This is a genomic window from Ottowia massiliensis (genome assembly GCF_900240305.1).
Lineage (GTDB): Bacteria > Pseudomonadota > Gammaproteobacteria > Burkholderiales > Burkholderiaceae_C > Ottowia > Ottowia massiliensis.
Genome location: NZ_LT964854.1, coordinates 2,484,972 through 2,715,657 on the forward strand (window position 1 = coordinate 2,484,972; position 230,686 = coordinate 2,715,657).

Here is a 230,686-nt window from a genome sequence, read left to right on the forward strand (position 1 = left end):
TGGTCAGGGAAGTGACGGAAGGAAACGCATAGGAAGAAGGGTTTGTTCATTTACAGCGGCCGGAGGCAACGGAGAGCAAAGCGCGAAGGTCCGTGGGCAGCGTCGGGTGTTTATAAGACGCAGGCCACGCCCCCTCCGCCGCCCGCGCCTGCTCCCGCCGCACAAACGCCTGCTCCCGAACCCGCGCCCAGCCCGGCGCCTGAAGACGCAGCCACGCCAGACACACCTGCACCTGACGACAGCGCCGCACCTTCGCCAGCAAACGGCGAAACCGCCAGCCAAGCCGCCGACGAAGAGCAGGCCCCTGCGCCTGCCGTCGAAACGCCTGCCGCTACGGCTCATGCTCAGCCGGCTGCCCGCCTTGAGCGCCGCAAAACCCTGCCGCCAGGCAACCGCCGGGCAGCCGCGCCCAAGCCTGCCACGGCGCCCGCGCACGCCGCCGCCCCTCTGCCTGAGCCGCCGCCTGCGGCAGCTCCCACACCCGTTGCGCCGCCCCCGCCCACCCCCGCACAAGCCTGCGCAGGCCGTCAGTTCCTGGCCCGCTCCCTCTGCCTGCAACAGGAATGCAGCAAGCCGGGCATGGGCCGGCACGCCGTCTGCGTACAGATGCGCGAACGCGAACGCGCGCTCCAGCAAGGCAGCGGCGGCGCGTGATGCGTCTCACCACATGAAAAAGGGCTGTCTGAAAGCAGCCCTTTTCTTTTCCAGCCGTCCCGCTATCCAGCGCAGCCAGACCATCACGCGCGCAGGCATGGCGAAGCGCCAGACGCATTCAATGGCTTATTCTCGGCTCGAATTTCGCTCCTCTATTTATAGCTATACGTCCTAGTCAAATGGGCGCGAGCGCCTTTTTGGTATCCCCAAATTCGCTCCTCTTTTGTGATTGCCCATCCAGCTGCCGCAGCAGCTTTGCCAGACCCGCCGCGCAGTCCTGCCTTCTTTTCCTGATTTCTTCCTCTCCATACAGCACAGGAGAAGCACCATAAAAATAAAACGGGTCTGTCTATATAGCGCATTTGGGTTAATAAGCAGCTTGTTCCAGGTTCTTGCATAGCTCATGCACGCGAAAATGCGCTTTATTATCGGCGCGATAATCCTGTTCAGGCGCGCTAGCCGTTATGCTGGCCATGAAGTTATCCCCCTTTGAATTGCCGCCCCGTTGCCATATAAAAACCGTTAGAAAACGCGCAATCAAAATACTGCCTCAGAATGGCGGGGATGCTATGCAATATAAAGATTGGAGCCAATGCTGTTAATCCGCCTTGCTTGTTGCCTCCTTCATGCCGCGCCTTCTGCTCTCTAGCTGGCAAGTGCTTTTACGGCAGCCATCCGGGCAGTTTCTTCCACTCTGGAAGCGCTCTTGCTCCGTGATGACTTCGCCAGCCGCCGATTGAATGCACCCGGGCGCTTTCTTTCTCTGGCTTGCAAACTGCGATATTCGTCCGGGGAGGACGCCGCACAACAGGCGAAAGGGCATGAAAAAACGCCCTTCGAATCTGATGATTCTCCGGGCGTTTGCCAAGGGCGTTTCAATGAGCCGGCATCACGAGCCTTTCTGGAAGCGCGCCAATTCGCGGCGTATGCCTTCGATGTCGCTCTTGTTGCGGTCAATGGCGTCTTTCATCTTGCTGACGCGGTCGTTATAGAAGGCGGGGTTGCGCATTTCAATCGCATTCTTTTCTGGCTGGCCATTGTTGTATTCGCGCTCCAGCTGGGCCTGCACGCTCTCGGCGCGTTGCAGCTCGTTTTCAAGAATGGCGCGCGCATCGGCATCGCGCGCGCGCTGGGCAGGCGAATCATTGCGGGGAGCGGCGGATGCGCTGCCGCCGCCACTGCTGCTGCCGCCACCGCCGCTGGCGCGCGGGGCGGCATTGCCGGGGGCGCGATAGCCGCTGATGACTGTTACGTTGCCGCCTTCGATCAGCTTGCAGTCCTTGCGCTTGTCCACCTTGCCGTTGGTGTACTCATTGCCGCAGCGGTAGATGCGGTCTTGCGCGGCAGCTGGCGCTGCGGCCATGGCGGCGCAGGCCAGAGCGGCAAGAAAACAGGCAGATGCAATGGGTTGTTTCATGGGTGCGGCCTTCATCTCGAATGAGGGAATTCACAAAGTATCGTTGATACAGCCTGTTTCAACAAGCCGGAAATTTGTAAAAGGGAAAGGACGGCGCGGGCCGTCCTTGGCGCTGCCCTTTCCCTGCGCGGCTGGGGCGCAGCCGGAGCGCGCCAGAACCCGCTCAGGGCCTGGCCGCGCTTTTCGTGCCCTTGAACGGACCTTGAACAGGTTTTCAGAGCGAGAAATACATGTCGTATTCCACAGGATTGACTTGCACGCGCACGCGATTGACTTCAAGCATTTTCAGCTCGATGAAGGCATCGAGCATGCTGTTGGTGAAAACGCCGCCCTTGGTGAGGAAGGCGCGGTCGGCATCCAGCGCCTGAAGCGCCTGGTCAAGGCTGTGGCACACGGTGGGCACCAGGCGGTCTTCTTCAGGCGGCAGGTGGTAGAGGTCTTTGGTGGCGGCTTCGCCGGGGTGGATTTTGTTTTCGATGCCGTCCAGCCCCGCCATCAGCAAAGCGGCAAAGCACAGGTAGGGGTTGGCCATGGGGTCGGGGAAACGCGCTTCCACACGGCGCGCCTTGTCGCTGCTGACGTGCGGGATGCGGATGGCGGCGGAGCGGTTGCGGCCCGAGTAGGCCAGCTTCACGGGCGCTTCAAAGTGCGGCACCAGGCGCTTGTAGCTGTTGGTGGTGGGGTTGGTGATGGCGTTGAGCGCACGCGCGTGCTGGATGATGCCGCCGATGTAGTAGAGCGCATCGTCTGACAGGCCCGCGTAGCCGTTGCCCGCAAACAGGTTGCGCCCGCCTTTCCAGATGGACTGGTGCACGTGCATGCCGCTGCCGTTGTCGCCGTGGTAGGGCTTGGGCATGAAGGTGGCGGTTTTGCCATAGGCGCTGGCCACGTTCCAGATGACGTATTTCATGCGCTGCGTCCAGTCGGCGCGCTCGACCAGCGTGCTGAAGCGGGTGCCGATTTCCATTTGCCCCGCGCCGCCCACTTCGTGGTGGAACACTTCCACGGGGATGCCCAGCTCTTCGAGAATCAGCACCATTTGCGCGCGCATGTCTTGCGCGCCGTCCACGGGCGGCACGGGAAAGTAGCCGCCCTTGACGCAGGGGCGATGGCCGAAGTTGCCGCCTTCCATGTCAGTGCCGCTGTTCCATGGCGCCTGGTAGGAGTCCACTTTGTAGAAAGTGTGGTTCGGCTCGGCGCTCCAGCGCACGTCGTCAAACACGAAAAACTCCGGCTCGGGGCCGAAATAGGCCGTGTCGCCCACGCCGCTGGCTTTCAGGTACGCCTCGGCGCGGCGGGCGATGGAGCGCGGGTCGCGGTCATAAGCCTTGCAGTCATCAGGCTCCAGCACGTCGCAGGTGAGCACGAGCGTGGGTTCTTCAAAGAAGGGGTCGATGAAGGCGGTGGCCGGATCGGGCATGAGCAGCATGTCAGACGCTTCGATGCCCTTCCAGCCCGCGATGGAAGAGCCGTCAAAGGCATGTCCATCGCTGAATTTGTCTTCATCAAAGGCCGAAACGGGCACGCTGGTGTGGTGCTCTTTGCCCAGCGTGTCGGTGAAGCGCAAATCAACGAACTTGCATTCGTTTTCGCTCACCAGCTTCATGACATCGGCGACGGTTTTTGTCATTCAGAAATCTCCTGCGAAAGTGGGATAGGCGGCGCAGCAGGCCGCAGAAACGCACGCACGGCCCAGCGCACCATCAAGCGCCCCATTGTGCCGTGCGCCTGCACGGCTGGCCGTGGCAGGCTTTGTAAAACGCATGACGCGCTTTCAGCGTGCGCCAGAAAAACCGCTCGCGATCCGCGCAGCTCCACCAAGCTGCCGCAGCGCTTGAAGATCACAAGCGTCATCGCACAAAACTTATACGCCCAGCAACATGGCAAGGCCGGGGGTCATTCAGAGGTTGTCCTTAGCCAGTGGCGAGCGCTACCCTGGGACTACCACAGGTCTGCAAATACCTTTGCCCGCTGGCGTCAGCGCGGCGTGTGGGATGTGCTGCTGGCGCTGCTGCGCCAGCAAGCGCGCGCCAAGGCGGGCAGGCGGGCCAGGCTACGCTGCGCACCGTTTTTTGCGCCGCAGCCTGACAATCCGCCGCCTGGCAGAAAAAGCCGCCGCGCGCCGCGTTGGCGAATACCTCATCGACACAAGCAATGACCCACCTCTGGAATGAATACCTCGCCACCTTGCCCGCTTCGCTGCGGGAGTGGATGCGGGGCCTGCTGCCGCTGCTGCAAATTCTGCTGATCGCCATTGGCGCCGTGCTGCTTCAAAGGCTGCTGCGGCGCGTGACGAACCGCGTGGCCGAGCGCTACCGCCTGCCCGCCGAATTCAACTTCATCACCCGCCGCCTGCTCACTTTCGTGGTGTATGGCAGCGCCTGGCTGCTGGCGCTGGAGCGCCTGGGCGTATCGGGCGCGGTGCTCTGGAGCGCCTTCACTGGCTTTGCCGCCGTGGCCGCCGTGGCCTTTTTTGCCGCGTGGAGCGTGCTGTCCAACATTTTTTGTTCGCTGCTGATATTCACCACCGGCATATTCAGGCTGAATGACCGCATCGAAGTGCTTGAAAACGGCGAAAAATCCGGCCTCAAAGGCCGCGTGATAGACATCAACCTGATCTACACCACGCTCGAGGAAAGCGGCAATGGCCGCGAAGGCACCGTGCTGAAAGTGCCCAACAGCCTGCTATTTCAGCGCGCCCTGCGCCAATGGCGCGCCGGCTCGCAGCAAGTGGCTGTGCCTGCGCGGCCTTATCACGAAACACCGCCCGAAGAGCCGCCGCAAGAGCCAGCAAAAATGAATTGAACGGTTGATTGAAGTGGCGCCCGTTCCAGTGATATAAAATATTACATACATTTCAAATTACATATAGACCCGCGTATGGGCGCAAAACATTGACACCAATCAAGAAAATGCATAGTTACCCCTGAATAGTTACCCTTATGGACGGCTGTTACCTAGGGGTTCGCACCAGCTAGGCACAAGCGCATGGCGGCTGTATAAACAAGACTCCATTTTTCTTGAAAGGAGATCGTCATGGCTGTTTCAGTTAATTTGTCCGGCATTTCTGCCGCGATGTTTGCCCAGAAAGATGCTGCCAGCCGCATCAATCCAATCATTGGTGATTGCGCCAAACTGCCGCCGGATTTTTGTCCGATGAGGCGGCAATTTGATGATAAGAACCTTTATAACGGAAAATTATTCTCCCCAGGGAGCGAGGGCACTCCCCGGGCGGTAGATATCCAGCAAGATTCGATTGGTGATTGCTATTTTTTGAGCGCCATCGGTTCCATTGCCGAAAAAAATCCCCAGGCCATCAAGGATTCAATATCCTACGATCCCGCTACCAAGTCATTTACTGTCAGAATGTACAAAAAGGAGCTTGTCGGCTTCCATGTGGAAACAAAAGAGGTGTACATCAATGTGACGCAGGCAGAACTGAACTACAACCTGAGCCGCAAGGGTGGCAGCACGATTGACAACAGTGTCTGCAAGAATGGAGCCGCATGGCCCATGGTACTGGAGACGGCCTATGCCAAAATGAATGACAGCAATCCTGCGGATGGACTGAAGGAAGGCTTCGACAAAATTGGAGAAGGCGGCTGGCCTGGCGACGCAATGTTTACTGTTACAGGAAAAGAGTCCCATACGGTGTCGTTTTCCAGCGGTTTTGGATCAATTCTTGATGGCTATCCAAAATTGCAGCAGGAAGCCGTTTACCAGAAGGTGTCGGGAGCGCTTGCTGAAGGCAAGCCTGTGACCCTGAGCGTTCATGGCGAGTCGCTTCTTGATCAGATCATGGGCAAGAAAGATAATTTAGCCGATAATCATGCCTATATGGTAACAGGCATCCGAAAGGATGCCAATGGCGAAATCATGGTAACGGTTCGCAATCCCTGGGCCAATAATAATGATGGCGAAGGAATCGACTCTTCCAACGCGGAAATTGAGGTCAAGCTGAGCGACCTCCATGCCAGCGGAACCACGTCGTCGCTTCCTGGCGAACACTGGGGATTCGAAATTGGGGGTTGAATAGGTTGGCGCTTCAGCCCATATTTATGTCCAGGATATTATGAAAATCATTGGCAGATGTTCATGCGGCTCCATTGGCTTTGGGGCCGTTTTTTTTCTTTTCTTGTGGAGCGTAGCCATGCTGACCTCTCATGCCGCTGAAAATTTTCTGTCATCATTTCCTGCGCCAGCCTATTCCAGCCCGGCCTCTGAAGACCTGCCTCAAGCCCGTGCGCTGAAGCAGCATGTGCGCGACTTCGTTTCAAGCCAATATCATGTCAGTTCGGAATATCCGCCGCGCTTTTTCAAAGTAGCGGCGGATGCGACTCCCGACATGATCAGAAAAAACTTTTCCAATTGGGTGATCGAACATGGCAGCAAATCGTTGCCCTTTGATGGGCCGGAATTGTTCGATCATGATTTGAATATTCTTGCCTTGTTCGAGAGCGGATTCATGTGGAACAGAAAGATATTCGGCATCGCCATGTCGGAAACGCATCCAGGGCAGATGGAAGATGCTTTGGTAATCTATTTTGTTCTGGAGCCGGCAAGCTGATGGCCGCGTTCCGCTTTCCGTTCAGCAGCTTGCATGTGAAGCGGACAAAATGCCCTTCAAAACCCAATGAAGCGCAGGGTCGCGCGCGCTCCGGAAAACGATTTTTTTGACGAGCATGAAAATCATCGGATGACCGCCACGCCATCCGCGATTTCAGAAACCGTGCTGCCCCGTCAACTTACCCCTGCCATGCGCGCCCTGCTGGAACGCATGGGCCGTGCAGGCCGCCCGCCCCTCGAAAGCCTGCCGCCTGCACAGGCGCGCGCCTTTTATGAGCGCAATGCGGGCGTGCTGGACATTGCCCCCGCGCCCCTGCCGCGCGTGCAGGATGTGCGCATCCCGGCCCGGGACGGCGCCGCTTTGCACGCACGCCTGTACGCACCCCGCCCGGCTGAAGAAGGGCCGCCGCTGCCCGCCCTGCTGTATCTGCATGGCGGCGGCTTCACGCTGGGCAGCGTGGCCACGCATGAGAGCCTGTGCCGCGCGCTGGCTGCGCAAAGCGGCGTGGCCGTGCTTGCGCTGGACTATCGCCTGGCGCCCGAGCATCGCTTTCCCACCGCCGTGCATGACGCGTGGGACGCGCTGCGCTGGCTGGCCGCTGAAGGCGCGGCCCTGGGGCTGGATGCTTCGCGCCTGGCTGTGGGGGGCGATTCGGCGGGCGGCACGCTGGCGGCGGTGGCGGCCATCCATGCACGCGATGAGGGCCTGCCGCTGGCGCTGCAACTGCTGATCTACCCCGGCACAACGGCGCATCAAGACACCGAATCACACCAGCGCCTGCGCCACGCGCCGCCGCTGACCGAAGCGGCCATTTCCTGGCTATTTGGCAACTACATCGCCCCGCACGAACGCACCGACTGGCGCTTTGCCCCCCTGCTGCATGACGACGTGGCAGGCGTGGCGCCCGCCTGGCTGGCCCTGGCCGAATGCGATCCGCTGGTCGATGAAGGCCTGGCCTACGCCGACAAACTGCGCATGGCGGGTGTGCCCGTGCAGCTGGAGCTGTACCGGGGCATGGTGCACGGCTTCATCCAGTTTGGCCGCGTCATTACCGAGGCGCTGACGGCCCAGAAAGACGCCGCTGCCGCGCTGGTGCAGGCGCTGCTGGTTTGAGGGGGCTGTTTACCGTCTGCCCGTGGGCGCAAAAAGCGTGGATTCGGGCGGTCTGCGGCGTGTTGCCAATCCTCGCTGTGCTGCGCCATTGGGCCGTAAAGCCCGTTTAACCCTCACGGTCAGATTGCAAGCAGGTTCTGAAAAGAAGGGCCAGGCGCAAGCTGGAGACAGGCAGGTATTTTGCTCCTATATCACTAGCATAGGGTCCTAGTGGAAACTGCGCGAAGCTTCATTTTCACACTCTTCGATTTGCTCCTTTTTCTGATGTTATCTGCCGGGCAACAGGCGGCTTCTGCGTCGAGCCGGCGGCCTGTGGCCTGCAATGGCCGTGTTTGAAACGGGCAGGGTGAAGCTGGGGCGGATGAGGCGTGTGGGTCCCGTGACGCAGCCTTCCACCCGGCCTGCGCTTCTGGCTTGTGCTTGCGCGCCCACGGATGGATTGCAAACAGGCCCTGATTTCTGCGGCCCCTCTCGCACGCCGCGCGGGCATGCCGCGCCCTAAAATCCGCGCCGTTTTTGTTTGCCGCGCGCGCCGCCAGCCTTTGCCGCTGGCGTTTTTCATGGCGCGGCGCTTTTTCATGCTTTTGCCCACGAGTTTTGCCATGCCCCATTCACTGACCGGCGCCGCGCCGCTGCCGAGGTAAGGCCGCCATGTCGCTGTTTTCTTTCATGGGGGCGCTGGAGATGGGCTTCATCTTCGCGCTGGTGGCGCTGGGGGTGCTGCTCTCGTTTCGCATTCTGGACTTTCCCGATCTCACGGCCGATGGCAGCTTTCCGCTGGGCGGGGCAACGGCGGCGGTGCTCATCGTGGCGGGCTGGAACCCGGGGCCGGCCTGCCTGGCGGCGGCGGCGGCGGGCGCGGCGGCGGGGCTGCTGACGGCCTGGCTTTACGTGCGGCTGGGCATCATGCAGCTGCTCGCTTCCATCCTGACGATGATTGCGCTGTATTCGGTGAATCTGCGCATCATGGGCGCGCCCAATCTGTCGTTGCTGGGCGAGCCTTCGGTTTTCTCGCCCTTTCTCACCGATGACAACGCCATGTGGGCCAGGCCGCTGGCGCTGGGGCTGGTGGTGCTGGCGGTCAAGCTGGGGCTGGACGGGTTTTTTGCCTCGCAAACGGGGCTGGCGCTGCGGGCCACGGGGGCCAATCCGCGCATGGCGCGCGCGCAGGGCGTGCCCACGGGGCGGCTCACGCTGGGGGGCATGGCGCTGTCCAACGCGCTGATTGCGCTGGGCGGCGCGCTGTATGTGCAAGTGCAGGGCGGGGCCGACGTTTCCATGGGCGTGGGCACCATCGTCATTGGCCTGGCGGCGGTGATCATTGGCGAGACGCTGCTGCCCGCGCGCCTGATCTGGGTGGTGACGCTGGCCACGGCGCTGGGCGCGCTGGCGTACCGCCTGTTCATCGCGCTGGCGCTGGAGGCCGATTTCATCGGCCTGCAAGCGCAAGACCTGAACCTGGTGACGGCCACGCTGGTGGCCGTGGCGCTGGTGCTGCCCAAGATCAAGGCGCGGCTGTGGCCGCGCCGCGCCGCGCCTGCTTCGCCGCCCGTATCGTCACCAGCCACCCGCGCAACGCAAGCAAAGGGCTGACGCCATGCTCCAAGCCAAGGCATTGCACAAAACCTTCAACCCCGGCACGGTGATCGAAAACCACGCGCTGCGGGGCCTGAGCCTGACCATTGACGAGGGCGAATTCATCACCGTCATCGGCAGCAACGGCGCGGGCAAATCCACTTTTCTGAACGCCATCAGCGGCGACTTGAAGGTGGACGAAGGCCAAATCATCATCGACGGCCAGGACGTCACCCGCAAAACCGCCTGGCAGCGCGCCGCGCAAGTGGCCCGCGTGTTCCAGGACCCCATGGCCGGCACTTGCGAGAGCCTGAGCATCGAAGAAAACCTGGCGCTGGCCTGGCAGCGCGGCCAGCGCCGCCACTTGCTGCGCCGCGCCGTGCGCGCCAGCCAGCGCGCGCTGTTTCGCGAAAAACTCGCCACGCTCGGCCTGGGGCTGGAAGCGCGCCTGACCGACCGCATGGGCCTGCTGTCTGGCGGGCAGCGGCAGGCCGTGAGCCTGCTGATGGCCTCGCTCCAGCCCTCGCGCCTGCTGCTGCTGGACGAGCACACCGCCGCGCTCGATCCCAAAACCGCCACCTTCGTGCTGCGGCTGACCGACCAGATCGTGCAAAGCCAGGGCCTGACGGCGCTCATGGTCACCCACTCCATGCGCCAGGCGCTGGACCACGGCACGCGCACCGTCATGCTGCATCAGGGGCAGGTGGTGCTGGACGTTCGCGGCGCCGAGCGCGCCGCGCTGGACGTGCCCGATTTGCTCGCCATGTTCAGCCGCGTGCGCGGCGAAGCGGTGGACGACGACAAGCTGCTGCTGGGCTGAAAGGCTTGCGGAAAAAGGCCGCCTTCAGAGCCATTTTTGTTCTCTTTTCTTGCTCCTTGATTGATAGCGTGAGGTCCTGGTGAAAAGGGCGCAAGCGCCGTTTCAAAGCCCTTGAATTTGCTCCTGTTTTAGTTAAAGACAGCCCTCGCGCTGGCGAACAAGGCGCGCGCTTTTGTGAATGAAGGCGCAACGCGTGGAGATGAACGCCCCCGCTTGCGACGGCGGCAATTGCGGCTGCGGAAAATCAGGCGCCGCAAATTGCCCGACGCCGCGCTTTTCGCGCCTGCGGGCCGATTGCAAACAGGTTTTCTCCATCAGCAACGCAAAAAACACACCATGCAGACACCGCAAGACCTCTGGCGCGTGGGCGACATCGCCTTCAGCAGCCGCTTTCTTCTGGGCACCGCCCGCTACCCGTCCCCTGCCGTGCTGCGCGAAGCCATGCGCGCCGCAGGCAGCCAGATCGTCACCGTGGGCCTGAAGCGCCAGACGGCGGCCAGCGGCAGCGACAACGGCTTTATCGACATGGTGCGCCAGGCCCTGCGCGAAACCGGCGCGCGTCTGCTGCCCAACACCGCCGGCTGCGCCAGCGCGCGCGAAGCCGTGCAGCTGGCCCACATGGCGCGCGAGCTGTACGGCACGCCGTGGATCAAGCTGGAAGTCATCGGCGACGACTACACCCTCCAGCCCGACCCGCAGGAGCTGGTGCGCGCCGCCGCCGAACTCGTGCGCGAAGGCTTCACCGTCTTTCCCTACTGCACGGACGATCTGGTGACCTGCCGCCGCCTGCTGGATGCGGGCTGCCCGCTGCTCATGCCCTGGGGCGCGCCCATCGGCTCCGGCCAGGGCCTCACAAACCCCTTTGCCCTGCGCCTGCTGCGCGAGCGCCTGCCTGAGGCCACGCTCATCATCGACGCGGGCATTGGCGCGCCCAGCCACGCCGCGCAAGCCATGGAAATGGGCTTTGACGCCGTGCTGCTCAACAGCGCCATCAGCTACTCGCCCGACCCGGTGCGCATGGCAGGCGCCTTCCGCCAGGCCATCGAGGCGGGCCGCGCCGCGTACCGGGCGGGCATCATGGCCAAGCAAGATTTCGCCGTGCCCAGCACACCTGTCACGGGCAGCCCGTTTCTGATTGGCTGAAGCCGCCGGGCATGTGCAAGCCAGGCCAGGCAAGCCGGGATAAGCGCTGTGCTACATTCCGCCGCCATGTTCCACAGCGCCCTTTGCCTGCTACTAGCGCCCCGCGCGGGCGGCGGCATGGGCGCGCGCCTGGGAAGCTGACGGCAGCTTTTCCACGGCGCATCCTTTTTTCCCATTTCCGCAAAACGGCCCGCATGCATTCGCAGCGGGCCGTTTTTTTGTCTGGCGGATGCGTTTTTCCAACTTTCGGCATCTACAAGGAGAAAACCCATGACCGAGCAACTCATCATTTTTGACACCACCTTGCGCGATGGCGAGCAATCGCCCGGCGCGAGCATGACGCGCGATGAAAAACTGCGCATCGCCCGCCAGCTGGAGCGCCTGCGCGTGGACGTGATCGAGGCCGGCTTTGCCGCCGCCAGCGAAGGCGACTTTGAATGCGTCAAGGCCATTGCCGAAGCGGTGAAAGACTCCACCGTCTGCTCGCTCTCGCGCGCCAACGAGCGCGACATCACCCGCGCGGCCGAGGCGCTCAAGGGTGCTGCGCGCGGGCGCATTCACACCTTCATCGCCACCAGCGCGCTGCACATGGAGAAAAAACTGCGCATGACGCCCGGGCAAGTGCTCGAGCAGGCCCGCCAGTCGGTGCGGCTGGCGCGCAGCCTGTGCGCCGACGTGGAATTCAGCCCCGAAGACGGCTACCGCAGCGACCCGGACTTTCTTTGCCGCGTGATTGAAGCGGCCATTGCCGAAGGCGCCCGCACCATCAACGTGCCCGACACCGTGGGCTACGCCATACCGGAACTGTTTGGCCAGTTCATCCGCAACCTGCGCGAGCGCGTGCCCAACAGCGACCAGGCCATCTGGAGCGTGCACTGCCACAACGACCTGGGCATGGCCGTGGCCAACAGCCTGGCGGGCGTGAAGATAGGCGGCGCGCGGCAAGTGGAATGCACCATCAACGGCCTGGGCGAGCGCGCCGGCAACTGCGCGCTGGAAGAAGTGGTGATGGCGCTGCGCACGCGGCGCGACTACTTCGGCCTGCAAGTGGACATCGACGCCAGCCAGATCGTGGCCGCCAGCAAGATGGTCAGCCAGACCACCGGCTTTGTCGTGCAGCCCAACAAGGCCGTGGTGGGCGCCAACGCCTTCGCCCACGCCAGCGGCATACACCAGGACGGCGTGATGAAAGCGCGCGACACCTACGAAATCATGCGCGCCGAAGACGTGGGCTGGACGGCCAACAAGATCGTGCTCGGCAAGCTCAGCGGCCGCAACGCCTTCAAGCAGCGCCTGGACGAGCTGGGCGTGCACTTTGGCAGCGAAAGCGACATCAACATGGCTTTCTCCAAATTCAAGGAACTGGCCGACCGCAAGAGCGAAATCTTCGACGAGGACATCCTCGCGCTGGTCAGCGACGAAAGCGTCACGCCCGGCAAGGAAGCCTACGGCCTGGTCTCCCTGGCCCAGCGCAGCGAAACCGGCGAGCGCCCCAGCGCCAGCATCGTCTTCACCGAAAACGGCCAGGAGCGCCGCGCCAGCGCCGAAGGCAACGGCCCCGTGGACGCCACCTTCAAAGCCATCGAATCGCAAGTGGGCAGCGGCGCGGAACTGCTGCTTTTTTCCATCAACGCCATCACCAGCGGCTCCACCGAAAGCCAGGGCGAAGTCACCGTGCGCCTGCAACACGCGGGCCGCGTGGTCAATGGCGTGGGCGCCGATCCGGACATCGTCATCGCCGCCGCCAAGGCCTACCTGAGCGCCTTGAGCCGCCTGCGCGGCAAATCCGAAAAGGTGAAGGCGCAAGACTGGATCTGAACGGCCGCCCCGGTTCGCCAGGCTCCCGCCGCCAGAGCCGGAAACGGGGCCGCGAGCCAGAAAAAGGAACGCGCAGCCCGGATAATCCGCCGCGCGCTTTCCTATCCTGCTATCTGTTTTTTTCCCCCCTTTTTCCAATCCGCAAGCGAAAGGCACTGGTCCATGCGAACTGAAATCTGGCTGGCCCTGGGCATCATCATCGGCGCGCTCGTCGGCTGGGCGCATGGCCGCGCTGAAGGCGAGCTGGTCATCGGCATTTTCTTTGGCGTCCTCGCAGGCGCCATGGCGGGCCTGTTCCTGCGCATGGCGCTGCCGCCCAAATACAAGAAAAAGCCGCAGGCGGACGAGCCGCCTGCCGAAGAGCGCAAACCGCGCTGATTTCTTCAAAGGCCGGGCTTTGCCGGCCTTTTTCATGGGCCAAACCGCGCGCGGTCAGTGCGCCAGCAGCAGCTGCCCGGCCACCTCGTCGCGTTTGCCTTTGCCAGCCAGCTGCTCCACCAGCGCCAGAGCGAAGTCCAGCGTCAGGCCGGGGCCTCGGCCCGTGGTGACAAGGCCATCGACAACCACGGCGCTGCCCGCCTGCAGGCGCGCGCCAGTCAGGCGGTCTTCAAAACCGGGGTAGCAAGTGGCGCTCTTGCCTTGCAGCAGGCCGATGCCGCCCAACAGTGCAGGAGAGGCGCAAATGGCCGCCACCTTGCCGCCTTGCTGCGCAAAAGCCAGCAGCCGCTGCTTCAGGCCGTCATGCTCGGCGTACTTCACGGTGCCGCCAGGCACCACGAGCATTTGCGCGGCGCTGAAATCGGCCATTTCAAACAGAACGTCGGCCTGCACCGTGACCTGATGGCCGCCTGTCACCTGCCGCTCGCCCGTGAGCGAGACGGTCTGCACGTCCAGTTGCGCGCGGCGCAGCACATCAACCGTGGCCAGGGCCTCGATTTCTTCAAAGCCAGTGGTGAGAAAAACGAAAACGTGTGCCATTGAAGCTCTCCTTTGGGTGGTGGAAAAAAGGAACGGGTCCACAGAGTCTGCGGATTGTCAGCCGCAGCTTTGCGGAAAGGTTTTTTGCGGCGGGACTGGCGATGCCTCCAAAGACCATTTCCGCGCGCAACAGCCAGCGGACGGGAATATGCCAGGCGGCACCCTCTGGAGAAGGCACTGGCGTGACCGACTCGGAAACTGCCAGCGAGCGCGGTTTGGCACGAACGGGCCGCGAGTAGAAGATGCAACCCTGCACTCGACTACCGCAGCGCCAGCACACCCGCGCTGGCTGGGCTGCTACAAGGAGAGCGTCAGAAACAGGAGCAAATTTGCGGGGCAGAAATGCCGTTCAGCGCTGATTCCACTAGGACATCCCGCTATGAATAGATGAGCAAAAAAGCCACTGCTGCTTCTCCCCGCGCTCCTTATTCCGGCCCGCTTTCTCACACCCGCGCTGCCGCGTCTGCGGCCAAATCGGGAGCTGGCGCCCGGAACAGACTCTCAAATCATGGCCGCCGGATCGTCGGCCATGTTGACGAACACGCGCGCGCGGCGGGGGCTGATGCGCACGGCGTCGCCTTCTTTCAGGCCCAGCGCCTGCCATTCGGCGACGGGCAGGTGCGCTTCCAGAATCTGGCCGCGCGGCTCCAGGGCGCTGAGTTCGAGCCGGGCCAGGGGGCCGATGACGAGGGCGCGGTCCAGGCGCGCGGGCAGGCCGCTGGCGCCGGGCGCGTCGGCGCTGACGGCCAGGTCGGCGGGGCGCACGAAGGCCAGGGCTTCGGCGTCGGCGGCGTGGGGCGCGTCGGGCGCGGCCAGTTGCCAGTCGCCCACTTGCATCTGGCCGCCGCTGGCGCGGCCATGAAAGAGGTTCACGTCGCCCAGAAAGCCGTAGACGAAGGGGCTGGCGGGGTGCTCCCACACTTCTTGCGGCGTGCCTTGCTGTTCGATGCGGCCTTTGTTCATGACGACGACGCGGTCGGCCACTTCGAGCGCTTCTTCCTGGTCGTGCGTGACGAAGATGCTGGTGACGTTCAGCTCTTCGTGCAGGCGGCGCAGCCAGCGGCGCAGTTCCTTGCGCACCTTGGCATCGAGCGCGCCAAAGGGTTCGTCCAGCAGCAGCACTTTGGGGGCGACGGCCAGCGCGCGCGCCAGGGCAATGCGCTGGCGCTGCCCGCCCGAGAGCTGCGAGGGGTAGCGGCCCGCCAGCCAGTCCAGCTGCACCATTTGCAGCAGCTCATGCACGCGCGCCTTGATGTGCGCTTCATCCGGGCGCTCTTTGCGGGGCTTGACGCGCAGGCCGAAGGCCACGTTGTCAAACACGGTCATGTGCCGGAACAGCGCGTAGTGCTGGAAGACAAAGCCCACGCCGCGCTGGCGCACATGGACATCGGTCGTGTCCTGGCCGCCAAAGAGGATTTGCCCCGTGTCGGCGCTTTCCAGCCCGGCAATGATGCGCAGCAGCGTGGTTTTGCCGCAGCCCGAAGGCCCCAGCAGCGCCACCAGTTCGCCGCTGCCGATGTTCAGGCTGACATCGCTCAGGGCCTGGAAGTTGCCGAATTGCTTGCTGATGTGCTGAATGTCGATGCTCATGGGTGTTTCGGATGTGTGTCTGCCAGCGGCCATGAAGCCGGTTTTTTTGCTCCCGGTTTCATAGCATGATCTCAAGATAGGTCTGCGGCAAAGGCCGTTTCAGGCCCCTTCAATTTGCTCCTGTTTCTGAAGCCCTGCGCGCGCCTGCCATGCGCCAAGCAGCCCATACGCCGCGCCCGCCAGCAGCAGCGCGGCGGCCCAGCCGGGGGGCAGGTATTTGCCGGCGGCGATGGCGGCCAGGCACAGGGCGCTGGCGGCCGATGCGTGAACGAGGGCGCGGCGGCAGGTCATGGCGCAGTCCTTTCAGCGGGCGGGGCGGCAAGAGGGGCGGGTTCGGGCAGGGCGGCGGCGTCTTGCAGCTCCTTGGCGTGGCGCCACTCCACCAGGGTTTTGAGCGCGAGCGTGACCAGCGCCAGCAGCGCCAGCAGGCTGGCCACGGCAAAGGCGGCCTGGCCCTGGTATTCGTTGTAGAGCACTTCCACGTGCAGAGGCATGGTGTTGGTCTGCCCCCGGATGTGGCCGCTGACGACCGAGACGGCGCCGAATTCGCCCATTGCCCGCGCGTTGCACAGGATCACGCCATACAGCAGGCCCCAGCGGATGTTGGGCAGCGTCACGTGCCAGAAGGTCTGCCAGCCGCTGGCGCCCAGCACCTGCGCGGCCTGCTCCTCGTCGCTGCCTTGCGCCTGCATGAGCGGAATCAGCTCGCGCGCAATGAAGGGAAAGGTGACGAACACCGTCGCCAGCAAGATGCCCGGCACGGCGAAGATGACCTTGATGTCATGCGCGGCCAGCCACGGCCCCAGCCAGCCTTGTGCGCCAAACACCAGCACGTAGCACAGCCCCGCCACCACGGGCGAGACGGAAAAAGGCAAGTCGATCAGCGTGATGAGAAACGGCTTGCCCCGGAACTCGAAGCGCGCCACGCACCAGGCCGCCGCCACGCCAAACACCAGGTTCAGCGGCACGGCAATGGCTGCCGTCAGCAGCGTCAGCCGCACGGCGGCCAGCGCGTCAGGCTGGCGCAGCGCCTCCACATAAGCCTGCCAGCCCGCGCCCAGCGCCTCGGCAAACACGGCCGCCAGCGGCAGCGCCAGAAACAGCGCCATGAAGCCAAGCGCCAGCGCCGTGAGCAGCCAGCGCACGGGCGCGCTTTCGGTGGTGCGCACGCGCTTGGGAACGGCGGGCGCGGCGGATGCAGATGGTTTCACGGACGCGCTCATGCGGCCTCTCCCTTGCGCCGGCGGCCCCAGGCTTGCAGCGCGTTGATGGCCAGCAGCATGGCAAAGGAAATCAGCAGCATCACCGTGGCCACGGCGGCGGCGCCCGCCGTGTCGTACTGCTCCAGCTTGCCGATGATGATGAGCGGCGCGATTTCGGAAACCATCGGCATGTTGCCCGCGATGAAGATGACCGAGCCGTATTCGCCCACCGCGCGCGCAAACGCCAGCGCAAAGCCCGTCACCAGCGCAGGCGCGATGGCCGGAAAGATGACGTGGCGAAACGTCTGCCAGCGCGTCGCGCCCAGGCAGGCGGCGGCCTCTTCCAGCTCTTTTTCCGCCTCTTGCAGCACCGGCTGCACCGTGCGCACCACAAAGGGCAGCCCGATGAAGATGAGCGCCACCACGATGCCCGCCGGCTTGAACGCCAGCTCCAGCCCCAGCGGCTCCAGCCAGCGCCCCACCCAGCCATTGCCCGCCAGCACCGCCGCCAGCGCAATGCCCGCCACCGCCGTGGGCAGCGCAAAGGGCAAATCCACCAGCGCATCGGCCAGCTTGCGCCCCGGAAATTCATAGCGCACCAGCACCCAGGCCAGCAGCAGGCCCGCCGCCACGTTCACCAGCGCCGCCGCCAGCGAAGCGCCAAACGTCAGCCTGAATGCCGCCAGCACGCGCGGCGCGGACACCGTGGCCCAGAAATCGCCCCAGCTCATTGAAAGCGAATAAGCCAGCAGCGCGCCCAGCGGCATCAGCACCACCAGGCCCAGATAAAGCAGCGTGTAGCCCAGCGTCAGGCCGAAGCCAGGCAGCACGCGAACCGTTTTACGGGGCCGCATAAATATACCTATATATTAAGTAATTATATTAGTAAATGCTTGCTAATTCTACTTTATACTCTTCAAGTATAAAATTAATTGGAACAAATGCAGTAATAGGAGCAGGTACGCTACCGAAAGATCCAGTGAATGCACATATATCTGTACTGGCTACAACAATACCTACTGCTAAATTTCCACCTCTTTCCGTGTTTCCTGTTACTACTGGGCCGCCAGAATCTCCAGGCTTACTACACACAGATAAAGACGAAAGATTTCTTATTTGCCTTCCATTGTAAAAATATGTCGCATTGATAGTAGTAGTTTTTCCACATTTCCACCCACTGACTGCACCGGCAGCACAGTATTGCTCATGAACTGAAGGATTTTTGCTTCCAACTATTAATCCCTCTCTTCTGATTTCACTTCTCCAGTATACAGGTGATCCAGAATAAGTTGGACTAATAATGTATACATATTTACCAGGAGTACTATGCTTAAAATTATCGTTCCCAATAATTCCATAATCTGTCCTATCGCCAGACATGAAAACTGTATTTGAAATGGCTCCATAAAAATCTCCACCGAACCAACCAAACTTCTGTGTGTCCATTTTGTCCCCTGCCTGGCCGCAATGCCCAGCTATGATAGTGAATGGAAAAATTCCGCCAACCACATTAAACCCAGCCGTACAAGTGATACCTCTATAGGATAAGCCAGCTTGAGTTGTATTTCTTAAAGGCATTCCTGCCCAGAGATCTGGCGATGCAGTCGCACTCATTGGGCTAGAAACTTTAAAATAAAATAGGATTTTACTAAGCTCGCCATCACCTTGAATGATATTTCTAATAGATTCTATTGCTTGCGGCTCCGTAAATATAATAAATTTTTGTTGTATGGTGTCATATCCTACCCCCACTAAACCTCTGATGCCAGAATCCCAAATTTTATTGGCGATCCTTGAGTTCATAGCACTTATTTCCTTCTTATTATAGAGAGAGGATTCAAAAATAACACCAGAAAATCTCTCTTCAATATTTTTCTTTTCTTTCTCATTTAGTCCCTTGATCCATATATGCAAGACTGGTTCGCCAATCTGTGCATCATCAACATCTCCGCCAGAAAATCTTAATGGAAACTCATTTTCTATTTCTGTTGCCAGTTCACTCAAGCGGCGAGCCCTCCTCATGTGTTTCAATGCATCTGCATCTGGTATATCATCACCTTGCAATTTTTTTCCATTCATTTTATATCTTTTAGCCTCAATTTCAGGCACACTCTCAGCCAGTGATTTTTTATACTCTTTTAAATAAGGTGGAATAAAGTTCTCATCATTAGTTTCAAGATTGTCTTGAGCATTCACATGGCCAATCAAAGAAATTAATAAAACCAATACGAATGACTTAACTCTCATATTCATCTCCCAAGTAAGAATTACCTGCCGGCAGGCTGGTAGAGCTTGTCGAACTGGCCGCCGTCGTTGAAATGCACTTTCTGCGCTTCACCCAGCGAGCCGAAATACTCTTTCACCGTGAAGAGCTTCAGGTTTTTGAAGGTGTCGGCGTGCTTTTTCAGAATGTCCGCGTTGCGCGGGCGCAAGCCGTGTTTGGCGGCAATTTCCTGGCCTTCGTCGGAATACAGGTAATCCAGATACGCCTTGGCTTGTGCGGCGGTGCCTTTTTTCTTCACCGTGCGTTCGACCACGGCCACGGGGTTTTCCGTGACGATGCTGGCCCAGGGATAGACCACTTCCACGCGGCCCTTGCCGAATTCGCGCTCTACCGACACCACTTCGGACTCGAAGGTGATGAGCACATCGCCCACGTTGCGTTGCAAAAACATGCCCGTGGCGTCGCGTCCGCCGCGCGCCAGCGCGGGCACGTTTTTGTAGAGCCGCGCCACAAAATCGGCGGCCTTGGCGTCGTCGCCGCCCTTGGCGCGCGCCTGGCCCCAGGCGGCCAGATAGGCCATGCGGCCATTGCCGCCCGTTTTGGGATTGACGACAACCACTTTCACGTCGGGGCGCGTCAGATCGTCCCAGTCCTTGATGTTTTTCGGGTTGCCCTTGCGCACCAGAAACAGCATGGTCGAGGTGTTGGGCGCGGCTTCGTGCGGGAACTGCTTTTGCCAGTCGGCGGCTACGGCGCCTTTGGCGGCGAGAAAGTCCACATCGGTGGTTGTGTTCATCGTCACCACATCGGCCTCCAGCCCGTCGGCCACGGCGCGCGCCTGCGTGCTGGAGCCGGCGTGCGACTGATCGACGCGGATGTCCTGCCCCGTGCTTTGCTTGTAGTGCCTGATGAAGGCGGCGTTGTAGTCGCGGTAGAACTCGCGCGTGACGTCGTAAGAGGCGTTGAGCAGCGTGGTTTCGGCATGGGCCGCGCCAGCGGCGGCCAAAACGAGGGCGGAGGCAATGAGCTTGAGCTTTTTCATGGGGGGCCTTTGAAAACGTGAAACAGGCGCTGGGCGCCCGAGGCCCGCAAGTGTCACAACGAAGCCTTCAAACTCAAACGAATTTTTTATTGTTTTTTTATAGGGCGGCGCATCTATGGCCGCCGCCGGCCAAGCCGCTTCCGGTTGGTTTTTGCCTTGCTCCTGTGCCTTGCCCCTGAAGCCTCGCCAGAACGAAGCGCCGGTTCGCTGCCTGAAACCCGGCCCATGGCCCGCCCCGATTGGCCGCGCCTGCCCAGCCACATCAGAAACAGGAGCAAATTCAAGGGCCTTGAATGCCGCCTTGCGCAATATCCACTAGGACCTCATGCTATGGATAGAGTAGCTAAAAATGCCGCGCTTTCAACCCTGCGGCCAGCGCGCTGTGAATGTGCCGCGCCGCCACAATCGCGCTCCATGTTCCGCCCTTCGCTCCGATGCCTTCTGCCTTCTTTTCTGCCCGCCTTCTGGTCCGCTGCCTGGCTGGCGGCCCTGCTGGCCGCCGCCCCGGCCCATTCCAGCAGCGCGCCAACATTCGCGCAGGTCAAGGCGGATTTCCGTTCTTCCGAAACCTGGCTGCTGGATCGCAGCGGCCAGCCGCTGCACCGCCTGCGCACCGATGACAGCGCGCGCCGGGGCGCGTGGGTGGCGCTGGCCGATGTGTCGCCCGCGTTGCGCCAGGCGCTGGTGCTCTCGGAAGACAAGCGCTTTTACGAACACAGCGGGGTGGATTGGCGGGCCGTGGGCGCGGCCGCCTGGGGCAATTTGTGGAACGAGAAAACGCGCGGCGCCAGCACGCTGACCATGCAGCTGGCCGGTCTGCTCGATGATGACTTGCGCCAGGGCGGCAGCGGCCGCAGCCTGCGCCAAAAGCTGGGGCAGGCCGTGATGGCGCGGCGGCTGGAGGGCGGCTGGCGCAAGGACGAAATCCTGGAGGCGTATCTGAACCTCGTGCCCTTCCGGGGCGAGCTGGTGGGGCTGGACGCGCTGGCGCGCACGCTGTTTGGCAAAGCCCCCCACGGCCTGAACGACGCCGAAGCCGCGCTGGCCGCCGCGCTGGTGCGCGCCCCCAACGCCAGCGCCGCCCGCGTGGCGCAGCGCGCCTGCGGCGTGCTCTCGCTCATGCGGGCCGGGCAGTCCGCCGAAGAAAAACGGCAGGGCTGCATCACGCTGGAGCTGCTGGCCGCTGGCGCCCTGCCCCGCCGCGTCTGGCCCGCCAGCGAAGGACCAGCCCCCCACCTGGCCCGCCGCCTGATTGCCGAAGCCGCCCGCGCCGCGCCCGATGGCCTGCCCCCGCCCGCCGTGCCCAGCACGCTGGACGGCCCCACCCAGCGCCTGGCCCTGCAAACCCTGCGCCAGCACCTGCGCGAGCTGCAAGGCCGCAACGTGCAAGACGGCGCCGTGCTGGTGCTGGACAACGCCACGGGCGAAGCGCTGGCCTGGGTCGGCTCCAGCGGCAGCGATCTGAGCCAGGCCGCAGAGGTGGACGGCGTGACCGCCCTGCGCCAGCCCGGCAGCGCGCTCAAGCCTTTTCTCTACGCGCAGGCCATTGCCCAGCGGCGCATCACGGCGGCCACGCTGCTTGACGACTCCCCCGCGCGGCTGCAAACCGGCGGCGGGCTTTACATCCCGCACAACCATGACCGGCGCTACCACGGCTGGGTCTCGGCGCGTGTGGCGCTGGCCTCATCGCTCAACATCCCGGCCGTGCGCGTGCTCGGCATGGTCTCGCCTGAAGCCTTTCACCGCCAGCTGCACGATCTGGGCATGCGCCTGCCCGAAACCAGCGGCTACTACGGCCTGAGCCTGGCGCTGGGCAGCGCCGAAGTCACGCTGCTGCAACTGGCCAACGCCTACCGCGCGCTGGCCAATGGCGGGCGGCTGTGCCCCGTGCGCTTGCACCGCGCCAGCGCAGCGGAAAAAACCGCGCCCTGCCCCGCCGCGCTGGATGCAGGCGCCGCCTTCATCGTGGGCGACATCCTCTCCGACCGCAACGCGCGCGCCCTCACCTTCGGCATGGACTCCGTGCTGGGCACGCGCTTTTGGAGCGCCGCCAAAACCGGCACCAGCAAAGACATGCGCGACAACTGGGCCGTGGGCTACACCCCGCGCCACACCGTCGCCGTGTGGGTCGGCAACGCCAGCGGCCAGCCCATGCACGACGTCAGCGGCGCCAGCGGCGCGGCCCCCGTCTGGGCCGCCCTCATGCGCCACCTGCACCAGCTGGCCCCATCGCCCGCGCCCGCCGCGCCCGAAGGGCTGGAGCGCGTGAGCGTGCGCTTTGACAACCCGCCGGACGGCGAGCCGCCCCGCGCCGAATGGTTTCTGCCCGGCACCGCACAAGCCCTTTTCGCAAGAGATTCGGCGCAAAGCGCACAAGACGCACCGCAGGCCGACGCCGCCAGCGCCCCCAAGCCCCGCATCACCAGCCCCGTCAGTGGCTCCATCATCGCGCTGGACCCCGACATCCCCCCCGCCAACCAGCGCCTGCGCCTGACCGCCGCCGTGCCCGCCGGCGCCGCCGCCCGCGCCCTGCGCTGGCAAGCCGCAGGCCGCACCATCGGCCACGGCCCCAGCGCCGCCTGGCTGCCCCTGCCAGGCCGCCACACCATCCGCCTGCTCGACCGCCACGGCCAAGTGCTTGACGAAACGCATATCGAAGTGCGCGGCGCGGCCTTGCGCGCTGGTATGCAGCCGCCTTCAGGGCGGCCATGAGAAGAAGCCGCGCAACAAATATGAATCTGATGCGAATCTATTTGCGCGGCAAATGGCGGATATTGGTGCGGCAAAGCGCCTGATGCCGCTTTTTTCGCGTCTGCGTGATATTGCGTGTCAAACCCCAGGCGGCTCCGGCAACCGCCCGCCGCGCTTGAAAAGCCTGCGCCCAGCCCAACATGCCGGGCGGATGTTCCCTTCCTTCATTTCCGAAAAGAACCATGAATCAGAACCCTGAAAACGGCCTGCCGCGCGAAATGCTGCCTGAAGAGCTGGAAGCCGCGCAGGCGGCCAATGAGGCTGATGCGCTGGCGCAGCTGGAAAACCTGCAAGCCGAGCTGGCGGCCTTGCAGGCCAAAAACGCCGAGCTGGCTGACCAGGCCCTGCGCGCGCAAGCCGAGGCGCAAAACGCCCGCCGCCGGGCCGAAGAAGAAATTGCCAAAGGCCGCAAGTTCGCCATTGAAGGCTTTGCTGCAAGCCTGCTGCCCGTGCTGGACAGCCTGGAGGCGGCGCTGGCTGTGGAAAACGCCAGCAGCGAGCAGCTGCGCGAAGGCACCGAGGCCACGCTGCGCCAGCTTTTGAGCGCGCTGGAGCGCAACAAGGTGCTGCCCGTGGCGCCGGAGCCGGGCAGCGCCTTCAATCCGGAGCAGCAGCAGGCCATCAGCATGGTGCCCTCCGATCTGCCCGCCAATACCGTGGCGGGCCTGCTGCAAAAAGGCTACGTGATCGCTGACCGCGTTTTGCGCCCCGCACTGGTGACAGTGGCCGCGCCCCAATAGAGGCCAGGCGGGATTAACGGCCAGAGCGGAAGCATCCGTAAAAACGCGGCCTTGCGCGAAATGGGCTGCACAGGCCGGACGGCCCCTTGAATTCGCCGCCCTCATCCGCAACTGGGCCGCATCCAGACATTTTCCGAAAGACATTCACAGGAGAAACCAACATGGGAAAAATCATTGGCATCGACTTGGGCACGACCAATTCCTGCGTTTCCGTCATGGAAGGCAGCTCGCCCAAGGTGATTGAAAACGCCGAAGGCGCGCGCACCACGCCTTCCATCGTGGCCTACAAGGACGATGGCGAAATCCTCGTGGGCACGACGGCCAAGCGCCAGGCCGTGACCAACCCGAAAAACACCATTTACGCCGTCAAGCGCCTGATTGGCCGCAAGTTCGACGAAAAAGAGGTGCAAAAAGACATTCACCTGATGCCCTACCAGATCGTCAAGGCCGACAACGGCGATGCCTGGGTGGAAGTGCGCGGCCAAAAACTCGCGCCGCAGCAAATCAGCGCCGAAATCCTGCGCAAGATGAAAAAGACGGCGGAGGACTACCTGGGCGAGCCGGTGACGGAAGCCGTCATCACCGTGCCCGCCTACTTCAACGACAGCCAGCGCCAAGCCACCAAGGACGCAGGCCGCATCGCCGGGCTGGAAGTCAAGCGCATCATCAACGAGCCGACGGCGGCAGCGCTGGCCTTTGGCCTGGACAAGCAGGAAAAGGGCGACCGCCGCATTGCCGTGTATGACCTGGGCGGCGGCACCTTCGACATCTCCATCATCGAAATCGCTGATGTCGATGGCGAAAAGCAGTTTGAAGTGCTCTCCACCAACGGCGACACCTTCCTGGGCGGCGAAGACTTCGACCAGCGCATCATCGACTACATCATTGGCGAATTCAAGAAAGAGCAAGGCGTCGATCTCAAAAGCGACGTGCTGGCCCTTCAGCGCCTGAAAGAAGCCGCCGAAAAAGCCAAGATCGAACTCTCCAGCAGCCAGTCCACCGACATCAACCTGCCCTACATCACGGCAGACGCCAGCGGCCCCAAGCACCTGAACGTCAAGCTCACGCGCGCCAAGCTCGAAGCCCTGGTGGAAGACCTGATCGAGCGCTCCATCGAACCCTGCCGCATCGCCATCAAGGACGCTGGCATCTCCGTGGGCGAAATCAACGACGTCATCCTCGTGGGCGGCCAAACGCGCATGCCCAAAGTGCAAGACAAGGTGAAAGAGTTCTTCGGCAAAGAGCCGCGCAAGGACGTCAACCCCGATGAAGCCGTGGCCGTGGGCGCCGCCATTCAGGGCCAGGTGCTCTCCGGCGGCCGCAAAGACGTGCTGCTGCTTGACGTCACGCCCCTTTCCCTGGGCATTGAAACCCTGGGCGGCGTGATGACCAAGATGATCACCAAGAACACCACCATCCCGACCAAGCACGCGCAGACCTTCTCCACGGCCGACGACAACCAGCCCGCCGTGACCATCAAGGTCTTCCAGGGCGAGCGCGAGATGGCCAGCGGCAACAAGCTGCTGGGCGAATTCAACCTGGAAGGCATTCCGCCCGCGCCGCGCGGCCTGCCGCAAATTGAAGTCACCTTCGACATTGACGCCAACGGCATCCTGCACGTGAGCGCGAAAGACAAAGGCACCGGCAAGGAAAACACCATCACCATCAAGGCCAACTCGGGCCTGTCGGAAGCCGAAATCCAGCAAATGGTCAAAGACGCCGAACTCAACGCCGCCGAAGACAAGAAAAAGCTGGAAATCGTGCAATCGCGCAACCAGGGCGACGCCGCCTTGCACACCGTGCGCAAGAGCCTGGCTGAGCACGGCGACAAGCTCGAGGCGGCCGAGAAAGAAAAAATCGAAGCCGCCGCCAAAGAGCTGGAAGAAGCCCTCAAGGGCGACGACAAGGCCGCCATCGACAGCAAGACCGAAGCCCTGATGGCCGCTGGTCAGAAGCTGGGCGAGAAGATGTACGCCGACGCCCAGGCCGCTGCGGCTGCCGCAAACGCGGCGGGCGCAGCCCCCGGCGGCGCATCGTCCGCCCCGGCTGATGACAACGTGGTGGATGCCGAAGTCAAAGAGGTCAAAAAAGACTGACCCGGCCAGATGACTGACGGCCCGCGGGCGCTTGCGTACATTGAAACGCGCCCGCAGCAAAGCCTCGATCGCGCCCGCGTCCATCGAGGCTTTTGCTTTGTAAGAACCTGTTCAGAGTCTGGCCGTGAGGAGGCGAAAACGCGAATCGGGATGGGCTGCAAACCGCAGACGGGCTTCGTGGCCCGCGAGGATTTGCAGCGCCGCAGAGCGCTTCAAGGCCGCATTTTTCGCACCCGCAGGCAAAAACCTTGAACCGATTCCAAGACTGCCGCCGCTTTCCCGCCGCCGCTTTCCTTTCCCCCTGCCAATGAAATCGAGGTCCTGTTCATGGCGACCAAACGCGACTACTACGAAATCCTGGGCGTGCCCCGCAACGCCAGCGAAGATGAAATCAAGAAGGCTTACCGCAGGCTCTCTTCCAAATACCACCCGGACCGCCACCAGGGCGACGAAGCCAAAGCTGCCGCCGAAGCCAAGTTCAAGGAAGGCAAAGAGGCCTACGAAATCCTGTCTGATGCGCAAAAACGCGCCGCCTACGACCAGTACGGCCACGCGGGCGTGGACCCGAACATGCGCGGCGGCCCCGAAGGCTTTGGCGGCGACTTCGCCGAAGCCTTTGGCGGCATCTTTGGCGACATCTTCGGCGCGGCCGGCATGGCTGGCGGCGCGCGGCGCAGCGGGCGGCAAATCTACCGTGGCGCCGACCTGAACTACGCCATCGAAATCACCCTGGAAGAAGCCGCTGCCGGCAAAGACGAATCCATCCGCGTGCCCAGCTGGGACGAATGCCACACCTGCGGCGGCAGCGGCGCGCGCCCCGGCACCAGCGCCAAAACCTGTCCGCACTGCCACGGCCAGGGCGTCATGCAAATGCGCCAGGGCTTTTTCAGCGTGCAGCAAACCTGCCCGCACTGCCGGGGCAGCGGCAAGCTGATCGAAGACCCCTGCTCCACCTGCCACGGCCAGGGCAAGGTCAAAACGCACAAGACGCTGGAAATCAAGATTCCCGCCGGCATCGACGACGGCATGCGCCTGCGCTCCACCGGCAACGGCGAACCCGGCGTGAACGGCGGCCCGCCCGGCGACCTCTACATTGAAGTGCGCGTGAAAAAGCACGACATCTTCGAGCGCGACGGCGACGACCTGCACTGCATCGTGCCCATCAGCTTCCCCACGGCGGCCATCGGCGGCGAAACCGAAGTGCCCACGCTCGAAGGCAAGGCCGTCATCACCATCCCCGAAGGCACGCAAAACGGCAAGCAGTTCCGCCTGCGCGGCAAAGGCGTCAAGGGCCTGAACTCCAGCATCAAGGGCGACCTGTACTGCCACGTGCGCGTGGAAACCCCCGTCAAGCTCACCGAGCAGCAGCGCAAGCTCTTCCGCGAACTGCAAGCCTCCCTCCAGCAAGGCGGCAACAAACACTCCCCCGGCGAAGAAAGCTGGACCGACCGGCTCAAGAACTTCTTCGGCGCCTGAACCAAAGGCGCCCGAAAGGGCCACAGAACCTGCTCAAGCCCTGTTTCCGGAAAAAAGAGAGCGGCAAAAGGACGAGAGCAGCGAACAGCAAATAGCCGCGCCAGCCAGGCTGCGCGGTTTTTTGCTCTTCTATTCATAGCGAGATGTCCTAGTGGGATCTGCGCAGAACGGCATTTAAGCCCCCTTGAATTTGCTCCTGTTTCTGATGTCTTCTGGCGGACTGCGGGCGGCTTCAGGAGTGCTTCGAGGAATCAGGCCGCCGCCTTCTGCCGCGCTTCGGCCAGGGCCAGCAGGGCGTGGATGGCGCCGACCACGAGGCTGGAGCCGCCTTTGCGGCCACGGATGATGATCCAGGGCGTTTCGCTGACTTGCGCCAGCAAGTCTTTGGACTCGGCGGCCGAAACAAAGCCGACGGGCATGCCAATGACCAGGGCCGGGCGCGCGCCGTCTTCGCGAATCATGCGCACGATTTCGATGAGGGCCGTGGGGGCGTTGCCAATGGCGAGGATGGCCCCGTCGATCAGGCCCAGGCGCTGCGCCTTGCGCATGGCCTGCACGGCGCGGGTGGTGTCTTCGCGGCGGGCGGCTTCGATCACGTCGTCGTCGTTGATGAATTCGTGCGTGCGCAGGCCGAAGTGCTCCAGCCGGGGGCGCGAAAGGCCCGTGCAAATCATGCCGACATCGGCCACGATGGGCGCGCCGCCGCGCAAGATGGCTTGCAGGCCCGCTTCGGTGGCGCGGGGGTGGAATTCGGTCAGGCCGTTGAATTCAAAGTCGGCATTGGCGTGAATCATGCGGCGCACGATGGGCCACTGATCGGCGGTGTAGGCGTGCGGGCCGGCTTCGGCGTCAATGATGGCGAAGCTGCCGTGCTCGATGCTTTGCCCGGCGCGGGTGAGCTGCTCGGTCACGGTGTTGGCTGAAGTGGCGGTGGTCATGCGTCAGGTCCTTGCGGGTGGTCAGGGGCATTGCCATCGTGAGGGTGATGGCCGTGGTGATGGCCGTGGCGGCCGTTGCTTTCATGCGGGTGTTCGTGTGAATGTTCGTGCGGGTGCTCGTGCGCATGGCCGTGCGCCAGTGCGGGGCGCGGGGCGCTGCCGTCGTGGGGCAGGCAGGGGCGGCCTTCGCGCAAGTCGCTGGCGTAGCGCTCCAGCAGGCTGAAAATTTCAGGCTCCAGGCCAAAGTGCGGCGTGCAGGCAAAGCGTATTTGCGGGTACTGGGCGCGCAGGTGCTGAACCTGGCGCTGAATGCGCTGCATGAGCACGCCCGTGAACAGGTAATAGGGCAGCACCACGATTTGCCCCATGCCCAGGCGGGCCTGGCGCTGCGCCACGCGCTCCAGCCTGGGCCAGGTCACGCCGGTAAAGGCCAGATCAACCAGCTCGTGCCCCGGCTCGCTTTCGTAGAGCCAGCGCGCCATGCGCGCCATGTCGCCATTGGCGTGCATGTCGGAAGAGCCGCGCCCCAGCAGAATGATGCCGGTGGTGGCGGGGTCAGGCATGTCCAGCGTGAGCATGGCCTGCGCCAGCCGCCGCTGCAAAACCTGAAGCACGGGCTGGCAGGCCGACAGGTGCGGGGCGGTCAGGAAAAGCGTGTCCGGGCACTGGCGGCGCGCCTGGGCCACGGCTTCGGGAATGTCGCCTCGCACATGCCCGGCGGCATTGAGGATGAGCGGCAGCACGATCACGCGCGCGGCCTGCCGCCCCGCTTCGAGCAGGGCCGCGTCCAGTGCGGGGCGGCCAAATTCGATGAAGCCGCACTCAATGCGCCAATCGGGGTGGCGCAGCCGCCACTGGGCGACGAAATCGCGCACTTCCTGGTTGCCCGCCTCTTCGCGCGAGCCGTGGCCGACCACGAGGATGAGATCGCCATGCGTGTGAGAAAAAGAAGATGCAGCCGTCATGCGCTGGCCTTTCTGAAACGGTGGGTGAAAGCGGGGTCATACAGGCGCGAATGCGCCAGATCGGGCCAGTGCAGCGCGCCCAGCGTGGGGCTGGCCACGATCATGGCTTGCGAGACGATGCCCGCCTGGCGGCAGCGCTCCTTGATATCGGCCAGCGTGCCGCGCACGATGCGCTCTTGCTGCGCCCAGCTGGCCTTGTGCACCACCAGCATGGGCGCGTCTTCCGCCCAGCCGGCCTGCCGCAAGGCGGCCTGCACCTTGTGCAGCAAGGTGATGGACAAAAAAATGCACAGCGTGCAGCGATGCGCGGCCAGCGCCGCCAGGTCTTCGCCTTCCGGCATGGGCGTGCGGCCCGCCACGCGGGTGAGCACCACGGTCTGCGTGACTTCGGGCAGCGTCAGCGACTCGCCCGCCGCCGCCATGGCCGCCATGGCCGACGACACGCCGGGCACCACTGCCCACTCGATGCCCGCCGCGCTCAAAGGCCGGGCCATTTCAATCAGCGCGCCATACAGCGCCGGATCGCCCGTTTGCAGCCGCACCACGGTGGCGTGGCGGCGCGCCTGCTGGGTCAGCCAATCGGTCATCTCTTGCAAGGCCATGCGGCTGGAATCGCGCACCTCGCAGCCCGCCGGGGCAAAGCGCGTCACGGCCTCGTTCACCAGCGAACCGGCAAACAGCACCGCGCCCGCTTGCGCCAGCAGGCGCTGGCCTTTGAGGGTGATGAGTTCCGGATCGCCCGGCCCAGCGCCGACGAACCAGACTTTGCCGCGCGCGCCAGGCGCAGCCGGGGGGATGTGCATTCAAAAAACTCCGTCAGAAACCAATGGCGGACGGCAGAAGGCCAGCGCTCCTCCATGCCCGCAAACAGCGGCGGATGCTACCTGCTGCCCAGGCTCAGAGAAGGCAAGACAAACAAACTGCAAGCTTTCTCGCGGCTGATGTTGCTCGGATCACTTTCCTTTCTGATTCCATGAGCTTCTCATTTCCCGGAAGAGACTTTGAGCAGGTTCTGATGAAAGGGACGCGGGCAGCTATGATTTTGATAGCCGCTTTGCTTCCATCGCCTTTCCATCCGTCTTTCCTCTGCTATGCCCGCTGCCTGCACCCTGCCTCTGATCGCCCTGGCCGGCCCCACGGCCAGCGGCAAGACGGGCGTGGCCGTGGCGCTGGCGCACTGGCTGGCCGCGCGCGGGCAGGCGGCGGAAATCATCAGCGTAGATTCGGCGCTGGTGTATCGCGGCATGGATATTGGCACCGCCAAGCCCACGCTGGCCGAGCGCGGCGGCGTGCCGCACCACTTGCTGGACGTGCGCGATCCGCTGCACGCCTACAGCGCGGCCGACTTCACGCGCGATGCCACGGCGCTGATGGCCGACATCCGCGCACGCGGCGCGCTGCCGTTGCTGGCTGGCGGCACCATGCTTTATTTCAAGGCGCTGGCCGAAGGGCTGCACCACATGCCTGCTGCGCAGCAAGACATTCGCCGCCAGATTGAGGCCGAGGCCGCCGAACGCGGCTGGCCCGCGTTGCACGCCGAACTGGCGCGGGTGGATGCGGCTACGGCAGCCCGCCTGGCCCCGGCAGACAGCCAGCGCATCCAGCGTGCGCTGGAGGTGTGGCGCGCCACGGGGCGGCCCCTATCCAGCTTTCACGCCCAGGCGCGCCGCGCGCCTGAGCCTGATGATGGCGGGCCGACAGACGCGCTGGGCTACAGCCAGGAGCGCCTGTTTTCGCTGGAGCCAGCCGATCGCGCCTGGCTGCACGCGCGCATTGCCGCGCGGTTTGAGGCCATGCTGCAAAACGGCTTTGTGGACGAAGTGCGGGCGCTGCGCCAAAGAGGCGATTTGCATGCCGGTTTGCCCGCCATGCGCTGCGTGGGCTACCGCCAGGCCTGGCAGGCGCTGGAAGACAACTGGCCGCTGGCCGAACTGCGCGAAAAAGGCATTGCCGCCACGCGCCAGCTCGCCAAGCGGCAGCTGACCTGGCTGCGCGGCATGCCCCGCCGCCAGGCGATTGCCACGGGCGCGGGCCAGACGCCGCAGCAGCTGGCGCAGGCCATCGCGGCGGCCTGGGCGCGGCGGGCGCGGGGCGGGTAGCGCGCCAGCGGCAAGGCCAGCAGGCCGCTTGCTGGCAGATCAATCGTCAGCCAATGGGGCTGCGGCTCGTCTGGCGGCAAAGGCTGGGCGGGCATTGCGCAAAAGGGCGCTTCCTATAATTTCAATTTCCACCCCGGCGAAGGCCCGCCGCCTTCGCATCTCACCCCGACATGACCAAATTCGTCTTCGTCACCGGCGGCGTGGTGTCGTCCCTGGGCAAGGGCATCGCCGCCGCCTCGCTGGCCGCCATTCTTGAATCGCGCGGCCTCAAAGTCACCCTCATCAAGCTCGATCCCTACATCAACGTCGATCCGGGCACCATGAGTCCCTTCCAGCACGGCGAAGTGTTCGTCACCGACGACGGTGCCGAAACCGACCTGGACCTGGGCCACTACGAACGCTTCATCGAAACGCGCATGAAGCAGGCCAACAACTTCACCACGGGCCGCATCTACCAAAGCGTGCTCGAAAAAGAGCGCCGGGGCGACTACCTGGGCAAAACCGTGCAGGTCATCCCGCACGTGACCAACGAAATCCAGGAGTTCATCAAGCGCGGCGCGGGCATCGGCACGCCTGACGCCGTGCAAGTGGCCATCTGCGAAATCGGCGGCACCGTGGGCGACATCGAATCGCTGCCTTTTCTGGAAGCCGTGCGCCAGCTCAGCCTCAAGCTCGGCCCCAACAACAGCGCCTTCGTGCACCTGAGCTACCTGCCGTGGATCGCCGCCGCAGGCGAGCTGAAAACCAAGCCCACGCAGCACACCGTGCAAAAACTGCGCGAAATCGGCATCCAGCCCGACGCCCTGCTCTGCCGCGCCGACCGCGCCATTCCGCAGGACGAAAAAGAAAAAATCTCGCTCTTTACCAACGTGCCGCTCTGGGGCGTGATCTCCATGCCCGATGTGGACACCATCTACAAAGTGCCCCGCCTGCTGCACGAGCAGGGCCTGGACGGCCTGATCTGCGACAAGCTGCGCCTGAACACCCGCCCCGCCAACTTGCAGCGCTGGGACAGCCTGGTTCACAAAATCAACCACCCAAAAGGCAGCGTGCGCATCGCCATGGTGGGCAAATACGTCGATCTCTCCGACAGCTACAAATCGGTGAACGAGGCGCTGCGCCACGCCGGCCTGGTCAATGGCGTGCAGGTGCAAATCAGCTACATCGACTCCGAAACCCTCACCGCCCAAACCGTGGCCGAGCGCCTGGCCGGGTTTGACGGCGTGCTCGTGCCCGGCGGCTTCGGTTCGCGCGGCGTGGAAGGCAAGATTTGCGCCGCCCGCTACGCGCGCGAAAGCAAAACGCCCTACCTGGGCATTTGCCTGGGCATGCAAGTGGCCACCATCGAATACGCCCGCCACAAAGCCGGACTGAAAAACGCCAACAGCACCGAATTTGACGCGCACACGCCCGAACCCGTCATCGCCCTCATCGACGAATGGGAAGACGCCGACGGCAGCATCCAAAAACGCGACGCGCAGTCTGACCTGGGCGGCACCATGCGCCTGGGCGCGCAAACCTCTGACGTGCAGCCCGGCACCCTCGCCCACCAGATTTACGGCGACACCGTCACCGAACGCCACCGCCACCGCTACGAGGCCAACACCAAATACCTGGACAAGCTGCGCGAAGCGGGCCTGGTCATCTCCGCCCTCACCCAGCGCGAGCACCTCACCGAAATCATCGAGCTGCCCCAAAGCGAGCACCCCTGGTTCATCGGCGTGCAGTTCCACCCCGAATTCAAAAGCACCCCCTGGGCCGGTCATCCGCTCTTCAACGCTTTCATCCGCGCCGCCATGCAACGGCACGGCCAGACGGCCTGAGAGCCTTGTTCGAAGAAGCCCGTTCCTAGACACGAAAAGCGCGAACCTGGGCGGCCTGCGGCCTTGCAAACGCCTTGATAGGCAGCAAAAGCGCCATAAAGGCCCGTCTGCGGTTTGCGTCTTGCTATGCCCGCATTCCTCTGCGCATCCACGATCAAGAGCAGCCTTTGAAGCGCCGCGCTCCAATCTCCTGCGGGCCGCGCCAGCTGATTTTTTAAAGCCTGCTCAAGCGGCTAAGGCCTTTTGCAGTGACTTCAAACCAGATTTGGATGCTCTTGCGTGCGCCTATCAACAAGAGGTAGATGCGCTCAAGCCATTCACAGCTGATATCGCTTGGGTCCTTTTTCTTTCTTGTCTTCTGAGCTTTTTATTTCTCGGGGGAACCTTTGAATAGGCCCTGGGGGAAGGAAATTTCACACAGATTTGACTATTAATTAGCTCTCGAATTAATAGCATGATGTCCTAGTAAAACCGGCGCAACAGCCATTTTTCACCTTCTGGATTTGCTCCTCTTTTTTAATCAGCAGGGCTACTGCCGCAGTCAGCGCCTGTCTACAGACTGGCCGCGCGTTTGGCTGCATTTGTCATGTTTAGCCGCGCTGGGTGTTTGATATCCGTTTGGCATGCAACGCCAAGGCCGGGCCTGAAAAAGCGGCTCAAAGCAGGTTTTGCGCGCCGGGCTGGCCGCAAGCGCTGGCGCGGCCTGCCCGGGCTGCTACCATTTTTTGCATGAAAAACAGCCCTTTGTCCGCCTTCCTGGCCCGTTCGCTCGTCTCTTGCCTGGCTCTTTCATCCGCCCTGCTGGCCATCCCGGCCAGCGCCGCGCCTGATGAAGAAGCGCCGCCTGAATTGAGCGAAGCCGAATTCCAGCGCTGCCTGCGTCAGTTGCAGGCCGCGCCTGCCTTCAAGGGCATCAGCGCGCAGACTTTCGAGCGCTACGCCCTTTCCCTCACGCCCGATGCCACGGTGCTGCCGCTGCTCAAGCGCCAGCCCGAATTCACCCTGCCGCCTTGGGACTACATCGCCATGCTGGTGGATGCCGAGCGTCTGGCTGATGGCCGCGCCGCCGCCGGGCGCTGGCAGGCCGAGCTGGCGCAAATCGCCAGCCAAAGCGGCGTGCCCGCGCCCGTCATCCTGGGCGTGTGGGGCGTGGAGAGCAACTTCGGCCAAAACCTGGGCGGGCGGCCCCTGCTGCGCTCGCTGGGCACGCTTTCATGCTTTGGGCGGCGGCAGGAGTACTTTCGCAGCGAATTCGCCGCCGCCCTGCGCATCGTGCAGGAAGGGCACATCGCCGCCGACCGGCTGAATGGCTCCTGGGCGGGCGCCTTCGGCCACACGCAGTTCATGCCCAGCACCTTCTTGCGCAGCGCGGTGGACTTTGACGGCGACGGCCGGCGCGATCTCATGGACAGCGTGCCCGACGCTCTCGCTTCCACCGCGCGCTTTCTGAAAAACGCGGGCTGGCGCAGCGGCCAGCCCTGGGGCTACGAGGTGCGTCTGCCCCCCGGCTACGACGCCAGCCGCTACAGCCGCAAAACGCAGCGCTCCACAGCCGAATGGGCGCAAGACGGCCTGACCCTGCCCGACGGCAGCCCCCTGCCTTTCACGCTGGCGAAGGCCGGGTTGATTCAGCCCGCGCGCAAGCAAGGCGGCGGCCCGGCCTTTCTCGTCGGCGGCAATTTCAACGCGCTCTACAGCTACAACGCCAGCGAGAACTACGCCCTGTCCATCGCCCGCCTGGCCGATCTGTTAGCCCAGCCGCAAACGCCTGCTGATGACGCCCTGGCCAGCTTCGCCACCCCTTGGCCCACGGACGACCCGGGCCTGACGCGCGCGCAAAACCGCGAGCTGCAAACCCTGCTGCTGGCGCGCGGCCACGCCATTGGCAGCGCCGATGGCCGCATCGGCCCGCAAACGCGCGAGGCCATCCGCGCCGAGCAGGCCCGCCTGGGCCAGCCCGTCACGGGGCGGGCGGGGCAAAAGCTCCTGCGCGCGCTGCAAGCGCCGTAATCACAGCCTGGCCGTGAGGGCGGCGAATCGGGATGGGCGGCCAGGCGCAGATGACCAACCGCCCGAGTCCAGCGCTGTTCGCGCCCACGGGCGGATTGCAGACAAGCGCTCATGCTGGCCGGGTTTGGCAGCGGGGGTCGAGCGCGTCGCGCAAGCCGTCGCCCAGCAGGTTCAGGCCCAGCACGGTCAGCGCAATGGCCAGGCCGGGCCAGACGGCCAGCAGCGGCGCGTCGAACATGAGCGATTGCGCTTCGGCCAGCATGCGGCCCCAGCTGGGCTGCGGCGGCTGCACGCCCAGGCCCAGGTAAGACAGGGCCGCTTCAGCCAACACGGCGGTGGCAAAGCGCGAAGTGGCCTGCACCGTCAGCGGCGCGGCAATGTTGGGCAGCACGTGCCGCCAGGTGATGGCCCACGGCCCCAGCCCCAGGGCGCGGGCGGCGCGCGTGTATTCGCGCGCCCAGGCCTGGCTGGCGGCGGCGTGGGTCACGCGGGCAAAGGCCGGTATGCCGTAAATGCCCACGGCCAGCACCACCACGCCCAGCCCCGGCCCCCGGATGGCGGCCAGCATGATGGCCGTGAGAATGGCCGGAAAGGCAAAGGCAAAGTCGGCCACGCGCATGATGGCCTGCTCCACCCAGCCGCGCAGGGCCGCCGCCAGCAGCCCCAGCGCCGCGCCCGCCGCCAGCCCCAGCGCCACGGCCAGCGCAGCGGCGGCCAAAGAAGCGCGCGCGCCCGCCAGCAGCAGCGCGGCCACGTCGCGCCCGTAGGCATCGGTGCCCAGCCAGTGCGCCGCACTGGGCAGCAGCAGCTTGTGGTTCATGTCCACCGCGTCAATGGGCCAGGGCAGCCACACCAGCGACAGCAGGGCCGCCAGCAGCGCCAGCAAAGTCAGCGCGCCGCCTGCCAGCAGCGTGGGCGGCAAGGCGTGCAAAGAAAAAGACAAGCGCTTCATGGCGCGCGCAGCCTTTGCGCGTGGGTCAGGCGCGGGTCAATCAGGGCGTGCAACGCATCCACCGCCAGGTTGATCAGCGCCACCATGCACGCCAGCAGCATCACGCAATTGCGCACCACGGCCAAATCGCGATTGGCAATGCCCTGAAACACCAGCCGCCCCAGGCCCGGCAGGTAAAACACGTTTTCCACCACCACGGCGCCCGCCAGCAGCTCGGCAAACTGCATGGCCGCCACCGTGACCACGGGCACCAGCGCGTTGCGCAGCGCATGCCGCATGAGCACGGCATGCCGCCCCAGCCCCTTGGCGCGGGCCGTGCGCACGTAGTCTTCACGCAGCGTCTCCAGCAGTGACGAGCGCACAAAGCGCGCCAGCACCGCCGCCTGCACCGCCGCCAGCGCCAGCGCGGGCAGCAACAGCGCGCGCAGCCCCGCCAGCAGGCCGCTGAACCAGCCTTCGTCAAAAAACCAGCCCTCAAAGCCCCCGGCGGCAAACCATTGCAGCCGCACGGCAAACAGCAGCACCAGCAGCATGCCCAGCCAAAAGCCGGGCACGGCCATGCCTGCTTGCGAAAGCGTCATCAGCGCCCAATCGCTCCAGCGCCCGTGGCGCGCCGCCGCCCACAGCCCCGCGCCCAGCGCCAGCGCGCAAGCCAGCAGCATGGCCATCAGCGCCAGCGGAGCCGTCACTTGCAGCCGCTCGGCCACCAGCTCGGCCACGGGCGTGCCATAGGCATAAGACAGCCCCATGTCGCCGCGCAGCAGCCCGCCCATCCACTGCAAATAGCGGGCGGGCGCGGGCGCATCCAGCCCCAGCTCGGACGCCTTGGCGGCCACGGCGGCCGGATCGGCATCCGGCCCCATCAGCACCTGGGCGGCATTGCCCGGCAACACCTCCAGCACGGCAAACACCACCACACTGGCCGCCAGCAGCGTAGCCAGCGTGACCAGCAAGCGCTTGATGAGATAGAAAGTCATGCCGCGAAAAACATGTGGGAAGGCATTTGCACAGAGAACCTGCGCAAAGGGCGGGGATTATCGGCATCCGGATAATCCGCAGCGCTTACCCCCAACCCTTCAAAGCAAACGCGCGCGCCATGGCCCTCCTCATCACGGACGAATGCATCAACTGCGACGTATGCCAGCCCGAATGCCCCAACGGCGCCATCACGCCCGGCGCGCAAATCTACGAAATCGACCCCCACAAATGCACCGAATGCGTGGGCCACTTTGACGAACCGCAATGCCGCCAGGTCTGCCCCGTGGACTGCATCCCGCTGGACCCCAACCATGTGGAAGACCAGGCCACGCTCTGGGCCAAATACAGGCGGCTGATGCTGGCCAAGGCTTGAGCGGAAAACAGGCTTTCAAACCAGGGGTTTGTTTCGCTCTGCTATTCATAGCATGATGTCCTAGTGAAACGTGCGCGAAAGCCGTTTTGAGCCCCTTCAAATTTGCTCCTGACTTTGATGCGGCAACGCCTCATCCCGCCACAGCCAGCCTCTGCCCGTCACGAACGCCCAACCGAAGCCTCTCATGCCCAATCAGGACTACACGGAAAGCACGCAGGACCTGGCCGTCAAGACAGCGGGAGGGCGCGCAGTCATCAACCGCACCTGGAGCTGGGGCCGGTGGTACCTAAACGACGCATGGGCAGACCTGAGCCTGAGAAGCGCGCCCTGCATGAGCGCCTCACCCGGGCAAGCTGTGCCCATCATCGCCATCGGGCGGGCTGACCGCATCTACAAGAGAGTCACGGCCGCGACGCTGGCGGCAGCGCAAGCGCAGAAGGAAGCGGCAGCAGCGCCATTGCACCCATGTCCGGCCCGTGCGCCCATGCCTCGGCGCTCAACCGCCCAAGCCTGATCGCCCGGGTGCACAGCCTCACTGACGAAGCGGGGTGCAAAATCGAATACGAAGTCGGCTACGAACGCATCCGTCGCGAATGCCGCATTGCCGTCAGCCTGCCCGGCGGCGCGCAGCAACATACGACGCCTTGGCTCGTCTCATAAAAACCACCGACGCATTAGGCTGTGTCACCCGGCAAAGCTGGGACGCACATGGGCGCCTGCTCAGCGTCACCGATGCGCTGTGCCATCGCCACACCTATGAATACGACAAGGCGGGCCGCCTCATCAAGGAAACCCGCCCCTTGGGCGGCGCCAACACCTACGCCTACGACAAAGCCGGGGGGCTCACTCAGAGAGTAGATGCAGGCGGCAACACCCGCTACTACGCCCTTTGAGCGCAACCCGGGCGTAGAAACACAAGAGAGCTACACGACGCAAGGGCACACGCAAAAGGAAAGCAACGCGCTCGAGAGCAAAGAATACGAATACAACGCAGCCGAAAGGCTGATCCGGTATGCCAGCACAGAGCAAGGCCAAAGCGAGCCGCAAATCGAAGTCAGCTACCGGCATGACCCTTCTGGGCGAAGGATTGCCAAGACCGTCAGGCAAGGGCAAAACAGCAGAACCACCTACTACATCTACAGCGAACAGGGCCTGATGGCCGAAGCCGATGAGAAGGGGCAAATGACCAAGGCCTATGGATTCAACCCCACAACCATGCAGCTGGGCCTATGGAGCACTGATCCCATCTGGCAAGCTGAAACGCCAAATGGCAGCCTGACGGACCCAAAGGCGCGTTATGACTGGCTGCACACGGACCATTTGGGAACGCCCATATTGGCGACGACAAAAGAAGGGCAAACCAGTTGGAAGGCCATTGCAGAGAGCTTTGGCTCAACGCAAATCATTGAGCAGGACATAGAAGTGAACCTGAGATTCCCAGGGCAGTACTTTGATGCGGAAACAGGCACGTATTACAACTTTCACAGGGATTACAGGCCGAATGCGGGGCGGTATTTGCAGGGGGATCCGATTGGGGTGAGAGGAGGAGATAATAATTTTCTTATGCAAATGGTTCCCCATATCTATTTATTGATCCTAAAGGGTTAAGTGTGACTTGGAGTGGTTCAATAACTGGTTTGGGGGCAACTTTCGGTATGGGAGGCTATCTAGGGCGTTTTAGCCTTGAATCCGAGTGCAAATGCAATAAAAAATATACTATAAAAGGTTTTATCTCTCTTGTCACATTCGGGGCCGGGGCAAAATATTTACCTGATTTGGGTGGTTCATTTGGTGGAGTGTCATTAGTAGATCGATGGGCTAATTGTCCAGATCCTAGTGCTGCAACTGGAGGAGCAGTAAATACCGGTGTTAATATTATTTTGGGCGCAGGAGGATCGTTCCTTACTACATGGGGATTGGGGCGTCTTAGAAGTATCAATTATATCGATGGCCCAAGCTTTGGATTGGATGTCAGCATAACTTTTGGTATGGGGGCAAGTGCTGTGACATCAGTAAAGGAGGAAAAATGCAGTGAATGTGAAAGCTAATTTTATTTACAGATTGAAGTTTTCGGTGGTTATTGGGGCTTGTATTATGCTTGGTGTTAATATATTGGATATATTTGTTGATGCTGATTTGATAGGGTGGTGGATGGAAAGGCCAGGGCTTCAATTATTTTTGCAGATTGTTTTGTTTCTGATTGCTCCTCGATTTAGAAAAATATTGGAATAACCCGGTATTTAATGAGTAATCAATCTATAAGGTGCGCATTGTTCTATTTGCTGCTATCGTCATGACGAAGCGGGCAACATCGTGCAAATCCAAAGCGAGCTAGGGCAAACCGGCTATGGCTACGACCCGCTGAACCGCCTGAGCAAGGCCGATCCAGACCAGGCGCTACAAACCCTGGGCCTGCCCCAGGAGGCCTACAGCTACGATGCCGCAGGCAACCGCCTGAGCAGCGCCCACCAGGCCGGAGCGTGGACCTACAACGAAGCCAACCAGCTGCTGCAATACCCCCGGGCGCTCGACGAAAACGCCCCCGCGCAGCAAAGCCAAACCGAACAAGTCAGCGCCAGCTACAACGCACAAGGCCACCTCATCAAGGAAACCGGCACAGACTGGGAAAGAAACTGGCGCTACAACGCAGCAGGAAGACTCAGCGAAATCAAGGACAGCGCAGATGGCCTCACCGTCCAAAACCGCTACGACCCCTTTGGGCGAAGAATTGCCAAGACTGTCACGCAAGGCGCAACAAGCCGCACCACCTACTACATCAACGGCGAAAGCGCCCTAATGGCCGAAGCCGATGAAGAAGGGCGGATCACCAGAGCGTACGGATTCAACCCCCATACGCAGCAAGCCAGAACCAACGAGGAGGACGAAGACGCACAAGAAGGCAGCCTGTGGAGCACCGACCCCATCTGGCAGGCGGACTTGAACGGCAAAACCAGCCTGAAAGAAGCCAGCTACCACTACCTGGTCACGGATCACCTGGGAACGCCCGTATTGGCGCTGAACAAGGCGGGCGAGACGACGTGGAAAGCCAGATATGAAGCCTTTGGCAAGGCGCGGATAGACAATGCTTCGACGGCGCAAATCAACCTAAGACTGCCGGGGCAGTACTTTGATGCGGAAACGGGGCTGCACCAGAATTGGAACCGGGACTATGCGCCGGGCATTGGCAGGTATATACAGGCGGATCCGTTGGGCTGGCGGGGGGAGAATCGTTATGTTTATGTGAATGGAAATCCACTGCTGAAAATTGATTCGGAGGGGCTGCAAGCTATAGCAGTGCCGATGCCCGGTCCGGCTATTCCTCCCGCTGCTTTGATTATTGGCGCTTGTATAGCCAATCCAGCATGTGTCGCTAGATTGGCAGGATTGGCTGGTTATGGCATTGTGACGGCCATTTATCCATATATTGAGTTGCCATTGGGTAATTTTATAGATCAATGTACTACGCTACCAGTTTGTGATCCGCCTGTAGGAACCGTTTGTTTTATGATCGATATTGTGCTGCCTTCAAAGCCGCATTATCCGATAGAAGGGAGTTATTGTCATATTTTCATCATGAATCAGGCGCCTAATAGCAATTGTTTTTGGAATAAATTACGAGCATCTAGTACCGCTCCGCCAGGCACAATACTGTATTTTTTAAGCGCCCAAGGCGATAAAGGAGAGCAAAAATGAAGTTCGATCATATTATCATCGCCTTTAGTACCAACAAGAGGCCGCCATCATTCAAAGATATCAATAATAAGAACAGTGATTTTGTCTTCTCCGCGCTGGCGAAGGACAAGATATATAGTGCAGATACTGCCTTATGGGGAATAAGCGGGGAAGGAACTTTTGCGCCATCCGCACAACACGTACAAAAATGCCTAAAAGAGTGGCAAGAGAATGATCATCTATTCTTGATGGCTCTTATCGAGCATAAAGACGTAAAAAAAGGCCTCTTTTCTCCCGTCGTGTCTATTGAGAATGTTTTCAAGGCAGAAGATATTGATAAGGCTGTTTTTATTGGCTATGATGTTATTGATATATGGACGGGAATAAGCGTCTTGTGTAATGCCGGATTTGGATTCAATGATCTGGAATTGATAAATAATTCAGGCATAACCTGTAATTCGCATGGCCTTTTGAACAATATGGAAGATTCTGCGAAATTCTTGAAAGTGGCGTCAGAGCTTGTCCCTGAACATATGCCATGCGTGATATCAGAGATATACATCTACCCCAATAGCGCCATTTGAATTGATTGAATGTGATGAAAAATGAAATAATATCTTTTGTTGTCTCCAGCAACCCTATAGAAGCCAAGCGTCAAAAATAGCATTTGGCTTGTTGCAGGAAGCTGTTTCCCATGCCCGCCATTCAGGCCCCAATGGATCAGTGCTTCTCTTGGCCGCGTCAGCCAAGCCAAAGGCCATTGCCACGGCCTTGTCTGACCAATCCGTGCTGCCTAATGCAGCCCGCCCAAGAGGAGCGTCTTCCCTTTCTTCAGTTGTTTGTTTGCTTCTTATTCTGTAGCATGATGTCCTAGTAGAAACTGCGCGAAATCCGTTTTCGATGCCTCTGAATTTGCTCCTCTTATTGATGCGAACCTGCCTGTTTCCATGCCGCTGAATTCCGTTTTGCCGCCTCCGCCCATCCTGCCCGTTACGGCGTTGCAGGAGCAGCATTTCAACGAGGCCGCGCTGGCCGCTCCCGTCACTCACGCGGCGCTGCGGGCCTGGACTTACCCGGAGCCTGCCGTGGTGCTGGGGCGCGCGCAGCATCAGCTGGCCCTGCCTGCCGCTAGCGCGGGGGCGCTGCCTGTGGTGGTGCGCGGCGCGGGCGGCGGCGCGGTGCTGACGGGGCCTTGGTTGCTCAGCCTGGCTATCACGCTGGCGCCAGATGACGCGCGCGTGGCCGCCTTGCCCGTGGCCGACAGCTACCGCTGGCTGGGCGAGGCTGTTGTGGCCGCCCTGGCCGGGCTGGGCGTGCGGGCGCGCGCCCAGCCGCCCGCCGAGCGCATTCCGGCCCCTGAAGCGCTGGCCTGGGCCTGCTTTGCGGGCGTGGCCCCGTGGGAAGTCGTCGCGTGCGATGCCGCTGGCGGCCCGCCGCGCAAGCTCGTGGGCTTTGCCCAGCGCCGCAGCCGCCATGGCGTTTTGCTGGCAATGGGCGTGCTGCTCACCAGCTGCCCCTGGCTGCGCATGACCGAACGCATGGGTCTGCCCGCCAGCCAGGCGCGCGCGCAGGCAGACGCGCTAGCCGCCTACACCATTGACCTGGCCGCGCTGTGCTCCGCGCCCGTCAGCGGCGAAACCTTCCTGCGCCGCCTGTGGCCCCGCTTGCAGCCCATGCGCAGCGCGGGCTGACGGTTTTGTCTTTTCTGAGAACCTGTTCATGACTTGGCCGCAAGGCGCTGCGGATCGGGGCCGCCCGCTCGCAGTCCGGCAGGGCGTTTGCAAGGCTGCTGACTGCCCGAGCCCGCGCTTTCGCGCCTATGCACGAACGCTGACTCTGCGTGAGCTGTGAGCAGGTTCTGAAGCAAATCAAACCCCGGTCCGCCCTGGCGGCGCACAATGGCGCGGGCATCGCGCAGCGGCTGCGAATGCCCCTACCCGCATGCCGCTTTGAGCGGTATCGCTATGATTTTTGACAGCCTCGCTGCCGGCGGGCCGCCGCACTTTCGCGGACAGGCGCGTTTTGGGCCGAAGGCCAGACACGATGACAACACCGCCCCACACCCCCGATTCGCCCGCTTCTGCGGCGGCTGAAAACTCTTCCACGCCTGTTCCTGCACCCGCTGCCGCGCCTGCCTCTGGCGCACCGCAGGCGCCCGCTGGCCAGACGCCCGCTTCAGGCGCCGCGCCTGCGGGCAAGCCCATGCCCATTCCAGTGCGCGCCGCTGCGCCAGGCGCGGGCGGCAAGCCCAAGGCCGTCAAGCCGCCGCCCGTCACCGGCCCCTGGCGCTTTGCCACGCTGCTGATTGCGCCGCACCGGCTGGGCTTTTTCTCGGCCATGGTGGTGCTGGTGGCCGCCAGCTTTTGGTGGCTGGCCGTGCAGGCCGACCGCAGCTTTGGCGCGCTGGGCCTGTCCGCCACGCTCGCGCCCATCACCACGCATGCGGCGGTGATGGTGTTTGGCTTCATGCCGCTGTTTTTCTCGGGCTTTTTGTTCACTGCGGGGCCGCGCTGGCTGGGCGTGCCGCCGCACAAGCCCACTAAAACTGCGCCCTGCGTGGTGCTGCAAACGGCGGGCTGGCTGCTGTGGCTGGCCGGGGCGCACACGCACGCGGGCGTGGCGCTGGTCGGCATGGCGCTGGCGCTGGCGGGGCTGGCATGGATGGCGGCGCTGTTCTGGCAGCTGATCTTCGCCAGCCAGGAAGAAGACCGCGTGCACGGCAAGACAGTGGGCTACGGCGGCATCGTCGGCGTGCTCAGCCTGGGCGGCGCGCTGCTGGCGCTGCTGGCGCAGCGGCAAGACCTGGCGCTGCTGCTGGTGCGCACGGGGCTGTGGGGCTTCATCGTGGTGACCTACGTGGCCGTGGCGCACCGCATGATTCCGTTTTTCACCTCCAACGTGCTGCCCATGATTCAAATTTGGCGGCCCTTCTGGGTGCTGTGGCTGATGCTGGCCGTGTGCGCCTGGCAGGCGCTGGCGCTGTGGGTGCAGGCGCTGCTGGCGCCCGGCGCGTGGTGGACGGCGCTGGCGCTGGCGCTGGAAGCGGCCGCTGGCGGCGTGCTGCTGTGGCTGGCCATCGTCTGGGGGCTGGTGCAGAGCCTGAAGATCCGCCTGCTGGCCATGCTGCACGTGGGCTTTGTGTGGCTGGGGCTGACGATGGCCTACGGCGCGCTGGCGCGCGGCCTGCTGCTGTTTTTGGGGCATGACGTGCTGGGCCTGGGGCCGCTGCACCTGCTGGCCATGGGCTTTCTAGGCTCCATCATGCTGGCGATGGTCACGCGCGTGTCGTGCGGGCACAGCGGGCGGGCACTGGTGGCCGATTCCAGCGTGTGGACGCTGTTCTGGGTGTTCCAGCTGGCCGTCATCATCCGCACGGTGGCCGCCATTGACAGCGCGCCTATCTGGTTGATGTTCGTCACGGCGCTGATCTGGACGGCCGTCATGACCATCTGGAGCCTGCGCTTTGGCAACTGGTACGGCCGCCCGCGCAGCGACGGCAAGCCGGGTTGAGAACAAGCTCCGGAAAGCGGCGAAGCAAAGTGAAATGCGCGCGCTCCGCAAAGGCATGAAGGCCGGAGCCAGGCCGCTTTGCCCTCGTTCCGGCCTTCTCCCGCATCTGCCGGAGGAAAAACCACAGGAGAAAACCACGGAAAAAGGGCTGCGGAAAATGGCCGCTCACAGGCTTTGCCTGACCGCCGCCGTGCATTGACCGCATTGGCCTTTCTGGCGCGCAAAGCGCCCGCCAGCAAAGCGGGGGGGCAGGAGGCCCGCGCAGGGGTGGAGTGCCAAAAAATGGGCTGAATATGCTCTTGAATCCGTAGCATGAGGTCCTACTGGAAACTGCGCGAGGCGGCATTTCGACCCCCTTTAATTTGCTCCTGTTTTTGCGCAATATTCTTGTGCTGGCGGGCGGCGCAAGCGGGAAGCGGCCGCAAGAGGCGGCCTGTCAGGATGGGCGGCGAGGCCGCATTCGGCTGGGGTTCCCCGGCTGGAGATTCCCGGCTGGGGTTTCGCGCGCGCCAGCTCCCATCCGGCAGCCTGCCAGCGGCGTGAAAATTTATTTTTTTCAGGCCCGCCCATGTCCGCCCCTGCTGCCAAAACCCGCCCGCCCGCCGATCCATCCGCTGACACGCTGGCCGCCTTGCGCGCGCGCTACCGCAGCCAGCGCCAGGCGCTGCTGGATGACATGCAGGCGTGCGCCCTGCCCGCAGCGCCGGCTTCGCGCCTGCCGCGCGCGATGGCGGCGCTGGCCCGTCTGGCCGATGAAACGCTGGCCGCCTTGTGGCAGCGCGCGGGCTTGCCGGGGGCGCTGGCGGCGGTGGGCGGCTACGGGCGCAGCGAGCTGTTTCCGTTTTCGGACGTGGATGTGCTGGTGCTGCTGCCGGATGAGGCCGGGCCGTCAGCTTCGCTGGACGCTGCGGTATCGGCCTTTGTGGCCGCCTGCTGGGATGTGGGCCTGGAGGTGAGCCACAGCGTGCGCACCGTGGCGCAGTGTCTGGAGGCGGCGCGGCAAGACATCACCGCCTGCACGGCCTGGCTGGAAGCGCGCCGGGTGGCGGGCGATGCGGCGCTGCTGGCCCGCTTTGAGGCCGCTTTTGCCGCGCAGCTGGATCCGCTGGCTTTTCTGGCGGCCAAGCAGCTCGAGCAGCGCCAGCGCCACGCCAGGCAGCAAGACACGCCCTACGCGCTGGAGCCTGATTGCAAGGAGTCGCCCGGCGGCCTGCGCGATTTGCACACCATCCGCTGGGTGGCGCGCGCAGCCGGTTTCGGGCGCAGCTGGGCCGATCTGGCCCGCAGCGTGGCCACGGCGCGCGAGGCGCGGCAGCTGGCGCGCAATGAGCGGCTGCTGTGGCTGATTCGCGCGCGCCTGCACTTGCTGGCCGGGCGGCACGAAGACCGGCTGGTGTTCGAGCGGCAGGCTGCCGTGGCCGCCGCTTTTGGCTATGAAAACCGCTTTGACGCGCGGGGCCGCCTGGCCCAGCGCGCCAGCGAGCAGCTCATGCGCCGCTACTACTGGTGCGCCAAGGCCGTGGTGCAGCTGAGCGAAATCCTGCTTCAGGTCATGGCCCAGCGCCTGCGCGCCGCGCGCGAGGCGCCGCCGCCGGCGCGCCGCATCAACGCCTGGTTTTCCGAAACCGATGGCGCGCTGGACATCAACCGCGACGATCTTTACCAGCGCCACCCGCGCGCCATCTTGCAAACCTTCTGGCTCTACCAAAGCCGCCCGGAGGTGCAGTCGCTTGGCGCCCGCACGCTGCGCGCGCTCTACAACGCCCGCGCGGCGATGGACGGGCGCTTTCGCGCCGACCCCGCCAATCACGCCCTGTTCATGCGCATGCTCAAGGCCCCGGCGGGGCAGACGCACGCGCTGCGACTGATGAACCGCACCAGCGTGCTGGGGCGCTATTTGTGGGTTTTCCGCCGCATCGTGGGGCAGATGCAGCACGATTTGTTTCACGTCTACACCGTCGATCAGCACACGCTCATGGTGCTGGGCAACATGCGGCGCTTTTTCATGCCCGAATTCGCGCACGAATACCCCTTGTGCTCGCAACTGGCGCAAGGCTGGCAGCGGCCCTGGGTGCTTTACGTGGCCGCGCTGTTTCACGACATCGCAAAGGGGCGCGGGGGCGATCATTCCGAGCTGGGCGCGCGCGAAGTGCGGCGCTTTTGCCGCCAGATGGGCATACGCGGCGATGACGCGGCGCTGGCCGAATTTCTGGTGCGCGAGCACCTGGGCATGAGCCAGGTGGCGCAAAAGCAGGACGTGAGCGACCCGGCCGTCATCGCCCGCTTTGCCGCGCGCGTGCAAACGCAGCGCCGGCTCGCCGGGCTGTATCTGCTGACGGTGGCCGACATACGCGGCACCAGCCCCAAGGTGTGGAACGGCTGGAAAGACCGCCTGCTGCAAGACCTGTATCACGCCACCGCCCGCCACCTGGGCGGCCACGCGGCCAGCGCCAGCGCACTGGCCGCCAGCCGCCAGCGCCAGGCCCTGGCCCTGCTGCCTGCCGGCGGGCACGCCGCCGCCCGCAGCCTGTGGGCCACGCTGGACGGCAGCTACTTCACCCGCCACAGCGCCGGCGAAATCGCCTGGCACGCGCAAAGCCTGCTCCATGAAGGCAGCGGCGCAGCCGAAGGCCGCCCCGTCATCGCCGCGCGCGGCGCCCCCGGCGGCGAGGGCCTGCAAGTGCTGGTTCACGCGCCCGACCAGCCCGACCTTTTCGCGCGCCTTTGCGGCTGGTTCCACCGCGCGGGCCTGTCCATTCACGACGCGCGCATTCACACCAGCCGCAGCGGCTGGGCGCTGGACACCTTCCAGATCAGCAGCGCCCACCCCCTGGCTGGCGAGGCAGACGCTGGCGAAGCCGACGAACAAAAGGCCGCCATGGCCGCGCTCATCGCCCGCGTGCAAACGGGCCTGGCGGCGGCCCTTGCCAGCCGCGCCGCGCTGCCCGCCGTGCGGCTGGGCCGCCAGTCCGCCCGCGTGCGCAGCTTTCCCCTCACGCCCCATGTGGAATGGCAGTCCGACGACAGCGGCCAGCGCTGGCGGCTCAGCGTCACGGCCAGCGACCGCGCTGGCCTGCTCTACGGCATCAGCCGCGTGCTGGCCGCGCACGGCATCAGCGTGGAACTGGCCCGCATCAGCACCCTGGGCGAGCGCGCCGAAGACACCTTCTTGCTGCACAGCCCCGATCTGGCCCATGCCAGCGTGCAAATGCAAGTGGAGCAGGAGCTGATTGCCGCCTTGCAGGGCAGCCCGCCCGCCAAGGCGTGAGCGCCTGTTCAGCGAACCTGTTCAACGTTTGGCTGCAAGACGCCAACCGCAGACGGGCCTTGAACAGGCTCCGAAAGCCAGCGCTGGCCAGATTTCATTAAAAACAGGAGCAAATTCAAAGGGCACAAAAAGGCTCTTGCGCCCGTTTCACCAGGACATACCGCTATGGGTTCAGGAGCAAGAAAATGGCCGCTTCCGCCTGCCTATGCGCAACACGGCATCGGCAGCGCGCATGAAGCAGGGGGCCGCGATCAGGCCCATCGCCTGAAGCCCCGCTGGCGATGCTGACGGCTGGCCGCAAGCTGCGGGGCGAAGGCCGTTTCCGGCCGCCGCGCCGGCCCCCTTGGCCCTTTTCGCCCCTTCCTACAATCGCGCCCCACTGCAAAACCCGGATGCCCCTCACGATGCCGCCTGACACACCTGCCGCCGCCCCAAGCCCGTCTGCCGAACGCCCGCTCAAGGCCCGTCTGGCACGGCTGTGGGCCTATTTCAGGCAGTACCGCATCGGCTGGATCATGGCCGTGGCCGGCACGCTCATTGGCGGATTGAGCGAGGCCACCATTCCCGCCCTGCTCAAGCCCCTGCTGGACGAGGGCTTCACCCAGCGCACCCTGCCCGTTTGGGCGCCGGGGGTGGTCATCGTCGGGCTGTTCGGCCTGCGGGCGATGGCCAACTTCGCCAGCCAGTACGCGCTGGCGCGCATCGCCAATGACGGCATGGTGCTGCTGCGCCGCCAGCTTTTCGCGCGGCTGCTGGATGCCGATCTGGCCCTGTTCGCCAGCCAATCGGCCAGCCGCCTGGCCAACACCATCGTCTATGAAGTGCAAAACGGCTCGGCCATGCTGGTGCAGGCCATGCTCACCGCCGCGCGCGACGCCGTCACCGTCGCCGGCCTCATGGCCTATCTGCTCTATCTGAACTGGCAGCTCACGCTCATCGTGCTGGTGCTCGCGCCCGTGGTGGCCTACATCATGAAAGTGATGTCGCGGCTGCTGTACCGCGTGACGCAGCAAAGCCAGGCCGCCACGGACGCGCTCGCCTACGTGGTGGAAGAAAACGTGCTGGCCCACCGCATGGTGCGCCTGCACGGCGCGCAAGCGGCGCAAGCGGCGCGCTTTGAGTCGCTGAGCCTGCAACTGCGCCGCCTGGCGCTGAAAGCCACGCGCGCCGCCGCAGGCACCACGCCGCTGACGCACTTGGTGTCGGCCGTGGCGCTGTCGCTGGTCATTGGCATTGCCCTCTCGCAAGGGCAGCAGGGGCAGTCCAGCGCGGCCAGCAACGTCACCGTGGGCGGCTTCATTGCCTTCATCGGCGCCATGCTCATGCTGATTGCGCCCGTGCGGCGCCTGTCGGAAGTGGTGCACCCCATCACCCGCAGCCTGGCCGCGCTGGAGCGCGGGCTGGACTTGCTCGACAGCGTGCCGCCTGAAGCCGCCCCCGCCGCGCCCATCACCCCCCCGCCCCGCGTGCGCGGCGAAGTCACGCTGCAAAACGTGCGCGTGGCCTACCCGGATGCCGAAGCGCCCGCGCTGGCGGGCATCAGCCTGCACATTGAAGCGGGGCAAACCGTCGCCCTTGTCGGCCCCTCCGGCGCGGGCAAAACCACCCTCGTCAATTTGCTGCCGCGCTTTGTCGTGCCCAGCGCGGGGCAGGTGCTGCTGGACGGAACGGACACTGCCCGCTGGCCCTTGCAGCACTTGCGCGCGCAGTTTTCCCTCGTCAGCCAGGATGTGGTCATGTTCAACGACACCGTGGCTGCCAACGTGGCCCTGGGCGACGCCAGCCCCGACCGCGCCCGCATCGAACAGGCCCTGCGCGACGCCAACCTGATCGAACACGTGGCCACCCTCGCGCAAGGCATGGACACCGTGCTCGGCCACAACGCCACGCAACTCTCGGGCGGCCAGCGCCAGCGCCTGGCCATCGCCCGCGCCCTCTACAAAAACGCGCCCGTGCTGCTGCTGGACGAAGCCACCAGCGCGCTCGATACCGAAAGCGAGCGCCTTGTGCAGCAGGCCATCGCGCGCGCCATGAAGGGGCGCACCACCTTCGTCATCGCCCACCGCCTCTCCACCGTGGAGCACGCCGACCGCATCCTCGTCATGGAGCGCGGCCAGATCGTGGAAGACGGCAACCACGCCAGCCTGCTGGCCGCTGGCGGCCTCTACGCCCGGCTGCACAGCAGCAGCCAGCTCTAGGAGCCTGTTCCCAAAATCATCCCAAGAGCCTGACCATGCGCCGGATGCAGGCAATCTTCACGAATGCTTCGGCTGTAGAAGGCGGTGACCTCGTAGGCCTTGGAGAGCCTGCGAGATTGACCCAGCCAGGCAGAGGTTCTCTCCACAATCCAGCGCTTGGGCAGCGCCTCAAAAACATGCCGCTGGCGGCGCTTGATTACCCGCATGTTCCAGCCAGACATGCTCAGCGCCAATTGATCAGACTGCCCGCATAGCCGCCGCCGGCAAAGATGGTTTAGAGGCAATCAAGGCGCAAGAACAGCCGCACCAGCAAAGCCCTGGCTCCTGCCCGGTCTTTCATTGTCCTGGGCGCTGCGCCCCCGGGACATCCTCTCTTGTTCATTTCAGCAAAGCGTTTGGCCAGCACTGGTCTCGGGGGAGGGCTTTGAACAGGTTCTGCGGCCGGTTGGGCCTGGAAATCCAGCAAATGGAATCCGTCTGAAAACCGCGCCGCCTGGGCCGAGCGCGTCAATGATCCTGCCTGCGCCCCCAGTGCATCAGCGCCATGCCCAGCACGGCCACCGCGCCGCCCGTGGCCAGGGAAATATGCACAGGCTCGCCCAGCCATAGCGCGGCCAGGCCCATGCCGAAAACGGGCACCAGCGTCAGATAGGCCGCTGCGCCGCCCGCGCCCAGCGCCTTCACGCCGCCGAAGTAGAGCGAATAAGCCACAGCCGTGCCCAGCAGCGCCAGCGCCAGCAGAGCGGCCCAGCCTTGCGCTGGCGCGTGCCAGGCCGTGCGCCAGCCCGCCACGCCGTCCACAGCCAGGCTGGCGGCCAGCAGCATCAGCCCGCCCAGCGCCGTGGTGGCCGTGGCGGTGGTGTAAGCATCCATGCCGGTCAGCACGGCGCGGCCTGCCAGGGTGTAGCCCGCCCATAGAACCACGCAGCCCAGAATCAGCCACTCGCCGCGCCCCAGCCCGCCGTCCAGCAGCTGCAGCGGCTGTCCGTGCGAGATGGCGAACGCCGCCCCGCCCACGGCCAGCGCCATGCCCAGCGCAATCAGCCCATTGAGCCGCTCGCCAAACAGCAGCGCTCCGCACAGCAGCGTCAGGGCGGGCGTGAGCGTGGTGATGACTGCCGCGCGGCTGGCGGGAATGAGCCGCAGCCCGCTCATGAAACACGCCGCGTAGCCAAACACCCCCAGCGCCGCAGCCGCCGCCAGGCGCACCCACTGCCGCCCTGGCAGCGCCAGCATGGCGCGCAGCCGCCCCGCGCGCCGCATCCACCACAGCAGCGCCGCGCTGGCGACCACGCAGCGCCAGGCGGCGGCCGTCAGCGGCGGCATGCTGCCTGCCAGCACCCGGCCCCATGACCAGGTGGCGCCCCACAGCACAGCCATCAGCAGCAATTGCAAGTGCACGCGCCACAGCGCCTGAGGCCGGGCCGGCGTGGCGGGCGGAGAAGAGGAAAGATTCATGAAGAGCGATTTTCGGCGCTTGCCCGCCGCGCGCGGCCTGCCGGGCTGCCGACCCGTCTTCTGGCCTTCCATGCTGGCCTCCTAGAATGAACTTCCGCATCACCCCAGCAGAGGAAAACCGAGCATGCCCCTTTACGCCGTCAATGACTTTTCGCCACAGGTGCACCCCAGCGCCTGGGTGGCCCCTTCCGCCGAAATCATGGGCCAGGTGCTGGTGCAGGCCGATGCCAGCGTGTGGTTCGGCTGCGTAGTGCGCGGCGACGTGGAGCGCATCCGCATTGGCGCAGGCGCCAACGTGCAAGACTTGAGCGTGCTGCACGCCGACCCTGGCGCGCCGCTGACCATAGGCGAGCGCGTCACCGTCGGCCACAAGGCCATGCTGCACGGCTGCACCATAGGCGAAGAAAGCCTGATCGGCATCGGCGCCGTCGTGCTCAATGGCGCGCGCATTGGCCGGCACTGCCTGGTAGGCGCGGGCGCTCTGGTGACCGAGGGCAAGGAGTTTCCGGACGGCAGCCTGATCATCGGCAGCCCTGCCCGCGTGGCGCGCGCCCTCACGCCAGAGCAGATCGAGGGCCTGCGCCGCAGCGCCCAGCACTACATCGACAACGCCCGCCGCTTTCGCGCCACCCTGCGCGATCTGACCCCGCTCCCCCAATCGCGCGCGGACTGCCTGCCATAAATTGCAGGCAGGGCTCCAGGCAGGGGCTTGCGCCGCCCACGCGCCATTTGCGGAAATGGCTGGTTCGGGAATCATGAAGATTTTCATGAAAGAAAAAGAATCATGATGCCCCGATTCAATTCATTCTTGTGCTGACAGCCCTATTTCTGGCGAAAACCAGAGCGCGGACATGAATCCGCCCCGTCCGCAAAAGAAAACCGGCAGGCAAAAAAATATTGGTTGGAGTTTGAACGCGAGGTTATTGCACCCCCAATCCAAAGGCGCCTTGCCCAAGGCGCAAAAAATGGAGGACAAGAAATAGCGCCTTCGGGCAAGGCCGGAAAAATCGGGCGAATGCAGAAAAAAGAGCGCCCGAAAAACAGTTCATTTCCCCCGGCAGACTGAACAGGTGATGAATAGGGCGTTAAGTATGGCCATGCAGCAGCGATGAATTCCGCCCTGGCTAAACGATGAAAACCCATACACCACGCTCGCGGTCGAACAAGACACGCCATTCACGCCACTGTCATGACTGCAATCGCCGCGTCAGTCTTCACGCCGCAAATCAATCGCCCATGTTTGCTTGTGCTCTTCAGCCCTTGCGCCTAAATCGCCTGTCTCACCTGCCAGACTCACTCAAAAAAAGGAGCAAATTTGAAGGGGTTGAAATGCCGCTTGGCGCAGTTTCATCTAGGACGTCATGCTATGAAGAGAGGAGCAAAAACAGCTGCCACGCAGGCCAAGAAAATCCGGTATGACAGGCAGTAAAAAGGCCGCGCGCGGCGGCCTTTGGACAAGTGCCCTGAACAGGTTTTCAGGCCGCCTTGCGCTGGCGGCGCGCGCCCATGAAGCCGAGCGCGGCAGCCAGCAGGCCCAGGCCCCAGCCGCCCAGCGCGGGAACGGACTGAACGGGCAGGCCGACGGTGAGGTTGCCGCGCGGCGCGCCGGTGCGGGAGGCGCTGGCGGCGTTGTTGGCCAGATTGGCTTCGCCCGTTACGTTCGTCACGCGGGACTGGAGCGTCAGCGGGCCGGTGACGGAGGGCGTGGCAGCGAAGCTGATGGCCGGGGCGCTGCCGCCAGCGGCAATGGCGGGCAGGGTGCATTCCAGATTGGGCGCGCTCCAGGTGCAGCTGGTCGGGAAGGAGCCGGGCACGATGTCCATGCCAGTGGGCAGTTGCACAGTCACCTTGCCATCGGTGCTGCCGGACAGGCCGATGTTGCGCGCGGTCACGCTGTAGGTCTGCGGCACGCCCGGTTGCAGGGCGTTGGGGCCGGAGAGTTCAGGCGTCAGGTCCGGCTCGATGGTGTTGCCCGCGCAGGCGCCGCTGGCATTACGCGCAGCGGCCAGTGAGGCAGCAGCCAGCGGCCCGCGCTGCGGGCTGTACGGCGGGTTGTGGAAGATGCTGGTATCGGCCACGAACACGGTGCAAGCGCCCTGCCCTGCACTGGCACGCTTTTGCGGCAACACCAGGCCGTAGGCGTTGGTGGGCGTGGTCAGCGTGGCGGGCGGCGTTGCGCCGTGGTTCAGAAAGAGGGCGTAGCCGCCGGGCACGTTGGTGATGAGGTCGTACGCATTGCCCATTAGCTGCGGCACGCCTGCAAAACCGGCCTGGTAGGGCGAGCTGGCGTTGAGCGGGGAGCTGATGTTGCCGCCGCTGCTGCTGCGCCCCAGCGTCCAGCCCGTCATGGCGGAGAGGGCGGCCGTGGCGGGGGTGATGTTGGCGGCGGTGGAGCAGCAGCCGTCAATGAACATGACGAAGGTCAAATCAGGCCGGGTCTGCATCAGGTTGGCAAGAAAGGCCATGTTGGCTGCCGTGATGGGCTTGTAGACCGACTGCACGACCACCACGTCCACGCCCGTGAAGTCGCTGGCGGCCAGCGTGCCATTGGTCAGGTACTGACGCTTGTCGATGATGTTGGCCGCGCCGCCTGCGGCCTGCTCGAAGGCTTCGTAGGCGCCGTTCATGATTTCGACGCCGTTGACCCCGGGCGAGGTCAGCTCGTCGGTGGAAAGAAACAGCACTTTGCCTGCGGCCAGGGCGCTGGCGGGCAGCAAGGCGCAAGCCAGCGCGGCGGTGGCGCACAAGGTTTTCAGGGGGGACATTCGCGGATCTCCAAAAAAGAAAGGCAGGCCGCCATGCGCAGCCGACCCAACCAGGCCGGTGCGCGCAGGCAAAAAGTGCGGCAGTGTAAAGCCCGCTTGAAAAAAACGGGCCGCCGCCAGCAGCCCGGCGGCGGCCCGCTCTTTGCGAGCGCTCACGAAAGCGCGGGGGCGCGCCTAGCGCAGGTTGCCCACCATGTTGGCGGGCACCACCCACTGGTCAAACTGCTCGGCGGTCAGAAAGCCGCTGGCAATGGCCGCTTCGCGCAGGCTGGTGCCTTCCTTGTGCGCTTTTTTAGCAATGAAGGCGGCCTTGTCGTAGCCGATGTGCGGGTTCAGCGCCGTCACCAGCATGAGCGAGCGCTGCACCAGCTCGGTGATGCGCGCGCGGTTGGGTTCTATGCCCACGGCGCAGTGGTCGTTGAAGCTGACCATGCCGTCGGCCAGCAGGCGCACGCTTTGCAGGAAGTTGTGCGTCACCATCGGGCGGAAGACGTTCAGCTCGAAATTGCCGCTGGCGCCGCCCACGTTGATGGCCACGTCATTGCCCAGCACTTGCGCGGCCAGCATGGTCACGGCCTCGCACTGCGTGGGGTTCACCTTGCCGGGCATGATGGATGAGCCTGGCTCGTTTTCGGGAATGCTGATTTCGCCGATGCCGCTGCGCGGGCCGCTGGCCAGCCAGCGCACGTCGTTGGCAATCTTCATCATGCTGGCCGCCAGCGTCTTGAGCGCGCCGTGCGCGAACACCAGCGCGTCGCAACTGGCCAGCGACTCGAACTTGTTGGGCGAGGTCACAAAGGGGTATTGCGTGATTTGCGCCAGCTCGGCGGCCACGCCTTCGGCGTAGCCCTTGGGCGCGTTCAGCCCCGTGCCCACCGCCGTGCCGCCCAGCGCCAGCTCATACAGGTGCGGCAGGGCCGAGCGCAGGTGCTTTTCGCCGTGGTCCAGCTGCGCCACCCAGCCGGAAAACTCCTGGCCCAGCGTCAGCGGCGTGGCGTCTTGCAAGTGGGTGCGGCCAATCTTCACGATATCGGCAAACGCCGCGCTCTTGGCTTGCAGCGTGGCGCGCAGTTTGGCAATGGCGGGCAGCAGGCGGCTTTCAATGGCGGTGACGGCGGCCACGTGCATGGCGGTGGGGTACACGTCGTTGCTGGACTGGCTTTTGTTCACGTCGTCATTGGGGTGAACCAGGCGCTCTTGCCCGCGCGCGCCGCCCAGCAGCTCGCTGGCGCGGTTGGCCAGCACTTCATTGACGTTCATGTTGGTTTGCGTGCCCGAGCCGGTCTGCCACACCACCAGCGGGAATTCATCGGGCCACTTGCCGGCCAGCACTTCATCGGCGGCGGCCACGATGGCCTTGGCCTTTTTCTCCTCCAGCAGCCCCAGGCGGTGATTGACCGTGGCCGAGGCTTTTTTCACCTGCGCCAGCGCGTGAATGATTTCGCGCGGCTGCTTTTCGCCGCTGATGTCAAAGTTTTGCAGCGAACGCTGCGTTTGCGCGCCCCAGAGCCTGTCGGCGGGCACGTCAATGGGGCCAAAGGTGTCTTTTTCGGTGCGGACTTGCATGAGTTTCTGAACTCCTGAGAGGGTGGGTGGAAAGCCGGGCGTTATACCCGATGCCACAGCGGGCAAGCCCTCCGGCAGCCCGCCGTGGGCGCGAAAAGCGCAGACCGGAACAGCAGTGAATGGAATGTGAATGCGCGGGCCGCAAGCATGGGCCGGGTGCGCAGCGCTTTTTTGCTGGCGATGCATAGCCGCAAACCCAGCCTGCGCCGGAACTTTGGAGCCGGTTTGGCTCGCATCGCAAAAGCCAGGGCCTTTCGCCACCCTGCTTCCGAATTGCTGCTGCGGCGAAAATCCGCGCCTTCAGGCCTCTTGTGTCGCTCGTGCCGCCTGAATTTGACGCCGCTTTGCCCTGCCCGCCATGCCTTGCTGGATTGACACCCACTGCCACCTGGACGCGCCCGAGTTCGCCGCTGACCTGCCCGCCGTGCGTCAGCAGGCCCGCGCGTTGGGTGTGCGCTGCTGCGTGATTGCCGCTGTGAGCGCCAGCACGTTTGATGAGGCCCGGCAGGCCGCGCACCGGCTGGGCGACGCTTACGCGCTGGGCACCCATCCGCTCTACGTGCCGCAGGCGGGCGAAGGCGCGGCGCAGCAGCTGGCCGCCGCCTTGCAGGCGCATGCGGGCGATGCGCGGCTGGTGGCCGTGGGCGAAATCGGGCTGGATTTTTTCGCGCCCGCACTGGCCGCGCCGCCCTGGCGCGAGCGGCAGCAGGCGCTTTTCCGCCAGCAGCTCAAGCTGGCGCGCAGGCACGGGCTGCCCGTCATCCTCCACTCGCGCCACGCTGTGGATGCCGTTTTGCGCCACCTGCGCGAAACCGGGCCGCACACCGGCATTGCCCATGCCTTCAGCGGCAGCGAACAGCAGGCGCGCGCTTTTATTGAGCTGGGCTTCAAACTCGGCTTTGGCGGCGCCTGCACTTTCGAGCGCGCCACCCGCCTGCGCCATCTGGCCGCCAACTTGCCGCTGGAGGCGCTGGTGCTGGAGACGGACGCGCCCGATATGCCGCCCCACTGGCTTTACGCCACCGCCCGGCAGCGCGCCAGCGGCCAGCCGCAGGGCCGCAACACGCCCGCAGAGCTGCCGCGCATTGCCGCCGTCATTGCCGGGCTGCGCGGCATGCCCGTGCAGGCGCTGGCCGAAGCCGCCTGGCGCAACACGCTGGAAGCGTTGCCCCGGCTGGCGGGGCTGGGGCTGGACTGAGCGGCCTGGCCGCGACGGATCTTCCGCCTGATTTTTTTGCCTTTTCATGCAAGCGCTGCGCCACTTCTTCATCGCCCTTCAGTTTTTCACCCGCATTCCCGTCACGGGGGCGCTGGCGGCGTGGCTGGGGTTTTCGCCCGCCATGCTGCGGGCGGCGGCAGGGCACTTTCCGGGCGTGGGCTGGGTGGTGGGCGCGGCGGGGGCGGCTTCTTTGGCGCTGGCGCTGGCCGCGCTGGGCGGCACGGCGGCGGGCGCCTGGGCAGCGGCGCTGCTTTGCACGGCGGCCACGGTGTGGCTGACAGGCGCGTTTCATGAAGACGGGCTGGCCGACACCTGCGACGGCCTGGGCGGCAGCGCGCAGCGCGAGCGGGCGCTGGTCATCATGAAAGATTCGCGCATCGGCAGCTACGGCACAGTGGGCCTGTGCCTGGCGCTGCTGCTGAAAACGGCGCTGCTGGCGCAGCTGGCGGCGCAGTGGGGGCCGCTGCGCGCGGCGCTGGCGCTGCTGTGCGGGCATGTGCTGTCGCGGCTGATGCCGCTGTTCATCATGCGCTGGCTGCCGTATGTGAGCGATGCAGACGCCGCCAAGTCCAAGCCGCTGGCAGACGACGTGAGCGGCCCGGCGCTGCTGGCGGGCCTGGCCTGGGCACTGCCCGCCTGGGCGCTGACGGGGTGGGCCTTCTCGCCCGCGCGCCTGCTGGCGTGCGCAGCCATGCTGGCGCTGCTGACCTGGCGGCTGGGGCGGCTGTGGCAGCGGCGCTTGCAGGGCTTTACGGGCGATGTGCTGGGGGCCACGCAGCAGGTGTGCGAGCTGGGCTTTTATCTGGCGCTGGCCGCCTCGCCCCCCTCCTGGCTGGCGGCCTGGGCGGCGGGGCTGTCATGAGCGGGGCACAAGCCGCCCTGTGGCTGGCCCGGCATGCCGCCGTGCAGGCCGCGCCCGGCCTGTGCTACGGCGCCAGCGACGTGCCCGACGACCCCGCCGCCACGCGCGCCGCCGCCGCCCATCTGGCCGCCGCGCTGCCTGCCGGGGCGGCGGCGCTGCACGTCTCGCCCCTGGCGCGCTGCCGCCACCTGGCCGAGGCCTTGTGCGCGCTGCGGCCCGATCTGCCCGCGCCGCAGACGGACGCACGCCTGGCCGAAATGGACTTTGGCGCGTGGGAACTGCGCCCGTGGAGCGCCATCGCCCGCGCTGAATTCGACGCCTGGATGGTCCGCTTTGCCGATGCCCGCCCCGGCGGCGGCGAAAACGTGCGCGCCTTCATGCACCGCGTGGCGCAAGCCTGGGACGAAGCCTGGCCGCTGGCGCTGCGCACGCGCCGCCCCGTGATCTGGATCACCCACGCAGGCGTTTTACGCGCCGCCCGCCTGCTGCACGCGGGCGTGCGCTGCCCGCCATCGGCCAGCGACTGGCCCGCCGAAGCCGTGCCACTGGGCCAGGCGCTGGCATTCACTCCGGGCGGCGTTGCCTCACACGCTCTTGAGCTGCGGCGCTCATGAGACTCAGGGCCTGTTCATGAGCTGACCATGAGGCGCAGATTGAAATGGGTAAGCTATATTTGCTCTCTAATTAATAGCGTGATGTCCTAGTGGAACCTGCGCTGGGCGGTATTTCAACACCCTTGAATTCGCTCTTGTTTTTGACGCTTTTCGCAGACGGAGCTAACCACAAGCGAGACAATCAGCCGCGCCGCTACAGTTGCAGCCTTTACTTTTTGCTGGCGCGCGCCGCCAGCTTCGCTCAACGCTCAAGAGAGAAAGCTCATGAACACGCATCCTTTTCTTTTCATGCCGCGCGCGGCGGGCCGCCTGATGGCCGCTGGCGCGCTGACGGCGCTGCTGGCGGCCTGCGCGTCGGTGGATCTGGGCCAGCGCTATGACCCGCCCCCCGTGCGCATGCCGGGCGAGCAAGCTTCCGGCTCGGCGTTGCAGCCCGCGCAGCCCGCTGTTTCCGAGCAGCCGCTCAGCCAGCCCGTGCAGCCCAGCAGCACGGAAGGGCAGCCGCTGCCGCCTCTGGGCGAAACAGGCAGCGAGCTGCCGCAAAGCGGCGCGCAGCCCGCGCCCATTACCGACCCCAACGCGCACATCCTCACCTTCTCCACCCGCTTGGCTGGCGGCAGCGCCGTGCCGCCCAGCCGCAGCCAGGCCAGCGGGCAGATTGACGCGATTTACGACACCCAGTCGCGCCTGCTGCGCTGGAAGGCTTCATGGCACGACCTGAGCAGCCCCATCACGGGCATCGCCTTCCACGGCCCCGCGCAGCAGGGGCAGACGGCGCCCATGACCATGATCTGGCCCGGCCCCTTCGGCCCGCGCTACGAAGGGCGCGCCACGCTCACGCCGCAGCAGGCGCTGGATTTGCAGCAAGGCAGCTGGTACATCAACGTCACCACCCAGTCCTGGCCCGGTGGCGAAATTCGCGGGCAGATGCACGTGGTGCGCTAAGCGGCGCCTGAACGTTTCGCGAGCGGCCCGTTCCCCGGCTTTTTCCCCCTGTCCTTTTTCGTTTTCTGACCATGCATTCCATCCTTCTTTCCACCCGCCGCGCCGCCCTGGGCGCACTCGCCCTGGCCTGCGCCGCGCTGGCCGCGCCCGCCGCCTGGGCGCAGCAAAAAACCGTGGGCATCACCGCCATCGTCGAACACCCCGCGCTGGACGCCATCCGCAAAGGCGCGCAAGACGAGCTGCGCGCCCTGGGCTGGAGCGAAGACAAGCTCAAAGTGCAATACCAAAGCGCGCAAGGCAGCGCCGCCACGGCGGGGCAGATTGCCAAGAAGTTCGCCGGCGACAAGGTGGACGCCATCATCGCCATCGCCACGCCCAGCGCGCAGGCGGCGGCAGCGGCCACGCGCTCCATTCCCATCATCTACGCGGCCGTCACCGACCCCGTGGCCGCCAAGCTGGTTAAGAGCATGGAGCCTTCGGGCGGCAACATCACCGGCGTGTCCGACCGGCTGGACATCGCCCCGCAAGTCGATCTCATCCTGAAAATCAAACCCGGCGCCAAAAAAGTGGGCATGGTCTACAGCCCCGGCGAAGTCAATTCCACCACCGTCGTGCAGCAAATGAAGGACGAGCTGCAAAAGCGCGGCATGACGCTGCTGGAAGCGGCCGCCGCCCGCACCGTGGACGTACCCGCCGCCGCCCGGGCGCTGGCGGGCAAGGCGGACGTGATCTACACCTCCACCGACAACAACGTCGTCTCCACCTACGACAGCCTGGTCGGCGTGGCCCGCCAGGCCAAAGTGCCGCTCGTGGCCTCTGACTCCGGCTCCGTGCAGCGCGGCGCCAGCGCGGGCATGACTGTGGACTACTACGAAATGGGCCGCCAGGCCGGCCGCATGGCCGACCGCATCCTCAAAGGCGAGCAGCCCGGCGCCATCGCCAGCGCCACGGGCGCGGCCCAGCTCATGCTCAACCCCAAAGCCGCCGCCGAACAAGGCGTGACGCTGGATGAAGCGCTGCGCAAGCAAGCCAGCGCCATCGTGGGCGAATGAAAAAGCGGGGCTGAACGCAACCCGGTGCGCGGGGCCTTCCGGCCCCGCCGCTTTTTCGCCAATGCCTTCTGGAAAGAAAGCGCAAAAGAACCTCTTATTCGCTCCTCTATCCATCGTTTGAACTCCTTGAGCTTGCCCAAGAAGTTTTCTATGAGGTGACGCCAGCGGTACATGTGCTCATCAATAGACAAAGGCTGGCATCGATTGGGTCTTTGCGAGATCACGATTGGCTCGCCTTGCGCTTGCAATGGCTCTGCCAGCCATTGAACATCAAATTGCCCAGCGTATCGCACAAGGCCCGTATCCTGGCGCTCACGCCCCCGCGCGAGTGCCCTATGGCCTGACTTTGAGTCCTGCGCCCTGGCCGTGACGGTGCACTTTCACGATCGTGGCATCGGCCATGGCGTATTGCATATCCGGCTGGCCGCTGACGGCATCAAAGAGTTTTTGCCAGATATCGGCCTTGACCCAGTCACGAAAGCGTTTGAAAACGGTGTTGCATTTGCCGAATTCTTCAGGCAAATCGCGCCAGGGGCTGCCTGTGCGCACGATCCACAGCACGGCCTCTACAAACAAACGGTTGTCCGTGCCTCTTGGCCCTGCATCGCCAGGCTTGCCCATGCAGTGCGGGGCCATCAGTGCCCACTGCTTGTCGCTCATGCTCTTCTTTCCATGGCGGGATTGCTGCGTAAGAGCAGGATTCTCAAAACGCCCTAGTCAAACGGGCGCGAAAGCTGTTTTTCAAGCTTGCGGGTTCGCTCCTGTTTTTGATGAATGCAGGCCCCGCACAAGCTGAAAAAACGCAGGCTGGCTTTGCGTTCGCGCACGGAAAACGGTTTTCACTGCGTGTCAGGCGTGGGGGCAGGCGCGGGCGCGTTCAGCCCGCCCGCGCTGGCGCCCAGCGCCTGGTAGAGCTGCACCTGGGCCAGCAGCAGGTTCAGCTGCGCGTCCACCTCGGCCAGCTCGCTTTGGCGGCGGCTTTCCTGGGCGGTGAGCCAGTCGCGCAGGGGCACGGCGCCGGCGCGGTAGCGGGTTTCGGTCATTTCGTCGATGCGGCGCGCCTGCGCTGCCAGGGCGGCCTGGCGCTGCACGGCATCGCGCTGCGTGGCGGTGGATGAGAGGGCGTTTTCCACATCGGCCAGGGCTTGCAGCAGCGTCTGGCGGAAGGTATTGACGGCCTGCTCGTGCTCGTTTTGCGCGATTTGCGGGTTGCGGCGCATCTCGCCCGCGTTCAGAAAGGGCAGGCTCAGGCCCGCGCCCAGCGCGGCCACGGGGTTGGAGAGGATCTTGAGCAGCGAAGCGCTGCCCGTGCCCAAGGTGCCGGTGAGGCTGAGCGCCGGGTAGAAAGAAAGCTTTTGCGCCTGCACGTTGGCCAGCGTGCCGCGCAAGCGCCATTCAGCCGCGCGCAAATCGGGCCGCCGCGCCAGCAAGCTGGCGGGCACGCCCGCGCCGGGCTGCGCCCGCGCGGCCAGCTGCGCGGCGTTTTGGGGCAGGCCGTCTGGCTCGGCAATGCCGGCGGGCAGGTGGCCGGGCGCGGCGTCCAGCAGCACGGCAAAGGCGTGGCGCATCTCGGCGCGCTGCTGCTGCTGCGCGGCCAGGGCCACTTGCTGGGTCTGCACAGCCTGCGCGGCCTGCGCCTCATCCAGCCCCGAGGCCGCGCCCGCCGCGTGCTGCGCCTGCGTGAGTGAAAGCGTGCGCTCGGCGTGCGCCAGGCTTTGCCGCGCCACGCGAATGCGCTCCTGCATGGCCGCCAGCTGCCAGTACTGGCGCACCACGCTGGCGGCCAGCGTGGCGGCGGCCTGGTCGCCATCCAGCGCAGCGGCTTCGCGCTCGAAAGTGGCCATGTCGGCCTGCGCGCCCAGCTTGCCCCACAAATCAATTTCCCATGAAGCGCCCAGCGACACGCCGTAGCTGCGCGTGCTGCGCTGCGCGCTGCCCGTGACGGGGCGGTTCACACTGGCGGTCACGTTGCCGCTGGGCGTGGGGCGCAGCGCGGCGCCAGCGGCCTCGGCCCGCAAGTCAGCCGTGCGCAGCTTCAGCAGCGCATTGGCCAGCGTGCCGCTGTGCGCCAGCGCGTGCGCCACGGCGGCATTCAGCGCGGGCTGCTCATATTGTTTCCACCACTCGGCGGGAATGCGCTCTTGCGCGCCATCCGCGCCGGTTCGCGCATCGGGTTGCGTATCTGATGGCGCGCCGGCCCCGCTGCTGGCGTGCTGCCAGGCGGCGGGCGTTTGCGGCGGCGTGATGTCGGGCGTGGTTCGGTGAGCGCAAGCCGCCAGCAAGGCGGAGGCCGCTGCGGCGGCAAGAAAAGAGGCGTATTGCATGACGGCGAGCATATGCGCTGGGCCGCCATGAATGCGCCTCTGGAAAGAAGCCGCCCGCTTGCGACGCCGCAGAGCGCCCGAGGCCGCGCTTTTTGCGCCCACGGACAGGCTTTGAACAGGCTCCCAAACCGCCGCTGAATCTGAATATCAAACGCCTGTTTGAGCTTTCGCAACATGAAGGGGCGCAGATCATTCTGCGTTTTGTTTTAATATTTGAATGCGAATTCTGGCGGCTGCCGTTATTGCCTGCCAGCAATCAGCAAACCAGTCAATCTAGGAGAAACCCTGATGCCAGACCAAGCGCAGGCCGAACAGCGGCCGGACAATGTCGAGTTATTGAGCGCGCAGGCGCCCATTACCAGTTTTCGCGGCTTGCTCATCGCGATAATTGCCGCCATCGTCAGCGCCGTGCTTTATCAAATCCTGCCTTATGACGCCAATGTCAACAAGGGACTGACCATTTTGGTATTTGTCGCCATCATGTGGTTTACCGAGGCCGTTCATATCACGGTAACCGCGCTGATCGTGCCGCTGTTCGCCATCTTGTTCAAAATACCCGATATGGGCACCAAGGAGGCATTGGCCGGTTTTTCCGATCCGATTATTTACGTCTTTTTCGGCGGTTTTGCGCTAGCCACTGCGCTGCACATGCAGAAAATTGACCGGAAAATCGCCATCTGGCTGATTTCACTGTCACGCGGCAATACCTTCGTTGCCGTGCATTTGCTGTTTGCCGCCACGGCTTTTTTATCCATGTGGATCAGCAATACCGCCACCGCCGCCATGATGCTGCCGCTGGCAATGGGCCTGATGAACCATATGGACAAGGACAAAGACCGCAACACTTTTGTTTTTGTGCTGCTCGGCATCGCTTATTGCGCCAGCATTGGCGGGCTGGGCACTGTGGTGGGCACGCCGCCCAACGCCATTGCCGCCAAAGCCCTGAATCTGGATTTTGCCGGCTGGATGAAATTCGGCCTGCCCATGATGCTGGTGCTGCTGCCCTTGATGCTGGTTTCGCTGTTCGTGATTTTGAAACCCAATTTCTCGCAACGGGTTGAAGTGGCCGATGAAGAGATTCCGTGGACGCTGCACCGCGTGATTGCCATGCTGATTTTTGCCGCCGCCGCCGTGGCATGGATATTTGGCAGCCAGTTGAAAAAAGAATTTGGCATTGACAGCCCTGATGCTTTTGTTGCCCTGAGCGCGGCGGTAGCCGTGGTGATTTTTGGCGTGGTGCGCTGGCGCGAAGTGGCGCGCAATACCGACTGGGGCGTGCTGCTGCTGTTTGGCGGCGGCATTGCGCTGAGCAAGCTGCTGCAAAAATCCGGCGCGTCCGCCGCGCTCGGTCAGGAAATGGCCAGCGCTTTTGTGCTGGCCCATCCGTTTGTCGTGATTTTGGCCGTATCCACCTTCATCATTTTCCTGACCGAATTCACCAGCAATACCGCTTCCGCCGCCCTGCTGGTGCCGGTATTTGCCAGCGTGGCCGAGAAAATGGGCATGCCCAAAGAGGTCATGGTGCTGATTATTGGCATTGGCGCTTCTTGCGCTTTCATGCTGCCGGTGGCCACGCCGCCCAATGCCATTGTGTTTGGCACGGGGCTGGTCACGCAAAAAGACATGCTGAAAGCCGGCATGCTGCTCAATATTCTTTGCATTGCCGCCGTTTCGCTATGGGCCTATTTCTTTTTGCTGTAAATCATTGGGCCTGGAGCAAGGAGCAGGCGTCAGCAGGAAGCAAGCCGGAGCAGGCCGCTTTTTCTAGCTCCTACATCAATAGCATGATGTCCTAGTAGAACCTGCGCCAGATGCCGTTTTGACCCCTTTATATTTGCTCCTGTTTTTGCTAGCACCTGGCCAATGGGAGCCTGTTCAGGCAGGCTGCAAAGCTGGCTTTCAGACATGAAAAAGCCCCATCTACCGGGATGGGGCTTTTTCATTTTGGCGAACGGCGAAAAAGCGGCGCGGCGGGCGCTTTCATTCACATTTTCTAGGCGCTCGGCAGGGTTGAGGCGCGTGCCCAGCATGAGGGCGTTGCTCGTGATCTTGTCGCTGTAGGCCATCTTCATCCAGTAATTGGCGCCCGAATCCCAGTTGGGTTCGGGCAGGCCCGTGAGGCCGCGCAGCACTTCAATGTGGTCATACACGGCCATGTCGGTCATGCTTTGCGGATCGCGCGTGGGGTTGCCGGAAGATCCGGGCACGGTGCTGGAGATGCCGTCTTCCTGAATCTGGTCGATGTAAAAGCCGCGCGACTGAAAGCGCACGCGGCCCGTTTCGCTCAGCACATTGATGCCGGTGGTGCTGCGCATGGCGCCGGCCATGCCGGTAATGCCCTGCTCGCGCAGCACGGGCTTGCTCACCACGGTGACGGACTGCGGCGTTTGCCGCATCGACAGCTCCATGCCCGTGGTGGCTTGCATGGCCGAAGCCTTGACTTCCACGGTGGGAAGGCTGCCGGAGGAGGCGCTGCCGTCCTTTTCCTCCGTTTCCTGGGCAAGGGCGGGCATGGCGGGCAAGAAGGCGGCCGCAAGGGCCACGGGTTTGACGGCGCTTGTTCCGCTCTTGAAAAGAGAGCGGCAAATCCAGTCCGTACCAGGACTTGAAGCCGGTTTGGCACCTGAAGGCACGCCTGCCGTCTATCAGGTCATATCGCATCAACTCAATGACCGGCGGTGGCGGTTTGCGAAGGCGCTCCCGGCTCGTCAAATAAAAAAGCCGCAGCTTCGGCCGGCGCCGAATGCTGCGGCTGATTGGGCGCGCCGGGGGCGTAGGCCGCCAGCGCGCGCGGGGCTTACTCGAATTCGACGATGGGCTGGTCCACCGCCAGGCTTTCGCCGGGCTGGGCCAGGATGGCCTTGACCGTGCCGTCGGCGCTGGCAAAGAGGATGTTTTCCATCTTCATGGCTTCGATGACGGCCACGCGTTCGCCCGCCTGCACTTTCTGGCCGGGCTGCACGGCCACTTGCGTGAGCAGACCTGGCATGGGCGAGAGCACGTAGCGGCTCATGTCAGGCGGCGCTTTGTAGGGCATGAGCTTGTGCAGCTCGGCGGTGCGCGGGTGCATGATGATGGCGTCGATCTGCGTGCCGTTGTGGATGACGCGGGTGACGAGCGGGTTTTTGGTGTGGCCGCGTTCCATTTGCACGGTAAAGGGCTGGCCATTGACCTGGCCCGTGACGCGGGCGTTGCCCAGCATTTGCTCGACAAGGATTTGATAGACCCGGTCGCCTTCGGGCGCGTGGATGGTGACGGGCGCGGCCGCGTGCAGGGTGACGGCGCCGAGCGAGGCGCTCACGTAGCGGTTGTCGCCTTCCTTGCCCAGCACGCACACCACGAATTCGCGCCCGGGCAGGCGCTTGAAGCCTTCCCAGAATTTGCCTTGCAGGCCCTGGGCGCGGTTGCGGTACCACATGTGCAGGCGCGCGGCCAGCGCCATGAGGAAGTAGGGGTCGGCGTGCGGCACGTCTTCGGAGCGAAAGCCCTGGGCGTAGTGCTCATTGATGAAGCCCGTGTTGAAGTTGCCGCTGATGAAGCTGGGGTGCGCCAGCAGCGCGGCCTGGAAGGGAATGTTGCTTTGCACGCCCTTGATGACGAAGCCGTTGAGCGCCTCGCGCATGCGGGCAATGGCGTCATTGCGGTCTTTGCCGTGCACGATGAGCTTGGCAATCATCGAGTCGTAGTACATGCTGATTTCGCCGCCGTCGGTCACGCCGGTGTCCACGCGCACGCCGTATTCGGTGCTTGGCTGGCCCTGGAAGAGCGTTTGCTCCGGCGGCTGAAAACGCACCAGGCGGCCCGTGCTGGGCAGGAAGTTGCGGAAGGGGTCTTCGGCGTTGATGCGGCACTCGATGGACCAGCCCACTTTCTTCACGTCGGCCTGGGCGATGGCGAGTTTTTCGCCTGCGGCCACGCGAATCATCTGCTCCACCAGATCGAGGCCGGTGATGCACTCGGTGACGGGGTGCTCCACTTGCAGGCGGGTGTTCATTTCCAGGAAGTAGAAGTCCTGGTTCTTGCCCACCACGAATTCGACGGTGCCGGCGCTTTGGTATTTCACGGCCTTGGCCAGGGCCACGGCCTGCTCGCCCATGGCCTTGCGGGTTTCTTCGCTGATGAAGGGTGATGGCGCTTCTTCAATCACCTTCTGGTGGCGGCGCTGGATGGAGCATTCGCGCTCGTTGAGGTAGATGACGTTGCCGTGGGCGTCGCCCAGCACCTGGATTTCGATGTGGCGGGGCTGCTCGACGAATTTTTCGATGAACACGCGGTCGTCGCCAAAGGAGTTGCGCGCTTCGTTGCGGCAGGAGTCAAAGCCTTCGTGCGCTTCCTTGTCGTTGAAGGCCACGCGCAGGCCCTTGCCGCCGCCGCCCGCGCTGGCCTTGATCATCACGGGGTAGCCAATGCCCTTGGCGATTTCCACGGCTTTTTCGGCGGACTCGATCGGCTCGTTATAGCCGGGAATGGTGCTAACGCCCGCTTGCTTGGCCAGCCGCTTGGAGGCGATTTTGTCGCCCATGGCGGCAATGGCTTCGTGCTTGGGGCCGATGAAGATGACGCCTTCTTCCTCGCACTTGCGGGCGAAGGCTTCGTTTTCGCTCAGAAAGCCGTAGCCGGGGTGAATGGCTTCGGCCCCCGTGGCCTTGGCCGCCTCGATGATTTTGTCGCCCAGCAGGTAGGACTCGCGCGAAGGCGGCGGCCCCAGGCGCACGGCTTCATCGGCCATTTGCACAAAGCGCGCGTCTTTGTCGGCGTCGGAATACACGGCCACGGTGGCGATGCCCATTTTGCGGGCCGTGGCGATGACGCGGCAGGCGATTTCGCCACGGTTGGCAATGAGGATTTTCTTGAACATGGTGATATTTCCTGTGAATGTCTTTTCAATTCAGCGCGCGCCTTGCGCGTGTGCCGCAAGCGCCTGCCCGGGCCGCGTTTCGCAGATCAACGGCCATTGAGGGGGCATGGGCGGGCTGGCATGGGCCATGCCGCCCGGCTTCATGGCGTTTGGGGCGTTTTGCGCTTTGAACACGTGCGGCGCCAGCGATCAAAACAAGAGCATCAAAGCGGAATGTTGCCGTGCTTGCGCCACGGGTTTTCCAGCTTCTTGTCCTTGAGCATGGCCAGGCTGCGGCAGATGCGCTTGCGGGTTTCGTGCGGCTGGATCACGTCGTCGATGAAGCCGCGCGCGCCAGCCACGAAGGGGTTGGCAAAGCGGGCCTTGTATTCGGCTTCGCGGGCGGCGAGCTTTTCGGGGTCGTCCTTGTCCTGGCGGAAGATGATTTCCACCGCGCCCTTGGCGCCCATCACGGCGATTTCGGCATTGGGCCAGGCCAGGTTCACGTCGCCGCGCAAGTGCTTGGAGCTCATCACGTCATACGCGCCGCCGTAAGCCTTGCGGGTGATGACGGTGATCTTGGGCACGGTGCATTCGGCAAAGGCATACAGGAGCTTGGCGCCGTGCTTGATGATGCCGCCGTACTCCTGCGCAGTGCCAGGCATGAAGCCGGGCACGTCCACGAAGGTGATGACGGGAATGTTGAAGGCATCGCAAAAGCGCACGAAGCGCGCGGCCTTGATGCCGCTTTTGATGTCCAGGCAGCCCGCGAGCACCAGCGGCTGGTTGGCGACGATGCCGACCACGTTGCCGTCCATGCGGGCAAAGCCGATGATGATGTTGGCGGCGTAATCGGGCTGCAACTCGAAGAATTCGCCGTCGTCCACGGTTTTGACGATCAGCTCCTTCATGTCGTAGGGCTTGTTGGGGTTGTCGGGCACGAGGGTGTCCAGGCTCAGGTCGGCGCGGTCCGCCGGGTCTTGCGTGGGGCGGTAAGGGGCTTTTTCGCGGTTGTTGGCGGGGATGTAGTTGAAAAAGCGCCGCAGCATGAGCAGGGCTTCAACGTCGTTTTCAAAGGCCAGATCGGCCACGCCGCTCTTGGCGGTGTGGGTGCTGGCGCCGCCCAGTTCTTCGGCGGTGACTTCTTCGTGGGTCACGGTTTTCACCACGTCGGGGCCGGTCACGAACATGTAGCTGCTGTCCTTGACCATGAAGATGAAGTCCGTCATGGCGGGCGAATACACCGCGCCGCCCGCGCAAGGCCCCATGATCATGCTGATTTGCGGAATGACGCCGCTGGACATGACGTTGCGCTGGAACACGTCGGCATAGCCCGCAAGCGAAGCCACGCCTTCCTGAATGCGCGCGCCGCCGGAGTCGTTCAGCCCGATAACAGGCGCGCCAACTTGCATGGCCTGGTCCATCAGCTTGCAGATTTTTTCGGCGTGCGCTTCAGACAAGGCCCCGCCGAACACGGTGAAATCCTGGCTGAACACGAAGACGAGACGCCCGTTGATGGTGCCGTAGCCAATGACCACGCCGTCGCCGGGAATCTGGGTGTCGTTCATACCGAAGTCGGTGCAGCGGTGTTCGACGAACATGTCCCATTCTTCAAAGCTGTCTGCGTCCAGCAGCACTTCGATGCGCTCGCGGGCGGTGAGCTTGCCCTTTTTATGCTGCGCATCAATGCGCCTCTGGCCGCCGCCCAGACGGGCGGCTTCGCGCTTTTTCTCAAGCTGTTCGAGGATTTCTTTCATGGTGGCTTCTCTTTCTTGAAAGTCAGGGAAATCAAATGGAGGAAACGGGTGGCGGCGGGTCTTATTTATCCAGGCTTGTTCAGGCGGCTCCGGCGGCAGGCTCATGCCTGCCCTTCAGCGGTCAGCGCCAGCAGGCGGCGCGCAGCGGTGGAAGGCGGCAGATGCCCTTGCGTGACGGACTGCGTGATATCCGGCAGCGCCGCACGCACCTGCGCGTGGGCGCGAAAGGCGGCTTTCAACCCTGCATCAATGCGCTCCCACATCCACGCCAGGGCCTGCTGCTGGCGGCGCTCTGTCAAGGCGCCATTGGCGGTTTGCGTGGCCTGAAATTCAGTCACGGCCTGCCAGAAGGCGTCCAGCCCCTGCCCTTGCAGGCCGCTGAGCTGCATGACGCGCGGCTGCCAGCGCGCGAGCGTGCTCGCTGCGCCGCCCGCGCCCTCCGCAACGTAGGTCATGCGCTGCGGATTGCCTTGCAGGCCCAGCAGTCGCAAGGCAGTCTGAATCTGCACCCGCGCGCGCGTGGCAGCGTGCGGGTCAATGTCAGCCTTGTTGATCACCACCAGATCGGCCAGCTCCATCACGCCTTTTTTGATGGCCTGCAAATCGTCGCCCGCGTTGGGCAGTTGCAGCAGCACGAACATATCGGTCATGCCCGAAACGGCGGTTTCGGACTGGCCGACGCCCACGGGTTCAATCAGCACCACGTCATAGCCTGCGGCCTCGCACACCAGCATGGCCTCGCGCGTTTTCTCGGCCACGCCGCCCAGCGTGCCGCCGCTGGGGCTGGGGCGGATGTAAGCGTCAGGCAGGCCCGCGAGGCGCTCCATGCGCGTTTTGTCGCCCAGGATGGAGCCGCCCGACACGCTCGAAGAAGGGTCCACCGCCAGCACCGCCACGCGATGGCCCTTTTCAATCAGGAACACGCCCAGCGACTCGATGAAAGTGCTTTTGCCCACGCCCGGCACGCCGCTGATGCCCAAGCGCAGCGCCCGCCCCGTGTGCGGCAGCAGGGCCGTGAGCAGCTCATCACCCTGCGCGCGATGATCGGCGCGGGTGGACTCAAGCAAGGTGATGGCCTTGGCGATGGCGCGCCGCTGGCGCAGCACGTCGCCCTGGGTGATGTGTTCGAGCAGCACGGCGGTGTTCATCGTGGGCATATGGCGGGTCTTTCTTTATGCAGCCAGCTTTATGCAAGTCCGTTTCTTGCGCCATGCTTTTTGCGCCACTGGCGCACGCTCCAGGCTGCGAGAGCCAGCGCAGGCAACATGAGAAGGCCCCACCAGGCAGCAAGCGCCTGCCAGCCTGAAGCGCCGCCAGGCATGCGAAAAGCCATCCAGCAGGTCAGCAGCAGCCAGCCCGCCGCGAAAGCCTGTGCCATCAGACCGGCCAGCAGGAGCAGCACGCCCTGCGCCAGCCCTTTCAGCAGCTTTCCCGGCATCGCCAGCCAGTTCATGCAGGCACCCGCGCCTTTTTGATTTGCTCCAGCACGTCTTTCGCGCTGACCGGAATGGGCGTGCCGGGGCCATAAATGCCTTTGACGCCTGCCTGATACAGAAAGTCGTAGTCCTGGCGCGGAATCACACCACCCACGAACACCACGATGTCATCGCCGCCTTGCTCGTGCAGGGCCTTGATGATGGCGGGCACCAGCGTCTTGTGACCAGCGGCCAGCGTGCTCACGCCCACGGCATGCACGTCGTTTTCAATGGCCTGGCGCGCGCACTCTTCAGGGGTCTGGAAAAGGCTGCCAATGTCCACGTCAAAACCCAGGTCGGCAAAGGCCGTGGCCACTACTTTGGCGCCACGGTCATGGCCGTCTTGCCCCAGCTTGGCGATCATCACGCGCGGGTGGCGGCCTTCTTCTTCGGCAAAGGCGCTGATTTCGGCCTTGAGCTTTTCCCAGCCTTCGGCGCTGTCGTAGGCGGCGGCATACACGCCCGCCACTTTCTGCACGTCGGCGCGGTGGCGGCCAAAGGCTTTTTCCATCGCGTCGCTGACCTCGCCCACCGTGGCGCGCGCGCGCATGGCCTCGATGGCGGCGGCCAGCAGATTGCCCTGCCCCGTCTCCGCAATCTTCGTGATGGCGTCCAGCGCCTGCTGCACCCGCGCGCTATCGCGTGCGGCCTTCACGGCCTTCAGCCGCGCAATCTGCGCCTCGCGCACCTTCACGTTGTCCACCTCCAGGATGTCCACGTGGTCTTCCTTGTCCAGCCGGTACTTGTTCACGCCCACGATCACGTCGCGCCCCGAATCAATGCGCGCCTGCTTTTCAGCAGCGGCCGCTTCAATCTTGAGCTTGGCCCAGCCGCTGTCCACGGCGCGGGTCATGCCGCCCATGGCGTCCACTTCTTCAATCAGCGCCCAGGCCTTATCGGCCATTTGCTGTGTCAGGCTTTCCATCATGTAGCTGCCCGCCCACGGGTCCACCACGTTGGTGATGTGTGTTTCTTCCTGGATGATGAGCTGCGTGTTGCGCGCGATGCGGGCGCTGAACTCCGTGGGCAGCGCGATGGCCTCGTCCAGCGCGTTGGTGTGCAGGCTTTGCGTGCCGCCAAACACGGCGGCCATCGCCTCAATGGCGGTGCGCACCACGTTGTTGTAGGGATCCTGCTCGGTAAGCGACCAGCCCGAAGTCTGGCAGTGCGTGCGCAGCATCAGGCTCTTGGGGTTCTTCGGGTTGAACTCTTTCATGATGCGGCACCACAGCAGCCGCGCGGCGCGCATCTTGGCGATTTCCAGATAGAAATTCATGCCAATGGCCCAGAAGAACGACAGCCGCCCGGCGAAGGCGTCCACGTCCAGCCCCTTGGAAAGCGCCGTTTTCACGTACTCCTTGCCGTCGGCCAGCGTGAAGGCCAGCTCCAGCGACTGGTTCGCGCCCGCTTCCTGAATGTGGTAGCCGGAGATGGAAATCGAATTGAACTTGGGCATGTGATGCGCCGTGTATTCGATGATGTCGCCAATGATCCTCATCGACGGCTCCGGCGGGTAGATGTAGGTGTTGCGAACCATGAACTCCTTGAGGATGTCGTTCTGGATCGTGCCCGCCAGCTGGTCCTGCCGCACGCCCTGCTCTTCGGCGGCCACCACGTAGCCCGCCAGCACGGGCAGCACCGCGCCGTTCATGGTCATGGAAACGCTCACCTTGTCCAGCGGAATGCCGTCAAAGAGAATCTTCATGTCCTCCACGCTGTCAATGGCCACGCCCGCCTTGCCCACATCGCCCGTCACGCGCGGGTGGTCGCTGTCGTAGCCTCGGTGCGTGGCCAGGTCAAACGCCACGGAAACGCCCTGCCCGCCTGCCGCCAGCGCCTTGCGATAAAAAGCGTTGGACTCCTCGGCGGTAGAAAAACCTGCGTACTGGCGGATGGTCCAGGGCCGCACTGCGTACATGGTGGCCTGCGGGCCGCGCAAGAAAGGCTCAAAGCCCGGCAGTGTGTCGGTATAAGGCAGGTTTTTGATGTCTTGCGCCGTGTAAAGCGGCTTGACCGTGATGCCGTCAGGCGTGAGCCAGTTCAGCGCCGCCACATCGCCGCCGGGAGCGGACTTTTGCGCGGCCTTTTGCCAGTCATCGAGGGTGGCGTGCTTGAATGAAGGCGTTTTGTCAGTCATGCTGATTCCTGCAAGTCAATTGCAAAACTCACGGTCACAGCCTGCGGCGCCGTCATGGCAAAAAGCTGGCGGCTTTTTCTGCTTCCTTTTCCCGCCAGACCTCATGCCGCTTGCGGCGCACGCGGCCTTGCTCGCGTGAATGCAGCCATCGGGGCAGCTGCACGAACTGAATCTACCAGCCAGAACTCCAGAAAAACATGCCGGTAAACCCTAGATTGCGCCGTGGATTTGCGTTTTCTGGCCTGCGTTTTGAATGACGCCAAGGCATGGCAGCGCCCGCCAGCCACCTGGCCGCGCAGGGCGCGAAGAGCCAGCTGGATAGGCCAGGCGCCAAGCAGCCTGCCGGCAGGCGAAGAGTAGGCGGAGCAGGCAGTGTCAATCCGCTCCTTCATTCATAGCAATAGGTCCTAGTGGAATGGGCGCAAACGCCATTTCTAAAGGGCCTGAATTTGCTCCTGTTTCTGATGCGCCTTCATGCCGCCAGAACCTGCTTATGGCCTGGCGGCAAGAAGTTGCGGGTCGGCTCCGGAGCTGCAGGCCGCCCTCCTCCTGTGAGGCCGTGGCGCTTTCTCAAGCGCCGTTCTTGCCCTTGGCGGCCGTCTTGGGCGCGGCTGGCTTGGCTTCAGCCTTGGGCGCAGCGGCCGCCTTGGGAGCGGCCGGTTTCGTTTCAGCAGGCTTGGGCGCTGCCGCCTTGGGCGCCTCTGCGGGCTGGACAGCCGCAGGCTTGACCGGGGCGGCGCTGGCTGCGGGAGCGGCCTGAGGGGCTGGCCTGGAAGCAGCCGCCTTCCTGGCTGCGGCGGCTTCGCTGCGGGCGATGAAATCGCGGATATGCGGATACACCTTCTCGCGCCAGCGGCTGCCGCTGAACACGCCATAGTGGCCCGCGCCCATCACCGTCAGGCGGTTGCCTTCAACGGGCGGCAGGCTGGTGCACAGCGCGTGAGCCACTTCCGTCTGGCCGCTGCCTGAAATGTCATCCAGCTCGCCTTCCACCGTCAGCAGAGCCGTATCAGTAATGTCCTGCGGGCGCACGCGTTCCAGCTGACCTTGCGAATTGCGCACGCTCCATGTGCCTTTGGGCAATGCGTAATCCTGGAAAACGGCCTTGATGGTTTCCAGATAATAATCGGCATCCATATCCAGCACGGCGTTATATTCGTCATAGAAACGGCGGTGCGTTTCAGCGCTGGATTCATCGCCCCTGATCAGGTTCCTGAAATAATCATAATGGCTGCTGGCGTGGCGGCCCGGATTCATGGCAATAAAACCGGCATGCTGCAAAAAGCCAGGATAAACACGCCGCCCCGCGCCCGGATATTTGGGAGGCACGCGGTAAATCACGTTGTTTTCAAACCATGAAAGGCTTTTGCCCGTGGCCAGGCGATTGACGGCCGTAGGCGAGCGGCGCGCGTCCACCGGGCCGGCCATCAGGGTCATGCTCAAAGGCGTGGTTTCGCCGCGCGAAGCCATGAGCGCCACTGCGCCCAGCACGGGCACCACAGGCTGGCACACGCTGACCACGTGGCACTGGCCCGCAACGGCCTGCAAGTGGCGAATGAAATCTTCCACATAGTTCACATAATCGTCCAAGTGAAATTCGCCATCGTCCAGCGGCACATCGCGGGCGTTTTTCCAGTCGGTAATGAACACGTCATGCCCTTGCAGCATGGTTCGCACCGTATCGCGCAAAAGCGTGGCGTAATGGCCGGACAGCGGCGCCACAATCAAAACCACGGGCTGCTTCTTGATTTTCTCCAGCAAAGCGGCGTCATCGGTGAAACGCTTGAAATGGCGCAGCTGGCAAAATGGCTTGTCCATTTCCACCTGCTCGTCAATCACGGCCTCCGCGCCATCAATGGTGATTTTGTGCAGATTGAATTCAGGCTTTCCATAATCCTTGCCCAGGCGGTGCAGCAGCGAATATCCGGCCGAAACGCGATGCGCCAGCGGCAAGCGCCCCGCAGGAGAATTCGGGTTGCCATACAGCTTGGAGGCGGCGGCGGCCATATCGGTCAACGGTTCCATCCAGGTGCGTTGGGTTTCATAAAGTTGGTAGAGCATCAGCAAGACCTTGTGAGAAGGAAAGAATGAATTTTGCAGCGCCGCCGCGCACATGTCTTGCTCTGGCGCACAAGCGCGCGCCGGGCGGCAGGAGCAAAAAGAGGCCCAAATTCGCTTCTCAATTCATAGCATGAGGTCCTAGTAGAACGGGCGCGAGAGCCGTTTTCCGCTCCCTGAATCTGCTCCTTTTTTTGATTCATTCTGACTGCGGCAACCGGCTCCTGCCACCCGGTTGCTGCTTGCGCGCCGCCTGCCAACCGCCTGCCAGGTTGGGCGCGAGGGCCGCCGGGGCTGGCGGGCCGCTCACGCGGGCACGTCAAAGCTTTGCGGCGGCTGGCCGCTTTGCCAGCGCTGCGCCATGCGGGTGTAGGCGGCTTCCAGATGGCGGGTGTAGGCGAGGGTGTCGTGCAGGGGGCAGGCGGCGCGGTTTTGCTGCAAACGCAGGCGCAAGGCGGCCAGCTCGGCCGGGCGGGTGGCCAGGCGCAGGGCGAGGGCTTCGTATTCGGCCAGCGTCGATGTGGCCAGCTCGGGCAGGCCGGCGGCGCGCACGATGCTGGTGGCGCCCCGGCCCACGTAGGTCTGGCCGGTGCAGGTGAGCACGGGCAGGCCGGCCCACAGGGCGTCTGACGCAGTGGCCAGGGCGTTGTAGGGCAGGGTGTCCAGAAAGAGGTCGGCCAGCGTGTAGCGGGCCAGGTATTGGTCAAAGCGCGTGCGCTCGGCAAAAACAAGGCGGGCGGGGTCGATGCCCGCCTGCCGCGCTTGCGCGCGCAAGTTGGCGCTGGCGTCTTCGCTGCCCTTGACGAGCCAGAGCACGCTGCCGGGCACGGCGGCCAGCAGGCGCAGCCAGATGGCAAAGATGTCCGGCGAAATCTTGTAGTTGCCGCTGAAGGCGCAGAAAACGAAGGCATCGGGCGGCAGCCCCAGCGCCTGGCGCGGCGGCGGCAAGGCGATGGGGCGCTGGCGGTCGGTGGGCAAATAGCAGCGGGGCAGGCGCACGATGGCTTCGCTGTAGTGGGGCGCCAGCTCGGGCGGCATGAGGGTGGCATCGCCCACGATGTAGTCGATGAAAGGCAGGCACAAGGTGCCGGGGTAGCCGATGTAATTGACGGCAATGGGCGCGGGGCGGCGGGCCAGGATGCCCAGGCGCTCGCCGCGCGTGTAGCCCATCAGGTCCACGGCGATGTCGATGCCTTGCGCGTGGATGTGGCGCGCGGCCTGCTCGTCGCTCATGGCGCTGGCGTCCACATAGTGCTCAAAGGCATGGCGCAGGCGCTCGTTCATGCCGCCGCTTTGGCGTTCGCCATAGGCGTAGGCGTAAATCTCGAAGCGGCTGCGGTCGTGCAGCTCGAACACTTCGGCCAGCACGCGCATGACGGCGTGCTGCACGTAATCCGCCGAGAGGTAGGCAATGCGGATGCGGCCCGGCGAAAGCGCCTTTTTGGCCGGCAGCGGCGCGGGCGCCGGCAGGTAGCGCCTGGCGGCCAGCGACGAGCACAGGCGGTTGCTGGCGGCATCGCCGCTTTGGGCCTGCCAGGTCAGCGGCGACACGGCCGCCCTGCCCTGCTGCATGGCCGCCTCGATGCGGGCCTGCCATTCGGGCAGGCGCGCCCAGGCGGCGGCCTGTCGCAGGTCTTGCAGCACCATGCCGGGCAGGTCTTCCTCATCGGGCAGCAAGGCCAGCGCCTTTTCAAACTCGCCAGCGGCCTGCTCGAAGCACTGCAAGTCTTCCAGCGCCTGGGCCTGCAAAAGATGGGCTTGCGCGGCAGATGCGGCGTCTTGCGCGGATGCCGCCGCGCCGGGCAAGGCCCGCCCCGCCTGCAACTGCTGCACGCTTTGCAGCAACTGGGCGGCGGCCTTCTGGTTGTCTTCGGCGCTGGCGCCCACGTCTTTGCGCATGAGCGAGGAGGCGGCGGGCGCCACGGCTTCCGTGCGGCCCAGGCCCAGCCGCGCCTGCAAGGCCGCATGCGCTTGCGCGGCCGGCTCCAGCGCGGGCAGCAGCGCCAGCGCGCGGGCGTGGTCATTCAGCGCTTCTTCCAGCCGGCCCAGCCCTTCTCTGGCCACGCCCCGGCGGTGAAAGGCGGCGGCGTAATCGGGCTTGAGCGCCACGGCGCGGTCAAAAGCCGCCACGGCCTGCTCCAGCCGCCCCAGCGCCAGCAGAATGTTGCCCAGGTTGTTTTGCAAGATGGCGTGATCGGCCTGCACCTGCGCGGCCTGCTCCAGCCAGCCCAGCGCCTGCTCCAGCTGCCCTTGCTGCGCGAGCGTGGTGCCCAGCAGGTAGAGCGCGTCAAAGTGCCGCGCGTCGCGCTGCAAAACCTGCGCGTAGCACTGGCGCGCCTGCTCCAGCTGGCCCAGATGCTGGTGGGCCAGGCCCTGCTTGAACAAGATGCTGATGTCGGAAGCGGCAGAAGGCATGGCAGGCATGAAAGCTGGGCGCGCAAGGCAAAAGGCGCCGATGCTAATCAATGGCCCCGCACGGGCCGAGATGTATTTTTTTCTGCGGATTTGCGATTTTTCTGATGTCGTTGTAGCACAATGAAACGTATCCGCTTTGAACTTTGGTATGCCTTGCAAGAACCTGCCTGGTCTGCGGCATTGCAAATGTCTTGATGGGCGGCAAGCGGACCATCAAATCCGTCTGCTGCTTGTGCGCCTTGCCGCCCCTCGCGGCCAGGCTCTGGACAGGTTCCGAAGGCTTTTTCAACTCGCTTGGGAGACAGGGCTTATGCGTTATTTACCGGGTTTGGCCTGGCGCGGCCTGGCCGCCGTGGCGCTGGCTGCGTGCGCGGCCACAGCGGCTGCGGCAGACATCACGCTGGAAAAAATCAAACACACGGGCGTCATCACCATTGGCTACCGCGCCTCGGCCGCACCTTTTTCGTTTGACGCCGCGCCCGGCAAGCCTGCGGGCTACGCCATCGACATCTGCCAGCGCCTGGTGGCCCAGTTGCGCGAGCAGCTGCACCTGCCTTCGCTGCAAGTGCGCTATGTGCTGGCCAACGCCGCCGAGCGCGTGGCCAAGCTCGACAGCGGCGAAATGCAGATGGAGTGCTCCGACTCCACCAACACCAAGGAGCGCCGCGAACAGGCAGCCTTCGCCCCCGCCTACTACTACGCAGGCACGCGCCTGCTGGTGCGCGCCGACGACAGCGCCGACAGCCTGGCGCAAATGGACGGCCGCTCCGTCGCCGTGATCGCAGGCTCCACCGGCCAGGCCATTGCCAAGGCGCGCAAGGACGCGGGGGTGAACCTGAACATCATCGAAGTGCCCAACGCCGCCGCAGGCGTGCGCGCCGTGGTTGAAAAGCGCGCCGACGGCACGCTCTCTGACGACATCGTGCTGCTGGATCAGGCCAAGATGCTCAAAGACACCGTCAAGGTGGTCGGCCCCAAGATGTCGGTAGAGCCGCTGGCCATCATGCTGCCGCGCCACTCGCCCGACTTCCGCAACCTCATCGTCCGCAGCATGCTCGATTTGCTGCGCGATGGCGTGGTGCAGCAGCTCTACCAGACCTGGTTTGAAAACCCCATGCCCGTGCGCGGCTACTCGCTGGGAACGCCCCCTGACGCCTTACTGAAAGACGCCTTCCGCCGCCCCAGCGAATTCGTCTCTGAATGGACGGTGATGTAGGCGCTAGCCCGCTGGCCCGCCCGGCAACCCAATTGCCGCTTTTCGCGAAAGATGGTTTGCTGCGCCGCCATCCCTGGCGCCCAGAACCCCATTGCCCTTCAAGCCGAAGCCGGGGCAGGCGGCAGCCCGGAAACTTGCCGTCTGGCCGCAAGCAGCTTCAAAAGCAAATTTTTTGCTTCTTAATCCATAGCATTACGTCCTAGAGGAAACTGCGGGAAACGGCCTTTTCACCCCCTTGAATTTGCTCCTGTTTCTGATGCACTCCTCCCCTTCTCGCGTGCCCTGCCCCGCCGCTGGCGAAGCCGCTTGCGTTGATACCGCCCTGGCCGCCTTCGCCCGCCAGCGTCCGCCTTTGCCTCTGGGCGTGGCTTATTCGGGCGGGGCCGATTCCACGGCGCTGCTGCTGGGCTGCGCGCGGCTGTGGCCGGGGCAAGTGGTGGCGCTGCACGTCAATCACGGCCTGCAAGAAGCGGCCAGCGCCTTTGAAAGCCACTGCGCCGCCTTCTGCCAGCGCCTGGGCGTGCCCTTGCGCGTGCGGCACGTGCAGGCCGCCCACGCCAAGGGCGAAAGCCCCGAAGCCGCTGCTCGCGCGCACCGCTACGAAGCCCTGCTGGCGCTGGCCGCCGAGCCGCCCGCCTTGCGCGCCATCGCGCTGGCGCAGCATGCTGACGACCAGGTGGAAACCGTGCTGCTGGCCCTCTCGCGCGGCGCGGGCCTGCCGGGCCTGGCCGCCATGCCCGCCCGCTGGCAGCGTGGCGGCCTGGCCTGGGCGCGTCCTTTTCTGCGCGTGCCCGGCGCGGCCCTGCGCGAGTGGCTGGCGAAGCAGGGCCTGAAAGCCGTCGAAGAAAACAGCGCGGGAAACGACGCAGGAAACAGTGCAGAAATGGGCTGGGTGGAAGACCCCAGCAACGCCAGCGCGCGCTACACGCGCAACCGCATCCGCGCCCAGGTGCTGCCCGCGCTGCAAGCAGCGCTGCCCGGCTTTCGCGCCGCCTTCGCGCGCAGCGCCGCCCACGCGGCCCAGGCGCAGCAACTGCTGCAAGAAGTGGCCGCGCAAGACCTGGCCGCCTGCGGCGCAGCACCGCCCGTCATCGCCGCCTTGCAAGCGCTCAGCCCCGCCCGCCAGGCCAATGTGCTGCGCTACTGGCTGGCCAGCTGCCACGCCAGCGCACCCAGCAGCGCGCAAATGACCGAGCTGCTCGCCCAGATTGCCGCCTGCACCACGCGCGGCCATCGCCTGCGCCTGAAAGTGGGGGCGGGCTACGTGCTGCGCCAGGGCGAGCGCCTGCAATGGCTTGAAAACGGATGAGCGCGGGCAGAGCGCGGCGCTGAAAACCTGCTCACCATCCGTCTGCGCACCAGTTTTTGCAGCCTCCCGTGCCCTGAAAAACAGCGCTGGTTTCGCTACTGCTTAAATAGCGATAAAGCCCGTGAAACCGTACGGCAAAGGCATTTTCAGAGTTCCAAATCTGCTCCAAAAAAGAGTCAAGCGCGCCAAACCCGGGGCTGTGCGTGGCTGGCGCACTTGCGCTCACGGCCAGGTCTTTGAACAGGCTCCCCAAACTGGTCCGCAGTCCGTTCACCCGCGAGAAGAGCTGTCCAGCGTACGCCGCAGCCAAGCTGCAAACGGTGGCCATGAACGTGCGGCAGGCTGAACGCGCAGCCGCCCTGCCCTTCACTGCCGCGCCGCATACTGCCGCCGCAGCGCCTGCGTCAGCCAGTCAAACACGGCCAGCACGCGGGCTGGCGTCATGCTGCGCTGCGGGCGATAGAGAAACAGGCTCCAGCTTGCGCGGCGCAGGCTGGGAAACAGCTCCACCAGCCGCCCCTCTTGCAGCGGCGCGCGGCACAGGTCGTCAGGCAGCAGGGCGCACACGCGGCCAGCCAGCGCGGCGGCCAGCTCGCTGCAAGGATCATTGCTGACAAAGCGTGGCAGCGCAGGCGTCAGGTGCAGCCCGTCATTCACGGGCCAGCCCCAGGAGCGGCCCGTTTCGGCATGGATCAGGCTGCTGGCGGGAAAGCGCCGGCGCAAATCTTCCAGATCGCGCGGCGGCCCCAGGCGCGCCAGCAGCTGCGGCGCGGCCACGAACAGGTCGCGCGTTTGCGCGATGCGGCGCACGATCATCAGCGGCTGCGGCTCCAGGCCCAGGCGCACGCCCATGTCGATGCAGTTCTCCACGGCATTCAGACGCGCCTCATCCACGCGCCAGTCAATCACCCAATCTGGGTAATCAGCGCAGCGCGCCAGCAAGTCAGCCAGCAGCGCCTCGTTGCCAGGCAAGCGCGGCACGGTAATGCGCACCACGCCCGCCATCTCGTCATCCTTTTGCCGCGCCGTGGCAAAAAGCTTCTCGCCATCCAGCAAGAACTGCCGCGCGCGGCAAAAAACGCGTGCCAAAGTCAGTCAGCCGCACCTGGCGCGTGCTGCGGGCAAACAGCGGCTCGCCCAAAGCCGCTTCCAGCTCGGCAATCGCACGCGTCACCACCTGCGGTGAAACCGAAAGGCGTGATGCCGCCTGCCGAAATTGCAGCGTCTGCGCCGCCGCGCAAAAGTACCTGAGCGCCTCCAGCCGATTCATGAGTTCCTCTTTGGCGAATAGTCAATTCCAAAATGATTCATTGTGCCGGAGCAACCGGCCCCCAATAATCCATTTCATTCCATTCACCAGCAGCAAGGAGCCGCCCATGAACCACCCCTTTCTCAGAACTTTCATGCAAACCGCCGCAGCCCTGGCATTCACTCTGACCGCCCCGGCCCTGGCCGATATTCACGTCACCCATATGAAAGGAACCCAAGCCATGTCACTCACCGAGCAATGGGACAAGATATTCCCAAAATCCGACAAAGTGGAACACCGCAAAATCACCTTCAAAAACCGCTATGGCATCACATTGGCAGGCGACTTGTATATGCCAAAAAACATCCGCCCCGGCCAGAAGCTGCCTGCGATTGCCGTGGCCGGCGCATTCGGCGCGGTGAAGGAGCAGTCCAGCGGGCTGTACGCGCAAACAATGGCCGAACGCGGCTTTGTAACCCTGGCGTTTGACCCGTCCTACCTTGGCGAATCGGGCGGCGAGCCACGCAATATGGCATCGCCCGACATCAATACCGAAGACTTTTCCGCCGCCGTCGATTTTCTCGGCCTGCAAAATTTCGTGAACCGCGAGCAAATCGGCATCTTGGGCATTTGCGGCTGGGGCGGCATGGCGCTGAACGCCGCCGCCAGCGACACCCGCATCAAGGCGGTTGCCACCAGCACCATGTACGACATGACCCGCGTTATGGCCAACGGCTATGAAATCAATATGAAGCAAAACGCCCTGGGCGGCTACGACCGCGCCCCCGCGCAAACCGCCGAAGCACGCTACCAAATGAAAACGCAGTTGAACAATGGCCGCTGGGACGCCGCACAAAACAGCTACGCCACCCTTGCGCCCGCCAACAATCTTGACCCCGAAAAAGACATCACCGCCGACACGCCAAAGTTCATTGCCGAATATGCACAGTTCTACCGCACGAAACGCGGCTTCCACCCGCGCGCGGTCAATTCCAATCCGCAAGGTTCGTGGGCAAATACCGTTCCGCTGGCATTCATCAATATGCCGATTCTGCAACGCGCCAGTGAATTACGCGCACCCGCCTTAATCGTGCATGGTGAAAAGGCGCATTCCCGCTATTTCAGCGAAGACGCGTTCAAATCGCTGGGCAGCCCAAACAAGGAGCTATACATCGTGCCGGGCGCGAGCCACACGGATTTGTACGACAATGCACGCGGCAAGATTCCGTTTGACAAGTTCGAGCAGTTCTTCAAGGCAAATTTGAAATAAGGCGGACCGAAACGCGGTTTCAACGAAGCCCAAAATCAGCCCGAATATGCAAACACAGTCTGAAAAGGCCGCCTGAAGACAGAGCAGACGCAGGGCGGGTTTCAGCTCACCAAGCAGCGAAACCCAAAAACGCTGGACTGAAACCCACTCTGCGCCCGCCAGCCGGTCAGCCTGATAAACGCCCAATGAGGCCATCATCATGAAAAATGCCGTTATCTACATACATGGCCAAGGCGGAAATGCAAAAGAAGCTGACTACTATAAAAAATTTTTCGACAGCGAACATGTGATCATGGGGTTTGATTACAAATCGAGATTCCCGTGGGAGGCCCAATTGGAGTTTCCTGATTTTTTTGATCTCGCAACTTCTCAATACAATAAAATCTATTTAATAGCCAACAGCATTGGCGCCTATTATTCCATGATCACTTCTTTGGAAATCATGATGAACTTCGCAAACAAGATCGGCGCTACCGTCACCGTCATGAACCATGGAGAACATTGGTTTCATACAGAGGAACAAATGAACTTCCTGGATAAATGGTTCAAGAAATTCATATAAAACTTCAAAAGGCGCCCTCATATCAAGGCGGGCCAACTAAAGTTTTACAGCGGCTCCGGCAGGCATCAATGCCCAAACCGCACGGCGGCCTACCCCAGCAAGGCCTGCCGCACTGCTGCCTGTTCGTGCGGGTCCATCTGGTGAAACTGACTGATCAGCTGCGCTGCATTGGGCGTATCGGCGGTGGAAAACAGGGATTTCACATAATCGTTTGCAGGCCGGTTTTTGATTTCTTCCGGCGCGCCGATCTGCACCAGTTTGCCGTTGTGCATCACGCCGATACGGCAGGCGAGCCTCAAGGCTTCCTGCATATCGTGGGTCACGAAAACGATGGTGGCGCCCAATTTCTTGTGAATCATGGCAATTTGGTCTTGCAGCACGGCTCGCACCAGCGGGTCAAGCGCGGAAAAGGGTTCATCCATCAGCAGCACCTGGGGTTTGGCGGCAATGGCGCGCAAAATGCCAATGCGTTGCTGTTCGCCGCCGGAAAGCTCGTGCGGATAACGGTCGCGGTAATGTTCGGGCGAAAGTTCCACCAGCTCCAATAATTCATTCACGCGCGCTCTGCGCTCGGCTTTTTGCCAGCCCAGAATATCGGGCATGAGCGCGATGTTTTGCGCCACGGTCATGGTGGGAAACAGGGCAATCTGCTGCAACACATAGCCGATCTGGTGGCGAAGCTGGCGGATGTCGTAATCCTTAATGCGCTTGCCGTGCAGGTAAACATTGCCGTCAGTCGGTTCAATCAGCGCATTGATCATGCGCAAAGTGGTTGATTTGCCGCTGCCCGAACCGCCCACCAACACGAAAAACTCGCCCTGATAAATGGTGAAATCCAGTTCACGCACGGCATATTTTCCGTCATACTGCTTGCCTGCGCCGCGAAATTCGATAAACGGAACAAGATTATCTGGCATATTGTGCCTTTACTACGGCTTCAAAACCGATCGGCGCGTGCCCTAACAATCGCGGCAGGTCGTCTGAAACGGCAGCGAGTTCGCCTTTGGCGATGGCGGTGTAGGTGGAAACCCACGCCTCGATCTGCCAATCGGGCGTGTCGGGATAGGCGGCTTTGCGGCTGGCAAAGGCTTCTTCCACGGTTTCGTTGTGGTAGCGGTATGGCGTTCCGGTGATGGCGGTCAGGGTTTGGGCGATATCGGCAAAGCTGAGCGATTCGCTGCCTGTGAGCGTGTAAGTGCGGTTGTCGTGCGCGCGGTTTTGCGCGGCGATGCCGGCAATCACGCTGGCGACTGCTTCCGCCACGTCTTTTTGCGACACGCACGCCACGCGACCATTCCCGGCCGGGCCTGCAATCAAATGCGCGTTATCGGCAAGATTTGCCATCATCTCGCTGTAAAAATTGTCGCGCAGAAAGGTGTAGCGCATATTCGTTTGCCTGATCGCATTTTCGGTAACTGCATGGGTACGCGCCAGCGTGAAGGTGCTGTCCAACGCCGCCTGTGCAAAAGAGAGATAGACCATGTGTTGCACGCCCGCTTCCAAAGCAGCCTGCACCAAAGTCAAATGCTCCTGCTCGCGCGTCGGGCTTTCGGCGGCGGACACCATAAAAAGTACGTCCACGCCGCTTAATGCCTGCTTGGCAAGCTTGAAATCGCCATAGGCAAACTGCCGCGCTTCGGTATTCGGCAAATCGGGGGCTTTGGCGGGATTGCGCAGCGGCAGAATCAGCGGCAGGCCGCGTGCGTTCAAATGGCGGGCGACCATGCCGCCGATGTTGCCGCTGGCGCCTGTAATAGCAATATCCATCTTGTTTTCCTTGTGCATTCCAATAGAGATATCAATCTTCTGTTTGCACGACTTCTCTCAAGCCATGTGCTGATTGCCTTTGAGGTTTCAAGCAGCCTTTTCAGGCAGTCCGCCCCGTCCGTTCATCACCACCACTTTCCCAAATCCGTCCGCGCTTTGCAAGAAACGGTGGGCTTCGGGAACCTGTTCCAATGCAAACACGCGTTCAATCAAAATTTTCACATTGAATCGCCGGATATAATCAAACATCGCATCCAGCTTGGCTTGCGATACATGGCCAGAATAAAAGGCGGTGAGATAGCTGTTGTTTTTGAGTTCGATAATCGGATCAAAATCATTTACGTACCACAAATTACCGAGTTGCCCCGTATTGCAGACGATGCCATGCTCGTTGATGTGGGAGAAGGAATCGCGCAGGGTTGCCGGCCCTACCAATTCCAGAATCTTGTCGTAGCTTTGGTCAGTTTTCAGTTTGCCGCCCGCTTCGGTAATCACTTCGTCAAATCCGACCGCCTGCAAACGGGCCGCTTTGGCAGGATTACGCGTTGAACCATTCAGCACAATGTGCGGAAACTGCGCTTTAAGCAACTGGGCAAACGCCACGCCCACGCCGCTGCCTGCGCCGCGCACCAGAACGCGTTCTTGCGGCGCGATGCATAGCTGCTGCAATGAACCGAATGCAGTGTAATAAGTCTCGGGAATCGCAGCAAGGGTCGTCCAATCCAGATCGGTATGAACGGGGTAGATTTGCTCGTTGGGCAGCAACACATATTCGGCGTAGCTGCCGTCAAAGGCACGCCCCATTTCGCCCATAATGGAGACGACCTTTTGTCCGACCGCCAGCGCGGGCGTGGAACTTTGCGCCACTTCGCCTACACATTCAATGCCCAAGATGCGCGGAAATTGGACAGACGGCGATTTGCCTTCGCGTGTGAAAATCTCGGAATGGTTGATGCCGAAGCCTTTGATTTTTACCAGTGACCAACCCTCTTTGATATCAGGTGTTGGCACGTCTTGATAAATCAGTTGTTCCGGGCCGCCGGCTTGGTAGATTTTTACGGCTTTCATAACGTTTTCCTAAGAAGTTGTTTTTATTTAGAGAGAGTTTGCAGGCTGCTTCTGATGCTTTCAGGTAGCCTGCTGCCAATTTCACTTTCCTAACAACCCATTTTTCTCCAAATAATCCTGCGCTACATGCTCCGCGCTTTCGCCTTGCACTTTCACGCGGTAGTTCATTTCGCTCATTTCAGCTTCGCTGATTTTGCCTGCCAAGCGGTTCAGCGCGGCCACAATTTGCGGATTTTTTGCGGCAAATTCGGCTTTCATCAGCGGCGCGCCTTGATAGGCGGGAAACAGGGAAATATCGTCTTTCAGCAGGCGCAACTGGTATTGCTTCAATTCGGCGTCGGTGGAAAAGGCTTCTACCAGGTCGATTTTGTCGTTCAGCAGGGCGGTGTAACGCAGGGCGGGTTCGAGGCGGACGATGTTTTTCAGCGTGATGCCGGCAGCCTGCATGCCTTTGTATCCGTCCGCCCGGTCGGCAAATTCCAGCGAAAAGCCTGCCCGAATATCGGATGCAGCCCGCTTTAAATCGCTGATTGTATTGAGCTGGTGCGCCGCGCCGTAGCTCTCTTTCACCGCCAGCGCGTAGGTGTTCTGATAAGACATCGGCGGCAGAAATTCCAACTGATATTGTTCCGCCAATAATTGTTTACCCTGTCGATAGGTTTCATCGGGCGATAAATGGCGGTTCTTCTGTTCAATTGGCACTTGCACCAAGGCTTCCAGCACCGTGCCTGTGAATTCGGGGTAAATGTCGATTTCACCGCTGTTGAGCGCGCTGAACAGGAAACTGGTTTTGCCGAAATTGGGCTTGAGCGTCACCTTTGTCTTCGGGTTTTCCCGCTCAATCAATAATTTATACATATTGATGAGAATTTCAGGCTCGCTGCCCATTTTGCCGGCAATCACCACGTTTTGCACGGTGGGCGCAAATGAAATTTGCGTGAAACTGAATGCACCGAAGCCCGCCGCCAGTGCAAGGGCCAGCGGCAATTTGCGCCGCGATTTCTGCAAAAGGCCAATGATGCCGCTCACGCCGACGGCCAGCAGCGCGGCGAGCAATGCGCCTGTAAACGTCATGGCCATGTTATTGCGGTCGATGCCAAGCAAAATCAGGTTGCCCAAGCCGCCTGCGCCGATCAAGGCCCCCAGCGTCGCCGTGCCGATTATCAGCACCGCCGCCGTGCGGATGCCCGAAATCATCGCAGGCAGCGCCATGGGCAATTCAATTCGCCACAGCGACTGCCAACGCGACAGGCCGAACGCCGTGTAAGCGTCTTGAATGGATTGATCAATTTGGGTCAGCCCCAGATAGGTGTTTTGAAAGATCGGCAGCAGCGCGTACAGCGTCAGCGCAATCAGCACGGGCGGCGAGCCAATGCCGACAAACGGAATGAGCAAACCCAGCAGCGCAAGCGACGGAATGGTTTGCAGCACATTGGCGAGCTGCAATACCGCCTCTGCCGCCCGTTGCCTGCGCGCGAACACAATCGCCGCCGGAACGGCCAGCAATACCGCCGCCAATAAGGCGAAACCGGAAAGCCACAAATGCGTGAGCAGCATTTGGGCGAGTTCGGAAAGGGAAAAAGGAAGGGATAACATGGTTTGCCTGCGGCCGCCTGAAATCCTGCCGCTTGTGATGAATCTGGAATCAATATCCGAATGGCATTTGTTTCAAGGATTGCGGCGGGAGAAGCTGCCTGCAAGCAAGGTTTCAACGAATTTGAATTTTGAAAGGCAGCCTGAACTTTGGAAAAATGGGGCAGGCTGCCTTTGTCTCCGTCAGGCCAGGCCCTTTGCGCTCAAGATCTGAAACTGACAAGCTCAAAGCGTGCCGTCTGCTTTTCATTTGACTGAATCCGGCACTTGCAGATGGTTTTGCAGGATCAAACCATCCGGATTGCGTATTGCGTTTCATCGCTGAAATGCCGCTATTTTGTCCGCTGAGTCATGAACCCGTTTGATACGATTTTCATGCCGATTTTCAGATAATAATCCATTGCAGCCGGAGCCGAGAGAAGCAACAGCATGCCTTGTTCGCCTGCCGCCTGTTTGATTTCAGTGATCAGGCGTTTGTCAATGACATCTCGCGAATGCGGTCGGCATCATGAACGGGGCGCTTGATGCCGGAGCTTGGGTAAATGGCGATGATGCCGTCCATATCAGGGCGGCGGCGGTTATAGATCATCGTTTGGGCCGCGCCCGGATGATTTGCAGGCCATTGTTGCGGCGAGGGCGCAGGCCGGCCGCTTTCAAAGCCGCTGCGCCAGCGCCAGCGCAGCCTCGCTTTGGTTCATGGTGTACAGGTGCAGGCTGGGCGCGCCGCCTTGCAGCAGGCGCTGGCAGAGGGCGGCCACCACGTCCAGCCCGAAGGCGCGGATGGAGGCCAGATCGTCGCCGTAGCCTTCCAGGCGCAGGCGCAGCCAGCGGGGCACTTCGGCGCCGCAGGCATCAGAAAAGCGCAGCAGCTGCGTGGCGTTGGTGATGGGCATGATGCCGGCGGCCACGGGCAGGGTGATGCCGCGCGCGGCCAGCTCGTCCACGAAGCGGAAGTAGGCGTCGGCGTTGAAGAAGTATTGCGTGATGGCCGAATCGGCTCCGGCAGCCGCTTTGGCGGCGAAGGCGTCCATGTCGGCGCGGGGCGAGCGCGCCTGGGGGTGCATTTCGGGGTAGGCGGCCACTTCGATGTGAAAGTGGCTGCCGGTTTCGGCGCGGATGAAGGCGACCAGATCGCTGGCGTACTGAAAGTGGCCGCCCAGCCCGTAGCCGCTGGGCAGATCGCCGCGCAGGGCGACGATGCGCTTGACGCCTGCCGCGCGGTAGTCGGCCAGCAGGCGGCGGATGGATTCGCGCGTTTGCCCTATGCACGACAGGTGCGGCGCGGCGGGCATGCCTTCGGCCAGGATTTCGCGCACCGCCGCCAGCGTGCCGTCTTGCGTGGAGCCGCCCGCGCCGAAGGTGACGGAGCAGAACCCGGGTTGCAGCGCATACAGGCGCGCGCGCGTGGCGCGCAGCTTTTCAGCGCCTTCGGGGGTTTTGGGCGGGAAAAATTCAAGGCTCAGGGCGTGTTTCATGGCGTGCTGCGTTCGTCGTTCGTAAAAGGGTTCGTGAAAAGTCAAAGACCGGAAGGCGCGCGGCGGGTGGCGTGAAGGAAGAACTCGCGGTTGCCGTCGCCGCCCGCAATGGGGCTGGGCAGCCAGCGCTGCACGCCCAGGCCGCATGCCGCGCAAGCCTGGCGCAGGCGCTGCTCGACCAGGGCATACAGGCGATCGTCGCGCACGATGCCGCCTTTGCCGATGTGCTGCGGCTGCAACTCAAACTGCGGCTTGGCCAGCATGAGCGCGTGGCCGCCGGGGCGCACCAGCGCCGCCAGCGCGGGCAGCACCAGCGTGAGGGAGATGAAAGAAAGATCGCCCGTCACCAGATCAAAAAGAGGAGCGGATTCAAGGGGGTCTAAATCGCCATCCACGCAATTTCCACTAAGACATGATGCTCTGAAAACAGTAGCATTCAGATGCCTGGCATTCACCCGCTCGATGCAGCGCACGCGCGCATCTTGCGCCAGGCGCGGGTGCAGCTGGCCGTGGCCCACGTCCACGCCCGTGACGTGCGCCGCGCCGTGCTGGAGCAGGCAGTCGGTAAAGCCGCCCGTGGACTGGCCCACGTCCAGGCAGCGCCAGCCTGCCACGTTCAGCCCCGTGGCGGCCAGCGCGCCTTGCAGCTTCAGGCCCCCGCGCGAGACATAGCGGCGCTCGGCGTCATCTTGCAATTCGATTTGCGCCTGCTGCGGCAAGGCCTCGCCGCTCTTGCGCACGGGTTGCCACGCGCCGCCTGCCACGCGCCAGCGCGCGCCCGCCGCAATCAGCCGCTGCGCCTGGCTGCGCGTGGCCGCCAGCTGGCGCGCCACCAGCAGTTGATCGGCCCGCATCGTGGCGCTCATGGGCCGGGCGCAGGCTCGGGGGCCGCCGCAGGGGGTATGGGGGCGGGCGCGCCATCGAGCGCCTGCAACAAACCCAGCTCGTTGAAGCGCGCCGTCACGCGCACGCCTTCCTTGCGGGCTGTTATTTCGCTGCCGCCCGCCACGCTGTCTTCCGTCAAATCAAAACCCTTGGCTTTCAAATAGCATCGCAAGGCCCTGCGGTAATTCAATTCAAAATTGGAAAACAACTGCTCCAGCGTGGTGGAAATGGTTGCCAATTCAGAAATGTCGGCATTGATGGCGGCATTTTTCGCCGCCACTTCAGGCGAATAAACCGTGCAAACCAAAATACCCTCGCCATAATTGGCCAGATAATACGCATCCGCCTTGCACAAGGCGCTGGCCGTCATGCCGATGGCGTGCACCCAGCGCCGCTCCAGCGCGAAATCCGTTTCATCCAGCAGCAACGCCAATCCATGCGAGCGCCCGTATTCGCGCATGGCCCGCGCGTCAGCCAGCGCTTCATCCGGCCAGCCTGCCTTCGCATTGGTCCAGGCCCAGCGCCAGGTGTCGTTTCTCAGCGAATAACTGCCTATGGCCTGAATGTGGCATGAAAAGCCGTTGTCAAACGTCAGCGACTGCGCGGCCACATCACCGCTCCAGCCCGCCTCGCCCACCAGCTCCTGCAAGCCGGCCTGCTTTTCCATGCCCAGCGCGCCAAACCGCGCCAGAAGCCGCCGCATCTGCTCATCCGCAGACAAAACCCGCGCCTGCTCCTGCGCCCTGCCCCGCCTGCCGCCAAACAGCCAGCCCAGAAAAGACATTTCCGCTCCTTGAAAATATTTTTAACCAGCCAGCCGGGGCTGGGCATTCAGAAAACGCACCAGATCGCCTGCTGTTTCGACTTTGCCCGCCCGGGGATTTTCACGGGTTTTATCAAGGCTGCGGCCAGCGCGCCAGGCCATGACGGGAAGACAGGCATTCTCCACATCCTCCTCATCTATTTTCAGCGTCTGCCAAATAGCATCATCCCAGCGCACGGGAAAATCGGCCGCCTTCGCGAACCGGGCTGTCTGATGCGCAAGCTCCTCATAAACGGCGCGCACCACCCACGGGTCATTTTCGCGGCAACGGGCTTGACGGGCAAATTGGCAAATACCCTCGCCCGCGCGGCTGGCGGCCAATGCCCGCAAACGCTTGCTTTCGGCCTCTGCCAGGCACCATGTCAGCAATATCAGAATCGTCAAAAAGGCCCATGTTGCAACCGGTTGAATCCACAAATTCAGCAATAACATGCATAGCATGAATGCCAGAAACAGCCCTCCCACGCAATATGCCCGCCAGTTTTTCTGCTTCCGGACATGCTGAAAATCCTCGCGTGGCGGCATGTGCCTTGAAAACCGTTTTATCATCTTCTTCTCCCTGCTGATTCACCCCAATTCAAACCGTTGCCGAGGCATGTTTCCGGTGTCCGCCTCACAGATATTTGCTGGCTTCCCTGATGCTGAGAGGCGCCATTTTGCCATGGTGCTGCCTGATGAAGTTTTTCACCCATTCGGGATTGGTTTTTGAATAGTCCCGCAGCGCCCAGCCGATGGCCTTGTTGATGAAAAATTCCGTCTGGTCGAGATTATTGACCAATATCTGCTCCAGCAGGTGCTGATCGGTTTGATCCTTTCTGAGCAGCTGATGGTCGATGGCAAGGCGGCGCAGCCAGATATCTTCGTCGCGGCTCCATTGCAAGATGACGGGCCTGGTTTCAGGAAAGCCGGCAATGATGCCGCCCGCCAGCCGGTCAAGAAAATCAATCGTATCCCACCAGGATTTGGTTTGCGCCAGTTTCTTCAATTGGGGCAGGTCACCGGGGCGCAGAAGGTTTTTTCTGGTTTCCAGATAATCCAGCGCCGCATATTGCATTTCCCGGAAGGGATGCTCCCATGCCTGCCGGACAAAGCGCCAGTCAATATCAGCGCCGCCATGCTTTTTGAAAAATGCTTTTGCGGCCTTGCGCCTGGCGGGCGTTTTGACGCCCAGAAACTCAAAGCGGCCTCTCATGTAGGCTTTCATCGCACGGGCATCGTCGGCATTCGCCAGATTCTGCAATTCTTTCAAAAGCATCTGCGCTTCCATGTTTGCCGCTCCCATCGCTGGCGCAGTGCAAATGCGCTGCTGCATTGAGCAGCCCCATCACGGCTTGCGCATTTGCATGAGGCCGGTTTTTCAAAAACGGCTGCCGCGCCGCACAGCCCAAACGTCCAGCGCGGCAGTCTTTCACGCCCTCAATAGCGGTAAGCGTCGGTTTTGTAAGGCCCTTCCTTGTTCACGCCGATGTAGGCGGCCTGTTCATCCGTCAGGCGCGTGAGGGTGGCGCCGAGCTTGGACAGTTGCAGGCGGGCCACGTGTTCGTCCAGGATTTTGGGCAGCACATAAACCTTGCCGGCCTCGTATTGATCAGGCTTGGTGAACAGCTCGATTTGCGCCAGCGTCTGGTTAGCGAAGCTGCTGCTCATCACGTAGCTGGGGTGGCCCGTGGCGCAGCCCAGGTTCACCAAGCGGCCCTTGGCCAGCAAGATGATGCGGCGGCCCGAGGGGAAGATGACGTGGTCCACCTGCGGCTTGATTTCTTCCCACTGGTATTTTTCGAGCGAGGCCACGTCGATTTCGTTGTCAAAGTGGCCGATGTTGCAGACGATGGCTTCGTTTTTCATTTCCACCATGTGCTCGTGGCGGATCACGCTTTTGTTGCCCGTGGTGGTCACGAAGATGTCGGCCAGCGGCGCGGCCTGCTCCATCGTCACCACTTTGTAGCCTTCCATCGCGGCTTGCAGGGCGCAGATGGGGTCGATTTCCGTCACCCACACCTGCGCGCGCAGGGCGGCCAGCGCCTGGGCGCAGCCCTTGCCCACGTCGCCGTAGCCGCACACCACGGCCACTTTGCCGGCCACCATCACGTCGGTGGCGCGCTTGATGCCGTCCACCAAGCTTTCGCGGCAGCCATACAGGTTGTCGAACTTGCTCTTGGTCACGCTGTCGTTCACGTTGATGGCGCGGAACTTGAGCGTGCCCTTGGCCGACATCTCCTTCAGGCGCATCACGCCGGTGGTGGTTTCTTCCGTCACGCCAATGATTTGCGCGCTCTTGCGCGTGTACCAGCTGGCGTCTTCGGCCAGCTTGGCTTTGATGGCGGCAAACAGCACGCGCTCTTCTTCGCTCTTGGGGTTGGCCAGCACGCTGGCGTCTTGCTCGGCCTGCTGGCCCAGGTGCATCAGCAGCGTGGCGTCGCCGCCGTCATCCAGAATCATGTTCGGGCCTTCGGCCTGGCTGCCTTTGGGGCCGAATTCAAAAATGCGGTGCGTGTAGTCCCAGTAGTCTTTTAGCGTTTCGCCCTTGACGGCGAAAACCGGCGTGCCGCCTGCCGCAATGGCTGCCGCCGCCTGGTCTTGCGTGCTGAAAATGTTGCACGAAGCCCAGCGCACTTGCGCGCCCAGCGCTTGCAGCGTTTCAATCAGCACGGCGGTCTGAATGGTCATGTGCAGACTGCCCGCAATGCGCGCGCCCTTGAGCGGCTGGCGCGCAGCGTATTCCTCGCGAATGGCCATCAGGCCGGGCATTTCCGTTTCGGCAATCCGGATTTCCTTGCGGCCCCAGGCGGCCAATCCAATATCGGCAATCACGGATTCGGGCGAAACATTCAAAGGCGCATTCATATGGCGGGTCTTTCCTTGATGAAAAAAAGAGAAAAACCACCGATACCCGCGCGGGCCTGGCGAAACGCCAAAAAAAAGCTCACCACGCGTTCATCAGCGGGTGAGCGTCGTTGCGAAGGGGGAGAAACCGCCCCTTCGAGCCTGACCCTGCGCCAACAGGCGGGGGATGCAACGCTCCTCGAAGGGCGGCGCGGATTATAGGCAGGCGCGCACGGGCAAAAACACCGCCAATTGCGCCGGTTTTGCGCCGGTTTCCAATCCATTTCCGCCATGAATGGGCACTGGCTGGACGCATGAGAGCGGGCGAATCACGCAAATGGCAAGTCCGCGCTTGGGAACCCTCTCTCAAAAACATTCGGCTGGAATGCACGGGTGATCAAACGCCATGAGCGGCATGGCTTCAAGGCGCTGTCCAAGCGCTGGGTGGTGGAGAGGGCCTTGGCCAGGCTGCGCAAGGATCGCCTGCATTCGGCGCATGGTCCGGCACTTGACCTGATCTTTTGAGGCAAGCGCAGAGAAACCAGAAAAAGGAGCAAATTCAGGGTCATCAAAATGCCCTTTCGCGCTGGCTCCACTAGGACGTCATGCTACGGATACAGGAGCGAAATAGGGCCGGCTTTCAGAGTTCGTAGTCGGCCACATGGCCTTGCATGGCCTTGGCGACCAGATCGCGATCCAGCCGGTCGGAGAGCAGTTCGGCAAAGTGATAGACGAACTGGCGCAGGTAGGCGCCGCGCTTGAAGGCCACGCGCGCGACGTTGGAACCCAGCAGGTGGCCCAGGGGGCGGGTGAGCAGGCCCCGCATGTTTTCGGGGGCGCTGCCTTGCGTGGCCATTTCGGCCACGATGCCGATGCCCAGGCCCAGCTGGACGTAGGTGGTGATGACGTCCGAGTCAATGGCTTCGAGCACGATGCGCGGCTGCAACTCGCGCTGGGCAAAGGCCTGGTCAATGAGGGCGCGGCCCGTGAAGGAAGGGTGGTAGGTGATGAGCGGCCAGGCGGCAATGTCTTCCAGCGTGATGCGCTTTTGCCGCGCCAGCGGGTGGCCTTCGGGCAGGGCGAGCATGTGCTGCCACTCGTAGCAGGGCAAGGTAACCAGGTCAGGGTAGTCGGCCAGCGATTCGGTGGCCACGCCGATTTCAGCCTGTTCGTCCAGCACCATTTGCGCCACTTGCTGGGGGTTGCCCTGGTGCAGGCGGATGCTGACTTTGGGCCAGGCCTGGCGCAGGCGGGCGACGGGCTGGGGCAGCACGTAGCGCGCCTGGGTGTGGGTGGAGGCGATGGAGAAGGTGCCGGTGTCTTGCGCGGTGTATTCCTCGCCGATGCGTTTGAGGTTGTTCACCTCGCGCAGGATGACGGCAATGCTTTCCAGCACGTGGCGGCCCGGTTCGGTGATGCTTTTGAGGCGTTTGCCGTGGCGGGTGAAGATGTCGATGCCCAGCTCCTGCTCAAGGTCGATGATGGCCTTGGAAACGCCGGGCTGCGAGGTGTGCAGAACGCGCGCGGCTTCGGTGAGGTTGAGGTTGCGGCGCGAGGCTTCCTGGACGAAACGGAACTGGTGCAGGTTCATGGCGTGAAGGGTTCAGGCGCGGGGGTCAAAGGGGCCGGAAAGAGCCGCGCGGGCCAGGGCGTCGAGCACGGCGGGGTGTTCGGCGATGGTGGCCGCTTGCGTGATGGGCACGCCAGGATGGGCGTGGCGCAGCGCGGCCAGCAGGCGCGGCAGGTCTTCGCGGGCGTGGCGGCCCATGCCTAAAAACATGGGCCAGACGGTCAGGCTGAGCGCGCCCTGGGCAATGAGACGGGCAGCCGCTTGCGGCAGGCTGGGCGCGGTGAATTCAAGGTAGGCGCAAGACACGGCCACGCCCGCCGGGGCGGTTTCGCGCATGCGGCGGGCCACGGCTTCAATGGGCGCGCTCCACAAGGGATCGCGCGAGCCGTGGGCGAAAAGGATGATGCCGCGCGCCATGTGCCTGCCTTCTTTCTGCCGTCTTTGCGGGTGCCGCCCGGCGCTTACTGCCGCAGCACCAGCCAGCCAAAGGCGGCCAGCGAGAGCAGCGAGTAGATGAGGCCGGGCGTGGCGGCGGCCAGCCAGGGCTGCCAGTCGCGCAAATTGCCAATGAAGCCGAAGACGTTGTTGAGCAAAAAGAAGCTGATGCCCGCCATGACGCCAATGAACACGTGGCCGGAGATGTTGCCCGAGCGGAAATGCAGGTAGGCAAAGGGCAGCGCCAGCACCATCATCACCAGGCAGCCCAGCGGGTAGAACACCTTGCGCCAGAACTCGATTTCATAGCGCTGGGCGCTTTGGCCGTTGGCGTGCAGGTGGCGGATGTACTGGAACAGATCAAGCGCTTTCATGCGGTCGGGGCTGACGAGGGCGGCGGCCACCATGTCGGCAGACAGATGCGTGGGCCAGCGCGTCTCCGGCGGCTGGGTGCGGGCAATGCCGGCCTGGCCCGCCGGGCTTTCTTGCAGGGCGCGGCGCCGGGGGCGCTCCAGCAGCCATGCGCCTTCGTCAAAGCGGGCGCTTTCGGCCTGGGTGGTGGAAAGCCAGCGGCCCTGGGGGTCGAACTCGAAGATGCGCACGCGGTTCATCTGCCCGTCGGCCGAGAGCGAGGCGACATTGACGGAGTAGCTGCGGCCATCGGCGCTTTTGTCTTTCAGCCAGCCGCCGGTCAGCCCCACGGTGAGCTGCCCGGCAAAGCGCGAGCGCAAAAGCTGCGCGGCGCGGTTGGCTTCAGGCGCGGCGTAGTCGCCAATGACGAAGGTGAGCGCCGCAAAGGCCGCGCCCAGCGCCAGCAGCATGCCCAGCGCGCGCAGAGGCCCCAGGCCGCTGGTGCGCAAGATGGTGTATTCGGAGCTTTCGGCCAGCCGCGCCATCACGTAAATGGCGCCAATGAGCACGGCAATGGGCAGGAGCTGGTAGATGTGGTTGGGCACGCGCAAGGTGACAAACAGCAGCACTTGCGAGAGCGGGTAGCCGCCCGCGCTGTTGAGGTACTGGAGCTGATCCACCAGGTCAAAGAACACGAACAGCAGCAAAAAGGCCACGCCCACAAAGGCCACGGCGCGCAGGATTTCGCGGTAGATGAAGCGGCGGATGGTTTTCATGCCGCCCCTTTCTGCCCGTCTGGCGGCGCGGACGGCGCGGGTTGCCTGGCCCACGGGCGCGGCAGCCAGCCGCCCCAGTGGCGCAGCAGCAAAGCGCCCAGCGCGGCGGCGAAGATGCCGCCGTGCAGCAGGCAAAGCAGCGCGGCCAGGCTCACTTTGCCGCTGGCCACCCAGCTTTGCCCCACATTGAGCAGGTTGTAGTAGGCGGCAAAGGCAAAGAGCGAAAACACCATGCCCGCGCTGCGCCCCACGCGGGGATTGACGCGCGTGCCCGCCAGCGCAATCACCACGCAATTGAGCGCGGCCAGCGCCAGGCCCAGCCGCCAGGAAAACTCGGCCTGGTTGTTGCGATCGGGCTGGCGCAGCAGCGCCAGCGTGGAGCGGTAGCGCGGCGCTTGCAGCCCGGCCGAATCCAGCGAGCGGGCGCTCACGCGCGCGCCGTATTCGCGAAATTCGCTCAGGCGCATTTCGCCCGTTTCCAGATCGGTTTCCAGGCGCTGCCCCTGGTCCAGAATGACGAAACGCTCCGCGCCTTGCGTTTGCAGGCGGCCGCCGCGCGCGGAAGTGACGATTTCCCGGCCCTTTTCGGTGGCGGCGATGAAGATGTTGCCGCCGGGCGCGTCGGCTTCAGTTTCGGCGTCCGGCCTGGCCGGTCCGAAGTCCGTCCTGCCTGCGGGCGCGCCGGCGGCGCTGCGCACGGCGTCAGCCGCCTTTTTGTCGATGTAAAGCACGCGCCGTCCGCCTGCGGATTCAATGAACTGGCCGGGCGCCACGCGGTCCACGTCGCCGCGCGATTCATAGCGCTCACGCAGCTCGCGCACCTGCTGGTTCGTCCACGGCCACACCGCCAGCGCCAGCACGGCAATGCCCAGCAGCACCGGCCAGGCAAAGCGCAGCAGCGGCGGCAAAAACGCCAGCAGCCCGCGCCCGCTGGCAAACCACACCACCATTTCACTGGCCATGTACATGCGCGAGAGCGTGGCCGTGATGGCCACAAACAGGCTCAGCGTGAGGATGGTGGGCAAGTGCCCCAGCACCGTAAAGCCCATCACCAGCATGATTTCAGACGGGTTCACGTGCCCGGCCGAAGCCTGGCCCAGCGTGCGGATCAGCATCATCGTCATCACGATGGTGATGAGCACCACCAGAGTCGCGCCGAAGCTGCGCCCCAGCTCTTTGCGCAAGGATGAATCGAATAACATCAGTTTGAAAGGAAACCGCTGATTATGGACTTTGAACTCAAGACGCTGCGCCTGGCGCAGGCGGCCCGCGCCAAGGCCGATGCGCTGGTTTTTCTCGTCACGCAAGACACCGCCAAGGCCAAGGCCGATGACGCCCTTTCAGCCCTGGCCGCCCGCGCCATCAAGACGGGCGACTTCAGCGCCGAAGCCGGCAAGCTCCTGCCCTGCTACGCCGCCGAAGGCATTCAGGCGCCGCGCGTGCTGCTGGCGGGCGCGGGCGACGGCAGCGCGCAAGCCGTGCGCCGCGCCGTGGCCGCCGCCATTGCGCTCATCAAAAGCGGCCCCGCCTGCCAGGCCGTGCTGTGCTTTGCGCAAACGCCCAGCCCCGCCGCCTTGCGCGCTGCCGTGCTGGCTGCCGCCGACGCGGCCTACGCCTACACCGAAACCAAACCCAAGGCCAAGCCGGTCGCGCTAACCGGCGTGCGCCTGGCCCTGCCCGCCGCCGCCAGCGCCGCATTGAAAACCGCCTTCGCCCAGGCCACGGCCACGGCCAGCGGCATCCGCCTGGCGCGCGAGTGGGGCAACCGCCCCGCCAACCACGCCACGCCCCGGCAACTGGCCGCCGCCGCCCAGGCCATCGCCAAGGAAAAAGGCAGCCATATTGACTGCGAAGTTCTCGGCCCCAAGGAAGTGGCCAAGCTCGGCATGGGCGCATTTGCCGCCGTGGCGCGCGGCTCGCATGAAGAGCTGCGCTTCATCGTGCTGCGCTACCAGGGCGCGGCCAAGAGCCAGCCGCCCGTGGCCCTGGTGGGCAAGGGCATCACGTTCGACTCCGGCGGCATCTCCATCAAGCCCGCCGCCGGCATGGACGAAATGAAGTTCGACATGTGCGGCGCCGCCAGCGTGCTGGGCGCGTTCGAGGCCCTGCGCCAGCTGCAACCGGCCATCAACGTGGTCGGCCTCATTCCCGCCTGCGAAAACCTGCCCGGCGGCGGCGCCACCAAGCCGGGCGACGTGGTCACCAGCCTGAGCGGCCAGACCATCGAAGTGCTCAACACCGACGCCGAAGGCCGCCTGGTGCTGTGCGACGCCCTTGCCTACGCCGCGCGCTTCAAGCCCCGCGCCATCATCGACATCGCCACCCTCACGGGCGCTTGCGTCATTGCCCTGGGCCACGTTCGCAGCGGCCTTTACGCCACCGACGCCGCCCTGGCCCAAGCCCTGCAACAGGCGGGCGAAGCCGCGCTCGACCCCTGCTGGCCCATGCCGCTGGATGACGAATACGCCGAAGGGCTGAAAAGCAACTTCGCCGATGTGGCCAACGTGGCGGGCCGCCCGGCAGGCTCCGTCACCGCCGCCAAATTCCTGCAACGCTTCGTGCCCGAAGGCACGCCGTGGGCGCACCTGGACATTGCCGGCAGCGCCTGGAAAAGCGGCAAGGCCAAGGGCGCCACGGGCCGCCCCGTCGGCCTGCTCGTTCAATACCTGCTGGCGCAAGCTGCCTGAACGGCAGGCAGCCAGGGCAGCCGCGCATGACGGAAGTGACCTTTCACTTCAACGTGCCTGAAAAAACGGCCTATGCCTGCCGCCTGCTGCGCAAGGCATGGGCCGCGCGCGCCCCGGTTGGCGTGCTGGGCGACGCCGCAGCCCTGCGCGCGCTCGACGAAGCCCTGTGGACCTTCTCATCGCAGGCATTCATCCCCCATTGCGGCGTCTCCGCCCCCGCCCACGTGCTGGCCGCCACGCCCATCGTGCTGGCTACCGACGCTGCCCTCTTCACACGCAGCCAGGTGCTGCTCAACCTGGGCCAGCCCGCGCCCGAAGGCTTTGAACGCTTTGCCCGTTTGATCGAAATCGTCAGCGCCCAGCCGCAAGACCGCGCGGGCGCCCGCCAGCGCTGGAACCACTACAAAAAACACGGTCTGCAACCCCAGGCCCATGACGCGGCCGCCCGCAAGGACTAAACCCGCCCTCCCGAAAAGGCCCACCATGACCGCCCACGACCCCCGCGCCAGCGACGCAGCCATTGAACCCATCCTTGACGACACTCCCGCATGGAGCGAAGCGCCGCCCCCGCAATCCGTGCCCATGCTCACCGAAGTCATCGCCCCCGTCAGCCAGCCCGGCGAGCTGGCCCCGGAACCCGGCGCCCTGCCGCCTGCGCCCGCCCCCGTCTCCGCCCAGGTTCCCGCGCAAGCCAGCGCCCTGGCCGGACAAGTGCTCCAAACCCTGGCCCCCACGCTTGACCTCCGCATCAGCGAAGCCATCGCCCGCGTCCTGCACGAACAGCTTCTGGGCCTGAACGCCCGCGTGCAGCGCGAAGTCGCCGCCGTCGTCAAGCAAGCCGTGGCCGAAGCGCTGAAGCAGCAGAGCACACACGAAACCGCCCCCGGGCAAGACGGGCACGGCGAAAACGCGGATCAGGAAAAGCAAGACTGAACACGCAAGCGGCCCGCAGCCAGCCTCTTTTAGCTCCTTTTTCAATAGCGATAGGTCCTAGTGGAAACTGCGCAGAACGGCATTTTCACCCCCTTGTATTTGCTCTTGTTTTTTGACATAACGGCCCATCGGCCCATCACCCCGCTTCTGCCCACTCTAAAGCTCTGATTCAGCGCCTGGGGCTGGCGCTGGCACCGCAAGCGCAGCGGAATGAGCAGCGCTGAACCTGCCCAACCAAAACCAAGCGGGTAGCGGGCAGGTTGCCATCAACCGCGCATGATGCTGGGGCCGGCATCTGAACAACGCATGGGCCGAGTCAGCAAGAAGCCTGTTCGCAATCTGTATCTGTACTTGATGCGAAAAGCGCGGCCCGGAGTGATTCATGACATTGCAAACGCCTCGTCAGGCAGCAGGCGTGAATGTCAGAACCATTCGCGGTTTGCGCCTTGCGGTTCATCCCGGTCTGCTTTTTCTTCTCATGGCCCAACGCTGGGCGGGTTCCCAGAAACAGGAGCAAATTCGGGGGGCCTGAAACACCAATCTGCGCAGTGTCCATCAAGACATCGCGCTATGAATAGGGGAGCAACCCCGCCCAACGCCGCCCGCCCGCAGGCGCGAAAAGCGGCCCCGCTGACCTGCGGCGTCGCGCAACGTCGCACTGGCCGGTCAGCCAGCCGGTCAGCCAGACCGTCTGCGGCTTGCACTTCGCTCAGGTTCATTCACTCTTTCGCCCCTCATGGACGAACTCTGAACAGGTTCCAAAAAATGGGCGGGGCTGAAGAAAAGCGCCTTGGCTTTGCGCCCTGCGCTGCGCTCACTCGCCAATGGGCACGGGGGAACGCAGGGCGAGCAAGGCCCACTGCCCCTCCAGCAGGCGGCGCAGGCGGCGCGGCTCGGGCAGGGTGATGAGTTCGGCGCGCTCCGGGGCGCTTTCGGCGGCGCTTGCCGGGGTGTTTGCAAGGCGGGCCGTTCCGGTTGTGTTTTCGGCTGCGTTGTCAGCGGCCAGCAGGCGCGGCGTGCCGCGCTCAGGGCGCGGCGCTTGCAGGCTCCAGCCGCTTTCATCGCTTTGCTGGCGCAGCTTCCATTGCCGCCATTGCCTGTCGGCAGGCAGGGCTTGCGTCCAGCGGGCGGGCAGCTCCAGGGCCTGGCCCTGCGCGCCCATTTGCATCTGGCTTGCTCCATCTTCCACGGCTACGGCTGCGCGTTCGGGCACGAGCACGTGGCCTGCCAAGGTCAGCGGCGCATCAGCCGCCGGGGCCAGCAGCAGCACGCGATGGCCGTGGGCCAGCTCACGCAGGGCGGCCATTTGGCCGTGCGCGAGCAGCCACAGGGCGATGGCCTGGTATTTCCGCGCAGCGGGGCTTTGCTCCTGCGCGGCTTCGTGGCCTTGCTGGCCCTGCTGCTCCAGCCAGTCCAGGTCTTCATCTTCCGGCTCCGGCTGGCCTTGCGGGCCGCCCATGTTGCGCGAGACGGCTTCCACCTTGTCGAGCGTGCCGCGCGCGCGGCCCTTGGGCACATTGCGCAGGCTCACGCGTTTGTGAATGCCTGTTTTTTCTTGCGAGGCTTGCTGCCCGGCCACTTGCTGGGCCTGCGCGGCTTCGCGGCCTTTGGCTTGCGTGGCCGAGCCTGCCTGTGTGGCCGCTTGGGCGGCGGCCTTGGCCTTGCCTTCTTGCGCGGCCTGCCTGGCCTGGGCGCTTTGCACGCTGGACGCTTGCGTGGCGGTTTGCGCCGCGCTTTGGCGCGTGGCGCTGGTTTGCGTGGCCGCCTGCGCGGCGGTTTGCTGTGTGGCTGCGCCCATGCGGGCGGCCACATTGGCGTTTTTGGCTTGCAGGCCCGCCGTGAGGGCTGCTATGGCGCTTTGGCGCGTGGCGTTGAGCAAGGCCATGTCTGCCGCGCTGGCCTGGCCCTTGCCCGCCAGCAGGGCCAGCGCCAGCGCTTGCGCCAGCAGCTGGCGCTGCGCCTGCTGCACGGCCAAAGGCTGGGCCATGCCTGCGGCGGCCATCAGCAAAGCGCCCATGCGGGCCGCTTGCTGCTGGTGCGCGGCCAGCGTACGGGTGATGGCCGCCAAGGCGGCGGGCGTGAGGCGCTGGGCCTGAAGGGCGGCTTGCGTGGCCGTTTGGGGCGTGGGCGTTTGCCCGGCAGGAGCGCGCGCTTCCTGCTGGCGCACGCTGGCCGCTTGTGTGCTGGCAGCCTGCGCTTCGGCCCGCGTGGCGGCTTGGGTTGTTGCCGCTTGCGTGGCAGTCTGCTGGGCCTGAACGGCGGGTTGCGCCTCGGGGCGCGGCTGGGGCTGAGGGGGCTGGGGTTGAACCTGCGGGCGATACGGCGGCTCGCTATCGCGCTTGGGTTCAAAGCTGGGGATGAAAGTGGGCAGCGCCGCGAAGGCGGGCAGGCCCATGTTCAGCAGGGAGGTGGAGAGGGCGCTTAAAGAGGAGGCGTAGGGCGCGCCGCCCGATTGGCCTGCGGCAAAGCTGCTGTGGTTTACGAAGGAACTGCCAACATTACCACCATTGGAAGAAAAGCCGTTTCCCCCTTCGCCAAGGTCAGTCAAATTACCATTTTGGCCACCTAAATGGCTGTCATGCGTAACCTCATTAAAGTTTTCTCTGCCAAATTGAGTTATTGCATTATCAGAAGTAGATCCGCCCGAAAGCGGATTAGAAGCACGACCAGAGTCACCTGCCGGACCTTCATTGGTAACATTATTTACATCGTGTCTTATATCTCGCGAAGAAGTAGTTGTCGTAGTTGCTTGAGTTACAATCCTTCCAAGAACCATTGGCTACTCCTCCGCTACATTTCAGAATCAGAAGCGATGCTGAATACCTACACCATAATTATTTCCACCTTCAAGGCGCAAATAATCCGCATAAATAAAGGTACGCTTAGAAAGCGCATACTTCGCAGCAAACGTGCCCTCCGTATATTTTTTGAGCTTATAAGTCACATTCTGCAGCGCATATTCACTCTTATGCTGGCGTTGCAACTCAAGTGCCAATGTTATATTATCAAAATCCACAGAACCGCCAACACTATACCCTGCCATACGAGTTTTAGAACCAGCAGGAAGAGCTGGAAATATTTGGTCGCGCGTATCGTAGTAACCAACAGAAAGAGCAAACATGCCAAAATTGTACTTGGCACCTAACGCATAATTTGCTTTACTGTCTTTAGTTTTATTGTACGCAGCAGCAGCAACTAGTGGACCATTGTCGTACATCAGATTAAGGTCATATTTCGCTTTATTATTATTGTCGGCTTTGGTTATAAAGGCAACTTCAGCGCTAAAGCCACCAAACACAGGAGTTTTGTAGCTAAATTGACTACTAGAGCGCGATGCCTGTCCAACAGAAGCATAACGTTCAATCGAGGAGGAATAATTCACATCGCCAAAAATATTCCAGGCAACTATAGCACTATGACTTGGAGTAACAGATTGCCCCATTTTGAATCGCCCAAAACCACCTTCCAACCACAAGTTGGCCGCCCGGGCATAATTTGTTTTAAGAAGCTGGTGATTTGGTTGAATTACCGCGCCATCTTCAAGATTGACATACTGCTCCAATTTGAAGCCCGCCTTAAGACCGCCCCCTAAATCTTCAATCCCTCGAAAACCAATGTAGCTGGTAGTGTGATTAACTATACGGCCACTAATCATCCCGATTTTTTGACCCGCTTCTTTCCCAATCCCCACGTCCGCCACGCCATAAAGCGTGACCGAAGACTGGGCGAGTGCAGCGCCGGAAACAAGCGTCAAAGCGGCCAAAGCCAGCAGATTCTTTTTCATTTGAATTGCCTTTCAAATCAGGGAAAATAGTGAAAACAAGACCCTTCACAGGGCGCGAAAACGGTGTGAATTAAATCACAGTCCTGGCCGCCCGCCAATAGGCCAAGCCCCCGTAAAAACACGATGTTGCAATTTGCCCGCGCCTGTCCGCGCCTGCGCGGGCCTCTTTTCCCCTGCGGCGCCGGGGCAGGCGCGCAGGGCGCGGCAGGTGTTGCGCTTTTTCAACTGCGCCCATCCGCTCCGCCGTTTCCTTCGCCGTTTCTTCAGCCGCAGCAAGTCACGGAATGCCCCGCCTTGCGCCAAGCAAGCCGCAGCCTGTCCGGCCAGAGCGGCCCGCTGCCCGTCCAGCAGGCGGCGCAGGCGGCGCGGCTCGGGCAGGGTGATGAGTTCGGCGCGCTCCGGGGCGCTTTCGGCGGCGCTTGCCGGGGTGTTTGCAAGGCGGGCCGTTCCGGTTGTGTTTTCGGCTGCGTTGTCAGCGGCCAGCAGGCGCGGCGTGCCGCGCTCAGGGCGCGGCGCTTGCAGGCTCCAGCCGCTTTCATCGCTTTGCTGGCGCAGCTTCCATTGCCGCCATTGCCTGTCGGCAGGCAGGGCTTGCGTCCAGCGGGCGGGCAGCTCCAGGGCCTGGCCCTGCGCGCCCATTTGCATCTGGCTTGCTCCATCTTCCACGGCTACGGCTGCGCGTTCGGGCACGAGCACGTGGCCTGCCAAGGTCAGCGGCGCATCAGCCGCCGGGGCCAGCAGCAGCACGCGATGGCCGTGGGCCAGCTCACGCAGGGCGGCCATTTGGCCGTGCGCGAGCAGCCACAGGGCGATGGCCTGGTATTTCCGCGCAGCGGGGCTTTGCTCCTGCGCGGCTTCGTGGCCTTGCTGGCCCTGCTGCTCCAGCCAGTCCAGGTCTTCATCTTCCGGCTCCGGCTGGCCTTGCGGGCCGCCCATGTTGCGCGAGACGGCTTCCACCTTGTCGAGCGTGCCGCGCGCGCGGCCCTTGGGCACATTGCGCAGGCTCACGCGTTTGTGAATGCCTGTTTTTTCTTGCGAGGCTTGCTGCCCNTTCCGCGCAGCGGGGCTTTGCTCCTGCGCGGCTTCGTGGCCTTGCTGGCCCTGCTGCTCCAGCCAGTCCAGGTCTTCATCTTCCGGCTCCGGCTGGCCTGGCGGGCCGCCCATGTTGCGCGAGACGGCTTCCACCTTGTCGAGCGTGCCGCGCGCGCGGCCCTTGGGCACATTGCGCAGGCTCACGCGTTTGTGAATGCCTGTTTTTTCTTGCGAGGCTTGCTGCCCAGCCACTTGCTGGGCCATGCGCCCATGCGGACCGCTGGCGGCAGTTGCGCGGCCAGCGTGCGGGTGATGGCCAGGGCGGCAGGCGTGCGGCGCTGGGCCTGAAGGGGCGGCTTGCATGGCCGATGGAGGTGTGTGGGTCTGCCCCGCAGCGTGCGCCGCTGGCAGGGCGCGCGCTGGCCGCTGGTGTGCTGGCCGCTGGCGCTTCGGCCTGCATGCGGCTTGGGCGCTGCCGCTTGCGGGGCGGCCTGCTGGGCCTGAACGGCGGGGTGCGGCTGGGGTTGAAGCTGGGTTTGAACCGGCGGGCAATACGGCAAGCGACAGGGCGGCGCGCCATCGCGCCTGGGTTCAAAGCCGGGGGATGAAAACAGGCAGCGCCGCGAAGGCGGGCAGGCCCATGTTCAGCGGGGAAATGAACAAGACGTTTGAAAAGGCGGCAGGGCGCGAAGAAGCAGCTTGCAGAATGGCCTGACTTGCAAGCCTTCCGGTAAAAACCATCCGCCACTCCTTCGCCACGCTTTGAAAATCAGAAGCGGTGTTGAATGCCTACGCCATAATTATTTTTATTCATCATTCTCAGATAATCAGCATAAATAAAAGTACGCTTTGATAGCGCATATTTAGCTTCCACTACACCTTCAGTATATTTTTTATATTTCTGAAGCACATTCTGCTGACGAATCTCACTCTTATGCTGCCGTTGCAATTCAACCGCCAGCGTAATATTATCAAATTTAACAGAACCACCGACACTAAAACCAGCCAGTTTCATTTCTGCGCCTGTCGCAAACGATTGTCCCACTAAATTGCGAATGCCATAGTATCCGGCAGACAGTGCAAACATACCAAAATCATATTTGGCACCTAACGCATAATTTGCTTTTGCATCTTGAATTTTATTATAAGCAACACCTGCTATGATCGGGCCGTTTTCATAAACCACATTCAGGTCATATTTGGCCTTATTGCCATTGTCGCCTTTTGCGACAAAAGCGACTTCGGCACTAAACCCAGCAAACACTGGTGTTTTATAGCTAAATTGACTGCTGGAACGCGCCCAACGCCCTACAGCGGAATATCGATTTAAAGATGGGGAATAAACTGCATCTCCCACAATACTCCATGCCAACATAGCATTATAGCTAGGCGTTTCAGAGCGCCCCATCTTGAATTGACCGAAACCACCCTCCAGCCACAAATTGGCAGCACGGCCATAGGTTTCATTTTCATTGCCTAAAAACCCATTTGGAGAAGCCGTTGCGCCATTTTTCATATTAACGTATTGTTCCAGCCTGAAGCCAGCTTTCAGACCACCACCCAAATCTTCAATACCACGAAAACCAATATAGCTAGTTGCATTATTTACTGCATTACCACTAATCATGCCCACCTTTTTTCCCGGCTTCTTTCCCAATCCCCACATCCGCCACGCCATAAAGCGTGACCGAAGATTGGGCGAGTGCAGCGCCGGAAACAAGCGTCAAAGCGGCCAGAGCCAGCAGATTCTTTTTCATTTGAATTGCCTTTCAAGTCAAGAATGATGAAAAACCCTTTGCAGGGCGCGAAAGAGTGTGCATTAAATCACAGCTGCAACCATCTGCCAATAGGTCATTCCCGCAAAAACACGAATGTTGCAATTTGCCCGCAGCCGCGCGCCCTTCTTGGCCGCCGCCCTGCTTCAGGCAAGCACCCGGCGTGCGAATATTGGAAAAACTGACAGCGAAACAGGAGAAGGCGTGATGAAAGATTAGGCGCATGACGATGCGATGGCAGAAATCTTCCGCAAAGACCCAGCCTATGCGGTAGAGCTGCTGAACAGCATTCTTGAAGACGGCGATCAAGGCGAGCTGCTGATCGCACTTCGCCAAATGGCGAAGGCGTTTGGCGGCATGTCAAAGGCGCAGGGCAGCGGAGCGCGTATTGACTGCGCGCTGTCCGCAAAGGGCCATCCAGAAATTCACAGCCTGCTGGCGATTCTCAAGACGATGGGCCTGCGCCTTGCGGTACAGCCCATTCAGCATCCGGCAAGGCGCGCATAAAACGGATGGGCATAAAAAAGCCGGCTTCGCAGCCGGCTTTTTTGCGTGGAGCGGCGGGCAGGAGCCTGCTTCAGAGCGCCACGGCTTTTTCAATGACCACATCGGCGCGGGGCACGTTTTCGTGAAAGCCTTTGCTGCCGGTGGGTACGGCCTTGATGGCGTCTACCACGTTTTGGCCGGAGATGACTTTGCCAAAGACGGCGTAGCCCCAGCCTTGCGGCGTGGGGGCGGTGTGGTTGAGAAAACCGTTGTCGGCCACGTTGATGAAGAACTGCGCAGTGGCCGAGTGCGGGTCGCCCGTGCGGGCCATGGCGATGGTGTAGGCGTTGTTTTTCAGGCCGTTGGCCGCTTCGTTCTGGATGGGGGCGGCGGTGGGCTTTTGTTTCATGCCAGGCTCGAAGCCGCCGCCCTGGATCATGAAGCCGTCTATCACGCGGTGGAAGATGGTGTTGTCGTAATGGCCTTTTTTCACGTATTCGAGAAAGTTGGCGACGGTTTGCGGCGCGCTGGCGGCGTCCAGCTCGAGGGTGATGACGCCGTGGTCTTTGATGTGCAGTTCGACTTTGGGGTTGCTCATGGGGTTTCTCCTTGGGGTTGCTTTACATCACGCGGGCTGATTCGATGACGATTTGCTTTTGCGGCACGTCCGTGGGGAAGGGGCCGCCTGCGCCGGTGGGGGCGTTGTGGATTTTTTCGACGGTGTCCATGCCTTCGATGACTTTGCCGAAGACGGTGTAGCCGAACAGGTTGAGGTTGTGCGTGAGCTGCTGGCGCGGGATGTTGGTGTAGGTTTTGCCGTGGATGGTGATTTCCTTGACAGGATCGCCTTCAGGAATGACGACGGGGTCCAGCCGCGTGTTGTCGGCGGTGTTGATGAAGAACTGCGCGGTGGCCGAGTGCGGGTCGCCCGTGCGGGCCATGGCCACCATGCCGACGGTGTTGTGCAGGCCCTTGGCGGCGGATTCGCGCCCTTCGTGCTTGACGGAGGGGCGGGTGGGTTTTTGCCGGTAGTCCTTGTCAAAGCCGCCGCCTTGCACCATGAAGCCTTTGATGACGCGGTGAAAGACGGTGCCGTCGTAGAACTTGTCGTTCACGTATTGCAGAAAGTTTTCAACGGTTTTGGGGGCTTTGTCGGGGTATAGCTCGATGACGAAGCTGCCTTCGCTGGTGACGAATTGCACGCGCGGGGCGGCATCGGCCGCGTGGGCGGGCAGCGCGAGCGCGGCAGCCAGCGTGGCGGCGCCGGCCAGGCTGGCCAGGCGGCGGCGGGTCAGGCGCATGAAGCTCATGGGTCTCTCCTTGTGAAATGAAAAAAGGGGCGGGGAAAAAGCGAAAAAAAGCCGCGTCGCCGCTTCAGCGCAGCAGTTTGCCGATGGCGGCGGCCTTGTCCGTCAGGCGCTGGCGTGCTTCGCCTGCCGATTCGGGGCGGGCGGCGGCTTGTTCGTAGGCGCTGGCGGCCAGGCGCAGGTAAACGTCGCCCAGGTTTTCGCGCGCGGTGGCGTAGCCGGGGTCCAGGCGCAGGGCGGTTTCCAGCGCTTCACGGGCTTTTTCCAGATGGCCGTTGGCGGCGTGGAGCACGGCCAGGTTGTTGTATGGCTCGGCCAGCTCGGGGTAGTCGCGCGTGAGCTGCACCAGCGCGGCTTCGGCTTCGTCAGTGCGGCCGCTTTGCGCCAGCAGGTTGCTCTGAATGAAGCGCATCTGCACATCTTGCGGTTCGCGCTCCAGGTATTCGCGCGCTTTGGCCAGGGCTTCATCGGTGCGGCCTTGCTGCGCCAGGCGGGTGATCTGGGCGGGCAGCGGCTCGGCCTGGGCCGCTTGCCGGGCATGGGCTGCGCCACCTGCCAGCGCAGCCAGCGCCATCAGGGCAATGGCCGCGCGGTGCGGGCGATGGAAAAAGCGCGGGGGGAAAGAGAGTGAAGGCATCAGGCGCATGAAAAGACAAAAGGCTACGAGAGGCAGCCTTCTAAAATTCGCGGCATTTTATTCAGCGCCCTTGCAGCGCCTGCTCCCCCGGGCGGCCTCACGGGCGGCCCTCTGAGCGGCCTTCGCGGCCTGCGGCCCCCGCGCCCGCCACAAAAGCCCACTTCTCCCACGCCCTTGCCATGACCTTGCGCATTTACGACACGCTGACCCGCGCGTTGCAGGACTTTTCCCCCATCGAACCCGGCCACGTGCGCATGTATGTGTGCGGCATGACGGTTTATGACCTGTGCCACATCGGCCACGCGCGCTCGGTGGTGGCGTTTGACGTGGTGCGGCGCTGGCTTCAGGCCAGCGGCTACCGCGTGACTTTCGTGCGCAACATCACGGATATTGACGACAAGATCATCCGCCGCGCCACGGAAAGGGGCGAGCGCATCGGCCAGCTCACCGCCCGCATGATTGGCGAGATGCACCGCGACTTTGCCGCGCTGGGCGCACTGGCGCCCACGCACGAGCCGCGCGCCACGGATTACGTGCCGCAAATGCTCTCGCTCATTGGCCAGCTGCAAGACAAGGGGCTGGCCTATCCGGCAGGCGATGGCGACGTGGGCGGCGACATGAATTACGCCGTGCGCAAGTTTCCCGGCTACGGCAAGCTCTCGGGCAAGTCGCTGGACGAATTGCAGGCCGGCAGCCGCGTGGATGTGGACGCGGGCAAGCACGATCCGCTGGACTTCGTGCTGTGGAAGGCCGCCAAGCCCGCCGAACCCGAAGACGCCCAATGGCCCAGCCCCTACGGCCCGGGCCGCCCCGGCTGGCACATCGAGTGCTCGGCCATGAGCTGCGCGCTGCTGGGCGAGAGTTTTGACATTCACGGCGGCGGCGCCGACCTGCAATTTCCCCACCACGAAAACGAAATCGCCCAAAGCGAAGGCGCGCACGACAAGCCCATGGCGCGGCTGTGGATGCACAACGGCTTTGTCAATGTGGACAACGAGAAGATGTCCAAGTCGCTGGGCAACTTTTTCACCATCCGCGACGTGCTGGAGCAGTTCGACGCCGAGACCCTGCGCTTTTTCATCGTCCGCACCCACTACCGCAGCCCGCTCAATTACAGCGACGCGCACCTGCAAGACGCGCGCGGCGCCTTGAAGCGCCTTTACACCACCTTGCAGGCCGTGCCGCCCGCTTCCATGGCGCCGCAAGCCATTGACTGGGCGCACCCGCAAGCGGCGCGCTTCAAGGCCGCGATGGATGAGGACTTCGGCACGCCCGAGGCCGTGGCCGCCCTGTTTGACCTGGCCAGCGAAGCCAACCGCAGCCGCAGCGCGCAAGACGCGGGCCTGCTCAAGGCCCTGGGCGGCCTGCTGGGCCTGCTGCAAGGCGATCCGCAAGCCTTTTTGCAAGCGGGCAGCGCGCTGGATGAAGCGGCCATTCAGGCGCGCATCGAGGCCCGCGCCGCCGCCAAGAAGGCCAAGAACTTTGCCGAGGCCGACCGCATCCGCGCCGAACTGCTGGCCGCCGGCATCGCGCTCAAGGACGGCCCGCAAGGCACCACCTGGGAAGCGGCCTGAGAGGCTGTTCCGAAAACCGGCGCGAAGCTTGGCCCCAGCTGGCTGGCAAGTCTCTTCGATCATCAAAAGAAGTAGCAAATTCAGGCCCCATAAAACCCCCTTCAGCGCAGATTCCCGTAGGAGGTCATGCTATCGAATACAGAGCGAAATGGCAGCGTCTTTCCGCCCTTTGCCCGCCTTTTGCCCGCCCTGCCCTGCCCGCCACGCCAGCGCCGCGCGCCTGGCCGCCATCTCCCTTTTCCGCCTCTTGTTTTCGCCCATGCCAGACGCCGCCCCTGACAGCACCGCCATCGCCACCCCGCCCTGGTGGCGCGAAGCCTGCGCGCACCTGAGCAAAAAAGACCGCGTCATGCGCCGCCTCATTCCGCAGTACGGCGACGCCTGCCTGGAATCGCGCGGCAACGCCTTCGTCACGCTGGCGCGCTCCATCGTCGGCCAGCAAATCTCGGTGAAAGCCGCGCAGTCGGTGTGGGACCGCTTCGCCGCGCTGCTGGCCGCCTTCACCCCGCAAGGCGTGCTGCAACTGGGCGCGCACGAGATGCGCGCCGCCGGCCTGTCGGCCCGCAAGGTGGAATACCTGCGCGATCTGGCCCGCCACTTTGACGATGGCCGCATCGCCCCCGCCCAGTGGCGCGCCATGACCGACGAAGCCATCATCAGCGAGCTGGTCGCCATTCGCGGCATTGGCCGCTGGACGGCGGAGATGTTTCTCATCTTCCACATGATGCGCTCCGACGTGCTGCCGCTGGACGACGTGGGCCTGATCAAGGGCGTCAGCCGCAATTACTTCGGCGGCGAACCCGTCAGCCGCCTGGACATCCGCGAACTCGCCCAGGCCTGGCAGCCCTGGCGCAGCGTGGCCACTTGGTACATCTGGCGCTCGCTGGACCCGCTGCCCGTGGTGTATTGACCTTGCCGCCAGCCCAAGGCGGCAGGCGCCCTGCCCTCCCGCCAGCTCTTGCCTTGCCTCTTGCCGCTCCTGAAGCCGCGCCCTGCCGCTCGTTTCGCAAGGCCAGCCCGTTGGTCCCTGCACGGCCGGCCGGTCGGCAGCGATACAGTGAGCGTAAGATAAATAGAAACGCCTAGGAGGCCTTGCGCCCGTGATGAGCATAGAGGAGGCGCTGCGCCCGGCGCCGAATTTATCTCGGTTTAACGCGGACGAAGATGACAAGAATTTTTGACGCTTTCATTGCAAAATGCGGCAAAAATGGGTTGGCGGATTAAATTCAAATGCAATGCTTAAGGATGTCTGAATTTGACCGCGACTTAATTGAATTTGCCCGCAAACGTTAAAATTGCCTATCAGGATCGAGCCGAAATTTATTCGAAAGGAAATTTATGGCAGGTTTCGCAAACAAGGCCAAATCCAAAGTTTTTGCCGCATGCGTTTGCATCGTTTTTGCCGCATGCGTTTATATCGGGTTTGGCGGGCCAAGCTCAAGTGCGAGCGAGCTGGAGGGCAGATGGGAGCTGGTTTCGCTAAAAGCGCAGGGGCAGAACTTTCAAGTCGCGGGACAAAAGTGCTTTGGCGATTCGTTTTTTGAAATTTCGGGCGATGAAGCAACGGTCGGAATCGTGGGATCAAATCCCGACGGCTCGTGCAACCGTAGCGCAGGTAAAAGCGGCCACAAAAGCCTAGGCGGCGGAAAATACGCGCTGAGCACCAAAGGGCTGGGCGAGTTTTGGCTAAAGGGCGGCATGCTCGAATACAAGCAGGCCGTCGCCGGGCAAGAGGTTGTATTCGTCTTTAAAAAAAGCGCGGCACAGGCAGGGTCTGGCGCAAATCCGGTGCAAACCAAATCAAGCTCAAGCAATCCCGTAAAAGACCCTGGCGTAAGGCATAGCGACGCGGGAGCGGACAAAAAAGGCTCGGGAGTATTCGGCGGAACGAAATTCAATATGCTGCAAAACACGAGCGAGGATTATTCCTTTTACCTGCGCGACGACGGCACCTACGCGAGCCGTTTAGAAAAACCCGACTGGCGCACGCGCATCGACGGCACGTATAAGGTCAAGGGCGGCATACTAACGATAACCAGCAACGACGACTATGACACGAGCTACTATTGCGAAAATGACGACTGCACCTTTTTGTGGAACTCGATCGGCACGGGATATTATATGTTTCAAGCCAAAATCGCCAGCGAAATGCCAAAAGACTGTTTCTCGTTTCGAAAGGCCAGCTCATCGTCCCTGCACGACTGGTCGGGCGGCAGCGATACCGTAAGCGTAGGCGTGAGCGGGTACTATTGCTTCGATGGCAAAGGGCGCTTTAGCTCGGGCGGATCGTCATACGCTACGGCAAGCTCGGGCACGGCGGGCGGCGGCATAGGCGGAGGCAGCTCAAAATCGCGCAGCGACGAGGGTTCATACACGCTCGATCAAGGCGAACTCACACTCAAATACGACGACGGTACGACCCTGCGCCACAGCTTTTTCTACACTCCGCCGCTCGGCAAAGACAAGAAGGCCATGGCGATCATCGACGGCGAAGTTTATCGCTAGGCCCGCGGTCATGAAAGCTTTTATGACTTTGCAGACCAAATCAGAAACCGCATGATGCAGCGGTTTCGCAAAATACTCTCGAAAGGAAATCCATGATTAAATCCAAGATCTTTGCCGCATGCGTTTTTGCCGGCGTTTGCGGGCCAAATTTATACGCAAGCGAACTACAGAGTCGATGGAACATAATCTCAGCCGAATTGAACGGGCAGAGCATGCAAACGGCGGGGCAAAAATGCCTGGAGGATTCGTTTTTTGAAATCAACGGCGACGTCGCAAAATTCACGCTCAGCGATTCAAGCGGCGGCTCGTGCAAAAGCGGCAAACAAAGTTATGAATATAAAAGCCTAGGCGGCGGCAGATACGCTCTCATCGCAAACGGCGCGGATGCGGGTGAGTTTTGGATAAATGGCGATGAACTCAAGCTAAAGCAGCCCTTGGACGGAGGAAAATTTATAGTTTTCGGCTTCAAAAAAGATGCGGGCAACTCCACAGGCGTCGCAACAAATCAGGCTCAATTCAATATGAATGGCGCCAAGCCGCAAAGCGGGGGTGAGCTTGAAGGCAGATGGGACGTCGTCTCCGTTACGACGCAGGGGCAGACGTTCAAAACGGCGGGCCAAAAGTGCTTTGAAGATTCGTTTTTTCAGATTGCGGGCGGCAAAGCGACTGTTAGCATTGTGGCCGCAAATTCCGACGGCTCGTGCAAGACGGGCGCGGGAAGCAGCGGCTATCAGAGCCTTGGCAGCGGCAGATACGCGCTCGATAAAGATGCGGGCGAATTTAGATTAAAGGGCGACACGCTCGAATACAGGCAGGCGGACAATGACATCGTATTCACCTTCAAAAAACGGGCAGGCGGGGCAAGTTCAAGCGGCTCAGCGCAAGCCAGATCAAGCTCAAGCGCAAATCAAGCAGCAAATGCAAAAGACCCTGGCGTAAAACACAGCGACGCAAAAGCCACCAAAAAAGGCACGGGCGTGTTTGCGGGCAAGTGGGTCTTCATAAACACCAATACTGACATATCCTTTTATCTGCGCGACGACGGCACTTATGCGAGCCGTTTAGGAAAGCCCGACTGGCGCACGCGCATCGACGGCACGTATAAAAAAGACGGCAAAAAAATCGTACGAACCGCCAACGACGGCGAGCAAAGCACATATAGCTGCGAGAATGCGGATTGCACGTTTTTGTTGAGCGACGGCGGCGGATACCATCTCTTTAACGCTCAAATCTTGAATGAGGTGCCAAAGGGCAGCTACTCATTCACCTCCGTTGGCTCCATGTCCGTTTACAACGCCTCGGGCGATTTGGACGTCGTTGGCGGAGGCGTGAGCGGGCACTATGACTTCGACGGCAAAGGCCGCTTCAGGGACGGCAGTTGGGCCTACTCCTCCGCCGCCATGAGCAATGTGGGCGGCGGCGGAACAAGATCTAGCAGTAGCGCGGGCTCATATACGCTGGATAGCGGTGAACTCACGCTCAGATACGACGACGGACGGACGCAGCGACATAGCTTTTTTTACATTCCGCCCACTAGCGAAGGAAAAGCGGGCGGAGTGGTCGTCGACGGCGTGATATATTTTTTGGATGAATAAATTTAGCGCGCAGCCTGGCTCGGTTTTGAATTTATAAATCCCGATTCCAAATACAAGCCGCCAGCCCGTCAAAGCGATCGCTCTAAGATTGGCAATTTAAATTTTGCCTGCGCTTTTACAAGCCAGCCAAATTTATCGATCTGACGGCAAATTTTTATCGCCATGTGATATTTGGCAAGAAGGGCGATGATGGATAATCCGCCCTTTTTTGCAAGGAAACCCGTGGCGTTTTTTGGGAATGACTACCTGGCCGGATGCCATCCGGCCATCATGGAACGGCTGGCGGCTACCAATCTGGAGCAAACCGCAGGCTACGGGCTGGACCCGTATAGCGAAAGCGCGCGCGAAAAAATCCGCGCCGCCGTGCACGACGAGCGGGCCGATGTGCACTTTCTGGTGGGCGGCACGCAAACCAACGCCGCTGTCATCGCCAGCATCCTGCGGCCCTGGCAGGGCGTGATCGCCGCCGAAACCGGGCACGTGGCCACGCACGAAACCGGCGCCATTGAAGCGGGCGGCCACAAGGTGCTGACCCTGCGCAGCACAGACGGCAAGCTCACCGCGCGGCAAGTGCATGAATACGCGCGCTACTACCAAGCAAACCCGGCGCAAGAGCACCTGGTGCAGCCGGGCATGGTCTACATCTCGCACCCCAGCGAGCTGGGCACGGCGTATGCCAAGGCCGAATTGCAGGCCATCTCCCAGGCCTGCCGCGAGCACGGGCTGGCGCTGTTCGTGGATGGCGCGCGGCTGGGCTACGCGCTGCACGCGCAGGTCAGCGACATCACGCTGCCTGACCTGGCCGGGCTGTGTGACGTGTTCTACATTGGCGGCACCAAATGCGGGGCGCTGTTTGGCGAAGCCGTGGTGATTTGCAACGACGCCTTCAAGCCGCACTTTCGCGCCCTGATGAAGCAGCGCGGCGCCCTGCTCGCCAAAGGGCGGCTGCTGGGCCTTCAGTTCGACACGCTGTTCACCGGCGGCCTTTACACGCGCATTTGCCACGGCGCTCTGGCGCACGCGCGGCGCATCCGCCAGGCATTCGAGGCCAAGGGCGTGGCCTTTCACGGCGAATCGAACACGAACCAGCAATTTCCCATTCTTGAGCGCCGACAGGCGGACTATTTCGTGCGCGAATTCGGCTTTGCCGACTGGGAGGAGCTGGACGGCCGCCACGTGGTGCGCTACTGCACCAGCTGGGCCACCACGGCGCAGCAGGTGGATGAGCTGCTGCGGGCCATTGAGCGGCTTTGAGCACAAGCCGTAAATGCTCTTTCAAAGACGATTTCCAGCCAAAAACGCCTGAATATCTTGCGGACCTGATTAATCAACAGAGCTGTCATCTTCCGACCAATATCTGACGGATTTCGATCTATCGCGCCGCAGGCGTTTCAACGCCTTTTGCACAAGAGGATGGTTTTTCAATGCGCTGTTATTCAGCGCAAAGGCCGTTGATGCCCTGACTTCATCGAATGGATCCGTTGAAGCCTTGACGAGAGCTTTAATGGATTCAGGCGCGTCAATGTGCCCTAGAGCGGCTGCCGCTTCATTCCTGACATAAGGTGATGGGTCATTTTCGAGCGCATCTATCAGCAATGGCAGTCCCTGCTGCACAAAAAGCGGATTTCCACCTTTCATTTGACCAAGCAGGAACATGCTCATGCCTCGCAGCACGGGTTTCGCAGACTGACACAAGCGCTTGGCCAAGTTGAAGCCCCATGCGCCGCCATGCAGCTGAATCTTCATGGCGGCTTGACGCCTCACGCGCCAATCAGGGTCAGCCAGGAACGGCTCCAGCGTTTGCACTTCATAGAGCTGCATGGCCTGAAACAGCAGCATCTCCAGGCTTGATTCTTCTTTCATGTATCAAAGCTGATTCCGCAACCTATCACCTAGGCAACCTTTTCCTATTGGAGATAATGATTTTCATATTATAAAAGACATGAAGTAAAGCGAGAATATCCTGCGCAATTATGAGCATGTCGAGACAATATTTTTGAATCTATTTGAACTGGCTTGGTGATTCCGTGGCCTCGTCATTTGTGCATGGCGTGGCGCCTGGCGATCTGATGAATTGAAATAGCCGGTTTTTTCATTGACAGACAGCCTATTCGTACACCACAGCCGCCTGCCCTTCGCCCGCTTCGGCGCGCCAGGCTGCAAGGGCTTCGTCGGTGGGCCAGGTGCGGGCCGTTTCGGGCAGCTCGAACTGGGCGATGGCGCCGATGGGGCGGCCTTCGGCATCCTGGCCGCGCCGCTCCACGGCCAGGCGCACGCTCAGGCCGCGCTCCAGCAGGCCGTGTTCGGTTTCTTCGGTCTGCGGCGGGTATTCATGGAGCAGGCGGCGCACATTGGGCGGGGTGGGGCCGACGGCCACGCGCAGGTATTTGCCGAAACGGCAGCGGGCGGCGGGCAGAGGCCAGATTTGCGTGAGCGTGACCTGGTTGCCGCCGGAGAAGCGGTCGGGCTGCACGCGGCCCAGGGCGATGACGAGTTCGTCGTCTTTCAGGCTGGCGGCGTGCTGGCTGAGCAGGGCTTCTTCGGCGCGGGCTTCGATGGCGGCGCTTGGGTCTTCCAGCCTGAAAAGGGCGAGCTTGCCGCGCTGGCCGTTGATGACGCGCAGGCCGCTGACGATGCCGGCGATGAGCTGCGGCTCGCGGCTTTCTTGCAGGCTGGCCAGGTCGCGGCGCACGAACTGGCGCACTTCCGGCCCGGCGGCGTCGAACAGGTGGCCCGAGAGGTAAAAGCCGATGGCGGTTTTTTCTTCCAGCAGGCGCTCTTTCACGCCCCAGGGCGTGACGGCGGGCAGGGGCGGCTCTTCGCTGCTGGCGCCGGGGCCGTCGCCCAGGGCGTCGAACAGGCCGCCCTGGTGGGCGTTGGCTTCGCAGGCGGCGGCGTAGTCCCAGGCCACGTCGAGCGCGGCAATGAGCGCGGCGCGGTTTTGCTGGAGGGTGTCGAACGCGCCGGCGCGGATGAGGGCTTCGACGGTGCGTTTGTTCACGCGCGTGCGGTCGATGCGGCGGCAAAAGTCGAAGAAGCTGGCAAACGGCCCGTTTTCGCCGCCCGCAAAGCCTTCGCCCCGGCCTTCTCGGGCGGCGACGATGGCCTCGATGGCCTGCTGGCCGGTGCCCTTGATGGCGCCCAGGCCGTAGCGGATGAGTTTGTCGCTGACCGGCTCGAAGCGGTAGCCGCCCCGGTTGATGTCGGGCGGCTCAAAGGCCAGGCCCTCGCGCAGCGCGTCTTCATGCAGCGCCCGCAGCTTGTCGGTGTTGTCCATTTCCACCGTCATGTTGGCGCAGAAGAATTCGGCGCTGTAGTGCACTTTCAGCCAGGCGGTGTGATAGGCCAGCAGCGAGTAGGCGGCGGCGTGGCTTTTGTTGAAGCCGTAGCCGGCGAACTTTTCCATGAGGTCAAAGACTTCGTCGGCCTTGTCTTCGCTGATGCCTTTTTGGGCCGCGCCTTCGCGGAAGATGAGGCGGTGGCGGGCCATTTCTTCCGCTTTTTTCTTGCCCATGGCGCGGCGCAGCAAGTCGGCGCCGCCCAGGCTGTAGCCGCCCAGAATCTGGGCGCTTTGCATCACCTGCTCCTGATAGACCATGACACCGTAGGTTTCGCTGAGCACGCCTTCGAGCAGCGGGTGGGGGTAGATGACCGGCTCTTTGCCGTGCTTGCGGCTGATGAAGCTGGGAATCAGGTCCATCGGCCCCGGGCGGTAGAGGGCGTTCAGGGCAATCAGGTCTTCCAGCCGCGAGGGCTGGGCGTCGCGCAGCATGCCTTGCATGCCCCGGCTTTCAAACTGGAACACGGCTTCGGTGCGGCCTTGCTGGAAAAGCTGGTAGGTGGCTTTGTCGTCCAGCGGTATGTTTTCGTAGGCGAAGGCTTGCTGGCCGGGGTGGCGCTGGACGATGAGTTCGCGCGCGATTTCCAAAATGGTGAGCGTGGCCAGGCCCAGAAAGTCGAACTTGACCAGGCCGACGGCTTCCACGTCGTCTTTGTCGTACTGGCTCACGGCCGAGTCGCTGCCGGGCTGCTGGTAGAGCGGGCAAAAGTCGGTGAGCTTGCCGGGGGCGATGAGCACGCCGCCCGCGTGCATGCCGATGTTGCGCGTCAGGCCCTCGAGCTTTTGCGCCATTTCCACCAGGGTTTTCACCTCTTCGTCTTGCTCGATGCGCTCGCGCAGCAGCGGCTCGGCGGCTATGGCGTATTTCTCGCGCTCGGACTCGCTCAGGCCGGCGGGCGGGTATTGCAAGCTGACGGGCTTGCCCGGCTTGTTGGGAATGAGTTTGCTGATGCTGTCGCAAAAGCTGTAGCTCATGTCCAGCACGCGCCCCACGTCACGGATGGCGGCGCGCGCGGCCATGGTGCCGAAGGTGGCGATCTGGCTGACGGCTTCGCGCCCGTATTTGCCTTTCACGTAGTCAATCACGCGGTCGCGGTTGGCCTGGCAAAAGTCCACGTCAAAGTCGGGCATGGACACGCGCTCGGGGTTCAGAAAGCGCTCGAACAGCAGCTTGTATTGCAGCGGGTCCAGATCGGTGATCTTCAGCGCGTAGGCCACCAGCGAGCCAGCGCCGGAGCCGCGCCCCGGCCCCACGGGGCAGCCGTTGTGCTTGGCCCAGTTGATGAAGTCGCCCACGATGAGGAAGTAGCCCGGAAAGCCCATTTTCAAAATGGTGTCCAGCTCGAACTCCAGCCGCTCCAGATATTCGGGACGGCGCTTTTCGCGCTCGGCCTCGTCGGGAAAGCGCAGGCGCAGGCGCTCTTGCAGCCCGTCCAGCGAAGCCTGGCGGAAGTAGCTCTCGATGGTGTGGCCCGCAGGCACCGGAAAGTCCGGCAGGCGTGGCTGGCCCAGCGTCAGCTCCAGGCAGCAGCGGCGGGCGATTTCAGCCGTGTTGGCCAGCGCCGAAGGCACATCGGCAAACAGCGCCTGCATTTCCTCGCTGGTTTTGAAGTGCTGCTGCGGCGTGAAGCGCCGCACGCGGCTTTGGTCGCCCAGCATCTGCCCTTCGGCAATGCACACGCGCGCTTCGTGCGCCTCGAAGTCGCCCGCCGCCGCAAACTGAATGGGGTGCGTGGCCACCACCGGCAGCCGCAGCCGGGCGGCCAGGCGCACGGCGGCGCGCACGTGCGCCTCGTCATCGGCGCGGCCGGCGCGTTGCAGCTCCAGATAAAAGCGGTGCGCAAACACGCCCGCCAATTGCAGGGCCAGCTTGCCCGCGCGCGCCGCATCGCCTTGCACCAGCGCCTGCCCCACCGGCCCGGCCTGCGCGCCTGACAGCAAGATGAGGCCGCCCGACAGCTCTTGCAGCCACGGCCAGCGCGCCACCGCCTGCCCGCTGGCCGCGCCTTGTGTCCACGCGCGCGCCAGCAATTCCGACAAATTCAGATAGCCATCATGGTTTTGCGCCAGCAGCAGCACGCGCGACAGCGCGCTTTTGTCTTCGCCCAGCCCTTCCAGCGTGACTTCCGCGCCCAGGATGGGCTGCACGCCCTTGCCGCGCGCGGCCTTGTAGAGCTTGACGGCGCCGAACATGTTGTTCAGGTCCGTCACCGCCAGCGCGGGCTGGGCGCTTCGGGCCGCCAGTTTCACGGCCTCGTCAATGCGCAAGGTGCCGTCCACCACGGAAAACTCGGAATGCAGGCGAAGGTGGACAAAAGGCTGGGCAGACATGGGTAGAGAGGAAAAAAACAGGAAACAAGCGGCCCCGCGCCACGGCGGAGCGCGGCAGGCAGCCGCACGGAAACCGGAAAAGCGGGGATTGTCGCCCTTGCCATCCGCCGCCTGCGGGCAAGGGCGGGTGCCAAGCGCCCGCGCCCGGCTGGGCTTGCGGCCCGCGCTGTTGAGCGCCCGCATGTTCAGAGCATGCTCCGCATCGGTCCGGCAGGCCGCGCGCCAAATTGAGGCGGCGGGGTCAAGCGCGGCGGGCGGGCGGTGCCCCGCAGGCCCTGACCGGGAAACATCAAAAACAGGAGCTGATTTGAGGGGTAACAAATGCCGTTCTGCGCTTTCTGCACTAGGACATCATGCTATGGATAGAGGAGCGAAATAAGGCGCCAGAAAAGCAAGCGGGAGCGCTCAAGAAATCCGCATGGGCGGGGCCAAGTCTTGCCGCCTGAAGCGGCGGCCTGCGGCAGGGACGCGCATGCGGATGAAGCCGCCCTTTTTCTGCGAGCGCTTTACGCCGCGCTTGGGACGCCCACACGTCTGCAACAGGCAGATTGCGATCAGGTTGTCAGGCTGCCTGGGCCTTGCCGTGCGGCGTTTGTGGCGCTGGCGGCGCTTTATTCGTAGCCAAAGCTGCGCACGCGCGCCTCGTCATCAGCCCAGCCGGAGCGGACTTTGACCCAGAGTTCGATGAACACCTTGCAGCCCAGCAGCTTTTCCAGCTCCAGCCGCGCTTCGGTGCCGATGCGCTTGAGGCGCTGGCCGCTCTCGCCAATGATCATGGCCTTGTGACTGTCGCGTTCCACCACGATCGTGGCGGCAATGCGCACCAGCCGCCCGTATTGGCGGCTTTTTTCTTCGTCGAACTTTTCCACGACGACGGTGGAGGTGTAGGGCAGCTCGTCTCCCGTCAGGCGGAACAGCTTCTCGCGCACGATTTCACCCGCCAGGAATTTTTCGCTGCGGTCGGTCAGATCGTCCGCATCGTGCCACCAGGGCTGCTCTGGCAGGTAGGGCGCGCAGATGTCCAGCAGGCGGGCGACCTCCTGCGGGTTCTTGGCCGACATGGGCACGTATTCGGCGAAGGCATGGCGCTCCTGCATGTCGCGCAGCCAGTGCGCCACTTCGGCGCGGCGGTGCACGGCGTCAAGCTTGTTGGCCACCAGAATGACAGGCGCGCCCTTGGGCATGAGGGCGAGCACTTTGGCATCGGCCAGGCTGAATTTGCCTGCTTCCACCACGAACAGCACCAAGTCCACGCCGTCGAGAGCGCCCATTACGGTTTTATTGAGCGATTTGTTCAGCGCGGCCGTGTGGCGCGTTTGAAAGCCTGGCGTGTCCACGAACACGAATTGCGTGCCGCCGCCTTGCCCATCGGGCAGGGTGCGAATGCCTGTGATGCGGTGGCGCGTGGTCTGCGCCTTGCGGCTGGTGATGCTGATTTTTTGCCCCACCAGCGCATTGAGCAAAGTGGATTTGCCGACATTGGGACGGCCGACGATGGCGATCAGGCCGCAACGCTGCCGGGAAGGCCCGGAAGAAGCAGGCGCAGATGCGGAAGCGCTTTCAGTCATGGGTGTTTTCAGGCCCGCCAAGGGGCCGTTTGGAGCTGGAGAGAAAGCCGCGGGCAGACGGCTTGCCTGGTTTCGGCGATTTCGGCGGCGGCGGGGCCTGAAGTTTCTCAAGCATGGCGGCGGCGGCGGCCTGCTCCGCCATGCGGCGCGATCCGCCCCGGCCATGCGCTGTCAGCGCCAGCGCCTGCACATGGCAGCTCACTTCAAACGTTTGCTGATGCGCTGCGCCCGCAATGCGGGTAACGGCGTAGTCTGGCACTGGCAAATGCCTGGCCTGGAGCCATTCCTGCAAGGCCGTTTTGGCATCTTTGGCGGCCGCCTGCATCTGCGGCGTGATTTCCAACCCCGAGAACAGGCTGCGCACCAAGGCATTGGCCGTGGCGTAGCCGCCATCCAGATAAACCGCGCCGATCACGGCTTCCAGAGCGTCCGCCAGAATGGAAGGGCGCTGCTGGCCGCCCGCGCGGCGCTCGCCGCTGCCCAGACGCAGCATGTCAGGCAGACCCAATTCCACGGCCAGGCGGTGCAACGTGTCTTGCTTGACCAGATTGGCCCGCACACGCGACAAATCCCCTTCAGGCTGTCGCGCCAGCGCCTCGTACAGCCAATGCGCAACGACCAAATCCAGCACGGCATCGCCCAGGTATTCCAGGCGCTCGTTGTGATCCGCGCCAAAACTGCGATGCGTCAGGGCGCGTTGCAGCAAGGCGGGTTGCGTGAAATGGTGACCCAGGCGGGTTTGCAGGGCCTCGAAAGAGTTCATGGACTGGTGAAATCAATAGCCGGAGCTGCTTGTCGAACTTTCATATTTGATAAGAAGATAAGCGGGACCAGCCAGATGAATTTCCTTGTCATAAGCAAAGCTGACAATGGTTTTCCCGTTGCTCTGTGTGATTTGAAGGTCTTTCCCTGAAATCGTTTCAATGTAGTTCACTTCCGCAGATTTATTGAAAGCCGCGCGAATCTCGGCTGGATTGCCGCCATTGGTGGCAGCGTGTTTTACCGCTTTCTTGATGCTCATGAATTCAGTAACCGAAGGCACGACTTGCGAGCCGACAATGAATAGCAAGCCCAGCAAAACGGCCAGAATAATCAGGCTGATCAGAGTAAGCCCGCGTTGTTTACGAAGTGAAGACATGATGATTCCCATCCCTTAGTTGAAAAATCCGATCCGGCTCAGATCGCCGATATTCATCCACACAAAAAACGCCTTGCCGACAATATAGTCATCGGGCACGAAACCCCAGTACCGTGAGTCCAGGGAATTGTCACGGTTGTCGCCCATCATGAAGTAGTGACCGGGCGGCACCTTGCAGCGCACGCCTTCGATGCTGTATTGGCACAGATCACGATGGGGGAACTGCGTCACACTGGGGATCAGGGTGGGGCGCTGGTCATCCACAATGATGCTGTGTTGCTTGCCTGGCGCTGGCGTTTCCTGAATCTGGCGGAAATACTGCACGGTGGATTTATCCAGAAACTCTCCATCCGGCGTCTGCGGCACAGGTTGCCCATTGACCGTAATCTGCTTGTTCAAATAAGTCACTTCATCGCCTGGCAAACCCACGACGCGCTTGATGTAATCCAGGCTGGGCTGCAAGGGATAATGAAAAACAACAACATCTCCACGCTGGATGGGATTGCCCTGCGTCACTCGCGTATTGAATACGGGCAGACGAATGCCATAAGTGAATTTATTGACCAGAATCAGATCGTCAATGCGCAACGTGGGAATCATTGACCCGGAAGGAATCCGGAATGGCTCAAACACGAAGGAGCGCAGAAGAAAAACTGCCAGAATAATAGGGAAAAGCCCGGCCGTCCAATCCAGCCACCAAGGCTGCGACAGCAGGCGCTCGCGGGCCTCGCTGATATCGGCATCCACTTGGCTGATGCCTTGCGCGGCCAGCTCGGCGCGGCGCGCATCGTGCCGCGCCTCAAGCGCGGAAGCAGCGGCGCGGCGCCTGGGCAAAAAGAAAAAGCGCTCGGCCAGCCAGTACGCCCCCGTGATCACGGTGGCCACGAGCAGCAGCAGTGGGAAATTGCCTTCGATATAACCCGCATACCAGGCAACGCAATAGCCGGCAAGAGCGGCCAATATGAATGCAGTCAATGCAGGCATTATTCCTCCACCTGCAAAATGGCCAGAAATGCTTCTTGCGGCACTTCGACCGAACCAATCTGTTTCATGCGTTTTTTACCTGCTTTCTGCTTTTCAAGCAGCTTGCGTTTGCGGGTAATGTCGCCGCCATAGCATTTGGCCAGCACATTCTTGCGCAGCGCCTTGATATTTTCACGCGCGATGATGTTGGCGCCAATCGCGGCCTGAATGGCCACGTCAAACTGCTGGCGCGCAATGATTTCGCGCATTTTGGCCGCCACCGCCCTGCCGCGAAACTGCGCCTGGCTGCGGTGCACAATAATCGACAGCGCATCCACCTTGTCGCCATTGAGCAAAATATCCACCTTCACCACGTCTGACGGCCGGTATTCCTTGAATTCATAATCCATCGACGCATAACCCCGGCTGACCGATTTGAGCTTGTCGAAAAAATCCAGCACAATCTCGCCCAGCGGCATTTCATAAGTCAGCATGACTTGCCTGCCGTGATATTGCATGTTGATTTGCACGCCGCGCTTCTGGTTCGCCAGCGTCATCACGGGCCCGACATAATCTTGCGGCATGTACAAATGCACGGTCACAATCGGCTCGCGAATTTCCTGGATGCGCCCCTGGTCAGGCATCTTGGACGGGTTTTCCACCTGAATGACTTCGCCATCGGCCTTTTGCACTTCATACACTACGCTGGGCGCGGTGGTAATCAGGTCCTGGTCGAATTCGCGCTCCAGCCTCTCTTGCACGATTTCCATGTGCAGCAGCCCCAGAAAACCGCAGCGAAAGCCAAAACCCAGCGCCTGCGACACCTCCGGCTCAAAGTGCAGGCTGGCATCGTTGAGCTGGAGTTTCTCCAGGCTGTCGCGCAAGGCGTCGTATTGGTTGGCTTCCGTGGGATACAGGCCCGCGAAAACCTGTGGCTGGATTTCCTTGAAGCCCGGCAGCGGCTCGCTGGCAGGCCCCAGGTTGTTGGGCAGCTTTTTCTCCAGCGTGATGGTGTCGCCCACCTTGGCCGCTTTCAGCTCCTTGATGCCCGCGATGACGTAGCCCACTTCGCCCGCTTCCAGCGCCTCACGCGGCTGCTGCGCAGGCGTGAACACGCCCAGGCTGTTGGCTTCATACGCCGCGCCCGTGGCCATCATCCTGATGCGTTCGCCTTTTTGCAGGCGGCCATCGACCACGCGCACCAGCATCACCACGCCCACGTAGGCGTCAAACCAGCTGTCAATGATCATGGCCCGCAAGGGCGCATCCGCCTTGCCGCGCGGCGGCGGCACTTTGGCCACGATTTGCTCCAGCACATCGTCAATGCCCATGCCGGTTTTGGCTGAAATCGCCACTGCTTCACTGGCATCAATGCCGATCACATCCTCAATTTCGGCCTTGGCGTTTTCCGGGTCTGCCTGCGGCAAATCCATTTTGTTGAGCACGGGCAGCACCTCCACGCCCAGATCCAGCGCGGTGTAGCAATTGGCCACCGTCTGCGCTTCCACGCCCTGGCTGGCATCCACCACCAGCAGCGCGCCTTCGCAGGCTGATAGTGAACGTGACACCTCATAAGAGAAATCCACATGTCCCGGCGTATCGATCAGATTGAGGTTGTAAACCCTGCCATCACGCGCTGCATAACGCAAAGCCGCCGTTTGCGCCTTGATGGTGATGCCGCGCTCTTTCTCGATGTCCATTGAATCGAGCACCTGCTCGCTCATTTCACGCTCGGAAAGCCCGCCGCAACGCGCAATCAGCCGGTCGGCCAGCGTGGATTTGCCGTGGTCAATGTGGGCGATGATGGAAAAATTCCGGATGTGGTTCATTAAAACGAGGTTTGAAGTCCGGTTGCAAAAACACGCGGGCTGGCATGCGCCTGATTGTAGGCAATCATTTCACAGGCGCGCGGCGTCCGGCAAATCCGCCAAAAGCGGAGTCACCGGCTCCCTGCTCACGTCATGATGCAAAAAAGCGATGATGAACTGAATGCCAATGATGATCGGCAATGCTGCCAGCATCACGGTCCCGCTGGTTGCCGGCACATCCGTAGCCACGCTTTGCAGCCAGCCATAAATGCCAAAGCCTGCGCCAGATATCAGCATCAACATACCGCTGATGCTATAAAGGCTGCCAATATTGAAATCACGCAGCAAATACTGGTAGGCATAGCGCTTGAAAAACCGGATGGCATGCTTGACAGCGAACTCCGGCAATACTTTTGTAATCTTCAGATTTGATTTTTCATCCGCATAAACAGCATTCATCGGAACATCATGAACGACAGCTCGAACCAGGCTCAGCTGATACAGCATATCGCTTTCGAAGAAATATCTTCTTTCCAGGTCATCCAGAGGCAGCTCCCGCAACACATGTACATGAATGGCCGTATAGCCATTGGTCGGATCCATGATGGACCAGTATCCCGAGCTGAATTTATTGATGATTGACAGGGCCGCATTGCCGATCAGCCTGATGGCAGGCATTTGCCGCAAGGATGCTGGTTGGAAGAAACGATTGCCTTTCGTGTAATCGGCATGTCTTTTTTCAATAGGCGTCGTGAAAAGCGGAATCAGCGAAGGATCCATCTGTCCATCACCATCCACCTTGACAATGATATCCATGCCATCGTCAAGCGCTTTTTTGTAGGCGGAGCGAATGGCTCCGCCCACGCCCTGGTTGCTTTCATGGAAGATGACATGAATGCGCGGATCAGTGCAATCCTGCTGGACCAGCAAGCCGCTCTCTTCAGGGCACTTGTCATCCACGACGTATATTCTTTGAACGCTGGCAGGTATTCTGGATATGACATCCAGAATATGCTTTCTGACCTTGTAGCAAGGTATGGCAACAGCAATTTTCGTCATTTTAGTGATGTGCGCCAGCAGACGCCAGCGCAATGCCCAGCATAATCAATATGCCGCCGCCAATGGTCTGGAGAGAAAGCGGCTCATTCAGGAAAATGCGCGCGAAAACAGGAACCAGCAAAAAAGCCAGTCCCATGAAGGGGTAAGCCAAATGCAGCGGCGCCTGTCTCAGAACCCAGATCCAGAGCAAGGTGGTGGCGCCATAGAGGGAAAGGGATAACCATATCCAAATATTGGCAAGCATGCCATGCAGCGTAACGGGCGTGGCAATAGCAAGCGCCGCCTGCTTGAATAATATCTGTCCAATTGCGATGCCAATAACACAGCTCAGCGTTAGCAAGATCGTCGTGAAATTCATTTTTCGTCGCTTTTCCTGATTTCTCTGTAAATTGGGAGCAGCGCCAGCGGTGAAGCAAAAAAGCCGAGGAGGTAGCGATACTCCCCCGCGATGGAAAAGAAAAACACGGCCGACAGCTGAAGCAGAAGAATTCCACAGACAGTCAGCGCGGGCAGATCTCTTCTGTTGAAAGCACGCAGAGTCACGAAGAGCAGAAGAATGATTCCCGGCAATGGCGACCATAATAGCCACCTGTTTTCAAAGCTGGCATCGTGAATGGCCATCAGCGCTTTTTCGGCTCTTTCAAGACCCCATCTCCTGTAGATTGATTCGGATTTTGTTTTTTCGAGAACATTTTTGGCATATGTAGGACCGGGGAAACCGCCCTGGGCGAAGGCTGAAACAAGAAATATATTCACGCGGCTCGACATGAAAGCCGGAATATTCCTCCATAGATTATGCCTGAAAAATTCGCTGATGAGAATATCCTGCTGCGATTTCTCCATGGATGCAAGAGCTGGCCCCTGCGGAAAAAATATCAGAGGATCCCAGTAATCCCTATCGTAATATTTGATGATGAGATCCAAAGGGGCGACGCTTTCCAGAGCCTGGATGGCCGGAGCAGAAACCCGCGGAGGATAAAGACCCATTGCATGAGGCTGAAGGAAATTGACGGTTTCAAACAGGGCGACGGGATACACCGTTCCTATAGGCGTTTTGTGCTTGTGATTGGCAACCCCATAAAAGGCGACCGTTACCCAGACCAGTGAGACGGCTGCCAGTCCCAATCGCTGTTTTGGAATGCGGATGACGGCCGCCAGAACGACTAGCGCAATGATATTGATGATTCCATTGGGGCGCGCGAAAATCGCAAAAGGAATAGATATGAACAGAATGAAGAAGGACATCCTTGAGACAGTTTTGTTCCTAAGGCATATCCATGTCTCAAACAAGAGGCCTGCCAGGGCGCACGCATAAATGCCATCAGAATATAGACTCGTTGTATAAAATACGAGGTGCGGAGCCAGGGCGACGAATACCAGCAGAATGAAAAATGGTCTTTTTCCATTCTCATTGTAGACATAAGTCAGAATCCTTGCCAGAATAGCCGTCGCCACCAGTATCTGGACGATAACCGGAATTTCAACCAGATTGAATGGCTTGTAGAATGAATTGACGAACAGGTACCAGAATATTGGCTTTCCCGACTGGAATTCCCGGTTGCTCTCGACTTCCAGCAGGATGGCCAGAGAGTCTTCCCCAAGAATGCCGGGCCAAAAAATCAATAGATAGGAAAAATATACCGCAAACAGGGCCAGATATAAAGCGTAAAAATTGATTCTTTCGGGAAGACAAAAGCGCGTATTGCTCATGGTATTTTTGCTTGGCTTGAACCTCAGGGCAGGTTTTTCCACAAAATGCCAGGACAGGAATGCCAGACCAGCCGTTATCGCCATTGAAAGCATCATGGCGTTCCAGAATCCATATTCCGGGTACAGGCACATGATGACCGTTTGCTGCACCGGAAAAGCGAAAAGATAAATTCCGTAGGAAAAGTCGCCATAGCGTCCAAACCGGCGGATGAATGGCGTACTGGCAGTGCCGAGGCTGATGACAGCGTAGGGCATGAAAGCAAGCAGCGCCGTATAGCGCATTTTTGCGAGCAGCAGGCCGCCAGCCAGCAAGGCAAGCGCCGCCAGCCAGGTCCAGGGGCGTTTTTGCCAATACTCACGCAAAACGTAAAGGGCAGATCCGGACAGGAAATAGGCTCCCATTTCCCGTTTTTGATGAATGCTGTGATACAAGTCCGGGCTGTTTTGGGAAAAATACCATGCCAAGTAAATAACAATGGCCGCCAGCCAGACGGTTTTCTTTTTCAGCAGTCCGGCCAGGCCACAGACCGCCAGAACGAGATAGCAGAGAACCTCGATGGGGATGGTCCATATCGATCCATTGACGCCCAGCGGATACGGATTTTTTTCAAAAACGCCTGGCAGTATGTAAACGGCAATGAAACGGAGATTCAGAAAATATTGCCAGGTGCCGCCGTGCGCGTAGTAATCAGCGGCCGGCAGGCTGGAAACAATAGGCCCCAATACCAGGGCAGTCAGCGTAACGACAACCGCCAGAGCAGGCCATATTCTCAGCAGGCGGCGCAGGGCAAAGCGCAGGATATTGGGATCCGAATACCAGCTCTGGGTGACGAGATAGCCGCTGATGGCAAAAAATATGAGAACGGCAAATCCGCCAAAACTGTGCAGCCCAAAAAATGAAGGCTCCATTTGCCCGCTCAGGGCATATTGGTGGCTATAAAGCACCAGGGTGGCGGCCACAATCCTGACAAAGTCAAAATTGTTGGCGGGGTGTGCCGGGGTGGCAGTGTTCATGTTCACGACGGACTGCCTTGCAAAGCCAGCCCCGCGTGCTCCCTCAGCGGGTGAAACTGTATTTTGGGAAAGCGCTCCTGCGCCAGGCGCACGTCATAAGGGCTGGTGCACAGGTAGGCCAGGGTGTCGGCGGCGTCGTGCGCCATGCGCATGGGGTAGGCGTCGGTGAAGGCGCGCAAATCGGCCGGGTCGTCTGCGGTAATCCAGCGCGCGCCGGTGTATTGGCAGCCTTCCAGGCGCACGTCGCAGTCGTATTCGGTTTTCAGGCGGTGCTGCACCACTTCAAACTGAAGCTGGCCGATGGCGCCCAGCAGCATGTTGCCGCCTGCGTCGGGCTTGAAAACCTGAATGGCGCCTTCTTCGCCCAGTTGTGCCAGGCCCTGCTGCAACTGTTTGGCGCGCAAGGGGTTTTTGAGCACGACGGTCATGAACATTTCGGGCGCGAAAAAGGGCAGGCCCGTAAATTGCAGGCTGGCGCCGTCGGTGATGGTGTCGCCCAGCTGCACGCCGCCGTGGGTGGTAAAGCCGATGATGTCGCCCGCATAGGCTTCCTGCACGGCTTCGCGGCGCTGGCTCATGAAGGTGACGACGCTGGTGGGGCGCAGCTCTTTTGCGGTGCGCTGCACTTTCATCTTCATGCCCGGGGTGTATTTGCCGCTGGCCACGCGCACGAAGGCGATGCGGTCGCGGTGGTTGGCGTCCATGTTGGCCTGCACCTTGAATACCACGCCAGCAAAGCCCGCGTCTTCGGGATGCACGGTTTTTTCCTGCGGCTGGCGGTTCACGATGAGCGTGGACACGCGCGGGCGCGGCGGCGGCGCCAGATCCACCAGCGCGTCCAGCACTTCCATCACGCCAAAGTTGTTCACGCCCGAGCCAAAAAACACCGGCGTTTGCCGGCCCGCCAGAAACGCCTCGTGGCTCCAGGCGGGCGATGCGCCCACGGCCAGCTCCATGCTTTCCAGCGCATCGTCAAAAGCGCTGCCAAAGCGCGCGCGCAAGGCGGCGCTTTCGCTTAGCGGAATGGTTTCAAAGTCTTGCGGGCGGCGCTCGCTGCCCGCTTCAAACACCGTCATGGCCTGCGTGCGCAAATTGATGATGCCGCCAAAGGACTTGCCCTGCCCCACGGGCCAGGTCATGGGCACGCAAGGCATGCCCAGCTCGCGCTCGACTTCGTCCAGCAAATCCAGCGGCTCGCGCACTTCGCGGTCCATCTTGTTCACGAAGGTGATGATGGGCGTGTCGCGCTGGCGGCAGACTTCAATCAGGCGGCGCGTCTGCGCTTCCACGCCGTTGGCCGCGTCAATCACCATCAGTGCCGAGTCCACGGCGGTGAGCACGCGGTAGGTGTCTTCCGAAAAATCCTTGTGGCCGGGCGTGTCCAGCAAGTTGATGACGTGGTCGCGATAGGCCATTTGCATCACGCTGGAAGCCACCGAGATGCCGCGCTGCTTTTCAATCTCCATCCAGTCGCTGGTGGCGTGGCGGCTGGCCTTGCGCGCCTTCACGCTGCCGGCAATCTGAATGGCGCCGGAAAACAGCAGCAGCTTTTCGGTCAGTGTGGTTTTGCCCGCGTCCGGGTGGCTGATGATGGCGAAGGTGCGGCGGCGGCGGGTTTCTTGGGCGTAGGTCACAAAAAAACGGTTTTCCGGTCAGGTCATCGGGGCGCTTGAGCGGCGCGGGCGGCAAAGCAGGTAAATGGCGCGCCGCCCGAAAGCGCAGGCCCCGGTTGCCAGTGCCTGCCAGGCGGAGCTGCTTGCGCCGTGAAATGGCGGGCGATTTTAGGAGGGCGGCAAAACGCTGGCTGCGCCAGAGCGTGGCCAGTGGCGCGGGCGTGGAAGGGCGAAGGCTCTTTTTGCTTCTTTTTGCGCCTTGATTCATCGCAGTGTCTGCGTCTCTTTCGCACGCGCAGCAGCAACCAGGCGTCAAGTCCACCGAATTCACTCTTTTGAGAGCCTGTTCAAAGAAGCCGCGAACGTGGAATGGGTCGCCGGCTGCCTGATACCGCTTTTTTCGCTGCCGCGAACGGAGCAAGGCTTAGGCCGCGCGCCGTATCCAGACAGCGCCTGTGCGTCAAAAGCGGCAAAGAGAGAAATAAATAGGAAACGCCCCTGATCAGCTCCCGTACTCATAGCATGATGTCCTAGTAAAACGTGCGCAAACGCCGTTTTCAGCCTCTCAAATCCGCTCCTGTTTTTAATGCCATCAAGCGCATTCGGGCACCTGTTCGCAAGCCAAGGCATGTCAACACAAACCTCTCAGAGCCTGTCCCAAAAGTCATCCCAGCAGCCTGACCATGCGCCGAATGCAAGCAATCTTGATAAATGCTTCGGCTGAAGCCACGCTGACCTCGTAGTCCTTGCTCAGTCTTCTCGATTGACTCAGCCAGGCTCCCAGCCAAACATGCTCAGCACCCATCCAATCAGCGTGCCCGTGCAGCCGCCATACACAAAATGGGGCTTCAGCCACTCAAAGCGTAAGAACAGCCTCACTGGCAAAGCCCTGGCACCCACTCTGTCCTAAATGCCTGCTGAAGGCGCCACCACGGTCAGCAGCAGTCCCATCGTGTCTACGGCTATATGGTGCCTGCGCCCTTTGACCCTTTTATTTGGGGGTCGAGGACAGACTCTGAAGCTGGCGCCAGACCCTGCGCGCTTGGCTGGGCCAGGGTTAGAGCAGGCTTGGGGCCTTTTGCCGCTGTTTGGGTCTGCAAGGTAAACGGGGCGATCGCAAGAAAACGCCTTCGCAAGGCGGGTCATGCGAAAAAGAATAGATTTCAATATCATCCCGCACCCGCGTTTTCAGCCTGAAACATTTTTGACGAAGAGCATTCCTGAATACATGCGGCCAGCGCGCGGCTCTTGGCGGCGTGAAAGGCGGCAGAAAAAACCGCTTTTGCGCAAACCGCGCTTTCCGAAACTACTTTCTGACTCATTTTTCTTCATGCAAGCTTCCTTCAAGCCCCTGGCCCTGGCGGCCGCCCTGGCCTGCGCTGCGCCTTGTGCGCTGGCGCAAAGCGCCGCAGATGACGAGGCCATTGATTTGCAAGAGGTGCGCATCTACGCCACTTCCGAAAAAGACATCGGCTTCGCCCCAAAAGAGACGGAGACAGCGGGCAAGATGCCCATGCGCATGGTGGAAACGCCCATGTCCATCAGCGTGGTCACGCGCGAAGAGATGGAATCACGCCAGACGGGCAATTTGCAGGAGGCGCTGGAGACTGTGGCGGGCGTCAGCCCCGTGAACTATGGCCGCCGGGGCTTTGACGATTTGTTCATTCGCGGCTTTGATTCCGGCGAGTCCACCATCATCGACGGGCTGGCGCAAAGCGGCAACAGCTCCATCGGCCTGCGCTTGCAGTCCTACGGCTACGAGCGCTTTGAAGTGCTCAAGGGCGCTTCCAGCCTGTTGTATGGGCGCGTGCAGCCGGGCGGCATGGTCAATGCCATCAGCAAGCGGCCCAAGCGTGACGCGCTGGGCGAGGTTCACCTGGAAGCGGGCAGCTTTGGCAACCGCGTGGCGGCGTTCGATATCAACCGGCCCCTGTCCGCGTCAGGCAAGACGGCCCTGCGCATCAACGCCCTGGCGGGCAACAAGAAAGACCCGACGGACTATGTGTGGCGGCGTGACCGCTGGTTCGCCCCTTCGCTTTCGCTGGACTTTGGAACGAATACCGACTTCGTGCTGTTTGCCACCTACAACTCGGGCAACTGGATTCGCCAGCAGGGCCTGCCGCCCGAGGGCACCGTGCTGCCCAACCGCAACGGTCCGCTGCGCCACTCGCTCTTCACGGGCGACCCCGGCTTTGGCAGTTATGACCTGGCGCAGTACACCCTGGGCTACAACCTCCAGCACCGCTTTGCCAATGATTTCACCCTGCGCCAGAACCTGCGCTACGAGAAAGAAAGCGGCACGGGGCGCTTCATCTCCCTGCAAACGCTGCGCGCCGACCAGCGCACGCAAACGCGCCGTGGCACCCACCAGCAAATGGACGATCACCAGATCGCGCTCGACACCTCCATGCTCATGCCCTTTGAGGGCGCCGGCATGAAGCACCAAGTGGTGGCCGGGCTGGACATGCGCCAAGGCACCAGCAGCCGCGCCCAGCACCGCTGCACCGTGCGCCCCATCGACCTGTACGCCCCCGTTTACTACCAGCCCTACACCTGCCCTGACAAGTGGGACAGCGACGCACCCACCAGACTGCGCACCGCCGCCATTTACATGCAAGACCAGATCAAGTTCGGTCAAGGCTGGACGGCGCTGGCGGGCCTGCGCTACGAAAAATCGCGCCAGCGGCAAGATGACCACGTCAAAAACACCAGCGCCACCCAGCATGACAGCGACGTGACCGGCATGGCCGGCATCGTCTATGAATTCACGCCCGGCTGGTCGGTGTACGCCAGCTACAGCCAGTCTTTCCTGCCGCAAATGGGGCAGGACTATCACGGCAACGCCTTCAAGCCCGAAACCGGCACGCAGTGGGAAGCGGGAACCAAATACGCCAGGGACGGCTGGACAGCCAGCGCCGCCGTGTTTGACCTGCGCAAGCGCAACATCGCCGCCGCCGACCCCGTCAATGACGGCTACAAGGTACTGGTGGGCGAGCAGCGCGCCCGCGGGTTGGAGCTGGAAGCCGCAGCCGAGCTGAAAAACGGCCTCAAATTCACCGGCGCCTACGCCTACACCAAGACCGAAGTCACTCAGAGCACCAACGCCCGCGAAATCGGCCAGCCGCTCAACTACACCCCGCACCACGCCCTCACCGTGTGGAGCAACTGGCGGCTGCCGCAAATGCCCGCTCTCACCCTGGGCGCAGGCGTGCGCTACGTCGGCAAACAGCATGGCAACAGCGCGTTCTACCTGCCCGCCTACACAGTGGTGGACGCCTCCGTGAGCTACACCCACACGAACTGGCGGCTCACCGCAGGCGTGAAAAACCTGTTTAACCGCAGCTACTACGCAGGCGCGGTACGCACCGGCGTGGTCTCGCCCGGCATGCCGCGCAACTTCAACGTCACGCTCAAGTATTTCTTCTGATGCAAAAAAACCGGCATTTTCTCTTCATGGTTTTTGCCGGGTCATAAAATCAAGCCGCCCGCCGCCTGGAACCGCAGAAACAGGCGGCGGGCGGCTTTTTTTCATTTTCAACATACGGAGCGCGCCCATGTTATTCGTCGATAACCAGGAAATCACCGACCCCAGCATCAATATTGCGCTGGAAACCTATCTCGTTGAAAACCGGCTTGCCGACGAGCCAATGCTGCTTTTCTACATCAACGAACCTTCCATCATCATCGGCCGCAACCAGAACACGGTGGAAGAAGTCAATCAGCGCTATGTGGAAGAAAATGGCATTCACGTGGTGCGCCGCATGTCGGGCGGCGGCGCGGTTTATCACGATCTGGGCAATTTCTCATTCTGCTTCATTCAAGATGAAAATGGCATGGCGCGCAATTTTTCAGCCTTTACCCGGCCCGTCATCGAATGCCTGCACAAAATGGGCGCCACCGGCGCGGCCCTGCAAGGGCGCAATGATTTGCTCATTGACGGCAAGAAATTCTCCGGCAACGCCATGTATGTGCGCAACGGGCGCCTCACGGCCCACGGCACCATTTTGTTTGACGCCGATCTGGACGCCGTGACACAGGCGCTCAAACCCCGCGCCGACAAAATCGAATCCAAGGGCATCAAATCCATTCGCAGCCGCGTCACCAACATCAAACCCTACGTGGCCGACGAATACAAGGGCATGAGCACGCGCGAGTTCCGCGACAGCCTGCTGCTCAATATCTTCGGCGTGAAAGACCGCGCGCAGGTACCCGAATACAGACTTGAAGAAAAAGACTGGGAAAAAGTGCGCCAGATTCGCGCCGAACGCTTTGGCAACTGGGATTGGAATTATGGCCGCTCGCCCGCCTTTTCCAGCGAGCGGTATTTCAAGTTTCCCATCGGCGCGGTGGATTTCCGCTTTAACGTCGAGCGCGGCGTGATTCAGTCCATCCGCATTTTTGGCGACTTTTTCGGCCTGGGCAACATTGCCGACGTAGAGAAACGCCTCACCGGCATTGCCTATCGCCGCAACGCCATTGAAAAAGCCTTCTCAGAAATCGACGTGAAGCATTATTTCGGCAATATTGAGGCCAAGGAACTGACGGACCTGCTCGTGGGCTGACTGGGCCGACGGGCTATTTTGCTCCTCTAACCATAGCATGAGGTCCTAGTGGAAACTGCGCAGGCAGGCATTTTGCCCCCTCCATATTTGCTCCTGTCCATGTAGCGCCCCAGCCGCCTTGCGCCACAGCTCACCATGCGAATCCTCGGCATCGACCCCGGCCTGCGCACCACCGGCTTCGGCGTGCTGGATGCAGCCGGCGGCCCGCTCGCCTACGTGGCCAGCGGCGTCATCCAAACCGCAGACGCGCCCCAGGGCAGCCTGCCCGCGCGGCTCAAGCTCCTGTATGACGGCATAGGCGAAATCTGCCGCCGCTACGCCCCAGACGTGGCCGTGGTCGAAATCGTCTTCGTCAACGTCAATCCCCAGGCCACCTTGCTGCTCGGCCAGGCGCGCGGCGCCTGCGTGACGGCGCTGGTCGCGCAAAACCTGCCCGTCACCGAATACACCGCCCTGCAAATGAAGCAGACCGTGGCAGGCCACGGCCGCGCGGCCAAAGCGCAAGTGCAGGAAATGGTGCGCCGCCTGCTCGCCCTGCCCGCCGCCCCCCGGCAAGACGCCGCCGATGCGCTCGGCCTGGCCATCACCCACGCCCACGCCAGCCACTCCCTTGCCCGCCTGCAAGCTGCCAGCGGCCAGACGCGCCGCGCCGGCAGCATGTACCGCCAGCGCTGAGGGCCTGTTGGCTCTCTGGCCATGAGGAGCAAAAGCGCGCAGTTCGGGCTGGGCAACAAGGCGCAAACCGCAAACGGGTCTTGCGGCCCAATGGCTGCCCGGCGAGGATTTGCAACGCTCAAGAGCGCGCGAATCGGCGTTTTTCGCGCCTGCAAACCGTTTGAAGATCGCAAACAAGCCCTGACAAACGCGCCGCCCGCCGCTTTGCTGCGCTTGCACCGGCAGCAGCAACAAGGACAGGGGCCAAGGTCAGTACGGACGCTGATAGTGGAGGCAAAACTTTGGCGGGCGCGACTAAAACCTTGCAGGGCATGAGAGGCTTCGGTTTGGTGTCAGCAGCAGGCAGAGACTGGCAGTGGCGGGGTGAGGCGTTGCCGCATCAAAGTCAGGAGCAAATTTGAAGGGGCTGAAAACGGCCTTCGCGCACGTTCCACTAGGACGTCATGCTATTGAATGAGGAGCAAATAGACGACTACAGGAAGACGCTCCTCTTGGGCAGACTGCATGAGGCGGCGCGGATTGGTCAGACAAGAAAGTGGCAATGGCCTTCGGCCTGGCTGGCGCGGCCGAGAGAAGCGCTGATCCATTTGGCCCCGAATGACTGGCATAGGACTCTGAAAGCTCGCATTCGGTTTTTCATTGACCCTGCTCTCTCCTTTGACTCTTTTACGGAAATGTTCCTTGGAGCGCGGATGCTTTAAGAGTGAATTTTTTCTTGCCAAGCCCATTCAAGCACATTGCCATCTGACTCTTTCTTTTTTCAGAACCATAAGACAGGCAGTTTATTTACGATCTTCCAGCCATGCCTTATCAAATGGCGGGAACATATTTTTTACAAACAGGTCTGGATCATCTTCATACCTGTCCACCATATATTCGCAAAGATCCCTTACTGTTCTAATCATCAGTTGATTATTCATAATCTTTCTGAGAGTTAATTCATTGGCAGCATCTTCAATATCATCACTAAGTTCTTCAAATGGACTAACCTCCCAGAATGATCGCTTGACATTGAACAACTTGCAATCCCAATTCATGTCCAAATCAATCTGAGAAACATCCAAACCAAATATCTGCGCCAATCTCTTGATGCAGATTGTGTATATATCATTCTTTGTCAGTTTCATGATTATATCCAATTCCAACCTATTTCATCAATTGCATTCACGCCCCTCAAATGAAACCGCCTCTCATAACCATAACCATACCAGGCGCAATTATCCACCGCTTGCATCCTATGGTTTTGTGTCTGTCATTCGCAGTTGTGCCAGGCGTTGGCAGGCGTCGTTTTTTTGAGTGATGCGTGCGCCAGCGAATAAATCGACATGCTTTCAAATAGCAGATCGATGCGGAACGCACAGATGATTTCGATTATTCAATCTTAGCTTTATGGACTACCTTACCTTGTGCAGACGCCGCCGTTCATGTGATTTTACTTGCATGCCCCTTCCAGAAGCCTTATTAGTGCACATACATAATCATCAAGCGTAACAATTTTCGCGTATTCAATATGTTCCTTCCTGGATTTGTTGACGTTTTTCAATATTCCTCTCCAGAAATCTTTTTCACAATCAAAATCCGGTGGGGCCAACTCAAAATCGAGCCTGTCTTCCGGACGCAATACTCCTGGATCAATAAATAATTCAGCGGCAACAAATTCAAGCATTTCTTTGATCCTGCCTTTATTGAATTCATCCTTCTGGCAAAAAGAACCGCATAAAACATCCAAATCAATAGACCTTCTGCCCAAAAAACGTTGTTTAACCTTCTCTCTCGCGCACCTTTCCCCATATATGCATGCCGCAATAAAAAATACAGCTACCGATAAAAATATGAACAACTTCATTTTTTCTACTTATTCATGCATGAGCAATAAATTATCGAACCAATATCCCAATATCCTTCCCATATGCTGGGTAATAGTGCAATTCTCCCGTAAATTCTTCCTCTGTTACTCCATTCAGCCTGCACGGAGCCAAAAGAGCGCCCCGTCATCCTCATTTGATATTCTTTCCCAATGGCTGACCATACTTTATGTTGCCACGTTGTAGCATGCGGCTCAATACCGGCTATTCCAGAACGGCGGGCAGTTTTTCCTGCTAGGATATTGGCTGCACTATTCGCGAATTCAAGAGTTGTTATTACCTTTCCAGTCATTGAATATGACTCTCCTTCATCTCTCCATAACACGCCCCAATCCCATCTTCTCGATTCAATGCATTCCGCCACGCCCATTGGTAACTGAGGCCAATCTGCCGGATCAGTCACATCAAAAAGTCCCATTGGATCAATTCTATTAACAGGGTTATTTGCTACATACAAGAATAGATTCACCCTCCCCCGCCAGCCCAACGGATCCGCCTGTACATACCTGCCAATGCCCGGCGCATAGTCCCGGTTCCAGTTCTGGTGCAGCCCCGTTTCCGCATCAAAGTACTGGCCCGGCAGTCGCAGGTTGATTTGCGCCGTCGAGGCCGGATTGATTCTGGCCTTGCCGAAAGCCTCGTAGTTCGCTTTCCACGTCGTCTCGCCCGCCTTGTTCAGCGCCAATACGGGCGCTCCTAGATGGTCTGTGACCCTGGCGCTGACTTGTTCGGTTTGGCTTTGCTGCGCGGGGGCGTTTTCGTCGAGCGCACGGGGGTATTGCAGCAGCTGGTTGGCTTCGTTGTAGGTCCACGCTCCGGCCTGGTGGGCGCTGCTCAGGCGGTTGCCTGCGGCGTCCCAGCTGTAGGCTTCGTTTGGCAGGCCTTTGTCTTGCAGCGCCTGGTCTGGCTCGGCTTGGGTGAGGCGGCCCAGGCGGTCGTAGGTGTAGGCGCTGGCGCCTTCTTCGCTTTCGATGCGTGTGATGTGGCCCGCCGGGTTGCGGCTGTAGCGGCGCTGGAGCAGCTGGGCTGCGCTGGCTCCGGCGCCCTGGGGTTTGGCTCCGGTGACTTGCAGTTGCGCCAGGCGCTGGAAGGCGTCGGGCTTTTGCGTGATGCGCGCGCCTGCGGGCAGCTCGATTTGGCCGGGCATGAGCCATTGGTAGGCGCCTAGCGCAATTCGGCTTTGGTCGGGCAGGCTGATTTGTTTGAGCCGGCCTTTTCCCAGGCAAAGTCCTGGCGGCTGCCGTCGGGCCAGCTTTGGCTTTGCAGCTGGCCGTCGGCAGTGAATGACCCCATAGCAAGCCGCTGTGTGATTCATTCATTTTCCTGATTTCATGTTTGGCCAGGCATTCTCTGGCTTGCACTCCGGATGGAAACAGTAATGCCCTTCCCTAAGCAAGCACGAAAACCATTTTCATGACATACTCCATCAGAAAAAATAATATACCAGCTAGCACTCGTCGCAGTCAATCACAAAATGATCATTGCGAAGCCGACTCTTGACGTGTTTTTCGATCTTATCTATTTTTTCTTCTTTTTCAGTATCAGTAGATAGATTTTCCATATATATATATACATCCCATGAATATACTTCCCCATATTGTCCATCTCTTTCATTGTCAAATTGGATAAGACGCAATAAGAACAAATGATTCAAGTCTTTGCTTGCAATTAATATAAAGGGATCCTCCTCTCGAGGAGGCCCCGCAAGAATTCCATCCTTAAAAAAGTGCTTATATTCGGACAATACGACAGACTTTCTTATATATTTATGCAGATTTTCGCTTAGAATTAGATCGGGCGTTGCGGATCTCAATGATTTGGCATTCAGTTCAATATTCAGCCTGTAACCGACCCCTTGATTAAAATAATACCAAGCTTCCCCCACCCTTTTTTCAGCATTACCAGATACAGCCTGCAAATCAGATTTCCTGTTCAATATATTACCAACATAGAGCAAGTCCACACCTTTCAAATAAGCGGCGAATTGTATTGGTTTATTATTTTTTTCATCTTTAATACAAAATCCATATGAAAAATCTTCTTTATCAAAATCTACAATCATGCGCCCATCACGTCTGATGCGCGATTCTAAATCTATATCATAGTAATACCCATACCAATAATTCTGCCATCGATACAATGAATAGAAAGATTGTTCAATCATCTTTCTGATTTCGTTTCTGGACAGGCATTCTCCAGCCTGCGCTCCAGCAGGAAACAGCAATGCCAGTCCTAAAACAAGCGTGAAAACCATTTTCATGCAAGCACCATCAAAAGCTAATATGCTAGCTAACACTCGTCGCAATCAATCACAAAATGATCATTGCGAAGCCGACTCTTGACGTGTTTCTCGATCTTATCTATTTTTTCTTCTTTTTCGGCATCAGTAGATAGATTTTCCGTATACACATATATATACCACGAGGCTATGCGCCCGTGCTGCCCTCTCCTTTTTACATCAAATGGAAGAAAATCCAGCAAGAACAAGTTTTCAAAATCCCTGCTCGCAATCAGCAGAACTGTATCTTCCTTTCTGGGAGAGCCAAAAACGATTCCATCATTAAAGAGATGCCTGTATTCAGACAATGCAACAGACTTCCGTATATATTCATGCAGCCTTTCTTCGGGAACGATTATTGGGGATGTGAGCTTCAATAATTTGGCATCTAACTTGACATTCAATTGATAGCCAATTTCCCGATTAAAATCATGCCAAGCCTCTCCCGCCTTCTCGCTTGCATCGCCAAATGTAGCCATCATGTCGGCTTTTCCGTTCAGTATTTCGCCCGTGTATATCATGTCTACGCCTCTCACATAGGCACTAAACTGTGTAAGCACACCATTTTCTCTGCTCACACAAAACCTGTTTGGCGACTCTCTTTTTAAAGAAAGGAAATCAATGACCATGCGTCCATCACGTCTGATACGCGACTCCAAATCAATATTATAATAATATCCATACCAATAGCTCTGCCAACGATACAACGAATAGAAAGATTGCTCGACCGCTTTTTTGATTTCGTTTTTAGACAGGCACTCACGCGCGTGAACCTCCACAGCAAAAAGTAGCGCAATACATAAGATGATCCTTAAAATCACTTTTTAGCCTTTTCAATCCTGAAATAATGCACGCATATCTTTGTCCTTCCCGCTCCCTTACTCTGATTGAATCCATCGTATGCATACTGCACCCCTTCTGAAGAAGCCAGAGCTGCATCAATGCAATCTTTCAACTTCTGACACTCCTTGGCCGCCAGTTTGTCCGTATTGTTTTCTGCCTTTCTATATTGTGGACTCCTATAGCCCAAAAACTGATTTTCTTTTGAGAGAACACCTGTCACTGTGTTATATCCCCACATACGTTCATTTGCATTAACCCTGTTATAAATCACATCCGTAATGGCTCTTTTTTCCTTGTCTCCTTCATCGCAGTCATAGCTGGCTTCCGCAAAACAGGTCAATGCCACTTCCTTGACGGGTGATTCAGGCAGCTGTGCATCACATGTCGGGCAGGGGTCTGCCTTCGCCTTGGCTTTTCCCTTTAATCCAAAGCTGTCAATCAGCAGCAAGGGGTTGTTATTCACATAAGCAAACAGGTTGATTCCCCCTTCCAACCCAATCGGATCCTCCTGCAAATACCTCCCCGCATTCGGCCTGTAATCCCTGTGAAAGTTGTCATGCGTCTGCGTTTCCTGGTCGTAATACTGCCCCGGGAATCTCAGGTTCACCTCAATGTCCTGCTCGATGATTTGCGTTGAGCCAAAGCTCTCTGCGATGGCCTTCCAGCTCACTTGCCCTTCTTTTGTCGTCGCCAATATGGGCGTTCCCAAGTGGTCCGTGTGCAGCCAGTCATAACGCGCCTTTGGATCCGTCAGGCTGCCGCCTGGCGTTTCGGCTTGCCACACCGGGTCGGTGCTCCATAGGCCCAGCTGGGCCGCTACCGGGTTGAACCCATAGGCCTTGATCATTTGCCCCTTTTCGTCGGCTTCAGCCATCAGGCCCTGTTCGCTGTAGATGTAGTAGGTGGTCTTTGTCTGGCCGCCCTGTTTGACGGTCTTGGCAATTCTTCGGCCAAACGGGTCATGCCGGTAGCTGGCTTCAATTTGCGGCCCGCTTTGGCCTTGCTCTGTGCTGGCATACCGGATCAGCCTTTCGGCTGCGTTGTATTCATACTCTTTGCTCTCGAGCACGTTGCTTTCCTTTTGCGTGTGCCCTTGCGCCGTGTAGCTCACTTGCGTTTCCACGCCCGGGTTGCGCTCAAAGGGCGTAGTGGCCGGGTATTGCGTCATCTGGTTGTCGGCGTTGTAGGCCCACGCTCCGGCCTGGTGGGCGCTGCTCAGGCGGTTGCCTGCGGCGTCGTAGCTGTAGGCCTCCTGGGGCAGGCCCAGGGTTTGTAGCGCCTGGTCTGGCTCGGCCTTGCTCAGGCGGTTCAGCGGGTCGTAGTCATAGCCGGTTTGCCCTAGCTCGCTTTGGATTTGCACGATGTTGCCCGCTTCGTCATACGCGTAGCGGCGCTGGGCCAGCAGTTTGTTTGGGTTCTGGCCGCTTCTGATTTCGATGAGTGCGGGCCTTTGCAGCGCGTCGTAGCTCAGTGTCTTGGTGGCGCCGGGTGTGCGGATTTGCTGCGGTTGCATCCAGCGATAGCTGCCGTAGTGGATTTGGCTTTGGTTGGGCAGGGTGATGGCTGTCAGCTGGCCGTTTTGGTAGCTGTAGCGCTGGGTGCTGCCATCCGGGTATTGGTGGCTTTGCAGCTGGCCGTCGGCGTTGAAGCTTTGCCCTGTCTGGTAGATGAGGCTGGCTTCTGCGGGGTTTGCGCTGCCGTAGGTGGTTTCGCTGCGCTGGATGCGGCCTTGCTCGTCTCTTCGGTAGCGGGCGCTGCTGATGAGGCGGCCTTGTGCGTCGCTTTGTTCGTAGGCCGTGAGCTGGCCGTCCGGGTCGTACTGGTAGCTGGTGCGTTCGTCCAGCGTCTGGTCTGCTTTTTTGTGTTCTTCCCGTGTGATGCGGCCTGCGGCGTCATAGGCGTAGTGGTGGGTGTTGCCGCCTGCATCTACTCTCTGGGTGAGCCACCCGGATTTGTCGTAGGCGTAGGTGTTGGCGCCGCCCAAGGGGCGGGTTTCCTTGATGAGGCGGCCCGCCTTGTCGTATTCATAGGTGTGGCGATGGCCCAGCGCATCGGTGATGCTGAGCAGGCGTCCATGTGCGTCCCAGCTTTGCCGGGTGACACCGCCTAATGCGTCGGTGGTTTTTATGAGACGAGCCAAGGCGTCGTATTCGTACAGGGTGGTTCTGCCTTGGGCGTCTGTTGTACTAATGCGGTTGCCTGCCGCGTCCCAGGCCTGGTGTTGGGTTTGGGTTTTGCCGTGTTCGATGTGCTGCGTGACGGCGGTTTGCCTTTCCATTGGGTCGTATTGGCGGCTTTCCCGGTAGGTGGGGTAGTTGATCTGAGTGAGCAGGCCCGCCAGCGGGCTGCCTTCTGCACCGTATTCATAGGTCGTGACGTTGCCTGCCGGGTCGGTGGTTTTTGTCCGGCGGCCTATCTCATCGTAGGCAATGGTGGCTACAAGGCCGCCTGCGCCGGTGGTTTTGATGGGTAGGCCAGCGTCGCTGTATTCGATGCGCAGGCCCTGGCCTTGGTTTTGGCCGGGGGCAAGTTGTTCGATGACTTGTCCGGCTGCACTGTAACGGGTGCGGCTGGTTTGGCCGCTGGCGCGGATGACAGCGGTGCGGCGACCACGGACATCGTATTGGTAGCGGGTAGCCTCACCCTGGGCGTTGGTGATGCTGGTGAGGTTGCCTGCGGCGTCCCAGGCGTAGCGGGTGGTGCGGCCTTCAGGGTCAGTATGGGTCAGCGGCAGCCCCTGGCTGTTGTAGCTGGCGCGGCTGCTGTGGCCCGCCGCATCGCGCATTTCGGTGAGGTTGCCCCAGCTGTCGTATGCGTAGTGTTCGGTGAGGGCGTCCGGCCCCCGGCCGTCTTTGGCGCCTAGCGTGCTTTGGGTGCGCTGGCCCAGGCTGTCGTAGCGCCAGCGCCAGGTGCGCTCTTCGGGCAGGCCCACGGCTTCGGTGTGGGTGAGCGCCTGGCCTCGCTCTCCATAGCTCCAGGCGCTGACAACGCCCAAGGGGCTGGTGTGGCGGATGCGGCGTCCGGCCGCGTCGTATTCATTGCTTTCGCTGCTGCCGTCGGGCCAGATGATTTTGACGGGGCGGCGCGTCAAGGCGCTGTCGTACCAGATGCGGGTGGTTTGGCCGCGCGCGTCGGTGATGGCTTCGCTGTTTTTGTCCAGCCGCTGCACGTGCATCAGCTGCATGCCGGCCAGGGTGTTTTCTATCAGGCGGCCCGTGTGGTCAAAGCGCAGGCGCTGTTGCGCGCCGCCAGGCAGGCTGACAGCAATGCGGTATTCGCGGCGGATGTGTTCGTAGCCGACTTCGTATTCGGTTTTGCGCCCCGCTTCGTCAGTGAGGCTGTGCACCCGGGCGATCAGGCTCGGGCGGTTGAGCGCCGAGGCATGGTCGCACGGGCCGGGCATGGGCGCGATGGCGCCGCCGCCGCCTCCTCCTCCTCCTGCGCTGCCGCTGCCGCTGGCGGGCCGGGTGATGGTGTCTACGGAGACTGGGTAGTACTCCAGTTTGATTTGCCCGCCTTCAGGGTCCGTGCGGCGGCTGATGTGGCCGCCCGCGCTGTATTCGTAGTGCCAGACGCCGCCTCGCGCGTCGCTGGCTTTGAGCAGTCTGGCGTGCGCCAGCGCCGCTGCCGCGTTGCCGCTGGCCTGTATCGGCGCGGGCAGCGGCTGCCATTCGTAGCTAACGCTGTGGCCCTCCGTGTCTTGCACGCGCACGGGCAGCAGTCCGCCGCCGTAGTCAATGCTGATGACTTGCCGGCCCGCGTGGTCTTTGACGCCCAGGATGCGGCCGGCTTCATCTCGTATCAGGCTGGTTTTGACGCCCGCAGGACTGCTCCAGCTTTGCATGCGCCCTTGCGCGTCGTAGTCAATGGTGTTGCCCGCCTGGTCGTACCACTGCCAGCCCGTGATGTGCTCTGCCTGCCCCAGCGCGCGGATGGCGTTGTTTTCGTTCAGCCTCCAGATGTCGCCCGCTTTCACCGCGCCTGCGGCCAGCGCCGCATGGCAGTCTTGCCGCGCCGTGCTGGCTTTGCCCGCTTCCGCTGCCGCCAGCGTCGCGGCCGTGACTCTCTTGTAGATGCGCTCAGCCCGCCCGATGGCGATGATGGGCGCAGTTTGCCCGGGTGAGGCCCTCATGTAGGGCGCGCTTCTCAGGCTCAGGTCCGCCCACGCGTCGTTCAGGTACCACCGGCCCCAGCTCCAGGTGCGGTTGATGACGACGCGCCCTCCCGCTGTCTTGACGGCCAGGTCCTGCGTGCTTTCCGTGTAGTCCTGGTTGGGCAGGCTCACCCGCCTTTGGCTTTGCTGCGCTTGCACCGGCTGCAGCAGCAATAGCGTCAGCGCCAAGGTCACTACGGGCGCCGTCAGCAGGGGCAAAACTTTGGCGGAGGCGGCTAAAACCTTGCAGGGCATGAGGGGCTTCATTGGGTATTCGTGACGGGCAGAGGCTGGCTGTGGCGGGGTGAGGCGTTGCCGCATCAAAGTCAGGAGCAAATTTGAAGGGTCTGAAAACGGCCTTCGCGCACGTTCCACTAGGACGTCATGCTATTGAATGAGGAGCAAATAGACGACTACAGAAAGACACCCTCTTGGGCAGACTGCATGAGGCGGCGCGGATTGGCCAGACAAGAAAGTGGCAATGGCCTTCGGCCTGGCTGGCGCGGCCGAAAGAAGCGCTGATCCATTTGGCCCCGAATGGCTGGCATGGGAAGCAGCTCCCTACAACAAGCCAAATGCTATTTCTTTGATATTAAATACAAGATAGCAGGAAACGATGCAAAATACTTATTTGTGTTAGTGTCAGAAGATATCCGGTTATGCCTGAAATCATCGCTACCACCCAAAACGCGAAAACTCATGAAAACCTGTCATGCGTCTTTTTATATAAAAACACGTATTCTGCATCGTGCGAAAATATGACCACATTCAATTGCCTGCACTTGTCATTAATAAAATCCCTGAATATCATTCCGCCATCAAGCATATCGTCATTCGTCTCCTCTTTTTTCCATTTGTATCCTTGTCTTGCAAAGAAATCAATAAGGTTTTGACACGAGCAATCGAGTGCAAACAATATAGACTCGCTTGTGACAGCTTTTATGGCCAGGCGACGAATATCTTTTGCGGCCTCCATTTTTCTGATAACAAATTTGCCAAAGATATATTTCCTCTTCATTTCATATATTTCACAATAAATGTTATCGTCATGAATTTTCCTGATAAAAGACAGCCCGATTTCTTCATCTGTCGGCATGACACAATCGAGATTGAGATATATTTCATCAGGAGTAAAAAAAGTAATCATGACAAACAGCTCCATCAACCACTGACAGGAATACTATAGACTTACCCGCCCTTTCGCCGCCTGGCTGCAAAATTTATTTTCTCCCGCATGCGGATATCCTTTAACTATTTTCCAGCATACCAAATAATGTAATACGCTTTATCAAACCTATAGCGCCGGTTATTTAGCATCACCTCGACGAACAAACCATCATCTTTCAGAATGAACTCGTCAAAGAATTTACCCTTATCGAAAATATTCGTTTTCATCAATATTCCATTTTCATATACAACAAATTCTTCTTGAAATAAAACAGCCACCGCAATAAATAAAAATATAACTAATAATATACCATCTTCAAAAATAATCTCCCCCTTCATGATTCTATTGAAAAAGTTGGGGCTTATCGCGCACAAACAGCCGTCACTCACTATTAAAAACAGGATGATCAGCATCCCCATCACCAGAAAAAAGACAACCACCGCTTTTGGTTTTATAATGGCTTTTATCTGCCGCATATTACTTATCTCCATTGGCGCAAAAACAAGTATCAGATGAAGATTGATTTAATATCACATAGTGATTATAAGCGGAGCCAGAAAAAATTCCAGCAGCATACCCTACGGGCGTACCCACTATGCCTTCAATTAAGTTTTTATGTTCAGATCTGAGACTGATACCTTTCCTGAACATATCAGTTTCTACTGCAAACTCTATACCCTTATCAACAAATTTTCCACCAACAACGGTTACCGCAACCGATATCCAATCAACCTTTCTGAGATTGGAAATAGAGAATCCAGTTTGATTTAATAAATCCGTAACAGCTGCTCCAAAGACTCCACCAATAATACCGCCCACAAAACCATTTAAAAATGCCATTTTATAGCTAGAACAAGGTCTAACTCCGTGTATTCCATTAAGTGCCCATATGGTTCCCATATTAATAAGTCCACCGATTGTTCCACGTAAAAGTATAGTAGTTAGTGGCACAAATTCTCCCGACGGGTCATAGAACGCCACCGGGTTTCCATAAGCATACCCATAGACGTTTATGCCCCCCGCCAGCCCAATGGGATCTGCCTGCACATACCTGCCAATGCCCGGCGCATAGTCCCGGTTCCAGTTCTGGTGCAGCCCCGTTTCCGCATCAAAGTACTGGCCCGGCAGTCTCAGGTTGATTTGCGCCGTTGAGGCCGGATTGATTCTGGCCTTGCCGAAAGCCTCGTAGTTCGCTTTCCACGTCGTCTCGCCCGCCTTGTTCAGCGCCAATACGGGCGTTCCCAGGTGATCTGTGACCAGGTAGTGGTAGCTGGCTTCTTTGAGGCTCTGGCCTGCTGCAAGGTCAGCCTGCCAGATGGGGTCGGTGCTCCACAGGCTGCCTTCTTCTGCGTCTTCGTCCTCCTCGTTGGTTCTGGCTTGCTGCGTGTGGGGGTTGAATCCGTACGCTCTGGTGATCCGGCCTTCTTCATCGGCTTCGGCCATCAGGGCGCTTTCGCCGTTGATGTAGTAGGTGGTGCGGCTTGTTGCGCCTTGCGTAACAGTCTTGGCAATTCTTCGCCCAAAGGGGTCGTAACGGTATTGGACGGTGAAGCCATCTGCGCTGTCCTTGATTTCGCTGAGTCTTCCTGCTGCGTTGTAGCGCCAGTTTCTTTCCCAGCCTGCGCCGGTTTCCTTGATGAGGTGGCCCTGCGCGTTGTAGCTGGCGCTGACTTGTTCGGTTTGGCTTTGCTGCGCGGGGGCGTTTTCGTCGAGCGCCCGGGGGTATTGCAGCAGCTGGTTGGCTTCGTTGTAGGTCCACGCTCCGGCCTGGTGGGCGCTGCTCAGGCGGTTGCCTGCGGCGTCCCAGCTGTAGGCTTCGTTTGGCAGGCCTTTTTCTTGCAGCGCCTGGTCTGGCTCGGCCTGGGTGAGGCGGCCCAGGCGGTCGTAGGCGTAGGCGCTGGCGCCTTCTTCGCTTTCGATGCGTGTGATGTGGCCCGCCAGGTTGCGGCTGTAGCGGCGCTGGAGTAGCTGGGCTGCGTTGGCTCCGGCGCCCTGGGGTTTGGCTCCGGTGACTTGCAGTTGCGCCAGGCGCTGGAAGGCGTCGGGCTTTTGCGTGATGCGCGCGCCTGCGGGCAGCTCGATTTGGCCGGGCATGAGCCATTGGTAGGCGCCTAGCGCAATGCGGCTTTGGTCGGGCAGGCTGATTTGTTTGAGCCGGCCTTTTTCCCAAGCAAAGTCCTGGCGGCTGCCGTCGGGCCAGCTTTGGCTTTGCAGCTGGCCGTCGGCGTTGTAGTTTTGGCCGATGGTGTGGGTGAAGGTGCTGCCGTCTGCCTTGGCATAGGTCAGGCTGGTTTGGGTGATGCGCCCTTGTTCGTCTCTTTGGTAGCGGGCGCTGCTGATGAGCTGGCCGTTTGCGTCTTTTTGTTCGTAGGCGGTGAGCTGGCCGTCGGCGTCGTAGCTGTAGCGGATGTTTTCGCTCAGGGCCGCGCTGGCGTCTGGGGGGTAGGCGCCGTGGGGGGCGTGGGTGCTTTTGCTGATGAGCTGGCCGGCTTTGTTCCATTCGTAGCGCGTTTGGCTGCCGTCTGCGGCTGTGCGCTGCGTGGGCTGGCCCGCAGGGTCGTATTGCCATTCGGTGGCCTGGCCCAGCGGGTTGGTTTCCTTGATGAGGCGGCCGGCCGGGTCGTATTCAAAGCGGTAGATGTGGCCCAGCGGGTCAGTGACGCTGAGCAGGCGCCCTTGTGCGTCCCAGCTTTGTTGGGTGATGCCGCCCAGTGCGTCGGTGGTTTTTGTGGGGCGCGCCAGGGCGTCGTATTCGTGCAAGGTGGTGTTGCCTTGCGCGTCCGTGGTGCTGATGAGCTTGCCTTCGGCGTCCCAGGCCTGGCCGGTGATGAGGCTGGTGTTGCCACCGCTGCCGCTGGCGTTGGGGGTCTGGATGGTTTGGGTGCGCTGACCGCGCGGGTTGTAGCCGTAGCGCTCGCTCCAGCCGGGGGTTTGGATGCCTTGCATGAGGGCGCTGGGGCTGCCTGTTTTCTGGCCCCAGTCCACGGCGATGGTGTTGCCGGCCGGGTCGGTGAGGCTGGCTATTTGTCCGGCTTCGGTGTAGCTGGCTTTCCATTGCGCCCCGCTGGGCTGGGTGAGGGTTTGGGGCAGGCCGTTTTCTGCGTAGTCGATGCGGCTTTGCTGGCCCTGGGCGTTGCGCCAGGCGACAAGCTGGCCGGCTTTGTCGTAGCGGGCCGTTTGCTGGTGGCCGCTGGCGCTGGTGATGGATGTGAGGCGCCCCCGGGCGTCGTATGCGTAGCGACGGGTGTGGCCCAGGGGGTCGGTTTCGCTGGTGAGGTTGCCTGCCGCGTCGTATTCAAGGCGGCTGGTGTGGCCCAAGGGGTCGGTTTCGCTGGTGATCAGCCCCTGGCTGTTGTAGCTGGCGCGGCTGCTGTGGCCCGCCGCATCGCGCATTTCGGTGAGGTTGCCCCAGCTGTCGTATGCGTAGTGTTCGGTGAGGGCGTCCGGCCCCCGGCCGTCTTTGGCGCCTAGCGTGCNGCGCAGGCGGCTGTTCCAGCGCGGCTTGCGCGAGCTGGCGCAGGCGGGCGCGCAGGGCAGCGGCGACATCCTCGAATACGCCCAGGGCCTGCCCGTGCTGCGCACCGCCCGCGCCACAGGCGGGCACCCCCCACGCCTGGAAAGCAGCGTGCAGCGGCGCGTAGAAGAGCCAGCTCCCCGGCCGCCGCCGCTGGGGTATCCACCCCAGATGTTGCCTCCCGAAGCACCGCCGCTTCCAGCCCCGCAGCTTGTGCCGCTCACACGCGTGAAGCTGGTGCAGGCACCGTCTTTGCGGGTATCGCCCGATGCGCAGTCAAATTCGTAGGCCGCGCACGCTTGTGTCTGGTAGCTCGAGCAGCTGGCAGCTTTGGCGGCCTGGCGTGCGGTGTCTGCCGGTGTGGCGCCCGCCACGGCTTGCGCCTGGCCTTGCTCCAGAAACTGGCGGATGGCCTGTTGCACTTGCACGCTGGGCTGGCGCCCCAGGCCCCGGCCGATCAGCTCGCTGATGACCTGGGTATTGACGCGCACGCCTTTGCTCAAGGGCTTGATGCCCGTGATGCGGTAGGGAATGCTGATGCGGCTTTTGGCGGCCAGCTGCCGGGGCAGTTCGCCAAAGAATTCGTAGCGGTAGTGCTCGTCGCTTGCGGGCCATGTAAAGCGCAGGTTGTCCGCGCGCACGAGGCCGTAGTTGCTCAGGGTGATTTCTCCGGTGATTTCTTCTCCCTTTTGCAGCTGCGGCAGGTTGATGCTCAAAGGCTCCATGAGCACTACGGGAGCAGGCACTTCGGTGCGGTAAGTGGCTTCGAGGACGATGTCGTAGACGTCGCGCACGGTGGTTTCAGTGACGTTGAATTCGACGCTGACGAGCTGGTAGTCCAGAAAGATGCGTTCGCTGGCCGTGAGGGCGGCTTTGACGTTGATGCGGCCGCTGGCGTCCATATGGTTCGCCGCGCTGGCGCGCCAGCGCCAGTGGCCAGGGGTGAGCTGGCTGAATTCGGCCACGCCTGCCGCATTGGTGGTGGCGGTGTGCATTTGCCCCGTGAGGGTTTCGTGCTGGAGCGTGATGCGCGCGCCTTGCAGGCCGGCTATGGGCCTGCCCTGGGCGTCTGGCGTGTTGGTGTAGATGTCCACAAGCTTGAAGCGCGCGCCGCCTTTGCCTTCCTTTGCAACGGCTACGGTGACGGGAACTGTCACGGGCGCGGCTGCGCCGTCCGCGCTGACCTGGAGCTGGAGCGGGTGGTAGCCGTCGGGCACTTTGCCATCCGGGCTGGCGTCAATCTGGATGGCGCTGCCCTGGCCTGGAGCCAGTGCGCCGATTTGTGCGCCACTGGTCAGGCGTATCCATCCGGGCGGGGCTTTGCCTTCGCGCGTGAGCAGGGCCAATCGCACGTTTTGCGCGGCGCTGTAGCCTTTGTTGGTGAGGGTGATCTTGCCGCTGGCGCTTTGGCCTTGCTGCACGCCGATTTCCAGCGCCGCCGGTTCGGGCACAAGGCCCGGGCGCGCTTCATGCAGCTGGTAGTCGAGTTTGAGGCGCGCGCGCGGCTCTTTGCCGCTTTCCTTGGCAAAAAGTTTGAGGATGACGGTGCCTGTCGCGCCCGCGCCTGGTTCGGCTTTGAGGGTGATGCTGGTTGGCACGGTGCTGCCTGCGGCAATGTCCACTGGCGCGCCGGGCTGTACGCTGATGCCAGGCGGCAGGTTGCCCGAGGGCTGGTCGGCCGGCTCGGCCCGCCAGTGCACGCCCGTGGCGCCCGCGCCTGCGCTGGCGCTCACTTGCAGGGTGGCTGTGCCGGCTACGCCGCGCACAGCGTTGAGTTTGTATTGCTCCCAATCCACGCTCAGGCGGTTGATGGCAAAGCGCGCCTGGGGGGCGCGGCTGGCCCAGGCCGCATCTTGCGGGTGGATGACGCGCACTTCGTACACGCCCGCATCACTTGTTTGCGGCACGAATTCGTAGTCAATGCGCCCGGCGCTGTCGCTGAGCAGGTGGATGCGGCGCTCAAAGCCTTGCACGCGCAAGATCATGAGCAGGGGCGCGCCAGGAACCGGCTGACCGCTTGCGCCATTGCCACCGCCGGAGCTGATGGCTTCGCCGCGTATGCGGATGGGGGTGCTGCCAAAGGATTCGGCCGGGCTAGCGCTGATGCCGCGCACGGCGTAGGGCAGTTGAATCGGTGCGGGGGCATCTGTTCTTTGCACGGTGACGGTGCGCCGGGCTTCAGCGGTTTTGCCCGCAGCGCTGGTGGCCACGGCCCGCAGCACGTGGGCACCATCGGGCACGCCTTTCAGTTTCCAGCGGGCCGACCAGGGCGCTTGCGTGCGGCTGGCCAGCAGCTTGCCGTCTGCGTACAGATCAACTTTGGCGATTCCGCTGGCGTCCAGGGCGCTGACGGCAACTTCAGCTTCAGCGCTCAAGGTGGCATTCAGGGCAGCGTTTTCTGCCGGGCTGATGAACATGAGGCTGGGCGCGCTGACGGTGCGGCTGACGTGCACGGCCCGGCTTTCGGCGCTGTTGCCCTGGGCGTTGCCGGCCACGGCCGTGAGGCTGTGCGTCCCTTCAGCCAGGGGGACTGTGGCGGCAAAGCTGCCGCTCAAGCCCGTGGTAATGGGCGCGCCAGCAGGCTGCCCGTCCACGCGCACTTGCACGCGCGAGCCGGGGGCGGCCGTGCCGGTAACGCTGATTTGCGGCGCGGCCACGCTGGCGCCATCAGCCGGGGCGGTGATAACGGGTGCGGGCGGCGCGCTCATCTGGAGCGTGAAGTTCACGCTCTGGCTGCTTTGGCCGCCCTGGCCGTCGCTGGCCTGCACCTCAAGGGTGTGGCTGCCGTTGGCCAGCTGCGCGAAATCCAGAAACTGGCTGAGGGTGACGGACTGGGTATTGGCCCAGGTTCTGCTGAATGCGGCCACGCCATCGATCAGGCCCTGAATCTGCGCCACGCCAGCGTCGCTCTCGGCGTGGATGGTGAGCATGCCGGGCTGGGTGATGACGCTGCCCGCTTGCAGGCTCTGGCCGGCAAAGGTCAGGCTTAGGGCGGGACCTTTGCCAGCTGGCCCGCCAGAGCGTTGCACGGTGACTTGGCGGCTGGTGGTGGCCACTTTTCCAGCAGTGCTGGTGGCGCGGGCGGTGAGGGTGTGCAGGCCGTTGCGCACGCCCGCGAGCGGCCAGGTGGCCTGATAAGTGGTTTGGTGCGGCACGGCTGCCAGCAGGGCCAGGCGCTGGCCGTCTGCCAGCAGCTCGATTTCACGTGCGGCTTGCGCGTCGCTCACGGAGACGGCAATGAGCGTGTCGACCGTGAGCACGGCCCCTTCTGCGGGCTGCTCGAACTGCACGGCCCAGCCGGTGGGCGCATAAGTCACGGCGCGCGGCAGGGCCACGGCGGCCAGGCTGCCGTCGGCTGCGCGGAACTGCACGTAAAGCCGCTTGTCTCCCGGCTCGGGCGTAAGTGTGTGGCGGGCCGTTGTGGGCGTGCCGGTCATGCTTTGCCAGGCTGCGCCAGCAAAGTCAGACTGCTCGGCAATGCGGTAGTGGGCCGCCTGCGGGCAGACCAAGCGCAGCTCAATAGCGCGCTGGCGCGTGAGGTAGCCGCCCACGGGGGTCGCCGTGCAGTCCAGCATGGGCAGCGCGGCCAAATGCTGGCCCCAGTCCACACCTGCGCTGACGGCATTGCCCTGCCCTTGCGGGTTGCTCGTGGCTTCGCGCGGGCCTGAAATGTGGCCCCACCAGTTGCCACGGGCATTGACGACGGCCGCAGGCAGCAGGTTTTGCACGCCGTAGCGGCTGTTGCCAGCGATGGACGAGCCGCTGATGACAGGCGTGGCGCCGTTTTGCGCCAGCAGGCCGATGGCGTTGTTTTCCAGCCGGGACTGGGTGATGACGGGCGAGCCTTCGCCTGTGACGCGCAGGCCCACACCGCTGTGCTGCAAGTCAAGGCGTTCAAAGCGCCAGGCGCCGCCGGGCAGACTCAGGGCCGCACCGCCTTCGCCTGAAACGCCCTGACCCGCCACGCCGCCAGCGTAGCGAACGCTCAGGCCGTCGAGCATGAGGCGCCCGGGTTTTGCTTCAGGCGCGACGGCAATGCCCAGCCAATCGCCTGGCTGGGGCTGGCCGGGCGCAGCGCCCGTCTGGCCTCCGGCCTGGTCATCCGCCTGGCTGGTGAACATCACGCCCGCTGCCGTGCTCAGCTGCCCGCGCACGCGCAGGCCCGCGCCCGCGCCGAATTTGACGATGACGCCTTCGGCCACGCTCAGGCTGGCCGTGGCATCCGCCTGGGCATGGCCGGGCCACGGCGCCGCCAGGCAGGCAGCGGCCAGCGCCGCGCCAGCCAGCCGCCTGGCCGCGCGCACCCTCACGCCAGCTGGCAGACAGGCATTGAAAAGAGGAGCAGATTCAAGGGGACCAAAACGCCGTTCTGCGCTTTCTGCACTAGGACGTATTGCTACGAAACAAGGAGCAGATTCAGCGCCTTCTTTCCGCTCTGTGCCTGGGCGGCGCGCAAGGGCTGCAAACAGTGTGCGAAACAAGGTTTTCATGATGGCAGCCTCACGGTTGAACCACGATGGGCGCGCTGGTCACAGGCGCAAATCCCGGCGCGCTGGCCGTGATGCGGGTCACGCCTGCGGCCAGCGCCTTGATGACAACGCCGCCTGAAGCCCCCTCCCCCGCGTTCCACACACCCGAAGCCGCCACGCTGGCCGCCGAGGGCACCGAACTGGTGAAGGTGATGGCCATGTTCTGCGCAGGCATTTGGTTGTCAGCGTAGTAAGCGCCGGGCACGTTCGCCCGCACAGACAGGTAGCCAAAGCTTTGCCCCGCCTGCATTGACGCGGGCGCTGGATACGCGAATGCCAGCGCAGGCGTTACTGTCTCCGCCACCATTGCGTCAGGCTCAAAACCGGCCGCGCTAGCTTCTATTTGTGTGCTGCCCAGGCCAACGCCTGTCACGGGAATGAAGGCGTATCGCTCGCCAGCGTTGATGGTGACCGTCTCCGGCACGCGGCATACGTCCTGTGACACGCAGCGCAAGCGCACCTTCACGGCATCGCCGCCTGCCACGGACTGCCCATTGACCATCCTCATGACATACAGCTCATGGATAAAGGCCTTCAGGCCCTTGCCCACCACCAACTTGCTCAGGCCGCCTTGCAGGCCCAGTTGCACCGCCTGCTGCGCGGCTTGCACCGTCTGCACTTCCGACTGGCCGCTGGCAATGCCCGCAATGCTGGCGCTGACGCGGTAAGTGCCCGCTTTCACAGGCTGCGCCACATACAGCGGGCCTGCCGAATTGCTGCCCGCAGCGATCACGGCCTGGTTGACGAGTTTTCCGCTGCCGTCGTAAAAACCATTGACCACGCCCGCAGGCTGCTGATCCGTCAGGCCCAGTTGAACGGTCAATGGCCGATCCGCCGTCTGGTTGTCTTGGTAATGCGCGCCCGGCACGCGCAGGACAAACCAGAAGTCATCACGCACGCTGGCTGTCGTGCGCGCGCCGTCCAGATGGGTAAAAACAATCTGCGGCGCAATCACTTCCATCGGCATCGTCACTGCCGCCATGCCTTCGGCTTGGGCTTCAATCTGCGTGCTGCCAAGGCCAACGCCTGTGACGGGAATAAAGGCGTATCGCTCGCCAGCGTTGATGGTGACCGTCTCCGGCACGCGGCACACGTCCTGCGACACGCAGCGCAAGCGCACCTTCACGGCATCGCCGCCTGCCACGGACTGCCCATTGACCATCCTCATGACATACAGCTCATGGATAAAGGCCTTCAGGCCCTTGCCCACCACCAACTTGCTCAGGCCGCCTTGCAGGCCCAGTTGCACCGCCTGCTGCGCGGCTTGCACCGTCTGCACTTCCGACTGGCCGCTGGCAATGCCCGCAATGCTGGCGCTGACGCGGTAAGTGCCCGCTTTCACAGGCTGCGCCACATACAGCGGGCCTGCCGAATTGCTGCCCGCAGCGATCACGGCCTGGTTGACGAGTTTTCCGCTGCCGTCGTAAAAACCATTGACCACGCCCGCAGGCTGCTGATCCGTCAGGCCCAGTTGAACGGTCAATGGCCGATCCGCCGTCTGGTTGTCTTGGTAATGCGCGCCCGGCACGCGCAGGACAAACCAGAAGTCATCACGCACGCTGGCTGTCGTGCGCGCGCCGTCCAGATGGGTAAAAACAATCTGCGGCGCAATCACTTCCATCGGCATCGTCACTGCCGCCATGCCTTCGGCTTGGGCTTCAATCTGCGTGCTGCCCAGGCCAACGCCTGTCACGGGAATAAAGGCGTATCGCTCGCCAGCGTTGATGGTGACCGTCTCCGGCACGCGGCATACGTCCTGTGACACGCAGCGCAAGCGCACCTTCACGGCATCGCCGCCTGCCACGGACTGCCCATTGACCATCCTCATGACATACAGCTCATGGATAAAGGCCTTCAGGCCTTTGCCCACCACCAACTTGCTCAGGCCGCCTTGCAGGCCCAGTTGCACCGCCTGCTGCGCGGCTTGCACCGTCTGCACTTCCGACTGGCCGCTGGCAATGCCCGCAATGCTGGCGCTGACGCGGTAAGTGCCCGCTTTCACAGGCTGCGCCACATACAGCGGGCCTGCCGAATTGCTGCCCGCAGCGATCACGGCCTGGTTGACGAGTTTTCCGCTGCCGTCGTAAAAACCATTGACCACGCCCGCAGGCTGCTGATCCGTCAGGCCCAGTTGAACGGTCAATGGCCGATCCGCCGTCTGGTTGTCTTGGTAATGCGCGCCCGGCACGCGCAGGACAAACCAGAAGTCATCACGCACGCTGGCTGTCGTGCGCGCGCCGTCCAGATGGGTAAAAACAATCTGCGGCGCAATCACTTCCATCGGCATCGTCACTGCCGCCATGCCTTCGGCTTGGGCTTCAATCTGCGTGCTGCCCAAGCCAACGCCCGTGACAGGAACGTAGGCATAGTTCTCGCTGGCCTTGATGATGACCGCTTCCGGCACGCGGCATACGTCCTGCGACACGCAGCGCAAGCGCACCACCACCGACTCGCCTGCCGCAGCGGGTTTGCCATCGACCAGCCTTTGCACATACAGCTCGTAGGGATGCATCTTCAGGCCCTTGCCCACCACTGCCTTGCTCCGCCCGCCGGGCAGGCCTAGAAGAAGCTGCGCCTTTCCATCCACCCGCACGTCGATGGCCTGCCCCGTCAGGCCGTCCGAAGCAATTTCCAGCTTCGTCTGTCCCTGGGACAGCCCTTTGATGGCCAGCGGCGCTTGTCCGAACACCTGCCCCGGCGGCACGAAGGTTTCCGAAGGGCTGACGCTGGCAATCTGGGGGTCTTTCACGCTGGCCTTAACCGTGACGCCGCCTGCCGGCGCTGCCTTGGAGAGCTTGACCCGGCGGGTGCGCGTGCGGTCCACGTTCAGCGCCAGATCACCGGCAGGCTCGAAGCCGAGCGAAATTGCGTCCACCTGCACCGCCGCCACAGCCTGCCGGTAAGCGGCGCCAGAAGCCGTCAGCTTCGCCTGGCCCAGAGCCACGCCCCGGATATCAAAACGTGCCTGGCTGCCGCCTGCTGGCACCTGGATGGATGCTGGCACGGTGGCCACGCCCGCAGGCTTGAGTTCCAGCCTGACAGTCAGCCCACCCGCTGGCGCCGGTTCGGTCAGCTCCAGCACGCCTTGCGCCTGCGCGCCCGGCGCTACAACCAGGCTGGCAGGCAACACCAGCGCCTTGCCACGCACGGTGACGCTGGCCAGACCTGTGCCCAAGCCTTCGGCTTGCGCGCTCAGGCGGCTTTCACCATCTTGCAGCCCGGTAACTTCAAAGCTGGCGCTGCTTTGGCCCGCCGCAATCAGCAAGCTGGCGGGCGCTTGCAAAACGGCGCTGTCGGAGTTGCCCAGCGTTACGTTCAGGCCGCCGGCTGGTGCGGCATGAGGCGCATGCACCGTCATGGCATAAGGGCGCTGCACGCCCACCGTGGCCGCTGCTGGCGTGATTTGCAGCGCGGGCAAATCAGTCACTTCCACCTGGAGCGTGGCCGCGCCCAACCGGGCGTGGCTGGCCGTGATGACGGTCTGGCCCAGTTCCAGCGCCTGTATTTCCACGTCTGTTCCCGGCTGCCCTTCTTCGACCGTGACGCGAGAGGCGGCGGATGCCACGGACGGCACGCTGCTGCTCAAATCCACCTGGACGCCGCCTGCCGCAGCCGGCTCGCTCAGCGCCAGCCGGACGATGGCGACAACGCCGGGGCTGAGCTTGAGCGCGGCTGGTTCCAGCGACAAGGGCGCCTGTCCTATCTGAACCACCCCTTGCCGGACCAGATAGGGAATGCCCACCAGGCCCCAGACCACCGCGCCCCGGATCGTGCCCGCTGGAACGGCAATGGCGTTGAGGGCATTGTTTTTCGCAACAATGCCCTGGCCCACAGGCGAAGCCGCCAGATCAATGCTGATGGCCGCCGCGCTGTGATGTTGCAAAAGCAGGTAATTGAGCGTGGGCGCGCAGCCTTCCACAACCAGGCCGCTGCCGTAGGACATGTGAACATGCTCAAGCACGGTGCGCGCGCCTTGCGTGCCGGCCGTCAGCTTCCATTGCAGCCAGTCTCCCGGTGCGGGCGTGGCTGCGTCAGAGGTGATGGTGATGGGCTGCGCCGCCGTTCCCACAGCTTGCAGCGCGCCCTTTCTGACTGTGAAGCTGGCATGAGCCGCCATGCGTACCTGCGTGCCGGGCTGAATGGTGAGCGTTGCGCCGTTATCCAGCACCACGTCGCCCCGCAGGATGTAGGGCGACTGCGCCGCACTCCAGGTTGTGCTGGAAGCAATCGTTCCGGTGACTTCCGTTGCTGCCCACGCGCTGCCCAGGCAGGCAGCCCATGCCAGCATTAGCAGGCCCATGAAGGGCAGGGTTTGCCGCAAGAGCCGCTGCAAAAACGCAGGCAGCGGGTGCGCCGCAGAACGCAAAGCCTCGCGCAGCATTGAAAGCATCAGGACGATGGCCGGTTTCATGATGGGTTTTCCTTCAAATTCCACACAAGGGCGGCAAAGGCTGGCCGGCATGGGCCGCCACCGCTGCTTGCCGTTGCACATATTCCGCATAGGCTGGCCAGCCGCCAGCCAGCCACATCACTGCGCTGGCCGAAGACCGGTTTTGCGCGTTCTTCTGTCCGTTCTGCTGCTCCTGCCAGAGCTGACGCGCCTGGGCCAGACGCTCCGGCGAGCCTGCGATCACCAGCCACCGGCGCGGTGCCGGCAGAGGGTGGCGCGCCAGCGCGTGCAACTGGCGCAAGGCCCGGACTGCATCGGCTCCCAAATCGGTAACGTCTTGCGCCGCAGCGGGCAGGCGGTCAGCCAGCTCCCTGACCTGAGCAGGCGGCATGTCCAGCACGGCCAGACGCCATGCGCCATTGCCAGCGCCTTGCCACAGCTCTTGCGCATCCACCTGATCGGCGGGCAGGCTGGCCTGGCTGCCGCTGACGGCGCGGCCAGCCTGCCGCCAAGCGTGTGAGCCGCCCAGCAGTACGTGCACGCTCCGGTATTGGCCGCTTTGCCGCAACAAAACGCATTGCCTGGACAGCTCCGGCAAATCCACCCCCGTGCCTACCAGCACAAGCGACTGTTCTTTCAGAAACGGCTTGTCCGGCAGATCGGTCAGATCAACAGCCATGACGCCTTCCAGCGCCAGGCGCTGGCGCTGGCCCGCGTCACGCACGTCCACCCACTGCCCGCCAGGCGCTTCGGCAGCGGCGCGCGCCAGATCCCACGGCAGCCAGCAGGCTTGTTCTTCTTCTGTGTAAACGGCGGCCTGCCGCCGGACAAACGGCACGGCCCGGACCGCCGCGCCGAGTGGTCTATCGCAGCCGGGCGCTTCGTCAGACCGCGCGGCTTCACTGCGGCCTGCGTTTGCGCAAGCCAGCAAGACGCCCGCGCTGATCAGCAGCCAGCAACACAAAGGCAGACGGCGCATGGCAGCTCCTGCCCTCATTGCAGGTCACGCCCTGCGCGGCGGCGGTGCTGAAGCACAGCCAGCGCGCCAAGCATCGCGCCCAGAAGCCAGAGCGAGCCGCGTTCCAGCGCCGGAACAGCCGTGATCTGCGCGCCCACGATGGGGCCGCCAGGGTCCTTGATGACGCCATTGACCGTCAGGTCGTCGTCGCCCCAGCCGCCGTCGCGAATGGTGAAGGTGACGGTGTTGCCGCTGATTTGCACACCCTGGGCCGGGTACCAGATGGCCTTGTTGCGCGACAGCGGGTTCTTGCCGTATTTCATGTAGCCGGTGATGCCCTTGAGGTCAGGCCACGTGGTGGTCACGGTCACTTCGCTGCCAGGCGTGCAGCCCTTCAGCTCGAAGTCGAACAGACCGTGCGGCAGCAAGAAATGCTCCAGCGGCTTCAATACACCCCTGGGCGCAGCCATGCGAGTGCGGTTCGGGTCGAACACGCAGCCATCGCCGCCGCCGGATACGGTCGCGGTCACCTTGCCAGTGCCCGTGGCCGTCTGGCCTTCAAAGTGCTTGCCAGATTGCAGCGCCGTTGCAGGCAGATTGGTCATATGCGCCAGCAGCGGCTGCGCCGCGCCGTCAGCCGTGATGCGAACCTCGAAACTGCCCGGCTCGTGATTGGCCGTCAGTGCGGGTGATGTCGCCACCCCGTCCGCGCCGCTTTGCGCTTGCGCGTCCAAGCCAGCGCCAGCGAAGCGAGCCGAGGGGCCGCTGCCAGGCAACGCGAACGTCACGGCAACGCCCGTGCGCGGGCGTTGCTGCGCATCCACCACACGCACGCTCAGGGGCTTGCCATAGGCCGCGCCAACTGCGGCCTGCTGGTTCAGGCCATCCACCGCTTCCAGCCTGAAAGCAGCGGGCGCGCCTTGCGGCTCGTTGGTCAGCATGAATTCAACGGGCTGCGCACCTTGCGCCTGCGCGGTAATGACGTAACTGCCCGCTACCGCGCTCGCAACAGGCGCAGGCGCTGTAGCCAAGCCCTGCGCGTCTGTGACGGCGTTCACGCTGGCCGCTCCGTTAAAGCTGGCGCTGGCACCGCTGGCGGGCGCATTGAAACGCACCTGCACGCCCGCTACAGGCTGCCCTTTCACATCCTGCACCTGTAGCTGCAAGGGCTGCGCGAAGGCCGTGGACACCAGCGCAGACTGGCCTGAACCCGATCGCACCACCAGCTTGCGCTCCTGCTGTGCGGCTTGCGGCTGGCGCTGTGCCACGCCCATCCAGCGCGCCACATCCAGTAGCGCGGTATCCGCTCCAGCCCCCGGAGGCAATGCTTCCAGCCGTACCTGAAGTTGCGCCAGGGCCTGGAGCGCGGCTTTCCAATTGCCCTCATTCTGTGCCTGCCTTGCCTGCCCAACCAGCTTCAGATCGGCAGGCTGAGCGGCGGAAAGCGCCTTCAGCGTCTGCACAGTAATTTCGGCTGCTTCGTCCAGGCCAAGCACCGCCACGCGCAGCGCCGCTTCATCGAGCGCCTTGTCTGCCTCATCCAGCAGTTGCGTCTTGATTTGCAGAGTTTGCGATGACTGCGGCAAAGCCAGCCGCAAGGCCGCGGATTCGCTTTGTCCCGCCAGCAGGCGCCAGTTCCATTGCAGCTGCTGCGGCTGGCTGAGGGCAGGCGGCGGCTCTGCGTCCTGCGCCGCCAAGCCCGCAGGCAGGGGCAGCCGCAGCTTCACGTTCTGCGCTGCGCCATCGCTGGCATGGCTGTGAACGGTCATCTTCACGGGCAGGCGGTCGCCCGCCAGTGCCGGTTCAATGCGCGTGACGGGCGTGAGCGCCTGCACTTGCTGCGCGGCATAGGCGCTCCAGAACGCGCTGGCCTGCCCCTGTATGGAAGCCAGCAGGTCAAAGCCCATTACCCAGGACTGACCATGCCCCCATGTGGAGCCGACCATGACAGGCTGGCCGCCAGCAAAGGCCGTAGCCACCACCTGGCCCGGGCGGGCTGCATGCAGTTTCATGCCATGCAAGGCCCCTGTCGTCCGCTGCGCGGATGCTTGGCCGGGGAACTGGACGGACAAGTCATTGCCCATGCTAGCCCCATCGAAGCCTGCGCCCAGCACATCAGCCAGCTGGTTGATGCGCCACGGGCCGCTGCCCGCGCCCGGCAGACCGTCAGCCACCACGGTCGCGCCGCGCCGCACAGCAGCGCGCAGTTCGGCCAGCGCCTGTTCATCGAGTTTTTCTGCGCCGCCGTGCAGCCACAGCATGTTGTATTCATTGCTGCGCTGCGCGGCATTCCAGTCCGCCAGAGTGCTGACGGTTTGCACGGAATGCGCCTGCCCCGCCAGCGCGCTTGCGGCCATGCGGGCTACCTGCTCTTCGCAAGCGCTTTGCTGAGCTGGCGCGGCCTGCGGGCAAGAAACCAGCATCAGCACCCGCGCCTGCGCCATCAGGGTTTGCTCCAGACTGGCCGCCCCAGCCTTGCCCAGCACCACCAAACCCAGCAAAGCGCTGTTGTTGGATATTTGCGGGTCTGCCGTGCGCGCGCCCGCGCTGATAGGCCAGGCAATTTGGCGGTCTTTGCCGTCAGCGGCCGCCTCGGCCTTCACATGCAGGGTGAGCGTGGCGCTCTGGCCCGCTGGCAGGCTGCCGAGCGCCCATGCGCCATCCGCATACTGGCCCAGGCTGGCGGCATGGCTTTGCAAGGCCAGGCCATCCGGCACTTTGGCCTGCACAAGCACGGCTTGCGCCGCATGCGCGCTGGCGTTGCGCACCGTGACCGTGACGGAGGTTTGCTCACCGCCGCGCAATTGCGAGCGCTGCGCCTGCGCCTGCACAGCCAGGTCGGCTGATTCGCCGCCCGGTGTCGCGTCCGGCCTGCGCCGGGCAATCAGGTAGCCGCTGGCGTGCGTGCCTGCCGTCAGCGTAATGTCGCGTATCAGGCCCGGCTGCACCACGCCGCCTGCCGTGCCCGCTGCCCAGGCGCCATCCACCCAGCCGTCCTCCGCTACGGCTTCCAACTGATAGCGCCCCGGCATCAGGCCAGTGAAGCTGAACGCGCCCGCAGGGTCGGTGTAGCCCTGTTGCAGCACGTTGCGCCCGGCCAGGTCCACGCCCTTGAGCAGCACTTGCAGGTTGCCGTCGGCAGGCTCACCAGCTTCGCGCACGCCGTTGCCGTTGCTGTCACGCCAGGCCAGGCCGGAAAGAGATGCCTTTTCGCCCTGCGCGAATTCAATGACGTATTGCCCCGTTGTGTCAGCATCAAACACGTGGAGGAAGTAAGACCAGCTCAAATCATCCTGGCGGCTTTTGGAAAGCCAGAAATTCTGCGGCGGCAGCACCTTGCCGTCGCTGCGCACCACGCGGGCAATGCTTTTCTGGCCCCTGAAAGGATCGGCTACCTTGGCGTGCACCAACCCCTTGGCCGCATGAAAGGCCAAGCGCTGCGTGCTGCCCGAAGCGGGCGTCAGCCGGGCCTGCGCGGAAACATCCGCCACTTCAGCGTCGCCGCCTGCAGAGTCATACACCCTATAACCACCGCCTTCTTCCGCCAGAAAGTCGGCAATGTCGTCGTGCCCATCCAGATCCACCAGCACGTCTCGCACCAGCTTGTGCGTGCGCACCTGCTTGATAAGCGAAGTGACGGCGCCGCCCAGCGAATCTGCATGCGTGAAGCTGGCATCAAACTCAACGAAGCGCCCAGCCAGCGAGGCTTCCATCACCCAGCGCCCCATGCGGGCCTGCCGGCTGGCGATGTCACCAAAGTCCAGCAGCAGGCTTTTGCCCTGCAATTCGTTGCCCACGTAGCCGCCCAGAATGCGGAAATCCACCAACAGCCCCTGATGGTTTTCAACGATTTTGGGCTGCGCCGTTTCAATGCTGGTGCGCATGGATGCACCCGCGCCCACATTGGCCACGCGCACGCCCAGCGTGAAAGGTTCTACCGGCTCCACGGCAGGCGTCATCGGGTCGTCGCCTTGCACGTCCGTGGGCAAAAAGTAATCCAGCGCCAGCAGCGGCTGAGGCCGCACCACCACGTAATCCGGCGCAACTTCCACTTTGGTGCTCTTGCCGTTCAACGTGTAGCTCAAGTTCGCACCAATGAAGTACATGCGCCCATGGGCCGTATCGCCACCCGCACCCTGCGCCGGGATGATGAGCCAGTGCACATCAGCCACACTGCCGCCCGCAATGCTGCCGCTTCCATCCAGCGCACTCAGCCCCTCCTTGCGGTCAATCCTCTGGAAAAACACGGCGCCTGCCGCATTGGGATCCGCTGTTGCCGTGACAGGCTTTTGATCCTGATCAGCAAAAGTCAATTCCAGCCGGACGTTTTCAATCTTGTCCTGCAAGGCATTGCGAATCACCAGATGCGCATCAAACGCCTGCCGCTCCAGCGACAGCTTCTGCTCAATGACGATCCGCACTTCCGCGCAGTACGCCTCCTGCGCTTGGGCAGCCAATGGCCACAAAGCGCAGCCCAAGGCCAGCCACAGCAGCCCTTGCCGCACAAAGACGGCCCACCCCATTGGCCCACCCCATTGCATAGACCCAGCGCAGAAACTTGAACATGAATCTCCCCGGCGGCAACGAATACGATACGTTTGTATCCGCAATGTATCACATCTGTTTCATGTGTCGTGTGTTTACAGGCTGCGAAACCTGCATGTTTCGTTACATTTTACGTACCACTCCCAGGCACAAGCCATGCTCTCGAGCAAGCTCCTGTATTGAAACAAGAAGTCTCGTTCGCATACCGAATCATACTTAACACCAGCGCGCCAAGGCAGGTGGCAAGTGCGCATGAGAAAATGCTGTCATACCCAAACAATCCTTGCAAATCAAAATGACGATAATGCATCAACTCCTGCCAAAATTTTGCCCTGCGCAAAATTTTCCGTATTTTCCATTCAATAGACTCTGAATTTTGAATGACAGATCGGCATGGAATTTGCAGCTTGCTGCATCTAAACTGCCATATAAAATTTCATGCCATTGCGCGCCGGAAATATCGATTGGCGTTCCGCTTTGGCTCATGAAAATTGCCGCGTATCCCTGGCCCTCTTTCCAGTAGATTATATTTTCCGCCTCGATGATTTCGGCGCGAAGTCCGCCTGCATGATCCAGTTCACTGATGCCGTCAAGCAATGACTGCAAAACGGACCTACAGAATGAATGAATGCTACAATAATCGTTTCCGTCCACGGCGACAGTATCGGATCCAATATAATCGCGCCAGCAAGGATCGAGACGACTTTCCCACAATTTGCCGCTATTCGGGGTCAGTCCGATAATCATGCCTCCGCTTTTCCCAGGCGCTCGCAAAAACGGGATGGCGTCATACTTCCCAGATTAACCGGCAAAACGACGGGCATCTATCAGGTTCAGCCTCGCCAATTTGTTGATGCTGCCCTCCACATCCAACGGTTTATACGAAATATTAAACCTGATGCCGGCATTTTCAGAAGCGATATGATGACAATACGCCCTGGCATCCCACAAGCAGCATAGAACGAACAAGTCATCTTTGCTGATGTCTGTCATAAATATCAACCTGATCCCATTTGAAAGAAGAATCCGAAATTGAACTTCTTGCGCAAGCGCTACATTCAACTCATCAGTTAGAACATCGGCAAATCAAGAGCTTTTTTCATATTCCTATCCTTCGGAAAACAGGTTTGAATTTTCCGCTCCGCTTTCCATTCAAAAGATGACGGCATGCTCATTTATTGTGGATTGTTAGGAGCTAATAAGCAGCTTTGGTGCAATTGAAGTGCATTTGATTCGTTGATTCACGATCGCAGCGCAGCCGCATCTTGCGGGCGGGCCGGCGAAGGCCCGTTCGTGATGTCTGTTACGCATTGGCTTGCCCGGTTCGCCTTGTTAATTGCTATTTGATTGATAGCAATAGGTCCTAGAGAACCGCGCGCTACCGGGGTTTCTTGAGGTCTGAATTTGCTCTTCTTTCTGGAGCATCTCAGATGATAGTGGGTGACGAGCGCCATCTGTTTTATTGGGCTGCTTGCCCGTCAGACGTTTTTCCATCGCCTGCTTCCAGGGTTTGCAGGGCTTCATCTTCTTTTTCAGGCCGCGTGCGCCAGGGCCATTGCCATTTTTCTCGCTGGCGTTCGCATTGCAGTTGCGCGGGCTGCCAGCTTTGCCAGAGGGCTGCGCCGCAGTAGGCGGTGGAGGTGGCGGCGATGCCGTGGCGGGCATAGCGCGCCAGTGTTTGCGGGGCGGGGTGGCCGAAGCGGTTGCGCCAGCCAGCCTGGGCGATGGCGTGCGCGGGGCGCACGGCTTGCAAAAAGGCGTCGGTAGATGAGTGGCGGCTGCCGTGGTGGGGCATGAGCAGCAGGTCGGCGCGCAAGCGGGCGGCGGCGCCCTGGCGGGCGCGGGCAGCCAAATCCAGCTCTTGCACGGCGGCAATGTCGCCGGTGAGCAGGGCAGCGCGGCCATTGCGGGCCGTCACGCGCAGCACGCAGCTCAGGGCGTTGCCGCCCGCGCCATCAGGCTGCTGGCGGGCGCGGGCGTAGTCGGCAGGCAGGGGGTGCAGCACGGCAAATTGCACGCCGTCCCACGCCCAGCTTTGGCCAGCCTGGCAGCGCAGGGCGCGGCGTGCGCCGGTGAGGGCGGCGGCGTCAAACGAGGCCATGAGCCAGGCGCGCGGGGCGGCGGCCAGCAGGGCCTTTGCGCCGCCGGCGTGGTCGCTGTCGCGGTGGCTGATGAGGATGCCGTTTGGCTGCTCGCCCAGGGATTGCAGCAGGGGCGCGAGGATGCGGCGGCCCGCGTCGCTGGCGCTGCTGTAGCGCGGGCCGGTGTCATACAGCAGCGCGTGGCGCGCGGTGCGGATGAGCGCGCCGCCGCCCTGCCCGACGTCAGCGGCCAGCAGATCAAAGTGGCCGGGCGCGGGGCGCGGCGGCTGCCACAGCAGCAGGGGCAGCAGCAGCGGCAGGCCCGCCATGCGCCAGCTCCACGGCCAGCGCAGGGCCAGCAGCAGGCCGCCTGCCACGGCGGCCAGCCCCATCCAGGCGGGGGCGGCGGGCAGGGTGAGACTGGCCCAGGGCCAGCCGGCCAGCCACTGAAGCCAAGCCATCAGCGGCCCCAGCGCCCAGCTCGCCGCGTGCCACAGCGGCGGGCACACCATGCCGCCCAGCGCCAGCGGCGTGACGATGAAGGTGACCCACGGAATGGCCAGCAGATTGGCCGCCAGCGCCACGGCGGAGGCCTGCCCGAACAGGACCAGCCCCAGCGGCGTCAGCGCCAGCGTGATGCGCGCCTGCTCACGCAAAAAGCGCCGCGCGCGTCGCCACAGGCCAGGCGCTTCATCCGCCCCGGAGGCAAAGCCGCCCGCCGGCCCGTCGCTGGCAAACAGCATGCCCACGGCCACGAAGCTGAGCCAAAAGCCCGGTTGCAGCAGCGCCCACGGCTGCAGCGCCAGCACGGCAGGGCAGGCGGCCAGCCAGGTGGCTTGCCAGGGCCAGCGCAAGCCCGTCAGCCGCAGCAGCGCCACGGCGGCCAGCATCAGCACGGTGCGCTGCGCGGGCACGCCCCAGCCGCTGAGCAGCGCGTAGCCCGCCGCCAGCGCCACGCCGCCGGTCAGCGCCGCCGCCGGGGCGCTGACAACAAGGCACGCGCGCCAGCCCAGCCGCGCGCTGGCGCGCCACAGTCCGCCCACTGCGGCAGCCGCCAGCCAGGCAAACAAGGTGATGTGCAGGCCGGAGATGCTCATCAGGTGCGCCACGCCCGTGGCGCGGAACACGTCCCAGCCGTCCTGGCTGATGGCGTTCTGGTCGCCCACGGCCAGCGCGGCGACGATGCCCGCGAGAAAGGCGCGGTCAGGGGCGCGGTCAGACGGGCGGTCAGATGGGCGGTCAGGGGCGCTGCCTTCATCCGCCAGTTCTTCATCTGCTTCTTCCTCCGCCGCTGCCTCCGGCGCATGGGCTGGCCTGCCGGAATCCGCTGCATCCCCGCCCTGCCCTGCCAGCCGCGCCAGCAGGCGGTCGCGCAGCGACTGGCGCAGCTGTTCAACGGGATGCGCAAGCGTGCCCGCCAGCCGCCGGGCGCTGGCGGCATCTTTCACCGAGCCGGTGGCGCGTATGCCTTGCTGCCACAGCCAAAGCTCTGCATCAAAGCCATTCGGGTTGGCCTCGCCATACGGCGGGCGCAGGCGCGCCGTGAGCTGCCAGCGCTCTCCCGCCCGCAGTGCAGGTGCGGCGCTGCCCGGCGGCACGAACCAGGCCAGTTGCAGTTGCCGGGGAACGTGCAGAGGTGTGTTGCCGGGCCATGTGGCGGCGCTTTCAGCCTCCAGCACAAAGCGCAGACCCGTGGGGCCGCGCTGCGGCATGGCGGCGACGATGCCCGTGAGCCGCACATCGCCCGTTTGCGCTGCGGCAGGCAGCGTCTGCGCCATGCGGGCGGCCCTGTGCGCGCCCGCCGAACCCCAGCCCGCCGCCGCGCCGGAAAAAACCAGCAGGGCCAGCGCCAGCGGCCCAGACGCTGGCAGCCAACGGCCATGCCGCAAGCGGCGCAACAACCCGGATGCCAAAGCCGCCGCCACGGCCAGCGCCAAGGCCGCACCGCTGCACTGCGGCGGCACAGGCAAGGCAGCCAGCACCTGACAGGCCGTGCCTGCCACCCAGGCCGCCAGCCACGCCAGCAACCCCGCGCCTGCGGTCTGGGGCTTCATGCGGCGCTTTCAGCGCGGGGGGCTGGCCCGCGCCCGCAAGAACGTTCTCGAAAACGCCTGTAAAAACGCCCATGAAAGCGCCCGCCAGAACATCTGTCAATGCGTTCATTCATGCGCTTGCCTGCGCGCCTGTTTGATTCGCTGTGGGCGGCCATAGTCCATCTTTTTAAAAGCCTGAGAGCCTATCTTCAAAGTGATCCCCAAAGCCCGGCCATGCACCAAATGCAAGCGATCCTGACGAACGCTTCAGCTGAAGTCACGCTGACCTCGTAGCCCTTGCTCAATCTTCTCGATTAGCTCAGCCAGGCAAAAGCTCTCTCCACAATCCAGCGCCTGGGGTTTCACCTCAAAGCCATCCCGCTGACAGAATGATCTATTTGCCATAGTCGCCATGAAAAACTCATATCCAGCGCTGGCGCATGCGTAGCGGCTGCATTGGTCTAGCGGCTGGCCAGTCATTCATGTGGGCGAGTTACCCGCTTCCGGTTTCTTCGGAAGAAAAACCTTGACTGAAACTTCGCCTGTGATCCGGTTTACACGTGCCTCGGTTAATACTATTGCATCTTCAGGGCGCTCGCCAGAGAAATACAACTCAAAAATGCCATATTCATCTTCAAGGCGAATGCCAAGAGTAAGATCATCGTCTCTGCCCGAAGGCCAAATATAATTCTTTAACGCATTACGCGTAGCCTCTTTAGCAATGGGCTCCATTTTTTTTACATCTAATTTACGTATCTTTTTTGTCATGGCTTCCATCCTTGCAAACTATCTCCGCCAGGAGTGAATATTATTGCATCTCCCCTGCTATTTAATATTCGACTCCTTGGGCGATCCAGAGTTTCGTAGCCAAATCTCTGATGCCCCATAGCTCCCAAGACACTCCTATCACCACTTGACGAGCACAATACATGAGGTGTTTCTCCAGGATGGGTATGTGAAGACCAACGCCACCCTTGGCGAGCCAATTCACGTCCCATTTCTGGAGTAACGGGCACAGAAGTGTGATTGCCGCGAATAATCAGCCTGCGCTCGCCGACAGATAACGTGGAAAATTCATCTTCAGTGACAGCGACTGATGCAATTCAATTGCACTAATAAAAATTATGGTTTTCTTTCTATAGCTTCTTGCAGTGCGCGAGCGCCCGCATCTGTTATCCAATAGTGGGGTTCTATTTGACCCTCTGCTTTATTTGCAAGGACATATCCCCTATCAACTAGAGAATAAAATACGCCAAGTAAATATCCATCATTTGGATCGAGCCACCCATTCCTTCGCGCTGCCCTGTCAAGGGTATAAAAATTGAATTTTCCAGCATTATCACGAATCAATTTGATTAGCAATATTTCACCAGGCTTTAGCATGTATCACCTCCGGATGGTAAAGCATATTGTCATTCAATCTGTAGTCTTCCAGTGTGGCTGTATGAGTGTGATTCCATAATATATGCCTTTCCATTGGATCTTCTGGAACGCCTGATTCCCAACCCAAACGCCTGTATCTGACATATTCCCTCAATTCATGCGTGTAGTAATTCAAGTCCCACTCCGTTGGTTCCAGTGAGCCTTGAGCAATCCTTCTGAGCCGTTCGATCATGAAATTGTTGGCTTCATCTGGTTGAAATCTTGAGACATGTCTTTCCACGACGTCAATTCCCCGATTTGTAATGCGAACGCCTTCGGTGGACAGATTGCGCACAGGTCCGCCTGCTTGCGTCGGGTCAAACTCCCTGCCGCTTGCGACTCCATGAACCATACGTTCCGGGTCGCCATATGCAGAACTTCTCGGGCCATGCCCGCCAGATATGGGAATGTCATTTCCAATATTCCCCGGTGATGTTCTTTCCTGTCTGAAGGGGTTGCGGATGCCACGATACAGCGCCGCTACATCCGCCCCCACATCCCTGCCCAGCCCCGGCATACGATTGAGCCGCCCAAGCGCTGCGGCTCCCGCTCCGCCCATCATGGCCCCGGCCGCTCCATCGGCATAAAGGTCTGCCGCCATGTCAGCGAGCGTGCGGCTGCGCCAGTAATTGCTGGCTGCCCGTCCAATCAGGCCCGGATCGCTCATCACCTGGCTCAGGCCATCAGAGATTTCTCCGCGCACACGGCCATCAAGCAGCGAAACCGTGCCTGCCGTGCCTTGCATGAAGCTGGTGAATGACCTTGCCGGTGTACGCGCTAAGGCGGCCAGTGCTGTCACAAGGCCGCCGCCATCGGCTACGGCNGAGATTTCTCCGCGCACACGGCCATCAAGCAGCGAAACCGTGCCTGCCGTGCCTTGCATGAAGCTGGTGAATGACCTTGCCGGTGTACGCGCTAAGGCGGCCAGTGCTGTCACAAGGCCGCCGCCATCGGCTACGGCAGCCTCATCCAGCCGGTCGATGACACCCTTTCCCCACTGCCGCATGTTGCGGTTCAGGCGCTGGCCCCAGCTGGGTTCGGCTGGCTGCTGCGTGGTTGAAGGGGCCGGGCTTCAGTCCGTGCACACTGGATCAATGGCTGATCTGGCCAAACACAAGAGCCATTCGAATATATTGATCTTCTTGTTTATCGCATCAATCTGCGCTTCATGACTTCATCATCAAACGGATTATTTTTCAGGATTTCATCCAGTTTGCTTTTCTTTAATTGACGCCAGGATTTGTTTATTATCCCAAACAATTCCAGCTCCTTGGCAAAGGCTATTCTTCGTGGATCACGTTGCGGATCTCTGTGCTCCAATTCGTAACTATAAGCCATATTGGATATAATAATTTCCATTATCCAGTAAAGTAATTGTTCCCCGTCTTTCGTCTTTCGCTCCTCAAAGATCATGCCCCTCTCCTCGAAAATATATCTATAGCCACCTTCGTCAACTACAACAAACGGCGTTCCATCGCCTTGCGGTTGATCGAATACTGTTAACATCTGCGGCGGCGCATCTATCATGGCGCCATATGCTTTTATTTGTTGTCTGATTTGATTAATATTCATCTCTTTTCTACTCTAGCAATATAATCGTTGTCAAGCAACCACTGTACATTGACTCGCGTTCCAACATTCGGGAGTATTTGAACGCCTCCGCCAGGTTGCCCAAATGCAGGCGCAATTTCACCTTCCAGCACCGGCAAGGGCTTGATGACTTCATATACATAAACATTGGACGCTCCTGCTCTGGGAGCCAATGCCCTAGCATCAAACGCTGTTCCTGCGGGAGCCAGAAAACTCCCAACCGGTTCACCTATTCGGTCGAGCAAGACGCCCCTTTCCAGTACCCGTTCACGAGGTTTTCCAATAAATCCTAAGTTTTCGGGCCATTTCCACCCGATTCCATCTTAATATTCAATAGGGGCTTAGGAAGCAAACGCTTCGCAGAGGCTCGTTCCTGAGCAGTTCAAGCAGTGTCTTGTAAAGATCGAGATGGCGATGATTGAAACGGAACTCGGTCTCCTTGAGATGCAACGCGAACTTGTCACGTCGCACGCCATGAAACTGCGCCAGCCGATGTTTGGTATGGCTCCAAAAAGACTCGATGCCGTTGACGTGTCTGCAGCCCTTGACGAATTCGTTGCTGCCGTGATTGACCCGAAAGGGCTTGTCCAAACCCAAATCAACCAACCCGTCGCAGCCTCGCCAGCCGTCGGTGTGGATGATGCTGTTGGGAGCCACTTTGCCCCGAATAATGGCTTGCAGCGTGGCCTTGGAGGCATCGACAACGATCTCGGTATAGACACAGTCGCCTTGCTTGAGTAGACCAAAGACGGATGGTTTTGTCTCCCGCGCCACACCCACGTTTGCCCCGGATACGCTTGGGGCCGAAAGAGGACTCATCGGCCTCAAGCTCGCCTAAGAAAGGAGACTGAGCGGCGCACTGCCGATCCAAGCGGATACGCATACGCTGGTATAGCGCATTGACCGAGCGCACGGACAAGCCACATAGCTGCGCGGCATCCGTGGCGGTCAAGTCCATGGCAAACAGGCGCAAAAGATGTCGAAACTTGGCCTCACTGATTTCTGAATGGCGGCAGGCCCTGTTTTTGCTTGGCATTTCAGGAAGTTAGCGTGCGTTGAACACATGCTTGCTTCCTAAGCCCCTTATTTATTGCATGTCTTCTTTATCGCGACGTGCATCTTCTAAAGCAGCTTGCAGCCAAGCATTAAAATCAATGACATTTCCACGATTTTCCCAGCCTGGTGTGGCAAACATGTGAATATAATAGACGCTTGGATTTTTAGAAGGTAAACTTGCATCAAAGCAGGCAATGTCATCTGTATAATCATATTTGGCAAAAGGAATTAATTGCCGCGCCGGATAACTTCTTCTGAGTAACTTGAGCCAAGCATCCGATGTGCCCGGATAATGACACATAAGCCACCATGGAAATAAATTAGGCGGTTTTTTTAATGATATGAAATTAACGAAATCAGGCGGAAAAGAAAAATATTCTGGCAATATCTCCGTTTTAAAAAAATCCACGCCTATTATTGAATTATTCATTCTTTCCTCCATTTAGTACCAGGCGTCTGACTGCACCATTCGGATTGTCAATTTCAAAAACAGGAGGGCGCTGCCTTCTGATTCTATACAGGACAGCCTCCCCCCCCAGGTTCTCGCATCGCCAAAGCGTCTGGTCAGATAAAACTCATCAGGTAATGGATCATTAAAACCATGAATATTTGCCTGAACATTGATCCCTGCTTCTCTGGCTGCGGCCAAATAGGTATTGGCTACGCATGATCCAGATAGCGAGCCAATGCAGGAGGTTCGTTCGATGAAATTTCAATGGAAAGTTCTGGCTTATTTCAGGCCACGCAGCTTTTAGCAACCCCAGCCTTCTGACGTTCGCCAGAGCCAGCGCTTGCGGCCTGGCCGCCTAGTGCAGCAACGCTGCCTCTAAGGGCCGGGGCGTTGCAGGCGCGGCGGGTGCCTACGCGCGGATGCGCTCAATCTGGTTGGCTAATAGGTCGTCCAAGATAGCTATACCATGTATGAAGGATGCGCTAATTATAAATAATGTGTCACCATACAGGTTTTCCCTTGGATCGTTCTTGAAGCACGGTTATATGTTATTTTGCGGGGAACTCAAAAGCCTTGAAAAATCAGTTTTCCAAACATCAAGCTCGTACAGGTCTCCAAAATTATCCAAACTCAAGGTCGCAATAACCTTGGTGCCATCTTGATCGGTAAACTCTCGCGATGCGATATCCCTTCCTAATTTTCTGCCTTGCTTGCCAGATATAAAAATCAGCCCTCCCATCCCGCCGTCATCTGCATCTTCCACGTATATATGTGATAGTGCCTCGTGGCCAAGCAATTTAAGAGACGACTTTTCGAGCAGGGAGGTTACGAATGCTATTTCTAATGCGTTCATAAATCTCATCAGTTACCTCGGGGGTGTAATTCTTCCAACATTCAATGTTCCATCTTCAAGGGCATATGCCACGTAGTCTATTCTTATTCCGTTGACAATTACCTGCCCATTGTAAGGATTGGTCGGCAATGCATTACCCAGGCGATAAAGGTCCGAACGCACTGCATTTTGAACAGCAATCCGGTCAAGACCAGCAGCATCTATATGCCTAAATGTGTGCGACACCTGATTTGCGGCACGTCTAAATGTTACTGGCGCGGCAACTCGGCGCGAACCAACCATGCTCCCAACCATTCCTCCGCCGATTTCCGCCAGAGCGCCGGTGTCATTGAAACTAATGGCGCGCCCTATTTCATGCGCCGTAACCATCAGGCCATAGACCGGATTCATGCCATTGAGCAAATCTGCCGCCGTGGCTCCGTCTACGACATCCTGGCTGGCGAAGCTGATGAAAGGCATGTCTGCGGGCTTGCCCGTGGTTGCCGTGTAAGCAGCGCCCACTCCAGCCATTCCCAGATCAACGGCCATCGCCACCGGCTCGGCAATGGCATTGACAGCAGCATTGACCGCCCGGCCTGCGTGATCCAGATAGCGAGTCAAGGCAGGCGGCTCGTTTGCAGGCCTTTCAGCGGAAGGCCTGCGGCTTGCTGCAGGCCGAGTTGTCTCCGGCAGCCCCAGCCTTCTGGCGTTTTCCACAGTTGGCGCCAAATCCTGCGGCCTGGCCCACTCTGGCAGCGCTGGCTTTGAGGGCCGCATGGGCGTTGCAGACGCAGCAGGCGCTTGCGCGCGGATGCGCTCGATCTGCTCTCTCAAGTTCAGCCCGCGCGCGTTGCGGCCGAATAAACGCAGCTAATAGCCTATTGCCATAGTAAATTACTCATTACCTGATTTTGCCAATATCTATTTCTTCACCTTTCAGAGGCAAAGGATTCAAAGCGTGAAAATTGAGAACCAATGAGCCTCCCCACAGCAAATCTGTGGAGTGATTTATTATCACTAAGTTTCCAACAGATCCTTTTTATCTTTAAAAAAAAGAAAGATTTCAGCCTTGCACTGGAATTGTCCAGCCTGTAGAAACTATATCTTCAATTTGGGCATCTATAATATTATGGCATTCTTCTTGAAGAGAACCAGTAAATGTTCTCGCGGCTTCCGGTGATGGCCACTGAGATTCACAGTCATCACACATCAAGAGCAACTGATTATTATCAATGCATTTTACGGCAACTAAAGTGCCTTGCCTGCATGCAGGACATTGCCCAAAATTTACGATATTCATTACTTATGCCTCTTCATAAAAAATTCATAACCAACAGGAAGCGGTGCAATGCCTCCTGAAGGGAGGCCGGTTACTATTCTAGAGGTTCCAGCCTCCGTTATGATAGTAACAAAATCTAGGCTTTCTAACTATCCACCCATGCCGCCGGCATAACCCGCATTTGACCTAGGTACGATATAATAATCTCTTCCTCTAATATTGATTGGTTTAATCCCTAGGCGCCTTGCATTGCGCCATGCTTCTTCTACAACATCAATTGGATCGCCATAAAATACACCTTGAGTAGGCTTTAACAAATTCATGGAGCCATGATTTACGCGAACGTGATGCCCAGCATCGCCACCAGTTCATGGGCTAATACGTGACCAGTCTAGGACCTGTTGAGAGTCCCCTCTTATGCTGCAATCCCGCCATGGAAAGAAGAGTATTGAGCGACAAGCAGTGGGCACTGATGGCCCCGCACTGCCTGGGCAAACCTGGCGATGCAGGGCCAAGAGGCACGGACAACCGTTTGTTTGTAGAGGCCGTGCTGTGGATCGTGCGCACAGGCAGCCCCTGGCGCGATTTGCCTGAAGAATTCGGCAAATGCAACACCGTTTTCAAACGCTTTCGTGACTGGGTCAAGGCCGATATCTGGCAAAAACTCTTTGATGCCGTCAGCGGCCAGCCGGATATGCAATACGCCATGGTCGATGCCACNGATTTGCCTGAAAAATTCGGCAAATGCAACCCCGTTTTCAAACGCTTTCGTGACTGGGTCAAGGCCGATATCTGGCAAAAACTCTTTGATGCCGTCAGCGGCCAGCCGGATATGCAATACGCCATGGTCGATGCCACGATCGTGAAAGTGCACCGTCACGGCCAGGGCGCAGGACTCAAAGCCAGGCCATAGGGCACTCGCGTGGGGGCGTGAGCACCAAGATACTGGCCCTGTGCGATGCGCTGGGCAATCTGCTCAAGTTCGCTCTGATGCCATGCCAGCGGCATGACAGCAAAGGAGTCGAAGAGATGATCCGGAACCAAAAGTTTGAGGCGCTGCTGGCAGACAAAGCGTTTGATGTTCAATGGCTGATAGAGCGATTGCAAGCACAAGGCGTGCCAATCGTGATCTCGCAAAGATCCAATCGACGTCGGCCTTTGGCCATTGATGAGCACATGTACCGCTGGCGTCACCTCATAGAAAACTTCTTTGGCAAGCTCAAGGAGTTCAAGCGCATAGCCATGCGCAGTGACAAGACCGATGCCAGCTTCAAGGCAGCGATCTATCTGGCTTCGGCTGTGATTCAATCTCGGTAATTCTCAGCAGGCCCTAGAACCTGTTCAAAGTCTGGTCGTCAGTGGCGGCAGATCAGTGCAAGGCGCAAACTGCAGACGGGGTTTGAGGCTTTGACCCGGCGAGGCGTTTGCAACGCCCACGAGCGCCCGAGTCCGCATCAATCGCTTCCACGAACATAACCTTTGGACAGATTCTCAAAACTCCGCCTTCACGCCCACGCCAATCTGGCGGGGCGGCATCATGGAAGAGACGATGCCGCCGGCCGTGCGGTCGTCGTGCATCCAGATGGGCAAAACGCGGTCGGCCAGGTTGTTCACCCAGGCGAAAAGCTGCACGTGGCGGTTGATCTGCCAGCTGGCGCGGGCGTTGATGACGGTGTGGCCGCCCACTTCGTAGCCGGGCAGGTTGTCGTCGGCGGAGTGAAAGCGCGCGGTGTGGCGCGCGTCCAGCGCCAGGTTCAGGCCGGGCGTGGGCGTCCACTCGGCGCCGAGCGAGAGGGTGTGGCGCGGCGCGCGGCCAAATTCATTGCCTTGCAGCAGCTGCCCGCCCGTGGCCTGAAAGCGCGAAATGCGCGTGTGCAGCAGCCCCAGCGCGGCTTTGAGGCGCCAGCGGGCGTTGGCCTGCCAATCGGCCGACACTTCCAGCCCACGGGCGCGGGCGCGGTCGGCATTGACCACCACCGCGCCATACAGGCGCCCATTGAGATAGTCGGGCAGCAGGCGCTGGGAGTGGCGCAAGTCGCTGAAAAACACGTTGCCCGTGAGCAGCATGCGCCCGCCCAGCAAGCTGGCGCGGCCAAACAGCTCGTAGTTCCACAGCGTTTCAGCGTCAAAGCTGTACGTGCGCGATCGCGCGAAGCTCACGCCCGCGCCGCCGGGGTTGTAGCCCTTGCTCACCAGCGCGCCCACCGTGGCCGTGCGCGAGAGGTCATATGCCAGCGAGAGCTTGGGCAGCACGGCGTGAAAGCGCTGGTCATACGCCATCGGCGCGCGGGAAAAAGGCGTTTTGCCGCTGCGGCGGATGTGGTCGCTCTGGTAGCGCAGCCCGCCCGTGAGCAGCCAGCGCCCATCTGCGCCCAGGCGGCGGCTCAGCTCGCCATACAGGCCCAGATTGCGCTTGCGGTCGTCAAACCGGGAGATGCCGCGCGTGTAGAGCAAGTCGTCCGAACGCGCGTGGTTCACGAACAGGCCCGCCGCGCCGCGCCAGACGGACTGGGCATCGCCAAAGTCCAGCTTGGTTTCGTGCGTGACGGTTTTGAGCGTGATGAGTGCGCCGCCGTTGGAAAACGGCTCGGCCACGCGCCGCACATTCAGGTGCGAGAAGCTGGCGCGGTGCGAGAGCGTCAGGTCATTGGCAAAACGCCAGGCCACATCAGCCACCACGCCGTTGTTCCACTGCCTGAAGCTGGGCATGGCCAGCGTCAGGCTGTCGTACCGGCTGTAAGGCGCATTGGCCGATTCGTTCGTGGGGCGGCTGCCTTGCGTGTGCGTGAGCGCCAGCCGCGCCGTGAGCTGGCGCAAGGCGGCAGGCTGCCACAGCAGCTTCAGGCGGGCGCTGCGCGACTCGAAGTCCTGATCCGTGTCGCCCTTGGCAAAGCGCGGGTTCACGTAGTGAATGAAGGTGTCGCGCTGGCTGGCATCCACCGCCAGGCGCGCGGCCAGCTCGTTGGACACCAGCGGCCCGGAAATCACCGCCGAAGCGCGCCGCGCGCGCATGCCGCCAGCGGATACCTGCGCCGCGCCTTCACGGTGAAACGTCGGCTCCTTGGTGTGCACCACAACGGCCCCGGCAATGCTGTTGGCCCCTTGCGAAACCGTCTGCGGGCCGCGAAACACCTCGATGCTTTCCACATCCCACAGCGGCTCGGCGCCAAACACCAGCTCGTTATAGCTCAGGTAGCGCCCGTCCACATTGATGGTGGCGCGCGGCACCGTGCCGCCCAAAAAGGCGCTCGCGCCAAAAATCGGCCCCTGCGCGTCTTGCCCGCGAATCACCGGCGCGGAAACCGTGCCCGCAAACACCACGTTGGGCACGTGTTCCAGCGCCTCCTGCACCGAAGAGCGCCCCGGCTGCGCCTCGACATCCTGCGCGTCCATCTTGGAAACAGAGGAAGCCGTGTCGCGCAAGCTGCGCTCGATGCGCTCGCCCGTGACGGTGATGGCCTCCAGCGTGCGCTCTTTTTCCTTGCCTTGTTCAGGCTCTGCCGCGCGAGCCTGCTCTGCGGCCGATACGGCTGATGCAGCGCAAGCCAGCGCGGCCGCGCAAGCCAGGGCATGAAACCAGCCCGGGCGCAAGCGGGCCAAAACACAAGAAGAACCAGGGCGGCGCAAAAACAGAGCGGGCATCAACATCTCCAGCAGACAAACAAATGTCAGCAAGTGTCACGCGCCCCTTCGCGCCGCAAGCCCCTGGCCGGGAAAAGAAAGCGCCCAAGGCGGAAAAACGAAGAAAACAGCCAGGCCGCCAAAAAAACCGAAATCAAGGCAGCCCAGCAGCAGGCGCATGCGCACCGCTGGCCCAATGGGGCACTGCTTTCATGGCGATAGGCGGCCAGAAATCATCGCGCGCAACAACGCCAAATGCGCAAGGCGGGGCTATCGCTTGCTTAATTCACGCCATAACCGCAGCTGTGAACAGGCGGACTCGGATGGCCTGCAATCTGCGCCTTGCAGCTCAGCCCGATCCGCCGCTCCTCGCGGCCAAACAACAGCAGCTCGCGCAAACAGACCGCTTTCTTGCGGGCTGAATGGACTCCCGGAACATCAGAAACAGGAGCTAATTTGACGGGGCAAAAACCGCGCTTGCGCAGTTCCTGCTAGGACCTCATGCTATTGAATGAGGAGCAAATAGAAGGCTACAGAAAGGCGGCAGCGCCCTTTCTGGATGGACTGCATGAGGCGGCACGGCTTGGTCAGACAAGAAAGCGGCAGTGGCCTTCGGCATGGCTGGCGCAGCCAAGAGCCGCTCAGTCAGACAGTCCAATCAATATGGTCAAGCAAGCCCTCAACCACATTTTCTTGTATGTTTTCCTCTCCTATCGTGAATCAAGGCCTCATTTATTTCATTTACCAATGCGGCACTGATTTTTCTGACATAGGCAGAAAAATCTTCCTCATTTAACTTGCGGAAAGAATAAAAAGGAACGGAAAACCATCTTCCTGTAAACGGTATCGCATAAAAAGAATAATAGGGAATCAAATATCCAACCCATACATCCTTTGCTGCGATATGTCCAAAAATCTGATGTTCATACCCGCTCTTCGCAACCGTGCCCGCACTAATGCGAAACTCTGGATATCCATATTGCGGAAATTGAATCTCAAGAATATCAACAACATCTCCCCTGAACCTTTGAAATTTCCCGAATGGATAAAATTGCTCCAATTGCTTTTTCTCTTCTCCCTTTAAAAACACGCGCTCAAATTCCTGCTCCCCGAGCCTTGGAACAAGCTCATTTTTCACGGCATTCAGCATCCACCTGCGGTACATTTTGTATTTTTTCATGTCAACCAATCGCAATCATCATTGTCAGCGGCAGTTCTCATGGCTTTAATGCCTCATAATATGACACTCCGTCACGAGAAAGCCATGCCCCATCCAATTTTTCGCTCGGTCTGCCCGCCGCGTTGTAGCGCAGTTGCCTTTCTCGGCCTGCTCCGGCCTGGCTATGCAATGATTTAGATATTCCATCCCTATATTCTTGTGGCATTGATATATTTGGCAGTCAAAAAATCATACGCCCTACAACACATCACGCCTGCGCACATTTCAAGAAATCCGAAAAACAGACAATACACGAAAACAATCCTCCCTCCGGAAACGCCAGGAAAATCAGTCTCGCGGCCAAAAGAAAAATTGCCCAGAACATTTGTCACGGCGAAAAGAATTGATATGCAAATGATAAAAATATATAAATATCGCCCATGCAAATTTCCAATCAGAAATCCGGCAATCATCATGCAAAACCACAGCAAGGACATCATTATCCATGAAAAAATGCCCATATGAAGCAAAAGAAACCAGAACGATGGAACCAGGCAGGCAATTGCAGCGGAGCATATTATCTTCTTGTGCATCATGACCAAATCTCGTCAATGTAAATCGCATCGTGGATCCAGATTAATCAGATAATCTGGACACATACTTGTTGGCAGGCGCACGTTGCATGTATATAATGCAACTTCAGCACAATTTTTTAAGACAAGCATATTATATATGGTTTATTTCAAGATATTATTTGTTCCTGTTTATCATCCTCCTGATCCAGCAAACAATGTCTGGCACCAGAGTTCGCCAATGAAGAATTATCAAAATACAAATAAGACACGGAATAGAAATGATTAATGCAAACGGCCACCAAAAGGACTCTCTTAAAAACCAAAGATTAACCACCATATAAACATATGAAATATGAAAAACAATAATTCAATCAGCGTCATTTATAAACCCATTCTGCAATCACAGTTCTCATTACTCTTCACGGAAGCATGGAGGTGAGTCACCCCGAACAGGGCCCTATTACTGTAAAAGCCGCAATGCCTGTCGCTATTCTTGACATAAACCAGCGTCCAGCCGGGTTGGCCCGTCCCAAATATACCTGCACCCAAACCTAGTAAAAATCCGCCTGCTTTAGATTTCAATGCCGTTATTCATTCCTTATTTTTTACGATTTCTTTTTCTCTTGCACCAATTCTCATTGGGGAATATCCAATACAGTCTCTTATCGTCTTCTGTTTTACTGTTCTTGTTATTTTTCTCTTTCAATGGCCTCTTCAAGAGTGACTCCTCGTTGAACACTAACGAAAGTTGCCAAATCCAAAAATAGATTCGCAGTATCGCCAATATGTCTTTCGGATTTTTATTAACGTATAAGCAAACATTAATTCATCCCGCCAGCCCGATCGGATCAGTCTGTATGTATCGCCCAGACCCGGCGCATAGCCCCTGCTCCAGTTCTGATGCAGCCCCGTTTCTGCATCAAAGTACTGTGTCCCCGGCAGCCTCAAATTGGTTTGCGCCATTGAAGCCGGATTGATTCTGGCCTTGCCGAAGACGCCACATCTGGCTCTTCACCTCGTCTCTCCCATTCAGGCTGATTTTCCGTTCAAGTTACCTGCCCTCACTTATCGGGCCTGCGACCAACGCCGCATGGCAGTCTTTCGCCGTGCTGGCTTTGCCTGCCGCTACCGTGACTCACTGGTAGGTGCGGCAACACGCCGATGGCGATGATGGACTCAGCTCAACCGCCGGCCAGTTCTTGTGTGCTTTCCGTGCAGTCCTGGTGGGCAGGCTTACTTGCCTCTGACTTTGCTGCGCTTGCCCCAGCTGTTGCACCAGCAACGACGCCAAGGTCAGTACGCGGGCACTGTCAGCGAAGGCAAGACTTTGGCGGGCGCGGCAAAAACATTGCAGGGCGTGAAGGGCTTCAGTTTGGCGTCAGCAGCAGGCAGAGACTGGCAGTGGCGGGGTGAGGGGCTGCCGAGTCAAAAACAGGAGCGAATCTGAAAGGGCTAAAAACGGCTTTCGCGCACGTTCCACTAGGACATCATGCTATTGAATAAGGAGCAAATATAAGCAAGCCGGGATAATGCCGTAAATTTAATACAGACCTTCGCTCAATAAATTTTCTCCGAGTGAAGGATCATTTCCTAGCTGATCACTAGAAATCTTCATGGCATCAAATATATCCGTCAACGTTTCCGCATTCATTATCTCACGTTTGATGCACCTAAGCGCTTCAGCATCAAACTGGGCATCATCGCCAAAGACAAAATTCTTATCAAACGTATCCATAATCGCATCTTTCAGTTCCTCTATGTTAAAGTTCATCTTTTCAAGAACAACCTCCACCTTCCAATTCAAATTCATGAAATAAAACAACTTTTCAATAAATGAATTTCCGCGCACTCCCGTGAATCTTAACGATTCTATATTATACGCCTCCTTTTCGGTAAAAACCATTGCATTCCCATACTTTTTTCTTATATGACGTGGCCATCCGTCTGCAAATAGCAAGGCTTCCTTGCAGAATAAGCCAAAGTTTTTATCCGCGTACAAGATAATTATTGCCTCGGTTGCATCCACATTCCGAATTTTCATTTCCATTAATACCCTTATCTCCAAAGATAGAAAATTAGTTCCAAGCATTATTTCTGGCGTCATGAAGGGGCTCCTATCCATGCCAACCCTGGACGTGAGGCCAACCAGCTATTAAATGAGGGGCAAATCTGACGGCTACAGAAAGGCGGAAGCGTCCTATTGGTCGGACTTTATGAGGCGGCCACGGATTGCTCAGATAAGATGACGGCAATGACCTTCGGCCTTGTTGGCACAATCAAGAGGAGCGCTGATCTATTTGGTCCTGAATGGCTGGCATGGAGAACAGCTTTCTGCAACAAGCCAAACGCTATTTTTAACGTTTGGCTTTCACAAGATAGCAGGAGACAATGAGGAAATATTTCTCCATTTGCGCTTGCGTCAGGAGATATTTGGCCCACCTGAAATCACCGTTGCCGCCAAAAACGCGAAGACTCATGAGAACCTGTCACGCATCTTTTCATATAAAAACACGTATTCTGCATCGTGCGAAAATATGACCACATTCAATTGCCTGCACTTGTCATTAATAAAATTCCTGAACATCAATTTTCCTGATGAAATCCAGCCCGATTTCTTCATCCGTCGGCTTGACGCAATCGAAATTGAGATATATTTCATCAGGAGTAAAAAAAGTAATCATGACAAACAGCTCCATCAACAACCACAAACAGCTGATTCTGAAATCATCGAAAGCATTCCCGTGATGCCTCGCGAAAATAATGGATAGCAGGAACAATAAAAAGACAAGTTTGGTTTAATACATCTGTAATGGCTGCGCCAAAAGCTCTGCAAGTAACGCTGCCAACAAAACTATTTTAAAATGCCATCCTATGGCTAGAACGAGGTCCAGCCCCGTGTATTTTATTAAGTGTATCATAGTTTTACTTAATAAATCCACCTGCTATTCCACAAAATCCTATGGTAATTGGCAGTACAATTTTCCCCAGTGAGTCATAGAATGCCATCGGATTTCCACGGGCATACTGGTAAACATTCATCCCCTATCAGCCCAATCGGATCCGCCTGTATATACCTGCCAATGCCTGGCGCATAGTCCTGATTCCAGTTCTGGCGCAGCCCCGTTTCCGCATCAAAGTATTGCCCCGGCAGCCTCAGGTTGATTTGCGCCGTCGCGGCCAGGTGGATTCTGGCTTTACCAAAGGCCTCGCAGGTCGCCTTCCATGTTGTCTATCCCGCTTTATTTAGCGCCAAGAGGGAGGTTTCCAGATAGTCTGTCGTCGGCTTCTTTCAGGCTGGTTTTGCCGTTCAACTCCGCCTGCCAAATGGGATCCGTGCTCTATAGACCTTCTTTTGCGTCTTCGCCCTCCTCGTTTGTTCTGGCTTGCTGCGTGTGGGGGTTGAATCCATACGCCCTGGTGATCCGGCCTTCCTCATCAGCTTCGGCCATCAGCGCGCTTTCGCCGTTGATGTAGTAGACCGTACGGCTTGTGCCGCCTAGCATGACGATCTTGGTAATTCTTCTTTTGGTTTGTTGTTCTCCAATCGAATGGCAACATTATGTATTTTTATCATGCCTTTCGTCATCTATCTCATGTTTATGGAAAAAATATCTCCCATAACAAACGAGCCAAGCAAGTACAAAAAATGCAAAGAAATACACTCCTCTCCCAGTGGCAATAGATATATATGCTCCAGCAACGTACAAACACAAAGAACAAAACCATATTATTGCATTCATTTCACGATCTCAACGTTCACATTCATTAAAAATTCAGATCGATTTGCGAGGGCACCATATGCGCCATTCATTAATATCAATTATAACATTCCAGATATCGTCGGGGCTAAAAATTCCCAGGGACAGATCTGAAATACCTAGACGCATCATTAATTATAAAGGGCACGACGCTTCCTTACGGCACAGATATATTCATTGATCTTAAAACTTCTATATTTGCACACATAACAGGCATGTTGTTATCAAGGGCATCCTCATCTATAACGAGATCCATCTGACCAGTATACATCATCATTTCCCTCGAATATTTTTTCAACAAAAAGGCATGCATTTTTGATGGCATCAATATCATCAACCCCAAAAATTTCATGCATCTTCTCTCTATACCCCTTTATATAAACCTTGCATGCCACATCAAAATCCTTCTTATGAGGCTTTGATATTTCTATAGTTATCATCATGCTATCCTTGTTTTTCGGATTTCCAAAGAATAGCTTGCGACGCAGAAATATAGATACACCATTACTCATTCTGGATTCCTTCCCTACAATGAACCTAACATTTTCCATACGATTCCATTGCCTGCTAATAGTATAGGTTTCTTTCACGGTTTGTCTTGATGTTACGGCGAATATGCACCTGATAATTGGATGCTATATCACAGTGCCGTAAACATTCTTCTAGACTCCTTCCACCTAGATCCATGCAGCAGTCAATTCTCTTGCTAATCAAAGGTTGTAACCATGGATTTATATATCTAACCATGAGGATAAAGCGCTAGCGCCTACAATTCCAACAGCAATAGCACCCCCCATAAAAACTGTTGAATCGCCGCCTATGCCTATAACGCCTGGCACTGGTATTACAATAGAATGCCGTCTTCCTGGATCAATTATTACCAGCGAGTTTCCATTTGCATAGACATAACGATTTATCCCGCCCGCCAGCCCAATCGAATTCGCCTGCATATACCTGCCAATGCTTGCGCTGCAATTCCTGTCCCAGTTCTGGTGCAAGTCCGTTTCCGCATCAAAATACTACTCCGGCAGCTTCAGGTTGATTTGCGCCGTCGAGGCCGGATTGATTATGGCCTTGCCGAAAGCCTCGTAGTTCGCTTTCCACGTCGTCTCGCCCACCTTGTTCAGCGCCAATACGGGCACTCCCAGATGGTCAGTGATCAGGTAGTGGTAGCTGGCTTCTTTCAGGCTGGTTTTGCCGTTCAAGTCCGCCTGCCAGATGGGGTCGGTGCTCCATAGACCTTCTTCTGCGTCTTCATCCTCCTCGTTGGTTCTGGCTTGCTGCGTGTGGGGGATTGAATCCATACGCCCTGGTGATCCGGCCTTCTTCATCGGCTTCGGCTATCAGCGCGCTTTCGCCGTTGATGTAGTAGGTGGTGCGGCTTGTTGCGCCTTGCGTGACAGTCTTGGCAATTTTTCGGCCAAAGGAGTTGTAGCGGTATTGGATAGTGAGGTTTTCTGCACTGTCCTTGATTGTTGTAGTGCCAGTTTCTTTCCCAGCCTGCTCCGGCTTCTTTGATGAGGTTGCCTTGCGTCATGGCTGTATTGCTCTTGCCGCAGACTCTGCCACTCTCATTTTCGCAATTCAATTTGGACCATTGACCCTGAAATATGCGTCAATTATTTTTAGATCTGGATCGCCCCATCCACAATCATTGATACCATTTTTTATTTCAAGCAAGAAAGATTCAAATTTTATGCGCACCAACTCTAAACGCAGGTTGCGCGTGCTCATTTTCACGACATACTTGGCAACTTTATGCAATTCAATTTCCATGGCCAAGTGCAGATGCCTATAAATAACTTCCAGCTCATGATTTATATATTTATCGGCTATATTGTCGGCCATCATGCCCAGCCCTTTAACCGAATAATTACTCATATCTTTATTCACGTGGAAAAGCTGGAAATCCAACTGCTGCGGCCACTCTGACAGAGCTTGCGTCATTAAAACAGAAAATTTTAGATCCATATTGTTCATTTCCGTATTCTACTGTCTGACCAAGTCTCGACCGGCCCGCTGCGCTGTAGCAAATTGCATTTTGCCACCCACCATCGTTTTCCTCGACAAATATGATCAGATGATTTTTTCTAAAACTACACCCAAAACCCAAAGTAAAAAATTACTTTTTCCGTACGAACCGGGAATACGTACCACATAAAAACGAAGGATCCCGCTATGATGGCAAAATGCAGAATTACATCAAGCACAAGGTCCAATGCGCCATCAAATCTTTTTAGCAGAAAAGGGGGCGAAGTTAAGTGCAACACCGCAAACAACGTCATTTACAATGCAGCCGATGAATAAAACGCATTCGCCATCATAGAAATCAGCATCCACAATCAGGTTCAGAAACGCTGGGGTTTGGAATGGAACCGAGCAAACTTCCTCCCATATTTCTCATCGCCTTTTGCGATGCAGCGCTTTGAATATTTTCTCCATGAAACGCCTGCCCGGTGGCGATGGTAGGCGTGGCCTGTCCGGCGCAGCGCGCAGAGAGCCGGGCGCGCTTTTCAGGCTTAGGTCCGCCCACGCGTTGTTCAGGCGACACCAGCCCCCAGCGCCATGTGGTGCGGTTGATGACTACCCGGCAGCCACCCGCCATTTTGTCGGCCAAGTTTTGCGTGCTTTCCGTGCAGTCCTGGTTAGACCACACCTGTCGCCTGTTTGGCTGCGCCTGCACGGGCAGCGACTGCACAAGGGCCAGAACTGGCGCGCTCAGTTTGGGTCAGGTTCTGGCAGGCGCGGCAATAACTTGGCAGGACATGCGTGGTTTCAGTTTGGCGTCAGTAGCGGAAAGAAACCGCCAGAGGCAGGGTAATGGTTTGCCGTGTCAAAGACAGGAGCAAATTTCAGGGCTTGAAAACGGCTTTTGCGCCCGTTTCACTAGGACCTCATGCTATTGATATAGGAGCTAGTCTTATCCGCTTTAACGCTCTGCCTCGCAGGCGCTTTGGGGCGATGGCCGGAAGGCGTGATTGACGGCCTGCCGCGCGGGAGCGAAGGCACAGGCAGGTTTGGGACAGACTTTGAATCAGGGCGCGGCTGCCTGGCTCTGCGCTTGCGGGGGCGAGGCGGCGATCCATTCCACGTCGGCCAGTGCGAAGGCTTGCGGGAAAAGGTAGCGGCCGCCGAAAACGGGAACGTCCACAGCCTGCCAGGCAGGCGCAAAGCCCGGAACCTGCTGGCGCACGGCTTCGAGCACCAGCGTCGTGCAATACAGCGGGCGATCGCCTTCAGCCGTCAGGCGAAAGGGCTGGCCCGCGCGGGCGGCGGCGTGGCGGGCGGCGGCGGCGCGCTGCGCGGCGGTGAGAAAGCGCGGGCGGGCCACGGCTACGGCAGTAGCACGCCCGGCGGCTGCAAAGTCGGCCAGGGGCGTGATGAGCACCTGGTCGGGGCGGGCCGGGTCGTCATCTGTTGTGGCATGGGCCACCAGCACTTGCGGCGCTGTCTGGATGACGATGCCGATGTGCGAGTAGGCGCCGCCGCTCAGGCGCTGGATCAGGCGGCTGTCAGCCGAAGTGCCGCTGCGAAAAACCCAGTCGCCCGGCTGGAGCGCGCGGGCAGGCGGCAGGGGCACAGGCGGAGCCGCTGGCCGCAGCGGGTTGCTGCCTGTCAGAGCAGCCAGGGCGAACAAGGCCAGCGCGCTTAGCGCCAGGGCGGCCAGTCTGGCCCGCGTGATTTGCATGCGCATATTCAGCCAGATTTTCTGATTGATTTTCAGCGCGCCATGCAAAAACGGGAGCCGAATTTTTCCGCTCCCGTTTCTGGCTGCCGCGTTTCATTTCGCTTGCGCTGGCCTGATGAATTTCAGAATCCGGCGCTGGCAAATATTTTCCATTTGCCTTCCACCTGAATGAGGCGCACTTTTTCCATGCCTTCGCCTTGTTTGAAGCGCACTTTCAGGGCCACGCGGGCGCGGTTGGGATCGTCCGCGTCGATTTCGCTGGACTGCACGGTGATTTCTTCCATGCCGCCCTGGCTTTCGGCCTTTTCCCTGGCCTTGGCGATCATGGCTTTCATCTTGCCTTGCGCCATTTCGGTTTTGCCAGGCTTGGAGCTGTCGGGCAGGTGAACCAGGCTCATGGCGCCGTTCACATCGCCCTTGTAGCTGCGTTCAATGAAGGCCACGGCCACGCCGTCAGGCGTGTTTTTGGGGCCGGAGCAGGCGGTCAGGAAAATGGCCAGCAAGGCCGTCAGCAGCAGGGCTGCTCTGGTCATGAATTTCACGATTTCTCCCTGTTCAAATAACAAAATGGCAAATCACAAAACGGCTTGAATCACGCGCAATAACACGGCGCGCCAGCCGGCGCGCGGCGGATTATGCCCACGGGGCGGGCGCTGATTTTGCGCGCGCCCTGATTCTCGCCTTTAGCCTTTAGGTGCAAACCCGTTCACGGAAAGCGGCTCGCGCCGCCTAGAATCCGGAGCCAATCAATGAGCACAGCGGCGCAGCGATGGCGCTGCCGCTTTCCGCCCCGCCGCTGCCTTCCCACGCATGCCGCCTGCCGCCCGCACTTCAAGCCTTGCCGCCTTGGGCCAGCCCCGGCCTCAGTCTGGCCGCTGCCTGGCCGCAGGCCATGCGCACCGTTTTTCAAACTCTTGGAGCTTTTCCCATGTCTGCACTTTTTGATGCGGCCGCCTTGGTCGTGCCTTTTGAAAAACTGCGAATGAGCGATGTCGAGGCCGTCGGTGGCAAGAACGCCAGCCTGGGCGAGATGATTTCGCAATTGCCGCAAGGCGTGCGCGTGCCCACGGGCTTTGCCACCACGGCGCACGCCTTTCGCCAGTTTCTGGCCTACGGCGGGCTGGATGAGCGCATCCGCCAGCGGCTGGCCTCGCTGAACACGGAAGACGTGCGCGCGCTGGCCGATGCGGGCGCCGAAATCCGCCGCTGGGTGCAGGAGCAGCCTTTTCCGGCTGATCTGGAAAAGGCCATCCGCGATGCCTTTGACGCATTGAGCGCGGGCAACGCGCAGGCCTGCTTTGCCGTGCGCTCTTCGGCCACGGCGGAGGATTTGCCCGACGCCTCGTTTGCCGGCCAGCAGGAAACCTTTCTGAACGTGGCGGGCATCGAGCAGGTGCTGGAGAAGATGAAAGAGGTGTTTGCCAGCCTCTACAACGACCGCGCCATCAGCTACCGCGTGCACAAGGGCTTCGCGCACGAGCACGTGGCCCTGTCGGCGGGCGTGCAGCGCATGGTGCGCTCCGACCAGGGCGCAGCGGGCGTGATGTTCACCATCGACACCGAAAGCGGCTTTGACCAGGTGGTGTTCATCACCTCCAGCTACGGCCTGGGCGAGACGGTGGTGCAAGGCGCGGTGAACCCCGACGAGTTCTATGTGCACAAGCCCATGCTGCAAGCGGGCAAGCAGGCCCTCATCCGCCGCAACCTGGGCAGCAAGCTCATTCAGATGGTGTTTGCCACGCCGGAAGAAAAAGCCGCCACGGGCCGCCTGGTGCAAACCGTGGACGTGCCCGCCGAGCAGCGCAACCGCTACAGCCTCACCGACGCCGAAGTGGAGCAGCTGGCCCGCTACGCGCTGGTGATCGAGCAGCACTATGGCCGCCCGATGGACATCGAATGGGGCAAAGACGGCACGGACGGCCAGCTCTACATCCTTCAGGCGCGCCCCGAAACCGTGAAAAGCCAGCAGCAGGGCAAAACCGAGCAGCGCTACCGCCTCAAAAACAAGGGCGCCGTGCTGGCCGAAGGCCGCGCCATCGGCCAGAAAATCGGCGCCGGCCCCGTGCGCCTGGTGCGCGACACCAGCGAAATGGAGCGCGTGCAGCCCGGCGACGTGCTGGTGACCGACATGACCGACCCCAACTGGGAGCCGGTGATGAAGCGCGCCAGCGCCATCGTCACCAACCGGGGCGGGCGCACCTGCCACGCGGCCATCATCGCGCGCGAGCTGGGCATCCCGGCCGTTGTCGGCGCGGGCAACGCCACGGAGGCGCTCAAGGATGGCACGCTCGTGACCGTCAGCTGCGCCGAAGGCGACACGGGCCGCATTTACGACGGCCTGCTCGAAACCGAAGTGAGCGAAGTGCAGCGCGGCGCCATGCCCGCCATCGGCGCCAAGATCATGATGAACGTGGGCAACCCGCAGCTGGCCTTTGATTTCGCCCAGCTGCCCAACGACGGCGTGGGCCTGGCGCGGCTGGAATTCATCATCAACAACAACATTGGCGTGCACCCCAAGGCCATCCTGGACTACCCGCAAGTGGATGCCGACCTGAAAAAAGCCGTGGAAAGCGTGGCGCGCGGCCACGCCAGCCCCCGCGCCTTCTACGTGGACAAAGTGGCCGAAGGCGTGGCCACCATCGCCGCCGCCTTCTGGCCCAAGCCCGTCATCGTGCGCCTGTCAGACTTCAAGAGCAACGAATACCGCAAGCTCATCGGCGGCAGCCGCTACGAGCCGGAAGAAGAAAACCCCATGCTCGGCTTTCGCGGCGCGGCCCGCTACATCAGCGAAGACTTCGGCCCCGCCTTCGCCATGGAATGCGAAGCCCTCAAGCGCGTGCGCGACGACATGGGCCTGACCAACGTGCAAGTGATGGCGCCCTTCGTGCGCACCCTGGGCCAGGCCGAGCGCGTCACCGCCTTGCTGGCCGAACACGGGCTCAAACGCGGCAGCAACGGCCTGAAGCTCATCATGATGTGCGAAATCCCCAGCAACGCCGTGCTGGCCGACGAGTTCCTCGAATACTTCGACGGCTTTTCCATCGGCTCCAACGACCTCACCCAGCTCACCCTGGGGCTGGACCGCGACAGCGGCATGGAACTGCTGGCCGCCGACTTCGACGAGCGCGACCCCGCCGTCAAGGCCCTGATCGCCCGCGTCATCAAGGCCTGCCGCGCGCAAGGCAAATACATCGGCATCTGCGGACAAGGCCCCAGCGACCACCCCGACTTCGCCCGCTGGCTGGTTCAGCAAGGCATCGTCTCGCTCTCGCTCAACCCCGACAGCGTGGCGGAAACCTGGATGCAGCTGGCCAACCTGCCCAGCTGAAAACGCCGCCATGCCTGAGCGGTTTCCCGGCTGCATCACCCGGGTGCGCGGCATCAGCGCGGGCCACTTCACCGACACGCGCCGCCCCACCGGGTGCAGTGTGGTCATCGCCCGTCCCGGCGCTGTAGGCGGAGTGGATGTGCGCGGCGCCGCGCCCGGCACGCGCGAGACCGACCTGCTCGCCCCCGCCAACACCGTCAGCGTGGTGCATGCCGTGCTGCTGTCTGGCGGCAGCGCCTGGGGGCTGGATGCAGCCGGCGGCGTGATGCGCTGGCTGCACGGGCAGGGCTTGGGGCTGGATGCGGGCAGCCCTGAAACGCCCGCCCGCGTGCCCATCGTGCCCGCCGCCGTGCTGTTTGACCTGCACGTCGGCGCAGACCCCGCCCGGCAGCCGCCCGTCTGCCCTGATGCCGCCGCTGGCTACGCCGCCTGCCAGGCCAGCCTGGAGCGCGGGGCGCTGGCCGAAGGCAACGTCGGCGCGGGCGCGGGCGCTACCGTCGGCAAGATGTTCGGCATGGGCTGCGCCATGAAAGGCGGCATTGGCGCCGCCTCTGTCACGCTGGACGGCGTGACCGTGGGCGCGCTCGTTGCCGTCAATGCCCTGGGCGATGTGCGCGACGCCCAGGGCCGCCTGCTGGCCGGCGCCCGCACCGCTGATGGCGCGGCGCTGCGCGACACCGCCCGCGCCCTGCTGGCGGGCGAGCCGCCTGCGGCCCTGCTGACCGGGCGCAATACCACCATTGGCGTCATCGCCACCGACGCCGCCCTGGACAAAGCCGGCGCCTGCCGCCTGGCCACCGCCGGGCACGACGGGCTGGCCCGCGCCATCAACCCCGTGCATACCTGCGCTGATGGCGACACCCTCTTTGCCCTGGCCACCGGGCAGGCCCCCGCCCCCGGCCCGGGGCTGAATGTGCTGGCCGCGCTGGCCGCCGAAGCCGTGGCCCGCGCCTGCGTCAATGCCGTGCGCGCCGCCGCCAGCGTGCAGGCCGGCGCGCTGTGGCTGCCAGCCTGCGCCCAAGAGCTGCCCGTGGCGCCCTGAACGCAGCCTGATGGCGCAGCCGCCGTCTTGCACTTCATGGCGCCAAAACGCGGCAGACCTTCATGGCCTTGCTCATTCCTTTCTGCGCTCTTCCCTTTTTCGCTCCTTTATCCATAGCAATAGGTCCTAGTGGAAATTGCGCAGAATGGCATTTCCACCCCCTTGAATTTGCTTCTGTTTTTGATGCCGCCGGGCGGCTCCGGCAAGCGCGGGCGCGCCAGAACCCGCCCGCAGACACGCCGCAAGCGGGCGCGCGTGCAGGCGCGCCAGCAGGCTCTCTCAAGGCAGCCGCTCGATGGCCTGCCCGGCCACGGCGGCCAGCGCTTCGGGGGGAACCAGTGCGGGGGCGATTTCGGCCAGCGGCCAGAGCACGAAGGCGCGTTGCAGCATGCGCGGGTGCGGCAGGGTCAGGCGCGGGGTGTCAAGGCGCTGCTGGCCGTAGAGGAGCAAATCCAGATCGAGCGTGCGCGGGGCGTTGCGCCAGGGGCGCTGGCGGCCTTCGGCGGTTTCGATGGCCTGGAGGGCGGCGAGCAATTGCAGCGGGGGCAGGCCGGTGGCCACGCTGGCGGCGGCGTTGATGGAGTCGGGGCCGCTGGCGTCCACGGGGGCGCTGCGGTAGAGGCTGGAGGCGGCGAGCAGCCGCGTTTGCGGCAGGGCGGCCAGGGCGGCGAAGGCGCGGCGCACGGTGGCGGCGGCGTCGCCCAGATTGCCGCCCAGGGCGATGTAGGCCGTGTGAGCGGCGGCGTCCATGTCCTTGCTCATCTCATTCCGCAGCGGGCGGCTGGCGGGACGGCGTCGCATGGGCCGCTGGCGCACTGGCGGTTTCAGGCGCGCCGCCTGCGGGTTTGCGGCGGCGGCGGCGTTTTTTGGCCGGGGCGGCGCCGTCGGCTGGGGCAGCCTGCGGCAGGGCGGCTTCGCCTGCCGCAGCGGGGCCTGGGCTGGCGGAATCAGCAGGACTGGCCGGGCTGGCCGCAGGCGCGGCGGCTTTGGGCTTGCGCGCCTTGCTGCGCGGGGCGCGCTGCTGCTCGGCGCGGGCCTGGGCGATGAGGTCTTCGCGCACGCCCTGGCCAGACTGGGCGAATTGCGTCCACCAGTCGGCCAGCATTTCGGGCACTTCGCCATTGGCGGCGCGCAGCTGCAAAAAGTCCAGCCCGGCGCGAAAGCGCGGCTGCTCTGCCAGGGTGTGGCAGCTGGCGCCGGTGCGTTTTTCAAAGCGCGGCTGCATCATCCAGATTTCGCGCATGTCGGCGGCCAGCCGGCCCCGGCCGGATACGTCGCCGATGCGGGCGTCAAACACTTCGTCAATGGCCGCTTGCAGGGCGGGGTGCGTGTGTTCGCCTTGCGCGGTGCGCTGCTGCCAAAGGGCGCGCACGTCTTGCCAGAGCAGGCAGGCGAGCAAGAAGCTGGGGGCGACGGGCTTGCCTTCGGCCACGCGGCGGTCGGTGTCTTGCAGGGCGGCGGCCATGAAAGGCTCTTGCGCGCGCTGCACGGCCAAATCCAGCAGGGGGTAGATGCCCTGGGCCAGGCCGAGTTTTTTGAGCTGCTCCACGCTGGCCTGGCCGTGGCCGGTTTGCAGCAGCTTGAGCATTTCGTCAAACAGGCGGCTTTGGGGCACGTCGGCCAGCAGGCCCTTGAGGGCGGCGAGCGGGCGGCTGGTTTTGGCGTCGAGCTTGAAGCCCAGGTGCGCGAGCTTGGCGGCAAAGCGCGTGGCGCGGATGATGCGCACGGGGTCTTCGCGGTAGCGCGCGGCGGCGTCGCCAATCATGCGCAGCACGCGCTTTTGCGCGTCGGCAAAGCCGTTGTGGTAGTCCACCACGATTTGGCTTTGCGGGTCGTAGTACATGGCGTTGATGCTGAAGTCGCGCCGGGCGGCGTCTTCGTGCTGCGGCCCCCACACGTTGTCGCGCAGCACGCGGCCGGAGGCATCCACGGCGTGTTTCACGCCCGCAAGCTGGCTTTTGGCGGTGCGCTCGTTGCCGCTGACGTGCTCGGCGTCAGCGCTGTCCAGGTGAGCGCGGAAGGTGGAAACTTCGATCACTTCGTGCTCGCGCCCGCGCCCGAAAACCACGTGCACGATGCGAAAGCGCCGCCCGATGATGAAGGCGCGCCGGAACAGCGCCTTGACCTGCTCGGGCGTGGCGTTGGTGGCCACGTCAAAGTCTTTGGGGCGCAGGCCCAGCAGCAAGTCGCGCACGGCGCCGCCGACGATGTAGGCCTCGTACCCCGCGTTTTTGAGTGTGCTGACCACGCTGATGGCGCGGCCATCGACCAGCGACAGGTCAATGCGGTGCGTGGCCGGGCCGATTTCCACGCGCTTGCCAAAGCGGCTTTTGCGGCGGCCCGTGAGTTTGTCGAGCAGTTCGCGAATCATGGCTGCGCTCCAAACAGCTCCAGCACGGGCCAGCCGCGCTCCAGCGCGATGGGGCGCAGGCGCGCATCGGGGTTGGCGGCCACGGGGCGCTGCACTTTTTCAAGCAGGGGCAAGTCGTTGATGGAGTCGCTGTAGAAGGTGGCGTCCGCATCGGCCCAGCCCAGGCCGCGCGCGGCCAGCCACTGGCCCACGCGGGTGATTTTTCCTTCGCGAAAAGACGGCGTGCCCTCGATTTCGCCCGTGAACCAGCCGCCGGGGCCGCGCTCCAGGTTGATGGCAATCAGCTCGTCCACGCCCAGCGCGTGGGCAATGGGGCGGGTGATGAATTCGTTGGTGGCGGTGACGATGGCCACGGCCTCGCCCGCCCGGCGGTGCTGCTCGATCAGCGCCAGCGCCTGCGGGCGGATGGCCGGGGCGATGACTTCGCGCATGAACTGCGCATGCGCGCGCGCGGCCGCCTCCGGCCCCTGGCGGCGCACGGCGGCGGTGGAAAAGCGCACGTATTCGTGAATATCGAGCGTGCCCGCCTTGTATTGCGCGTAGAAGGCTTCGTTTTTCTGCCGGAAGGCTTCGCCCTCCGTCCAGCCGATGCGGGTGGTGAACTCGCCCCAGGCGTGGTCGGAGTCCAGCGGCAGCAAGGTGTAGTCAAGGTCGAAAAGAGCCAGTTTCATGGGGTTTCAGGGGAAAAGGCGCAACGGGCGGCGGCAAGGGCGGCGGCAGGGCGGCAAAACGCCCTCAGGCCCCTTCCTCCAGCATGGCCTTGATGAGCGGAATGGTCACAGCCCGCCGCGTTTGCAGGCTGTAGCGGTCCAGGCGCTCGAGCAGGCGCATGAGACTGCCCATGTCGCGCGAAAAGCGGGTGAGCACGTAATCGGTCACGCCCTCGCCCAGCGCAAGGCCGCGCTGGGCGGCGGCCTGTTGCAGCAGCGCGCGGCACTCGCCCTCCGTGGGCGCGTGAAGCTGGAACACGTGCCCCCAGCCCAGGCGCGAGCGCAAGTCTTCGCGCAGCGGCAAATCAGTCGGCGGCAGGCTGCCGGCGGCCAGCACGGCGCGCGGCGGCTGGCCGTCGGCGGGCGTCATGGCGTTGATGAACCAGTTGAAGGCGGTGTGCTGCTGGCCGGTGGCGTAAAGCTGCACGTCGTCCATCAGCGCCGCGCGCCAGCTGCCCTCAAACGGCGCATCGGCGGGCGAGGCCGCGTCCAGCCAGCCGCAAGGCTCGCCCTGCTGCTGCAAGGCATGCCGCGCAGCGCGCAGCAGGTGCGTTTTGCCGCTGCCCGCCTCGCCCCACAGATACACCGGCACGGGCGAGCGCTGGCGGCCCGCCGCGCACCACTGCGCCAGAAACTGCACGACCTCCTGATTGAGACGGCCCGCAAAACCCTCCAGCGTGGGCGCGGGAGCCAGTGCGATGTCAAGCGCGATTTGTTTCATGAACGGGAGCCTGCCCGGCGGCGGGCGCAACAGGCAAACGGGGCGAGCCAGGCAGGCGGAGGAACTTCAGAAAGAGGAGCAAATTCAAGGGGCCTGAAAAGGCATTTGTCGCACGATCCACGGGGAGGTCGTGCTATCAAGCAAGGAGCAAATATCAAGGGGCATTTCAGGCAGGCAGGCCCTGAACCGCCCTGGGGCCGCGCCTAAAATTGACGGTGGATTTTATTGAACAGGGTGCGCTTGCGCGCACAACGCGCGGCAGGCCAGGGCGCAAGCCCGCCAGCGCGCAGCCCCGCCCGCCTTTGAGCTTTTTCTCCCATCTCGCATGAACACCCCTCTTTCCTACAAAGACGCCGGCGTTGATATTGACGCAGGCGACGCCCTGGTCGAGCGCATCAAGCCCCTGGCCCGCAAAACCCTGCGCGAAGGCGTGCTGGCCGGCATTGGCGGCTTTGGCGCGCTCTTTGAAGTGCCCCGCAAATACAAGGAGCCTGTGCTCGTGAGCGGCACCGACGGCGTGGGCACCAAACTCAAGCTCGCCTTTGAATGGAACATGCACGGCGGCGTGGGCATCGACCTGGTCGCCATGAGCGTGAACGACGTGCTCGTGCAAGGCGCCGAGCCGCTCTTTTTTCTGGACTACTTCGCCTGCGGCAAGCTCGACGTGGACACCGCCGCCGCCGTGGTAGGCGGCATCGCCCGGGGCTGCGAAGAAAGCGGCTGCGCCCTCATCGGCGGCGAAACCGCCGAAATGCCCGGCATGTACCCCGCCGGTGAATACGACCTGGCCGGCTTTGCCGTGGGCGCGGCCGAAAAATCGCGCCTGCTCACCGGCCAGAGCGTGCGGGCGGGCGATGTGGTACTGGGCCTGGCCAGCAGCGGCGCGCACAGCAACGGCTACTCGCTCGTGCGCAAGTGCATCGAGCGCGCGCAGGCGCAAGGCGCGCTGCCCGAAACGCTGGACGGCCAGCCTTTCCGCCAGGCCATCATGCGCCCCACGCGCCTTTACGTGAAGCCCGTGCTCGCCACTTTGGCCGCGCACCCGCAGGCCATCCGCGCGCTGGCCCACATCACCGGCGGCGGCCTGCTCGAAAACATTCCCCGCGTGCTGCCCGAAGGGCTGGCCGCGCGCCTGCAAAAAGGCAGCTGGCCGCAAAGCGAACTCTTCGCCTGGCTGCAAAAAACCGCCGGCATCGACGACGCAGAAATGAACCGCACCTTCAACAACGGCATCGGCATGGTGGTCATCGCCGCCGCCGAGGCCGCCGAGGCCGTGGCCGCCACCTTGCGCCAGCACGGCGAAACCGTTTACGCCATCGGCCACATCACCGAACGCGCGGGCGCCGCCGTGACGGTGGCCTGAGCCGCTTTACCCGCCCCAGCCGCCCGGCCCAGCGCCCAGGCGGCTTTTTCACGCCGCAAGCCACGGCGGCCCATCCAGGCGGCCAGAACGCACGGGCGGACAGCCAGAAACCAGCCTTCCCCCTGATCCCCTTTGCGCGAAACCTACGCGAAACCTGCGCGAAACCTGAGCGAAACCTTCATGCACATCCACATCCTTGGCATCTGCGGCACTTTCATGGGCGGGCTGGCGGCGCTGGCGCGCGAGGCCGGGCACACCGTCACCGGCTGCGACGCGGGCGTTTACCCGCCCATGAGCGAGCAGCTGCGCGCGCTGGGCATTGATTTGATGGAAGGCTACGGCGCCGATCAGCTGGCGCTCAAGCCCGACATGTTCGTGATTGGCAACGTGGTCAGCCGCGCGCGGCTGGCAAATGGCGCGCCCAAATTCCCGCTGATGGAAGCCATTCTCGATGCGGGCCTGCCCTACGCCAGCGGGCCGCAGTGGCTGGCCGAACACGTGCTGCAAGGCCGCCACGTGCTGGCCGTGGCCGGCACGCATGGCAAAACCAGCACCACATCCATGCTGGCCTGGGCGCTGGAATGCGCGGGCCTGCAACCGGGCTTTCTGGTGGGCGGCGTGCCGCTGAACTTTGGCATCTCCGCCCGGCTGGGCGGCCTGGCGGCCGGGCGCGAAAGGCCCTTTTTCGTCATCGAAGCCGATGAATACGACACCGCCTTTTTCGACAAGCGCAGCAAATTCGTGCACTACCGCCCGCGCACGGCGGTGCTGAACAACCTGGAGTTCGACCACGCCGACATCTTCGGCAGCCTGGCCGACATCGAGCGCCAGTTTCACCACCTGCTGCGCACCGTGCCCGCCACGGGCCGCGTCATCGTCAATGGGCAAGACGCCAGCCTGGCCCGCGTGCTGGCGCAAGGCGTGTACAGCGAAGTCAGCCGCTTCGGCATGGCAGGCGGCGAAGCGCCCCCCGACTTCGCCGCCAGCGGCGAGCCGGGCGACTTTGACGTGCTGCACCAGGGCCGCCCCGCCGGCCGCGTGCGCTGGGCGCTGCCCGGCGCGCACAACCAGCTCAACGCGCTGGCCGCCATCGCCGCCGCCTGGCACGCGGGCGTGCCGCCGCAGCAAGCCTGCGAGGCGCTGGCGCGCTTTGAAAACGTGCGCCGCCGCATGGAAGTGCGCGCGCGCATTCCCGTCAGCGGCGGCAGCATCACCCTCTACGACGACTTCGCCCACCACCCCACCGCCATCCGCGCCACCGTAGACGGCCTGCGCCGCCAGCTTGATGCACAAGGGCGCCAGAGCGAGCGCATCCTGGCCCTCTTCGAGCCGCGCAGCAACACCATGAAACTGGGCGCCATGAAAGAGCGCCTGCCCTGGGCGCTGGAAAACGCCGCCCTGGCCTTTTGCCACGCCGGCGGCCTGGAATGGGACGCCGCCGCCGCCCTGGCCCCGCTGGGCGCACGCGCCCAAGTGGCCGCCAGCGTGGACGAACTCGTCGCCCAGGCCACGCGCGCCGCCCGCGCAGGCGACCACCTGCTATGCATGAGCAACGGCGGCTTTGGCGGCGTGCATGAAAAGCTGGCCCATGCGCTCCGGAAACCATAGCATGATGTCCTAGTGAAAACTGCGCAAGACGGCTTTTAAGGCCCCTGAATTCGCTCCTATTTTTGGGGCCTCCGTCATCGCACAGGCCGCTCTGGCAGGCGGATCGCAGCTCCGGAAAGAAAACGCCCACTCCTTTTTATGGGAGCGGGCGCGGCTGGCAGGTGCTGGCGACGGGCGTTTTCAGCGCTGGTGCTCGCTCAGCCACTTTTCCAGGTAGTGGATGTTGGTGCCGCCGTGGCGGAATTTGGCGTCCACCATCAGCTCGCGGTGCAGCGCGATGTTGGTGTTGATGCCTTCCACGGCGGTTTCGAGCAGCGCGGTTTGCATGCGGGCGATGGCTTGCTCGCGCGTGTCGCCGTGGACGATGAGCTTGCCGATCATCGAGTCGTAATTGGGCGGCACGAAGTAGTTGGTGTAGATGTGCGAGTCCACCCGCACGCCGGGGCCGCCGGGCGCGTGCCAGGCCGTGATGCGGCCGGGCGAAGGCGTGAATTTGAAGGGGTCTTCGGCATTGATGCGGCATTCGATGGCGTGGCCGCGAATTTCGATTTGCCGCTGGGTAAAGGGCAGTTTTTCGCCGGCGGCCACCATGATTTGCGTGCGCACGATGTCCACGCCGGTGATCATTTCCGTGACGGGGTGCTCCACCTGCACGCGGGTGTTCATTTCAATGAAATAGAACTCGCCGTTTTCATACAGAAATTCAAAAGTGCCCGCGCCCCGGTAGCCGATTTTTTTGCACGCAGCCACGCAGCGCTCGCCAATGCGGTCGGCCAGGCGGCGCGGAATGCCGGGGGCGGGCGCTTCTTCAATCACTTTCTGGTGGCGGCGCTGCATGGAGCAGTCGCGCTCGCCCAGATAGACGGCGTTTTTGTGCTTGTCGGCCAGCACCTGGACTTCAATGTGGCGCGGGTTCTGGAGGAATTTCTCCATATAAACCGCCGGGTTGCCAAAGGCGGCGGCCGCTTCGGCCTTGGTGGTTTGCACCGCGCCGGGCAGCGCCGCTTCGGTGTGCACCACGCGCATGCCGCGCCCGCCGCCGCCGCCTGCGGCCTTGATGATGACGGGGTAGCCGATTTGCCGCGCCATGCGCTTGATGGCGGCGGTGTCGTCAGGCAGCTCGCCTTCGCTGCCGGGCACGCAGGGCACGCCCGCCTGCATCATGGCCCGCTTGGCCGCCACCTTGTCGCCCATGATGCGGATGGATTCGGGCGTGGGGCCGATGAACTGGAAGCCGCTTTGCTCCACGCGCTCGGCGAAATCGGCGTTTTCGCTCAAGAAGCCGTAACCGGGATGGATGGCTTCGGCATCCGTGACTTCCGCCGCCGAGATGATGGCGGGCACGTTCAGATAGCTTTGGGCCGAGGGCGCGGGGCCGATACACACGGCTTCGTCGGCTAACTTCACGTATTTGGCGTCTTTATCGGCCTCGGAATACACCATGACGGCCTGCACGCCCAGCTCGCGGCAGGCGCGCTGGATGCGCAGGGCGATTTCGCCGCGATTGGCAACCAGTATTTTCTTGAACATGGCGCGCCCGCTTACTCAATGACGAACAGCGGCTGGCCGTATTCGACGGGCTGGCCGTTTTCGCCCAGGATTTGCGTGACGGTGCCGGCCTTTTCGCTCTCGATTTCATTGAGGATTTTCATGGCCTCGATGATGCAAAGCGTGTCACCCGCTTTCACGCTGGAGCCCACTTCCACGAACGGCTTGGCGCCAGGGCTGGCGGCGCGGTAGAAAGTGCCGACCATGGGCGATTTGACGGTAAAGCCCGGCGCGGCAGCAGGCGCGGGCGCGGCGCTTTCGGCGGGGGCTGCTGCCGCAGGCGCGGCCACGGCGGGCGCGGCTGATGCGGCGGCCGCCACGGGCTGTGCTACAGGCTGCATCACCACGGCGGCGGGGCTGCCCTTGACGATGCGCACCTTGCCTTCGGCTTCGGTGATTTCAAGTTCGGAAACGTTGGACTCCGAGATCAGGTCGATCAGGGTCTTGAGCTTGCGCAGATCCATGATTGAAATCTTTCTGATATGAAAAACTGGGCAAATTTACCGCAATTTGCAGCCAACTGCTTCAATTTGCTGGAATTTGAAGCTTGCAGAAGGAGTGTGCGGTTTCCGCTGCGATTTTGCGGCCATCGCGGCAAAGCGCCGTAAATAAATGAAGTTGCCGCTTTTTGCGATCAATTCATGATGGATGCTGCATCTTCCAGCATGCGGGCGCGCAGCGCCTGCTCGTCGCCACGGGCGGGGCGGCCATCGGCAGCGGGCTTGAGCGCGCCGCGCACGTCGTCATGGTCATGAATCATCAGATGCACGCCCACGTGCTCGCCCAGGCCGGAGCAAAAGACTGAAAAGCTGAGCGCGTCCACCATTTCGCCGCGAAAACCGCGCACTTGCCGCGCATCAAAAGCCACACCCTGGTTGATGAGGGCGATTTCCGCCGATTTCGGGTCATCGCAGAAAAGCTGCAAATACACGTCAGAAAGGCGCGTGGCCGTGCCATTCCATACCGCGCCGGTCAGGTGCGGGCGAAATTCGGCCAGCCGTTGCATCCACGTCAGCGCCAGCTCGCGCAGCGCCAGCAGCTCGGCGGGCTGGGTGTCGGCGCGAAAAAGCGCCAGATAGGCGCGCACCTGCTCCTGCACGGCGTCATTGTCCGGCAGGGCCGCGCGTGCGGGCGCGCCCAGCTCCTTGACGGCCCGCCGCTTGGCCGCGCCGTAGTCCAGCCCTTCTTCCACCACCAGCCGCGCGGCGGCAGCGGCGATTTCCTGAGAGAGTTCTTGTTGCATGGTGGGCATTTTGCCTCCGCAGAGCCGCGCGGATTGCGGAAAGCGAGCTTTTGAAATGATATTGCGCAAATCATAATTGATATTTATCAATCATTATTTATTTCATAATCTGCCCGCCATGCTCGCGGCCTGCGCATGGGCGCCTGGATTGAACCAGGAAGCTTTCCGGTGCGGGCACGTAATTTCTCATTTCATTTGCGTTCTCATAATCAGTGGAGAAAATCATGAAAAAAGCATTTGCCTGCATTTTGCTGGCGCTGGCGCCGCTGGCTTTCGCGGACATCACGGTGACCGACGTGAAAGGCCGCAGCGTGACGGTGCCCGGCGTGCCCGAGCGCGTGGTGCTGGGCTTTTATTACGAAGACTATCTGGCCGTGGCGGGGCCGGGCGCGGCAGACAAGCTGGTGGGCCTGTCGCTTTCCACCTGGCGGGACTGGCGGCCCCGGCAGTTCGCGCTGTATGAAAAGGCGCTGCCCCGGCTGAAAAGCGTGCCGGATGTGGGTTCCACGGATGACGGCTCTTTTTCCATTGAAAAAGTGATTGCCGCGCAGCCCGATTTGCTGATTCTGGCTGCCTGGAATTACGACGCGCTGGGCGAGGGCGTGAAAAAAATCGAGGCGGCGGGCATTCCCGTGCTCACGCTGGACTACAACGCGCAGACGGTTGAAAAGCACGTGGCGTCCACGCTGGCGCTGGGAAAAATCATGGGCCAGCCGCAGCGCGCGCAAAAACTGGCCGATAACTACCGCCTGGCCATGCAGGACGTGGCCGCGCGCGTGGCCAAGGCCGGGCCGTCAGACAAGAAGGTTTACGTGGAACTGGCGCAAAAAGGCCCCGAAACCATGGGCAACTCCTACGGCGACACGCTCTGGGGCGCGCTGATCGAGATGGCGGGCGCGCGCAACATTGCCAAGGGGCAGGTGCAGAACTGGGGGCCGCTCAGCCGCGAATACGTGATTGACCAGAACCCGGACATCATTTTTTTGGCTGGCTCCGAATGGCTGAACCGGCCCGAGGCCGTGTCCGTCGGCTTTGGCGCCGATGCCCGCACCGTCAATGAACGCATGGGCGCTTATGTCAATGGCCGCGCGGGCTGGCGGCAGCTGAAGGCGGCTGAAGGCGGGCACGTGCATGCCGTCTATCACGGCGGCACGCGCACTTTGTCGGACTACGTGTACGCCCAATACGTGGCCAAACAGATTCACCCGGAGGCTTTTGCCGATGTGGACCCGGAAAAGAACCTGCGCGACTTCTACGAAGCCTGGCTGCCCATCAAGGCTGAAGGCGTGTTCATGGCCACCTATCAGGCGCAGCCGCAAGGCCGCCCGGCGGGCGCGAAATGAGCACTGAAGCCCGGAACGAGGCCGGCCACGAAACCGGCCACGAAGCCGGCCACGCACAGGCCCGCAGCGCCTATGGCCGCCGGCTGGGGCGGCGAGCGGCTTTGCTGGCGCTGGCGGCGCTGCTGCTGGCGGCGCTGCTGCTGCTCGATCTGGCCACCGGCCCTTCGGGCATGGCGCTGACGGACATCTTCCAGGCCCTGCAAACAGGCCCCGGCGGGCTGGAGGCCGTGCGCGAGCGGCTGCCGGGCGTTACGCCCGAAATGCGCAAGCTGCACAGCAACGCCAACATCCTCTGGCACGTGCGCATGCCGCCCGCGCTCATGGGCGCGCTGGTGGGCATGTGCCTGGGGCTGGGCGGTTTGCAGATGCAGACCATTTTGGACAACCCGCTGGCCAGCCCCTTCACGCTGGGTTTTTCGGCAGCGGCGGGCTTTGGCGCGGCGCTGGCCATCATGTTTGGCGGCCTGCTGCCCGTGCCCGGCTACGCGCTCACGCCCGCCGCCGCCTTTGGCATGACGCTGGCCGCCTGCGCGCTCATTTACCTGCTGGCGCTGGCGCGCGGCGCCAATCCGGAAGTGCTCATCCTGGGCGGCATTGCAGTGCTGTTTTTCTTTCAGTCCGTGCAGTCGCTGCTCCAGTACATCGCCAGTCCCGAAATCCTGCAACAAATCGTCTTCTGGCTGTTTGGCGACTTGCAAAAAGCCAGCTGGACCAGCGTGAGCGTGTGCGCGGTTGTGCTGCTGGCCTGCCTGCCCTTTGTCGCGCGCGATGCCTGGGCGCTGACCGCCTTGCGCCTGGGCGACGCCAACGCCATGAGCATTGGCGTGCCGGTGCAGGCCATCCGCCGCCGCGCCTTCGTGCTGGTGGCGCTGCTGACGGCCGTGGCCGTGTGCTTTGTGGGCACCATCGGCTTTGTCGGGCTGATTGCGCCGCACATGGCGCGCGCGCTGGTGGGCGAAGACCACCGCTTTGCGCTGCCGCTGGCCGCGCTGACGGGCGCGCTCATCCTCTCGGGCGCTTCGGTGTTTGCCAAGCTCATATCGCCGGGGGCCGTGGTGCCCGTGGGCATCATCACCGCCGTGGCGGGCGTGCCCATGCTGCTGGGCATCATCGTCTCGCGCAAAGGGGGCATCTGATGGGCCTGCAACTCAGCCATGTCAGCGCCCGGCGCGGCCGGGCCGAAATCCTCAAGGACGTGAGCGCCACGCTGCCCGCCGGGCAAATCGCCGGCCTGATCGGCCCCAACGGCACGGGCAAATCCACGCTCATCAACGCCATTGCCACCACCTTGCCGCACGGCGGCAGCATCCGCTTTCACGGCCAGCCCGTGCGCTTGGGCGAAGTGGGCTTCATGCCCCAGCACTGCCAGGTGCGCGCCGGGCTGTCGGTACTGGAAACCGTGCTTTTGGGCCGCTACGAGCGGCTGGGCCTGCGCGTGGCGGGCGGCCTGATCGAGCGCGCCCTTCAGGTGCTGGACAGTTTTGGCATTGCCCACCTGCACGAGCGGGCCATGACCGCCCTCTCCGGCGGCCAGCAGCAACTGGTGCTGTTGGCCCAGCGCCTGATCCGCCAGCCCCGCCTGCTTTTGCTGGACGAAGCCACCAGCGCGCTGGACATCCGCCACCAGATGCAGGTGTTTGACCGCCTGCATGAATACGTGCAGGCCAGCGGCGCGCTCGTTGTCATCGCCATTCATGACCTGAACCTGGCCGCCCAGCACGCGCAAACCGTGCTCATGCTGCACGGCGGTCATGTGGCTGGCTGCGGCCCGTTCGATGAAGTGGTGACTTGCGAAAGCCTGCGCCGCGTGTATGGCATCGAGGCCGAATTCGCCCGCGCGCCCAGCGGCCGCACCGCCATCGTGCCCTTGCGCGGCTGCGGCGAGCAGCAAGGCCGCAAGGGCATGGCTGAATAAGCAGATAGGGCGGGATGAGGGAAGAACAGAAGGGCATGCGCAAGGCTTTTTTCGCTCTTTTATCCATAGCATGATGTCCTAGTGGATACTGCGCAAGGCGGTATTTTTACCCCCCTCAAATTCGCTCCTGTTTCTGATGCTTTCTGGTTGCTGGAGAGAAGCTGGAGGGTTGGCCCGCAGACTGGCTTGCGCCTGCGGCGAAAGGGGCCGGTTTTCAGCGGCCCGCTGGCCGCCAGCGCCGCCAGGCCAAGCGGGGCAGGCGCAGCGCAAAGCCCAGGAACAGGCGGGTGTGCATCCAGGTGAGCAGGGCGTTGTCGCGCAGGTATTTGAAGTGGGAGACGCCGCCTTCTTCGGGCGTGAAGTAGCGCACGGGAGCGGGCAGGTTGATGGCGGGCACGCCTGCCCAGGCCAGGCGCACGGCGGCTTCGGGGTCGAAGTCGAAGCGGCGCATGAAACGCTGGCCGCGCATGACGCGCGCCAGCGGGGCGATGGGATAGACGCGAAAGCCAAAGAGCGAGTCGCCAATGCCCGCGCCCAGCGTCTCCAGATTGGCCCAGCCGTTGGAGATTTTGCGGCCCAGCACGCGAATGCGCGGCGCTTCTGCGCCGAACTGCGGCACGCCCAGCACCATGGCGTCAGGCCGCGCCTGCGAAGCCTGCATGAAGGCCGGGATGAGATGGGCCGGATGCTGTCCGTCCGAGTCCAGCGTCAGGGCGTGGGTGAAGCCTTCGCGCGCGGCCTGCTCAATGCCGTGCAGCACGGCGGCGCCCTTGCCCTGGTTGGCGGGCAGCGCGAGCACGCGCAGGCCCTCATCTTGCGCGGCCATGTCTTGCAGCCAGGCCGCGCTGCCGTCGGTGCTGCCGTCAATCACCACCCACACGGGGTTCCAGCGCGCGCGCGCGGCGGCCACGGTGTCGCGCACTTTGGGGCCGGGGTTGTAGCTGGGGATGAGCACGAGATGCGTGCGCGAGGCGGCAGGCGCGGAGGACGCGGGCGCAGCAGCTTCAGACATGGCGCGTTTCCTTGAGGGCGTGGGCGAAGCGGGCGTGGATGTCGTCGCCAAAGCGGTGCGCGCTGGCGCCATCCACGTGCATTTGGCCCACGTAGCGCACGCGCACGGCAAGCGGCAGGCTGGGAGGGCGGAAAAGGGGCCAGTGCTTGCCCAGGTAAGGCGTGCTCATTTCAATGACGAGCGCCTGCACGGGCACGCCTGCGCGCGCGGCGATCAGGCCCGCCGTGGCGCTGCACGGCCCCACGGGCGGCGCGCTGGTGCGCGTGCTTTCGGGAAAGATGATGAGCCGCGCGCCGTCGCCGCTTTTGATTTCGGCGATGGCGCGGCGGATCATGGGCAGCGGCGCGTCATTGACGATGTAGCGCGCCAGGCGCGAGCCGGCGCCCAGCAGCAGGTTGTGCATGAGCGCCGCTTTCATGATGCACACGGCATTGGGCAGGCGCGAGACGAGCAGCACTGCGTCCAGCAGCGAGGGGTGGTTGGCAACGATGATCATCGGCCCGCTCTGGCGGGCCAGCTCGTCGAGCGCGCGCAAATCGAAGCGGCAGCCGCACAGGCGCTCCAGCAGCCAGACGTAGAACCGGAAGCAGCTGTGAATGGCTTGCCGCCCCAGGCGCTTGCCGCTGGCTTCGGGCATGAGCGGGCCGAGCACGAGGGCAAAGGGCGTCCAGCCCAGGCAGATGAGCGCCAGCAGGCCCAGGCCCAGAATCATGGCGGCGGCTTCGCGGGCGCGGCGCAGAGCGGCGTGCATGGGCAGGCGCTCAGCCTTGCGGGGCTTCATCCACCGTGCGGATGGCTTGCTTGCGCCAGCGCCAGGAGCGCAGCGAGGTGGGCAGCTGCGCCAGCGAGGTCAGGTAATAGATGGCCTTGAACACGCGCAGCGAGCGCCAGATGGGCGTTTGGCCGTAGATGTCGCCCGCCAGCAGGGAGATGATGGCTTCCTTCACGCGAAACGTGTTGCGCGGCCCCATGAACAAGTCGCGCATGGCGGGCGTGGTCATGCGGTAGATGAACCACGAGAACTCGCGCGGGCCGTGGCGCATATCCCGGTCCAGCTGCGCCAGCGCCTGCGCACGCTGCGCAGGCTGCTTCAGCCAGACGTCAATGGCGCGGGCAGCGGCGAATGCGCTTTGCATGGCCAGCAGCACGCCGGATGAAAACACGGGGTCGATGAAGGCGAACGCATCGCCCAGCAGCACGTAGTTGCGCCCGTGCGTGCGCTCGCTGAGGTAGGAGAAATTGCCCGTGGCTTCCGGCTCGTGGACGATCTGCGCGTCTTGCAGCCTTTCGGCCAGAGGCGGGCACTGGGCGATGCCGTCCAGCAGAAACTGCCGCAGGCTGCGCTCGCCGCGCGTGCGCATGAAATACGGCCAGGTCACCATGCCCACGCTGGTGGCGCCGTCTTGCAAGGGGATGAACCAGAACCAGCCGTGATCGAACCAGTAGATGGTGATGTTGCCCTCCGCCGCGCCGGGGTTGCGGCGCGCGTTGGCGAAGTGCGCAAACACGGCCACGCTGTTGTGGCGCGGGTTCTTGTGCTTGATCTTCATGCGGCTGGCCAGGAAGGTATCGCGCCCCGAGGCATCCACCACGAAGCGCGCCCGGCAGGTGATTTCGCGCCCGTCGGCATGGCGCGCGCGGGCTTCGGCCCATTCAGGGGTGGCTTCCAGGTCCACGCTTTCCACCTTGCATTGCTGGAACACCTGGGCGCCGCTGCGGGCTGCGTTGTCCAGCAGGATGCGGTCGAACTCCGAGCGGCGCACCTGGTAGGCGAACGGCATGGTTTTGTCCCACGCCTGTGCGAATTCAAACGCCTGCTTGCGGTTGCCGTGCGCGGGCGAGACGAATTCGGCCGCATGCTTGGTGATGCCGATGGCGCGTATTTCATCAGCCACGCCCAGCTGCTCGAACAGCGGCAGGTTGGCCGGCAGCAGGGATTCGCCAATGTGAAAGCGCGGGTGGCGGTCCTTGTCCAGCAGCAGCACGCTGTGCCCCTGCCGCGCCAGCAGCGTGGCCGCCGTGCTGCCCGCCGGGCCGCCGCCTATGACCAGAACATCGCATTGCAGGGTTGAGGAAGAGGAGGCGGCTTCAGACGCCGTGCCGCCAGCGGCTGGGTAGGTGTTTTCCATCATGCAAAACCACTGATCAAGAAAATGAAAGGCTCATTGTAGAAGTCCGCCCGCTGGCAACGGCCTTAAAAACAATGACTTTCAATCCGGCCTGCGGGCAGGATGAATCAGGCGGCTTCAGTCTCTGGCCTGCGCCAGCTGCTGCCCCAGCTCGATGACGGCCATGGCGTAGTAGGCGCTCCAGTTGTAGCGGGTGATGACGTAGAAGTTTTCCGTGCCCGCCACGTAGTCAGGCTCGTTGCCGGGGCGGGCGGGGTCGCCGTTTTGCAGCTCGATCAAGGCCAGCGGCCCGGCGCTTTCCTGCGCCTTTTCGGGCAGGGTCACGCCCAGCGCGGCCATTTCGGCAGGGCTGAAGGTGGGCAGGATGTCGTGCGCCAGCAGCGCACGCAAATCGGCCTGCGGCTGAAGCTGAACGGCGTAATGCGTGGGCAGGCCGGGGCGCCAGCCGAAGGCGCGAAAGTAATTGGCCACCGAGCCGATGGCGTCGGCCGGGCTGTTCCACAGGTCAATGCGGCCATCGCCGTCAAAGTCCACCGCGTATTGCAGCCAGCTTGAGGGCATGAACTGTGGCAGCCCCATGGCGCCCGCATAGCTGCCTTCAGGTTGCCCAGGCTCCAGCCGGTTGCGCTGGCACAGCACGAGAAAGTGCGCCAGCTCGCGCGCAAAGAAGATTTGCCGCTGGTGCGCGCGCGGGTGCTCTTGCGGAAAGTCAAAAGCCAGCGTTGCCAGCGCGTCCAGCACGCGGTACTTGCCTACGTTGCGGCCATAAATGGTTTCCACGCCCAGAATGCCCATGATGGCCGCCGCCGGCACGCCAAATTGCGCCTCGGCGCGCGCCAGCGCCGCATGGTTGGCCTGCCAAAAGCGCGTGCCCGTTTGCAAATGCGTGGGCGTGAGAAAGCGCTTGCGGTAGGCGCGCCAGTTTCTGGATGCGCTGCTGGCTTGGTTGTAGGCGGCCGGGCGCATGAGGCGCTGCACGCCCGGGTTGAACCACGCGCTGGCAATGGTCTGCCGCGCCCAGGCCGCATCCAGCCCGTGCCGTCGGGCGGCTTCTTCGGCCCAGAGCAGGGCGTTTTCATGGGTGGCGTAGGCATACGGCTCGGCCTGCGGCGCTTCAGGCGTTGGCTGCGCGCGGCCGCTGGCGCACCAGGCCAGCGCGCCCAGGGCGAAACGGCGTCGGGTCAGGGAATACATGGAGCGCGAATGTAGCCGCCGCCTCCGCCGCGCAAGGCAGAATGAAGCTTCTTTTGTGCACCCCTGAAGGAGACAACGCCATGCCCCATGCCCCCGAAACAGCTCGCCCGGCCATTGCCGACCCCGCCAGCGTGGACGCCGCCATTGAAAGCCGCTTTTCCGCCCGCGCCTTCTTGCCCCGGCCCGTGCCGCAGGCCATGCTGCAAGACATTCTGCGCGTGGCCAGCCGCGCGCCCTCAGGCACCAACACCCAGCCCTGGAAGGTGTACGTGCTGCAAGGCGCTGCGCGTGACGCGCTGGTGAACAAAGTCTGCGCCGCACACGACCAGCTGCGCGACAACCCCGAGCTGGAAGCCCGCTACCCGGAGCCGTATGACTACTACCCCGCCAAGTGGGTGGAGCCGTACCTGTCGCGCCGCCGCGCCGTGGGCCTGGATATGTATGGCCTGCTGGGCATCGGCAAGGGCGAAAAAGACAAGATGCACGCCCAGCAGCAGCGCAATTTCCGCTTTTTTGATGCGCCCGTGGGCATGTTCTTCACCATCGACCGCATCATGGGCCGGGGCAGCCTGCTGGATTACGGCTGCTTTTTGCAAAGCGTGATGCTCGCCGCCCGCGCGCGCGGCCTGCACACCTGCCCGCAAGCGGCCTGGAACCGCTTTGACAGCATCATCATGCCCCACATCGGCGCGGGCGAAAACGAAATGATCGTGGGCGCCCTGGCCCTGGGCTGGGCCGATGAGTCCGACCCGGTCAATGCCCTGCACACCGCGCGCGAGCCGGTGCAATCGTTCGTCCGCTTCCTGAGCTGAACGCACCCGCCCTGGCCCGGGCCGCTGATGCCACCCGGGCCGCTTTTCTTGTGCCTTTTCCATCTCAAAAGCCATGCCACTTTCCAGCGACTGCGCCCTGCTCGTCATCGACGCCCAAAACGGCTTCATGCCCGGCGGCGGCCTGCCTGTGGCGCAGGGCGACGCCATCGTGCCCGTCATCAACCGCATGGCGCCCCTGTTTGAAAACGCCGTGCTCACGCAAGACTGGCACCCCGCCAGCCACGTTTCATTCGCCGCCAACCATCCGGGCCGCCAGCCTTTTGACGTGATCGAACTGCCCTACGGCCCCCAGGTGCTCTGGCCCACGCACTGCGTGCAGGGCACGCCTGACGCGGCGCTGCACCCGCAGCTGCACGTGCCGCAGGCGCAGCTCATCCTGCGCAAAGGCTGCCGCCCGCAAGTGGACAGCTACTCCGCCTTCACCGAAGCCGACCGCGCCGCCACCACCGGCCTGGCCGCCTGGCTGCACGCGCGCGGCATCCGCCACCTTTACCTGTGCGGCCTGGCCACCGACTACTGCGTGGCCTGGAGCGCGCTGGACGCCCGCGCCGCCGGCTTTGCCGTCACCGTGGTGGAAGACGCCTGCCGCGCCATCGACCTGAACGGCTCGCTGGCCCGCGCCTGGGCCGACATGAACGCCGCCGGCGTGCAGCGCGCCAGCTCGCAAAGCCTGCTGGCCGATTGAGGTTTGTTCCTCTAAATTTGCTCCTCTAACCATAGCATGAGGTCCTAGTGGAAACTGCGCAGGCAGGCATTTTGCCCCCTCCATATTTGCTCCTGTCCATGTAGCGCCCCAGCCGCCTTGCGCCACAGCTCACCATGCGAATCCTCGGCATCGACCCCGGCCTGCGCACCACCGGCTTCGGCGTGCTGGATGCAGCCGGCGGCCCGCTCGCCTACGTGGCCAGCGGCGTCATCCAAACCGCAGACGCGCCCCAGGGCAGNGTGTGTGTTCAACTCCGCCGGCTGCCGCCCGGCCCCGGGGCAAGCCGCGCGGCAGCCGGCGGAGTTGAACACACACGGCTGCAATTCGCTCCTTTATCCATAGCATGGGGTCCTACTGCAATGGGCGCAAAGGCCATTTTTAATGTGCCAAATCTGCTCTTGTTTTTGATAATTTCGTCCCTCGCGGCCAGACTGTGAACCGGTTTTTCCAGCCGGGCCAAGGCGGTTTGCACGCGGCGCAGGTTGGCGGCGCGGGCGTTGCGGGGCATCAAGTTCACCAGGCCGGGTGCGCCGTCAATGGCGGTTTGGGCTGGCGCGGCTGTAGAACCTGCCCGGCACAATCGCCGCATGACGCCACACGCTCCCACGCCTGCCGCTTCCGATGCCGCCGCTTCCAAAGCCGTTTCGCCCGCGCTGCTGCTGATTGACGGCTCCAGCTACCTGTATCGCGCCTTTCATGCCATGCCTGATTTGCGGGCCGATCCGGCCGATGCGCAAAGCCAGCCGACGGGGGCCATTCGCGGCATGGTGAACATGCTCAACAGCTTGCGCAAGGACTGGCCGCAGGCCACGTACGCGGCTTGCGTGTTTGATGCGCCCGGCCCCACGTTTCGCGATGCGCTGTTTGCCGATTACAAGGCCAACCGCAGTCCCATGCCCGATGACTTGCGCCGCCAGATTGAGCCGATTCACGAGGTGGCGCGCCTGCTGGGCTGGCCCGTGCTGTGCGTGCCGGGCATTGAGGCCGATGACGTGATTGGCACGCTGGCGGCCACGGCGGCCGCGCAGGGGCGGCCGGTACTGATTTCCAGCGGCGACAAGGATTTGGCGCAGCTGGTCACGCCGCGCGTGGTCATCATCGACACCATGAGCGGCAAGCGCCGCGACGAGGCGGGCGTGCGCGCCGAATTCGGCGTGAGCGCCGCGCAAATGCTCGATTACCAGACGCTGGTGGGCGACGCCGTGGACAACGTGCCGGGCGTGGAAAAGGTTGGCCCCAAAACGGCGGCCAAGTGGCTGGCCGAATACGGCTCGCTGGACGCCATCGTGGCGCATGCCGCGCAAATCAAGGGCGCGGCGGGCGAGAACTTGCGCCGCGCGCTGGCGTGGCTGCCCACGGGGCGGCAGCTGCTGAAGATTCGCACCGACTGCGATTTGTCGGCCCACGCGCCCGGCCTGCCCGCGCTGGACGCGCTGGCGCTCAAGCCGCCGCAGACGCAGGAGCTGGCGCGCTTTTATCAGCAATACGGCTTCAAGACGCTGGCGCGCGCGCTGGAAAAGGAAAGCAAGGCGCAAAGCCCCTTAGCCGCTGCGCCCGGCCTGTTTGATGGCGTGCCGGATGGCGCTTCAGCGGCAGACGAGCCGCCCGCGCCGCACTCCGCCGTGCAAGGCCAGGTGCGCTACGCCACCGTGCAGGACTGGGCTGCTTTTGACGAATGGCTGCAAAAAATCAGCGCCGCCGAACTCACGGCCATCGACACCGAAACCACGTCGCTGGACGAAATGGCCGCGCGGCTGGTGGGCATCTCGCTGGCCGTGCAGCCGGGCGAGGCCGCCTACATTCCGCTGGCGCACGAAGGGCCGGACGCGCCCGCGCAGCTGCCGCTGGACGAAGTGCTGGCGCGCCTGAAACCCTGGCTGCAAAACGCAAGCCACAAAAAGCTGGGCCAGAACATCAAGTACGACCGCCACGTTTTCGCCAACCACGGCATCGACGTGGCTGGCTACGCACACGACACCATGCTGCAAAGCTACGTGCTGGAAGCGCACCGCCCCCACGGCCTGCAAAGCCTGGCCGAGCGCCACCTGGGCCGCAGCGGCACAAGCTATGAAGATTTGTGCGGCAAAGGCGCGCACCAAATCCCCTTTGCGCAAGTGCCGCTGGACAAAGCCGCGCATTACGCCTGCGAAGACGCCGACCAGACGATGGACGTGCACCGCGCCCTGTGGCCGCGCGTGCAGGCCGATGCGGGCCTGGCCGCCACCTACGCGCTGGAAATCGACACCAGCGAAGCCCTCTTTCAGACCGAGCGCCACGGCGTGCTGATTGACGCCGCCGAACTCGCCCGCCAAAGCCAGGCGCTGGGCCAGCGCATCACGCAGCTGGAAAACGAGGCCTACGCCCTTGCAGGCCAGCCCTTCAACCTGGGCAGCCCCAAGCAAATTGGCGAAATCTTCTTTGAGCGCCTGGGCCTGCCCGTCATCAAGAAAACCCCCGGCGGCAAACCCAGCACCGACGAAGAAGTGCTGGAAAAACTGGCCGAAGACTTCCCGCTGCCCGCCCGCATCCTGGAGCACCGGGGCCTGGCCAAGCTCAAAAGCACCTACGCCGACAAGCTGCCGCACATGGTCAACCCCGCCACGGGCCGCGTGCACACGCGCTACGCGCAGGCCGTGGCCGTCACGGGCCGGCTGGCCAGCAGCGACCCGAACCTGCAAAACATCCCCATCCGCACGCCTGAAGGCCGCCGCATCCGCCGCGCCTTCATCGCCCCGCCCGGCCGCCTCATCATGAGCGCCGACTACAGCCAGATCGAGCTGCGCATCATGGCCCACCTCTCGGGCGACGCCGCCCTGCTGGCCGCCTTCAACGCCGGGCAAGACGTGCACCGCGCCACCGCCGCCGAAGTCTTTGGCGTGCCGCCCGGACAAGTCACGCCCGAGCAGCGCCGCTACGCCAAAGTCATCAACTTCGGCCTCATCTACGGCATGGGCAGCTTCGGCCTGGCCAAAAGCCTGGGCATCGCCCCCAGCGCCGCCAAACAGTGGATAGACCGCTACTTCGAGCGCTATCCCGGCGTGCGCCGCTACATGGACGAAACCGTGCAAAGCGCCCGCCAGCGCCGCTACGTGCAAACCCTCTTCGGGCGGCGCCTGTATCTGCCCGACATCAACGCCGCCAGCGGCCCCCGGCGCGCCGCCGCCGAGCGCCAGGCCATCAACGCCCCCATGCAAGGCACCGCCGCCGACCTCATCAAAAAAGCCATGATCGCCGTGCAAGCCGCACTGGCGGGCCGCCAAAGCGCCATCGTCATGCAAGTGCACGACGAACTCGTGCTGGAAGTGCCCGAAGCCGAAGCCGCCTGGGCGCGCGAGCAAGTGCCCCGCCTCATGGCCGGCGTGGCCGAACTGAAAGTGCCCCTGCTGGCCGAAATAGGCGCAGGCGGCAACTGGGAAGAAGCGCACTGAAGGCAGCGCCGGGCCAGGCGGCGCGCCATCGCGAAAGACTCGCAGCCGCTCTACACTTGGCCCAACTGTATGCAATCGTGTCAGCCGCGCGTTTGCGCACACTGTGAACCTGTTCAAAGTCTGTCCGTGGGTATGAAAGGCGCGGCTTCAAGTCGCTTTGCGGCGCTGCAAATCCCTGATGAGCCACAAGGCCCTCTGCGGTTGGCGCCTTGCAGCCCTTGCCGGTTTCGCACTTTTGCCCCTTGCGCCCAGACTCTGAACAGGCTCTGAAGAGAACGCGTTTGCGCCGCCTTGGCGCGCCAAATTGGTTTTACCGAGTTCGCCGTGGATATTGCGAAATTCAACATCCCCCGTTATCTGGCCACCCAGCCCATGTTTTCGAACATGCAGCCGGAAGAGTTGCAGCGCGTGGCGCGCGGCTGCGTGCTTGAGCGCATCGAGCGCGGCAAGGTGCTGTTTCGCACGGGCGAGATGTGCCAGGCCTTTCACATCGTCGTGCTGGGGCAGATCAAGCTCTACCTCATCTCGCCTGCGGGCGTGGAAAAAGTCATCGAGCTTTGCGGCCCCGGCCACTCGTTTGCCGAAGCCATCATGTTCATGGGCGTGCCCCATCTGGTGAACGCGCAGACGCTGACCGAGACGCTGCTGCTCACAGTGGAGAAAAACGCCGTGCTGCGCGAAATCGAAGCCGACAGCCGCTTTGCGCTGCACATGCTGGCGGGCATCTCGCGCCGCCTTCACGGCCTCATCAAAGACGTGGAAGGCTACGCGTTGCACAGCGGCGTGCAGCGCGTTATCAGCTATTTGCTGGGCGGACTGATGGACGGGGGCGGCAGCGCCGTGCCGCAGTCCATCACCGTTTCACTGCCCGTGAGCAAATCCACCATCGCCTCGCGCCTGTCGCTCACGCCCGAATATTTTTCGCGCGTGCTGCACGAGCTGGAAGCGGCCAAGCTGATCACGGTGGAGCGGCGCGACATCCACATTCACGACACGGCCAAGCTCGCGGGCTACCAGCCCGGCAAGTAGAAGCGGCCTGTTGCGCGCATAAAAAAGCCCGCAGACGCGGGCTTTTTTTCATGTGCAGTCAGGCTGATTTGACCTGCTGGTAGCGGCGCTCCACCTCGGCCCAGTTGATCACGTTGAAAAACGCGGCAATGTATTCCGGGCGGCGGTTCTGGTACTTCAGGTAGTAGGCATGCTCCCATACATCCAGCCCCAGAACGGGCGTGTTGCCGGAGGCGATGCCAGCCATCAGCGGGCTGTCCTGGTTGGCGCTGCTTTCCACCAGCAGCTTGCCGCTTTTGTCAGCCGACAGCCAGGCCCAGCCGCTGCCAAAGCGCGTCAGCGCCGCCTTGGTGAAAGCCTCCTTGAAAGCCTCAAAGCCGCCCAAATCGCGCTCAATGGCCTGCGCCACGCCGCCTGCGGGCTGGCCGCCGCCGCCCTGGCTCACCGGCGCCATCACCGCCCAGAACAGGCTGTGATTGGCATGACCGCCGCCGTTGTTGCGCACGGCGGTGCGAATGCCTTCGGGCAGCTTGTCCAGCTGGGCAATCAGCAGCTCGGCAGGCTGGCCGTCAAACGGCGTGCCCTTGACGGCGGCAATCAGGTTGTTGATGTAGGTCTGATGGTGCTTGGTGTGGTGAATCTCCATCGTCCGCGCGTCAATATGCGGCTCCAGCGCATCGTAGGCATAGGGCAGGGGAGGCAGGGTGTAGCTCATGGTTGGGGGCTTTCGTTCAGGTTGAAAAAAGCTGCCTGGGCAGGCAAGCCGGAGGCATTTTATTGAGCCGGGTCAATCCACGCCCTTTGCTTTCACATTAGAGCGCGCCAGAGCAGATGCACTTGGCGCCCCGAGCCGGTTCAGAGCCTGGCCGCAAGACGAAGTGCTCCGGCCAGGCGGCGCCTCCCGCCCTTCGCGGCTGGAACGCAGGCAGGCGTCAAAGAACGCCCGGCAACATCAAAACAGGAGCAAATTCAAGCCCCTGAAAATGCCTCTTGCGCCCATTTCACTAGGACCTATCGCTATGGAATCAGGAGCGAATATATACGCCTTGCCAGAACTGCCCCCGCTCCAGTCATGAACAGACACCCAGTCAGCCAGCGCGCAGCCCAGGCCGCTTTGGCAAGCGCTGCTGACGAACACCCGCGCATGGATTCCTGCATGCCTTGCCGCGCAGGCGAAGCTGGCGGGCCGCCAAGAGAAGAAATGGGGACTTGCCTGTTCACAGAAAGCGCGGCCTCAAATCCACCTGCATCAGGATGGAGCGGGTCAGCCCGCAACAGCCCGGAAACGCGATTGCCTCGCAACCGCATTCCTACAATTGACGCTTTTGCTCCAGCCAGTCCGTTTGCCATGAATGCCCCCTGGCGGCCCGCCGAAGGGCCTGAACTTCCGCCTGATGAAGCGGCCGCCAGCAGCCTGGCGGCGCAGCGCAGCTTCTGCCTGCGGCCCGGCATGGGGCGGGGATGGGCGCAAATGCACGAATTCGGCAATGGCCTGGTGCTAGGGCGCTTGCAATGCCAGCTGGCGCAAGGCGTTCGGCAGCGCTTTGATTGCGGCAGCGACAGCCTGCGCCTGATGCTGATGCTGCAAGGCGGCCAATGCGTGGCGGACGGGCGCGGCCGCGTTTTCGAGGCGCGGGCGGGCGATGTCATCGTGCGCAACGGCCACCCGGGCGAGCTGCGCACCGAACTGGCCGCGCGCGTTCCGCTGGCCTCCGTGGCGCTGGACGCGCCGCGCCGCCTTGTGGCCGCCTTGCAAGCCGAAGGGCTGCCGCTGGCGCATCTGGGGCCTGCGGGCGGCTGCACGCTGCTGCGCCCCTGCGACAGCGTTGCCAGCCAATGGCTGGCCGCAGGCCGCCGCCTGCTGGCGCTGGGCCGCGCGCCGGGGCTGCTGGCGCGGCTGGAGCTGGAATCGCTCGCCCTGGGGCTGCTGCACAAGCTGCTGGCGGCTGACGGCGCAGCGCCCGCGCCTGCCGCCGCCCGCGCCCCCCGCCACTGGCAGCGCGCCGTGGACGAGGCCCTGCACATCCTGCATGCCGAGTGGAGCGAGCCGCTGACAATTGCCCGGCTGGCGCGCCGCGCGGGCATCAACGAGTGCTACCTGAAAGAGATGTTCCGCCAGCGCACAGGCCAGACCATCGCCGCCTACCTGCGCGCGCTGCGCATGGGCCACGCGCTGCGCCTGCTCGAATCAGGCCAGGCCACACTCCAGCAGGCCGCCCATGCCTGCGGCTACAGCCGCGCCGACAAATTCTCGCAAGCCTTCCGCCGCGTGCACGGAGTCATGCCCTCGCAAGTCAGCCGCCAGGCGGCGGCCAGCGCCCTAGCGGCCTGATAGCCCGTTCAAGGGCTCCCCGGACTGAAGCCAATGCACAAGGCATCAGTTCGAAAAATCAGCTTGGCGCGGCCTGAAAAAACTGAAGCGTGCAAGAGCAGCCGGGCCTACGGCAAAGCCTGCTGTCGATGGCTGCTACGCGGGCCAGACATTTGCCAAACAAACACGCAAACGTACAAAAGACCAAGAAAAGCGAATTCCACGCCTTCAAGGTGAAGCCCAAAAAACTGGACGGTTGAGCGCAGCTGAAGAGCGGTTGGGAATTTTCAGGGCAGCCTGATTTCCTGCGCCTTGGGAGCGAAGGGCCATTTGCGGTTGAGTTCGGTGATGAGGCCGTCCACCTGTTGCAGGCTGGATTCCACGTCGGCGCGCAGGCTGCCAAGGTCGGCGCTGGCTTCGCGCGCGTTGCCAGCAATGGCCTGGGCGTCTTTCAGGATGGCGTCGGCTTTTTCCAGTGCCTGGCGGGTGCTGGCGAGCAAGGCATTGAGTTCGCTCACGCTCACGCGGGCGCCCGCCACGAGGCCGTCTTTGCCGAGCACTTGCTGGTCGGCTTTTTGCACGGCGGCATCCACGTGCAGGGTCAGCTCAGACAGGCGCTTGATGAGCTGCTGGCTGGTGGAGAGCAGGTCGCTGGCGCGCTTGGCGTCCATGTCGTCGCCAGTGAGGGCGCCGATGAGGCCGGTTTTGACGCCATTGACGCGCTGGGCGAAGCGGCGCAGCTGCATGACGGCGTTGTTCAATTCGGAGTTTTCGTCGGTCATGCGCTTGATGTTGCCGAGCACATCGCGCGCGTCGGCCACCATGGCGGGGATTTCGGCAGAGACGTCGCCGCTGAGGACTTCGCGTTCAGCATCAGGCGGCAAGGGTTTGTCTTCCAGCATGCCGGTGAAGGCGCGCAGGCGAGCGCCGCCGACCAGGCCGCGCTCCAGGGTAAAGACGCTGGAGGCGCGCAGCCATTTGATGTCTTTGACAGGCACGTCAACCACGATGCGCACGCGCGCGTCTTCGCCCAGGCCAAAGCTGCGCACGCGGCCAATGGGAAAGCCGGCGAAGGTCATGTCCATGCCGACTTGCACGCCTTCGGCGTCATCCGACAGGAGGATGAGGCGCTGCGTTTCTTCGAACGCGCCGCGTATCCACATCAGGTACAGGCCGGAGCACACGAGCAGCGCGGCCGTGGCAATCAGCAGCAGGGCAGCGCGCACTTGCAGGCGGCGCTCGGCGCGGGCCTGGGCGGCCGTGGGGGCGTCGTCATTGGCGCTGCCCGCGTCGATGATGGGCAGGGCGGCGGCGCTGGCGTCTTCGGTGGGAGGCAGGTCGGTCATGTCGTCAGTAGTAATTGCCAACGAGGGAGGCAATTTCAATCAGCAGCATCAGCGCGCACATTTGCACCAGCCCCTGCAGCTCCACGCTGGCGCGCGCGCGGCGTGGAATGTCGCGCAGGGCGTTGCCAACGGGCAGCAGGGCCACGGCAAAGGCGAAAAGGCCGGTTTTGAGCACAAAAATCATCAGCACCACGGGCGTGAAAATGTGCCCCACGGCCCGGTTGTAGGAAGGAATGCCCGCCAGCGTGAAGCCGTGCACGGCCAGATACGTCAGGATCAGCGAGATGGTGCAGCTCACCGCTGCCAGCATGATCACCGCGAACATGCCTGCCAGCACGCGCGGCAGCACTTCACGCTCCAGCGGAGATACGCCCCGGCGGCGCATGCTTTCCAGCGCGCCGCTCTTGCGCAGCTTGTAAAGCTCAGAGCCGCCCGGAACGCTGTAATTGATGGCCACGAACAACGCTGCTACCAACGGCACCAGCTCCAGCACCAGCACGCGCACCACCATGTTCAGCGCGTATTGCGACAGGCCGTAGGCAAAGGCTGTCACAACCACAATGCGGATAAGCACCACATTAAACAGCGCCATCAGCGTGGTAAAGCCTGCCAGCCCCGGCCCTGCCGCCGCGTAAATGTGCCGCAGCACCGCGCCGCCGCCCTGCCCGTGGTAGGACGATGGCGAAAACGCCAGCACCACCAGCTGCGCTCCTGTAAACAGCACTTGCCACCAACCCCTGCTCCACAGCAGAAAATTCTGCCCCAGCGCGCGCAGCCAGCGTGCCAGGCGGCCCAGCAACGAATGGGTTTCAGACAACATGGCGAAACGCGGGCTTATTTATGAATTGGTGAGAGATATAGAAAGAGCAGGCGGCGAGGCGCTTCAGACAGGTCAGCGGATGGGAAGCAGCGTGCAGCGTATCTTCAGTGCGCTTGTACCAGCGCTCCGGCCAGCGCGCCTTGCGGGGCCTGGCGCGTATTCAGCCGGAACTGCCACTGCCCGGCCAGCAGGCCATCGCGCTGAGACTGCGTCAAGACAGCGCGCCCCTCATGCGGACTAACGACCTTGCGGCCTGCGGGCAGCACATTCACATCGCTGCCATCAGCCCCGCGCACATAGAAACCCGCGCTCGTGACCGGCGAGGCCAGATTGCCAAAACGCAATTTCCAGCGCAGCAGGTTCGTTTCACGGTTGAATACTGCTACCAGCTCTCCCCGCCCGGCACCGTCGCCCGACAGCACCGCGTGCAAAGCCACGACTTCAGGCTGGCGATCTGGCTGCGCTTCGTGTGTGGCTGCAGGCGCCGGCTCCATCTGGACCGGCGGCGCCAGTTGTGGCGTGCCGCACCCTGCCGCCAACCAAGCTGCACACACGCACACATAAGCCAGCGCCAGGCGGTGCGGCATGCACTTGTCGTTTTGCTTTGCGTTATTCATGCACCCAATCGTAGCCGCCCCGGTATGCCCCGCAGAAACAGAACGATAGGGCGCGAGCTTGCCGTGACATGCGGACTGCAATAAAATTTATAGCCTTTGGGGCTGCATTGGTTTCGACGTGGGTTGGAATCGCAGCGGTGCATGTCGAGGTTCAGTCACCTCGTAAAACAGCTGAAACAAAGTAACTGCAAACGACGAACGTTTCGCACTCGCTGCCTGATTGCGGCGAGCCTCGCAACAGCATGCCGATGGGCTGGGCAAGGGCGGCTTGAAGCCGTCCCGGCTGCGAGGGAATCTTCACCGGCTGGCCTGCTTCCGGGCGCCTTGGGCGCAGGCGAGAAACAAGGGCGCTGGCCCTGCCATCAGCGTGCGTCTGCGCGGCTTGCAGGGTGAGATACAAAACAGCACGCTAAACATGTAGATCTGCGCGAGGAAGATTTGCGGACGGGGGTTCAAATCCCCCCAGCTCCACCAATACCCAAAATCCCACCCCTTATCGGTTGGGATTTTTTTTGCCCGTTCCCCCAGTGTTGGCGCGGTTTCCGGGCCTGGCCTCGCAAACGTTCTCGAGGCCATTTCCTTTGTTGGCGAGGGTTTAAAAGTCTGGCTGGAACACGCAGGTGATCAAGCGCAGTGAACGGCATAGTTTTAAGACGCTGCCCAAGCGCTGGATTGTGGAGAGGACCTCTGCCTGGCTGAGTCAATCGAGAAGATAGAGCAAGGACTACGAGGTCACTGTCGCTTGAAGATCGCTTGCGTTCGGCGCACGGTCAGGCTTCTGAGCTGATTGAGAACAAGCCCTCAAAGCGGCGGCGTGCGCGGGCCAATACGGCGGTGCTGACATATACACGGCGTCCGCCCGCAACAGGGCCTCGGTGGCGGTCATCACGTCATCAATCAACAGCACACAGCGGCCTTGCAGGGCGGGCAGGCGCGCGGGATTGGGTACAAAGGCGCTTCGCACGCGGCGCAGGCGCTGGGCGCAGTTCAGGCTGCGCTGGGACGGCATCCCGTCCTAGGGGCAGCCATAGGAAAACGCAGCCAAGGTGCGGCAACAACACGGAAAGCGGCGCGATTCCCCTGGAATTCGAGCTGATTTACGGCCACGCGCTCAAGCCCGCGCCGCGCGCGACCGTGTCGGCTGAAACCGTGATCGGCCTGGATGACATGCGCCAGGCCCTGCGCCAGCCGCGCCCGCACAGCCTGCCGCCCGAAAGCCGCGCTGAGTGAATGAAAGCCGCCTGCCATGCCTGACCGCTTCCCTGCCGCCTTTTCTGCTGCTTTTTCTGCCGCTTTTCCTGCCGTCTTTTCCGCCGCCTTGCTGACGGCCTGCGCCCTGGCGCTGCCCGCCTGCTCGCCGCAAGACGCCGCCCGCCCCGCCTTGCGCGGCCAGGCGCTGCATGACGCGCCCTATGCCCGCGACTTTCACCTGATCGACGCCGATGGCCAGCCGCGCAGCCTGGCCGATTTCAAAGGCAAAGTCGTGGTGGTTTTCTTCGGCTACACCCAGTGCCCCGACGTGTGCCCCACCACGCTGCTGGAGCTGGCGCAGGCGCGCCAAAAACTGGGCGCCGAAGCCGGCCGGCTGCAAGGCATCTTCATCACGCTGGACCCCGCGCGCGACACGCCCGAAGTGCTCAAAGCCTACGTGGCCAGCTTTGACGAGAGCTTCATCGCCCTGACCCCGCGCAGCCCCCAGGAGCTGGCCGCGCTGGCGCGCGAATTCAAGATTTTTTACCGCCAGACGCCCGGCCCCATTGAAAACAGCTACACGCTCGATCACACCGCCGCCAGCTACATGTATGACCCGCAAGGCCGCCTGCGCCTGTATCAAACCTGCGGCATCGGCGCTGACGCCATGGCGGCCAACGCGCTCGCACTGCTGCACGAAAAAAGCGCGGATTGAGAATCTGCTCAAAGACGCAGAAACGGCCCGGATTCCAGTGCGCCCCAGAACCTGCTCATGATCTGCCTGCGAGGGGCGAAAGTGCGAAATTGGAATGAGCTGCAAGGCACAAACGATAGACGGATCTTGAACCGGCTCTTCAGTGAATGGCCGCCTCTTGCAGCCACAAGCTCAGGCGGGCGCGGTTCCATTCGGTCAGGGTCTGGGACAGATCAAGCTGGGCTTGCTGGAGCTGGGTCAGGCTCTGGTTGAGCTGGGTGATATCGGCGGCGCCTGCGGCGTACTGGCGGTGCGTGGACTGGGCGGCTTGCATGGACAGCCGCCACAGCTGCCTGGCCAGGCGCAGGTTTTGCCAGGCGGAGCGGGTCTGGGTATGCAGTTGCGCCAGGGTTTGCAGGGTTTGCTCCTGGGCCGCCTGGTATTCGATGTATTTCTGCTCGACCTGCGCCTGGGCGGCGCGGACTTTGTAGGTGCTGGCAAAGCCGTCGAACAGGGGCACGGTCAGGCTCAGGCCCAGCACGTTTTCATGCGTGCGGCTGGCGGTGATGGCGTTGTTGGGGCGGCCATTGCGGTAGTGGGCCAGGTTCAGATCCAGCGTGGGCAGCCCTTCGGATTGCGCGGCGCGCAAAGCTTCTTGTGCGGCTTGCCACTGCGCCCGCGCGGCAAGAATGGCGGGGTGGCGCTGGCGGGCCTGTTCCAGCCAGTTTGGCAGGGGCGGCAAGGCCGGGGAAGATGCATGGCCCAAGTCAGCCGGCTGGTCCGGGTCATGCGCGGCGGGCGCGCCTGCTTCGGGCGCTGCGGTTTGGTCATCAGCATCGGCGTCAGCGGAAAGGCCGATGCCGTCTGCACTGTCTGCGCCGCCTTCTTCGCTGCCAGCAGCGCGGCGTGGCGGCCTTCTTCGGCAATCTGGCCGCGCTCCAGCACGATGATGCGGTCGGCATCGCGCACGGCCGAGAGGCGGTGGGCAATGATGAGCACCGTGCGCCCCTGGCAGATGCGCCGCATGTTGTCCTGAATGATCTTTTCCGACTCGTAATCCAGCGCGCTGGTGGCCTCGTCAAAAATGAGAATGCGCGGGTCGCCCAGCAGTGCGCGGGCAATGGCGATGCGCTGGCGCTGCCCGCCCGACAGGCCCGCGCCGTGCTCGCCCACCAGCGTGTCGTAACCCTCGGGCAACTCGCAAATGAAATCGTGCGCGCCGGCCAGCCGGGCTGCTTGCATGATGGCCTCGATGGGCGTGGCCGGATTGACCAGCGCAATGTTGTCGCGCACCGAGCGGCCAAACAGCACGTTTTCCTGCAACACCACGCCAATCTGGCGGCGCAGGCTGGCGGTATCGACGATGGCGATGTCCTGCCCGTCAATCAGCACGCGCCCCCGGTCGGGCACGTAAAGGCGCTGCACCAGCCGGGTGAGCGTGCTCTTGCCGGAGCCGGAGCGCCCCACGATGCCAATCACCTCCCCCGGCGCAATGCGCAGTTGCAGGCTGCGGATGACATCCGGCGCGTCAGGCCGGTAGCGGAAAGACACCTGATCGAACTCGATCGCGCCCGCCAGCCGGGGCAGGCGCGTCTTGCCGCCTTCAATTTCGGTGCGCGCGTTCAGAATGTCGCCCAGACGGCTCATGGAAATGCCCACCTGCTGAAAGTCGTTCCACAACTGCGCCATGCGCAAAATGGGGCCAGACACCTGTCCGGCCAGCATGTTGAAGGCAATCAGCTCCCCCACCGTCAGCCGGTTCTCAATCACCAGCGACGCACCCAGCCACATGATGCCCAGCGTCACCAGCTTGCTCACCAGCATCACCGCATTGCCCGCCACCGTGGACACATTCGTGGCCGACAGCCCCGCCGCCACATAACCGGCCAGCTGCCTATCCCACTTCTGCTGCCAGCGCGGCTCCACGGCCATGGCCTTGACGGTATCGATGCCGCTGATCGTCTCCACCAGAAAAGACTGGTTTTCCGCGCCCCGGTTGAACTTCTCGTTCAGCCGCGCCCGCAGCACCGGCGTAAACAGCAGCGACAACAGCACATACACCGGAATGGAAGCGGCCACGATCAGCGTCAGCTCCTGGCTATAGAAAAGCATCACCGCCACGAACACCACCGAAAACACCAAATCAAGCGCCAGCGTCATCGCATTGCCAGTGAGAAAACTGCGAATGCTCTCCAGCTCCCGGATGCGCGCCACCGAATCGCCCACGCGCCGCGCCTGAAAGTAGCCCAGCGGCAGCGCCATCAGGTGCCTGAACAGCCGCGCGCCCAGCTCCACATCAATCTTGCTGCTCGTGTGCGCAAAAACATAGGTGCGTATGCCCGTGAGCAGCGCCTCGAACACCGTGGCCGCCAGCAGCCCGGCGGCAATCACATTCAGCGTCTGCATGGCGTGATTGACCAGCACCTTGTCCATCACCACCTGAAAAAACATGGGCGTGACCAGCCCAATGAGTTGCAGCACGAAAGACACCAGCAGCACCTCTCCCAGCAGCCGCCGGTACTTGATGACTGCGGGAATGAACCATGTGAAATCAAAGCGCGCCAGCTCGCCCGCATAACTGGCCCGGCTCGTCAGAAACACCAGCTCCCCGCTCCACAGTCCCATGAAAGCGGCATGCTCCAGCGCCTGCGGTGCCTCGCCCGGGCGCTGGATGAGAAAGCGCCACTGCTGCGGCTCCTGCTGCGATTCCTGCCGCCCGCCCGCATCCACCTTCGCCAGGATGAAAAAGCGCCCCTCCTTGTCGCTCGCAATGCAAGGCAGCGGCGCCTTGTGCAAGCGCTGCGGCGGCTGGCGCACCGCCTTGGCGGCAAAGCCCAGGCTCTTGGCCGCGTGCAGCAGCATGGTGACATCGAACGCCGCGCCGCCATATTCATGCCGCAACCTGGCCTCATCGGCAGGCAGCCCATGAAACTGCGCCATGACGAGCAGCGCCAGCAAGCCCGAATCAGGCGGCGGCGCGCAAGCATCCGCCGAAGAAGCCGAAGAAGCCGAAGAAGCCGGAGGGGCTGAAGGGGCCTGAGGGGCCGTGCAGGCTGTGGGTTGCATGGCGCGTTTCAGATTGCCTGCCCGGCGCGTACCGGCCCGGCGCGGCGCACAGGCGTGCCAGCGCCCTCTGCACGCGGCACGGCATGGCGTGCAAGAAGCCTCATTTCAGCTATCGAATCAATAGCATAATATCCCCGTGGAATGGGCGCTGATGGCATTTTGACAGGGGTCAATTTCGCTCCTGTTTTTGGGTCAATGGGCAGGCCGCAGGCAGGGCTTGCCCGCCGCTTCGGCCTGCCCCCGGCTTCACGCGCTAGCCGCCAGCAGGGGCCGGAAACCGCCGGGCTGCGCTTCAAGGCTGGCCGGGCCGGTTTGCGCGCTGGCTGCCGCCGGCGGCGCAAAGCTGGCCAGCGCGCCTGCCAGGCGCTGGGCTTGGGCTGTGGCGCTGAAGTCTTCCGCCATGAGCATGCGCCGCGCCCATGCGGACGGCACGTAGGCCGCTGGCTGCGGCGCGCCCTCGGCCTGCTGCCCGCCTTCTTGCCCAAACTCGCTCATGGCCTGCGCCAGCGCGTCGGCTTCAGCCCACGGCCCTTTGTGACTGTGGATGAGTTCATCTTCAACCCACGGCCCTTTGTGGTTGTGGATGAGTTCACCTTCAGCCCACGGCCCTTTGTGGTTGTGGATGAGTTCATCTTCAGCCCACGGCCCTTTGTGGTTGTGGATGAGTTCATCTTCAGCCCACGGCCCTTTGTGGTTATGGATGAATTCATCTTCAGCCCACGGCCCTTTGTGGTTGTGAATAAACGCGCCTTCGACAAAGCCCGTGGCGGGCGCGGCGGAACGCATGAGGCTGGGCGCGGCGGCCAAGGGCGTGTCTTGGGCTTGCTGCCCAAATTCGCTCATGGCCTGCACCAAGGCGTCGGCTTCGGCCCACGGTCCTTTGTGGTTGTGGATGAGTTCACCTTCAACCCACGGCCCTTTGTGGTTGTGAATAAGCGCGCCTTCCTGGCCGAACGGGCTGCTGGCCTGCTGCGGGGTTTGGCCTGGTTCGATGATGCCGGGGCGGATGGCGGGCGCGGCGCTGGCGCTGCGGATGAGGACGTCTGGCGCCGCTGCCTGTCTCGCCGCTGTCAGGCTGCCGTTTTTGCGGTTTTGCCGTTCGCTTTGTTCCAGCCGCTGCGCCAGTTGCGCGGCGCTGAGGGTGACGCCGTCGGCAAAGCGCACTTGTTCGATGGCGTGGCCGCCTGCGGCCAGCTGGCCGCGCAGGGTGAGGGTTTGGCCTTCAAAGCCGAGGATGAGGTCCTGGCCCTGGCGGGTGAGCTTCCAGTTGGCTGTGGAGGCGATGTGCTGCAGGCGCACGGTGTCGATGTCCTGGGCTGTGGCAGCGCTGCTGTCTTCTTCGATGGTGTCGCTGCCTTGGGCGCGGCCCCAGATGTAGGTGTCGCTGCCTGCGCCGCCAATGAGATGGTCGTCGCCCTGGTGGCCGGCAAGGAAGTCGTTGCCTGTGCCGCCCCAGAGGCGGTCGTCGCCCAGGCCGCCGTGGATTTCGTCGTTGCCTTCTCCCCCGTAGAGCCAGTCGTCGCCGCCTTCGCCGTAGAGGTGGTCGTCTCCGGCTTCGCCGCTGAGGGTGTCTTGGCCCTGGCCGCCGTAGAGCCAGTCGCCGCCTTGGCCGCCGAAGATGCGGTCGTTGCCGCCTTCGCCGTAGAGGTGGTCTTCATCCGCGCCGCCATGAAGCTGGTCGTCGCCTTCCGCTCCGTAGAGCCAGTCTGCGCCTTGGCCGCCGCTGGCGATGTCGTCACCCGCGCTGCCGTGTAGATGGTCTGCGCCTGCGCCGCCAGTCAGGGTGGGCGTTGCGGGTTCAGGCTGCGGCACGGGGTTGCCTTGGGCGTCGAGCACAAGGCCAGGCGTTGGTGTTGGTGTTGGTGTTGGTGTTGGTGTTGGTGTCGGTGTCGGTGTCGGTGTCGGTGTTGGTGTCGGTGTTGGTGTTGGTGTCGGTGTTGGTGTTGGTGTCGGTGTCGGCGTTGGTGCCGGTGTCGGCGTTGGTGCCGGTGTCGGCGTTGGTGCCGGTGTCGGCGTTGGTGCCGGTGTCGGCGTCGGATCGGGATTGGGCACAGGTTGCGGATCAGGATTCGGCTTCGGATCAGGATTCGGCTTCGGATCAGGATTCGGCTTCGGATCGGGGTTCGGCTTCGGATCGGGGTTCGGTTTCGGATCGGGGTTCGGTTTCGGATCGGGCTGCGCCGGTGTGTATTCAGGCAGTTGCAGTCCCAAGAACGCACTGCTGCCCCGGAAGAAGTCGCGCACGAGTACGTGGCCCGCGCTGCCTTGTCCTCCCGCGCTTGCACGTATGACCAGGTCCGCCCCTTGCCGCGTGAGGCGGGCTTTGCCGTCGCTGCTTTGCCATTGGTCTTTGCCTGTGGCCTTTACGCTTTCTCGCGTGAGGGCCGTGCCGTCAAACAGGAGGCTGCCTTGGCCGTCTTTGTCGGCAATGACGGTGCTGCCGCCTTGTTGCAGCATGCCGCTGTAGAGGTGGTAGGTGTCCTGGCCGCTTTGGTCGGTGATGGTGTCATTGCCTGCGCTGAGGTGGTAGGTGTCGTTTCCGCTTTCGTCGGTGAGGCGGTCGTCTCCCGCTCCGCCTGCAAAGGTGTCGTCTCCCGCTCCGCCGTCCAGCCAGCTGCCGTCGCTGCCTGCGGCCAGCCGGTCGTCTCCTGCGCCGCCGTGCAGCTCGTCATGGCCGCTGCCGCCAATGAGGGTGTCATCGCCGTCTTCTCCGTAGAGCTGGTCTTGCTGGCCGTCGTCGTCGCTGGCGTCCAGGCTGTCGTGGCCTGCGCCGCCATAGAGCCTGTCATGGCCCGCGCCGGCATAAAGCTGGTCGTCTCCGCTGGCCGCGTGGGCAGGCATGTCTTGCGCGTCGTCTCCGTAGAGGGTGTCGTCGCCTTCGCCTCCGTAGAGGATGTCGTTGCCCGCCTGTCCGGCGATCCAGTCGTGGCCTGCGCCGCCGTCCAGGATGTCGTCGGCTCCGCCTTCGGCTACGCGCTGCTGCTGCATGAAGCTGATGCCCGCGCCCAGGGTGAAGCGGTAACCCGTTCCGTGCGGCTCGGCTTGCCAGTCCCATTCATGGATGCGGCCATTGGGGACCACAACGGGGTTCATGGCGTAGGCGCCGTCTGTGCGGGCCTGCTGAAACTCTTGCGTGGCCGCATTCCAGCTGTAGCTGCGCGTGCCTGCGCCTGCGTAGGGCAGCGCCATGACGCGGCTTGCCACGCTGTATTGCGCATCTCCCAGGATGAGGTCATCGCCTGCGCCGCCCTTGATGTCATCGCTGCCCGCGCCGCCAAAGAGCACATCTTTTGCGCTGCTGCCGTAAATGTGGTCACTGCCCGCTTCGCCGCTGATCCAGTCGCCTCTTTGGTGGCTTTGGCCGTTGTGCCGCTGCCATTGATCATCGTCACTGGCGCCCCATAGCCAGTCGTCTCCTATGCCGCTGTAGATCATGTCGGTGTTTGGGCCTTCATATTCCAGATGGTCTTTGCCGTCGTTGTCATAGATGGTGTCAACACCCGTGTCAGTTTTGCCAAAAACATAGGTGTCTTCTCCTGCCCCGCCTTCCAGCCAGTCGTTGCCCGCGCCGCTTTCCATACGGTCGTCCCCATTGCCGCCATACAGGCGGTCTCTGCTGTTTTACCGCCAGACTGTGGCGTCAAAACCTGTGTCCGCTGAAAGCGGAAAGTCATTTGTATTAATTCTATTGACAACTAAAAAATGTTTACCCATGTAGTCGGCAATTATTGGCATCATGCGTTTATTAATACCTTTATTTGTTTTCATATTCTCACCAATAAGTCCATTGCGATCTTCCTCTTTGATGGCATAAGTTGCATCCGCAAGCAATGCGTTGATATAGCTGCGATGGATGGAGATCATGATGAGCCTTTCACTCTACGATGGAAATCTGATTGTTGGCGTATTCTCCTTAATAATAAAAACATTTCGAATGGACAAACATTGGACTGCCGCCATTTATGCCGACCCAGGTATATGGGGTGAGCCATCCTCCTCCGGAAGTTCCATATGCGCGAAAAGTGGCCAAAGTCTCTTTTGTTTGCGCATCGGTCAATGATATGAAGTCTTCTTCTATCGGAAGCGCGGTATGTGGCACAAGCCCGCCTTCAGTCCAGTTTATTATTACTTTTTTCCTTTTGCCTTTGATAAGTCAGCGCTCGAAATACCATATCTTTTGCATAGATACTCATATTGAATAGCCCCAATAATCTCATCCGCCAGCATCAGCGGAAAAGCGCCAATTACAATAACCAAACGCGTGAAAAACACCGCAGCGGGCGACCATTTCAATCGGCAAGTCAGTCATTTACTCAGCGCGATCAAAATCCTGACAAAGACGACAAACGCACCCAAAAATAATAATCCAGCCATGAGTCATCTTTCGTCTTGTTATCGTTCACAAGAATCAGGGCAACAAGAATTGACAATCCAAAATTTGTCAGTAATGAATTTCGACAATTGGAGCGTCATACGATTTGAAAGAATTCCTTTTTTATTTTCCAATTATTCTCGATCAATAATGCCTATTGGCAAATCTATATAGGCCGCATCTGCAAGTAATGCATTAATATAGGTGGATTGAATGTAGCTCATTGCGAATTTCC

192 protein-coding genes, 1 other RNA gene, 5 pseudogenes and 1 riboswitch are annotated in these 230,686 nt (G+C 61.8%); of the genes and pseudogenes, 74 read left to right on the plus strand and 124 right to left on the minus strand.

Annotation, left to right across the window (positions count from 1 at the left end):
- Positions 1–42 precede the first annotated feature (42 nt).
- Positions 43–654, plus strand: coding sequence for a hypothetical protein (locus C1720_RS11115; protein WP_102284243.1), 612 nt, complete (start codon positions 43–45; stop codon positions 652–654).
- An 889-nt stretch (positions 655–1,543) separates the two neighbouring features.
- On the opposite strand, the gene C1720_RS11120 is transcribed toward C1720_RS11115, so the two are convergent.
- Together C1720_RS11120 and glnA are read right to left on the minus strand one after the other, a co-directional pair.
- Positions 1,544–2,071 carry a hypothetical protein gene (locus C1720_RS11120; RefSeq protein WP_233199952.1) on the minus strand — a complete coding sequence of 176 codons (528 nt, stop codon included), beginning with the start codon at positions 2,069–2,071 and terminating at the stop codon, positions 1,544–1,546.
- A 214-nt stretch (positions 2,072–2,285) separates the two neighbouring features.
- Complete coding sequence (glnA, locus tag C1720_RS11125) at positions 2,286–3,701, minus strand: type I glutamate--ammonia ligase (RefSeq protein WP_102284244.1); 1,416 nt, start codon at positions 3,699–3,701, stop codon at positions 2,286–2,288.
- A gap of 524 nt (positions 3,702–4,225) precedes the next feature.
- Between glnA and C1720_RS11140 the strand changes: the two genes are divergently transcribed.
- From C1720_RS11140 to C1720_RS11185, 9 genes are all read left to right on the plus strand, one after another.
- Positions 4,226–4,876, plus strand: coding sequence for a mechanosensitive ion channel family protein (locus C1720_RS11140; RefSeq protein ID WP_102284247.1), 651 nt, complete (start codon positions 4,226–4,228; stop codon positions 4,874–4,876).
- 231 nt (positions 4,877–5,107) lie between these two features.
- A complete protein-coding gene (locus C1720_RS11145; RefSeq protein ID WP_102284248.1) occupies positions 5,108–6,103 on the plus strand; it encodes a C2 family cysteine protease in 996 nt (331 codons plus the stop codon).
- 118 nt (positions 6,104–6,221) lie between these two features.
- Positions 6,222–6,638 carry a hypothetical protein gene (locus C1720_RS11150; RefSeq protein ID WP_146007004.1) on the plus strand — a complete coding sequence of 139 codons (417 nt, stop codon included), beginning with the start codon at positions 6,222–6,224 and terminating at the stop codon, positions 6,636–6,638.
- 129 nt (positions 6,639–6,767) lie between these two features.
- Positions 6,768–7,751, plus strand: coding sequence for an alpha/beta hydrolase (locus C1720_RS11155; protein WP_439650759.1), 984 nt, complete (start codon positions 6,768–6,770; stop codon positions 7,749–7,751).
- 651 nt (positions 7,752–8,402) lie between these two features.
- Positions 8,403–9,344 (plus strand): ABC transporter permease, encoded by a 942-nt coding sequence (locus C1720_RS11165; protein WP_102284251.1) that lies wholly within the window; start codon positions 8,403–8,405, stop codon positions 9,342–9,344.
- Between the two features lie 4 nt (positions 9,345–9,348).
- Positions 9,349–10,146 carry an ABC transporter ATP-binding protein gene (locus tag C1720_RS11170; RefSeq protein ID WP_102284252.1) on the plus strand — a complete coding sequence of 266 codons (798 nt, stop codon included), beginning with the start codon at positions 9,349–9,351 and terminating at the stop codon, positions 10,144–10,146.
- Positions 10,147–10,482: 336 nt separating this feature from the next.
- Entirely contained in the window at positions 10,483–11,289 is an 807-nt protein-coding gene (locus C1720_RS11175) for a thiazole synthase (protein ID WP_050714297.1), read from the plus strand.
- A gap of 270 nt (positions 11,290–11,559) precedes the next feature.
- Complete coding sequence (locus tag C1720_RS11180) at positions 11,560–13,107, plus strand: 2-isopropylmalate synthase (RefSeq protein WP_102284253.1); 1,548 nt, start codon at positions 11,560–11,562, stop codon at positions 13,105–13,107.
- Positions 13,108–13,269: 162 nt separating this feature from the next.
- On the plus strand, positions 13,270–13,485 hold the full coding sequence (locus tag C1720_RS11185; RefSeq protein WP_050714295.1) for a hypothetical protein: 216 nt from the start codon (positions 13,270–13,272) through the stop codon (positions 13,483–13,485).
- A gap of 54 nt (positions 13,486–13,539) precedes the next feature.
- Here C1720_RS11185 and C1720_RS11190 read toward each other — a convergent pair whose 3' ends face one another.
- The 7 genes from C1720_RS11190 to C1720_RS11215 form a co-directional block, all read right to left on the minus strand.
- Entirely contained in the window at positions 13,540–14,085 is a 546-nt protein-coding gene (locus C1720_RS11190) for a DJ-1 family glyoxalase III (protein ID WP_102284254.1), read from the minus strand.
- A 501-nt stretch (positions 14,086–14,586) separates the two neighbouring features.
- On the minus strand, positions 14,587–15,675 hold the full coding sequence (locus C1720_RS11195) for a sulfate/molybdate ABC transporter ATP-binding protein (protein WP_102284255.1): 1,089 nt from the start codon (positions 15,673–15,675) through the stop codon (positions 14,587–14,589).
- A 99-nt stretch (positions 15,676–15,774) separates the two neighbouring features.
- A complete protein-coding gene (locus C1720_RS11200) occupies positions 15,775–15,966 on the minus strand; it encodes a hypothetical protein (protein ID WP_102284256.1) in 192 nt (63 codons plus the stop codon).
- Complete coding sequence (gene cysW / locus C1720_RS11205) at positions 15,963–16,898, minus strand: sulfate ABC transporter permease subunit CysW (protein WP_102284257.1); 936 nt, start codon at positions 16,896–16,898, stop codon at positions 15,963–15,965. Before cysW ends, C1720_RS11200 begins: the two co-directional genes overlap by 4 nt.
- Positions 16,895–17,731, minus strand: a complete 837-nt coding sequence (gene cysT / locus C1720_RS11210; RefSeq protein WP_050714290.1) for a sulfate ABC transporter permease subunit CysT — start codon at positions 17,729–17,731, stop codon at positions 16,895–16,897. Before cysT ends, cysW begins: the two co-directional genes overlap by 4 nt.
- Before the next feature lie 28 nt (positions 17,732–17,759).
- Positions 17,760–19,124, minus strand: coding sequence for a S1 family peptidase (locus C1720_RS13265; protein ID WP_158241715.1), 1,365 nt, complete (start codon positions 19,122–19,124; stop codon positions 17,760–17,762).
- A gap of 20 nt (positions 19,125–19,144) precedes the next feature.
- The gene (locus tag C1720_RS11215; protein WP_050714289.1) at positions 19,145–20,143 is read right to left on the minus strand and encodes a sulfate ABC transporter substrate-binding protein; all 999 of its coding nucleotides are present in this window, start codon (positions 20,141–20,143) and stop codon (positions 19,145–19,147) included.
- Between the two features lie 414 nt (positions 20,144–20,557).
- Here C1720_RS11215 and pbpC point away from each other — a divergent pair, with 414 nt between their 5' ends.
- Positions 20,558–22,855, plus strand: a complete 2,298-nt coding sequence (gene pbpC, locus C1720_RS11220) for a penicillin-binding protein 1C (RefSeq protein ID WP_102284258.1) — start codon at positions 20,558–20,560, stop codon at positions 22,853–22,855.
- A gap of 37 nt (positions 22,856–22,892) precedes the next feature.
- Here pbpC and C1720_RS13270 read toward each other — a convergent pair whose 3' ends face one another.
- The gene (locus C1720_RS13270) at positions 22,893–23,078 is read right to left on the minus strand and encodes a hypothetical protein (protein ID WP_146007006.1); all 186 of its coding nucleotides are present in this window, start codon (positions 23,076–23,078) and stop codon (positions 22,893–22,895) included.
- Here C1720_RS13270 and grpE point away from each other — a divergent pair.
- The 3 genes from grpE to dnaJ all read left to right on the plus strand — a co-directional run bounded on the left by grpE (position 23,077) and on the right by dnaJ (position 27,206).
- On the plus strand, positions 23,077–23,634 hold the full coding sequence (gene grpE, locus C1720_RS11225) for a nucleotide exchange factor GrpE (protein ID WP_082202734.1): 558 nt from the start codon (positions 23,077–23,079) through the stop codon (positions 23,632–23,634). The genes C1720_RS13270 and grpE overlap by 2 nt on opposite strands.
- Before the next feature lie 161 nt (positions 23,635–23,795).
- Entirely contained in the window at positions 23,796–25,730 is a 1,935-nt protein-coding gene (dnaK, locus tag C1720_RS11230) for a molecular chaperone DnaK (RefSeq protein ID WP_050714281.1), read from the plus strand.
- A gap of 327 nt (positions 25,731–26,057) precedes the next feature.
- Complete coding sequence (gene dnaJ, locus C1720_RS11235) at positions 26,058–27,206, plus strand: molecular chaperone DnaJ (protein ID WP_102284259.1); 1,149 nt, start codon at positions 26,058–26,060, stop codon at positions 27,204–27,206.
- Positions 27,207–27,457: 251 nt separating this feature from the next.
- On the opposite strand, the gene C1720_RS11240 is transcribed toward dnaJ, so the two are convergent.
- From C1720_RS11240 to cobM, 3 genes are read right to left on the minus strand one after another with little or no spacing between them, the layout of a single operon-like run.
- Complete coding sequence (locus tag C1720_RS11240; protein ID WP_102284260.1) at positions 27,458–28,144, minus strand: precorrin-8X methylmutase; 687 nt, start codon at positions 28,142–28,144, stop codon at positions 27,458–27,460.
- Positions 28,141–29,109: a sirohydrochlorin chelatase gene (locus tag C1720_RS11245; protein ID WP_102284261.1), complete on the minus strand. Its 969-nt coding sequence runs from the start codon at positions 29,107–29,109 to the stop codon at positions 28,141–28,143. The genes C1720_RS11240 and C1720_RS11245 overlap by 4 nt, the downstream gene beginning before the upstream one ends.
- Positions 29,106–29,912: a precorrin-4 C(11)-methyltransferase gene (gene cobM / locus C1720_RS11250; protein ID WP_102284262.1), complete on the minus strand. Its 807-nt coding sequence runs from the start codon at positions 29,910–29,912 to the stop codon at positions 29,106–29,108. The genes C1720_RS11245 and cobM overlap by 4 nt, the downstream gene beginning before the upstream one ends.
- 288 nt (positions 29,913–30,200) lie before the next feature.
- On the opposite strand from cobM, the gene miaA reads away from it, so the two are divergent.
- The 3 genes from miaA (at position 30,201) to C1720_RS11265 (ending at position 35,041) form a co-directional block, all read left to right on the plus strand.
- Complete coding sequence (gene miaA / locus C1720_RS11255) at positions 30,201–31,208, plus strand: tRNA (adenosine(37)-N6)-dimethylallyltransferase MiaA (protein ID WP_102284263.1); 1,008 nt, start codon at positions 30,201–30,203, stop codon at positions 31,206–31,208.
- A gap of 170 nt (positions 31,209–31,378) precedes the next feature.
- Positions 31,379–33,031 (plus strand): CTP synthase, encoded by a 1,653-nt coding sequence (pyrG, locus tag C1720_RS11260; protein WP_050714275.1) that lies wholly within the window; start codon positions 31,379–31,381, stop codon positions 33,029–33,031.
- 729 nt (positions 33,032–33,760) lie between these two features.
- On the plus strand, positions 33,761–35,041 hold the full coding sequence (locus tag C1720_RS11265) for a lytic murein transglycosylase (RefSeq protein WP_102284648.1): 1,281 nt from the start codon (positions 33,761–33,763) through the stop codon (positions 35,039–35,041).
- A 109-nt stretch (positions 35,042–35,150) separates the two neighbouring features.
- Here the strand turns inward: C1720_RS11265 and C1720_RS11270 are convergent, their stop codons facing one another.
- Both C1720_RS11270 and C1720_RS11275 read right to left on the minus strand, forming a co-directional pair.
- Positions 35,151–35,993: an ABC transporter permease gene (locus tag C1720_RS11270; protein ID WP_102284264.1), complete on the minus strand. Its 843-nt coding sequence runs from the start codon at positions 35,991–35,993 to the stop codon at positions 35,151–35,153.
- A complete protein-coding gene (locus C1720_RS11275) occupies positions 35,990–36,970 on the minus strand; it encodes an ABC transporter permease (RefSeq protein WP_102284265.1) in 981 nt (326 codons plus the stop codon). The genes C1720_RS11270 and C1720_RS11275 overlap by 4 nt, the downstream gene beginning before the upstream one ends.
- Positions 36,971–37,089: 119 nt before the next feature.
- Here C1720_RS11275 and C1720_RS11280 point away from each other — a divergent pair, with 119 nt between their 5' ends.
- From C1720_RS11280 to msbA, 12 genes are all read left to right on the plus strand, one after another.
- Positions 37,090–37,344: a YfhL family 4Fe-4S dicluster ferredoxin gene (locus C1720_RS11280; protein WP_050714271.1), complete on the plus strand. Its 255-nt coding sequence runs from the start codon at positions 37,090–37,092 to the stop codon at positions 37,342–37,344.
- A gap of 465 nt (positions 37,345–37,809) precedes the next feature.
- Positions 37,810–38,004, plus strand: a complete 195-nt coding sequence (locus C1720_RS13275; protein WP_146007007.1) for a hypothetical protein — start codon at positions 37,810–37,812, stop codon at positions 38,002–38,004.
- Positions 37,989–38,237, plus strand: coding sequence for a hypothetical protein (locus tag C1720_RS11285; RefSeq protein WP_158241716.1), 249 nt, complete (start codon positions 37,989–37,991; stop codon positions 38,235–38,237). The genes C1720_RS13275 and C1720_RS11285 overlap by 16 nt, the downstream gene beginning before the upstream one ends.
- On the plus strand, positions 38,203–38,952 hold the full coding sequence (locus C1720_RS11290) for an RHS repeat domain-containing protein (RefSeq protein ID WP_102284267.1): 750 nt from the start codon (positions 38,203–38,205) through the stop codon (positions 38,950–38,952). The genes C1720_RS11285 and C1720_RS11290 overlap by 35 nt, the downstream gene beginning before the upstream one ends.
- A gap of 2 nt (positions 38,953–38,954) precedes the next feature.
- A complete protein-coding gene (locus C1720_RS13280) occupies positions 38,955–39,392 on the plus strand; it encodes a hypothetical protein (protein ID WP_146007008.1) in 438 nt (145 codons plus the stop codon).
- Positions 39,376–39,576, plus strand: a complete 201-nt coding sequence (locus C1720_RS13840) for a hypothetical protein (RefSeq protein ID WP_158241717.1) — start codon at positions 39,376–39,378, stop codon at positions 39,574–39,576. Before C1720_RS13280 ends, C1720_RS13840 begins: the two co-directional genes overlap by 17 nt.
- An 81-nt stretch (positions 39,577–39,657) precedes the next feature.
- A complete protein-coding gene (locus C1720_RS11295; protein ID WP_102284268.1) occupies positions 39,658–41,037 on the plus strand; it encodes an RHS repeat domain-containing protein in 1,380 nt (459 codons plus the stop codon).
- Positions 41,034–41,600 carry a hypothetical protein gene (locus tag C1720_RS11300; RefSeq protein ID WP_102284269.1) on the plus strand — a complete coding sequence of 189 codons (567 nt, stop codon included), beginning with the start codon at positions 41,034–41,036 and terminating at the stop codon, positions 41,598–41,600. Before C1720_RS11295 ends, C1720_RS11300 begins: the two co-directional genes overlap by 4 nt.
- A 363-nt stretch (positions 41,601–41,963) precedes the next feature.
- Complete coding sequence (locus C1720_RS11305; protein WP_102284270.1) at positions 41,964–42,707, plus strand: lipoyl protein ligase domain-containing protein; 744 nt, start codon at positions 41,964–41,966, stop codon at positions 42,705–42,707.
- Positions 42,708–43,059: 352 nt separating this feature from the next.
- Positions 43,060–44,526 (plus strand): NnrS family protein, encoded by a 1,467-nt coding sequence (locus tag C1720_RS11310; RefSeq protein WP_233199954.1) that lies wholly within the window; start codon positions 43,060–43,062, stop codon positions 44,524–44,526.
- A gap of 568 nt (positions 44,527–45,094) precedes the next feature.
- Positions 45,095–47,794, plus strand: a complete 2,700-nt coding sequence (locus tag C1720_RS11315; RefSeq protein WP_102284271.1) for a [protein-PII] uridylyltransferase — start codon at positions 45,095–45,097, stop codon at positions 47,792–47,794.
- Between the two features lie 392 nt (positions 47,795–48,186).
- Positions 48,187–49,992, plus strand: a complete 1,806-nt coding sequence (gene msbA / locus C1720_RS11320; RefSeq protein WP_102284272.1) for a lipid A export permease/ATP-binding protein MsbA — start codon at positions 48,187–48,189, stop codon at positions 49,990–49,992.
- Here the strand turns inward: msbA and C1720_RS11325 are convergent.
- The gene (locus C1720_RS11325) at positions 49,989–50,213 is read right to left on the minus strand and encodes a transposase (protein WP_146007009.1); all 225 of its coding nucleotides are present in this window, start codon (positions 50,211–50,213) and stop codon (positions 49,989–49,991) included. The genes msbA and C1720_RS11325 overlap by 4 nt on opposite strands.
- Positions 50,214–50,499: 286 nt before the next feature.
- On the minus strand, positions 50,500–51,450 hold the full coding sequence (locus C1720_RS11330; RefSeq protein ID WP_102284650.1) for a DMT family transporter: 951 nt from the start codon (positions 51,448–51,450) through the stop codon (positions 50,500–50,502).
- A gap of 124 nt (positions 51,451–51,574) precedes the next feature.
- On the opposite strand from C1720_RS11330, the gene C1720_RS11335 reads away from it, so the two are divergent.
- Positions 51,575–52,132 (plus strand): gamma carbonic anhydrase family protein, encoded by a 558-nt coding sequence (locus tag C1720_RS11335; protein WP_102284274.1) that lies wholly within the window; start codon positions 51,575–51,577, stop codon positions 52,130–52,132.
- Positions 52,133–52,925: 793 nt separating this feature from the next.
- Here the strand turns inward: C1720_RS11335 and C1720_RS11340 are convergent.
- Both C1720_RS11340 and fumC read right to left on the minus strand, forming a co-directional pair.
- Positions 52,926–54,215 (minus strand): IPTL-CTERM sorting domain-containing protein, encoded by a 1,290-nt coding sequence (locus C1720_RS11340; protein ID WP_146007010.1) that lies wholly within the window; start codon positions 54,213–54,215, stop codon positions 52,926–52,928.
- Between the two features lie 174 nt (positions 54,216–54,389).
- On the minus strand, positions 54,390–55,781 hold the full coding sequence (gene fumC, locus C1720_RS11345; protein ID WP_102284276.1) for a class II fumarate hydratase: 1,392 nt from the start codon (positions 55,779–55,781) through the stop codon (positions 54,390–54,392).
- 358 nt (positions 55,782–56,139) lie between these two features.
- Between fumC and C1720_RS11350 the strand changes: the two genes are divergently transcribed.
- From C1720_RS11350 to C1720_RS11370, 5 genes are all read left to right on the plus strand, one after another.
- The gene (locus tag C1720_RS11350) at positions 56,140–56,979 is read left to right on the plus strand and encodes a TatD family hydrolase (protein WP_102284277.1); all 840 of its coding nucleotides are present in this window, start codon (positions 56,140–56,142) and stop codon (positions 56,977–56,979) included.
- A gap of 46 nt (positions 56,980–57,025) precedes the next feature.
- On the plus strand, positions 57,026–57,862 hold the full coding sequence (locus C1720_RS11355; protein ID WP_102284278.1) for an adenosylcobinamide-GDP ribazoletransferase: 837 nt from the start codon (positions 57,026–57,028) through the stop codon (positions 57,860–57,862).
- Entirely contained in the window at positions 57,859–58,476 is a 618-nt protein-coding gene (locus C1720_RS11360; RefSeq protein ID WP_102284279.1) for a histidine phosphatase family protein, read from the plus strand. Before C1720_RS11355 ends, C1720_RS11360 begins: the two co-directional genes overlap by 4 nt.
- Positions 58,477–58,740: 264 nt before the next feature.
- On the plus strand, positions 58,741–59,421 hold the full coding sequence (locus C1720_RS11365; protein WP_102284280.1) for a CHRD domain-containing protein: 681 nt from the start codon (positions 58,741–58,743) through the stop codon (positions 59,419–59,421).
- Between the two features lie 71 nt (positions 59,422–59,492).
- A complete protein-coding gene (locus tag C1720_RS11370) occupies positions 59,493–60,473 on the plus strand; it encodes an ABC transporter substrate-binding protein (RefSeq protein WP_102284281.1) in 981 nt (326 codons plus the stop codon).
- A 333-nt stretch (positions 60,474–60,806) separates the two neighbouring features.
- On the opposite strand, the gene C1720_RS11375 is transcribed toward C1720_RS11370, so the two are convergent.
- Positions 60,807–61,133 carry an IS5 family transposase gene (locus C1720_RS11375; protein WP_102284282.1) on the minus strand — a complete coding sequence of 109 codons (327 nt, stop codon included), beginning with the start codon at positions 61,131–61,133 and terminating at the stop codon, positions 60,807–60,809.
- Positions 61,134–61,312: 179 nt separating this feature from the next.
- The gene (locus C1720_RS11380) at positions 61,313–62,797 is read right to left on the minus strand and encodes an efflux transporter outer membrane subunit (protein ID WP_158241719.1); all 1,485 of its coding nucleotides are present in this window, start codon (positions 62,795–62,797) and stop codon (positions 61,313–61,315) included.
- A 288-nt stretch (positions 62,798–63,085) separates the two neighbouring features.
- Between C1720_RS11380 and C1720_RS11385 the strand changes: the two genes are divergently transcribed.
- Positions 63,086–64,498, plus strand: a complete 1,413-nt coding sequence (locus C1720_RS11385; protein WP_102284284.1) for an SLC13 family permease — start codon at positions 63,086–63,088, stop codon at positions 64,496–64,498.
- Positions 64,499–64,527: 29 nt separating this feature from the next.
- Here the strand turns inward: C1720_RS11385 and C1720_RS11390 are convergent, their stop codons facing one another.
- The 9 genes from C1720_RS11390 to C1720_RS14030 form a co-directional block, all read right to left on the minus strand.
- Positions 64,528–65,310 (minus strand): TonB-dependent receptor plug domain-containing protein, encoded by a 783-nt coding sequence (locus C1720_RS11390; protein ID WP_102284651.1) that lies wholly within the window; start codon positions 65,308–65,310, stop codon positions 64,528–64,530.
- Positions 65,311–65,594: 284 nt separating this feature from the next.
- A complete protein-coding gene (locus C1720_RS11395) occupies positions 65,595–67,655 on the minus strand; it encodes an acetyl-CoA carboxylase biotin carboxylase subunit (protein WP_102284285.1) in 2,061 nt (686 codons plus the stop codon).
- 203 nt (positions 67,656–67,858) lie between these two features.
- Positions 67,859–69,391 (minus strand): acyl-CoA carboxylase subunit beta, encoded by a 1,533-nt coding sequence (locus C1720_RS11400; RefSeq protein ID WP_050714246.1) that lies wholly within the window; start codon positions 69,389–69,391, stop codon positions 67,859–67,861.
- Between the two features lie 101 nt (positions 69,392–69,492).
- Complete coding sequence (gene meaB / locus C1720_RS11405) at positions 69,493–70,539, minus strand: methylmalonyl Co-A mutase-associated GTPase MeaB (RefSeq protein ID WP_102284652.1); 1,047 nt, start codon at positions 70,537–70,539, stop codon at positions 69,493–69,495.
- A gap of 38 nt (positions 70,540–70,577) precedes the next feature.
- Positions 70,578–70,844 (minus strand): hypothetical protein, encoded by a 267-nt coding sequence (locus C1720_RS11410; RefSeq protein WP_102284286.1) that lies wholly within the window; start codon positions 70,842–70,844, stop codon positions 70,578–70,580.
- On the minus strand, positions 70,841–73,003 hold the full coding sequence (gene scpA / locus C1720_RS11415) for a methylmalonyl-CoA mutase (protein ID WP_102284287.1): 2,163 nt from the start codon (positions 73,001–73,003) through the stop codon (positions 70,841–70,843). Before scpA ends, C1720_RS11410 begins: the two co-directional genes overlap by 4 nt.
- A 570-nt stretch (positions 73,004–73,573) precedes the next feature.
- Positions 73,574–75,064, minus strand: a complete 1,491-nt coding sequence (locus C1720_RS11420; RefSeq protein ID WP_102284653.1) for a polyhydroxyalkanoate depolymerase — start codon at positions 75,062–75,064, stop codon at positions 73,574–73,576.
- Between the two features lie 303 nt (positions 75,065–75,367).
- A complete protein-coding gene (locus tag C1720_RS11425) occupies positions 75,368–77,476 on the minus strand; it encodes an O-linked N-acetylglucosamine transferase, SPINDLY family protein (RefSeq protein WP_158241720.1) in 2,109 nt (702 codons plus the stop codon).
- Between the two features lie 43 nt (positions 77,477–77,519).
- Entirely contained in the window at positions 77,520–77,765 is a 246-nt protein-coding gene (locus C1720_RS14030; protein ID WP_199170997.1) for a hypothetical protein, read from the minus strand.
- 21 nt (positions 77,766–77,786) lie between these two features.
- On the opposite strand from C1720_RS14030, the gene C1720_RS11430 reads away from it, so the two are divergent.
- Positions 77,787–78,692 carry an amino acid ABC transporter substrate-binding protein gene (locus C1720_RS11430; RefSeq protein WP_158241721.1) on the plus strand — a complete coding sequence of 302 codons (906 nt, stop codon included), beginning with the start codon at positions 77,787–77,789 and terminating at the stop codon, positions 78,690–78,692.
- A gap of 256 nt (positions 78,693–78,948) precedes the next feature.
- Entirely contained in the window at positions 78,949–80,001 is a 1,053-nt protein-coding gene (gene tilS / locus C1720_RS11435; RefSeq protein WP_102284654.1) for a tRNA lysidine(34) synthetase TilS, read from the plus strand.
- 366 nt (positions 80,002–80,367) lie between these two features.
- On the opposite strand, the gene C1720_RS11440 is transcribed toward tilS, so the two are convergent.
- A complete protein-coding gene (locus C1720_RS11440) occupies positions 80,368–81,057 on the minus strand; it encodes a LysR substrate-binding domain-containing protein (protein WP_199170998.1) in 690 nt (229 codons plus the stop codon).
- Positions 81,011–81,271 carry a LysR family transcriptional regulator gene (locus C1720_RS14035; RefSeq protein ID WP_199170999.1) on the minus strand — a complete coding sequence of 87 codons (261 nt, stop codon included), beginning with the start codon at positions 81,269–81,271 and terminating at the stop codon, positions 81,011–81,013. Before C1720_RS14035 ends, C1720_RS11440 begins: the two co-directional genes overlap by 47 nt.
- 106 nt (positions 81,272–81,377) lie before the next feature.
- On the opposite strand from C1720_RS14035, the gene C1720_RS11445 reads away from it, so the two are divergent.
- Together C1720_RS11445 and C1720_RS11450 are read left to right on the plus strand one after the other, a co-directional pair.
- Positions 81,378–82,520, plus strand: a complete 1,143-nt coding sequence (locus C1720_RS11445; protein ID WP_102284290.1) for an alpha/beta hydrolase — start codon at positions 81,378–81,380, stop codon at positions 82,518–82,520.
- A 199-nt stretch (positions 82,521–82,719) separates the two neighbouring features.
- Complete coding sequence (locus C1720_RS11450; RefSeq protein WP_102284291.1) at positions 82,720–83,082, plus strand: hypothetical protein; 363 nt, start codon at positions 82,720–82,722, stop codon at positions 83,080–83,082.
- 89 nt (positions 83,083–83,171) lie between these two features.
- On the opposite strand, the gene C1720_RS11455 is transcribed toward C1720_RS11450, so the two are convergent.
- From C1720_RS11455 to C1720_RS11470, 4 genes are all read right to left on the minus strand, one after another.
- Positions 83,172–83,930 (minus strand): ABC transporter ATP-binding protein, encoded by a 759-nt coding sequence (locus tag C1720_RS11455; protein ID WP_199171000.1) that lies wholly within the window; start codon positions 83,928–83,930, stop codon positions 83,172–83,174.
- Positions 83,931–83,988: 58 nt separating this feature from the next.
- Positions 83,989–84,867, minus strand: coding sequence for an SDR family oxidoreductase (locus tag C1720_RS11460; RefSeq protein ID WP_233199956.1), 879 nt, complete (start codon positions 84,865–84,867; stop codon positions 83,989–83,991).
- Positions 84,868–84,936: 69 nt separating this feature from the next.
- Positions 84,937–85,917 carry a zinc-binding dehydrogenase gene (locus C1720_RS11465; protein WP_102284293.1) on the minus strand — a complete coding sequence of 327 codons (981 nt, stop codon included), beginning with the start codon at positions 85,915–85,917 and terminating at the stop codon, positions 84,937–84,939.
- An 81-nt stretch (positions 85,918–85,998) separates the two neighbouring features.
- Positions 85,999–87,513 carry an ABC transporter permease/substrate-binding protein gene (locus C1720_RS11470; protein WP_102284294.1) on the minus strand — a complete coding sequence of 505 codons (1,515 nt, stop codon included), beginning with the start codon at positions 87,511–87,513 and terminating at the stop codon, positions 85,999–86,001.
- On the opposite strand from C1720_RS11470, the gene C1720_RS14040 reads away from it, so the two are divergent.
- Entirely contained in the window at positions 87,512–87,724 is a 213-nt protein-coding gene (locus C1720_RS14040; RefSeq protein ID WP_146007011.1) for a hypothetical protein, read from the plus strand. The two genes, C1720_RS11470 and C1720_RS14040, sit on opposite strands and share 2 nt — an antisense overlap.
- 439 nt (positions 87,725–88,163) lie before the next feature.
- Here C1720_RS14040 and metF read toward each other — a convergent pair whose 3' ends face one another.
- The 6 genes from metF to ahcY form a co-directional block, all read right to left on the minus strand.
- Entirely contained in the window at positions 88,164–88,985 is an 822-nt protein-coding gene (metF, locus tag C1720_RS11480; protein ID WP_050716292.1) for a methylenetetrahydrofolate reductase [NAD(P)H], read from the minus strand.
- A gap of 41 nt (positions 88,986–89,026) precedes the next feature.
- Positions 89,027–89,839 (minus strand): TlyA family RNA methyltransferase, encoded by an 813-nt coding sequence (locus tag C1720_RS11485; protein WP_102284656.1) that lies wholly within the window; start codon positions 89,837–89,839, stop codon positions 89,027–89,029.
- An 8-nt stretch (positions 89,840–89,847) separates the two neighbouring features.
- Positions 89,848–90,654, minus strand: coding sequence for a DUF6882 domain-containing protein (locus tag C1720_RS11490; RefSeq protein ID WP_102284295.1), 807 nt, complete (start codon positions 90,652–90,654; stop codon positions 89,848–89,850).
- Positions 90,655–90,675: 21 nt separating this feature from the next.
- A complete protein-coding gene (locus C1720_RS11495; protein ID WP_146007012.1) occupies positions 90,676–91,218 on the minus strand; it encodes a hypothetical protein in 543 nt (180 codons plus the stop codon).
- An 88-nt stretch (positions 91,219–91,306) separates the two neighbouring features.
- The gene (locus C1720_RS11500; RefSeq protein WP_199171001.1) at positions 91,307–92,005 is read right to left on the minus strand and encodes a DNA alkylation repair protein; all 699 of its coding nucleotides are present in this window, start codon (positions 92,003–92,005) and stop codon (positions 91,307–91,309) included.
- 104 nt (positions 92,006–92,109) lie between these two features.
- Positions 92,110–93,537: an adenosylhomocysteinase gene (ahcY, locus tag C1720_RS11505; protein ID WP_102284298.1), complete on the minus strand. Its 1,428-nt coding sequence runs from the start codon at positions 93,535–93,537 to the stop codon at positions 92,110–92,112.
- 95 nt (positions 93,538–93,632) lie between these two features.
- A riboswitch (S-adenosyl-L-homocysteine riboswitch) is annotated at positions 93,633–93,723 on the minus strand.
- 186 nt (positions 93,724–93,909) lie between these two features.
- Here ahcY and C1720_RS14460 point away from each other — a divergent pair.
- The gene (locus C1720_RS14460) at positions 93,910–94,041 is read left to right on the plus strand and encodes a hypothetical protein (RefSeq protein ID WP_255397823.1); all 132 of its coding nucleotides are present in this window, start codon (positions 93,910–93,912) and stop codon (positions 94,039–94,041) included.
- A gap of 115 nt (positions 94,042–94,156) precedes the next feature.
- Here the strand turns inward: C1720_RS14460 and C1720_RS11510 are convergent, their stop codons facing one another.
- The 4 genes from C1720_RS11510 to C1720_RS11525 are packed head-to-tail and all read right to left on the minus strand — an operon-like array spanning position 94,157 to position 97,850.
- On the minus strand, positions 94,157–95,107 hold the full coding sequence (locus tag C1720_RS11510; RefSeq protein WP_050716287.1) for a CysB family HTH-type transcriptional regulator: 951 nt from the start codon (positions 95,105–95,107) through the stop codon (positions 94,157–94,159).
- Positions 95,108–95,119: 12 nt separating this feature from the next.
- Positions 95,120–95,503 (minus strand): sirohydrochlorin chelatase, encoded by a 384-nt coding sequence (locus C1720_RS11515; RefSeq protein ID WP_050716286.1) that lies wholly within the window; start codon positions 95,501–95,503, stop codon positions 95,120–95,122.
- Positions 95,504–95,547: 44 nt separating this feature from the next.
- Positions 95,548–96,648: an LPS export ABC transporter permease LptG gene (gene lptG, locus C1720_RS11520; RefSeq protein WP_102284299.1), complete on the minus strand. Its 1,101-nt coding sequence runs from the start codon at positions 96,646–96,648 to the stop codon at positions 95,548–95,550.
- A complete protein-coding gene (locus tag C1720_RS11525; RefSeq protein ID WP_102284300.1) occupies positions 96,645–97,850 on the minus strand; it encodes an LPS export ABC transporter permease LptF in 1,206 nt (401 codons plus the stop codon). The genes lptG and C1720_RS11525 overlap by 4 nt, the downstream gene beginning before the upstream one ends.
- A 24-nt stretch (positions 97,851–97,874) precedes the next feature.
- Between C1720_RS11525 and C1720_RS11530 the strand changes: the two genes are divergently transcribed.
- The 3 genes from C1720_RS11530 to C1720_RS11540 are packed head-to-tail and all read left to right on the plus strand — an operon-like array spanning position 97,875 to position 100,268.
- On the plus strand, positions 97,875–99,335 hold the full coding sequence (locus C1720_RS11530; RefSeq protein ID WP_102284301.1) for a leucyl aminopeptidase: 1,461 nt from the start codon (positions 97,875–97,877) through the stop codon (positions 99,333–99,335).
- 26 nt (positions 99,336–99,361) lie between these two features.
- Positions 99,362–99,793 (plus strand): DNA polymerase III subunit chi, encoded by a 432-nt coding sequence (locus C1720_RS11535; protein ID WP_102284302.1) that lies wholly within the window; start codon positions 99,362–99,364, stop codon positions 99,791–99,793.
- A gap of 25 nt (positions 99,794–99,818) precedes the next feature.
- On the plus strand, positions 99,819–100,268 hold the full coding sequence (locus tag C1720_RS11540; RefSeq protein WP_102284303.1) for a hypothetical protein: 450 nt from the start codon (positions 99,819–99,821) through the stop codon (positions 100,266–100,268).
- 814 nt (positions 100,269–101,082) lie between these two features.
- On the opposite strand, the gene C1720_RS11545 is transcribed toward C1720_RS11540, so the two are convergent.
- The 5 genes from C1720_RS11545 to C1720_RS14465 all read right to left on the minus strand — a co-directional run bounded on the left by C1720_RS11545 (position 101,083) and on the right by C1720_RS14465 (position 106,841).
- Positions 101,083–102,816, minus strand: a complete 1,734-nt coding sequence (locus C1720_RS11545) for a hypothetical protein (RefSeq protein WP_146007013.1) — start codon at positions 102,814–102,816, stop codon at positions 101,083–101,085.
- 255 nt (positions 102,817–103,071) lie between these two features.
- On the minus strand, positions 103,072–104,052 hold the full coding sequence (locus C1720_RS11550) for a porin (protein WP_102284305.1): 981 nt from the start codon (positions 104,050–104,052) through the stop codon (positions 103,072–103,074).
- A gap of 1,232 nt (positions 104,053–105,284) precedes the next feature.
- The gene (locus C1720_RS11560) at positions 105,285–105,644 is read right to left on the minus strand and encodes a hypothetical protein (RefSeq protein ID WP_102284307.1); all 360 of its coding nucleotides are present in this window, start codon (positions 105,642–105,644) and stop codon (positions 105,285–105,287) included.
- A gap of 209 nt (positions 105,645–105,853) precedes the next feature.
- Positions 105,854–106,711: a porin gene (locus C1720_RS11565; RefSeq protein ID WP_158241722.1), complete on the minus strand. Its 858-nt coding sequence runs from the start codon at positions 106,709–106,711 to the stop codon at positions 105,854–105,856.
- Complete coding sequence (locus C1720_RS14465) at positions 106,704–106,841, minus strand: porin (RefSeq protein WP_102284309.1); 138 nt, start codon at positions 106,839–106,841, stop codon at positions 106,704–106,706. The genes C1720_RS11565 and C1720_RS14465 overlap by 8 nt, the downstream gene beginning before the upstream one ends.
- A 252-nt stretch (positions 106,842–107,093) precedes the next feature.
- On the opposite strand from C1720_RS14465, the gene C1720_RS11575 reads away from it, so the two are divergent.
- Entirely contained in the window at positions 107,094–107,366 is a 273-nt protein-coding gene (locus C1720_RS11575) for a helix-turn-helix domain-containing transcriptional regulator (protein ID WP_199171002.1), read from the plus strand.
- A gap of 70 nt (positions 107,367–107,436) precedes the next feature.
- Here the strand turns inward: C1720_RS11575 and C1720_RS11580 are convergent, their stop codons facing one another.
- From C1720_RS11580 to C1720_RS11590, 3 genes are all read right to left on the minus strand, one after another.
- Positions 107,437–107,943, minus strand: a complete 507-nt coding sequence (locus C1720_RS11580; protein ID WP_050716277.1) for a peptidylprolyl isomerase — start codon at positions 107,941–107,943, stop codon at positions 107,437–107,439.
- 22 nt (positions 107,944–107,965) lie between these two features.
- Positions 107,966–108,655: a peptidylprolyl isomerase gene (locus C1720_RS11585; RefSeq protein WP_233199958.1), complete on the minus strand. Its 690-nt coding sequence runs from the start codon at positions 108,653–108,655 to the stop codon at positions 107,966–107,968.
- A gap of 64 nt (positions 108,656–108,719) precedes the next feature.
- On the minus strand, positions 108,720–109,289 hold the full coding sequence (locus C1720_RS11590; RefSeq protein WP_158241723.1) for a tetratricopeptide repeat protein: 570 nt from the start codon (positions 109,287–109,289) through the stop codon (positions 108,720–108,722).
- A gap of 179 nt (positions 109,290–109,468) precedes the next feature.
- Between C1720_RS11590 and cysS the strand changes: the two genes are divergently transcribed.
- The 5 genes from cysS (at position 109,469) to C1720_RS11615 (ending at position 116,217) form a co-directional block, all read left to right on the plus strand.
- Positions 109,469–110,863, plus strand: coding sequence for a cysteine--tRNA ligase (gene cysS / locus C1720_RS11595; RefSeq protein ID WP_102284311.1), 1,395 nt, complete (start codon positions 109,469–109,471; stop codon positions 110,861–110,863).
- Positions 110,864–111,122: 259 nt separating this feature from the next.
- Entirely contained in the window at positions 111,123–111,773 is a 651-nt protein-coding gene (locus C1720_RS11600) for a DNA-3-methyladenine glycosylase family protein (protein ID WP_102284658.1), read from the plus strand.
- A gap of 428 nt (positions 111,774–112,201) precedes the next feature.
- On the plus strand, positions 112,202–113,368 hold the full coding sequence (locus C1720_RS11605; protein ID WP_199171003.1) for a hypothetical protein: 1,167 nt from the start codon (positions 112,202–112,204) through the stop codon (positions 113,366–113,368).
- 92 nt (positions 113,369–113,460) lie between these two features.
- Positions 113,461–114,963 (plus strand): hypothetical protein, encoded by a 1,503-nt coding sequence (locus C1720_RS11610; RefSeq protein ID WP_102284312.1) that lies wholly within the window; start codon positions 113,461–113,463, stop codon positions 114,961–114,963.
- 222 nt (positions 114,964–115,185) lie between these two features.
- The gene (locus C1720_RS11615) at positions 115,186–116,217 is read left to right on the plus strand and encodes a threonine aldolase family protein (RefSeq protein WP_102284659.1); all 1,032 of its coding nucleotides are present in this window, start codon (positions 115,186–115,188) and stop codon (positions 116,215–116,217) included.
- A 69-nt stretch (positions 116,218–116,286) separates the two neighbouring features.
- Here C1720_RS11615 and C1720_RS11620 read toward each other — a convergent pair whose 3' ends face one another.
- From C1720_RS11620 to C1720_RS13850, 12 genes and pseudogenes are all read right to left on the minus strand, one after another.
- Positions 116,287–116,826 (minus strand): HEAT repeat domain-containing protein, encoded by a 540-nt coding sequence (locus tag C1720_RS11620; RefSeq protein WP_102284313.1) that lies wholly within the window; start codon positions 116,824–116,826, stop codon positions 116,287–116,289.
- A 244-nt stretch (positions 116,827–117,070) separates the two neighbouring features.
- Positions 117,071–120,634: a DNA polymerase III subunit alpha gene (gene dnaE / locus C1720_RS11625; RefSeq protein ID WP_102284314.1), complete on the minus strand. Its 3,564-nt coding sequence runs from the start codon at positions 120,632–120,634 to the stop codon at positions 117,071–117,073.
- Positions 120,635–121,245: 611 nt separating this feature from the next.
- Positions 121,246–122,202, minus strand: a complete 957-nt coding sequence (gene era, locus C1720_RS11630; RefSeq protein ID WP_102284660.1) for a GTPase Era — start codon at positions 122,200–122,202, stop codon at positions 121,246–121,248.
- 94 nt (positions 122,203–122,296) lie between these two features.
- A pseudogene (gene rnc / locus C1720_RS11635) lies at positions 122,297–122,965 on the minus strand (ribonuclease III); the annotation flags it as partial.
- Between the two features lie 12 nt (positions 122,966–122,977).
- Positions 122,978–123,340: a DUF4845 domain-containing protein gene (locus C1720_RS11640; RefSeq protein WP_050716629.1), complete on the minus strand. Its 363-nt coding sequence runs from the start codon at positions 123,338–123,340 to the stop codon at positions 122,978–122,980.
- Between the two features lie 15 nt (positions 123,341–123,355).
- Positions 123,356–124,324 (minus strand): signal peptidase I, encoded by a 969-nt coding sequence (gene lepB / locus C1720_RS11645; RefSeq protein ID WP_050716271.1) that lies wholly within the window; start codon positions 124,322–124,324, stop codon positions 123,356–123,358.
- Positions 124,324–126,132, minus strand: a complete 1,809-nt coding sequence (gene lepA, locus C1720_RS11650; RefSeq protein WP_102284316.1) for a translation elongation factor 4 — start codon at positions 126,130–126,132, stop codon at positions 124,324–124,326. The genes lepB and lepA overlap by 1 nt, the downstream gene beginning before the upstream one ends.
- A 69-nt stretch (positions 126,133–126,201) precedes the next feature.
- A complete protein-coding gene (locus C1720_RS11655; RefSeq protein ID WP_050716269.1) occupies positions 126,202–127,170 on the minus strand; it encodes a glycosyltransferase family 2 protein in 969 nt (322 codons plus the stop codon).
- 1 nt (position 127,171) lies between these two features.
- Positions 127,172–127,528: a DMT family transporter gene (locus tag C1720_RS11660; RefSeq protein WP_102284317.1), complete on the minus strand. Its 357-nt coding sequence runs from the start codon at positions 127,526–127,528 to the stop codon at positions 127,172–127,174.
- Complete coding sequence (locus C1720_RS11665; protein ID WP_102284318.1) at positions 127,525–129,894, minus strand: acyltransferase family protein; 2,370 nt, start codon at positions 129,892–129,894, stop codon at positions 127,525–127,527. The genes C1720_RS11660 and C1720_RS11665 overlap by 4 nt, the downstream gene beginning before the upstream one ends.
- 2 nt (positions 129,895–129,896) lie before the next feature.
- Positions 129,897–131,528 (minus strand): peptide chain release factor 3, encoded by a 1,632-nt coding sequence (locus C1720_RS11670; protein WP_102284319.1) that lies wholly within the window; start codon positions 131,526–131,528, stop codon positions 129,897–129,899.
- A gap of 1,167 nt (positions 131,529–132,695) precedes the next feature.
- On the minus strand, positions 132,696–132,839 hold the full coding sequence (locus C1720_RS13850; RefSeq protein WP_158241724.1) for a hypothetical protein: 144 nt from the start codon (positions 132,837–132,839) through the stop codon (positions 132,696–132,698).
- Between C1720_RS13850 and C1720_RS11675 the strand changes: the two genes are divergently transcribed.
- From C1720_RS11675 to ruvC, 3 genes are all read left to right on the plus strand, one after another.
- A complete protein-coding gene (locus C1720_RS11675; RefSeq protein WP_158241725.1) occupies positions 132,838–134,934 on the plus strand; it encodes a TonB-dependent siderophore receptor in 2,097 nt (698 codons plus the stop codon). The genes C1720_RS13850 and C1720_RS11675 overlap by 2 nt on opposite strands.
- 127 nt (positions 134,935–135,061) lie before the next feature.
- Positions 135,062–136,069, plus strand: a complete 1,008-nt coding sequence (lplA, locus tag C1720_RS11680; protein WP_102284321.1) for a lipoate--protein ligase — start codon at positions 135,062–135,064, stop codon at positions 136,067–136,069.
- Positions 136,070–136,204: 135 nt separating this feature from the next.
- Positions 136,205–136,744 (plus strand): crossover junction endodeoxyribonuclease RuvC, encoded by a 540-nt coding sequence (gene ruvC / locus C1720_RS11685; protein ID WP_102284322.1) that lies wholly within the window; start codon positions 136,205–136,207, stop codon positions 136,742–136,744.
- A 782-nt stretch (positions 136,745–137,526) separates the two neighbouring features.
- On the opposite strand, the gene C1720_RS11695 is transcribed toward ruvC, so the two are convergent.
- From C1720_RS11695 to C1720_RS11750, 16 genes are all read right to left on the minus strand, one after another.
- Complete coding sequence (locus tag C1720_RS11695) at positions 137,527–137,871, minus strand: hypothetical protein (protein WP_146007014.1); 345 nt, start codon at positions 137,869–137,871, stop codon at positions 137,527–137,529.
- A 305-nt stretch (positions 137,872–138,176) separates the two neighbouring features.
- On the minus strand, positions 138,177–138,590 hold the full coding sequence (locus C1720_RS13290; RefSeq protein WP_146007015.1) for a hypothetical protein: 414 nt from the start codon (positions 138,588–138,590) through the stop codon (positions 138,177–138,179).
- A gap of 5 nt (positions 138,591–138,595) precedes the next feature.
- On the minus strand, positions 138,596–139,756 hold the full coding sequence (locus C1720_RS11700) for an RHS repeat domain-containing protein (RefSeq protein ID WP_199171005.1): 1,161 nt from the start codon (positions 139,754–139,756) through the stop codon (positions 138,596–138,598).
- A gap of 17 nt (positions 139,757–139,773) precedes the next feature.
- Positions 139,774–139,902, minus strand: a complete 129-nt coding sequence (locus tag C1720_RS14470) for a hypothetical protein (RefSeq protein ID WP_255397824.1) — start codon at positions 139,900–139,902, stop codon at positions 139,774–139,776.
- A gap of 154 nt (positions 139,903–140,056) precedes the next feature.
- Entirely contained in the window at positions 140,057–140,869 is an 813-nt protein-coding gene (locus C1720_RS13295; protein ID WP_146007016.1) for a hypothetical protein, read from the minus strand.
- A 29-nt stretch (positions 140,870–140,898) separates the two neighbouring features.
- Positions 140,899–141,708 carry a hypothetical protein gene (locus tag C1720_RS11705; protein ID WP_146007017.1) on the minus strand — a complete coding sequence of 270 codons (810 nt, stop codon included), beginning with the start codon at positions 141,706–141,708 and terminating at the stop codon, positions 140,899–140,901.
- On the minus strand, positions 141,705–146,138 hold the full coding sequence (locus C1720_RS11710) for an RHS repeat-associated core domain-containing protein (protein ID WP_158241726.1): 4,434 nt from the start codon (positions 146,136–146,138) through the stop codon (positions 141,705–141,707). Before C1720_RS11710 ends, C1720_RS11705 begins: the two co-directional genes overlap by 4 nt.
- A 442-nt stretch (positions 146,139–146,580) precedes the next feature.
- Positions 146,581–147,030 carry a hypothetical protein gene (locus C1720_RS11715; protein WP_146007018.1) on the minus strand — a complete coding sequence of 150 codons (450 nt, stop codon included), beginning with the start codon at positions 147,028–147,030 and terminating at the stop codon, positions 146,581–146,583.
- 104 nt (positions 147,031–147,134) lie between these two features.
- Positions 147,135–147,527 (minus strand): hypothetical protein, encoded by a 393-nt coding sequence (locus C1720_RS11720; RefSeq protein ID WP_102284329.1) that lies wholly within the window; start codon positions 147,525–147,527, stop codon positions 147,135–147,137.
- Between the two features lies 1 nt (position 147,528).
- Entirely contained in the window at positions 147,529–155,055 is a 7,527-nt protein-coding gene (locus C1720_RS11725) for an Ig-like domain-containing protein (RefSeq protein WP_439650760.1), read from the minus strand.
- A gap of 10 nt (positions 155,056–155,065) precedes the next feature.
- Positions 155,066–159,505, minus strand: a complete 4,440-nt coding sequence (locus tag C1720_RS11730; RefSeq protein ID WP_146007020.1) for a beta-helix domain-containing protein — start codon at positions 159,503–159,505, stop codon at positions 155,066–155,068.
- A gap of 13 nt (positions 159,506–159,518) precedes the next feature.
- The gene (locus C1720_RS11735) at positions 159,519–160,463 is read right to left on the minus strand and encodes a rhodanese-like domain-containing protein (protein ID WP_102284332.1); all 945 of its coding nucleotides are present in this window, start codon (positions 160,461–160,463) and stop codon (positions 159,519–159,521) included.
- Positions 160,464–160,477: 14 nt separating this feature from the next.
- Positions 160,478–164,965, minus strand: a complete 4,488-nt coding sequence (locus tag C1720_RS11740) for a choice-of-anchor U domain-containing protein (protein ID WP_158241727.1) — start codon at positions 164,963–164,965, stop codon at positions 160,478–160,480.
- Positions 164,966–165,296: 331 nt separating this feature from the next.
- Complete coding sequence (locus C1720_RS13300; protein WP_146007021.1) at positions 165,297–165,734, minus strand: hypothetical protein; 438 nt, start codon at positions 165,732–165,734, stop codon at positions 165,297–165,299.
- A 54-nt stretch (positions 165,735–165,788) separates the two neighbouring features.
- Positions 165,789–165,980: a hypothetical protein gene (locus C1720_RS13855; RefSeq protein ID WP_102284334.1), complete on the minus strand. Its 192-nt coding sequence runs from the start codon at positions 165,978–165,980 to the stop codon at positions 165,789–165,791.
- Between the two features lie 466 nt (positions 165,981–166,446).
- Positions 166,447–169,122: a DNA internalization-related competence protein ComEC/Rec2 gene (locus C1720_RS11750; protein WP_102284335.1), complete on the minus strand. Its 2,676-nt coding sequence runs from the start codon at positions 169,120–169,122 to the stop codon at positions 166,447–166,449.
- A 111-nt stretch (positions 169,123–169,233) separates the two neighbouring features.
- Between C1720_RS11750 and C1720_RS13860 the strand changes: the two genes are divergently transcribed.
- A complete protein-coding gene (locus tag C1720_RS13860) occupies positions 169,234–169,395 on the plus strand; it encodes a hypothetical protein (RefSeq protein ID WP_158241728.1) in 162 nt (53 codons plus the stop codon).
- 186 nt (positions 169,396–169,581) lie between these two features.
- Here the strand turns inward: C1720_RS13860 and C1720_RS11755 are convergent, their stop codons facing one another.
- The 10 genes and pseudogenes from C1720_RS11755 to C1720_RS13865 all read right to left on the minus strand — a co-directional run bounded on the left by C1720_RS11755 (position 169,582) and on the right by C1720_RS13865 (position 176,054).
- Positions 169,582–169,869 (minus strand): hypothetical protein, encoded by a 288-nt coding sequence (locus C1720_RS11755; protein WP_199171006.1) that lies wholly within the window; start codon positions 169,867–169,869, stop codon positions 169,582–169,584.
- A 354-nt stretch (positions 169,870–170,223) separates the two neighbouring features.
- Positions 170,224–170,484 carry a hypothetical protein gene (locus tag C1720_RS13305; RefSeq protein WP_146007022.1) on the minus strand — a complete coding sequence of 87 codons (261 nt, stop codon included), beginning with the start codon at positions 170,482–170,484 and terminating at the stop codon, positions 170,224–170,226.
- 1,185 nt (positions 170,485–171,669) lie between these two features.
- A complete protein-coding gene (locus C1720_RS11765) occupies positions 171,670–172,095 on the minus strand; it encodes an Imm63 family immunity protein (protein WP_050716253.1) in 426 nt (141 codons plus the stop codon).
- Positions 172,092–172,430 carry a TNT domain-containing protein gene (locus tag C1720_RS14645; protein WP_102284336.1) on the minus strand — a complete coding sequence of 113 codons (339 nt, stop codon included), beginning with the start codon at positions 172,428–172,430 and terminating at the stop codon, positions 172,092–172,094. Before C1720_RS14645 ends, C1720_RS11765 begins: the two co-directional genes overlap by 4 nt.
- Positions 172,431–172,443: 13 nt before the next feature.
- Positions 172,444–173,149: pseudogene (locus tag C1720_RS11775) on the minus strand (IS1595 family transposase).
- 51 nt (positions 173,150–173,200) lie between these two features.
- Positions 173,201–173,599 carry an SMI1/KNR4 family protein gene (locus C1720_RS13310; protein ID WP_146007023.1) on the minus strand — a complete coding sequence of 133 codons (399 nt, stop codon included), beginning with the start codon at positions 173,597–173,599 and terminating at the stop codon, positions 173,201–173,203.
- 562 nt (positions 173,600–174,161) lie between these two features.
- Positions 174,162–174,473: a DUF6984 family protein gene (locus tag C1720_RS13315; protein WP_146007024.1), complete on the minus strand. Its 312-nt coding sequence runs from the start codon at positions 174,471–174,473 to the stop codon at positions 174,162–174,164.
- 12 nt (positions 174,474–174,485) lie between these two features.
- On the minus strand, positions 174,486–175,073 hold the full coding sequence (locus C1720_RS13320) for a hypothetical protein (protein ID WP_146007025.1): 588 nt from the start codon (positions 175,071–175,073) through the stop codon (positions 174,486–174,488).
- A gap of 442 nt (positions 175,074–175,515) precedes the next feature.
- Complete coding sequence (locus tag C1720_RS13325) at positions 175,516–175,752, minus strand: hypothetical protein (protein WP_146007026.1); 237 nt, start codon at positions 175,750–175,752, stop codon at positions 175,516–175,518.
- A 128-nt stretch (positions 175,753–175,880) separates the two neighbouring features.
- Positions 175,881–176,054 carry a hypothetical protein gene (locus C1720_RS13865; protein WP_158241730.1) on the minus strand — a complete coding sequence of 58 codons (174 nt, stop codon included), beginning with the start codon at positions 176,052–176,054 and terminating at the stop codon, positions 175,881–175,883.
- Between the two features lie 110 nt (positions 176,055–176,164).
- On the opposite strand from C1720_RS13865, the gene C1720_RS11780 reads away from it, so the two are divergent.
- Positions 176,165–176,644, plus strand: a complete 480-nt coding sequence (locus C1720_RS11780) for a transposase (RefSeq protein WP_102284337.1) — start codon at positions 176,165–176,167, stop codon at positions 176,642–176,644.
- A 17-nt stretch (positions 176,645–176,661) separates the two neighbouring features.
- Positions 176,662–177,048 carry an IS5 family transposase gene (locus C1720_RS11785; RefSeq protein ID WP_233199890.1) on the plus strand — a complete coding sequence of 129 codons (387 nt, stop codon included), beginning with the start codon at positions 176,662–176,664 and terminating at the stop codon, positions 177,046–177,048.
- Positions 177,049–177,222: 174 nt separating this feature from the next.
- Here C1720_RS11785 and C1720_RS11790 read toward each other — a convergent pair whose 3' ends face one another.
- Positions 177,223–179,373 carry a TonB-dependent receptor gene (locus C1720_RS11790; RefSeq protein WP_158241731.1) on the minus strand — a complete coding sequence of 717 codons (2,151 nt, stop codon included), beginning with the start codon at positions 179,371–179,373 and terminating at the stop codon, positions 177,223–177,225.
- Between the two features lie 23 nt (positions 179,374–179,396).
- On the opposite strand from C1720_RS11790, the gene C1720_RS13330 reads away from it, so the two are divergent.
- Positions 179,397–179,774 carry a hypothetical protein gene (locus C1720_RS13330; RefSeq protein ID WP_146007027.1) on the plus strand — a complete coding sequence of 126 codons (378 nt, stop codon included), beginning with the start codon at positions 179,397–179,399 and terminating at the stop codon, positions 179,772–179,774.
- Positions 179,775–180,031: 257 nt separating this feature from the next.
- Here C1720_RS13330 and C1720_RS13335 read toward each other — a convergent pair whose 3' ends face one another.
- The 3 genes from C1720_RS13335 to C1720_RS11810 form a co-directional block, all read right to left on the minus strand.
- Complete coding sequence (locus C1720_RS13335) at positions 180,032–180,541, minus strand: hypothetical protein (RefSeq protein ID WP_146007028.1); 510 nt, start codon at positions 180,539–180,541, stop codon at positions 180,032–180,034.
- Between the two features lie 318 nt (positions 180,542–180,859).
- Positions 180,860–181,135 carry a hypothetical protein gene (locus tag C1720_RS14050; protein ID WP_146007029.1) on the minus strand — a complete coding sequence of 92 codons (276 nt, stop codon included), beginning with the start codon at positions 181,133–181,135 and terminating at the stop codon, positions 180,860–180,862.
- 1,491 nt (positions 181,136–182,626) lie between these two features.
- A complete protein-coding gene (locus C1720_RS11810) occupies positions 182,627–183,190 on the minus strand; it encodes a hypothetical protein (protein ID WP_146007030.1) in 564 nt (187 codons plus the stop codon).
- A 160-nt stretch (positions 183,191–183,350) separates the two neighbouring features.
- Between C1720_RS11810 and C1720_RS13345 the strand changes: the two genes are divergently transcribed.
- The gene (locus C1720_RS13345; protein ID WP_146007031.1) at positions 183,351–183,854 is read left to right on the plus strand and encodes a hypothetical protein; all 504 of its coding nucleotides are present in this window, start codon (positions 183,351–183,353) and stop codon (positions 183,852–183,854) included.
- A 224-nt stretch (positions 183,855–184,078) separates the two neighbouring features.
- Here the strand turns inward: C1720_RS13345 and C1720_RS14650 are convergent.
- The 8 genes and pseudogenes from C1720_RS14650 to C1720_RS11845 form a co-directional block, all read right to left on the minus strand.
- A pseudogene (locus C1720_RS14650) lies at positions 184,079–184,279 on the minus strand (RHS repeat-associated core domain-containing protein); the annotation flags it as partial.
- Positions 184,280–185,080: 801 nt separating this feature from the next.
- Positions 185,081–185,434: a hypothetical protein gene (locus C1720_RS13350; RefSeq protein WP_146007032.1), complete on the minus strand. Its 354-nt coding sequence runs from the start codon at positions 185,432–185,434 to the stop codon at positions 185,081–185,083.
- Between the two features lie 141 nt (positions 185,435–185,575).
- A pseudogene (locus tag C1720_RS14655) lies at positions 185,576–185,851 on the minus strand (RHS repeat-associated core domain-containing protein); the annotation flags it as partial.
- 12 nt (positions 185,852–185,863) lie between these two features.
- Positions 185,864–186,148, minus strand: coding sequence for an RHS domain-containing protein (locus C1720_RS11825; RefSeq protein ID WP_102284343.1), 285 nt, complete (start codon positions 186,146–186,148; stop codon positions 185,864–185,866).
- 280 nt (positions 186,149–186,428) lie between these two features.
- Positions 186,429–186,824 carry a hypothetical protein gene (locus C1720_RS13355; RefSeq protein ID WP_146007034.1) on the minus strand — a complete coding sequence of 132 codons (396 nt, stop codon included), beginning with the start codon at positions 186,822–186,824 and terminating at the stop codon, positions 186,429–186,431.
- A gap of 349 nt (positions 186,825–187,173) precedes the next feature.
- Positions 187,174–187,461, minus strand: a complete 288-nt coding sequence (locus C1720_RS13360; protein WP_146007035.1) for a hypothetical protein — start codon at positions 187,459–187,461, stop codon at positions 187,174–187,176.
- Between the two features lie 417 nt (positions 187,462–187,878).
- Positions 187,879–188,532 (minus strand): YiiX/YebB-like N1pC/P60 family cysteine hydrolase, encoded by a 654-nt coding sequence (locus C1720_RS11840; RefSeq protein ID WP_199171008.1) that lies wholly within the window; start codon positions 188,530–188,532, stop codon positions 187,879–187,881.
- 122 nt (positions 188,533–188,654) lie between these two features.
- Complete coding sequence (locus C1720_RS11845; RefSeq protein ID WP_102284345.1) at positions 188,655–189,065, minus strand: DUF4878 domain-containing protein; 411 nt, start codon at positions 189,063–189,065, stop codon at positions 188,655–188,657.
- A 395-nt stretch (positions 189,066–189,460) separates the two neighbouring features.
- Here C1720_RS11845 and ppsA point away from each other — a divergent pair, with 395 nt between their 5' ends.
- Both ppsA and C1720_RS11855 read left to right on the plus strand, forming a co-directional pair.
- Positions 189,461–191,860, plus strand: coding sequence for a phosphoenolpyruvate synthase (ppsA, locus tag C1720_RS11850; RefSeq protein WP_102284665.1), 2,400 nt, complete (start codon positions 189,461–189,463; stop codon positions 191,858–191,860).
- Positions 191,861–191,870: 10 nt separating this feature from the next.
- Positions 191,871–192,902, plus strand: coding sequence for a P1 family peptidase (locus C1720_RS11855; protein WP_102284346.1), 1,032 nt, complete (start codon positions 191,871–191,873; stop codon positions 192,900–192,902).
- Positions 192,903–193,181: 279 nt separating this feature from the next.
- Here the strand turns inward: C1720_RS11855 and folK are convergent, their stop codons facing one another.
- The 4 genes from folK to hda form a co-directional block, all read right to left on the minus strand.
- Entirely contained in the window at positions 193,182–193,652 is a 471-nt protein-coding gene (gene folK / locus C1720_RS11860; protein ID WP_102284666.1) for a 2-amino-4-hydroxy-6-hydroxymethyldihydropteridine diphosphokinase, read from the minus strand.
- A gap of 13 nt (positions 193,653–193,665) precedes the next feature.
- A complete protein-coding gene (gene pcnB, locus C1720_RS11865) occupies positions 193,666–195,273 on the minus strand; it encodes a polynucleotide adenylyltransferase PcnB (RefSeq protein ID WP_102284347.1) in 1,608 nt (535 codons plus the stop codon).
- On the minus strand, positions 195,270–195,944 hold the full coding sequence (locus C1720_RS11870) for a histidinol-phosphatase (RefSeq protein WP_102284348.1): 675 nt from the start codon (positions 195,942–195,944) through the stop codon (positions 195,270–195,272). Before C1720_RS11870 ends, pcnB begins: the two co-directional genes overlap by 4 nt.
- A 64-nt stretch (positions 195,945–196,008) precedes the next feature.
- On the minus strand, positions 196,009–196,704 hold the full coding sequence (gene hda, locus C1720_RS11875; protein WP_102284349.1) for a DnaA regulatory inactivator Hda: 696 nt from the start codon (positions 196,702–196,704) through the stop codon (positions 196,009–196,011).
- A gap of 325 nt (positions 196,705–197,029) precedes the next feature.
- Here hda and purM point away from each other — a divergent pair, with 325 nt between their 5' ends.
- Entirely contained in the window at positions 197,030–198,067 is a 1,038-nt protein-coding gene (gene purM, locus C1720_RS11880) for a phosphoribosylformylglycinamidine cyclo-ligase (RefSeq protein ID WP_102284350.1), read from the plus strand.
- Between the two features lie 180 nt (positions 198,068–198,247).
- Positions 198,248–199,675, plus strand: a complete 1,428-nt coding sequence (gene mpl, locus C1720_RS11885) for a UDP-N-acetylmuramate:L-alanyl-gamma-D-glutamyl-meso-diaminopimelate ligase (protein ID WP_102284667.1) — start codon at positions 198,248–198,250, stop codon at positions 199,673–199,675.
- A 180-nt stretch (positions 199,676–199,855) separates the two neighbouring features.
- Here the strand turns inward: mpl and accC are convergent, their stop codons facing one another.
- The 3 genes from accC to C1720_RS11900 all read right to left on the minus strand — a co-directional run bounded on the left by accC (position 199,856) and on the right by C1720_RS11900 (position 202,466).
- The gene (gene accC, locus C1720_RS11890) at positions 199,856–201,205 is read right to left on the minus strand and encodes an acetyl-CoA carboxylase biotin carboxylase subunit (RefSeq protein ID WP_050716243.1); all 1,350 of its coding nucleotides are present in this window, start codon (positions 201,203–201,205) and stop codon (positions 199,856–199,858) included.
- An 11-nt stretch (positions 201,206–201,216) separates the two neighbouring features.
- The gene (accB, locus tag C1720_RS11895; RefSeq protein ID WP_050716244.1) at positions 201,217–201,687 is read right to left on the minus strand and encodes an acetyl-CoA carboxylase biotin carboxyl carrier protein; all 471 of its coding nucleotides are present in this window, start codon (positions 201,685–201,687) and stop codon (positions 201,217–201,219) included.
- A gap of 170 nt (positions 201,688–201,857) precedes the next feature.
- On the minus strand, positions 201,858–202,466 hold the full coding sequence (locus C1720_RS11900) for a hypothetical protein (RefSeq protein WP_102284668.1): 609 nt from the start codon (positions 202,464–202,466) through the stop codon (positions 201,858–201,860).
- A gap of 224 nt (positions 202,467–202,690) precedes the next feature.
- On the opposite strand from C1720_RS11900, the gene C1720_RS11905 reads away from it, so the two are divergent.
- The 3 genes from C1720_RS11905 to C1720_RS11915 are packed head-to-tail and all read left to right on the plus strand — an operon-like array spanning position 202,691 to position 205,724.
- The gene (locus C1720_RS11905; RefSeq protein ID WP_102284669.1) at positions 202,691–203,809 is read left to right on the plus strand and encodes an ABC transporter substrate-binding protein; all 1,119 of its coding nucleotides are present in this window, start codon (positions 202,691–202,693) and stop codon (positions 203,807–203,809) included.
- Positions 203,806–204,945 (plus strand): FecCD family ABC transporter permease, encoded by a 1,140-nt coding sequence (locus C1720_RS11910; RefSeq protein ID WP_102284351.1) that lies wholly within the window; start codon positions 203,806–203,808, stop codon positions 204,943–204,945. The genes C1720_RS11905 and C1720_RS11910 overlap by 4 nt, the downstream gene beginning before the upstream one ends.
- On the plus strand, positions 204,945–205,724 hold the full coding sequence (locus tag C1720_RS11915; RefSeq protein ID WP_102284352.1) for an ABC transporter ATP-binding protein: 780 nt from the start codon (positions 204,945–204,947) through the stop codon (positions 205,722–205,724). The genes C1720_RS11910 and C1720_RS11915 overlap by 1 nt, the downstream gene beginning before the upstream one ends.
- A 214-nt stretch (positions 205,725–205,938) precedes the next feature.
- On the opposite strand, the gene C1720_RS11920 is transcribed toward C1720_RS11915, so the two are convergent.
- The 4 genes from C1720_RS11920 to mltB form a co-directional block, all read right to left on the minus strand.
- On the minus strand, positions 205,939–206,736 hold the full coding sequence (locus tag C1720_RS11920; RefSeq protein WP_102284353.1) for a glycosyltransferase family 2 protein: 798 nt from the start codon (positions 206,734–206,736) through the stop codon (positions 205,939–205,941).
- Entirely contained in the window at positions 206,729–207,487 is a 759-nt protein-coding gene (locus C1720_RS11925; protein WP_102284670.1) for a lysophospholipid acyltransferase family protein, read from the minus strand. Before C1720_RS11925 ends, C1720_RS11920 begins: the two co-directional genes overlap by 8 nt.
- Positions 207,488–207,497: 10 nt before the next feature.
- Positions 207,498–208,865 carry an NAD(P)/FAD-dependent oxidoreductase gene (locus C1720_RS11930; RefSeq protein ID WP_102284671.1) on the minus strand — a complete coding sequence of 456 codons (1,368 nt, stop codon included), beginning with the start codon at positions 208,863–208,865 and terminating at the stop codon, positions 207,498–207,500.
- A gap of 117 nt (positions 208,866–208,982) precedes the next feature.
- On the minus strand, positions 208,983–210,059 hold the full coding sequence (mltB, locus tag C1720_RS11935; protein ID WP_102284354.1) for a lytic murein transglycosylase B: 1,077 nt from the start codon (positions 210,057–210,059) through the stop codon (positions 208,983–208,985).
- Between the two features lie 80 nt (positions 210,060–210,139).
- On the opposite strand from mltB, the gene C1720_RS11940 reads away from it, so the two are divergent.
- The 5 genes and pseudogenes from C1720_RS11940 (at position 210,140) to C1720_RS11960 (ending at position 216,055) form a co-directional block, all read left to right on the plus strand.
- Entirely contained in the window at positions 210,140–210,871 is a 732-nt protein-coding gene (locus C1720_RS11940) for a nitroreductase (protein WP_102284355.1), read from the plus strand.
- Positions 210,872–210,944: 73 nt separating this feature from the next.
- Positions 210,945–211,577, plus strand: a complete 633-nt coding sequence (gene pncA, locus C1720_RS11945; RefSeq protein WP_102284356.1) for a bifunctional nicotinamidase/pyrazinamidase — start codon at positions 210,945–210,947, stop codon at positions 211,575–211,577.
- 134 nt (positions 211,578–211,711) lie between these two features.
- Positions 211,712–211,825, plus strand: a pseudogene (locus C1720_RS11950) (crossover junction endodeoxyribonuclease RuvC); the annotation flags it as partial.
- A 474-nt stretch (positions 211,826–212,299) separates the two neighbouring features.
- Positions 212,300–215,026: a DNA polymerase I gene (gene polA, locus C1720_RS11955; RefSeq protein ID WP_439650777.1), complete on the plus strand. Its 2,727-nt coding sequence runs from the start codon at positions 212,300–212,302 to the stop codon at positions 215,024–215,026.
- A gap of 324 nt (positions 215,027–215,350) precedes the next feature.
- On the plus strand, positions 215,351–216,055 hold the full coding sequence (locus C1720_RS11960) for a Crp/Fnr family transcriptional regulator (RefSeq protein ID WP_102284672.1): 705 nt from the start codon (positions 215,351–215,353) through the stop codon (positions 216,053–216,055).
- Between the two features lie 58 nt (positions 216,056–216,113).
- On the opposite strand, the gene C1720_RS11965 is transcribed toward C1720_RS11960, so the two are convergent.
- Positions 216,114–216,749: a superoxide dismutase gene (locus C1720_RS11965; protein ID WP_050716227.1), complete on the minus strand. Its 636-nt coding sequence runs from the start codon at positions 216,747–216,749 to the stop codon at positions 216,114–216,116.
- 633 nt (positions 216,750–217,382) lie between these two features.
- Here C1720_RS11965 and C1720_RS11970 point away from each other — a divergent pair.
- On the plus strand, positions 217,383–218,366 hold the full coding sequence (locus C1720_RS11970; protein ID WP_158241732.1) for a helix-turn-helix transcriptional regulator: 984 nt from the start codon (positions 217,383–217,385) through the stop codon (positions 218,364–218,366).
- Between the two features lie 266 nt (positions 218,367–218,632).
- Here the strand turns inward: C1720_RS11970 and C1720_RS11975 are convergent, their stop codons facing one another.
- The 3 genes from C1720_RS11975 to C1720_RS11985 all read right to left on the minus strand — a co-directional run bounded on the left by C1720_RS11975 (position 218,633) and on the right by C1720_RS11985 (position 221,098).
- On the minus strand, positions 218,633–219,691 hold the full coding sequence (locus C1720_RS11975; protein WP_233199960.1) for an MlaD family protein: 1,059 nt from the start codon (positions 219,689–219,691) through the stop codon (positions 218,633–218,635).
- 4 nt (positions 219,692–219,695) lie between these two features.
- Positions 219,696–220,508, minus strand: coding sequence for an MlaE family ABC transporter permease (locus tag C1720_RS11980; RefSeq protein WP_050716617.1), 813 nt, complete (start codon positions 220,506–220,508; stop codon positions 219,696–219,698).
- Between the two features lie 107 nt (positions 220,509–220,615).
- On the minus strand, positions 220,616–221,098 hold the full coding sequence (locus tag C1720_RS11985; RefSeq protein WP_146007037.1) for a CHRD domain-containing protein: 483 nt from the start codon (positions 221,096–221,098) through the stop codon (positions 220,616–220,618).
- A gap of 128 nt (positions 221,099–221,226) precedes the next feature.
- Between C1720_RS11985 and ssrA the strand changes: the two genes are divergently transcribed.
- Positions 221,227–221,602: a transfer-messenger RNA gene (ssrA, locus tag C1720_RS11990) on the plus strand.
- A gap of 772 nt (positions 221,603–222,374) precedes the next feature.
- Complete coding sequence (locus C1720_RS12000) at positions 222,375–223,034, plus strand: SCO family protein (protein ID WP_102284361.1); 660 nt, start codon at positions 222,375–222,377, stop codon at positions 223,032–223,034.
- Positions 223,035–223,173: 139 nt separating this feature from the next.
- On the opposite strand, the gene C1720_RS12005 is transcribed toward C1720_RS12000, so the two are convergent.
- The 5 genes from C1720_RS12005 to C1720_RS13875 form a co-directional block, all read right to left on the minus strand.
- Positions 223,174–223,734: a TolC family protein gene (locus C1720_RS12005; RefSeq protein WP_304528923.1), complete on the minus strand. Its 561-nt coding sequence runs from the start codon at positions 223,732–223,734 to the stop codon at positions 223,174–223,176.
- Positions 223,620–225,953: a type I secretion system permease/ATPase gene (locus tag C1720_RS12010; protein WP_304528921.1), complete on the minus strand. Its 2,334-nt coding sequence runs from the start codon at positions 225,951–225,953 to the stop codon at positions 223,620–223,622. The genes C1720_RS12005 and C1720_RS12010 overlap by 115 nt, the downstream gene beginning before the upstream one ends.
- A 372-nt stretch (positions 225,954–226,325) precedes the next feature.
- Complete coding sequence (locus tag C1720_RS14520; protein WP_304528924.1) at positions 226,326–229,685, minus strand: calcium-binding protein; 3,360 nt, start codon at positions 229,683–229,685, stop codon at positions 226,326–226,328.
- A 15-nt stretch (positions 229,686–229,700) separates the two neighbouring features.
- Positions 229,701–229,943, minus strand: a complete 243-nt coding sequence (locus C1720_RS13395; RefSeq protein WP_146007039.1) for a hypothetical protein — start codon at positions 229,941–229,943, stop codon at positions 229,701–229,703.
- A gap of 261 nt (positions 229,944–230,204) precedes the next feature.
- The gene (locus tag C1720_RS13875) at positions 230,205–230,372 is read right to left on the minus strand and encodes a hypothetical protein (RefSeq protein WP_158241735.1); all 168 of its coding nucleotides are present in this window, start codon (positions 230,370–230,372) and stop codon (positions 230,205–230,207) included.
- Between the last annotated feature and the right edge of the window lie 314 nt (positions 230,373–230,686).

Excerpts from the sequence above, each read along its gene's own strand:
- C1720_RS11120 (WP_233199952.1), bottom strand. The coding sequence starts at position 2,071 with ATGAAACAACCCATTGCATCTGCCTGTTTTCTTGCCGCTCTGGCCTGC.
- glnA (WP_102284244.1), bottom strand. The coding sequence starts at position 3,701 with ATGACAAAAACCGTCGCCGATGTCATGAAGCTGGTGAGCGAAAACGAA.
- C1720_RS11140 (WP_102284247.1), top strand. The coding sequence starts at position 4,226 with ATGACCCACCTCTGGAATGAATACCTCGCCACCTTGCCCGCTTCGCTG.
- C1720_RS11145 (WP_102284248.1), top strand. The coding sequence starts at position 5,108 with ATGGCTGTTTCAGTTAATTTGTCCGGCATTTCTGCCGCGATGTTTGCC.
- C1720_RS11150 (WP_146007004.1), top strand. The coding sequence starts at position 6,222 with ATGCTGACCTCTCATGCCGCTGAAAATTTTCTGTCATCATTTCCTGCG.
- C1720_RS11155 (WP_439650759.1), top strand. The coding sequence starts at position 6,768 with ATGACCGCCACGCCATCCGCGATTTCAGAAACCGTGCTGCCCCGTCAA.
- C1720_RS11165 (WP_102284251.1), top strand. The coding sequence starts at position 8,403 with ATGTCGCTGTTTTCTTTCATGGGGGCGCTGGAGATGGGCTTCATCTTC.
- C1720_RS11170 (WP_102284252.1), top strand. The coding sequence starts at position 9,349 with ATGCTCCAAGCCAAGGCATTGCACAAAACCTTCAACCCCGGCACGGTG.
- C1720_RS11175 (WP_050714297.1), top strand. The coding sequence starts at position 10,483 with ATGCAGACACCGCAAGACCTCTGGCGCGTGGGCGACATCGCCTTCAGC.
- C1720_RS11180 (WP_102284253.1), top strand. The coding sequence starts at position 11,560 with ATGACCGAGCAACTCATCATTTTTGACACCACCTTGCGCGATGGCGAG.
- C1720_RS11185 (WP_050714295.1), top strand. The coding sequence starts at position 13,270 with ATGCGAACTGAAATCTGGCTGGCCCTGGGCATCATCATCGGCGCGCTC.
- C1720_RS11190 (WP_102284254.1), bottom strand. The coding sequence starts at position 14,085 with ATGGCACACGTTTTCGTTTTTCTCACCACTGGCTTTGAAGAAATCGAG.
- C1720_RS11195 (WP_102284255.1), bottom strand. The coding sequence starts at position 15,675 with ATGAGCATCGACATTCAGCACATCAGCAAGCAATTCGGCAACTTCCAG.
- C1720_RS11200 (WP_102284256.1), bottom strand. The coding sequence starts at position 15,966 with ATGACCTGCCGCCGCGCCCTCGTTCACGCATCGGCCGCCAGCGCCCTG.
- cysW (WP_102284257.1), bottom strand. The coding sequence starts at position 16,898 with ATGAGCGCGTCCGTGAAACCATCTGCATCCGCCGCGCCCGCCGTTCCC.
- cysT (WP_050714290.1), bottom strand. The coding sequence starts at position 17,731 with ATGCGGCCCCGTAAAACGGTTCGCGTGCTGCCTGGCTTCGGCCTGACG.
- C1720_RS13265 (WP_158241715.1), bottom strand. The coding sequence starts at position 19,124 with ATGAGAGTTAAGTCATTCGTATTGGTTTTATTAATTTCTTTGATTGGC.
- C1720_RS11215 (WP_050714289.1), bottom strand. The coding sequence starts at position 20,143 with ATGAAAAAGCTCAAGCTCATTGCCTCCGCCCTCGTTTTGGCCGCCGCT.
- pbpC (WP_102284258.1), top strand. The coding sequence starts at position 20,558 with ATGTTCCGCCCTTCGCTCCGATGCCTTCTGCCTTCTTTTCTGCCCGCC.
- grpE (WP_082202734.1), top strand. The coding sequence starts at position 23,077 with ATGAATCAGAACCCTGAAAACGGCCTGCCGCGCGAAATGCTGCCTGAA.
- C1720_RS13270 (WP_146007006.1), bottom strand. The coding sequence starts at position 23,078 with ATGGTTCTTTTCGGAAATGAAGGAAGGGAACATCCGCCCGGCATGTTG.
- dnaK (WP_050714281.1), top strand. The coding sequence starts at position 23,796 with ATGGGAAAAATCATTGGCATCGACTTGGGCACGACCAATTCCTGCGTT.
- dnaJ (WP_102284259.1), top strand. The coding sequence starts at position 26,058 with ATGGCGACCAAACGCGACTACTACGAAATCCTGGGCGTGCCCCGCAAC.
- C1720_RS11240 (WP_102284260.1), bottom strand. The coding sequence starts at position 28,144 with ATGACCACCGCCACTTCAGCCAACACCGTGACCGAGCAGCTCACCCGC.
- C1720_RS11245 (WP_102284261.1), bottom strand. The coding sequence starts at position 29,109 with ATGACGGCTGCATCTTCTTTTTCTCACACGCATGGCGATCTCATCCTC.
- cobM (WP_102284262.1), bottom strand. The coding sequence starts at position 29,912 with ATGCACATCCCCCCGGCTGCGCCTGGCGCGCGCGGCAAAGTCTGGTTC.
- miaA (WP_102284263.1), top strand. The coding sequence starts at position 30,201 with ATGCCCGCTGCCTGCACCCTGCCTCTGATCGCCCTGGCCGGCCCCACG.
- pyrG (WP_050714275.1), top strand. The coding sequence starts at position 31,379 with ATGACCAAATTCGTCTTCGTCACCGGCGGCGTGGTGTCGTCCCTGGGC.
- C1720_RS11265 (WP_102284648.1), top strand. The coding sequence starts at position 33,761 with ATGAAAAACAGCCCTTTGTCCGCCTTCCTGGCCCGTTCGCTCGTCTCT.
- C1720_RS11270 (WP_102284264.1), bottom strand. The coding sequence starts at position 35,993 with ATGAAGCGCTTGTCTTTTTCTTTGCACGCCTTGCCGCCCACGCTGCTG.
- C1720_RS11275 (WP_102284265.1), bottom strand. The coding sequence starts at position 36,970 with ATGACTTTCTATCTCATCAAGCGCTTGCTGGTCACGCTGGCTACGCTG.
- C1720_RS11280 (WP_050714271.1), top strand. The coding sequence starts at position 37,090 with ATGGCCCTCCTCATCACGGACGAATGCATCAACTGCGACGTATGCCAG.
- C1720_RS13275 (WP_146007007.1), top strand. The coding sequence starts at position 37,810 with ATGTCCGGCCCGTGCGCCCATGCCTCGGCGCTCAACCGCCCAAGCCTG.
- C1720_RS11290 (WP_102284267.1), top strand. The coding sequence starts at position 38,203 with ATGCAGGCGGCAACACCCGCTACTACGCCCTTTGAGCGCAACCCGGGC.
- C1720_RS11300 (WP_102284269.1), top strand. The coding sequence starts at position 41,034 with ATGAAGTTCGATCATATTATCATCGCCTTTAGTACCAACAAGAGGCCG.
- C1720_RS11305 (WP_102284270.1), top strand. The coding sequence starts at position 41,964 with ATGCCGCTGAATTCCGTTTTGCCGCCTCCGCCCATCCTGCCCGTTACG.
- C1720_RS11310 (WP_233199954.1), top strand. The coding sequence starts at position 43,060 with ATGACAACACCGCCCCACACCCCCGATTCGCCCGCTTCTGCGGCGGCT.
- C1720_RS11315 (WP_102284271.1), top strand. The coding sequence starts at position 45,095 with ATGTCCGCCCCTGCTGCCAAAACCCGCCCGCCCGCCGATCCATCCGCT.
- msbA (WP_102284272.1), top strand. The coding sequence starts at position 48,187 with ATGCCCCTCACGATGCCGCCTGACACACCTGCCGCCGCCCCAAGCCCG.
- C1720_RS11325 (WP_146007009.1), bottom strand. The coding sequence starts at position 50,213 with ATGTCTGGCTGGAACATGCGGGTAATCAAGCGCCGCCAGCGGCATGTT.
- C1720_RS11330 (WP_102284650.1), bottom strand. The coding sequence starts at position 51,450 with ATGAATCTTTCCTCTTCTCCGCCCGCCACGCCGGCCCGGCCTCAGGCG.
- C1720_RS11335 (WP_102284274.1), top strand. The coding sequence starts at position 51,575 with ATGCCCCTTTACGCCGTCAATGACTTTTCGCCACAGGTGCACCCCAGC.
- C1720_RS11340 (WP_146007010.1), bottom strand. The coding sequence starts at position 54,215 with ATGTCCCCCCTGAAAACCTTGTGCGCCACCGCCGCGCTGGCTTGCGCC.
- fumC (WP_102284276.1), bottom strand. The coding sequence starts at position 55,781 with ATGCAAGTCCGCACCGAAAAAGACACCTTTGGCCCCATTGACGTGCCC.
- C1720_RS11350 (WP_102284277.1), top strand. The coding sequence starts at position 56,140 with ATGCCTTGCTGGATTGACACCCACTGCCACCTGGACGCGCCCGAGTTC.
- C1720_RS11355 (WP_102284278.1), top strand. The coding sequence starts at position 57,026 with ATGCAAGCGCTGCGCCACTTCTTCATCGCCCTTCAGTTTTTCACCCGC.
- C1720_RS11360 (WP_102284279.1), top strand. The coding sequence starts at position 57,859 with ATGAGCGGGGCACAAGCCGCCCTGTGGCTGGCCCGGCATGCCGCCGTG.
- C1720_RS11365 (WP_102284280.1), top strand. The coding sequence starts at position 58,741 with ATGAACACGCATCCTTTTCTTTTCATGCCGCGCGCGGCGGGCCGCCTG.
- C1720_RS11370 (WP_102284281.1), top strand. The coding sequence starts at position 59,493 with ATGCATTCCATCCTTCTTTCCACCCGCCGCGCCGCCCTGGGCGCACTC.
- C1720_RS11375 (WP_102284282.1), bottom strand. The coding sequence starts at position 61,133 with ATGAGCGACAAGCAGTGGGCACTGATGGCCCCGCACTGCATGGGCAAG.
- C1720_RS11380 (WP_158241719.1), bottom strand. The coding sequence starts at position 62,797 with ATGCAATACGCCTCTTTTCTTGCCGCCGCAGCGGCCTCCGCCTTGCTG.
- C1720_RS11385 (WP_102284284.1), top strand. The coding sequence starts at position 63,086 with ATGCCAGACCAAGCGCAGGCCGAACAGCGGCCGGACAATGTCGAGTTA.
- C1720_RS11390 (WP_102284651.1), bottom strand. The coding sequence starts at position 65,310 with ATGCCCGCCCTTGCCCAGGAAACGGAGGAAAAGGACGGCAGCGCCTCC.
- C1720_RS11395 (WP_102284285.1), bottom strand. The coding sequence starts at position 67,655 with ATGTTCAAGAAAATCCTCATTGCCAACCGTGGCGAAATCGCCTGCCGC.
- C1720_RS11400 (WP_050714246.1), bottom strand. The coding sequence starts at position 69,391 with ATGAAAGAAATCCTCGAACAGCTTGAGAAAAAGCGCGAAGCCGCCCGT.
- meaB (WP_102284652.1), bottom strand. The coding sequence starts at position 70,539 with ATGAACACCGCCGTGCTGCTCGAACACATCACCCAGGGCGACGTGCTG.
- C1720_RS11410 (WP_102284286.1), bottom strand. The coding sequence starts at position 70,844 with ATGAACTGGCTGGCGATGCCGGGAAAGCTGCTGAAAGGGCTGGCGCAG.
- scpA (WP_102284287.1), bottom strand. The coding sequence starts at position 73,003 with ATGACTGACAAAACGCCTTCATTCAAGCACGCCACCCTCGATGACTGG.
- C1720_RS11420 (WP_102284653.1), bottom strand. The coding sequence starts at position 75,064 with ATGCTCTACCAACTTTATGAAACCCAACGCACCTGGATGGAACCGTTG.
- C1720_RS11425 (WP_158241720.1), bottom strand. The coding sequence starts at position 77,476 with ATGCCTTCTGCCGCTTCCGACATCAGCATCTTGTTCAAGCAGGGCCTG.
- C1720_RS11430 (WP_158241721.1), top strand. The coding sequence starts at position 77,787 with ATGCGTTATTTACCGGGTTTGGCCTGGCGCGGCCTGGCCGCCGTGGCG.
- tilS (WP_102284654.1), top strand. The coding sequence starts at position 78,949 with ATGCACTCCTCCCCTTCTCGCGTGCCCTGCCCCGCCGCTGGCGAAGCC.
- C1720_RS14035 (WP_199170999.1), bottom strand. The coding sequence starts at position 81,271 with ATGAATCGGCTGGAGGCGCTCAGGTACTTTTGCGCGGCGGCGCAGACG.
- C1720_RS11445 (WP_102284290.1), top strand. The coding sequence starts at position 81,378 with ATGAACCACCCCTTTCTCAGAACTTTCATGCAAACCGCCGCAGCCCTG.
- C1720_RS11450 (WP_102284291.1), top strand. The coding sequence starts at position 82,720 with ATGAAAAATGCCGTTATCTACATACATGGCCAAGGCGGAAATGCAAAA.
- C1720_RS11460 (WP_233199956.1), bottom strand. The coding sequence starts at position 84,867 with ATGCACAAGGAAAACAAGATGGATATTGCTATTACAGGCGCCAGCGGC.
- C1720_RS11465 (WP_102284293.1), bottom strand. The coding sequence starts at position 85,917 with ATGAAAGCCGTAAAAATCTACCAAGCCGGCGGCCCGGAACAACTGATT.
- C1720_RS14040 (WP_146007011.1), top strand. The coding sequence starts at position 87,512 with ATGGTTTGCCTGCGGCCGCCTGAAATCCTGCCGCTTGTGATGAATCTG.
- C1720_RS11470 (WP_102284294.1), bottom strand. The coding sequence starts at position 87,513 with ATGTTATCCCTTCCTTTTTCCCTTTCCGAACTCGCCCAAATGCTGCTC.
- metF (WP_050716292.1), bottom strand. The coding sequence starts at position 88,985 with ATGAAACACGCCCTGAGCCTTGAATTTTTCCCGCCCAAAACCCCCGAA.
- C1720_RS11485 (WP_102284656.1), bottom strand. The coding sequence starts at position 89,839 with ATGCGGGCCGATCAACTGCTGGTGGCGCGCCAGCTGGCGGCCACGCGC.
- C1720_RS11490 (WP_102284295.1), bottom strand. The coding sequence starts at position 90,654 with ATGTCTTTTCTGGGCTGGCTGTTTGGCGGCAGGCGGGGCAGGGCGCAG.
- C1720_RS11495 (WP_146007012.1), bottom strand. The coding sequence starts at position 91,218 with ATGCCGCCACGCGAGGATTTTCAGCATGTCCGGAAGCAGAAAAACTGG.
- C1720_RS11500 (WP_199171001.1), bottom strand. The coding sequence starts at position 92,005 with ATGCAGCAGCGCATTTGCACTGCGCCAGCGATGGGAGCGGCAAACATG.
- ahcY (WP_102284298.1), bottom strand. The coding sequence starts at position 93,537 with ATGAATGCGCCTTTGAATGTTTCGCCCGAATCCGTGATTGCCGATATT.
- C1720_RS11510 (WP_050716287.1), bottom strand. The coding sequence starts at position 95,107 with ATGAACCTGCACCAGTTCCGTTTCGTCCAGGAAGCCTCGCGCCGCAAC.
- C1720_RS11515 (WP_050716286.1), bottom strand. The coding sequence starts at position 95,503 with ATGGCGCGCGGCATCATCCTTTTCGCCCACGGCTCGCGCGATCCCTTG.
- lptG (WP_102284299.1), bottom strand. The coding sequence starts at position 96,648 with ATGAAAACCATCCGCCGCTTCATCTACCGCGAAATCCTGCGCGCCGTG.
- C1720_RS11525 (WP_102284300.1), bottom strand. The coding sequence starts at position 97,850 with ATGTTATTCGATTCATCCTTGCGCAAAGAGCTGGGGCGCAGCTTCGGC.
- C1720_RS11530 (WP_102284301.1), top strand. The coding sequence starts at position 97,875 with ATGGACTTTGAACTCAAGACGCTGCGCCTGGCGCAGGCGGCCCGCGCC.
- C1720_RS11535 (WP_102284302.1), top strand. The coding sequence starts at position 99,362 with ATGACGGAAGTGACCTTTCACTTCAACGTGCCTGAAAAAACGGCCTAT.
- C1720_RS11540 (WP_102284303.1), top strand. The coding sequence starts at position 99,819 with ATGACCGCCCACGACCCCCGCGCCAGCGACGCAGCCATTGAACCCATC.
- C1720_RS11550 (WP_102284305.1), bottom strand. The coding sequence starts at position 104,052 with ATGAAAAAGAATCTGCTGGCTTTGGCCGCTTTGACGCTTGTTTCCGGC.
- C1720_RS11565 (WP_158241722.1), bottom strand. The coding sequence starts at position 106,711 with ATGATTAGTGGTAATGCAGTAAATAATGCAACTAGCTATATTGGTTTT.
- C1720_RS14465 (WP_102284309.1), bottom strand. The coding sequence starts at position 106,841 with ATGAAAAAGAATCTGCTGGCTCTGGCCGCTTTGACGCTTGTTTCCGGC.
- C1720_RS11575 (WP_199171002.1), top strand. The coding sequence starts at position 107,094 with ATGGCAGAAATCTTCCGCAAAGACCCAGCCTATGCGGTAGAGCTGCTG.
- C1720_RS11580 (WP_050716277.1), bottom strand. The coding sequence starts at position 107,943 with ATGAGCAACCCCAAAGTCGAACTGCACATCAAAGACCACGGCGTCATC.
- C1720_RS11585 (WP_233199958.1), bottom strand. The coding sequence starts at position 108,655 with ATGAGCTTCATGCGCCTGACCCGCCGCCGCCTGGCCAGCCTGGCCGGC.
- C1720_RS11590 (WP_158241723.1), bottom strand. The coding sequence starts at position 109,289 with ATGCCTTCACTCTCTTTCCCCCCGCGCTTTTTCCATCGCCCGCACCGC.
- cysS (WP_102284311.1), top strand. The coding sequence starts at position 109,469 with ATGACCTTGCGCATTTACGACACGCTGACCCGCGCGTTGCAGGACTTT.
- C1720_RS11600 (WP_102284658.1), top strand. The coding sequence starts at position 111,123 with ATGCCAGACGCCGCCCCTGACAGCACCGCCATCGCCACCCCGCCCTGG.
- C1720_RS11605 (WP_199171003.1), top strand. The coding sequence starts at position 112,202 with ATGGCAGGTTTCGCAAACAAGGCCAAATCCAAAGTTTTTGCCGCATGC.
- C1720_RS11610 (WP_102284312.1), top strand. The coding sequence starts at position 113,461 with ATGATTAAATCCAAGATCTTTGCCGCATGCGTTTTTGCCGGCGTTTGC.
- C1720_RS11620 (WP_102284313.1), bottom strand. The coding sequence starts at position 116,826 with ATGAAAGAAGAATCAAGCCTGGAGATGCTGCTGTTTCAGGCCATGCAG.
- dnaE (WP_102284314.1), bottom strand. The coding sequence starts at position 120,634 with ATGTCTGCCCAGCCTTTTGTCCACCTTCGCCTGCATTCCGAGTTTTCC.
- era (WP_102284660.1), bottom strand. The coding sequence starts at position 122,202 with ATGACTGAAAGCGCTTCCGCATCTGCGCCTGCTTCTTCCGGGCCTTCC.
- C1720_RS11640 (WP_050716629.1), bottom strand. The coding sequence starts at position 123,340 with ATGTCTTCACTTCGTAAACAACGCGGGCTTACTCTGATCAGCCTGATT.
- lepB (WP_050716271.1), bottom strand. The coding sequence starts at position 124,324 with ATGCCTGCATTGACTGCATTCATATTGGCCGCTCTTGCCGGCTATTGC.
- lepA (WP_102284316.1), bottom strand. The coding sequence starts at position 126,132 with ATGAACCACATCCGGAATTTTTCCATCATCGCCCACATTGACCACGGC.
- C1720_RS11655 (WP_050716269.1), bottom strand. The coding sequence starts at position 127,170 with ATGACGAAAATTGCTGTTGCCATACCTTGCTACAAGGTCAGAAAGCAT.
- C1720_RS11660 (WP_102284317.1), bottom strand. The coding sequence starts at position 127,528 with ATGAATTTCACGACGATCTTGCTAACGCTGAGCTGTGTTATTGGCATC.
- C1720_RS11665 (WP_102284318.1), bottom strand. The coding sequence starts at position 129,894 with ATGAACACTGCCACCCCGGCACACCCCGCCAACAATTTTGACTTTGTC.
- C1720_RS11675 (WP_158241725.1), top strand. The coding sequence starts at position 132,838 with ATGCAAGCTTCCTTCAAGCCCCTGGCCCTGGCGGCCGCCCTGGCCTGC.
- C1720_RS13850 (WP_158241724.1), bottom strand. The coding sequence starts at position 132,839 with ATGAAGAAAAATGAGTCAGAAAGTAGTTTCGGAAAGCGCGGTTTGCGC.
- lplA (WP_102284321.1), top strand. The coding sequence starts at position 135,062 with ATGTTATTCGTCGATAACCAGGAAATCACCGACCCCAGCATCAATATT.
- ruvC (WP_102284322.1), top strand. The coding sequence starts at position 136,205 with ATGCGAATCCTCGGCATCGACCCCGGCCTGCGCACCACCGGCTTCGGC.
- C1720_RS11695 (WP_146007014.1), bottom strand. The coding sequence starts at position 137,871 with ATGAAACTGACAAAGAATGATATATACACAATCTGCATCAAGAGATTG.
- C1720_RS13290 (WP_146007015.1), bottom strand. The coding sequence starts at position 138,590 with ATGAAGTTGTTCATATTTTTATCGGTAGCTGTATTTTTTATTGCGGCA.
- C1720_RS11700 (WP_199171005.1), bottom strand. The coding sequence starts at position 139,756 with ATGCCCGGCCAAATCGAGCTGCCCGCAGGCGCGCGCATCACGCAAAAG.
- C1720_RS14470 (WP_255397824.1), bottom strand. The coding sequence starts at position 139,902 with ATGGGGTCATTCACTGCCGACGGCCAGCTGCAAAGCCAAAGCTGGCCC.
- C1720_RS13295 (WP_146007016.1), bottom strand. The coding sequence starts at position 140,869 with ATGAAAATGGTTTTCACGCTTGTTTTAGGACTGGCATTGCTGTTTCCT.
- C1720_RS11710 (WP_158241726.1), bottom strand. The coding sequence starts at position 146,138 with ATGCCCTGCAAGGTTTTAGCCGCCTCCGCCAAAGTTTTGCCCCTGCTG.
- C1720_RS11715 (WP_146007018.1), bottom strand. The coding sequence starts at position 147,030 with ATGATTACTTTTTTTACTCCTGATGAAATATATCTCAATCTCGATTGT.
- C1720_RS11720 (WP_102284329.1), bottom strand. The coding sequence starts at position 147,527 with ATGCGGCAGATAAAAGCCATTATAAAACCAAAAGCGGTGGTTGTCTTT.
- C1720_RS11730 (WP_146007020.1), bottom strand. The coding sequence starts at position 159,505 with ATGAAACCGGCCATCGTCCTGATGCTTTCAATGCTGCGCGAGGCTTTG.
- C1720_RS11735 (WP_102284332.1), bottom strand. The coding sequence starts at position 160,463 with ATGCGCCGTCTGCCTTTGTGTTGCTGGCTGCTGATCAGCGCGGGCGTC.
- C1720_RS11740 (WP_158241727.1), bottom strand. The coding sequence starts at position 164,965 with ATGGGGTGGGCCGTCTTTGTGCGGCAAGGGCTGCTGTGGCTGGCCTTG.
- C1720_RS13300 (WP_146007021.1), bottom strand. The coding sequence starts at position 165,734 with ATGATTATCGGACTGACCCCGAATAGCGGCAAATTGTGGGAAAGTCGT.
- C1720_RS13855 (WP_102284334.1), bottom strand. The coding sequence starts at position 165,980 with ATGACAGACATCAGCAAAGATGACTTGTTCGTTCTATGCTGCTTGTGG.
- C1720_RS11750 (WP_102284335.1), bottom strand. The coding sequence starts at position 169,122 with ATGAAGCCCCAGACCGCAGGCGCGGGGTTGCTGGCGTGGCTGGCGGCC.
- C1720_RS13860 (WP_158241728.1), top strand. The coding sequence starts at position 169,234 with ATGCGCTTGCCTGCGCGCCTGTTTGATTCGCTGTGGGCGGCCATAGTC.
- C1720_RS11755 (WP_199171006.1), bottom strand. The coding sequence starts at position 169,869 with ATGACAAAAAAGATACGTAAATTAGATGTAAAAAAAATGGAGCCCATT.
- C1720_RS13305 (WP_146007022.1), bottom strand. The coding sequence starts at position 170,484 with ATGCTAAAGCCTGGTGAAATATTGCTAATCAAATTGATTCGTGATAAT.
- C1720_RS11765 (WP_050716253.1), bottom strand. The coding sequence starts at position 172,095 with ATGAATATTAATCAAATCAGACAACAAATAAAAGCATATGGCGCCATG.
- C1720_RS13310 (WP_146007023.1), bottom strand. The coding sequence starts at position 173,599 with ATGAATAATTCAATAATAGGCGTGGATTTTTTTAAAACGGAGATATTG.
- C1720_RS13315 (WP_146007024.1), bottom strand. The coding sequence starts at position 174,473 with ATGAACGCATTAGAAATAGCATTCGTAACCTCCCTGCTCGAAAAGTCG.
- C1720_RS13325 (WP_146007026.1), bottom strand. The coding sequence starts at position 175,752 with ATGAATATCGTAAATTTTGGGCAATGTCCTGCATGCAGGCAAGGCACT.
- C1720_RS13865 (WP_158241730.1), bottom strand. The coding sequence starts at position 176,054 with ATGAATTTGTTAAAGCCTACTCAAGGTGTATTTTATGGCGATCCAATT.
- C1720_RS11790 (WP_158241731.1), bottom strand. The coding sequence starts at position 179,373 with ATGCCCGCTCTGTTTTTGCGCCGCCCTGGTTCTTCTTGTGTTTTGGCC.
- C1720_RS13330 (WP_146007027.1), top strand. The coding sequence starts at position 179,397 with ATGTCAGCAAGTGTCACGCGCCCCTTCGCGCCGCAAGCCCCTGGCCGG.
- C1720_RS14050 (WP_146007029.1), bottom strand. The coding sequence starts at position 181,135 with ATGCGATTTACATTGACGAGATTTGGTCATGATGCACAAGAAGATAAT.
- C1720_RS11810 (WP_146007030.1), bottom strand. The coding sequence starts at position 183,190 with ATGACGCCAGAAATAATGCTTGGAACTAATTTTCTATCTTTGGAGATA.
- C1720_RS11825 (WP_102284343.1), bottom strand. The coding sequence starts at position 186,148 with ATGGATTCAATCCCCCACACGCAGCAAGCCAGAACCAACGAGGAGGAT.
- C1720_RS13355 (WP_146007034.1), bottom strand. The coding sequence starts at position 186,824 with ATGAACAATATGGATCTAAAATTTTCTGTTTTAATGACGCAAGCTCTG.
- C1720_RS11840 (WP_199171008.1), bottom strand. The coding sequence starts at position 188,532 with ATGCAAATCACGCGGGCCAGACTGGCCGCCCTGGCGCTAAGCGCGCTG.
- C1720_RS11845 (WP_102284345.1), bottom strand. The coding sequence starts at position 189,065 with ATGACCAGAGCAGCCCTGCTGCTGACGGCCTTGCTGGCCATTTTCCTG.
- ppsA (WP_102284665.1), top strand. The coding sequence starts at position 189,461 with ATGTCTGCACTTTTTGATGCGGCCGCCTTGGTCGTGCCTTTTGAAAAA.
- C1720_RS11855 (WP_102284346.1), top strand. The coding sequence starts at position 191,871 with ATGCCTGAGCGGTTTCCCGGCTGCATCACCCGGGTGCGCGGCATCAGC.
- folK (WP_102284666.1), bottom strand. The coding sequence starts at position 193,652 with ATGGACGCCGCCGCTCACACGGCCTACATCGCCCTGGGCGGCAATCTG.
- pcnB (WP_102284347.1), bottom strand. The coding sequence starts at position 195,273 with ATGATTCGCGAACTGCTCGACAAACTCACGGGCCGCCGCAAAAGCCGC.
- C1720_RS11870 (WP_102284348.1), bottom strand. The coding sequence starts at position 195,944 with ATGAAACTGGCTCTTTTCGACCTTGACTACACCTTGCTGCCGCTGGAC.
- hda (WP_102284349.1), bottom strand. The coding sequence starts at position 196,704 with ATGAAACAAATCGCGCTTGACATCGCACTGGCTCCCGCGCCCACGCTG.
- purM (WP_102284350.1), top strand. The coding sequence starts at position 197,030 with ATGAACACCCCTCTTTCCTACAAAGACGCCGGCGTTGATATTGACGCA.
- mpl (WP_102284667.1), top strand. The coding sequence starts at position 198,248 with ATGCACATCCACATCCTTGGCATCTGCGGCACTTTCATGGGCGGGCTG.
- accC (WP_050716243.1), bottom strand. The coding sequence starts at position 201,205 with ATGTTCAAGAAAATACTGGTTGCCAATCGCGGCGAAATCGCCCTGCGC.
- accB (WP_050716244.1), bottom strand. The coding sequence starts at position 201,687 with ATGGATCTGCGCAAGCTCAAGACCCTGATCGACCTGATCTCGGAGTCC.
- C1720_RS11900 (WP_102284668.1), bottom strand. The coding sequence starts at position 202,466 with ATGCAACAAGAACTCTCTCAGGAAATCGCCGCTGCCGCCGCGCGGCTG.
- C1720_RS11905 (WP_102284669.1), top strand. The coding sequence starts at position 202,691 with ATGAAAAAAGCATTTGCCTGCATTTTGCTGGCGCTGGCGCCGCTGGCT.
- C1720_RS11910 (WP_102284351.1), top strand. The coding sequence starts at position 203,806 with ATGAGCACTGAAGCCCGGAACGAGGCCGGCCACGAAACCGGCCACGAA.
- C1720_RS11915 (WP_102284352.1), top strand. The coding sequence starts at position 204,945 with ATGGGCCTGCAACTCAGCCATGTCAGCGCCCGGCGCGGCCGGGCCGAA.
- C1720_RS11920 (WP_102284353.1), bottom strand. The coding sequence starts at position 206,736 with ATGTCTGAAGCTGCTGCGCCCGCGTCCTCCGCGCCTGCCGCCTCGCGC.
- C1720_RS11925 (WP_102284670.1), bottom strand. The coding sequence starts at position 207,487 with ATGCACGCCGCTCTGCGCCGCGCCCGCGAAGCCGCCGCCATGATTCTG.
- C1720_RS11930 (WP_102284671.1), bottom strand. The coding sequence starts at position 208,865 with ATGGAAAACACCTACCCAGCCGCTGGCGGCACGGCGTCTGAAGCCGCC.
- mltB (WP_102284354.1), bottom strand. The coding sequence starts at position 210,059 with ATGTATTCCCTGACCCGACGCCGTTTCGCCCTGGGCGCGCTGGCCTGG.
- C1720_RS11940 (WP_102284355.1), top strand. The coding sequence starts at position 210,140 with ATGCCCCATGCCCCCGAAACAGCTCGCCCGGCCATTGCCGACCCCGCC.
- pncA (WP_102284356.1), top strand. The coding sequence starts at position 210,945 with ATGCCACTTTCCAGCGACTGCGCCCTGCTCGTCATCGACGCCCAAAAC.
- polA (WP_439650777.1), top strand. The coding sequence starts at position 212,300 with ATGCCTGATTTGCGGGCCGATCCGGCCGATGCGCAAAGCCAGCCGACG.
- C1720_RS11965 (WP_050716227.1), bottom strand. The coding sequence starts at position 216,749 with ATGAGCTACACCCTGCCTCCCCTGCCCTATGCCTACGATGCGCTGGAG.
- C1720_RS11970 (WP_158241732.1), top strand. The coding sequence starts at position 217,383 with ATGAATGCCCCCTGGCGGCCCGCCGAAGGGCCTGAACTTCCGCCTGAT.
- C1720_RS11975 (WP_233199960.1), bottom strand. The coding sequence starts at position 219,691 with ATGACCGACCTGCCTCCCACCGAAGACGCCAGCGCCGCCGCCCTGCCC.
- C1720_RS11985 (WP_146007037.1), bottom strand. The coding sequence starts at position 221,098 with ATGCCGCACCGCCTGGCGCTGGCTTATGTGTGCGTGTGTGCAGCTTGG.
- C1720_RS12000 (WP_102284361.1), top strand. The coding sequence starts at position 222,375 with ATGCCTGACCGCTTCCCTGCCGCCTTTTCTGCTGCTTTTTCTGCCGCT.
- C1720_RS12010 (WP_304528921.1), bottom strand. The coding sequence starts at position 225,953 with ATGGCGCAGTTTCATGGGCTGCCTGCCGATGAGGCCAGGTTGCGGCAT.
- C1720_RS13395 (WP_146007039.1), bottom strand. The coding sequence starts at position 229,943 with ATGATCTCCATCCATCGCAGCTATATCAACGCATTGCTTGCGGATGCA.